This is a genomic window from Nonomuraea sp. NPDC004580, assembly GCF_040609855.1.
Taxonomy (GTDB): domain Bacteria; phylum Actinomycetota; class Actinomycetes; order Streptosporangiales; family Streptosporangiaceae; genus Nonomuraea; species Nonomuraea salmonea.
The window spans coordinates 1-175,442 of sequence record NZ_JBEXLH010000010.1 but is presented as its reverse complement, the minus strand read 5'-3'; the positions used below and the strand labels follow the sequence as shown (position 1 = coordinate 175,442).

Annotated in this window: 191 protein-coding genes, 5 tRNA genes, 2 pseudogenes and 1 riboswitch; of the genes and pseudogenes, 102 read left to right on the top strand and 96 right to left on the bottom strand. The window is 69.3% G+C overall.

Annotated features, from left to right (window positions below):
• From ABZW11_RS14215 to ABZW11_RS14195, 5 genes are all read left to right on the top strand, one after another.
• A partial coding sequence (locus ABZW11_RS14215) for a PrsW family glutamic-type intramembrane protease (RefSeq protein ID WP_355416255.1) occupies positions 1-748 on the top strand: 748 nt, incomplete at its 5' end.
• A gap of 164 nt (positions 749-912) precedes the next feature.
• The gene (locus ABZW11_RS14210) at positions 913-3,006 is read left to right on the top strand and encodes a nitrate- and nitrite sensing domain-containing protein (protein ID WP_355416253.1); all 2,094 of its coding nucleotides are present in this window, start codon (positions 913-915) and stop codon (positions 3,004-3,006) included.
• A gap of 13 nt (positions 3,007-3,019) precedes the next feature.
• The gene (locus tag ABZW11_RS14205; RefSeq protein WP_355416251.1) at positions 3,020-3,427 is read left to right on the top strand and encodes a roadblock/LC7 domain-containing protein; all 408 of its coding nucleotides are present in this window, start codon (positions 3,020-3,022) and stop codon (positions 3,425-3,427) included.
• On the top strand, positions 3,424-3,798 hold the full coding sequence (locus ABZW11_RS14200; protein ID WP_355416249.1) for a DUF742 domain-containing protein: 375 nt from the start codon (positions 3,424-3,426) through the stop codon (positions 3,796-3,798). The genes ABZW11_RS14205 and ABZW11_RS14200 overlap by 4 nt, the downstream gene beginning before the upstream one ends.
• Positions 3,779-4,351, top strand: coding sequence for an ATP/GTP-binding protein (locus tag ABZW11_RS14195; protein ID WP_355416247.1), 573 nt, complete (start codon positions 3,779-3,781; stop codon positions 4,349-4,351). The genes ABZW11_RS14200 and ABZW11_RS14195 overlap by 20 nt, the downstream gene beginning before the upstream one ends.
• An 18-nt stretch (positions 4,352-4,369) precedes the next feature.
• Here the strand turns inward: ABZW11_RS14195 and ABZW11_RS14190 are convergent, their stop codons facing one another.
• The 7 genes from ABZW11_RS14190 to ABZW11_RS14160 all read right to left on the bottom strand — a co-directional run bounded on the left by ABZW11_RS14190 (position 4,370) and on the right by ABZW11_RS14160 (position 11,638).
• Positions 4,370-4,744, bottom strand: a complete 375-nt coding sequence (locus tag ABZW11_RS14190) for a DUF742 domain-containing protein (RefSeq protein WP_355416245.1) — start codon at positions 4,742-4,744, stop codon at positions 4,370-4,372.
• Positions 4,741-6,993, bottom strand: coding sequence for a nitrate- and nitrite sensing domain-containing protein (locus tag ABZW11_RS14185; RefSeq protein ID WP_355416243.1), 2,253 nt, complete (start codon positions 6,991-6,993; stop codon positions 4,741-4,743). The genes ABZW11_RS14190 and ABZW11_RS14185 overlap by 4 nt, the downstream gene beginning before the upstream one ends.
• 56 nt (positions 6,994-7,049) lie before the next feature.
• Positions 7,050-7,730 (bottom strand): DUF998 domain-containing protein, encoded by a 681-nt coding sequence (locus ABZW11_RS14180; RefSeq protein ID WP_355416241.1) that lies wholly within the window; start codon positions 7,728-7,730, stop codon positions 7,050-7,052.
• 503 nt (positions 7,731-8,233) lie between these two features.
• Complete coding sequence (locus ABZW11_RS14175; RefSeq protein ID WP_355416239.1) at positions 8,234-9,649, bottom strand: FGGY family carbohydrate kinase; 1,416 nt, start codon at positions 9,647-9,649, stop codon at positions 8,234-8,236.
• Entirely contained in the window at positions 9,646-10,791 is a 1,146-nt protein-coding gene (xylA, locus tag ABZW11_RS14170) for a xylose isomerase (protein WP_355416237.1), read from the bottom strand. The genes ABZW11_RS14175 and xylA overlap by 4 nt, the downstream gene beginning before the upstream one ends.
• 149 nt (positions 10,792-10,940) lie before the next feature.
• Entirely contained in the window at positions 10,941-11,129 is a 189-nt protein-coding gene (locus tag ABZW11_RS14165; protein WP_345566540.1) for a hypothetical protein, read from the bottom strand.
• Between the two features lie 59 nt (positions 11,130-11,188).
• Positions 11,189-11,638, bottom strand: a complete 450-nt coding sequence (locus ABZW11_RS14160; protein ID WP_355416234.1) for a MarR family transcriptional regulator — start codon at positions 11,636-11,638, stop codon at positions 11,189-11,191.
• A gap of 63 nt (positions 11,639-11,701) precedes the next feature.
• On the opposite strand from ABZW11_RS14160, the gene ABZW11_RS14155 reads away from it, so the two are divergent.
• Together ABZW11_RS14155 and ABZW11_RS14150 are read left to right on the top strand one after the other, a co-directional pair.
• Positions 11,702-12,211: a VOC family protein gene (locus tag ABZW11_RS14155; RefSeq protein ID WP_355416232.1), complete on the top strand. Its 510-nt coding sequence runs from the start codon at positions 11,702-11,704 to the stop codon at positions 12,209-12,211.
• Between the two features lie 45 nt (positions 12,212-12,256).
• Entirely contained in the window at positions 12,257-12,520 is a 264-nt protein-coding gene (locus ABZW11_RS14150) for a hypothetical protein (protein WP_355416230.1), read from the top strand.
• A gap of 68 nt (positions 12,521-12,588) precedes the next feature.
• On the opposite strand, the gene ABZW11_RS14145 is transcribed toward ABZW11_RS14150, so the two are convergent.
• Positions 12,589-13,170, bottom strand: a complete 582-nt coding sequence (locus ABZW11_RS14145; protein ID WP_355416228.1) for an NAD(P)H-dependent oxidoreductase — start codon at positions 13,168-13,170, stop codon at positions 12,589-12,591.
• A gap of 82 nt (positions 13,171-13,252) precedes the next feature.
• Here ABZW11_RS14145 and ABZW11_RS14140 point away from each other — a divergent pair, with 82 nt between their 5' ends.
• The 3 genes from ABZW11_RS14140 (at position 13,253) to ABZW11_RS14130 (ending at position 15,066) form a co-directional block, all read left to right on the top strand.
• Positions 13,253-13,591, top strand: a complete 339-nt coding sequence (locus tag ABZW11_RS14140; RefSeq protein WP_355416226.1) for a helix-turn-helix domain-containing protein — start codon at positions 13,253-13,255, stop codon at positions 13,589-13,591.
• Positions 13,592-13,677: 86 nt separating this feature from the next.
• The gene (locus ABZW11_RS14135) at positions 13,678-13,821 is read left to right on the top strand and encodes a hypothetical protein (RefSeq protein WP_355416224.1); all 144 of its coding nucleotides are present in this window, start codon (positions 13,678-13,680) and stop codon (positions 13,819-13,821) included.
• A gap of 111 nt (positions 13,822-13,932) precedes the next feature.
• Complete coding sequence (locus tag ABZW11_RS14130) at positions 13,933-15,066, top strand: MFS transporter (RefSeq protein WP_355416222.1); 1,134 nt, start codon at positions 13,933-13,935, stop codon at positions 15,064-15,066.
• Here ABZW11_RS14130 and ABZW11_RS14125 read toward each other — a convergent pair.
• On the bottom strand, positions 15,060-15,497 hold the full coding sequence (locus ABZW11_RS14125; RefSeq protein WP_355416220.1) for a hypothetical protein: 438 nt from the start codon (positions 15,495-15,497) through the stop codon (positions 15,060-15,062). The two genes, ABZW11_RS14130 and ABZW11_RS14125, sit on opposite strands and share 7 nt — an antisense overlap.
• A 183-nt stretch (positions 15,498-15,680) precedes the next feature.
• On the opposite strand from ABZW11_RS14125, the gene ABZW11_RS14120 reads away from it, so the two are divergent.
• The 4 genes from ABZW11_RS14120 (at position 15,681) to ABZW11_RS14105 (ending at position 18,712) form a co-directional block, all read left to right on the top strand.
• Positions 15,681-16,808, top strand: coding sequence for a S1 family peptidase (locus tag ABZW11_RS14120; protein ID WP_355416218.1), 1,128 nt, complete (start codon positions 15,681-15,683; stop codon positions 16,806-16,808).
• Positions 16,809-17,057: 249 nt separating this feature from the next.
• Positions 17,058-17,438 carry a VOC family protein gene (locus ABZW11_RS14115; protein ID WP_355416216.1) on the top strand — a complete coding sequence of 127 codons (381 nt, stop codon included), beginning with the start codon at positions 17,058-17,060 and terminating at the stop codon, positions 17,436-17,438.
• 9 nt (positions 17,439-17,447) lie between these two features.
• A complete protein-coding gene (locus ABZW11_RS14110) occupies positions 17,448-18,095 on the top strand; it encodes a class I SAM-dependent methyltransferase family protein (RefSeq protein ID WP_355416214.1) in 648 nt (215 codons plus the stop codon).
• 53 nt (positions 18,096-18,148) lie between these two features.
• Positions 18,149-18,712, top strand: coding sequence for a dihydrofolate reductase family protein (locus ABZW11_RS14105; RefSeq protein ID WP_355416212.1), 564 nt, complete (start codon positions 18,149-18,151; stop codon positions 18,710-18,712).
• Between the two features lies 1 nt (position 18,713).
• Here ABZW11_RS14105 and ABZW11_RS14100 read toward each other — a convergent pair whose 3' ends face one another.
• Positions 18,714-19,103 carry a DUF4440 domain-containing protein gene (locus ABZW11_RS14100; protein WP_355416210.1) on the bottom strand — a complete coding sequence of 130 codons (390 nt, stop codon included), beginning with the start codon at positions 19,101-19,103 and terminating at the stop codon, positions 18,714-18,716.
• 45 nt (positions 19,104-19,148) lie between these two features.
• Here ABZW11_RS14100 and ABZW11_RS14095 point away from each other — a divergent pair, with 45 nt between their 5' ends.
• Entirely contained in the window at positions 19,149-19,550 is a 402-nt protein-coding gene (locus ABZW11_RS14095; RefSeq protein ID WP_355416208.1) for a helix-turn-helix domain-containing protein, read from the top strand.
• Positions 19,551-19,624: 74 nt separating this feature from the next.
• Here the strand turns inward: ABZW11_RS14095 and ABZW11_RS14090 are convergent, their stop codons facing one another.
• Positions 19,625-20,668, bottom strand: coding sequence for a helix-turn-helix domain-containing protein (locus ABZW11_RS14090; RefSeq protein ID WP_355416206.1), 1,044 nt, complete (start codon positions 20,666-20,668; stop codon positions 19,625-19,627).
• A gap of 52 nt (positions 20,669-20,720) precedes the next feature.
• On the opposite strand from ABZW11_RS14090, the gene ABZW11_RS14085 reads away from it, so the two are divergent.
• A complete protein-coding gene (locus ABZW11_RS14085; RefSeq protein ID WP_355416204.1) occupies positions 20,721-21,116 on the top strand; it encodes a cupin domain-containing protein in 396 nt (131 codons plus the stop codon).
• A gap of 148 nt (positions 21,117-21,264) precedes the next feature.
• The gene (locus ABZW11_RS14080; protein ID WP_355416202.1) at positions 21,265-21,480 is read left to right on the top strand and encodes a hypothetical protein; all 216 of its coding nucleotides are present in this window, start codon (positions 21,265-21,267) and stop codon (positions 21,478-21,480) included.
• Positions 21,481-21,736: 256 nt separating this feature from the next.
• On the opposite strand, the gene ABZW11_RS14075 is transcribed toward ABZW11_RS14080, so the two are convergent.
• The 4 genes from ABZW11_RS14075 to ABZW11_RS14060 all read right to left on the bottom strand — a co-directional run bounded on the left by ABZW11_RS14075 (position 21,737) and on the right by ABZW11_RS14060 (position 23,941).
• Positions 21,737-22,069 (bottom strand): helix-turn-helix transcriptional regulator, encoded by a 333-nt coding sequence (locus ABZW11_RS14075; protein WP_355416200.1) that lies wholly within the window; start codon positions 22,067-22,069, stop codon positions 21,737-21,739.
• A 5-nt stretch (positions 22,070-22,074) separates the two neighbouring features.
• A complete protein-coding gene (locus tag ABZW11_RS14070) occupies positions 22,075-22,449 on the bottom strand; it encodes a type II toxin-antitoxin system RelE/ParE family toxin (protein ID WP_355416198.1) in 375 nt (124 codons plus the stop codon).
• A gap of 542 nt (positions 22,450-22,991) precedes the next feature.
• Positions 22,992-23,081: transfer RNA gene (locus tag ABZW11_RS14065), tRNA-Ser, on the bottom strand.
• Between the two features lie 296 nt (positions 23,082-23,377).
• Complete coding sequence (locus ABZW11_RS14060) at positions 23,378-23,941, bottom strand: YceI family protein (RefSeq protein WP_355416196.1); 564 nt, start codon at positions 23,939-23,941, stop codon at positions 23,378-23,380.
• A 98-nt stretch (positions 23,942-24,039) separates the two neighbouring features.
• Here ABZW11_RS14060 and ABZW11_RS14055 point away from each other — a divergent pair, with 98 nt between their 5' ends.
• A complete protein-coding gene (locus tag ABZW11_RS14055) occupies positions 24,040-24,531 on the top strand; it encodes a MarR family transcriptional regulator (RefSeq protein ID WP_355416194.1) in 492 nt (163 codons plus the stop codon).
• Here the strand turns inward: ABZW11_RS14055 and ABZW11_RS14050 are convergent.
• The gene (locus tag ABZW11_RS14050; RefSeq protein WP_355416192.1) at positions 24,509-24,997 is read right to left on the bottom strand and encodes a SigE family RNA polymerase sigma factor; all 489 of its coding nucleotides are present in this window, start codon (positions 24,995-24,997) and stop codon (positions 24,509-24,511) included. The two genes, ABZW11_RS14055 and ABZW11_RS14050, sit on opposite strands and share 23 nt — an antisense overlap.
• A 218-nt stretch (positions 24,998-25,215) precedes the next feature.
• Here ABZW11_RS14050 and ABZW11_RS14045 point away from each other — a divergent pair, with 218 nt between their 5' ends.
• Both ABZW11_RS14045 and ABZW11_RS14040 read left to right on the top strand, forming a co-directional pair.
• Positions 25,216-26,163 (top strand): hypothetical protein, encoded by a 948-nt coding sequence (locus ABZW11_RS14045; RefSeq protein WP_355416190.1) that lies wholly within the window; start codon positions 25,216-25,218, stop codon positions 26,161-26,163.
• A gap of 5 nt (positions 26,164-26,168) precedes the next feature.
• Complete coding sequence (locus ABZW11_RS14040) at positions 26,169-26,960, top strand: MauE/DoxX family redox-associated membrane protein (protein ID WP_355416188.1); 792 nt, start codon at positions 26,169-26,171, stop codon at positions 26,958-26,960.
• Between the two features lie 103 nt (positions 26,961-27,063).
• Here the strand turns inward: ABZW11_RS14040 and ABZW11_RS14035 are convergent, their stop codons facing one another.
• Positions 27,064-28,245, bottom strand: a complete 1,182-nt coding sequence (locus tag ABZW11_RS14035) for an ATP-binding protein (RefSeq protein ID WP_355416186.1) — start codon at positions 28,243-28,245, stop codon at positions 27,064-27,066.
• A gap of 301 nt (positions 28,246-28,546) precedes the next feature.
• Here ABZW11_RS14035 and ABZW11_RS14030 point away from each other — a divergent pair, with 301 nt between their 5' ends.
• The gene (locus tag ABZW11_RS14030) at positions 28,547-29,005 is read left to right on the top strand and encodes a MaoC family dehydratase (protein WP_355416184.1); all 459 of its coding nucleotides are present in this window, start codon (positions 28,547-28,549) and stop codon (positions 29,003-29,005) included.
• 4 nt (positions 29,006-29,009) lie between these two features.
• On the opposite strand, the gene ABZW11_RS14025 is transcribed toward ABZW11_RS14030, so the two are convergent.
• Genes ABZW11_RS14025 through ABZW11_RS14010 form a run of 4 tightly spaced genes read right to left on the bottom strand, consistent with a single transcriptional unit; the run spans position 29,010 to position 32,185 of the window.
• The gene (locus tag ABZW11_RS14025) at positions 29,010-29,270 is read right to left on the bottom strand and encodes a hypothetical protein (RefSeq protein WP_355416182.1); all 261 of its coding nucleotides are present in this window, start codon (positions 29,268-29,270) and stop codon (positions 29,010-29,012) included.
• Positions 29,267-30,784, bottom strand: coding sequence for a radical SAM protein (locus tag ABZW11_RS14020; protein WP_355416180.1), 1,518 nt, complete (start codon positions 30,782-30,784; stop codon positions 29,267-29,269). The genes ABZW11_RS14025 and ABZW11_RS14020 overlap by 4 nt, the downstream gene beginning before the upstream one ends.
• Complete coding sequence (locus tag ABZW11_RS14015; RefSeq protein ID WP_355416178.1) at positions 30,781-31,512, bottom strand: prolipoprotein diacylglyceryl transferase family protein; 732 nt, start codon at positions 31,510-31,512, stop codon at positions 30,781-30,783. Before ABZW11_RS14015 ends, ABZW11_RS14020 begins: the two co-directional genes overlap by 4 nt.
• 1 nt (position 31,513) lies before the next feature.
• Entirely contained in the window at positions 31,514-32,185 is a 672-nt protein-coding gene (locus ABZW11_RS14010) for a hypothetical protein (RefSeq protein ID WP_355416176.1), read from the bottom strand.
• 196 nt (positions 32,186-32,381) lie between these two features.
• Between ABZW11_RS14010 and ABZW11_RS14005 the strand changes: the two genes are divergently transcribed.
• On the top strand, positions 32,382-32,597 hold the full coding sequence (locus tag ABZW11_RS14005; RefSeq protein WP_355416174.1) for a hypothetical protein: 216 nt from the start codon (positions 32,382-32,384) through the stop codon (positions 32,595-32,597).
• Between the two features lie 45 nt (positions 32,598-32,642).
• Here ABZW11_RS14005 and ABZW11_RS14000 read toward each other — a convergent pair whose 3' ends face one another.
• Genes ABZW11_RS14000 through ABZW11_RS13990 form a run of 3 tightly spaced genes read right to left on the bottom strand, consistent with a single transcriptional unit; the run spans position 32,643 to position 34,677 of the window.
• Positions 32,643-32,789 carry a hypothetical protein gene (locus ABZW11_RS14000; protein ID WP_355416172.1) on the bottom strand — a complete coding sequence of 49 codons (147 nt, stop codon included), beginning with the start codon at positions 32,787-32,789 and terminating at the stop codon, positions 32,643-32,645.
• A 37-nt stretch (positions 32,790-32,826) separates the two neighbouring features.
• Positions 32,827-33,465 carry a response regulator transcription factor gene (locus ABZW11_RS13995; RefSeq protein ID WP_355416170.1) on the bottom strand — a complete coding sequence of 213 codons (639 nt, stop codon included), beginning with the start codon at positions 33,463-33,465 and terminating at the stop codon, positions 32,827-32,829.
• Positions 33,466-33,495: 30 nt separating this feature from the next.
• On the bottom strand, positions 33,496-34,677 hold the full coding sequence (locus ABZW11_RS13990; RefSeq protein ID WP_355416168.1) for a histidine kinase: 1,182 nt from the start codon (positions 34,675-34,677) through the stop codon (positions 33,496-33,498).
• A gap of 506 nt (positions 34,678-35,183) precedes the next feature.
• Between ABZW11_RS13990 and ABZW11_RS13985 the strand changes: the two genes are divergently transcribed.
• A tRNA-Arg gene (locus tag ABZW11_RS13985) sits at positions 35,184-35,256 on the top strand.
• An 87-nt stretch (positions 35,257-35,343) separates the two neighbouring features.
• Here the strand turns inward: ABZW11_RS13985 and ABZW11_RS13980 are convergent.
• The 8 genes from ABZW11_RS13980 to ABZW11_RS13945 form a co-directional block, all read right to left on the bottom strand.
• Complete coding sequence (locus ABZW11_RS13980; RefSeq protein WP_355416166.1) at positions 35,344-36,576, bottom strand: tyrosine-type recombinase/integrase; 1,233 nt, start codon at positions 36,574-36,576, stop codon at positions 35,344-35,346.
• A complete protein-coding gene (locus tag ABZW11_RS13975; RefSeq protein ID WP_355416164.1) occupies positions 36,573-36,758 on the bottom strand; it encodes a helix-turn-helix domain-containing protein in 186 nt (61 codons plus the stop codon). Before ABZW11_RS13975 ends, ABZW11_RS13980 begins: the two co-directional genes overlap by 4 nt.
• Positions 36,755-38,146: a replication initiator gene (locus ABZW11_RS13970; RefSeq protein ID WP_355416162.1), complete on the bottom strand. Its 1,392-nt coding sequence runs from the start codon at positions 38,144-38,146 to the stop codon at positions 36,755-36,757. The genes ABZW11_RS13975 and ABZW11_RS13970 overlap by 4 nt, the downstream gene beginning before the upstream one ends.
• Positions 38,147-38,354: 208 nt before the next feature.
• On the bottom strand, positions 38,355-38,516 hold the full coding sequence (locus ABZW11_RS13965) for a hypothetical protein (RefSeq protein WP_355416160.1): 162 nt from the start codon (positions 38,514-38,516) through the stop codon (positions 38,355-38,357).
• A gap of 14 nt (positions 38,517-38,530) precedes the next feature.
• Positions 38,531-38,872 carry a hypothetical protein gene (locus ABZW11_RS13960; protein ID WP_355416158.1) on the bottom strand — a complete coding sequence of 114 codons (342 nt, stop codon included), beginning with the start codon at positions 38,870-38,872 and terminating at the stop codon, positions 38,531-38,533.
• A gap of 15 nt (positions 38,873-38,887) precedes the next feature.
• Positions 38,888-39,526, bottom strand: coding sequence for a DUF2637 domain-containing protein (locus ABZW11_RS13955; protein WP_355416156.1), 639 nt, complete (start codon positions 39,524-39,526; stop codon positions 38,888-38,890).
• A 19-nt stretch (positions 39,527-39,545) separates the two neighbouring features.
• Positions 39,546-40,865 (bottom strand): FtsK/SpoIIIE domain-containing protein, encoded by a 1,320-nt coding sequence (locus tag ABZW11_RS13950; protein WP_355416154.1) that lies wholly within the window; start codon positions 40,863-40,865, stop codon positions 39,546-39,548.
• Positions 40,858-41,187, bottom strand: a complete 330-nt coding sequence (locus tag ABZW11_RS13945) for a hypothetical protein (protein WP_355416152.1) — start codon at positions 41,185-41,187, stop codon at positions 40,858-40,860. Before ABZW11_RS13945 ends, ABZW11_RS13950 begins: the two co-directional genes overlap by 8 nt.
• Before the next feature lie 110 nt (positions 41,188-41,297).
• Between ABZW11_RS13945 and ABZW11_RS13940 the strand changes: the two genes are divergently transcribed.
• Positions 41,298-41,657, top strand: a complete 360-nt coding sequence (locus tag ABZW11_RS13940; protein ID WP_355416150.1) for a winged helix-turn-helix domain-containing protein — start codon at positions 41,298-41,300, stop codon at positions 41,655-41,657.
• Here the strand turns inward: ABZW11_RS13940 and ABZW11_RS13935 are convergent.
• Both ABZW11_RS13935 and ABZW11_RS13930 read right to left on the bottom strand, forming a co-directional pair.
• Positions 41,617-41,808, bottom strand: coding sequence for a hypothetical protein (locus ABZW11_RS13935; RefSeq protein ID WP_355416148.1), 192 nt, complete (start codon positions 41,806-41,808; stop codon positions 41,617-41,619). The genes ABZW11_RS13940 and ABZW11_RS13935 overlap by 41 nt on opposite strands.
• The gene (locus ABZW11_RS13930; protein WP_355416146.1) at positions 41,805-42,008 is read right to left on the bottom strand and encodes a hypothetical protein; all 204 of its coding nucleotides are present in this window, start codon (positions 42,006-42,008) and stop codon (positions 41,805-41,807) included. The genes ABZW11_RS13935 and ABZW11_RS13930 overlap by 4 nt, the downstream gene beginning before the upstream one ends.
• A gap of 152 nt (positions 42,009-42,160) precedes the next feature.
• Here ABZW11_RS13930 and ABZW11_RS13925 point away from each other — a divergent pair, with 152 nt between their 5' ends.
• Both ABZW11_RS13925 and ABZW11_RS13920 read left to right on the top strand, forming a co-directional pair.
• Positions 42,161-42,901 (top strand): XRE family transcriptional regulator, encoded by a 741-nt coding sequence (locus ABZW11_RS13925; protein ID WP_355416144.1) that lies wholly within the window; start codon positions 42,161-42,163, stop codon positions 42,899-42,901.
• Between the two features lie 2 nt (positions 42,902-42,903).
• On the top strand, positions 42,904-43,380 hold the full coding sequence (locus ABZW11_RS13920) for an NUDIX domain-containing protein (RefSeq protein WP_355416142.1): 477 nt from the start codon (positions 42,904-42,906) through the stop codon (positions 43,378-43,380).
• On the opposite strand, the gene ABZW11_RS13915 is transcribed toward ABZW11_RS13920, so the two are convergent.
• From ABZW11_RS13915 to ABZW11_RS13905, 3 genes are read right to left on the bottom strand one after another with little or no spacing between them, the layout of a single operon-like run.
• Positions 43,348-43,914, bottom strand: a complete 567-nt coding sequence (locus tag ABZW11_RS13915; RefSeq protein WP_355416140.1) for an HD domain-containing protein — start codon at positions 43,912-43,914, stop codon at positions 43,348-43,350. The two genes, ABZW11_RS13920 and ABZW11_RS13915, sit on opposite strands and share 33 nt — an antisense overlap.
• A gap of 47 nt (positions 43,915-43,961) precedes the next feature.
• A complete protein-coding gene (locus ABZW11_RS13910; RefSeq protein WP_355416138.1) occupies positions 43,962-44,441 on the bottom strand; it encodes a GntR family transcriptional regulator in 480 nt (159 codons plus the stop codon).
• A 4-nt stretch (positions 44,442-44,445) separates the two neighbouring features.
• Positions 44,446-44,799, bottom strand: coding sequence for a hypothetical protein (locus ABZW11_RS13905; RefSeq protein ID WP_355416136.1), 354 nt, complete (start codon positions 44,797-44,799; stop codon positions 44,446-44,448).
• A gap of 148 nt (positions 44,800-44,947) precedes the next feature.
• Between ABZW11_RS13905 and ABZW11_RS13900 the strand changes: the two genes are divergently transcribed.
• On the top strand, positions 44,948-45,679 hold the full coding sequence (locus ABZW11_RS13900; protein WP_355416134.1) for an XRE family transcriptional regulator: 732 nt from the start codon (positions 44,948-44,950) through the stop codon (positions 45,677-45,679).
• Positions 45,680-45,889: 210 nt separating this feature from the next.
• Here ABZW11_RS13900 and ABZW11_RS13895 read toward each other — a convergent pair whose 3' ends face one another.
• Together ABZW11_RS13895 and ABZW11_RS13890 are read right to left on the bottom strand one after the other, a co-directional pair.
• Positions 45,890-46,399, bottom strand: a complete 510-nt coding sequence (locus tag ABZW11_RS13895; protein WP_355416132.1) for an SLATT domain-containing protein — start codon at positions 46,397-46,399, stop codon at positions 45,890-45,892.
• The gene (locus ABZW11_RS13890; protein ID WP_355416130.1) at positions 46,389-47,525 is read right to left on the bottom strand and encodes an RNA-directed DNA polymerase; all 1,137 of its coding nucleotides are present in this window, start codon (positions 47,523-47,525) and stop codon (positions 46,389-46,391) included. Before ABZW11_RS13890 ends, ABZW11_RS13895 begins: the two co-directional genes overlap by 11 nt.
• 1,455 nt (positions 47,526-48,980) lie before the next feature.
• Between ABZW11_RS13890 and ABZW11_RS13885 the strand changes: the two genes are divergently transcribed.
• The 3 genes from ABZW11_RS13885 to ABZW11_RS13875 are packed head-to-tail and all read left to right on the top strand — an operon-like array spanning position 48,981 to position 53,837.
• Positions 48,981-49,661: a hypothetical protein gene (locus ABZW11_RS13885; protein ID WP_355416128.1), complete on the top strand. Its 681-nt coding sequence runs from the start codon at positions 48,981-48,983 to the stop codon at positions 49,659-49,661.
• Complete coding sequence (locus ABZW11_RS13880; RefSeq protein WP_355416126.1) at positions 49,654-51,744, top strand: hypothetical protein; 2,091 nt, start codon at positions 49,654-49,656, stop codon at positions 51,742-51,744. The genes ABZW11_RS13885 and ABZW11_RS13880 overlap by 8 nt, the downstream gene beginning before the upstream one ends.
• Positions 51,745-51,803: 59 nt before the next feature.
• Entirely contained in the window at positions 51,804-53,837 is a 2,034-nt protein-coding gene (locus ABZW11_RS13875) for a hypothetical protein (protein WP_355416124.1), read from the top strand.
• A gap of 324 nt (positions 53,838-54,161) precedes the next feature.
• Here the strand turns inward: ABZW11_RS13875 and ABZW11_RS13870 are convergent, their stop codons facing one another.
• From ABZW11_RS13870 to ABZW11_RS13855, 4 genes are all read right to left on the bottom strand, one after another.
• Positions 54,162-54,818 carry a hypothetical protein gene (locus tag ABZW11_RS13870; RefSeq protein ID WP_355416122.1) on the bottom strand — a complete coding sequence of 219 codons (657 nt, stop codon included), beginning with the start codon at positions 54,816-54,818 and terminating at the stop codon, positions 54,162-54,164.
• A gap of 2 nt (positions 54,819-54,820) precedes the next feature.
• Positions 54,821-55,204, bottom strand: coding sequence for a hypothetical protein (locus ABZW11_RS13865; RefSeq protein ID WP_355416120.1), 384 nt, complete (start codon positions 55,202-55,204; stop codon positions 54,821-54,823).
• A gap of 518 nt (positions 55,205-55,722) precedes the next feature.
• Positions 55,723-56,253 carry a hypothetical protein gene (locus tag ABZW11_RS13860; RefSeq protein ID WP_355416118.1) on the bottom strand — a complete coding sequence of 177 codons (531 nt, stop codon included), beginning with the start codon at positions 56,251-56,253 and terminating at the stop codon, positions 55,723-55,725.
• A 135-nt stretch (positions 56,254-56,388) separates the two neighbouring features.
• A complete protein-coding gene (locus ABZW11_RS13855; RefSeq protein ID WP_355416116.1) occupies positions 56,389-57,213 on the bottom strand; it encodes an MBL fold metallo-hydrolase in 825 nt (274 codons plus the stop codon).
• A gap of 44 nt (positions 57,214-57,257) precedes the next feature.
• On the opposite strand from ABZW11_RS13855, the gene ABZW11_RS13850 reads away from it, so the two are divergent.
• The gene (locus ABZW11_RS13850) at positions 57,258-57,692 is read left to right on the top strand and encodes a MerR family transcriptional regulator (protein WP_355416114.1); all 435 of its coding nucleotides are present in this window, start codon (positions 57,258-57,260) and stop codon (positions 57,690-57,692) included.
• A gap of 733 nt (positions 57,693-58,425) precedes the next feature.
• Here the strand turns inward: ABZW11_RS13850 and ABZW11_RS13845 are convergent.
• The 3 genes from ABZW11_RS13845 to ABZW11_RS13835 all read right to left on the bottom strand — a co-directional run bounded on the left by ABZW11_RS13845 (position 58,426) and on the right by ABZW11_RS13835 (position 60,355).
• Positions 58,426-58,656, bottom strand: coding sequence for a hypothetical protein (locus ABZW11_RS13845; RefSeq protein WP_355416112.1), 231 nt, complete (start codon positions 58,654-58,656; stop codon positions 58,426-58,428).
• 468 nt (positions 58,657-59,124) lie between these two features.
• Positions 59,125-59,391 carry a hypothetical protein gene (locus ABZW11_RS13840; protein ID WP_355416110.1) on the bottom strand — a complete coding sequence of 89 codons (267 nt, stop codon included), beginning with the start codon at positions 59,389-59,391 and terminating at the stop codon, positions 59,125-59,127.
• Positions 59,392-59,518: 127 nt separating this feature from the next.
• Positions 59,519-60,355, bottom strand: coding sequence for an SDR family NAD(P)-dependent oxidoreductase (locus ABZW11_RS13835; protein WP_355416108.1), 837 nt, complete (start codon positions 60,353-60,355; stop codon positions 59,519-59,521).
• Between the two features lie 125 nt (positions 60,356-60,480).
• On the opposite strand from ABZW11_RS13835, the gene ABZW11_RS13830 reads away from it, so the two are divergent.
• Positions 60,481-61,416: an RNA polymerase sigma-70 factor gene (locus ABZW11_RS13830; protein ID WP_355416106.1), complete on the top strand. Its 936-nt coding sequence runs from the start codon at positions 60,481-60,483 to the stop codon at positions 61,414-61,416.
• Positions 61,417-61,895: 479 nt separating this feature from the next.
• Here ABZW11_RS13830 and ABZW11_RS13825 read toward each other — a convergent pair whose 3' ends face one another.
• Positions 61,896-62,255: a DUF3800 domain-containing protein gene (locus ABZW11_RS13825; protein ID WP_355416104.1), complete on the bottom strand. Its 360-nt coding sequence runs from the start codon at positions 62,253-62,255 to the stop codon at positions 61,896-61,898.
• A gap of 656 nt (positions 62,256-62,911) precedes the next feature.
• Here ABZW11_RS13825 and ABZW11_RS13820 point away from each other — a divergent pair.
• The 5 genes from ABZW11_RS13820 (at position 62,912) to ABZW11_RS13800 (ending at position 68,235) form a co-directional block, all read left to right on the top strand.
• Positions 62,912-65,293 carry a glycoside hydrolase family 2 TIM barrel-domain containing protein gene (locus ABZW11_RS13820; RefSeq protein ID WP_355416102.1) on the top strand — a complete coding sequence of 794 codons (2,382 nt, stop codon included), beginning with the start codon at positions 62,912-62,914 and terminating at the stop codon, positions 65,291-65,293.
• A gap of 109 nt (positions 65,294-65,402) precedes the next feature.
• A complete protein-coding gene (locus ABZW11_RS13815; protein ID WP_355416100.1) occupies positions 65,403-66,194 on the top strand; it encodes a PAS domain S-box protein in 792 nt (263 codons plus the stop codon).
• On the top strand, positions 66,178-66,633 hold the full coding sequence (locus ABZW11_RS13810; RefSeq protein ID WP_355416098.1) for a hypothetical protein: 456 nt from the start codon (positions 66,178-66,180) through the stop codon (positions 66,631-66,633). The genes ABZW11_RS13815 and ABZW11_RS13810 overlap by 17 nt, the downstream gene beginning before the upstream one ends.
• Positions 66,634-66,713: 80 nt before the next feature.
• Complete coding sequence (locus ABZW11_RS13805; RefSeq protein WP_355416096.1) at positions 66,714-67,787, top strand: DUF6745 domain-containing protein; 1,074 nt, start codon at positions 66,714-66,716, stop codon at positions 67,785-67,787.
• A 10-nt stretch (positions 67,788-67,797) separates the two neighbouring features.
• Positions 67,798-68,235: a hypothetical protein gene (locus tag ABZW11_RS13800; protein ID WP_355416094.1), complete on the top strand. Its 438-nt coding sequence runs from the start codon at positions 67,798-67,800 to the stop codon at positions 68,233-68,235.
• Positions 68,236-68,289: 54 nt separating this feature from the next.
• On the opposite strand, the gene ABZW11_RS13795 is transcribed toward ABZW11_RS13800, so the two are convergent.
• From ABZW11_RS13795 to ABZW11_RS13785, 3 genes are all read right to left on the bottom strand, one after another.
• Entirely contained in the window at positions 68,290-69,270 is a 981-nt protein-coding gene (locus ABZW11_RS13795) for an LLM class flavin-dependent oxidoreductase (RefSeq protein WP_355416092.1), read from the bottom strand.
• Between the two features lie 124 nt (positions 69,271-69,394).
• Positions 69,395-70,729: a glycoside hydrolase family 6 protein gene (locus tag ABZW11_RS13790; RefSeq protein WP_355416090.1), complete on the bottom strand. Its 1,335-nt coding sequence runs from the start codon at positions 70,727-70,729 to the stop codon at positions 69,395-69,397.
• 139 nt (positions 70,730-70,868) lie between these two features.
• On the bottom strand, positions 70,869-71,429 hold the full coding sequence (locus ABZW11_RS13785; protein ID WP_355416088.1) for a TetR family transcriptional regulator: 561 nt from the start codon (positions 71,427-71,429) through the stop codon (positions 70,869-70,871).
• Positions 71,430-71,529: 100 nt separating this feature from the next.
• Here ABZW11_RS13785 and ABZW11_RS13780 point away from each other — a divergent pair, with 100 nt between their 5' ends.
• The 6 genes from ABZW11_RS13780 to ABZW11_RS13755 are packed head-to-tail and all read left to right on the top strand — an operon-like array spanning position 71,530 to position 76,141.
• Entirely contained in the window at positions 71,530-73,338 is a 1,809-nt protein-coding gene (locus ABZW11_RS13780) for an MDR family MFS transporter (protein ID WP_355416086.1), read from the top strand.
• A complete protein-coding gene (locus ABZW11_RS13775; protein ID WP_355416084.1) occupies positions 73,335-73,769 on the top strand; it encodes a hypothetical protein in 435 nt (144 codons plus the stop codon). The genes ABZW11_RS13780 and ABZW11_RS13775 overlap by 4 nt, the downstream gene beginning before the upstream one ends.
• Complete coding sequence (locus ABZW11_RS13770) at positions 73,766-74,002, top strand: hypothetical protein (protein ID WP_355416082.1); 237 nt, start codon at positions 73,766-73,768, stop codon at positions 74,000-74,002. Before ABZW11_RS13775 ends, ABZW11_RS13770 begins: the two co-directional genes overlap by 4 nt.
• A gap of 13 nt (positions 74,003-74,015) precedes the next feature.
• Positions 74,016-74,492, top strand: coding sequence for a universal stress protein (locus ABZW11_RS13765; RefSeq protein WP_355416080.1), 477 nt, complete (start codon positions 74,016-74,018; stop codon positions 74,490-74,492).
• A gap of 29 nt (positions 74,493-74,521) precedes the next feature.
• Entirely contained in the window at positions 74,522-75,283 is a 762-nt protein-coding gene (locus ABZW11_RS13760; RefSeq protein WP_355416078.1) for a M15 family metallopeptidase, read from the top strand.
• A 12-nt stretch (positions 75,284-75,295) separates the two neighbouring features.
• Positions 75,296-76,141: an NUDIX hydrolase gene (locus ABZW11_RS13755; RefSeq protein WP_355416076.1), complete on the top strand. Its 846-nt coding sequence runs from the start codon at positions 75,296-75,298 to the stop codon at positions 76,139-76,141.
• Here the strand turns inward: ABZW11_RS13755 and ABZW11_RS13750 are convergent.
• On the bottom strand, positions 76,124-76,477 hold the full coding sequence (locus ABZW11_RS13750; RefSeq protein WP_355416074.1) for an STAS domain-containing protein: 354 nt from the start codon (positions 76,475-76,477) through the stop codon (positions 76,124-76,126). The genes ABZW11_RS13755 and ABZW11_RS13750 overlap by 18 nt on opposite strands.
• Positions 76,478-76,504: 27 nt before the next feature.
• Between ABZW11_RS13750 and ABZW11_RS13745 the strand changes: the two genes are divergently transcribed.
• Positions 76,505-76,591 (top strand) — tRNA-Ser (locus ABZW11_RS13745).
• A 1-nt stretch (position 76,592) separates the two neighbouring features.
• Here the strand turns inward: ABZW11_RS13745 and ABZW11_RS13740 are convergent.
• Positions 76,593-78,821 (bottom strand): AAA family ATPase, encoded by a 2,229-nt coding sequence (locus tag ABZW11_RS13740; protein ID WP_355416072.1) that lies wholly within the window; start codon positions 78,819-78,821, stop codon positions 76,593-76,595.
• A gap of 114 nt (positions 78,822-78,935) precedes the next feature.
• On the opposite strand from ABZW11_RS13740, the gene ABZW11_RS13735 reads away from it, so the two are divergent.
• Both ABZW11_RS13735 and ABZW11_RS13730 read left to right on the top strand, forming a co-directional pair.
• Positions 78,936-79,892, top strand: a complete 957-nt coding sequence (locus ABZW11_RS13735) for an NAD(P)H-quinone oxidoreductase (RefSeq protein ID WP_355416070.1) — start codon at positions 78,936-78,938, stop codon at positions 79,890-79,892.
• Positions 79,893-79,897: 5 nt separating this feature from the next.
• Positions 79,898-80,410, top strand: a complete 513-nt coding sequence (locus ABZW11_RS13730; protein WP_355416068.1) for a bacterial proteasome activator family protein — start codon at positions 79,898-79,900, stop codon at positions 80,408-80,410.
• A 30-nt stretch (positions 80,411-80,440) separates the two neighbouring features.
• Here ABZW11_RS13730 and ABZW11_RS13725 read toward each other — a convergent pair whose 3' ends face one another.
• Positions 80,441-81,211: an HAD family hydrolase gene (locus ABZW11_RS13725; RefSeq protein WP_355416066.1), complete on the bottom strand. Its 771-nt coding sequence runs from the start codon at positions 81,209-81,211 to the stop codon at positions 80,441-80,443.
• Between the two features lie 250 nt (positions 81,212-81,461).
• On the opposite strand from ABZW11_RS13725, the gene ABZW11_RS13720 reads away from it, so the two are divergent.
• Positions 81,462-81,665 (top strand): cold-shock protein, encoded by a 204-nt coding sequence (locus ABZW11_RS13720; RefSeq protein WP_043619750.1) that lies wholly within the window; start codon positions 81,462-81,464, stop codon positions 81,663-81,665.
• 188 nt (positions 81,666-81,853) lie between these two features.
• Positions 81,854-83,374 carry a hypothetical protein gene (locus ABZW11_RS13715; protein WP_355416064.1) on the top strand — a complete coding sequence of 507 codons (1,521 nt, stop codon included), beginning with the start codon at positions 81,854-81,856 and terminating at the stop codon, positions 83,372-83,374.
• A 4-nt stretch (positions 83,375-83,378) separates the two neighbouring features.
• Here the strand turns inward: ABZW11_RS13715 and serS are convergent, their stop codons facing one another.
• The 8 genes from serS to ABZW11_RS13675 all read right to left on the bottom strand — a co-directional run bounded on the left by serS (position 83,379) and on the right by ABZW11_RS13675 (position 93,338).
• Positions 83,379-84,641: a serine--tRNA ligase gene (gene serS / locus ABZW11_RS13710; RefSeq protein ID WP_355416062.1), complete on the bottom strand. Its 1,263-nt coding sequence runs from the start codon at positions 84,639-84,641 to the stop codon at positions 83,379-83,381.
• 112 nt (positions 84,642-84,753) lie between these two features.
• Positions 84,754-85,674: a prephenate dehydratase gene (gene pheA, locus ABZW11_RS13705; RefSeq protein ID WP_355416060.1), complete on the bottom strand. Its 921-nt coding sequence runs from the start codon at positions 85,672-85,674 to the stop codon at positions 84,754-84,756.
• Between the two features lie 75 nt (positions 85,675-85,749).
• A complete protein-coding gene (locus ABZW11_RS13700; protein ID WP_355416058.1) occupies positions 85,750-86,169 on the bottom strand; it encodes a DUF4446 family protein in 420 nt (139 codons plus the stop codon).
• Between the two features lie 22 nt (positions 86,170-86,191).
• Positions 86,192-87,397, bottom strand: a complete 1,206-nt coding sequence (locus ABZW11_RS13695) for a glycosyltransferase 87 family protein (protein ID WP_355416056.1) — start codon at positions 87,395-87,397, stop codon at positions 86,192-86,194.
• 2,455 nt (positions 87,398-89,852) lie between these two features.
• A complete protein-coding gene (gene mptB, locus ABZW11_RS13690; protein WP_355416054.1) occupies positions 89,853-91,535 on the bottom strand; it encodes a polyprenol phosphomannose-dependent alpha 1,6 mannosyltransferase MptB in 1,683 nt (560 codons plus the stop codon).
• Between the two features lie 112 nt (positions 91,536-91,647).
• Positions 91,648-92,187, bottom strand: coding sequence for a DinB family protein (locus tag ABZW11_RS13685; RefSeq protein ID WP_355416052.1), 540 nt, complete (start codon positions 92,185-92,187; stop codon positions 91,648-91,650).
• Between the two features lie 28 nt (positions 92,188-92,215).
• A complete protein-coding gene (locus ABZW11_RS13680; RefSeq protein WP_355416050.1) occupies positions 92,216-92,944 on the bottom strand; it encodes a glycosyltransferase in 729 nt (242 codons plus the stop codon).
• A gap of 46 nt (positions 92,945-92,990) precedes the next feature.
• Positions 92,991-93,338 carry an STAS domain-containing protein gene (locus ABZW11_RS13675; protein ID WP_345393493.1) on the bottom strand — a complete coding sequence of 116 codons (348 nt, stop codon included), beginning with the start codon at positions 93,336-93,338 and terminating at the stop codon, positions 92,991-92,993.
• A gap of 187 nt (positions 93,339-93,525) precedes the next feature.
• Here ABZW11_RS13675 and ABZW11_RS13670 point away from each other — a divergent pair, with 187 nt between their 5' ends.
• Entirely contained in the window at positions 93,526-93,915 is a 390-nt protein-coding gene (locus ABZW11_RS13670; RefSeq protein WP_355416048.1) for a hypothetical protein, read from the top strand.
• A gap of 126 nt (positions 93,916-94,041) precedes the next feature.
• Here ABZW11_RS13670 and ABZW11_RS13665 read toward each other — a convergent pair whose 3' ends face one another.
• On the bottom strand, positions 94,042-95,139 hold the full coding sequence (locus ABZW11_RS13665; RefSeq protein WP_355416046.1) for a HAMP domain-containing sensor histidine kinase: 1,098 nt from the start codon (positions 95,137-95,139) through the stop codon (positions 94,042-94,044).
• The gene (locus tag ABZW11_RS13660) at positions 95,139-95,834 is read right to left on the bottom strand and encodes a response regulator transcription factor (protein ID WP_355416044.1); all 696 of its coding nucleotides are present in this window, start codon (positions 95,832-95,834) and stop codon (positions 95,139-95,141) included. Before ABZW11_RS13660 ends, ABZW11_RS13665 begins: the two co-directional genes overlap by 1 nt.
• Before the next feature lie 93 nt (positions 95,835-95,927).
• Here ABZW11_RS13660 and ABZW11_RS13655 point away from each other — a divergent pair, with 93 nt between their 5' ends.
• The 3 genes from ABZW11_RS13655 to ABZW11_RS13645 all read left to right on the top strand — a co-directional run bounded on the left by ABZW11_RS13655 (position 95,928) and on the right by ABZW11_RS13645 (position 97,057).
• Complete coding sequence (locus tag ABZW11_RS13655) at positions 95,928-96,101, top strand: hypothetical protein (RefSeq protein ID WP_345393484.1); 174 nt, start codon at positions 95,928-95,930, stop codon at positions 96,099-96,101.
• The gene (locus ABZW11_RS13650) at positions 96,101-96,298 is read left to right on the top strand and encodes a DUF6412 domain-containing protein (RefSeq protein WP_355416042.1); all 198 of its coding nucleotides are present in this window, start codon (positions 96,101-96,103) and stop codon (positions 96,296-96,298) included. Before ABZW11_RS13655 ends, ABZW11_RS13650 begins: the two co-directional genes overlap by 1 nt.
• A gap of 117 nt (positions 96,299-96,415) precedes the next feature.
• Entirely contained in the window at positions 96,416-97,057 is a 642-nt protein-coding gene (locus tag ABZW11_RS13645; protein WP_355416040.1) for a membrane protein insertase YidC, read from the top strand.
• Here the strand turns inward: ABZW11_RS13645 and ABZW11_RS13640 are convergent.
• Both ABZW11_RS13640 and ABZW11_RS13635 read right to left on the bottom strand, forming a co-directional pair.
• Positions 97,041-97,472 carry an ATP-binding protein gene (locus ABZW11_RS13640; protein ID WP_355416038.1) on the bottom strand — a complete coding sequence of 144 codons (432 nt, stop codon included), beginning with the start codon at positions 97,470-97,472 and terminating at the stop codon, positions 97,041-97,043. The genes ABZW11_RS13645 and ABZW11_RS13640 overlap by 17 nt on opposite strands.
• 142 nt (positions 97,473-97,614) lie before the next feature.
• Positions 97,615-99,483: an ATP-binding protein gene (locus ABZW11_RS13635; RefSeq protein ID WP_355416036.1), complete on the bottom strand. Its 1,869-nt coding sequence runs from the start codon at positions 99,481-99,483 to the stop codon at positions 97,615-97,617.
• Positions 99,484-99,578: 95 nt separating this feature from the next.
• On the opposite strand from ABZW11_RS13635, the gene ABZW11_RS13630 reads away from it, so the two are divergent.
• Positions 99,579-100,148, top strand: coding sequence for a methylated-DNA--[protein]-cysteine S-methyltransferase (locus ABZW11_RS13630; protein ID WP_355416034.1), 570 nt, complete (start codon positions 99,579-99,581; stop codon positions 100,146-100,148).
• Here ABZW11_RS13630 and ABZW11_RS13625 read toward each other — a convergent pair.
• From ABZW11_RS13625 to ABZW11_RS13610, 4 genes are all read right to left on the bottom strand, one after another.
• Positions 100,117-101,454 carry a cytosine permease gene (locus ABZW11_RS13625; RefSeq protein WP_355416032.1) on the bottom strand — a complete coding sequence of 446 codons (1,338 nt, stop codon included), beginning with the start codon at positions 101,452-101,454 and terminating at the stop codon, positions 100,117-100,119. The genes ABZW11_RS13630 and ABZW11_RS13625 overlap by 32 nt on opposite strands.
• A riboswitch (TPP riboswitch) is annotated at positions 101,444-101,559 on the bottom strand. (Overlaps the previous gene by 11 nt.)
• A 53-nt stretch (positions 101,560-101,612) precedes the next feature.
• Entirely contained in the window at positions 101,613-101,936 is a 324-nt protein-coding gene (locus tag ABZW11_RS13620; protein ID WP_355416030.1) for a rhodanese-like domain-containing protein, read from the bottom strand.
• Between the two features lie 56 nt (positions 101,937-101,992).
• A complete protein-coding gene (locus tag ABZW11_RS13615) occupies positions 101,993-102,871 on the bottom strand; it encodes a DNA-formamidopyrimidine glycosylase family protein (protein WP_355416028.1) in 879 nt (292 codons plus the stop codon).
• Positions 102,872-103,001: 130 nt separating this feature from the next.
• Positions 103,002-104,147 (bottom strand): LCP family protein, encoded by a 1,146-nt coding sequence (locus ABZW11_RS13610; protein ID WP_355416026.1) that lies wholly within the window; start codon positions 104,145-104,147, stop codon positions 103,002-103,004.
• 393 nt (positions 104,148-104,540) lie between these two features.
• On the opposite strand from ABZW11_RS13610, the gene ABZW11_RS13605 reads away from it, so the two are divergent.
• Both ABZW11_RS13605 and ABZW11_RS13600 read left to right on the top strand, forming a co-directional pair.
• Entirely contained in the window at positions 104,541-105,890 is a 1,350-nt protein-coding gene (locus tag ABZW11_RS13605; RefSeq protein WP_355416024.1) for a hemolysin family protein, read from the top strand.
• Positions 105,887-106,906 carry a hemolysin family protein gene (locus ABZW11_RS13600; RefSeq protein ID WP_355416022.1) on the top strand — a complete coding sequence of 340 codons (1,020 nt, stop codon included), beginning with the start codon at positions 105,887-105,889 and terminating at the stop codon, positions 106,904-106,906. Before ABZW11_RS13605 ends, ABZW11_RS13600 begins: the two co-directional genes overlap by 4 nt.
• 358 nt (positions 106,907-107,264) lie before the next feature.
• On the opposite strand, the gene ABZW11_RS13595 is transcribed toward ABZW11_RS13600, so the two are convergent.
• A tRNA-Leu gene (locus tag ABZW11_RS13595) sits at positions 107,265-107,347 on the bottom strand.
• Between the two features lie 199 nt (positions 107,348-107,546).
• Here ABZW11_RS13595 and ABZW11_RS13590 point away from each other — a divergent pair.
• From ABZW11_RS13590 to pknB, 7 genes are all read left to right on the top strand, one after another.
• Positions 107,547-108,287, top strand: a complete 741-nt coding sequence (locus ABZW11_RS13590; RefSeq protein WP_345393439.1) for a DUF3662 and FHA domain-containing protein — start codon at positions 107,547-107,549, stop codon at positions 108,285-108,287.
• A 17-nt stretch (positions 108,288-108,304) separates the two neighbouring features.
• On the top strand, positions 108,305-108,775 hold the full coding sequence (locus ABZW11_RS13585) for an FHA domain-containing protein (protein WP_345393437.1): 471 nt from the start codon (positions 108,305-108,307) through the stop codon (positions 108,773-108,775).
• A complete protein-coding gene (locus tag ABZW11_RS13580) occupies positions 108,772-110,085 on the top strand; it encodes a Stp1/IreP family PP2C-type Ser/Thr phosphatase (protein ID WP_355416019.1) in 1,314 nt (437 codons plus the stop codon). The genes ABZW11_RS13585 and ABZW11_RS13580 overlap by 4 nt, the downstream gene beginning before the upstream one ends.
• Positions 110,086-111,465, top strand: a complete 1,380-nt coding sequence (locus ABZW11_RS13575; protein WP_355416017.1) for an FtsW/RodA/SpoVE family cell cycle protein — start codon at positions 110,086-110,088, stop codon at positions 111,463-111,465. It begins immediately after the preceding gene.
• Positions 111,462-112,922: a penicillin-binding protein 2 gene (locus tag ABZW11_RS13570; RefSeq protein ID WP_355416015.1), complete on the top strand. Its 1,461-nt coding sequence runs from the start codon at positions 111,462-111,464 to the stop codon at positions 112,920-112,922. The genes ABZW11_RS13575 and ABZW11_RS13570 overlap by 4 nt, the downstream gene beginning before the upstream one ends.
• A gap of 21 nt (positions 112,923-112,943) precedes the next feature.
• Positions 112,944-114,314, top strand: a complete 1,371-nt coding sequence (locus ABZW11_RS13565) for a protein kinase (protein WP_355416013.1) — start codon at positions 112,944-112,946, stop codon at positions 114,312-114,314.
• An 83-nt stretch (positions 114,315-114,397) separates the two neighbouring features.
• Positions 114,398-116,284 (top strand): Stk1 family PASTA domain-containing Ser/Thr kinase, encoded by a 1,887-nt coding sequence (gene pknB, locus ABZW11_RS13560; protein WP_355416011.1) that lies wholly within the window; start codon positions 114,398-114,400, stop codon positions 116,282-116,284.
• 188 nt (positions 116,285-116,472) lie between these two features.
• Here pknB and ABZW11_RS13555 read toward each other — a convergent pair whose 3' ends face one another.
• The 3 genes from ABZW11_RS13555 to ABZW11_RS13545 are packed head-to-tail and all read right to left on the bottom strand — an operon-like array spanning position 116,473 to position 117,861.
• Positions 116,473-117,045: a gamma-glutamyl-gamma-aminobutyrate hydrolase family protein gene (locus ABZW11_RS13555; protein ID WP_355416009.1), complete on the bottom strand. Its 573-nt coding sequence runs from the start codon at positions 117,043-117,045 to the stop codon at positions 116,473-116,475.
• Entirely contained in the window at positions 117,042-117,200 is a 159-nt protein-coding gene (locus ABZW11_RS13550) for a hypothetical protein (protein ID WP_355416007.1), read from the bottom strand. Before ABZW11_RS13550 ends, ABZW11_RS13555 begins: the two co-directional genes overlap by 4 nt.
• Before the next feature lies 1 nt (position 117,201).
• Positions 117,202-117,861 (bottom strand): class E sortase, encoded by a 660-nt coding sequence (locus tag ABZW11_RS13545; RefSeq protein ID WP_355416005.1) that lies wholly within the window; start codon positions 117,859-117,861, stop codon positions 117,202-117,204.
• Positions 117,862-117,960: 99 nt separating this feature from the next.
• On the opposite strand from ABZW11_RS13545, the gene ABZW11_RS13540 reads away from it, so the two are divergent.
• Positions 117,961-118,206 (top strand): cell division protein CrgA, encoded by a 246-nt coding sequence (locus ABZW11_RS13540; RefSeq protein ID WP_148442372.1) that lies wholly within the window; start codon positions 117,961-117,963, stop codon positions 118,204-118,206.
• 35 nt (positions 118,207-118,241) lie between these two features.
• Here ABZW11_RS13540 and ABZW11_RS13535 read toward each other — a convergent pair whose 3' ends face one another.
• Entirely contained in the window at positions 118,242-119,129 is an 888-nt protein-coding gene (locus tag ABZW11_RS13535) for a rhomboid family intramembrane serine protease (RefSeq protein ID WP_355416003.1), read from the bottom strand.
• A gap of 255 nt (positions 119,130-119,384) precedes the next feature.
• Positions 119,385-119,921, bottom strand: coding sequence for a peptidylprolyl isomerase (locus ABZW11_RS13530; protein ID WP_355416001.1), 537 nt, complete (start codon positions 119,919-119,921; stop codon positions 119,385-119,387).
• A 158-nt stretch (positions 119,922-120,079) separates the two neighbouring features.
• On the opposite strand from ABZW11_RS13530, the gene ABZW11_RS13525 reads away from it, so the two are divergent.
• Together ABZW11_RS13525 and ABZW11_RS13520 are read left to right on the top strand one after the other, a co-directional pair.
• The gene (locus tag ABZW11_RS13525; protein WP_355415999.1) at positions 120,080-120,574 is read left to right on the top strand and encodes a YtxH domain-containing protein; all 495 of its coding nucleotides are present in this window, start codon (positions 120,080-120,082) and stop codon (positions 120,572-120,574) included.
• Between the two features lie 101 nt (positions 120,575-120,675).
• Positions 120,676-121,752 (top strand): hypothetical protein, encoded by a 1,077-nt coding sequence (locus ABZW11_RS13520; protein WP_355415997.1) that lies wholly within the window; start codon positions 120,676-120,678, stop codon positions 121,750-121,752.
• Between the two features lie 7 nt (positions 121,753-121,759).
• Here ABZW11_RS13520 and ABZW11_RS13515 read toward each other — a convergent pair whose 3' ends face one another.
• Complete coding sequence (locus ABZW11_RS13515) at positions 121,760-122,149, bottom strand: hypothetical protein (RefSeq protein ID WP_355415995.1); 390 nt, start codon at positions 122,147-122,149, stop codon at positions 121,760-121,762.
• 125 nt (positions 122,150-122,274) lie between these two features.
• Here ABZW11_RS13515 and ABZW11_RS13510 point away from each other — a divergent pair, with 125 nt between their 5' ends.
• Together ABZW11_RS13510 and ABZW11_RS13505 are read left to right on the top strand one after the other, a co-directional pair.
• A complete protein-coding gene (locus ABZW11_RS13510) occupies positions 122,275-122,946 on the top strand; it encodes a response regulator transcription factor (protein ID WP_345393401.1) in 672 nt (223 codons plus the stop codon).
• On the top strand, positions 122,943-124,334 hold the full coding sequence (locus ABZW11_RS13505) for an ATP-binding protein (RefSeq protein ID WP_355415993.1): 1,392 nt from the start codon (positions 122,943-122,945) through the stop codon (positions 124,332-124,334). The genes ABZW11_RS13510 and ABZW11_RS13505 overlap by 4 nt, the downstream gene beginning before the upstream one ends.
• Here the strand turns inward: ABZW11_RS13505 and ABZW11_RS13500 are convergent.
• Genes ABZW11_RS13500 through ABZW11_RS13485 form a run of 4 tightly spaced genes read right to left on the bottom strand, consistent with a single transcriptional unit; the run spans position 124,259 to position 128,813 of the window.
• A complete protein-coding gene (locus tag ABZW11_RS13500; protein ID WP_355415991.1) occupies positions 124,259-125,092 on the bottom strand; it encodes an MBL fold metallo-hydrolase in 834 nt (277 codons plus the stop codon). The genes ABZW11_RS13505 and ABZW11_RS13500 overlap by 76 nt on opposite strands.
• Positions 125,093-125,138: 46 nt before the next feature.
• Positions 125,139-125,780, bottom strand: coding sequence for a response regulator transcription factor (locus ABZW11_RS13495; protein WP_355415989.1), 642 nt, complete (start codon positions 125,778-125,780; stop codon positions 125,139-125,141).
• 16 nt (positions 125,781-125,796) lie between these two features.
• The gene (locus ABZW11_RS13490) at positions 125,797-126,960 is read right to left on the bottom strand and encodes a histidine kinase (protein ID WP_355415987.1); all 1,164 of its coding nucleotides are present in this window, start codon (positions 126,958-126,960) and stop codon (positions 125,797-125,799) included.
• 47 nt (positions 126,961-127,007) lie between these two features.
• A complete protein-coding gene (locus ABZW11_RS13485; protein ID WP_355415985.1) occupies positions 127,008-128,813 on the bottom strand; it encodes an NAD(P)/FAD-dependent oxidoreductase in 1,806 nt (601 codons plus the stop codon).
• A 158-nt stretch (positions 128,814-128,971) separates the two neighbouring features.
• Here ABZW11_RS13485 and ABZW11_RS13480 point away from each other — a divergent pair, with 158 nt between their 5' ends.
• From ABZW11_RS13480 to ABZW11_RS13455, 6 genes are all read left to right on the top strand, one after another.
• Complete coding sequence (locus tag ABZW11_RS13480; RefSeq protein ID WP_355415983.1) at positions 128,972-129,124, top strand: hypothetical protein; 153 nt, start codon at positions 128,972-128,974, stop codon at positions 129,122-129,124.
• Positions 129,125-129,202: 78 nt separating this feature from the next.
• Positions 129,203-130,297, top strand: a complete 1,095-nt coding sequence (locus ABZW11_RS13475) for a TOMM precursor leader peptide-binding protein (RefSeq protein ID WP_355415981.1) — start codon at positions 129,203-129,205, stop codon at positions 130,295-130,297.
• Positions 130,294-131,535, top strand: coding sequence for a hypothetical protein (locus tag ABZW11_RS13470; RefSeq protein ID WP_355415979.1), 1,242 nt, complete (start codon positions 130,294-130,296; stop codon positions 131,533-131,535). Before ABZW11_RS13475 ends, ABZW11_RS13470 begins: the two co-directional genes overlap by 4 nt.
• Before the next feature lie 69 nt (positions 131,536-131,604).
• Entirely contained in the window at positions 131,605-132,981 is a 1,377-nt protein-coding gene (locus tag ABZW11_RS13465) for a hypothetical protein (protein WP_355415977.1), read from the top strand.
• On the top strand, positions 132,956-133,288 hold the full coding sequence (locus ABZW11_RS13460) for a winged helix-turn-helix domain-containing protein (protein WP_355415975.1): 333 nt from the start codon (positions 132,956-132,958) through the stop codon (positions 133,286-133,288). Before ABZW11_RS13465 ends, ABZW11_RS13460 begins: the two co-directional genes overlap by 26 nt.
• Entirely contained in the window at positions 133,289-133,555 is a 267-nt protein-coding gene (locus ABZW11_RS13455; RefSeq protein WP_355415973.1) for a hypothetical protein, read from the top strand. It begins immediately after the preceding gene.
• Between the two features lie 47 nt (positions 133,556-133,602).
• On the opposite strand, the gene ABZW11_RS13450 is transcribed toward ABZW11_RS13455, so the two are convergent.
• Positions 133,603-134,049: a protein phosphatase gene (locus ABZW11_RS13450; RefSeq protein ID WP_355415971.1), complete on the bottom strand. Its 447-nt coding sequence runs from the start codon at positions 134,047-134,049 to the stop codon at positions 133,603-133,605.
• 76 nt (positions 134,050-134,125) lie between these two features.
• Positions 134,126-134,896, bottom strand: coding sequence for a GDSL-type esterase/lipase family protein (locus ABZW11_RS13445; RefSeq protein ID WP_355415969.1), 771 nt, complete (start codon positions 134,894-134,896; stop codon positions 134,126-134,128).
• A gap of 136 nt (positions 134,897-135,032) precedes the next feature.
• On the opposite strand from ABZW11_RS13445, the gene ABZW11_RS13440 reads away from it, so the two are divergent.
• From ABZW11_RS13440 to katG, 3 genes are all read left to right on the top strand, one after another.
• The gene (locus tag ABZW11_RS13440) at positions 135,033-135,611 is read left to right on the top strand and encodes a helix-turn-helix domain-containing protein (protein WP_355415967.1); all 579 of its coding nucleotides are present in this window, start codon (positions 135,033-135,035) and stop codon (positions 135,609-135,611) included.
• Between the two features lie 93 nt (positions 135,612-135,704).
• The gene (locus ABZW11_RS13435; RefSeq protein WP_345393356.1) at positions 135,705-136,145 is read left to right on the top strand and encodes a Fur family transcriptional regulator; all 441 of its coding nucleotides are present in this window, start codon (positions 135,705-135,707) and stop codon (positions 136,143-136,145) included.
• 34 nt (positions 136,146-136,179) lie between these two features.
• Positions 136,180-138,408, top strand: a complete 2,229-nt coding sequence (katG, locus tag ABZW11_RS13430; protein WP_355415964.1) for a catalase/peroxidase HPI — start codon at positions 136,180-136,182, stop codon at positions 138,406-138,408.
• 64 nt (positions 138,409-138,472) lie between these two features.
• Here katG and ABZW11_RS13425 read toward each other — a convergent pair whose 3' ends face one another.
• Positions 138,473-139,336: a hypothetical protein gene (locus ABZW11_RS13425; RefSeq protein WP_355415962.1), complete on the bottom strand. Its 864-nt coding sequence runs from the start codon at positions 139,334-139,336 to the stop codon at positions 138,473-138,475.
• Between the two features lie 36 nt (positions 139,337-139,372).
• Here ABZW11_RS13425 and ABZW11_RS13420 point away from each other — a divergent pair, with 36 nt between their 5' ends.
• Together ABZW11_RS13420 and ABZW11_RS13415 are read left to right on the top strand one after the other, a co-directional pair.
• Positions 139,373-139,978, top strand: a complete 606-nt coding sequence (locus ABZW11_RS13420; RefSeq protein ID WP_355416263.1) for a CGNR zinc finger domain-containing protein — start codon at positions 139,373-139,375, stop codon at positions 139,976-139,978.
• Between the two features lie 31 nt (positions 139,979-140,009).
• Positions 140,010-140,213: a hypothetical protein gene (locus tag ABZW11_RS13415; protein WP_355415960.1), complete on the top strand. Its 204-nt coding sequence runs from the start codon at positions 140,010-140,012 to the stop codon at positions 140,211-140,213.
• A 181-nt stretch (positions 140,214-140,394) separates the two neighbouring features.
• Here ABZW11_RS13415 and ABZW11_RS13410 read toward each other — a convergent pair whose 3' ends face one another.
• Positions 140,395-141,837 carry an MDR family MFS transporter gene (locus ABZW11_RS13410; RefSeq protein ID WP_355415958.1) on the bottom strand — a complete coding sequence of 481 codons (1,443 nt, stop codon included), beginning with the start codon at positions 141,835-141,837 and terminating at the stop codon, positions 140,395-140,397.
• Between the two features lie 340 nt (positions 141,838-142,177).
• Here ABZW11_RS13410 and ABZW11_RS13405 point away from each other — a divergent pair, with 340 nt between their 5' ends.
• Positions 142,178-142,531, top strand: a complete 354-nt coding sequence (locus tag ABZW11_RS13405) for a prolipoprotein diacylglyceryl transferase family protein (RefSeq protein WP_355415956.1) — start codon at positions 142,178-142,180, stop codon at positions 142,529-142,531.
• 66 nt (positions 142,532-142,597) lie between these two features.
• Positions 142,598-143,239, top strand: coding sequence for a class I SAM-dependent methyltransferase (locus ABZW11_RS13400; RefSeq protein WP_355415954.1), 642 nt, complete (start codon positions 142,598-142,600; stop codon positions 143,237-143,239).
• Between the two features lie 4 nt (positions 143,240-143,243).
• Here the strand turns inward: ABZW11_RS13400 and ABZW11_RS13395 are convergent, their stop codons facing one another.
• Positions 143,244-143,837 carry a hypothetical protein gene (locus ABZW11_RS13395; RefSeq protein ID WP_355415952.1) on the bottom strand — a complete coding sequence of 198 codons (594 nt, stop codon included), beginning with the start codon at positions 143,835-143,837 and terminating at the stop codon, positions 143,244-143,246.
• A gap of 933 nt (positions 143,838-144,770) precedes the next feature.
• Here ABZW11_RS13395 and ABZW11_RS13390 point away from each other — a divergent pair.
• From ABZW11_RS13390 to ABZW11_RS13380, 3 genes are all read left to right on the top strand, one after another.
• Positions 144,771-146,510, top strand: coding sequence for a vWA domain-containing protein (locus ABZW11_RS13390; protein WP_355415950.1), 1,740 nt, complete (start codon positions 144,771-144,773; stop codon positions 146,508-146,510).
• A gap of 719 nt (positions 146,511-147,229) precedes the next feature.
• Entirely contained in the window at positions 147,230-147,649 is a 420-nt protein-coding gene (locus ABZW11_RS13385; RefSeq protein ID WP_355415948.1) for a hypothetical protein, read from the top strand.
• A 188-nt stretch (positions 147,650-147,837) separates the two neighbouring features.
• Entirely contained in the window at positions 147,838-148,263 is a 426-nt protein-coding gene (locus ABZW11_RS13380) for a hypothetical protein (protein WP_355415946.1), read from the top strand.
• A gap of 40 nt (positions 148,264-148,303) precedes the next feature.
• Here ABZW11_RS13380 and ABZW11_RS13375 read toward each other — a convergent pair whose 3' ends face one another.
• A complete protein-coding gene (locus ABZW11_RS13375; protein WP_355415944.1) occupies positions 148,304-149,224 on the bottom strand; it encodes a LysR family transcriptional regulator in 921 nt (306 codons plus the stop codon).
• 109 nt (positions 149,225-149,333) lie between these two features.
• On the opposite strand from ABZW11_RS13375, the gene ABZW11_RS13370 reads away from it, so the two are divergent.
• From ABZW11_RS13370 to ABZW11_RS13350, 5 genes are all read left to right on the top strand, one after another.
• Entirely contained in the window at positions 149,334-150,140 is an 807-nt protein-coding gene (locus ABZW11_RS13370; RefSeq protein WP_355415942.1) for an SDR family NAD(P)-dependent oxidoreductase, read from the top strand.
• A 24-nt stretch (positions 150,141-150,164) separates the two neighbouring features.
• Positions 150,165-151,160 (top strand): hypothetical protein, encoded by a 996-nt coding sequence (locus tag ABZW11_RS13365; protein WP_355415940.1) that lies wholly within the window; start codon positions 150,165-150,167, stop codon positions 151,158-151,160.
• A 294-nt stretch (positions 151,161-151,454) separates the two neighbouring features.
• Positions 151,455-152,594, top strand: coding sequence for a DUF418 domain-containing protein (locus ABZW11_RS13360; RefSeq protein WP_355415938.1), 1,140 nt, complete (start codon positions 151,455-151,457; stop codon positions 152,592-152,594).
• Positions 152,591-153,835: a sensor histidine kinase gene (locus tag ABZW11_RS13355; RefSeq protein WP_355415936.1), complete on the top strand. Its 1,245-nt coding sequence runs from the start codon at positions 152,591-152,593 to the stop codon at positions 153,833-153,835. The genes ABZW11_RS13360 and ABZW11_RS13355 overlap by 4 nt, the downstream gene beginning before the upstream one ends.
• Positions 153,832-154,461, top strand: a complete 630-nt coding sequence (locus ABZW11_RS13350; protein WP_355415934.1) for a response regulator transcription factor — start codon at positions 153,832-153,834, stop codon at positions 154,459-154,461. Before ABZW11_RS13355 ends, ABZW11_RS13350 begins: the two co-directional genes overlap by 4 nt.
• 389 nt (positions 154,462-154,850) lie before the next feature.
• Here ABZW11_RS13350 and ABZW11_RS13345 read toward each other — a convergent pair whose 3' ends face one another.
• Positions 154,851-155,291 carry an SMI1/KNR4 family protein gene (locus ABZW11_RS13345; protein ID WP_355415932.1) on the bottom strand — a complete coding sequence of 147 codons (441 nt, stop codon included), beginning with the start codon at positions 155,289-155,291 and terminating at the stop codon, positions 154,851-154,853.
• Between the two features lie 192 nt (positions 155,292-155,483).
• On the bottom strand, positions 155,484-155,831 hold the full coding sequence (locus ABZW11_RS13340; RefSeq protein WP_355415930.1) for a hypothetical protein: 348 nt from the start codon (positions 155,829-155,831) through the stop codon (positions 155,484-155,486).
• Between the two features lie 64 nt (positions 155,832-155,895).
• On the opposite strand from ABZW11_RS13340, the gene ABZW11_RS13335 reads away from it, so the two are divergent.
• A complete protein-coding gene (locus ABZW11_RS13335; protein ID WP_355415928.1) occupies positions 155,896-156,336 on the top strand; it encodes a hypothetical protein in 441 nt (146 codons plus the stop codon).
• 422 nt (positions 156,337-156,758) lie between these two features.
• Here ABZW11_RS13335 and ABZW11_RS13330 read toward each other — a convergent pair whose 3' ends face one another.
• Complete coding sequence (locus ABZW11_RS13330) at positions 156,759-157,019, bottom strand: Txe/YoeB family addiction module toxin (protein ID WP_355415926.1); 261 nt, start codon at positions 157,017-157,019, stop codon at positions 156,759-156,761.
• On the bottom strand, positions 157,016-157,309 hold the full coding sequence (locus tag ABZW11_RS13325) for a type II toxin-antitoxin system prevent-host-death family antitoxin (protein WP_355415924.1): 294 nt from the start codon (positions 157,307-157,309) through the stop codon (positions 157,016-157,018). The genes ABZW11_RS13330 and ABZW11_RS13325 overlap by 4 nt, the downstream gene beginning before the upstream one ends.
• A 330-nt stretch (positions 157,310-157,639) precedes the next feature.
• Here ABZW11_RS13325 and ABZW11_RS13320 point away from each other — a divergent pair, with 330 nt between their 5' ends.
• The 5 genes from ABZW11_RS13320 to ABZW11_RS13300 all read left to right on the top strand — a co-directional run bounded on the left by ABZW11_RS13320 (position 157,640) and on the right by ABZW11_RS13300 (position 160,047).
• On the top strand, positions 157,640-157,795 hold the full coding sequence (locus ABZW11_RS13320) for a hypothetical protein (protein ID WP_355415922.1): 156 nt from the start codon (positions 157,640-157,642) through the stop codon (positions 157,793-157,795).
• Between the two features lie 2 nt (positions 157,796-157,797).
• On the top strand, positions 157,798-158,619 hold the full coding sequence (locus ABZW11_RS13315; protein WP_355415920.1) for a protein phosphatase 2C domain-containing protein: 822 nt from the start codon (positions 157,798-157,800) through the stop codon (positions 158,617-158,619).
• Positions 158,620-158,826: 207 nt separating this feature from the next.
• On the top strand, positions 158,827-158,970 hold the full coding sequence (locus ABZW11_RS13310) for a hypothetical protein (protein WP_355415918.1): 144 nt from the start codon (positions 158,827-158,829) through the stop codon (positions 158,968-158,970).
• A gap of 349 nt (positions 158,971-159,319) precedes the next feature.
• Positions 159,320-159,634 carry a prevent-host-death protein gene (locus ABZW11_RS13305; protein WP_355415916.1) on the top strand — a complete coding sequence of 105 codons (315 nt, stop codon included), beginning with the start codon at positions 159,320-159,322 and terminating at the stop codon, positions 159,632-159,634.
• 2 nt (positions 159,635-159,636) lie between these two features.
• Complete coding sequence (locus tag ABZW11_RS13300) at positions 159,637-160,047, top strand: type II toxin-antitoxin system VapC family toxin (RefSeq protein ID WP_355415914.1); 411 nt, start codon at positions 159,637-159,639, stop codon at positions 160,045-160,047.
• Positions 160,048-160,280: 233 nt separating this feature from the next.
• Here the strand turns inward: ABZW11_RS13300 and ABZW11_RS13295 are convergent, their stop codons facing one another.
• Positions 160,281-162,041: an ATP-binding protein gene (locus tag ABZW11_RS13295; protein ID WP_355415912.1), complete on the bottom strand. Its 1,761-nt coding sequence runs from the start codon at positions 162,039-162,041 to the stop codon at positions 160,281-160,283.
• Between the two features lie 894 nt (positions 162,042-162,935).
• Here ABZW11_RS13295 and ABZW11_RS13290 point away from each other — a divergent pair.
• From ABZW11_RS13290 to ABZW11_RS13280, 3 genes are all read left to right on the top strand, one after another.
• Positions 162,936-163,442, top strand: coding sequence for a SigE family RNA polymerase sigma factor (locus ABZW11_RS13290; RefSeq protein ID WP_355415910.1), 507 nt, complete (start codon positions 162,936-162,938; stop codon positions 163,440-163,442).
• Positions 163,439-164,302, top strand: coding sequence for a hypothetical protein (locus ABZW11_RS13285; RefSeq protein ID WP_355415908.1), 864 nt, complete (start codon positions 163,439-163,441; stop codon positions 164,300-164,302). Before ABZW11_RS13290 ends, ABZW11_RS13285 begins: the two co-directional genes overlap by 4 nt.
• 401 nt (positions 164,303-164,703) lie before the next feature.
• Positions 164,704-165,021, top strand: coding sequence for a hypothetical protein (locus tag ABZW11_RS13280; protein ID WP_355415906.1), 318 nt, complete (start codon positions 164,704-164,706; stop codon positions 165,019-165,021).
• Positions 165,022-165,115: 94 nt separating this feature from the next.
• Here ABZW11_RS13280 and ABZW11_RS13275 read toward each other — a convergent pair.
• The 3 genes from ABZW11_RS13275 to ABZW11_RS13265 form a co-directional block, all read right to left on the bottom strand.
• Positions 165,116-165,188 (bottom strand) — tRNA-Ala (locus tag ABZW11_RS13275).
• A gap of 16 nt (positions 165,189-165,204) precedes the next feature.
• Positions 165,205-165,933, bottom strand: coding sequence for an HAD family hydrolase (locus tag ABZW11_RS13270; protein WP_355415901.1), 729 nt, complete (start codon positions 165,931-165,933; stop codon positions 165,205-165,207).
• Positions 165,934-165,948: 15 nt separating this feature from the next.
• A complete protein-coding gene (locus ABZW11_RS13265) occupies positions 165,949-166,068 on the bottom strand; it encodes a DLW-39 family protein (RefSeq protein ID WP_020542320.1) in 120 nt (39 codons plus the stop codon).
• A gap of 492 nt (positions 166,069-166,560) precedes the next feature.
• Here ABZW11_RS13265 and ABZW11_RS13260 point away from each other — a divergent pair, with 492 nt between their 5' ends.
• From ABZW11_RS13260 to ABZW11_RS13250, 3 genes are read left to right on the top strand one after another with little or no spacing between them, the layout of a single operon-like run.
• Positions 166,561-166,773, top strand: a complete 213-nt coding sequence (locus tag ABZW11_RS13260) for a copper ion binding protein (protein ID WP_355416261.1) — start codon at positions 166,561-166,563, stop codon at positions 166,771-166,773.
• Positions 166,770-167,765 (top strand): hypothetical protein, encoded by a 996-nt coding sequence (locus tag ABZW11_RS13255; protein ID WP_355415899.1) that lies wholly within the window; start codon positions 166,770-166,772, stop codon positions 167,763-167,765. Before ABZW11_RS13260 ends, ABZW11_RS13255 begins: the two co-directional genes overlap by 4 nt.
• A 28-nt stretch (positions 167,766-167,793) precedes the next feature.
• A complete protein-coding gene (locus ABZW11_RS13250; protein ID WP_355416259.1) occupies positions 167,794-170,001 on the top strand; it encodes a heavy metal translocating P-type ATPase in 2,208 nt (735 codons plus the stop codon).
• 411 nt (positions 170,002-170,412) lie between these two features.
• Here ABZW11_RS13250 and ABZW11_RS13245 read toward each other — a convergent pair.
• Positions 170,413-171,144 (bottom strand): annotated as a pseudogene (locus tag ABZW11_RS13245) (MFS transporter); the annotation flags it as partial.
• A gap of 95 nt (positions 171,145-171,239) precedes the next feature.
• On the opposite strand from ABZW11_RS13245, the gene ABZW11_RS13240 reads away from it, so the two are divergent.
• A complete protein-coding gene (locus tag ABZW11_RS13240; RefSeq protein ID WP_355416257.1) occupies positions 171,240-172,631 on the top strand; it encodes a PLP-dependent aminotransferase family protein in 1,392 nt (463 codons plus the stop codon).
• On the opposite strand, the gene ABZW11_RS13235 is transcribed toward ABZW11_RS13240, so the two are convergent.
• A complete protein-coding gene (locus tag ABZW11_RS13235) occupies positions 172,590-173,105 on the bottom strand; it encodes a universal stress protein (protein WP_355415897.1) in 516 nt (171 codons plus the stop codon). The two genes, ABZW11_RS13240 and ABZW11_RS13235, sit on opposite strands and share 42 nt — an antisense overlap.
• Before the next feature lie 108 nt (positions 173,106-173,213).
• Between ABZW11_RS13235 and ABZW11_RS13230 the strand changes: the two are divergent.
• Positions 173,214-175,442 (top strand): annotated as a pseudogene (locus tag ABZW11_RS13230) (hypothetical protein); the annotation flags it as partial.

Here is a 175,442-nt window from a genome sequence, read left to right as displayed (position 1 = left end):
CGGCAGCTTCCTGGTGCCGGTGACGTTCGTGGTGTGGGCGTACGGGCGGGGGCGCTCGCCGGTCGTCACCGTGGAGCTGCTGTTCCAGGCGTTCGTGATCGGCGGCGTGCTGGGCGTGCTCGGCGCCTCGCTGCTGGAGAGCTGGCTGATCCGGCCTTCGCTGCTCATGTACGTCCTGGTCGGCCTCATCGAGGAGGGCGTCAAGCTGGCGGCGCTGGTCTTCGTCACCCGGCGCGTCGCCAGGAGCTCGATCAAGGACGGCGTGGTGCTGGGCGCGACCGTGGGCTTCGGCTTCGCCGCGTTCGAGAGCGCGGGCTACGCCTTCAACGCGCTGTTCACCTCTGAGGGCCTGTCGCTGAGCCAGCTCGTCGAGACCGAGGTGCTGCGCGGCATCCTCACCCCGGTCGGCCACGGCCTGTGGACGGCGATCGCGGGCGGCGTGCTGTTCGCCGCGCGGGCCCGCCTGTCGGCGCCTGTCGTGCTGACCTACCTCGGGGTCTCGCTGCTGCACGCGCTGTGGGACTCGATGAGCGCGATCGCCATCGCGGTCACGCTCGTGCTGACGGGCCGTCCGTGGCAGTTCGAGCTGCTGCGCATCGGCCGCGTGCCGCACGTGTCGGCGTGGCAGGTGCACGTGTACACGCTGCTCAACTGGGTGGGACTCATCGTGATCTCGCTGGTGGCGCTCGGGTGGCTGTGGGGTGTGATGTCCGCAGGACGCCGCGAGAGGGAGATCTTGTCCCAATAATCACGGTAATGAACGTCTTCCTCCCACTGCGCCGGAAGCATAATCGGTGCTAGTCTCCTGTGCGATCTTCCGGAGGTGTATTTACACAAGGTGTGGAAATGCCCCCGACTCGAGGTTGGGACATGGGCTCGCGAAACCGGTCAATTCGGTTCAAGATCTTCTTATTGCTGCTGCTACCCCTCCTGTCTCTGAGCGCGCTCTGGGGTTTCGTCCTCAACCTCACCATGGGCGACGCCCAGTCACTGCTCCGCGCGAACACCCTGTACGACACCATCGGTGTCGCGTCCACCGACCTGGGAACACAGCTGCAGGCCGAGCGCATGCGCTCCGCCGAGACGGTGACGACGCGTCAGCTCACCGAGGTGCTCGGCGCCCAGCGCGCCCGCACCGACCGGTCCGTCGCCGAGTTCAGGCAGGCCGTCGCCGACGCGGGCGGCGCCGCCGACGGCGCGCTCCGCCGGCCGCTCGGCACCCTCGACAGGTCACTCGGCAACCTCGGCGCCATCAGGGCCAACATCGACAACGGCAGCGCCTCGCGGCTGTCCGGGCTCAACGCCTACAACCGCATGCTCGACGCGCTCTTCGCCGTCTACGACCACCTGGTCACCGTCCCCGACCTGACGCTCTACCAGCAGGCGGTGTCGCTGCAGGCCATGGGCATGGCCAGGGAGCACATCTCCAGGGAGCACGCGCTCATCGTCGGCGCCCTCGGCGGGCAGCGGCTCACCGAGGACGAGGCCACCGCCTTCACCGAGTACGCCGCCTCCAGGAAGTTCCTGCACGCCCGTGGCCTCGCCGGGCTCGACGTGGCGCTGCGCCGGCCGTACGAGCAGGTCTTCGCCACCGAGCCCTACCTCAGCTTCGCCACACTCGAAGACCGCGTGATCAAGACCGGCGCGCCGCCCACCGACGCCTCCTCCTGGCACGAGACCGTCGACGCGCTGGCCTCCCGCCTCGACGACCTCAACGCCGCCTCCACCGCCACCCTCGCCGCCCGCGCCTCCGACGCGGCCACCTCCACGGTCGTCAGGATCTCCCTCGCCGGCGGCCTCGGGTTGATCGCCGTGCTCGCGTCGATCATCATCTCTGTACGCTTCGGTCGTCGCCTCGCAGGAGAGCTGGCCGGGCTGCGCGCCGCCGCGGTCGAGCTGGCACAGCAGCGGCTGCCCGCCATCGTGGCGCGGCTGCGCAAGGGTGAGGACGTCGACGTGCGGAAGGAGGCCAAGGCGATCAAGGTGAGCGGTTCCGCTGAGATCACCGACGTGGCCAGGGCCTTCGGTTCCGTGCAGCGCACCGCCGTCACGGCGGCGGTCGGCCAGGCCGCGCTGCGGCGCGGGGTCGGCCAGGTCTTCCTCAACCTCGCCCGGCGCAAGCAGGGCCTGCTGCACCGCCAGCTCGCGCTGCTCGACGGCATGCAGCGGCGTACGCACGACCCCGACAAGCTCGAAGAGCTGTTCCGGCTCGACCACCTGACCACCCGCATGCGCCGGCACGCCGAGAGCCTCATCGTGCTCTCCGGCGCCGCGCCGGGACGGGCCTGGCGCAAGCCGGTGCCGGTCATCGACATCGTCAGGGCGGCGGTCGCCGAGGTCGAGGACTACACCCGCGTCTCCGTCGAGACCATGCCCGCGGGCGCCGTCGAGGGCACCGTCGCCGCCGACCTCACCCACCTCGTCGCCGAGCTGGTCGAGAACGCCACCATCTACTCGCCGCCCGACACCACCGTCCAGGTGCGCGGCGACCTCGTCAGCAACGGCTACGCCATCGAGGTCGAGGACCGCGGCCTGGGCCTGACGGCCACCGAGTACGAACGCATCAACGCGCTGCTGTCCAGGCCGCCCGAGTTCGACCTGGCCGACAGCGACAGGCTCGGCCTGTTCGTGGTGGCCAGGCTGGCCGAGCGGCACGGGATCAACGTGCTGCTGCGCCGCTCGCCCTTCGGCGGCACCACCGCGATCGTGCTGGTGCCGCGGTCGGTCGTCACCGAGCAGACCGCGCAGGAGGCGGCGGGCGGTGACGGCAAGGCCGAGCTGCCCAGCCGTACGAGGAAGAAGGCGCTGGCCGTCGTGACCTCCGGCACCCACGCCGGGCTGCCACGACGGGTGCGCCAGGCCAACCTGGCCCCGCAGCTGAAGGAACCACCGCCGGAGCAGGAGCGGCAGGAAGAACGCTCTCCCGACGAGGTACGCGACCTGTTCTCCGCCTTCCAGCGGGGGACCCAACGCGCCCGAGAAGAAGCTCCTGAGGAGGGGCCATGACCAAGGGGGATGCATGACTGCGCCGACCACCAACACCGGTGAGCTCAACTGGCTGCTCGACGACCTGGCCACCAGGGTCGCCGCGGTCCGCCAGGCGGTGATCCTGTCGACCGACGGCCTGGCCGTGGGCTATTCCAACGGCCTGACGCGCGAGGACGCCGAGCACCTGTCGGCCGTGGCCGCCGGGTTCCAGAGCCTGGCCAGGGGCACCGGCCGGCACTTCGGCGGCGGCGACGTGCGCCAGACCATCGTGGAGATGGAGTCGGCGTTCCTGTTCGTCACCGCGGCCGGCCAGGGCACCTGCCTGGCCGTCATCGCCGAGGCGAACGTGGACGTCGGCCAGATCGCCTACGAGATGGCGATGCTGGTCAAGCGGGTGGGCCAGCACATCACCACCAACCCGCGCGCTGGAGCGTCATGAGCGACAGCCCGCAGTGGTTCGATGAGGAGGCGGGCCCCGTCGTCCGCCCCTATGCTCTGATTCGCGGCAGGACGCGGTCGTCGGGCGACGCGTTCGACCTCGTGGCCACCGTGCGCGCCGTCGCCGACCCCGATGGGGAGCCCGGCGACGACCTCGGCCCCGAACAGCAGCAGATCCTGCGGGCGGCGCGCAACCCGATCTCGCTGGCCGACCTGGCCGTCGAGCTCGACCTGCCCGTCGGTGTCATCCGGGTCCTGCTGGGTGACATGCGTGACCACGGCCTCATCTCGGTGACGTCGCCCTCCGCAGGAGGGTCGCGGTCGAATGAGCGCATTCTCAAGGAAGTGATCAATGGACTCCGTGCTCTCTGAGGACCCCGTCGCGCTCAAGATCCTGATCGCGGGCGGGTTCGGCGTCGGCAAGACCACCCTGGTCGGGTCGATCAGCGAGATCAAGCCGCTGCGCACGGAAGAGGTGCTCTCCGACCGCGGGATCGGCATCGACGACCTCGACGGCGTCGAGGGCAAGAACACCACCACCGTGGCGATGGACTTCGGCCGCATCACGATCCGCGAAGGGCTGGTCGTCTACCTGTTCGGCACGCCGGGGCAGGAGCGGTTCTGGTTCATGTGGGACGAGCTGTCCTACGGCGCGCTGGGCGCGGTCGTGATCGCCGACACCAGGCGGCTGACCGACTGCTTCCCGTCCGTCGACTACTTCGAGCAGCGCGGCACGCCCTTCGTGGTGGCCGTCAACTGCTTCGACGGCGCCGAGCAGCACAGCGTGGACGACGTGCGCATCGCGCTCGACCTCGACGACGACGTCCCCGTCATGCTCTGCGACGTGCGGCGGCGGACCTCGGCCAAGGAGGTCATGATCACGCTGGTCGAGCACTCCCTGCGGACGCTCACCTCGGCGAACTAGCCGCCCTGGGCCCTTCCCCTAAAGGGCCCGCAAGCCGTTGATCACCTCGCGGAGCAGGCTCTCCGACGGGGTGGCGGCCTTGTCGCGCGGCGGGCGCACGGTCACCAGGTTGTGCTCCAGCAGGTCGCCGAGCAGCACCCGGACGACGCCGACGGGCAGCCCGAGATCCGACGCGACCTCGGCGACCGGCTTGTTGTGCCCTGACACGACGTTCAGCAGCCGGCGGTGCTGAGCGCTCAGCTCGGCCTTGGCCGGGGCGGGCGTCCCCGTCAGCACGACGGTCGCCAGCAAGTCGACCTCGGCGGAGGCGGGCCTGGTGCGTCCGCGCGCTACCGCGTACGGCCGCACGACGGGCCCCGCCTCCTCGTCAACCCACTCGTGCTCGCGGCTCACGATCGAGATCCCCCATCCTGCTCGCTTTCCTGCCGGCCGCGCTGCCAGCCCGACTGGAGCGAGGAGAGCAGCGCCCTCGCCTCCTCCGGCGAGCGCTCCTCGACGGCCGGCGCCGGGCCCTGAGCCGGTCCCTGCGCCTGTCCCTGGGTGATGCCGGGCTCAGGAGCCTGGCGCAGCCGCTGCGGCAGCGCCGTGGCCCGCTCACGCCGCGGCAGCTGCCGCGGCGGCGGGTCGTCCTGAGGCGGCGCCTGCTTCGGCAGCATCGCGCCGCCGTTGCGCTTGCTCGTACGGACCCTGCGCGGCAGCTCGCCCGGCCCCGTGGTGTCCGTCCTGACCACCGACACCGGGATCGGTTCGAACGCGGGCTGCTGCGGCTGCGTCATCGGCTCGACCAGCGTGGCCGGTACGAGCACGATGGCCGTGGTGCCCCCGTACGGTGACTGCTTGAGCGTCACCTTCACCCCGTGCCTGGCGGCCAGCATGCCGACCACCGCGAAGCCGAGCCGTTCGGTCTGCGAGGGGTCGAACTCCGGCGGGCTGGCCAGGCGGGCGTTGATGGCCCTGCGGGTGGCCTCGTCCATGCCGAGCCCGCGGTCCTCGATCTCGACGGCGAAGCCCCTGCCGACCATCTCGCCGTGCACCGAGACCTCGTTGTTCGGCGAGGAGAACGTGGTGGCGTTCTCGATCAGCTCGGCGAACAGGTGCATCAGGTCCGCCACGGCCGCGCCCGAAAGGCCGCATTCGGGCATCGGGTAGACGCGGACCCGCGTGTACTCCTCGACCTGGGCGGCGGCGCCGCTGAGCACGTCCTCCATCGGGATGACGCCGCGCCACCTGCGGCCCGCCGCGCCGCCCGACAGCAGCACCAGGCCCTCGGCGTGGCGGCGCATGCGGGTGGTGAGGTGGTCGAGCCTGAACAGCCGCTCCAGCGCCTCCGGCTCCTCCGTCTGGCGCTGCATGTCGTCCAGCAGCTTGAGCTGGCGCTGCAGCAGCGACTGGCTGCGCCGGGCGAGGTTGCGCAGCGCCTCGGCGACGCCCTCGCGCATCCTGGCCTGCTCGACCGCGGCGTCCACCGCGGTGCTCTGCACGCTGTCGAACGCCGCCGCGAGGTCCCTGACCTCGCTGGTCGCCTTCTCGCTGACCGTGATCGGCGGCGCCTCGGTCGAGATGTCCACCTTGTCGCCCTTGCGGAGCTTGGTGACCACGTCAGGCAGCCTGATCTCCGCCAGGTCCAGCGCCGTACGCCGCAGCGCGCCCAGCTCACGGGTGAGCCGGCGGCCGACCTTCACCGAGATGACGATCGAGAACACCACCGCGATCAGGCCCAGCGCCCCCGCGACCGCGGCCCTGGTCACGACCGCCACGCCGGCCGGCTCCATCCTGGCCAGCAGCTTGTCGCCGGTGCGCGAGATCGCCTCGCGGTATTCCCTCTGCACCTGCTCGGAGATGCCCCGCCACAGGTCGAGGTCCATGGGCTGGCCGTTGATGTACGCCTCCAGGAGGTTCTCCATGGTGACGTAGCGGGAGCTGTAGTACAGCTTCTCGAACGGGGCGCGCAGCTCGGTGTCGAGGTTGGCCAGGGCCTTCGGGAACTCGTACGTCCTGGCGCCGTCGATGCCCGCCAGGATGTGCACGTCCATCATGCTCGCCTTGCCCTTCGAGGCGATGACCAGGGCGTTCTCCCTGGACAGCAGCTCGCGGGCCTGGTCGGCGGCGATCAGGCCCTGGGCCTGCAGGGCGAGCTGCAGGTCGGTGCTGACCGTGAGGCGGGAGTACAGCAGGTGGATCTCGTCGGAGATCCTGGCGTACTCGGTGACCAGGGTGCTCGAGGTGAGCCGGCGCTCGTCCAGCTTGCGGCGGATGTCCGGCAGCCGGTCGATCGTCTCGAAGACGGTGCCGAGCTGGGTCTTCATGTCCTGCGTCAGCGCCGACTGCGTGTCCTCCGACATGGCCGCCTGGCGCAGGGTCTTGCTGGCTTCGTCCACCTTGGCGCGGGCCTGGGCGATGGTGTCCTCGTCGCCGCCCGTGCCGGCGAGGCGCTCGGCCGAGGCGAGCCGTTCCGTCTGGAGCTCGGAGACCAGCCGGTCGGCGTTGTTGATCACGCCCGTCCAGATCGTCTCGACCTTGAGCAGGTTGAGCGCCTCTCCCGACGTGGTGCTCGCGGCGAAGCCCCAGAGCGCGACCAGGGAGACCAAAGGGATGACGAGCAGCGTCGAGATCTTGAATCTGATGGATCTGCCCGATGCCATGACACCTGCTCCCGGATAGAAGATCGCGGGAGAGAATAGCATCGAAACAGATGGTTTTAAGATCGACTAGCGATAAATCTGTGATATGTCGGGAAATTTATGGCCTTGCCGCTGGGGCCGCGCTGCCACGCCAGCCGCACCAGCCAGCCCGCCAGCACCGCGAGCAGTGCCACCTCCGCGCCCAGCAGCAGGCGCTCCACCAGACCGATCATCACCCGTTCGCCGGGCAGCGCCACGTACGTGATCGCCAGCAGCCCGAATCCCCCGGCCAGCGACACCCACTCCACGGCCCGCGCCACGGGCTTCCAGGCGGCGTCCTTGCCCAGCCTGGGCACCATCAGCGCACCGGCCGCCGGGAGGCTCACGAAGGCCGCCACGGACACGTAGCGGTGGATCTGCGCCGCCAGGTCGAGATCCTGGCCGATGGGTGTGGTCGGGATGACCGCGGCCACCATCAGGGCTCCCGACCACACCATCAGCAACCGCTCGGGCCACCCCCGCACGGGCGCCCCCGACGCCCGCAGGCCCAGCAGCAGCGCCAGCGACCCGATGCCCAGCACCGCCATCGCGATCTCCGTGACGCCCCCGCGGTCGGACACGGCGTACTCGCTGATGGTGACGTTCAAGGGGTCGAGCTGCGGATCGGGGACGAGCTGCCCCACCACCACGGCCACCACCGAGAACAGGATCGATGCACAGGCGATCCAGGGTGCCAGCCTCTTCACTGCTGCGGTCATGGCAGAACTCTCCCGCGAAGGGGTACGGACCCACATCCGGCTAAACCCCCGACGCGCCCCTGACCTGACCCCGAGACCCCGCCCCTGCCACCTTCGGCCGACCCCCGTAGGGCCCCGACCCTCCACGCTGCGAAGACACCCTCAGAGGGCAGGAGCACCCGATCTCGCCTGGTGAGGCAAGCAGGTCACTTCATCCCACAATCCCCCTAAGGGACCCAACCCCACCCACTCAAAGCTTCCCCGCCGCCCGGGGCACTGTCCTCTGAGAGGAGAGGGCAGGAGCCTCGTCTTCGGCGCCCTTACCCACCGCCCGAGGCGCTGTCCTTGGGAGGGGCGCTGGGGGTGCGGGGGTCTTGTGCCGCTGCCGAGCGCCTCCTCCCAAAGGACGGGACGCCGGGCGGCGGAAAGACGATGCCGGAGAAGGGCCCCTCGCCCTTCCAGCAAAAGGACAGCACCCCCGGCGGCGGGGAAGGGCCGATGCCGGGGGTGCTGGGGACAAGTCCCTAATCGAGGATGTGGGTGGTGGCGCGGTGGTAGCGGGCGCGGAGGGAGGGGAGCGGGTCCCCCGTGTACGTCTCCGCGTCCCCCGAGCGCCAGTCCGGCGACGTGGTGACCAGCGTGGCCGCCTGGTACGCGGCGCCGTCGGCGACGTACTCGGCGGGCGGCGGGACGCTGATCGGGAGCCCGAAGACGGTCGGGGCGATGCGGCGGACGGCTTCCGAGCGGGCCGCGCCGCCGATGAGCAGCACCCGTTCGGCCTGCATCGACAGCGCGTCGAGCGCGTCGGCGAGCCCGCACAGCATGCCCTCGATGGCGGCCCGCGCGAGGTGGGCGGGGGTGGAGGTGGCGAGCGTGAGCCCGTGGACGGACCCGGTGGCGGTGGGCCGGTTGGGCGTGCGCTCACCCTCCAGGTACGGCACCAGCGTCAGCCCGTCGGCCCCGGGAGGCGCCTGGAGGGCGAGCGCGCTGAGCTCGTCGAGCCCGACGCCGGCGATGCGGGCGGCGGCGTCCATGACGCGGGCGGCGTTGAGCGTGCAGACGAGCGGCAGGAACCGCCCGGTGGCGTCGGCGAACCCGGCGACGAGCCCCGCGGGGTCGGCGCTGGGCGTCTCGGCGACCGCGAACACGGTGCCGGAGGTGCCGAGCGAGACGACGACGTCCCCGGACCGCGCGCCGACGCCGAGCGCCGCCGCCATGTTGTCGCCGGTGCCGGGCCCGACCAGGATCGGCCCGTCGTTGGCGGGCTCGACGGGCCCGAGCACGCGCGGCAGCAGCGGCACGGTGCCGAGCGCCGTCTTGAGCAGGTCCGTACGGTAAGAGCCGGACGCGGGCGACCAGTAGCCGGTGCCGGAGGCGTCACCCCGGTCGGTGACGAGCCGGTCGAGCGGAGGGAGCGGCGCGTCGGCCCAGGCCGCGACGGAGAACGGCCCGCTTTCGAGCGCCCCGAGCAGCCGCCAGGTGAGCCAGTCGTGCGGCAGGCACACGGCGGCGGTGCGGGCCACGCTGGCGGGCTCGTTCTCGGCGAGCCAGCGCAGCTTCGTGACGGTGAACGAGGCCACCGGCACGGACCCGACGGCGTCGGCCCACGCCTGCGGCCCGCCCAGCTCGGTGATCAGGTCGGTGGCGGCCTGCGCGGAGCGGGTGTCGTTCCACAGCAGGGCCTCGCGTACGACCTCGCCGGACTCGTCGAGGCAGACCATGCCGTGCTGCTGACCGCCCACGCTGATGGCGGCCACGCCGTCCAGCCCGCCGGCCTCCTCGATGGCCTGCAACAGTGCCGTCCACCAGTGGGACGGGTGTACTTCCGTGCCGGTGGGGTGGGATGCGCGGCCCTGCCGCACCAGCTCACCGGTCTCCGCGTCTCGAATGACGACCTTGCAACTCTGCGTGGAGGAATCGACCCCTGCGACCAGCGTCACCCACGAACTCCTAACAAGTGCTCCAGCGCAAGCTGGTTGAGATGCGTGAAATGGTATCCGCGGGCGGCGGCCGCCTCGGGATCGAAGTCGTCGTCCGCGAGATCGGCCAGCGTCTCGCCGCGGTTGAGCGTGGGCAGGCCGAGCTCGTCGACGCGAGATGCGCGCATCGCCTCCCGCACCTCCGGATCAGCCCTGAAATTTCGTGCTTTCTCCCGAAGTATGAGGTATGTCCGCATATTAGCGGCGGCCGAGGCCCAGACGTCGGCGTGATCCTCCGTACGCAACGGCTTGTAGTCGAAGTGCCGTGGACCGTCGTAACCGCCATGTTCGAGCAGGTCGACCAGGAAGAACGCGCTCATCACGTCGCCGTGCCCGAAGATCAGGTCCTGGTCGAAGCGGGGCCCGTGCTGCCCGTTGAGGTCGATGTGGAACAGCTTGCCCTGCCACAGCGCCTGGGCGACGCCGTGGACGAAGTTGAGGCCGGCCATCTGCTCGTGGCCCACCTCCGGGTTGAGCCCCACCATCTCCGGGTGCTCCAGCTGGGAGATGAACCCCAGCGCGTGCCCGATGGTCGGGAGCAGGATGTCGCCCCTGGGCTCGTTGGGCTTGGGCTCGATCGCGAAGCGCAGGTCGTAGCCGCGCTCGCGGACGTAACCGCACAGCAGGTCGAGGGCCTCCTTGTAGCGCCCGAGCGCCGCGCGCACGTCTTTCGCGGCGTCGGACTCGGCGCCTTCGCGCCCGCCCCAGCACACGTACGTGGTGGCGCCGAGCGAGGCGGCCAGGTCGATGTTCCTGGTGACCTTGCGCAGGGCGTAACGCCGTACGTCGCGGTCGTTGCTGGTGAAGGCGCCGTCGCGGAAGACGGGGTGGGTGAACAGGTTGGTGGTGGCCATGGGCACTTTCATGCCGGTTTCGGCAAGCGCTTTCCGGAAGGCCGCGATCGCCCGTTCGCGATCGGGATCGACGGCGAGCAGGTCGTCGTCGTGGAAGGTGACGCCGTAGGCCCCCAGCTCGGCCAGACGATGCACGCTCTCGACGGGATCGAGGGGCGCCCGTACGGCGTCCCCGAACGGATCGCGCGCCTGCCAGCCGACCGTCCACAGACCGAACGTGAATCGATCGTCAGGGGTTGGCTCGTACATGGTTCGATGCTCCCCCGGTGATCAGTTGTGCACAACCATGCCGGGCACAATCGCACGATCTCGGGGCCCGCCACCGGACGCCCCGCCGCCCCTGAGACCCTCAGACCCCCTGAGACCACTCAGAGACCCTCAGAGACCCTCAGAGACCCTCAGAGACCGGAGGGATCGCGCCCCACGCTGATCTCCTCGGCGATCTTGCGGATCTCCGTCACCTCGAGGCCAGGAGCCTTGGGCAGGTGGCGCAGCAAAGCGTCCATCACCACGGGGACAGGCTGGCCGGCGAACCGGCCGGCGATCCCATGAACCGTCCTGAACAGCGCCTCTTCGGTGTCGTGCATCGGCCTCTCCTCGGTCGGGTACCCGGCAACGCTACGGCCTCCGTCCGGCACTTCGCGCCCTAAGACTCCAGCGTGTTCCTGACCGTGGCGCAAATCTCGTCCAGCCGGCGCACCTGCTCGGGCGTCAGCGCGTCGAACAGGCTGCGGCGCACCTCCTCGACGTGGCCAGGGGCGGCGGCGGCCAGCACGGCGTACCCCTCGTCGGTGAGCACGGCGAAGCTGCTGCGGCGGTCGGACGGGCACGGCTCGCGGCGCACCCATCCGCGCTCCTCCAGCCGCCGTACGGCGTGCGACAGGCGGCTCTGCGAGCTCTGGGCCCTGGCCGCCAGCTCGTTCATGCGCATCGCCCGCCCAGGCGCCTCGGAGAGCGCCACGAGGATCACGTAGTAGGCGTGCGGCATGCCCGCGTCGCGCTGGAGCTGCCGGTCGAGCGCCTCGTTGACGAGCTGGGTCGCGGCCAGGAAGTTGCGCCAGGCGCGTTGCTCGTCCTCATCCAGCCATCGGGTCACGCTCCCAATTTAGTTGAACTCTCATATACTTGATGATCGGGACTCCGTCGAAAGGGGCGAACCATGCCGGTCCAGCGGCTCAACCACGCCGTCCTCTACGTACGCGACGTGGAGGAGAGCGTCGCCTTCTACCGCGAGGCCCTCGGTTTCGACGTCGTCATGAGCATGCGCGGCGCCGCGTTCCTCCAGGCGCCCGGCTCGTCCAACGACCACGACCTGGGCCTGTTCCAGATCGGCGCGGACGCCGCCCCCTCACCCGCCGGGCGCACCTCCGTCGGCCTCTACCACCTGGCCTGGGAGGTCGACACGTTGGAGGAGCTCGAACGCGTCAAGGCCAAGCTCGCTGAGCTGGGCGCGCTGGTCGGCGCGTCCGACCACAGCACCACCAAGGCGCTCTACGCGCGCGACCCCGACGGGCTCGAGTTCGAGGTGTCGTGGCTGGTGCCCGCCGCGCTGCTCACCGAGGAGACGCTGGCCGGGCGCACCCGGGTCCGCCCCCTCGACCTTGACGCCGACAAGCAGCGCTACGGCGCCCGGACCAGGGGCGGCGTGGGCGTGTCGATCCCCGCCTGACGTACCGTGGGGGTATAAGCCCTCTGGTCCCACGGAGAACCGGCCATGCCAAGCGATCCTGACCATGTGGTCGACGCCATCGACGGCGTCGTCGAGGAGTGGGAGACGCTGAGCGCCGACGCGATGCGCTGGGCGCCGCCCGAGAGCAAGAGCCCCGACCTCATGACCGAGGTGAGCGAGATCTTCGGGCCGCTCGTCAACGCCTTCACCACCGCGCTGCGCCCGCTCGGCGACGCCTTCGAGCGTGTGCTGACGTCCCTGGAGGAACAGGCGGACCGCCTCCCTGGCCCCGACCACCGCGACGACTGACCCCGATATCGGACCACCTACAGTCGGACCACCGCACAGACTGCCAGCGCCACGTCCGGCAGCGTGGCTCAGGCGTGGGCTTGCCGCATCGCCCGCAGCGGGCCGGTGAGCTTGGCCAGCTCGGCCAGCATGGCGTGGGCCCCCGCCTCCATCTCGGCGCTGGGCCGCAGCGTGCCGTCCTCGGTCAGGTGCTGCGGCACGAACGGGATGATCACGCCTTCCAGCACCGGCACCATCTTCATCGTGCTGACGACGTGGCGCAGGCCGGTGACGGCGCGGGTGCCGCCGGAGACGCCGCCGTAGCTGACGAAGCCGGCCGGCTTGTGCTGCCACTCGTGGTGGAGGTAGTCGAGGGCGTTCTTGATCGTGGCGGGGAAGCTGTGGTTGTACTCGGGGGTCACGAAGACGTACGCGTCGGCCCGCTCCACGGTGGCGCTCCACTCCTTGGTGTGGGCGTTGACGTATTGACGCAGGCGGGGGTGGTGCGGCTCGTCCACGAACGGCAGCCCGACCTCCGCCAGATCGACCAGCTCCACGTCGAACAGGCCCGAGCCGGCGGCCTTGTCGCGGAACCAGTCGGCCACGGGACGACCGGCCCGACCTGGGCGGGTGCTGCCGACGATGATCTGCAGGACAGGGTTGACCGCCATGATGACTCCTGGTGAGGCGATGGATAACTGCTCAACATTATTGAGCAACTACATATTTCTTAGCAAACGGTACACTGGACCCATGAGTCCCCCGTCGGTGTGCACGCGCTTCCACATCGCCCTGGAGTTGATCGGCGCGCGCTGGTCGGGCGCGGTGATCCACATGATCTTCAAGGGCGCCCACAGGTACGCCGACCTCAAGGCGGCCATCCCCGGCATCAACGACACGATGCTGGCCAGGCGGCTGCGCGAGCTGGAGTCCGCCGGGCTGATCGAGCGCCGGGTGCTGCCCACCTCCCCCGTACGCGTCGAATACCACCTGACCGAAATGGGCAAGGAGCTGCGCCCGGTCGTGGACGAGCTGATCACGTGGGCGCACAAGTGGATCCCCCTGCCGGAGGACGAGGCCGCGTCCGCCTGAGGCGAGATCCTGTTACCTTTGCCGACCGTGATCGGACTGGGCACCCTGATGCGGCACGCGCACGAGCTGATGGACGGCGCCCTAGCGTGATCGAGGCCGAGTGGGCGGCGACCACGCGCGCCATGGCCGAACTCGACGCCGAGTTGCCGGCCCCGCTCGCCCAGGTCATGACGGCCACGTTGCACGCTCTCGAACGCAGGCCCTTCCGCGAGCGGATCGGCGACCTATAATCGATCACATGACCTGGCGACATTGATCCATAACCCGAGACCTGCGCGGGGCGCGCGGTCCTCCGAGCCGACGAGCGCTCGGAGTGTCCGTTCGATCCCGTGGAAGGTCTCATGCTCGTCGCATCGTTGTACGCGTACGCGTTCCTCAGCGAATTCATCCTGCTCTATCCGGTATACGCGCTGCTGTTCACCGATACCGGTCTCTCCGTGGCCCAGGTCTCCAGTCTGTTCGCCATCTGGTCCCTGACGGGCCTGGTGCTGGAGATCCCGTCCGGCGCCTGGGCCGACGCCGTCTCGCGCCGCTTGCTGCTCGTCCTCGGCCCGCTGCTGACCGGGCTCGGTTTCGCCCTGTGGGTGGCGTTCCCGTCCTACTGGGCGTTCGCGGTGGGCTTCGTGCTCTGGGGCGCGGGCGAGACGCTGATCTCCGGCTCCTACGAAGCTCTCGCGTACGAGGAGCTCGAACGGCGTGGCCAGGCCGGCCGCTACGCCACCGTCATGGGCCGGGCCACCGCGGCGAGCATGGTCGCCACCGCCGCCGCCATGGCGGTGGCCGTGCCCGTGTTCGCGGCGGGCGGGCATCCCGCCGTGGCGGTGGCCAGCGTGCTGACCTGCCTCCTGTGCTCGGCCACGGCCCTGACGCTGCCCGAGCACCGCGTACGCCGGGTCGCGCCGTCGTATCTCGCCGTGCTGCGCGAGGGCATCGCCCAGACCAGGACCGACCGGCGGGTCACGCACGCGGTGCTGCTGGTCGCCTTCGTGGCGGCGCTGTGGGGCGGCCTGGAGGAGTACATCCCCTACCTCGCGCTCGAAACGGGGGTGCCCGAGGCGGCGGTGCCGCTGCTGGTGCTGCTCGTCACGCTGGGCATCACCGCGGGCGGCCTGCTGGCAGGGCCCGCCGAGCGGCTGCCGTCCCGGGCGTACGGGCTGCTGCTGGGCCTCGCCGCGCTCGCTCTGGCGGCGGGGGCGCTCAGCCGGCACGTGGCCGGGTTCGTGCTGATCGCGCTGGCGTTCGGGGCGTTCCAGCTCGCCGGGGTGCTCGCGGACGTACGGCTGCAGCAGCGCATCACCGGGCCCGCGCGGGCCACGGTGACCTCGGTGGCCGGGCTCGGCACGAGCGTGGTCACGCTGGGGGTCTATGGCGTGTACGGTGCGCTGTCGCCGTACGCGCTGAACGGGACGACGTTCGCGCTGCTGGCCCTGCCGTACGTGCTGATCGCCCTGCTCACCGCCCGCGCCCGTCAGTAGCGTGACGGGATGCGCTTGGGCAGCGGCGGCGGCGCCGGAGCCGGCTCCTCGACGAGGACCGGTTCCGGCCGCTCCGAGCCGCGCCAGCGCGCGGGGAAGACCGACGCTGCCAGCAGCACCGCCCCCGCAGGCAGCGACCAGGGGTCGATGAAGTCGAGGTAGGCCTGCGCGTAGTCGGCCCGCACCTGCCCGGCCCACGGCGTACGGGCGAAGATGGCCGTACCGGCGAACGCCAGGCCGGGCACCAGCGACGCGAGCGGCGAGATCCGCGACCCGCAGAGCACGCCCACCAGCACCATGGCGGCGACGAGCGCGCCCGTGGCGAGCCAGTTACGATCTTGACTCGCGGAGTAGAGAAAGCCGGCCGCGATCAGCGGCGCGGCCGGCAGTCCTGCGCCGGCGCCGAGCACGTGACGAACACCATTACGCACAGAGAACACCTCCAGCCACGGCACCCTATCCAGCCAGCAGGTCCTTCACCTTTAAGGCAGAAATTTCGCCCTTACCACCTATGACCGAAAAGGCGTCATAACACCGAAATAGTGTCTGTTTGGTATCTGAGCACCGGCCGCCGCAGCCGTTAACTTGACAGCACCCCCACCCGAGGAGTGCACATGTTGAGTAAGCGCTGCGCGCTGACGGGCGGCATCATCCTCGCCGTCTGCCTGGCCACCCCCATCAGCCCAGCATTAGCTGACCCGGCACCTCAATCCGCCTCCCCCTCCGCACCCCCCGAGATGATCGACGCTCTGGAGCGCGACCTCGGCCTGTCGGAAGCACAGGTCGTCACCCGCCTCAAGAACGAGGAGCGAGCCGCCGTCACCGAGAAGAACCTGTCCAGCGACCTGGGCGGCACCTTCGGCGGCGCCTGGCTGAACGACGACGCGAGCAAGCTGAACGTCGCCACCACCGACCCCGCCGCCGCCCCCGCCATCGAGGCTCAGGGCGCGCAGCCGGTCGTGGTCAAGCGCTCGCTCGCGCAGCTCAACGGCATCATGCAGCAGCTCGACCAGGCCCCGGAGAAGGTTAAGGCCGGCGCGGCACTCTGGTACGTCGACGTCAAGACCAACACCGTCTCCGTCCAGGCGCCGACCGTCGAGGCCGCCGAGGCACTCGCCGACGCCGCGGGCGTCGACCGGAGCGCCGTCACCGTGTCCGCAACGGCCGAGCAGCCCAAGCCGTTCATCAACATCATCGGCGGCGCCGCCTACTACATCGGCTCCAGCCGCTGCAGCGTCGGCTTCGCCGTCACCCGCGGCAGCACGCCGGGCTTCGTCACCGCGGGTCACTGCGGCCGGGCCGGCTCCCGTACGACGCAGCCCACCGGCACCTTCCAGGGCTCGTCGTTCCCGGGCAACGACTACGCCTGGGTCGCCGCCCCGAACAACACCGTCACCCCGTACGTGCGCGGCTCCGGCGGCGCCAACGTGACCGTGCGCGGCTCCACGCAGGCGGCCGTGGGCTCGTCCATCTGCCGCTCCGGCTCCACCACCGGCTGGCGCTGCGGCACCATCCAGCAGCACAACGCCAGCGTCCGCTACTCGCAGGGCACCGTCAGCGGCCTGACCAGGACCAGCGCGTGCGCCCAGCCCGGTGACTCCGGCGGCTCGTTCATCTCGGGCAACCAGGCCCAGGGCATGACCTCCGGCGGGTCGGGCAACTGCAGCATCGGCGGCACCACGTACCACCAGCCGGTCAACGAGGCCCTGAGCGTGTACGGCCTCACGCTCCGCACCGGCTGACCCCTCCTTGCGAGACCCGCGCGGCGCGCCCCTCCCAGGGCGCGCCGCTTCGGCGGTTCGCCATCAAGCAGACGCTGGTCGAGTATCCGCAGGTGACGGCCCATTACGCGCCCTCGACGGGTTACCACCCGCTGCCGGGCTGGGCCGGAATGGCCGTCCTGGGGGCGTACGCACTGATCGTCATGCTGGGGCGCGATGAGTTCTCGCCTCCCGACAGGTCTGCATGACCGAGAGAAAGGACCTCCCGGCATGCAACGACCCGTACTCGGCAGTCTCCTCCTGTCCAGCACCGACCCGGAACGTCTCCGCACCTGGTACGCCACCGCCCTCGACCCGTCCGACAACACCGAGGTCAACGGTTACCGGGTGCTGAGATTCGGCGATTTTTACCTATTTATCGACACCCGTCAGGACATCGCCGACAAGAACCCCGAGCCAGGCAGGGTCATCCTGAACTTCGACGTCCCCGACGCCCGCGCGGTCGCCGCCCGCATGGAGCAGGCCGGCACCCAGTGGCTCGCCGACCTGGAGGACCGCGACGGCAGCCTCTTCGCCACCGCCATCGACCCGGACGGCAACTACGTGCAGATCATCGAATTGAGCGAGGAACACCGCCAGGGGTCCTCGTAGGCTTCGATCATGGATTGGCTGACCTGGCACGACCAGTACGACGTCCCCGGCTCCTACCTGGCGCAGCGCTTACACGTCGTCCAAGAGCGCATCCGCCTCGTTCTGGACGGCTCACCGCCCGGCCCGCTGCGGCTCGTCAGCCTCTGCTCAGGCCAGGGCCGCGACGTGCTGGAGGTGCTCGCCGAGCACCCGCGCCGCGACGACGTCCGAGCCCGCCTGGTCGAACTGGACCCGCACAACACCGCCATCGCCGCGGAAGCGATCGCATCGCACGGACTCGACCAGGTCGAGGTGCTGACCGCCGACGCCGCACTCACCGACCACTACCAGGACCTCACGCCCGCCGAGATCGTCCTCGTCTGCGGCGTGTTCGGCAACATCACGGACGAGGACATAGAACGCACCATCGACACCTGCCCCCAGCTGTGCGCCACCGACGGCGTGGTCATCTGGACCCGCCACCGCCAGGCCCCCGACCGGGTGCCGCTGATCTGCCGCTGGTTCGAGGAACGCGGCTTCGAACGCGAGTGGCTGTCACCCCCGGAGGCCGGCTTCGGCGTCGGCGTCCACCGCTTCCAAGCCGACCCCCGCCCCCTCGTGCCGGGGCGGCGCATGTTCACCTTCACCGATGACTTCCGGACGGAAGCGCCGTCTTAAGCACGAGCGGCACGAAGGTCGCTCGACAGCCGCGACCCCCGGGAGTCCCGATCATGCGCACATTGATAGCGACGGTCTTCAACTACTCCCTCGACGGCCTGCTCGCCGACGAGGACACCGACTTCTGGAAGTTCTGCTTCGGTCTGCCGGAGAACAGCCGGCCCGACGACGAGGCCCACCTGGAGTTCCTGCGCGGCGCCTACGCCCACGTCATGGGCCGCACCACGTACGAGGGCACGTCCGAGGCCATGATGTCCTCCCCCGACCACCCCTTCTCCGAGCTCCTGACCAGCGGCCGCAAGGTCGTCTTCTCCCGGACGATGCGGACGGCCGAGTGGGCCGGCACGACCATCGCCGCCGGCGACACCACAGAGGAGATCGACAAGCTGCGGAAGGGCGGCGACGGCTACATCATCGTCTGGGGCGGCGTCCGCCTCTGGCACTCCCTCATGCAGCGGGACCTGCTCGACGAGCTGCACGTGAGCATGTTCCCGTACGTCGCCGGCGAGGGCACCCGCCTCTTCGACGGCGTCCCGAAGTCGTACGAGCTGGAGCTGATCTCCAGCACCCCGTCCAGGAGCGGCATCGTCTACCTGCGGTACCGGCGGCCCCGCTGACTCAGGAGGCCGCTGGTTCACGGGCTGCTCCGAAGGGGTTGTCGACGACGTAACGCCACCCCCCGTCGTGCCCTCTCCTGGCGACGTCCGTGGCGGTCCCCTCGATGTGCACAGGGCGACCGTCACGGTCGGTGCCGTCGATGACCCAATCGACGATCAGCAACGCGACGTCGCCCGTGGCGTAGACGTGCCGCGGCCGAACCGTGATCGGCACCCCGAGCCGCTGGAACCGGGCGTTGGCGTCGTACGCCTCCTGCCCGGTCAGCGGCGACCCAGGCTCCGGCACGAACACCGCCCCGCTCTCGTAGATTTGGGCCACCTCCTCCGGATCTCCGCTGTTGAACAGCTCGGCGAAGACGAGGGGCACGTCCTCGGGGCGTTCGGCAAGCATCACCATGTCCTTTCCGTAGACGCGGCAACGCTAGGAGGCGCCCTCGTGACTCACCAAACGGTCAGTCACCCGGCCCGGCCGGGCCTGCCCGACGATCCGCGGGCCCACGTCACGGCCCCCACCCCGTCCTGCCCCGTGGAGATCACCCTCGCGGCCCTGCACGGCCGCTGGACGACCCTGGTGATCCGCGAATTCCTGAAAGGCGACCACACCTTCTCAGAACTCCGCGAAGCCCTCCCGGATCTGTCGGACAAGGTGCTCTCCGACCGCTTGGCACACCTGACGAACGCCGGCATCCTCACCCGCCACCGCGAGCCCGGCTGGCCACCCCGCGTCCACTACACCCTCACCCCCCACGGCCACCACCTCGGCCCCGTCCTGCAAGCCCTCTGGGACTGGGGCTCAGCCGCTCCGACGAGGCACCCCTATGACGCCCAGGACGACTAGGAAGCCATCGGCACGGGCGGTGCTCGCACTCCACCCAACGCACCCCGTCGTAGAGGTAGGCGCCGAAAACCCCGTCAGTTCTCATTTTCCTGTTGGCGGGCGCGCCTGTTCCTGGCCGATCTTGGCACGGTCGATCCCTGGCCGAATCGATGCCGGTACTCCAACGGAGTGAGCCCGATCTTGCGACGCATCAGCGCACGCAGATTGGCGGCGGTGCCCAGCCCGCTCTGCCGCGCGACCGTTTCGAAACGCGACTCGCCCCGCTCGATCAGCCGGCAGGCCAGGGCGAGTCGTTCCCCTGTCAGCCACGCCAGCGGTGTGGTGCCCATCTGCACGTGGAAGCGGCGGTGCAGGGTGGCCGGACTGACAGAGGCGCGCGCTGCGAGGTCGGACACCGTGAGCGGGGCGTCCAGATGCTCCTGGGCCCAGGCGAGGATGGGCGCCAAGGACTCGTCCGGCACCTTGGGCACGGGCCGCTCCACGAACTGCCGTTGCCCGCCGTCGCGGTGGGCGGCGAAGACGAGCCTTCGGCTCACGGAGTTGGCGACCTCCGCGCCGTGATCGCGGCGGACGATGTGCAGGCCGAGGTCGAGCGCGGCTGCGCTGCCCGCAGACGTGAGGATGTCGCCGTCGTCCACGAACAACACGTCTGTTTCGAGCCGGACGGAAGGGAAGCGGGCCCGGAAGGAATCTGCCCACTGCCAGTGCGCGGTGGCCTGGCGCCCGTCGAGGACCCCTGCCTCGGCCAGGGTGAAAGCACCGCTGCAGAAGCCGACCAGGCGGGCGCCGCGCGCATGCGCCCGCCGGATGGCATCGAGCACGGCCGCTCTGCGGGGCACCTCGACGTCGGGACGGTTCGGGACGATCAACGTATCTGCTGATTCGGCCGCTTCCAGGCCGGTGACGCCCGTGAGCGTGAAGAACCCGTCCCTCATCAGCGTGCGCGGCTCGGGAGAGCACAGGCGAAAGTCGTAGAGATCGCGTCCGAGCTCGGGCCTGCGCAGGCCGAAGACCTCGGTCGCGCAGCCCAGCTCGAAGGGGTTGGAGTTCTCGTCCACGATCACGACGACCCGGTGCAAGCCCGCAGCATGGGCAAGATGCGAGGATCCTTGCGTCATGTGCTATTCCTAGCACTCACGCAGAGCGCGCTCGCTGGACCAGCATGGATGCGTGAGCATCGAACCTATAGCCCTCAGCGAGGCCCTCGCCTCCTTCGACGCCCTGTGGAGCCCGCGCATCGTCACGCGCGTCAACGACTACGACGTCCGCATCGCCAAGGTCGAGGGCGAGCACATCTGGCACGTCCATGACGACACTGACGAGTTCTTCCTGGTCCTCGACGGAGAGCTGCACATCTCCTTGCGTGAGCCAGGCGGGGAGCGCACGGTCCGGCTCACCACGGGCGCGGTCTTCACCGTCCCCCGTGGCACGGAGCACAAGCCGTCCGCGCCGGCCGGAGCCGCGATCCTCATGTTCGAGCCCACGGGGACACCGTCGGTCGGCGACCGCCACACCGAGATCCCCGACCACATCGACGCAACGACAGGACACGCACTCGACTTCTGAGGACGTACCCCAGGATCCCGAAGGCCCTCTCCCCAAGTACAGGGGAGAGGGCCTCTCAGGTGCGGAGGATGAGGGATGATCACCTTGTGTCCGATGGATCGACTGGACCCAATACCCCGGGACCGTCACCTGCGACCAGGGCCATGAAATGGCGCATCTGCTGACGATCGCCAGCTGGGAGCACGATCCCGGATTCGCGATGCGATGGGTACCGCTTGAAGAACGGCACCTCCTCAGCTCGGACTTCGACCCAAAGCAGATGAGTCCCTCCGAACTCATGATCGGCGATGCCGGCGCAGCTTATCTCTTCGTCTCTATGGAGTGCCCTGATCGGCCCATCGGCAGCGTCGCCCAGTGGTCGTGAAGTTGTCTGATGGAGTCTCTGACCATGAAGCGGGTCGAGAATCGAATGCCGCGCTGTCAGCTTGAGAATTGCAGGGATCTTGCCTCGTAGAGGCGTTGACCTGGGTCTCAGGCCGGTCGTGAGTGACCGTGGTTGACCCCTCCATACCGCCCTCGATGGCACGCTAATGGCACGACGATCAACCCGTGAGCTGGTGTTTCCTGCACGACGCGCGGTTGCGTCGCCCGCCTGGCTCGGTGCCGCAGCACCTCCTTGCTTACGCGGCGGTGATGGCCCGAAATTCCACTGGCACGGAGACGTCACCATGCATCACCACATCGATTTCCAACGCCGCTGCCAACCGCACCATCAGTGGAATCGTCGGCATGTGCGCCCCACCCTCCAAGCGGGAGACTTGCGGCTGCGTCATGCCCGCCCGCTCGGCCAGCTCCACCTGCGACAGGCCCAGCTCAATTCGACGACGGTAGACAGCCGCGCCAAGTTCCTGCCCCAGGCGTGCCTCTTCCACCATCGCGGCATACTCAGGACTTACCGCCTCACCAGCAAGCCGCCTGGCCTTGATCGTCTTCCACTTGCCGTGCCCGGCCATTCCCTTCAGCCCCTTCCCTCATAGATCCGATGCGCGGCACCGTGCTCCAAGCCGCCGGCCATACACTCAGCCATCACCTTGCGGGCGCGCTCCACATCCCGCGGCTGCCTGTCTCGCGTCTTGTAGAAGGCAGTTAGCAAGACCGCCCGGCGCCCCTCAGCGAGCCGATAGGTGAGGCGCACGGAGTGATGTGAGATGTCGAAGCGCAACTCCCACAATCCGTCCCCCAAGTCTCGAGCATGACCGTACGGCATTCGGTCGCCGAACTCAGCGAGCCGTTCGACGGCGGCCTCGACACAGGCGTGGTCCCGGTCGGACAGAGTGTCCAGCCAAGCCTCCACCGCTGGCTCCAGCTCGATGTCGTACAGCTCTTGCCTCATACACCCAGTCTATATGCCATGCTTTGCATATCGCAGGTCTCCACAGGGACACGGTAACCGTATGAGATAACGTGTCATAGAGGTCAACGATTCCGGCTCTGATCTGTGGGCAACGACGAGTGCGGCGACATCCAAGAGTTGTCACCCCGGCATAACGTCGGCAGCGATCTTGCATCGGCCGCTCTTCTCAGCCAGTCAGATCAGCGCTGAGGGCGGCAATCTTGCTACGACCCGATCCAAAGGCCCGGAAGGAACATTCGAGCGATCAGCGAGGCTTGCTCGGGGCGGGCATCAGCCAGCTCACCGTGTGACCAGGCATAGGGCGGGGCAGGGGGCGGGGTTTTCAGGGGGTCGAAGGGGGCGGAGCCCTCTGGGAGGCCCGCTACACCCACGTGGCAACTCTCCAGATGGACGCCAGTGACCGCATGGGCGCCGCGCTCTGGGGATCGTCCTGAGGACGACTGCAACCCGAACTGCAACCCTATGCCCGCAGAGATCAAAAAGGCCCTTCCCCGATCGCTCGGGGAAGGGCCTCTCGCCTGCGGAGGATCGGGGATTTGAACCCCGGATGGGCGGTAAACCCAAACCGCATTAGCAGTGCGGCGCCATAGACCTGACTAGGCGAATCCTCCTGGGAGCCAGTGCGGCTCAGCACAGCGTACCGGCCTTCTGGCGAGGCGGCAAAGCGATTGGTCCGTGGGCTGCCTCGGCGAGTTATCAACAGGCTGTGGGTAACTGCCTGTGGATGAAGCCCGCCCAGAGTTGGGGCGGGCTTCAGGGGCTGTGGATAACTGAGTTTTCCACAGGAGGTTCCCGTCGTTCCGGATCCGCCGGTGTGCCGTCGGCCTCCGTCCGGGGTCCGGCGGTGGTGCCGTCAGCCCCGCCGTACGAGGGTCCAGCGGTGGTGCCGGGCCCCGCTGTACGAGGGTCAGGCGGCCGGGTTGGCCTCGCCCTCGATCTCGATCTTGACCTTCTTGCCCACCAGCACGCCACCGGTCTCCAGCGCCTGGTTCCAGGTCAGGCCGAAGTCCTCGCGGTCGAACTCCGTGGTGATCGAGAAGCCCCACACGGCCTGGCCCCACGGGTTGGTGCCGGCGCCGCCGTACTCGACCGTGAGCTCGACCTCGCGCGTCACGTCGCGGATGGTGAGGTCGCCGACGACGGTGAACTCGTCGCCCGAGTGGCCGGTCACGCGCGTGCTCTTGAACGTGATGGTCGGGAACTTCTCCGCCGACAGGAAGTCGTCGCTGCGCAGGTGGCCGTCACGGTCGGGCATGCCCGTGTCGATGCTGGCGGCCTCGATGGTGAGCTCGGCGGACGACTCGAGCGGGTTCTCGGCGATCGTGACCGAGCCGCTGAACGTGCCGAAGTGGCCGCGGACCTTGCTGACCATCATGTGCTTGACGACGAAGCCGACGTTCGTGTGCGCTACGTCAATGGTGTACGCGCCGGCGGCGGGGATGGTCAGGGACTCCCAGGTACGGGTGGACATCGGGGTTCTCCTTGGAAGGACGGTTGTTGCATGGATGTCTGCGGCAACAACTTTCTACCCGAGGAATATTCCTCCCGTCAACTATCGTCGGCTAAGGTATGAAGGTGATGAACGTGGACGACCCCCGGGTGACGGCGATAGGACTCCTGCACGAGGTGCACGCGGGCTTGATGGACCGGCTCGCGCCGGCGCTCAACGCCGCGGGGTTGTCAGACGTCGATTTCGAGGCACTCATCCGCTTGGCACGTTCCCCTGGCCGCCGCCTGCGCATGAGCGACCTGGCCGCCCAGACGGGGCTGTCCACCAGCGGGGTGACCAGAGTGGTCGATCGGCTCGAACGTGAGGGCCTGGTCCGCAGGGAGGCATGCTCCACCGACCGCAGGGCCTCCTACGCGGCCCTCACCGACGAGGGCCACGGCCGGCTGGAACGCGTGCTGCCCAAGCACGTGCAGGACATCGAAGACCTGTTCACCGGCCAGCTCGACAAGGACGAGCTGGAGGCGTTCCTGGCGAGCCTGCGCAAGATCCGGCAGGTGGTCCGCCCCTGCGCCACCGCCGGCGCCGACCCTAGCCTGCCAGCGCGTTCCTGAGTTTGGCCATCGCCCGCGAGACCGTGCTTTTGACCGTTCCCACACTGATGCCGAGCGTCTTGGCGATCTCGGGCTCGGTCATGTCCTCGTAGTAGCGCAGCACGATCGCGGCGCGCATGCGTTCGGGCAGCTCGCGCAGCGCCTGTTCGAGCGCCTCGTGCACCTCGCCGACCGGCTCGTGCGGGTGGTGCGCCACCTCCGGCAGGTCGTCGGACGGGTACTCCTCCACCTTGCGCCGCCGCCACTGCGAGATGTTGATGTTGACCATGGCCCGCCGTACGTATCCGTCCAGCGCCCCGCGGTCCTCGATGCGGTGCCAGGCCAGGTACGTCTTGGTGAGCGCGCTCTGCAACAGGTCCTCCGCGTCGAGCGGGTGCCCGGTGAGCTGATGCGCCTGGCGCAGCAGCGCGGGACCGCGCGCCCTGACGTACTCGCGGAACTCGTCTTCCCAGCCGGTGGTCTGCATCGTGGCCAGAATCGCAGCCTGATGCCCATTTGTGCCCGAACCGCAATTCAGGTTTCGGCCCACCGCAGACAAAGGTAGGTCAAGGTTGGTGGCGGTTTGTACGACGCCGTAGGTGAAGGCACTTCCCCAGGGATGCGTATTTTGCTCTCATCCCCGCCGCCACGGCGTGATCAGCCTCTGAGTCGTGTGACCCTAGTACCCGAGGCGAGGGAGGGCGGATGGGCTATCCGAGCGTTGAGCGCCGCAGGGTGCTCGCCGCGGCGGCGCTCGGCCGCGAGGGGGGCGTTCCCGGCCCCGACGCGGGCACCGGTGAGCCGCTGCGGGCCGTGGCCGGCGAGGTGCTCGACGTCAGCCCGCACCTGATCACCATCGAGACCCCAGGCGGCGCCGAGGAGCGCCTCGTGATCGCGCCCTGGGCCACCGCGTGGCACGGCTCCGAGGTGGCGCCCGCCGACCTGCCCGTGGGTTGCATGGTGCTGATGCGGGCCATGCGCGAGGGCCGGGTGGTCGACCGCATCTGGGCCGACGCCACCCGCATCACCGGGACGATCCTGTCCATTCAGGGCCGCCGTGACCTGACCGTCGAGCTCGACTGCGGCCCGCACCGCGGCCACCGTACGGTCGTCATCCCCTACCGCGCCTCAGGCCGGCTCCAGGTGCGCCATCCGCTGTTCGAGCCCGGCTACCTGTTCGACGCGATCGGCATCCGGCGGGACGGCGCCGGTCTCGCGCTGCTGCCCGCCACCTCGCAGCCGCCCTACCCGGCGCGGGCGGTGCCGCCTCCGCCGCCGGCGTACGCGGGCGCCCAGTCCCGCATCGCGGGCACGGCCACCTGGTCCGACACGTTCGACGAGGAAGAGCGCGGCGCGGCGTACCCCATGCTGGAGCGCGCCGACACGGGCTGCTCGCAGGCGGGGGTGTCGTGCGCGGGCCTGCCGTACCTCGCGCTCGGCTCGCTGCTGCAGGTGCGTAACGTGTGCACGAGCCGTTCGGCCAACGTGCCCGTGGTGGCGTGCGGGTGCGTGGCGGGGCGGTTCTGTGACCGGTGCGTCGAGTGCGACACCTCCCCGCGCGGGCGGATCGCGGAGCTCTCACCCTCCTCGTACGTCGAACTCGGCGGCGACCTCATCAAAGGGTGCTTCAACGCGCAGATCGGATTGGGGTGACGTTCGTGCTTGAATCACAGCTCCCGCTCCTGATCGTCATGCTCGCCCTCGGCACGGTGGCGAAGGTGGGCACGGTGACCTCCGGGGGCGAGCCGGGTTCGCTGTCGAGGCTCGGGCCCGCGGTGCTGGTGCCGGGGCGCATGCAGGCTCCCGCGCTGCTGGTGTGCGCGGCGGTTGAGCTGGCGCTGGCCACGGGACTGCTGATGACGACGCATCCGCTGTTTCGGTGGGGCACGGTGGCGTTCTTCGCGCTGTCCACGTACGTGCTGCTGGAGCTGCGCAGGCGGCGGCCCGACGCGGGCTGCGGCTGCTTCGGCGAGGTGAGCTCGGCCCCGGTCGGGCTGCGCTCCATCGGCCGGACGGTGGTGCTGACCGGCATGGCGGTGCTGTCGGTGTGGGCGCCGGTGCCCGGCTGGGTGTCGGTGTTCCATCTGTCGTGGTACGCCGCCGCCGGCGTGGCGCTGCTCGTGCTGCTGTCGCCCGAGGTGGAGGAGCTGATCGACCGCGTACGCTTCCGCGCCCCCTGCGAGCAGCGCCGCGGCCCCGCCGAGTCGGTCACCCTGTCGCGGCTCCGGTCGAGCGGCGTCTGGCGGGCCAACCGGGCGGAGCTGGTGTCGGCGCAGCCACACGACAGCTGGCGGGAGCTGTGCTGGCGCTTCTTCGCCTTCCGCAACAACGACGGCGACGACGTGGTCTTCGCGGTCTATCTCAGCGGGCGGCGCCCCGCGGTGCGGATGGCCGTGGTCAGCGCGGAGGACAGCGAGCCTCTCGCGGAATATACGCCAGTATCGGCCTGACGCTAGACAGCGTTAGATTTCGCTCGACAGGCATGGCGATATAGCTCTATTGGGCTGTCTAGCTTCCCCACTAGACAGCCCAATAGAGGTCTAGGGGCGTCGCTCAGATGGGCTGAGCACGCAGGAACTTGCCGAAGTGCGGCACCGTGAACGCGATCTGGCCGCGCTCGGCGCTGTAGATGAGCCCTTTCTTGATGAGGCTGTCGCGGGCCGGCGAGAGGCTGGACGGCTTGCGCCCGAGCGCGTCGGCCACCTCGGCGGTGGCCACCGGCTCGTCGCCGATCTGCGCCATGGCGTGCATGTAGTCGCGCTCGGCCGGGGTGGCGCGCTCGTAGCGGCTGCCGAAGAAGCCGACCGCGAGCTCTTCCTCCGCCTCGGGCGCGGAGACCTTGACGTCTTCGAGGGTGATGGGGCTGCGCGGCGCGAGGTCCCAGGCGACCTTGCCGTAGGCCTGCACGAAGTAGGGATAACCGTCGGCGGCCTCATAAAGGGCGTCGAGGGCCTCCTGGGTGAACTCCACCTCCTCCTCGCGGGCCGGCAGGATCAGCGCCAGGTCGGCCGCCTCACGGTCGAGCTTGTCGATGCGCGCGTAGCGGAAGAGCCGCTCGGAGTAGCTCTTGCTCGCCGACAGCACGCTGGGCAGGTGCGGCAGCCCGGCGCCCACCACGATCAGCGGCCCGCCCGACTGTGACAGCTCGTGGCAGGCCGCGCAGAGCGCGGAGACGTCGGCGGGCTGCACGTCCTGCATCTCGTCGATGAACAGCGCGATGCCCACCCCCAGGTCGGTGGCCACGCTCGCCGCGTCGACGAAAAGCTCGGTGAGGTCGATCTCCAGGTCGCCCGAGTCGGCGCGCCCGCGGCTGGCGGGCACCTCGATGCCGGGCGACCAGTGGGAGGTGCCCTTGGCCGCGGACGGGTCGCGCATCGCGAACGCCTTGAGCACGCCGAGGAACTCCTCGATGCGCTCGGGCGCGCGGTGGCGCGGAGCCAGCTCGCGGATGGCCATGTGGAGGGCGGCGGCCACCGGCCGCCTGATCGACTGGTCGGGCCGGGCCTCGATCTTGCCCGTGCCCCACAGCCGCTGCATGGCCATGGACTTGAACGTGTTGAGCAGGACGGTCTTGCCCACTCCCCGCAGGCCGGTCACGACCATGCTGCGCTCGGGACGGCCGCGGGCCACCCGCTCCAGCACGACCTCGAACTGCTGGAGCTCGCGATCGCGCCCGGCGAGCTCCGGCGGGCGCTGCCCGGCGCCGGGAGCATAGGGGTTTCGCACAGGGTCCACGCTCTCGGACTTTATTGCCGGATATAGCGGCCGTCTTAGATTTGGGAAGAAAGTGCTACGGCGTGTCCGAGCAGGGGCGGGCGCGAGCACCGTCATCGGACACACCCCCTCTCACCAGGCCGAACCTCTGTTCGATTGCGGTACCCAGAACTGTAGCGCGGACTCGAACACCTATGCGATGGTTTCGAGTAAAGATCTTGGGAACACCAGGAGCCCCCGGTCATCCCGGCGCTGTTCCGGGCGCGTCGCGCTCCGGTGAGAAGTTGGCAGCCGTACCGCCCTGGCAATAGCGTTCGTGGCCATGCGGACCTTCGCGAACGTACAGGAACTCAAGGCGGCCGTCGGCGAGACGTTCGGCCCCACCGAGTGGCGCACCATCACCCAGGAGCAGGTCAACACCTTCGCCGACGCCACCGACGACCACCAGTGGATCCACGTCGACGTGGAGCGGGCCAAGGAGGGGCCGTTCGGCGGCACGATCGCCCACGGCTACCTGACGCTGTCGCTGCTGCCGTCGTTCATGTTCTCGCTGGTCAAGGTCGAGGGCATCGCGATGGGCGTCAACTTCGGGCTCAACAAGGTGCGCTTCCCCAGGCCGGTGCCGGTGGGCGCGCGGGTGCGCGCGGTCGGCGAGCTGACCGACGTCAAGGGCACCCCGGCCGGCTACCTGTCCACCCTGAAGATGACGATCGAGATCGAGGGCGAGAAGCGGCCGGCCTGCGTCGCCGAGACCCTCAGCCTGTACGTCCCCGCCGAATGACCGCTCAGAGCAGTCCGGCGACGATCGCGGCCAGCGCGGTCAGGCCGATGAGCCCGAGGTAGGCCAGCACGAGCCGGGTGTCCCTGAGGAAGCACTTGCTCCTGGACAGCCCCGCTCGCCTGGCCCGCCAATAACCGGCGAACCCGAGCACCGCGAACCCCAGCACCGCCCACGGCCCGAGCAGCCAGGCGAGCAGCGCGACCGTCGCGTACACGCACAGGCGCAGCGGATCGTACGGCTGCGCCCCTCCGGTCTGCCGGGTCACCGCGCCACCGCCGAGAGCCGCTGGCGCGAGAGCTGCGGCCACGCCTGCACCGCGCAGAACGGCGCGCACTGGTCCTGCTCGGCGCGCGTCCCCACGTGCACGCAGCACTGTGTGAGCCGTTCCTCGATCATGGTCGACAGGTCCATGAACGGCTTGACCGTGATCCGCACCACCCGCTCGCCCAGCATCCTGCGCAGCTTCTTCCGCCTGCCGGGCAGCGCCGACGAGGCCAGCGTGAGCAGGGTGGAGACGCCGAGGTCGCAGTTCTCGCAGATGGTCCGCCACACGTCGCCGATCTGCGGATGCGACAGCGACGACTGTTCCGACAGCAGCCCGAGCAGCGACTCCTGGACGGCCATGCGCAGCTCGCGCGGGATCTCGGTGTCGGCGATGCGGTTGGAGACCAGGCCGAGGTTCGCCTTGAGCCGGTCGTGGCCGATCAGCGCCGTCAGCGAACGCCACTGCTTCGCGTCGTCGCGGATCAGGTAGCCGACCGAGCAGCAGTGGGGGTGCGAGCAGGGCAGCGCGGTCAGGTCGCGCCAGGTCACCAGCCCATCGGTCTGCGGGCCGAGGCGCCTGAGCACGCCGGTGTGGGTGAGGCGGTCGTCGGGGTCGATGACGCCCGACCTGCCGGAGCCGAACTGGGGTTGCAGCGAGACGCCCCCGACGTACGGGGTGTCCAGGGCCAGGCGTACGACGTCGCCGATCTCCCCGTCGTTCACCCCGAGCGCGGCGGTCATGACGAGCGTGGTGAAGATCTCGCGCTCCGACAGCCGGCGTACGGCGTCCGCCTTGATCCTCGTCAGGTCGCCGCCGCGGTGGTGCCGGGACGCCTCGGCCGACGTGCCGTCGTACTGGAGATAGACCTCCACCCGCTCTCTGTGCTCGGTGAGCAGGTCGAGCAGGGAGTCGTCCTTGGCGATGAGCACGCCGTTGGTGTTGATGAGGATGCGGGTGACCGGGCGGGCGGTCAGCTCGGCCAGCAGGGTCTTGAGCTCGGGGTGCAGCGTGGGCTCGCCGCCGCTGAGCATGAGGACGTCGAGCTTGCCGTTCTCGCGCTGGAGCCGCTGGTCGACGTTGGCCAGCACGTCCGCGACCGGGACGACGCCGCTCAGGTCGGGTGAGCTGTCGGCGAAGCAGGTGGGGCAGCGCAGGTTGCAGGTCTCGGCGATGTCCTCGAGGAGGATGCAGGTGTGCTGGGTCTGCATCTCGGGGAGACCGTGGAGGTAGGCGGAGGGGATCGGGAGGAAATTTCCCGACATGTCGGGTACATGCTGCTTTGTGGGGGCGGTCCATTCCTCCAGGTACGCGAGGATCTCCGGGTCCTCGTCGTACAGCGTGCTGATCAACCCGTGCTCGCGGCAGCCGCGTTCGAGCCAGACCCGGCCGTCCCGCTCGGCCAGGTAGCCGCTCAGGCGCTCGACCTCCTCCAGGTCACGGCCGTGGCATCTCGGGCAGAACGCGTTCACGTACCGCAGGATCCGGTCGCCCCGCAGCCCCATCCCAGCACTCATGTCATGACCTTCCGCTCGAAAAGGGCATCGTAGTAACGGCGCCTCCACCCGTACACGAGCCGCACCCCGAGCAGCACCAGCCCCGGCAGCAGGAACCACTGGGGTCTGGTGAGGTCGAGCCACACCGTCTCGTTCGCCCTCGTGAACTCGACCAGGAACCGGAAGGCCGCGTAACCCGCCAGGTAGAGCGTGAACAGCTCCCCCGGCTGCGTGATCCGCTCACGCGCCCAGCGCAACGCCACGAACGCGGCGAGCTGGAAGATGATCTCGTAGATGAACGACGGGTGCATGGCCTCGCCGGTCAGGCATCCCGGGCATTCCGGGGTGGTGGGCGGCGCGTGCACGCCCCACGGCAGGTCCGTGGGGCGTCCCGGCGCCTCGGTCAGGTGGCAGCCGATGCGGCCCACCGCCATGCCGAGCGCCACCGCGGGGGCGAACAGGTCGCCCGTGCGCTCCTTGTAGCCGATGATCCGCTTGGCGATCAGCACGCCGACGTACGCGCCGGTCAGGCCGCCCAGGATGCTGCGGGAGCCGTACAGCCAGAGGTCCTTGAGGTCCAGCGTCTCCATCCAGCCCGCCAGCCGCATCCCGATCGCCCCGCCGACCAGCGCGCCGGCCACCGCGACCAGCGACTGCTCGTTCAGCGCCCCCCTGCCTCGCGCCTCCCGGACGAACACGACCGCGGCCACCAGCACGCCGAGGCCGACGAAGATCTCGTGGTACGGCATGTCAGGTGTACAGGCCCGGGTTGAGTCCCGTGCAGAAGCCCGCCGACAGGATCGACCACAACGCCCACCCGATCATCAGGCCCAAGCCTGTGCCTCTCGCCCACGGCTTGCGGACGAAGCACAGCCCGATGCCCGCCACCAGGCCCACCGCGGCCAGGACCACTGTGCCGGCGATCACGTAGGGGTTGGAGCTGCCCTGGGCGCTGACGGCGGCGAAGAAGACGAAGAAGCCTATGAGGGCGTTGAGGACGCTGTAGACGGCCAGGCCGGCGAAGAAGAAGGCGACCACGACGCCGGTGGTGTTGGTGCTGGTGGTGGGTGGGGGTGGTGGGGGGCCGAACGTGGGTGGCGGATACTGGCCGCCCGGCGGCGGCCCTCCGTAGGGGCCCTGGGGCTGGCCTGGGTACGACTGCTGGCCGCCGTGCGGAGGCTGGCCGCCGTACGATGGCTGGTTCGTGTACGGCGGCTGGTTCGTGTACGGCGGCTGGTTCGTGTACGGCGGCTGGTTCGTGGACGGCTGGTTCCCGTACGGCGGTTGGCCGTGCGGTGGTTGGCCTTGATGGGCCGCTGGGGGTCCGTAGGGCGCCTGCCCGGGGAAGCCGCCCTCGTGCGAGGGGCCGGTCTGGGGGTGCGGTGGCTGGGATGGCAGAGGGTAGGGGGTGTCGGGCGCCACGAACGTCGGCCGCCCAGCCCCCGAAGGCGCCTGCTCCCCCGAAACGCCCCCTTGACCCGGCGCACCTTGACCCGGCGCACCTTGACCCGGCGCACCTTGACCCGGCGCACCTTGGCCGGTCGGCGGCTTCGTACCGGCGGCCTCTTCGTGCGGGACCGCCATCGGCTGGGGGACACCTGACGGCGGCGGAATCGCAATGGGCTTACCGGTGGGCGGCGGCATCATCACCGGCCGGCCGCTGGGAGGCGGCGGCACCGGCTGCCCACCGGACGGCTCGGCGCTGGGCGCCGCGCCGACCGACTCCCCGGTCGGAGGCGGCAGGAACTGCGGCTCCCCGACCTGCGCGTTCTGCTCCTCGGACGTCGCGTCCTGCTCCGGCGTCACCTCCTGCCCAGGGGCAGCGGTCACCTGATCAGGCGTCGCGTCCTCCTGCCCCGGCTTCGGCTGCTCGGGCTCCTCAGCAGGCTCCGGCGGCGGTGTCGTGGTCATCGGCTCGGTCCACCCCCTTGGTCGTCGTGATCAATCCCATCACGACGGCGACGAGCGCGTACCGCATCGAGAGGGACGCCGACGACGACCCGGACAGCAACGACAAAACGCTCACCCCGAACACCCTATGGCCCAGCACCCCACCTACCCCGTCACACGCCCTCCGAGTAATAGATCGCGGCCTGCACCCGGCTCTTCAGCCCCAGCTTGTTGAGCACCCGGCTCACGTGCGTCTTGGTCGTCGCCTCCGCCATGTCGAGCTCCCTGGCGATCTCGGCATTGGACATCCCCCTGGCGATGCAGGCCAGCACCTCACGTTCGCGAGGCGTCAGGGCGTCGAGACCGGCGGCGCTCTCGGCCCGGCGTACCGGCGCCTGCTCGGCGAACGCCGAGATCAGCTTCCGCGTGACGCCGGGCGAGATGAGCCCGTCGCCGCGAGCCACCACGCGCACGGCCTCGACCAGGGAATCGGCGTCGGTGTTCTTCAGCAGGAATCCGGCCGCCCCGGCCCGCAACGCGCCGAACACGTACTCGTCCACGTCGAACGTCGTGAGGATCAGCACGTCACAGACCCCCGCCAGCTCGCGGGTGGCGGAGATGCCGTCGAGGCGCGGCATCCGTACGTCCATCAACACGACGTCCGGCCGCAACTCGCGAGCCATGGCCACGGCCTCGACCCCGTCGGCGGCCTCGCCCACGACCTCGATGTCCTCGGCCCCGCCCAGGATCAGCACGATGCCGACCCGCACCGCCGCATGATCATCAGCGACCAGCACCCGAACAGCCACCATCAACCTCCGCCCAGACCCGAAGCCAATCCCTTACCGGCCAAGAGCCGGCACGTCGTCCGTACCGGCCTCCGCGGGCAGCACCGCCACCACCCGCCACACCCCGTCGTCCCCCGCCGCCGCCGGCCCTGCCTCGAAGGCGCCGCCCACCAGCACCGCCCGCTCCTGCATGCCGACCAGCCCCGCCCCGGCCCCCGGCAGCCCCTCGACCCCTCTCGACCGCCTTCCGCCGACCCGGTTCTCCACCCGCACGGAAACCTTCTCGTCCTCGTAGGCGATCCGCACCAGCACGGGCGGCTCCCCGTGCTTCATCGCGTTGGTGAGCGCCTCCTGCAGAATCCGGTAGCCGGCCAGATCGACCGCTGCGGGCAGCTCCCGGACGTCCCCCTCGACCTGCGTGTCCACGTCCATCCCTGCCCGCCGGACCCTCTCCACCAGGCTCTCCGCGTCCGCCAGCCGGGGCCGCGTGGCCTCGCCCTCCCCGTCGTCGCCCTCCTGCCGCAACAGCCCGATCATGGCCCGCATCTCGGCCATGCCCTGGACGCTGTTCTCGCGTACGGACTCCATGATCGTCCGCACCGTCGTGGCGTCGAGGTCCTTACGCGACAACGCGGCCGTGGACTGGATGGCGATGGCACTGAAGTGGTTGGCGATCATGTCGTGGAGTTCGCGGGCCATCCGCGTACGCTCGGCCGAGATGGCCGCCTGCCGGTCGAGTTCGGCGAGATGCGCGACCTGCTCGGCCCGCGCCCGCTCCGCCGCCGCCCTGTCTCTCTGCTCCCGCAGCACCAGCGCCGTCGTGACCGGCGTGATGAGCACCAGCCCCGTCTGAATCCCCATGACGGTCAACTGCCGCCAGTCGGCCATGAGGAACCAGGCCACCGCCCCCGCCACGATCGTCAGCACTGCGGTGGCGCCCAGCAGCACGCGAGCGAGGCGAGCGGGGCCATAGAGCGCGGCGGCGTACAGGTTGTCGGTGAACAGCAGCACAGTCCCCAGGGACGGCCCCACGAACCCGTCGAACACGATCCCGGCGACCCCGAGCCCCAGCGAGACGAGCGGCGCCCGCCGCCGCACCACGATCCCGGCACAGACCAACGTCAACGGCCCCACCAGCACCCACGAGGGCACCCCGCGGGGCAGGTAGGCGTTCCCCGCGATCAGCAGCACACCGACCACGAAGGCCGCCCCGGCCGCCAACACCGCTCGCAACATGCCCCCATCCCACCACCTCCCGCCCCCCGCGACCTCCTGCGAAGGTCCGCCTGTGGATACACCCTTCGATGTATCCACAGGCCCCGCCTCACCAACTCCCCTGTCCCACATCGCCGCCCTGGGCGGCGCCGGCAGCCCTTCGTCCACGAGCGCCGCCATCGACCAGGCCGGCACCGGCGACGACGAGCCGGGCACCACCGCAGGAGACCTCACGTCCGAAGAAGCCCAAAGCTCCGAAGATCGGCAGCACGTCCGGGACGGCAAGTCCGCCTTCACGGTCACCAGGGCGGGAGGCCGACTTGGAGGCAACCGACCGCAGTGGCGACGGCGGCTTGCCCGCCGACCCAGGACGCCGCCCGCCACGACCGTGAACACCCTGCAGGGCCCTGGCTCCTCAGGTGAGAGCCGCGAGCCCCGGAGCACCGATCAGACGGCTAAAAGCACCGTGCGACTCTGGTAGAGTCTTCTTGTCGCTGAGACCGAGCAGGTCAAGGCGCACGAGCCAAGCGGCCGTAGCTCAATGGATAGAGCATCTGACTACGGATCAGAAGGCTAGGGGTTCGAGTCCTCTCGGCCGCGCACAGCATCAAGGCCCGCTACCAGGGGTTCCTGGGAGCGGGCCTCCTTGTTTGTCCGGACAATCTTGGGATCTTGCTAACACCTCTGCTAACAAGCGCCCTCCTCCCCCTCACCGACCGTCTGGGCGAAGATGTCGGCTGCTGAGGCTTCGGCGGCGCGGATCACGTGGGCGTACACGCGGAGAGTGATCGAGGGGTCGGCGTGACCAAGACGGGCCGCGACGACATGGACGGGGACGCCGGCCAGGAGCAGGGTCGTGGCATGGATGTGGCGGAGGTCGTGAAGGCGAGCGTGCGGTAGCGGCGTGCGCGGGTTCGCCTCGTTGTGCCGCTTGATCAGGATCGGGAAGAGCGAGCTGAGCGTGTCGGGGTGCACGGGCTCACCCCATCCCGTCGTGAACACGTAGTCGTCCGCACCCCGCCATTCCGGGCCGAGCTGGAGCTTGTCTGCGGCCTGCTGAGAGCGCTGTGCGCGCAAGACCTGGACGGTCCGCGCATCGAGGCTCACAACGCGTTTACGACCGCTCTTGGTAGTGCCTTCGACGCGCTTGCCGCTGATGAACGAGGCCGACCCCCGGATGGTCATCTGCTTGCCCTCAAGGTCTACGTCGGACCAGCGCAAGTGGAGCAGTTCACCGCGCCGCGCGCCCGTGTAGGCCGCAACGTGGAAGAAGGGCCAGAGCCGGTGCTTGCGAGCAGCGAGAAGGAACGTCTTGAGTTGCTCGCTGGTCCATACCGTGCCAGGCTCGCTGATCTCCCGTCGAGGACGCTTGGCTTTCTCGACCGGGCTGGACGAAAGGATCTCGTCCACGTGCACGGCGTCGCGGAACGCCTTCCGGAGCACGGCGTGAACGTAGTCGACTGTGCGGGAGGAGAGTGGCCGCGCGTTCTTGCCGCCGCCGGCCCGCAGGTCCCGGTACAGCTTGGTGATCGTGGAAGCCCGAACGGCCTGCATCCGCAGAGTGCCGATGTTGGGCTTGATGTATCGCTCGATGATGTGCCGGTAGTCAGCGAGAGTCTTGGGCTTGATCTCCACAGCATGCGCCTCGATCCACTCGTCGAGGTACTCGCGGACGGTGATCGTGTTGCGATCCACGTACTCACCGCGCCGGGCCTTCACCCGTGCTTCGTCACGAGCCGCCTTGGCATCCTCCTCGGTGGCGAAGCCGCCCACCCAACGCGGTTTGCTCTCCCCTGTTTCAGGGTCGCGGACTCGGATCACGTACGACCAGGTGGTGCCGCGCTTCATGACGCCGTCGCGCAGCTTGGATGCCTTCTTACGCGGCTGCTCGTCCGGTGCGCCGATCAGGGTCCTGGTCATACGGCGACCTCCTTCCTGGCCAAGTGGGTGATGTAGTCGGTGAGGGCGGAGACGGGGATGCGGCGGGAGCCGTCGATGCGGATGGAGGAGACCGCGCCCGTGGCGAGTAGTTGGTAGAGCTTGCTGCGGGAGATGGCCAGGGCTTCGGCGGCTTCTGGGACCGTGAGGAGGAGCCGGGTCATGGGCGGCTCCCGTCGAGGTGTTGTGGCGTCGGCGATGGGGTGCCGGTGATGGCGGCGGCGAGGAGGGCGTCTCCTGCGGAGTGGCCCTTGCCGGCGTACTGCCATTCGCTGATGACGAGAACGGTGTCTTCGTCGAACAGGGGCAGGCGGCCGGTAGTGATGTCTTCGGCTCGTGCGTGGTGTTCGCGGTCGGCTCGGATGTCGCCGAGGGTGGTGGAGTAGTGGCGGGAGCGGGTGGAGAAGTGGCCGCGGAAGCCGAGCATGTGGGCCCAGTCGGCGAGGCGGAGGTCCGCTAGGCCTGGCTCTATGCCGAGGTTTAGGCAGGTGGTGATGAGGCGGCGGGCGTGGGCGCGGAGGTTGTACGCCTCCAAGTCGTCCAGCGGGTTGATGCGGCGGTCTAGGGTGCCGACGCACTCGGCAGCCTTGGTGGCGTACTTGGCGATGTAGCCGGCTACGGCCTGGTCGGTGAGGTCGCCGCCCATGGTGATGGGGCGGATGTCGAGTTGGTCGCCCCAGCGCAAGATGCGTTCTGGTTGGTCGGCGTAGGCCGGGGCTTTGGCTGTTACTGCTCTTGCTGCGTGCTGGATTGCTTGGGTGAGTGCGTCGGCGGTCGCCCAGGGTGGGGGTGGGGCTTCGGGGCCGCCGGGGCCGTCGAGGCGGATGACGGCGTGGAAGTGGACGACGCCGCGCCGCTGGTATTCGGCGACCTTGGCGAAGGAGAGGGTGAGGTGGTGGCGGAGGTCCTTGAGGAGGAGGCCGCCTTGTTTGGCGAGGTGGCGGCGTACGGAGTCGGCGAAGCGCTTCCACAGCAGCGGGGCCAGGGCGTTGAACAGGACGGTGCCGGTGTAGTCGTAGCAGTCGGGGCAGAGCGGTTCGCCGAGGCGCGGGTCGTCTTTGCCGTGGCGGGCGGTGCAGGACATGGCGCGGCCGTGTGGGCAGGTGGGTGCGTTGCGGCGGGCGTGGCAGGGCTGGGTCTTGCCGTTCTTCTCGCAGCGGGTGTGGACCGTTCCGAAGCTGGGTGCGGTGAGGGTGACGAACAGGGTCGCGTGGGTGGTGACCGTGCTCGGGACGCCTTTGCCGCCGACGAGGCCGGCGCGGATGAGGTGATAGGTGTCGGCGCGGTAGATCTCGGCGCAGGTGGGGCAGCGGGAGGCGCGGCGGGTCTTGCAGGGGACGCGTAGGACGCCGTCGGGCTCCTGTTTGGTGGTGTAGCGGTGCAGGAGTTGGCCGGTCGCCTTGTCGTAGTGGTCGATCTTGCCGCGTAGGTGGATGGGCTGGCGGCAGCCGCCTGTGGCGCGGATCTGGGTTGCCCAGCGGTCATAGTCGGGATGGTTGAGGCGGGCGATCATGCCTGCTTTGGCGTGCGCGGTGGCGTGGGTTGTGGGCAAGATGGTGTTCTCCTTTCGCTCGTTCGGGTGAAGGGATGGCCCTCGACCTGGCAGTCGTCTTGGCGGATGTGCGGCCAGGCCGGGGGCGCTGCGCGTTAGGCGCCGTGGTTGTCGATGCCGGTGCCGTCGCAGTCGAGGCAGCGGGCGTTGTCGGAATCGATGCCGGTTCCGTTGCAGGTGCAGCAGCGGTAGTGGATCACTTCCTCGGTCATGTGGGTGGCTTTCTGCTGGTGGTGAGGTAGATGCGCCAGTGGTGGGGGCGGGCGCGGTCTGGGTAGGCGCGGGAGACGCCTATGACGGTGAAGTGCAGGCGTAGGCGGAACAGGGCGTCGACGATCTCGGCTCGGGTGCCGTCGATGCGGATGCGCATGAAGGTGCTCCTGGTCAGGCGGCGGGTACGGGGTCGGGCTGGATGCAGCCGCGGTAGCTGCTTTCGGCTTCGTGGCGGGCGCGGGCGGTGGCCAGGACGGCAACGGCGCGGTACTCGATCGGGCCGAACATGCGTGAGGTGGCGTAGTGGCCGCGCGAGCCGCCCTCCTGGTCGATGTCCGAACCGAGGACGGGGGCGATCTGGTCGATCTCGGCGCTCTGGGCGGCGTCGCTGTCTTGGCTGGGGAAGTAGTAGACGGTGATGTAGGGCGGGACGGGCAGGTCGGGGTGGGCTTCGAAGAAGGCGGCCAGGTCGAGCAGGCCGTTAATGACAGCGGTGCGGTCGTCGTACTCCATGGGTGGGTTCTCCTTTCAGGCGGTTCGCAGGGTGCGCATCAGGTCGGTGGCGAGTTGGCTTGAGACGCCCAGGTGGGCACGTAGGGCGTCGTCGGTGATGGGTTTGCCGTGTTTGGCGTGGTGGTCGTCGGCGACGCGGCGGGCGTAGTCCACGAGTGCGGGCGCGAGGGCGTTGGCAGGTTCTTCCTCGGGCTGGGTGTGGACGAGTTCCGGGGCCGGGACGGAAGCCAGGACGGGCGAGGACGTGTCCGGCTGCGTGGCCGGCTGGTCGGATTGGCCGGCGCGGCGTTCCAACATCGAGATGGCGATCAGGAACGCGGCGGCCGGGGTGGCGGCGGTGATCCAGCCCCAGATCGTTGGGTCGGCTTGGGCGAGGTTGGCGGCGAGCGATAGGGCGATGCCGCCGGTCAGGACGAGGACGGGCCAGGAAGTCGGGCCGCGCCGAAGGCGGCCGGTCTTCTTGTCGCGTTGGCGTTCGCGGGCGGCCATGACGCAGGTCAGGTCGATGCAGACGGCGACGGCCCAGGACATCCAGCCGGTTTGGCCGTGCTGGCTGGCGGTGTCGCGGATGTGGGTGAACGATCCGGCACCTGCGATGGCGGCCAGGACCATAACCGGGCCGGTGTCGAGCAGTCGGCAGGCGTAGCGTCGCATCGTTCCTCCCTTCGTTCGTTCAGGCGTTGATGGGTTGAGGTAGGTGAGTGGTGATCTCGTCCCAGGACGGGGTGAGGTGGGCGTGGGTGCGGGCGGCGCGTTCGGCGGTTTGCTCGGTGACGTAGAAGGAGCGGGCGCGGTACCACTGGCCGTCCTGGCCGGCGACGATGGCGACGCCGGGTGTCTCGGCGGCGATGGAGCGGGCCGAGACCAGGGCGGCGGGGTCGAGGTCGCCGAGGGTCATGGTGGCCGTTTCCGGGTCGTTGACGCGGTGGCAGATGCGGCCGGAGCACTGGGCGCGCAGGGCGGTGACGCCGGGGCCGAGGTCGGAGCCGATGCGCTGGCCGCAGCAGAACAGGTAGATGCTGAACGCGCGGCCGAGCTGGGCGACCCGCAGGAGCGCGGTGGAGGTTTTGGCGATCTCGTCTTTCTCGGACTTGTCGGCCATCAGGTACAGCTCGGCCAGCTCGTCCACCAGGACCACGATCGGGACGGGGCGCAGAGCGGGCGGGAGTTGCCAGATGTTGCGGGCGCCGGCCTGGCGGCACAGGCCCATGCGGTCGATCATCAGGCCGACGAGGTCGGTGAGCAGGCCGACCGATTCGGCCCGGGAGGTGGCCAGGGCCGACAGGCGGGGCGCGTACGGCGTGAACTCCACACCGCCCTTGAGATCGAAGCCGACCAACGCGACTGGTTGTGGCGCGAGGCCGACGATCAGGGCGTTGGCGAGGTTGGACTTGCCGGACTGGGTCGCCCCCGCGTTGATCCAGTGCGGCACCGTACGGAAGTCGATGATCCACGGCTTGCCGGTCTCCAGCCGTCCCACCACGACCTTGAGCAGTTCGGGTGAGGGTGGGAGGTCGTCCACTTTGACCAGCGGGTCGCGCATGGTGGCCATGAGGACGACGCGGCCGGGCCGGGGTGAGGAGACGCGGATGGCGTGGACGCCCCAGGAGTGGGCGAGGCGTTCGGCGGCGTCGGCGTAGTCGCCGGGTGTCTGGCCTTCCAGGGTGTGGAGGGTGACGCGCCAGCCGTGCCGGGTCGGCAGCGGTAGCCACATGAACGGTTTGGTGTCCACGGCGACGCGTTGCCACCTGCGGCGTACGCGGACGATCCCGGTCGAGGCGATCGCGCCGGGCACGGTGGTGAACCACCAGCGCTGCCGCTTCTTGGTCAGGCCGCAGCCGAGGGCGACCCGCCGCCAGGAGGCTCGGACGGTCAGGGCGACCAGCGGGAAGCCGCACACGAGCCAGAAGGACGGGCGGTGATAGCGGCGCCAGGCCCACAGTCCGGCCGCGACGGCGGCCAGGACTGTGAGCACGTAGAGCGCGTCACGCATCGGCGGCCTCCCGGATGGGGAGCAGGGCGTTCGCGCGGTAGGCGATGCCCCAGCGGCCGGCGATCTCCCAGACGTAGCCGAGCAGGCCGACGGCGTTGACCTGGTCGCCGACGCTGATGGGCGGTTCGCCGGTGATGCCGATCTTGACGAGTTCGATCCGGCCGAACTCGTCCTCGACCGAGACGGTGACCTCGTAGACGGTGTTGCCGTTCTTGTCGGTCTTGATCTCGCCGGTGTCCTTGTTGAGCACCCGGGGACGCGGGGCCTTGACGCAGGTGATGGCGAGCTTGCTGACATCGACAGGGATCGGGACGGAACGCATGGGCTGTGACCTCCTCTTTCGTTGTGAGCAACATAGTTAACCTAGTTGGCTCGGTTGTCAATGTTCCCTCGGTTGGCCAGGTCGAACATTCGTGGTGAGATAGATGGGCGATGGTCAGACACACCGGGCAGCCCGCCTACCTCCAGATCGCTGACGACCTGCGCGCGCAGATCCGCGGCGGGTCTCTTGCGCCCGGCACTCCGTTGCCGTCCACGGCCAAGCTGGCGGAGCAGTACGACGCGTCCCTGTCGGTGGTGAAGCTCGCCGTGGGCGTCCTGCGTACCGAGGGCTTGGTGATCGGGCAGCAGGGCAAGGGCGTGTTCGTACGCGATGCCGAGGAGCCGCCGGCCGGTGGTGACGAGCTGGCCGAGCTGCGCGCCACCGTCGAGGACCTGTCGAGGCGGCTGGCGAAGGTCGAGGAGCAGTTGGCTACGTCCACGACACGCCGTTCCGGACGTAGCAGCCGGTGACCTTGCGCGCCAGCGACGCCGAAGCCCCGGCCGGCGCCTGACGCAGGCTGAGCCGCTTGTCCTCGCGGCGGATGCCGACCAGGACGGTGACGTACCCGGCCACGAGCGCGACGCCAAGCAGCCCGGCGATGATCAGCGGGATCGTACTCATGCCCACACCACCCCCGCCTGAGCCGGGCCACGCGGGGGACGGCGGGTCTCCGAGCGGCGGTTACGGCGGTTCCTGGCCCGCTCCTTGCGCGCCCAGCGAGCCCGCGCCACGCACTTGCGGCAGCGGGTCTGGCCGTGGGTGAGGGCGTTGCCGCACTCGCAGGCGGGCGTCTCGCCCGGGATGGCGATCTCGATGTTCATAGGTGCATCTCCTCCTTCGGTCGGTGCCGTTGTGGCGTTGTGCAACCGAGGATGCGACGCAGCGTTAGGACGAGATCACTACACGACGGGACATGTTCAAGACGTCCGGCCTACGATGGCCAGGTCCCGGGACGTCCCTTGGAGCAGGTGAGATGGCGAACGAACGGCTACGCGCGGCGCTGTTGCAGAAGGGCGTGAGCGTCGCGGATCTGGCCGAGGCGATCGAGGTCGATCCCAAGACCGTCGAGCGGTGGATCACCAAGGGTCGCGAGCCGTACCGTAAGCACCGGTTTGCCACAGCTTCGTACCTGGGTGTGGACGAGACGTACCTGTGGCCACAGGCCCTCTCCCGCGAACAGGTCGTCGCCGCGTCCGAGAGCGAAGTCCTCGCCATCTATCCGCACCGCTGGGCTGTGCCCCGGGACGCGTGGGGACGTCTGTTCAGCGGGGCGTCCGAGGAGATCGGCGTGCTCGTCTACAGCGGACTCTTTCTCGCCGACGACGCCGCCATGGTGCGCCAGCTCGGGGACAAGGCGCGGGCCGGCGTACGGGTGCGCATCCTGCTCGGCGACCCCGACTGCGCCGAGGTCGCCCAGCGGGGAGCGGACGAAGGCGTAGGGGACGGCCTGGCCGCACAGATCCGTACCGCGCTCGTGCTCTACCGGCCGCTGTACGGGCTGAGCAACTTCGAGCTACGGCTGCACCGGACGATCCTGTACAACTCGATCTACCGCGCCGATGGCGACTTCCTGGTCAACATGCACGTGTACGGCAACCGCGCTGCCAACGCCCCCGTCCTGCACCTGCGCAGGGTGGCTGGCGGGGAGATGGCCACCACGTACGGCGAGAGCTTCGAAAGGGTCTGGGACGGGGCCGTCCCCGTAGAGTCCTGATCATGGCCAAGCGCATCGACTACTACGACGACCCCTCCGCGCCCGAGCCCAACAGCCTGGTGCCGTCCGTGAACGTCATCGTCACCAACGACGCTAGCGACCTGTTGATGATCCACCGCACGGACAACGACAACTGGGCCGTACCCGGCGGCGCGATCGATCTGGGCGAGTCCATCCCTGCGGCGGCCGTGCGCGAGACGGTCGAGGAGACCGGCATCACGTGTGAGATCACCGGCCTGGTCGGCACCTACAGTGACCCCCGCCATGTGATCCTCTACACCAGCAACGGCGAGGCCCGCCAAGAGTTCTCCATCGTCCTGACCGGCCGCGTTGTGGCAGGCGAGCCGACTCCGAGCGACGAGTCCCGTGAAGTCCGGTGGGTACCCCGTGACGGGGTCCTGTCGTTGCCGATGGACCGATCGATGCGGATGCGGATCGAGCACTACCTAGCCGGCGTCGGCCTCCCGTACATCGGCTAGCGCCGCTTCCACCGACCGCACCGACGACACGATGCACGGCGTGGCATCCGTGATCGACCGGCTCACCACATGCTCCGGCCCGTACCGCGAATGGATCTCCGCCAGCCGATCGAGCACGTCCAGGTGCCGGCCATCCGGCCCGGTCGTCATGTCGCAGTACGTCAACGCCCGCGCCAGATCCGCCCGCTCCTGCTCGAACTCCTTCACCAGCACATCCAGCAGATCCCGCTGCCGAGCCTCATTGTCCGCACACGAGTGATACGCCACCAGCCGGCACAGCTGCTCATCCGCCTTGACCACGTCCCGCAGGTACCGGGCACCGTCGAGCTGATGCATGCCGGTGCTGACGAGGTCCGGGGCGTAGCCGATGTCATGCAGCAGACAAGCCGCGATCAACGTATCGGTCTCCGCCCCGAGAACCCCGGCCAGCGACTCAGCCTGCTCGGCAACGCCTTGGGTGTGCGCCCACCGCCGAGGCAGCGTCGTCTCCAACAGGTCCTTGGCCAGGCCGTATGCCCATTCGCTATGTCCCACGCGGCCCACGATAGGCACCACATACGGCCCGAATCACCGCGAGAAGGCTAGACGTCCTGAGACGTCTCCCTGTCCCATATCAGGACGAACCGCCCCCGCCCATGCGCCGCCGCCACCAGCCCCTCCCGCTCCAGCACGCCGAGAGCCTGCCGTACGGTGGTCCGCGACGCCGTGAACCGCCGCCGCAACACGGCCTCACTCGGCACCTGAGCACCCGGAGGAAGGTCCCCCGCCTTGATCGCCTCCCGCAACCACGCCGCGATCACCTCATACCGGTAGGCGGTCGGCGTGCCCTCCGCAGCCACCCTGCGCCCCTTGGACGGAACAGTGACCAGCAACCCCTCCTCCTCCAGGACCGCCAGCCCCCGCCGTACCGTGTTCCGCGCCACCCCGAACTCCCGGCACAGCTCCGCCTCAGAGGGCAGCGCCTGACCAGGGGCGAACTCACCCGACCGGATCCGCTCCCGCACCCGATCAGCGATCTGAACGTAAACCCGCCCCCCGGTCAGCCACCCCCTCGAAGTCATCGACTCAGCCGCGGTAAGCATCGAGCAGCTTGCTCAGCTCAACGCGCAGGTCCCCCTGCTCACCCTCCGCCCACCCCGCCTGAGCGGCCTCCTCGATCCGATCCACCGCCGTGGCCATCTGCAGGAACGACACCCGCTCGTCCTGCTGATCCCCCCAGTAGAACCAGCAGAACGGCAGATGCACGAACACCCGCCGCACCCGCCCCCCGCCGTCGGTCACATCCAGCGCCGGCCGCCCCTCCTGCGTGACGACGAACACCCGCGTGACGCCCCGCTCATCGAGCTGCTCTCCCAGCGCAAGCAACAGTCGTTCCGCGTACGCCCGCTGCTGCTCCTCGATGCTCTGACTCTTACGCACCCTTGCCCTCCCTGATGTCCGTTGCGGTTCCGTGCGTCGAGCTTGGCTCCGCACCCCAGGGCAGGAACACCGCAACTAGGGGACGTCTAGGGACGTCTGATGCTAACGTCGCAGCACAGGGTCGTACTGCGAGAGGAGCAGGCCGGTCATGAACAACAACCTCCGCTACGCACTGGCCGCAGCCCGCCTCACCACCACCGACGTAGCCGCAGCCCTGGCCGTAGACCCCAAAACCGTCAGCAGATGGCTTAACGGCCGCACCCCCTACCCCCGCCACCGCTGGGCCATCGCCGACCTCCTCAACATCGACGAGGCTGACCTATGGCCAGAAGCCAGCGCCCCGAGGTGTCAGCCTCTCGCCAACGGCATCCACGCGATCTACCCCCACCGCTGGGCCATTCCCCAGACCGTCTGGCGCACCCACTTCAACAGCGCCGTGAACGAGATCGACATCCTCGCCTACAGTGCCCTGTTCCTCGCCGAAGACCCCGCCATCCACCGCATCCTCACCCAGAAGGCGAAGGCCGGCGTCCAAGTTCGTCTCCTTCTCGGTGACCCTGAAGGCCCGGAGGTCGCCGCAAGGGGAGAAGACGAAGGCATCGGCGCCGAGGTGATGGCAGCCCGCGTGAGGAACACCTTGGCGCTGTGCCGCCCCCTACTCGCCGTGCCGGGAGTCGAGCTCCGACTCCACCGCACCGTCCTCTACAACTCCCTCTACCGCGCAGACATCCAATTCCTGATCAATACGCACGCCTACGGCACCCCTGCAGCCATCGCCCCCGTTCTGCACCTCAGCCACGGGAAGGAGCAGGGACCGGCAAGCACCTACCACACCAGCTTCAACCGTATCTGGACCGAAACCCAGCCCTACAAGCAGTAGCGCAAGCCCCAGCAGCCACAACTACGGTCGGACCAGAAAGCAACTTCTCTCCACGTCATCAAGCCGCCGCCCGATGGGCGGCGGGCGGCTGGGCGGTCCGGGCGGGCGTGCGGCCTCTCCGGGCCGGTCCCGCCCGGCCACCCCGCCGCACCCTCGAACGCAGGCCACCCGTAGTGCTGATGATGACGATGAGTATGAAGCCAAACTCCGCTACTTCGTCACCCCCGCTTGCTTCGACTGCTCGTAGGACAGTACGCCCTGCTTTATACGCATTTGCGCACGATGGAAGAATCGGTTACCGACGAGTTCACCAGTCGAGACAATTGTGCTGTACTTTTCGCGTAGTGCGCGAACCCGCTCCTCCAAGTCCCCCTCGTCGGGGCGTTTGTGGGCGAGGGCTCGTTCGAGTCTGACCTCATGTCTGAGCTTAGTGAACTGCCTCCCTGTCTCTTTGTGAGAATTGGCCCTTTTCTCGGACCCTAGAAACGCTGCCGTGGCCGCAACAGCGCCCGAAATTGCTCCTAACGCTGCCCATTGCTTCGGGCCGCCTAAAGCCACTATGAGCGCGCTAACCGCACTAAGCAGAGCTGGAAGGAAAACGATCGCTTTACCCCAAAACTCGGCTGACTTCGCTGCCTCAAAATAAGATTGAGCCGAGTAGCTTGCATCCTCATATAGATTGTCCAGCTCGGCTAAATATGGCTTCACGTCAAGCCCCATTGTCATACCTCCTTTTCACTACAGGGAAGGGAATCTCCCCTGGATTGCTACGGAGATAGTCTGCAGTAAAGCGGATCGTGGGATCGGAATTCGATACGACTCGCAGCCACGATTCTGAGCACTGGCGTGACTCGTAGCAGGCAATGAGCATGGCTCGACGGACGCGAGGATGCGCCTCACTCTGGAACTCCTGACGAAGACCAGCTGCTTCGCCAGATGAGGAATTCAGGCCCAGATAGCGTGCAGCAAACTCACGCACAAAGCTTTCCTTATTCTTGTCCAGCAATAAGCGCCAAGCGGCATCGATAGCCCTCTTACCTTGCACGCGATTTCTGATCATGTAGATCAGCAGATGCTGCTCTGCATACGGATATATAGTTAACTTACTATTAGTGAGAAGGTCGACGACCGCATCCCCTAGTTCTGGTCGACGCATATGAAAGTGACTAAGATACAGCAGCGCCTCGCGGGCAACATGAGGGATTTCCCCCATATTCGCGAGCAGCCAATCGACAGCTCGAGCATCCTCGATGCGGAGGAGTTGAGTGAAGGCGAACCTTAGATCACGAGGATTCGGAGGGTCTTCCTTGCTGATTCTGTCGAAGAAGCTTCGCAACGCATCAGGAGCCCAAGGGGCGGCGATGTCGATTCCGTAGCTTATCGCATCCTTTTCCTTATCCTCAAAATGAGCCTGGATCTCACGTCCAGCCATGATCTTTGTTTTTGGTCCGGATAGATTTAGGTGTCGATAGCGAAGTAGGCGGTTCGCCTTGAGCAACACTTCACGAAGGGTGATCCAATCATCTCCGAAAATATAAATGTCGTCGGAATATCTAAAATGCCGATGCCCAAGTCGAGCGATTTCCAGATCTAATGGCATCAAATATAGGTTTGCCAGCAAACCGGAAGCGTCCGACCCTTGCGGGATTCCCCATGCATGACTAAGTCCATTGAAGGCGCGTAGAAAGTTTTCCAACGTGTCTTGCGACCACGAGGGAATGGCTAGGCCCATCAGGTCAGTGAAGAGTATGTCGATATCGATGTGCTCATAGTAAGCGGTGATGTCGGTGCGTGCTAGCAATAGCGACGGATGCTTTTCGTGCAGGGTTCGGCCTGCTCGCTGCATCCGAAGCCACATTCCTCCCGGCCCAAGGAGTCGTTGCTGTCGCTTCCACCATCTATAGCTATATACCCCTCTAGGAACAGCTGTCTCAATGGCATTAGCTGCTGCAAATACCGCCGTGTCATATATCAGCCGGTGTGTCGTATCAAGCCGTGCGAGTGGGCGCACGTTTAGTCGGTCTTTCGGGAGGTCTACGATCTCCACATGTGCTGGAGAACAGTCTCCGGAAATAATGCTGCGGACGACATTTTCCCTGTGGGACTCCCAGCTCATGGCTATATCAGCATGGTCAATCAGATCTGGCAGATCTATATCACCACTCGACCTTCCCAAGTGGTGCCAAGCGATATCTGCAGCCTCTGCTATAGCGCTCTCCGTAGCGGGGTCCACTATTTCAACCCCCTAGCGCAGCTTCCCTGTGTCCACAATGACATGAGCAATGATAACGGCTCTTCCATCACCGGCTGCGCTTGTGGCTAAGAGCCGGTCCTCGCAAACGTTTGATAGAGCACCTTTCCTCTACAAAAGGTGCATAGCGCCCTATAGCGGACAAAGCAATATTTGTTCGCTGAGGTCGTGACGATCGCTCACTTCGGTCCCCACCCCGGCGGCTGGGGCGATCGCTGCCGCAGATCGACTTCGTCGATCTTTGCCACCGGTTTGCGGGGTGCTGCTTGTTCGTTGGGACTCCCTCTATCGAGGGTCACCGAGGATGAGCCGGAACCATCAGCAACGAACTGCCGTGTGGCCTCAAGGGCCGGCGAAGGCGTGCACAGGTATGTCGAACCGCGTGATCCTGTGAATCAGCTAAGCGCCGCTGTGGGCGATAGACAGTGATGCAAGCACACGCGAACTCCTGGAGGCGGTATCGCTCAGGCGCACGCGCTGTCGAATCGAGATCGAGGCGAACTCAAGCCAGGGCAGCGTCTTTCCTCGGAACTTGACCTCGCGAAGCAGCACGGTGTAGCCAGGATGACCGCTCACCGCAGGTGAAGGAGCTGCGCGAGCGTGGCCTCATCCGGAGCGTTCATGGGAAGGGCACCTACGTGCAGCAGGCCAACCCTCCTGCTGATGACGCCGAGGGATGAGCTGTGCTGTACAGCAACCTGTACAGCAACGCCGACTCACAAGGCCGCACGGCGATCACCTGAACCTGCTGCTCGCGCTGCCCGAGAACTGATCGACATGCGCTTTGCCTCGTACTACGGATCAGAAGGTTAGGGGTGCGAGTCCTCTCGGCCTCGCACAGCAGCAAGGCCCGCTACCAGGGGTTCCTGGGGAGCGGGCCTTCGCATTTGCCGGGACAACCTTGCGATCTTGCTAACACCCCTGGTAACACGTGCCCTCTTCCCTCTCGCCGACCGACTCGGCGAAGATGTCGGTTGCCAATGTACACCTTTCACTTCGAGTTCCCTGCAACCGGTTGATCGCTGCCCGCGTCGTGGCTACTTTGTGTGAGTGTCTGCAGATTCTGAGGGCGATCGATTTTCTGACGCAATCCGACTGCTGCTGCTCATCGCGGCCGTGGCCGACCCTGTTGGCACTCCGGTTGGGCCTGATGTCCCGGCGAACGCGGTGGCCGTCGTGCATGCAGAGAGCCGCCTGCAGAAACTCGACTTCTGGTTGAGAAACCCCGACTACCTCGCTGATGAGCTGTTGAACGACTACGAGCGCAGCGGCGAGATGATCCTGTTGGACTTGGCGGGTAAGATCCTAGATTCGGACGAACCCGAAGTGTGCGCAATCCCGATGCTGCGATATCTGTTTGGAGCGTTCGAATATCTTGATCAGGCATTGAGCGTGCTGGCCGCCCCGCGCCTAGTGGTCGTCCGGCAGCGCCGGAGCCAGACCCGCGTCATCCAGGACAGCTACTACCTGACCAGCAAGGGCCGCCAAATCGCCGATCAGGCCACTGCCCAATTCCCCGAACTGGCCTGGTATACCGAACGAGCACTGTTGGTGCGCGCCTTGGCTGAGGCGACCGGTCATACGGCGCTCGCGCTGCGCAACCGCCAGTACCTACAGCGTGACTACGCCGAGACGCCGCTGGGAGAAATCATTCCATCGATCGCTGACCGGGCGCGGGAGCGGCTCAGCGCACTGCGCGAAGCGACCTTGCAGGGGGCCGTCCATGAGTGAGGACCTGTCTGTTCCGTCGGAGAGCGAGCTGCACCGGCGCATTACCACGAGGCTAGGCAACGCCGATCTCGAGGAGGTAACTGCGATCCTCGCCGCACACGGCCTCGATCTGACGCCCCCGCTGCCGGCCCGCCGTGAACTGGTGGTGCACCGCCTGTACTGCGAAGGGGTCAAGCACACCGGGACCGCCGCCAAGGACGGCCCGTTCACCCTGGACATTCCACTGGGGCCGGGGCCGTGGGTGATTGCCAGCGAGATCAACTCCGCGGGGAAGTCGAGCGTTCTGTGGGCGTTGAGCTTCGCGTTGCGCGGCGAGGGATTTCCGGGGTTCCGTCGGCCCGAGACGGTCGGCTGGTTCCACTACGTGCGCGCCGACGTAGAGGTCGGCGGGGTGGCGGGGTCGATCCGGCTAACTTTCGAACGACCTGGCCGCCCACACGCGCGTCTTCTGAGCGCCAACAGTTTGCCCGCTCTACTAACCCTTGAGGGCCGCAGTGAGGAGGGGCCCGGTGTGCGTGTGGTGTCGGAGGCCGAACCACCAGAGGTCGAGGCGCTGATCAGCCGTTTCATGATGGACAGGCTCGGCCTGCGCCCGATCTCGGTGTGGAGGGCTGAACCCGGCGCGCCCAAGGGTGAGGATGGGCAGCGGGACAGCACCGAGGATGTGCATGGTTGGCCAAGCTTCTTCTACGCGCTGGCGCTGAACTCGGCCAACGACACGATCCTTCTGGGGCCCACGACGGTCGGCCAGCTGCCAGTGCGGCTCATGCAACTGTTCCTCGACGTCCCCTACGCCTCAGAGCTGACGCGCCTTGTAACCGCACGCAAAGCGGAACTGCAGGAGGAGAGCAGGGTCGCGCGACGCGCCCACGAAGATGCCCGGGCTCGGGAGCAGAAAACCGAGCCGCTGCGCGCTGCGCTGGCCGACGCCCAGCAGCGGCTGCGCGACCTGCGCAACGCACAGCCGGACATCACCGCGTTGCTGCAGACCGTAGAACGCGCGGCGACCAAGGTCGTCGCCTGCCAGGACGCTTATCAGATCGCGGCTGGCCAGCTCGAGGCCGCCCGCAAGAACAGGCTGGCCGACCAGCGGGCAGCCCGGCGCGCCCGCCAGAGCAGCGCCGCGCGACTGCTCCTGGGTGCCCTGGATCCCGAGGCATGCCCGCGCTGCGATCACGACATAGATGACGCCCGCCGGGCCATCGAGGACACCGACCACCGATGCTCCGTCTGCGCCAACCCGTTGCCGGACGAACCAGATGATCCGGAGGCGGCGCAAGCGGCTCTCACCCGCATCGATGATCGTCTGGCCGCCTCGCAGGCTGCCGAGAGCCGCTCCAAAGCGGCGGCGGATCAGGCCGCCCACACGCTGAAGTGTGCTCGCACGGCCTATGCGGAGGCAACCGCGGCCCTGACCGCGGCGCAGTCCAATGAGGTGTTCACCCTGGTGGAACATGCCAAGAATGAGGTGTTTCAACTGCAGGGCGCGTTGATGCTGGCGGCAGGCGAGACCACCGGTGCACTTCCCGCACTGGCCGCGATCTTGTCCGAGCCCGCCCAGCCGACCCGGCCGGCGGGGCAACAGCCGCTCACTGACGAGCGGGTCCTGGCCGTAGCCACCGAGGTCGTCAAAGAGGTCGTCGAGACCCACAGCCGGGCTCTCTTCACCGAACTCAACGGTGAAATCCTCGGAATCGCCGCAGCGTTGGGCGTGACCAACCTCGGTAGCGTCAACCTCAACCTGGCTGGCCACCTCAACGCAATCAAATCCGGCGCCAAGCACCCTTATGCGTCCTTCAGCCCCGTCGACCGGCTTCGGATGAGGATCGCGGCCGTCGTCGGAATGATCCGTGTCGGACGCCGCCGGGGCATCGCTTCCCACCCCGGACTCCTGCTCATCGACGCCCCCACTGCCGATGAAGTCGTCCCGGAAACAGCCCATCAGGTCATTCAGACGCTTTACGACACCGGCAACGACATTCCCGGCATGCAATTGATCATCACTTCGATTGAGAGCGCCGTCTGGGACATCTTCCCCAGGGACCGTATCGTGACGGGGATCGACGGTCGCGAACTGTTCTAGGGAGACAACGCCACCAGGACCGGCGGGGCAGGACGGGAGGGAGGGACAGCGTGCACCCCATGGATCAGCGCATCACCGTGTGGGCACGCAGCATCTCGGCCGATGCCCGCCGCAACGGGCCGACACTGACCGACCTCGGCGGCAAGGACGAGGTCTTGGCCGCGGCAGACTACTTCACCAACGGGCCCTTCCTCGACCACCTTGTCCTGGCGCTCGCCCACCAGCCGGAGCACGAGCCGGGAGATGAGGGGGAACTCCACGACCTCCTCCTCACGGCCCTGGCGACCACGCCCCAGCACGCGGCCTTCGCAGGCGCTGTCGACGCCCTCACCCATCGCCCTGCTCTGGCGCGTGCCCTGGGCGTCCGGCTGGCAAAGATCCTTCTACGCCGCCTCACAGACGCCCGGGACGCTGGCGACGACCCCGCCGCCGCTCTTATCGGGGCTGAGGCCGCAGACTTCCTCGTCCAACTGGCGCTGTCACAGACGATCAGCCCCGCCCGGCTACTGGGTGCCATGGACGAGGTCACCGAAGACCCTGCCATGCTGCCGGTCGAGTTCGCTGCCCGCCTGCCCCGGTTGCTGGGCGTCCTGGACGCCCACCACCCCGCGGCCGGCCTGTACGAGGCCCTTGAGCGGTGCCTGCCCTTCGACCACCTCTTCCGTGACGCGGCCTTTGAGCTCGCGCTGGCCGATATCCGGACCGCGCTGCAGCAGCACGACTATGCCACGATGGCCGACCAGCTCCGCGACTGTCGACAGAGGTTCACCGAACTCACAGCGGTCGACCCCGACCGCATCGACGCCCAAATCTACCAGGCGGGCATCGACGGCCTGCTGGGCTTGTCCGCCCCGGACGGCCCGCAGCGGGTCGCCGCCGCGGCAGACACACTGCGGCAGAACCTACAGCGATACCGTTCGTGGCGAATGCGCACCACGACCCCGTCCTGGGCCAGCGGCCGCCAAGACGACATCACCGCCTGGGCCCAGCTGACAACGCTTCTGGACCAGGCGGCCCGGCATATCGGCCACGACGACCCCTGGTATGGCGACGGGCACGACATTCTCACCGCCCTGCTGGCCGCCTACACAGCCCACCACACCGTGCTCGTCCTTACCGACACCCCGGCCATGCCCGTCGTGGAGACCCTCGTGGCTCCCGTCATTGAGGACACCTTTCTGCAGCAGGAGAACCGCAGACGAACTCTCGAATACGCCCTCACCCACGAAGAGGACCTACGCGACGACCCGGCCGCTCAGCGCCTTTACGCCGCCTTGTCCGCCCGGTCGACCGCCCTCAGCGGAAGCGACCCCGCCCTTCCTCCGGCCGATCGGGGAAAAGAACGCCGCTGGCGGCAACTCGCGCGCCAGCTTCCCGACTACTTCCCGATCCTCGCCAACCAGACCCCTGACGATGTCCTGGACAAGCTAGAACTCGCGCTGCGTGACAGCGATGATTTCGCCTCCTCAATCGCCGATCCCAAGTACGTGCGGTTGATGAACGGCCTGATCACCCGGCTCCAGACCTCCCGGGACTGGATACCCGGAATCGCCGAGCCGTTCCAGAGCCTGCTGGACGCCACCGTCCGCTACACATACCTGTGCTACGACATCGGCCGGAAGATGGGCGGTGGCTACACCGAGTTCTTGCGGTTGCGTGACAAAGACGGCAAGAAGCAGAAGGTCGACGAAGCGCTCTTCCACCAGCATTACCGGGAGGTCCTCACCTTCTCCGCACTGTTCAGGCAGGTGCACTCTGAAGTCATCGACAAAGCCGGCGGCCGCGCTGACATCCTGTTCACCTTCAACACCGCGCAGTTCAACGTCGAGTGCAAGATCGAGGAAGACGACGCGAGTGAAACCGGGCTTCGCACCTACGTGGCCCAAGCAGCCGAATACCAGAACACCAGCGCCGCGTTTGCCATACTTCTCGCCCTAGACAAGACCGTCGCCGCCGAAGGCGCCATCAACCTGTTCGACAGCATCTGGATCGAAACCGTCCAACGGCCCGGCGAGACCACGCCCTGCCACGTCATCATCGTGCGCGTCCCTGGAGGCCGGGACAACCCCAACCTACTTCGCCCAGGCCCTTGACGGCCAGAAGACGTCTACAGCGTTTAGCGGTGTTTCGCCCGCATGCGCCCCGATTGCCCGGAATTGGCGGCCCGGTGCAGGCGAAGGTTGTGATATTGCCGGAAGGATCTCAACTGGGTGATCCAAATTTTGCCTTCTTGACGAAGGCATGCAGCAGTCCGTTCGAGATCGCAGCCGATCCTCCGTGGGAGCCATCACGCCATAGTCGAAGACGCGGTGATTATCTGCCTTGGGGTTGAGTGACTATGTGAATGCGCCCAATAACCCCTGGCCGCAGCGGACTGGCTCCCATGCGCTAGCGCATTCGGCTCTCTTTAGACATGGCTAGCGCTGTATCAAGTAAGCAAGCAAAGCCATGCCGGCCAGAAATCCGATTGCGAAGGCGTAGAAGGTGGGCTTCCAGTTGACAACTATCTGTGCCGGTGGTGGAGTAACGACTCCTTCAACTCGATCCGCGTGAATTCTTATACTGTCGACCGCTTTGTTCAGTCGATCTATCAGGCTGTTTCGACCATGCGATCCAGTCAGGTTCCTCAGAGTCTCGGTGACGCTTGCAAAATCAACTAGTGCTCGCTCCATTCGGGCGACCACTTCGTGGGCCCCACTGATTTCTCTGCCGGCATCCAGAAGTGTTCTGGCGACATCCCCATTTATATGTTCACCTGCGACACGCAGGGAGTATGCAACATCTTCGTTTATATTCCTACCGGCAATCAGGAGGGCATGTGCCACATCCTCATTGATGTTGCGGGCGGCGTACTCGAGAGCGTTGACAACATCGGGCGATACCACGCCATCCCGCAGAGCTTTCCGTAGGAGCCGTGCAAGAGCTGGTGCCTGTTTAGACAGCTTTTCAAGTATTGCATGCGTTGCCGGATCGATGGCGTTGATAGTGCCGTAGTTATTTCGACCGATGAAAGTCCCAGAGCCGTGGTTATGTTGTTCGATGCGTGATGGATTTCCCTCTGACGGTACGACCATCGTTAGGATTCCCTGGGCGTTGTTATGCCACCGTAGTTGTCCCGGCCAATGAAGGTTCCTGAACCGTGATTGTGCTGCTCGCCGACGATCATCCCCTCCACCGCCGTGGGCGCGGACTGAGCGATGTCCTCGAGGTCGGGCAAGACCTCAGGGTGCTCGGCCAGGTATGCAGCGAGGTGCACACCCCACCGAGCTCTTACATCGGTCTCAGAAGCTGCTCGTCGAGCAAGAGCGGCCGAGTCCTCCTCTGCGGCACGCAGGGATCTTGATCGCTCCTCTTCGGTTCCTCCCCGGAAGATGCGCTTGATTCGGGAACGGACGGCGTCTACCTGGCCATTGAGCATGTAGGCAACCAGATTGCCGGCTGCGCCGGTAATGATCGCCATCGTCGTTGGGTCTAGCATCCCTCGGACACTCCGATCGACACTTGAGCTAGTAGCTGATCCAATAATCACCCAGGCTTCACTATAGAGCTGGGGAACGACAAATTATGTGCCTCTGTCCCGATGTGAACGCTGACAGAGTCAAGTGCCGGGGGGCCGACACCCCGATGAGGACCGTTCCGTCGGCGTTCGCTGAGATTCAGAATGCAGCGAAAAGGTGATACCAGTGGCCCATAGGTATAGGACCAGGTCACGAGCCCGATCGCGGCGTCGGCCCAGGCGCGCGGATCTGATTCGGAGATCACCCGAATTTTCGAGCACACCAGGCTGAGATACGCCTTCAATGCCTTCTCTACGAGAGCACGCCTAACGAGTCGATAGGGGATCTTGCTAACGCTGTTGCTAACAACGCCCCTGGACGATGATGGACGACCGTGGGAGCCGATCAAGTCGTAGGTGGCGCTGAGCAGGCGTTTGTGTTCCCGGTAACCTCTTGTGGACGATCGCGAACTGGCTACGGATCAGAAGGTTAGGGGTTCGAGTCCTCTCGGCCGCGCTTCAGGTAGAAGGCCCTTCGGGATGATCCCGGAGGGCCTTTTTCTTGGCCGTACAGCAGCGTCGTACAGCAACGGCGGCTTGCCCCGGCGCCGGCCCTCGCGCCAGCCCGCGACGACGAACAGGACGGGCAGGCTGACGACGAACCACGGCCAGACGAACGCGATGGCGTCGAAGATCCAGCGCAGCGTGTCCCGGCACCACCGGAACACCTCGATGCCGTCGCCGCCGGTCGCCCACACCAGCGCGGCGATGAGCGGGATGAGGACGGCCATCGCGAGCAGCACGACCACAACCACCTTCAGCAGGCCCATAAGCATCAACGGCAACTCCATGAGGCGCGCGCGATGCTCCCTCATGGCCTGCTGCTTCCGGTCCATCCACGTGGTCAGGGCCTCGGCGTTGCCGGTCTGCTCGGCGACGCGGATCTGCCGCCGGTGCACGCCGAACGTGAGCCCGTCCCAGATGCGGACCAGCCAGGAGTGCCAGCCCTGCACACGGGGAAGCGCAGTCGACCGCGCGCCGCAGTCCCGATGCCCAGCGGCAAGGATCAGGCCGCGTGATCACGCGTCGCTCCGGTGGTGGCGCTCCGTCTCGCGCGACAGATCCGGTTGCCGCATGATCCTGTGAACCTACTGCAGCACCGAGGGTTGCCCGGGATGACGGTAGTGATGGAGCTCCCAGGGGTCGTGGGCGCTGAAGATCGACACCTGGTCGCCGTGGCGGCGGAGGAGTTCGCGTAGCCGAGCCTGAGTGCCGAGCCTGAGATCGTGGTGAACTTCTGAGCTGGTTTGCACTAGATCCAGGAGCGGGTGAGGCTGGGGGGTGTCACCGAGTTCCCGGTGGTAGTAGTAGGCGTCACCGCAGTGCAGGAGCCAGCGGTCGCCGTCCTGGACCGCCACTCCGGCGTGGCCGGCGGTGTGGCCGCCGAGCGGGATCAGGCGGATCTGCGGCGGAAGGCCCTGGGGCTGCAGGGAGGCGAAGCCGAACCAGTCCTCGCCGGGGCCGGTGGGATAGGTCACCCAGTTCGGGTGGTGTGCCCAGTGGGCCGGGCGGTAGCGGAAGCTGGGCGCCTGACTGGTCGCGGCTTCAAGCTCGGCCGCCAGAACGTGAACCTGGGCGGTGGGGAAGTCGGGCAGGCCACCGCAGTGGTCCACATCGAGGTGCGTCACGATGATGTGGCGTACGTCGCCGGGGTCATACCCCAGCCGGGCGATCTGGCGTATGGCGGTTTCCTGCTCGTCCAGCAGGGGCTGGGCCATCTCGACCCAGTCGGCGCCGAGGGTATGGCTGGGGTCGCGTACATCGTCCAGGCCGAGACCGGTCTCGATGAGGACCAGTCCTTCGGAGTCGGTCTCGACCAGCAGGCAGTGGTTGACTGCGTGCGCGGGGGCCGGGCCCGGGTAGGTGGCTTCGATCTGCCGTACGGACCCGCAGTTGAGGTGATGGATCTGCATGGCGGCTAGCCTGCTAGTTGAAGCGCGGTTCAAGTCAAGGAGGCATGGTGGGCGAGCAACTGCTGGACATCGCAGAGGTGGCCGAGCGCTCCGGGCTGGCGGCGTCGGCGCTGCGGTTCTACGAGAAGCGGGGCCTCGTCGCCCCGGCGGGCCGCAACGGGTTGCGCCGGACCTACCACTCCGAGGTCCTCGATCACCTCGCCTTCATCACCTGCGCACGCGGCGCCGGGTTCACCATCGCCGAGATCGCCAGATTCCTGCGGGCAACCCCCGGCGACCTGGAGCTACGCACCCGCATGATCGGCAAGGCCGAGGAACTGGAGGAAGACATCGCCCGCCTGGTCCGCATGCGCGACGGCCTCCGCCATGCCTCGACCTGTACGCACGAGCCGCTCGTGGAATGCCCCGACTTCAAGCGCACCTTCCAACCCGGCGCCCCTCCCGCCCCCCTGGGACCAGTCCCTGTAGATCAGGCTTGATCCCGAAGCGCCCTGTTCTTGCGGTGAAGGCTCCCTGCCATACGGGCCAGGGATTCCTGGGAGCGGGTCTTCGTGTTTCTCAGGACGATTCTGGGATCTTGCTAACAAGCGTCCACTTCCTCCGACCCTCGGATGGTCATCTGACTACCCTGACGATCCACGTCGGACCAGCGCAGGTGTTGGCGCGGCCAACATTTCCGGCTTTCATGAACAGAGGCCGCCGCGGTCCCCGTACCTGGTTCGATCCGATCATGACATCCAACCGACGAAGGGCCGCGCTGGCGGCGGTCCTGGGCCTGGCCGCAGTGGCTGTTCCCGTGGCCACTCCGGTGGCCTTACCGGCGGCGGCGACGGCCGTGCCGGAAACGTGTGTGCCGCCGGAACCCGGCAGTCCGGCCTATGACGACTTCGTGCTCACGTACAAGACCGAGTGCGCCTCGAAGGACAACTACGACCGGACTTTTCCGGACGTGACGGTGTCCGCGCTGGTCGACGGGCGCAACACGCTGTCGGTCACGACCTCGACGGCGCTGGCCGGCGCGATCGCGTCGGTCAAGGTGAACGAGAAGGAGTTCATCTCCAGCGGCGGCCACGGCGCGGCCTTCCAGTACGCCTTCCACGCCTGGAAGGATGGCCAGGAGGCGAGCGAGTGCTACAACCCCACGCAGGCCGGCGCCCGCAGGGACGACGACCGCAAAGCGCCGCCCTATCACGGGCCCAGCACGAGCGCGCTCTACACCATGGCCAAGTCGGGCAGCTCCATCCGTACGGAGCAGCGGCCGGCGATGTTCATGACCTTGACGGACACGCAGCCGGGCTGGGGCGGCTGCCGCCCCGCCGACCGCCAGCCGGCGCGTGTGCCGTACACGATGGGCCTGTCGCCGTACTGGCTGAGGACCACAATCGAGATGGCTCCCGACCACGACGCGAGGGGGCTGGAGAACGTCTTCCGCGCCGCCGCCACGATCACCTCGGAGGACGAGCCGTACGACCACTTCAGCAGCGCCTTCGTCGCCTACCTGCAGCCGGACTTCACCAAGGTCTACTCCTACAGCCCCCAGCTGCGGCAGTTGTCGGCGCAGCCGGCGGAGTCGCACACGAGCAAGGACCCCATGGTCCGCTGCACAGCTGACGGGGACTACTGCCTCGGCATGTACGTCAAGCCCGACGTCCAGGGCGACGAGGCGTACTACTACACGATGTCGCGCCCGCCCTCGGACTACAACGGCCACTTCGCCGAGAACACCATCCAGGTGACGAGCCCCAGCGGCGCCATGGGCAAGGGGGACGAGGTCAACTACGAGACCTACGTGGTCGTCGGCGACAAGAGCCGCGTCGAGAGCACCATGACGCAGCTCCAAAGGCGTTCAGATAGGTCACGGGAAACCTTGCCCGGCGGCCGCTCCCCGCCGGACAAGGATCGCCGGCGGTCTTACGGGCAGGTCGGCTCGCCGCTCTGCGCGGGGACGTTCACCCCGCTCCACCCCGCCCTGACCACGTTCGATTCGGCGCAGCCGGTGAACGGCGCACGCATCGCGCGCAGGGTCGCCACGCGCGCATTGGCGTGCGTCCACGGCGCCGTCTTCATGTTCAGGCCGGTCAGGAGGAACTGGCCCGCCTTGCGGGCGCCGATGCCGGTGATGGCCGCGCCGGCCTCGTTGCCGCTGCCGCCGGATGAACGTGATGTACGCGGCCACACGGCGTGCTCCGGCGCCGCTCAACGGGGCCGGGGGTGGCTTGGCCATGTGCGCACTCTACGATGTGGATCTTCAAGTGGACGCCGGCCGCCCGGATCGTCCCGGGCGGCGGGTCGGCGATCATCGACGTCAGTGATCCCCGTGGGCCTCGATGGACAGGTCCTGCCAGTCGGACCAGGTCTTGAGGCGGGCGGCGTACGCCTGCTCGATCACCGGCTGGAACCCCTTCCCGAACAGCACCCGCACCGGCGGGTTGTCGGAGTCCACGAGCTTGAGCAGGGCCTGCGCCGCGGCGGCCGGGTCGCCCGCGGGCATCTTGCCCGCCATCGCCCCGAGCCGCTGCCGGAGCCCGTCGTAGGCGGGGTCGGGCTTGGCCATGTGGCCGTTGGCGAGCGGGTCGGGGTTGTTGCCGTTCCGGGTCGCGAACCCGGCGGGCTCGATGATGGTCAGCTTGACGCCGAACTCGGCGACCTCGCCGGCGAGCGCCTCGTTCAGACCTTCGAGGGCCCACTTGGAGGCGTGGTACGCGCCCCCGAGCGGCATGGCGATGACCCCCGCGGCGGAGGACAGCTGGATGATGTGGCCGGAGCGCTGCGCCCGCAGGTACGGCAGCGCGGCCTGCGCCACCCACACCGCGCCGAACAGGTTGGTCTCCATCTGGTCGCGCAGTTCCTGCTCGGTGAGCTCTTCGACGGCGCCGATCTGGGCGTACCCGGCGTTGTTGACGATGACGTCGAGGCGGCCGAAGTGCTCGTGGGAACGCTGCACGGCGTCGAAGACGCCGGCCCTGTCGGTGACGTCCATATCCAAGGGGAGGACGGCGTCGCCGTAGGTGTCGACCAGCGCCTTCAGGCTCTCGGTGCTGCGGGCGGTGGCGGCGACCTTGTCGCCGCGCTCCAAGGCGGCCTGTACGAAGTTGCGGCCCAGGCCGCGGGACGAGCCGGTGACGAACCAGACCTTCTGCATGATGTGCTCCTTGTTTGCCGGTGTCAGCCGTTGCAACCTCCAAGACGAGACAGCGCCGTGAACCTGTGAGATCCCGGCAATGTGAGCTGAGCCACATGTTCCTTTTGTCCGGAATGGTGATAACAATGGTCGGCGTGACCCGCGTCGAGGAGTTCCAGGAACTGAGGCCGCTGCTTTTCGCGATCTCCTACCGCATCCTGGGCAGCGTGAGCGAGGCCGAGGACGCCGTCCAAGAAGCCTGGCTGCGCTACGAGAGCTCCGCGACCCGGCCCGAGTCGCCCAAGGCGTTCCTGTCGGCCACGGTGACGCGGATCTCGATCGACGTGCTGCGCTCCGCCCGCGTACGGCGTGAGGCTTATGTCGGGCCCTGGTTCCCCGAACCACTGCTGGCCGACCCCTACCAGGACCCCGAGCGGTCGGCGGAGCTGTCCGACTCGTTGTCGATGGCGGCCTTGATCCTGCTGGAACGGCTCAGCCCGCTCGAACGCGCGGTCTTCGTCCTCCGCGAGGTGTTCGCCTTCGGCTACCGGGACATCGCCGCCGCCGTGGACCGGTCGGAGGCGGCCTGCCGCCAGCTCGCGGTGCAGGCGCGCCGCCACATGGAGGCGGGCCGGCCCCGCTTCGAGGCCGACCGCCGGGCCCGCGACCAGCTCGCCGGGCGCTTCTTCCACGCGATGCGCGAGGGGGACGTCGCGGGGCTGCAGGAGCTGCTGGCCGCCGACGTGCAGCTGGTCAACGACGGGGGCGGCAAGATCGGCAGCACGATGCCGCTGTTCGGCGACACGAAGGTCGCCAAGGTACTGGCCGTGATGATCCCGCCGTTCGCCCAGATCGGCGCGGCGCTGGAGCCGACCGAGGTGAACGGCCAGCCGGGTGCGATCATCCGCGACCGCGACGGCCGCGTCTTCAACGTCTGGACGCTCGACATCCAGGACGGACGCATCCAGACCATCCGCTCGATCGTCAACCCGGACAAGCTCACCCACCTCGGCCCCATCGCCGACGCCCTCGCCGTCCTCGACGAGAAGAAGCAGGTCCGCCGCAACCGTCAACTCGGGTAGCGCAATCCTTCATCTGTCCCAGCCCTGGGGAGGGCCGAGCGGGGCCTCGTCGCTGTCCACGAGGGTGCAGGATGCGACGGGGCCGTTCGATAGGTTCGCCCAGATACCGGCCACCTTGGCATCGTCCGAGACGCTGAACTCCAGCACCGCCGTCTGTCCCGGCTTGACCGCGGCCGGATCGATGCGGAACCCCGGCTCAGTGGGCGGCCAGATCAGGAACGGCCTGCCGTCGGCCGGGTGCTGCGCCTCCTGCCGGGACAGGAAGCTCGTGCTGCGCGGCTGTGGCGAACAACGCTTCCCGCTGGGGATGTAGTCGACCCGGCGTTCACGCCCATGCCCCCCAGCGTGGCCTCCAGGGGCTCGGGATCCTTGGCCTGGTCGATGGTGATGGTGAGGGTGCCGTCGGCGTTCTTCGACACCACTCAGCACCGTTCCCGACGGCATATCACCGCACGTACGGCAACGGCGTCCGCTCGCTGCTACGAGGACCCTTCGCCGAGCCGGAAGAGCAGCGACCCGGTGCGCTTGCCTATGGGGTCGCTGACTACAACCCCTCCACGCCAGTAGCCGGACTCGTCCCTGTACCGATACTGAAGGGCCTCGACTCTTGAGCCGAACTCCTTCCGTACGTCGTTGTACCGGCCTGAGGAGTGCGGATTGCCCTGCAGCGGTGGACAGTACGCCGAGGCAGCCATGGGAAACAGCAGTGTCGATGCGAGGTAGTCGGCGATTTGCAGCCCAGCGTGATTGTCACTGCCGGCGAACAGCGGGACGTCACGCAGGGCGGGGTAGGGATCGCCTCCCGTCTTCCACTTCTGCGTGAAGATCGAGTGCGCCACTCTGAGATTCGCCTAACCGAAAGCGGTTCGCCTGCCGACGCTTGTTACGCGAGTCACTGCGGGTCATCTGCAGGATTTCACTACCCATGACCTCAATCAGGATGTGGTCCAAGGCGTGCTTGGTTACGAACCTGCCCGGGAAGTGCAGGCGCTTGAGCGCAAGGAAATCCCGAGTCAGCATCGGGATCGAGGCTGCGTTGACGACCAGTCCCGAGATCACCATGACGGGGGACGCGTTACTGCTGCTGTCGGGAGCCTCGCAGCCACCTGCCTCATCGAGGTGGCAAATTCGCGCGCAGGCACAATAGCGCTAAGGCCGCCCCGGAAGGGCGGCCTTAGGATGTGGTGTTCGGGGAGACCCCTAGGCACCCATAGAAAATTTCTGCCCCAGTTAAGCACATCAAGCCAGAGCGACGCATCGCCAAGAAGCCGGTCGCGCTGGAGAGCGCATCGCGTTGACCTCCTGGGCGGGCGGGCCTAGCATCGTGTGGGAACGTTGCCACATCCGAAAGGCGCCCATGTCCTCCGTACGTGTTCTTGATCAGGGCTGGGAGCTTCGGGGGTTTCTCGGGGATGACTGGCAGTTGCATCGGGCGCAGTTGCATGCTCGCCAAGGTCACGACGAGGGCTGGGTGCCGGCGAAGGTGCCGGGGAGCGTGCTGGCCGATCTCCTTCAGGCCGGGGAGGTGGCGGATCCGTACGTCGGGCGGCAGAGCAGGCTGTCCGAGTGGGTTTCGCAGCGGACCTGGGTTTACCGGACCCGGCTGGTCGCGCCGGAACTCGCGGCCGGGGAGCGGGCCTTTCTCGAGTTCGAGGGCATCGACTACGCGGCGGCCGTTCATCTCGATGGGGAGCGGGTCGCGGTGCACGAGGGGACGTTCGTGCCGCTCGTCGTCGAGGTCACCGGGCGGCTGGGTGGGGAGCATGCGCTGGCGGTCGTCGTCGAGCCGGCGCCGGTCAGTGAGCCGCAGGTCGGATACACGGCCAAGGTGAACGTCCACAAGGGGCGTATGGGGTACGGGTGGGATTTCTGCCCGCGGCTCGTGCATCAGGGGTTGTGGCAGCCGGTGCGGTTGCGGACGACCAAGGCGCTGCGGCTGGTTGACGTGTGGGCGCGTGCCAGCATTGGGGGAGATGTCGGGAAAGTCGTCGTTCGGCTTGATACGGATGCGGCAGAACAAGAAGGCTGGGCCGAGCTGGTCCTTCGTACGGCTCAAGGCGAGGTCGTGGCGGAGGCGGGCGTTCCGCTCCGCGGCAGCACGACGCTCACCACCACGCTCACCGTGGACGATCCCCGCCGGTGGCATCTCAACGGGCACGGCGAGCCCCACCTCTACACGCTCACCACGATCCTGCGCGACGCGAAAGGCGAGGTCAGCGACCGGCGCAACACCCGGATCGGGTTCAGGGACGTGCGGTTCACTTGTGACCCCGGGGCGCCGGCGGGCGCGCTCCCGTACCGGCTGACCGTGGACGGCCGTCCCACCGGCATCAAGGGGTGGAACTGGGTGCCGGCCGACGCGCTCTACGGCGCCGTCGACCAGGCCAAACTGCGCCACCTCCTCACGCTCGCCCGCGATGCCGGCGTCACCATGCTGCGCGTCTGGGGCGGCGGGCTCATCGAGAGCGAGGCGTTCTACGACCTCTGCGACGAGTACGGCATCCTCGTCTGGCAGGAGTTCGCCCAGTCCAGCTCCGGCATGGAGAGCCTGCCCAGCGACGACCCCGCGTTCGTAGCCAGGATGACGGCCGAGGCGGAGCGCATCGTCCCGGCGCGGCGCAACCATCCGAGCCTGGCGATCTGGTGCGGCGGCAACGAGCTGCAGCGGGCCGACGGCGTGCCGCTGACGGACGCGGACTCGCCGGTGCTGGCGGCACTGCACGGCGTGGTGGCCCGGCTGGACCCCGACCGGCACTGGCTGCCGACCTCGCCGACGGGGCCGGTGTTCGGGAACACGCTGGAGAGCGTACGCACCGGGCCCGAGCACCACGACGTGCACGGCCCGTGGGAGCACCAGGGCCTGGACGACCACTACCGCCTCTATGACGAGGGCAGGGCACTGCTGCTGAGCGAGTTCGGGGTGGAGGGGATGAGCAACCTGCGGGCGATCGAGTCGGTGGTGCCGGCGTCGGAGCGCCGCCTGCCGACCACCCGCAACCCGGTCTGGGACCATCTCGGCCGCTGGTGGAACAACGAGCCCCTGGTACGCGCCGCGTTCGGCGACGCCATCGAGGACCTGGGAACGTTGTCACGGGCGAGCCAGTTCCTCCAGGCCGACGGACTGCGGTACGCGGTCGAGGCCAACAGGCGCCGCCCCTGGAGCTGCGGGGTGCTGCCGTGGCAGCTCAACGAGTCGTTCCCGAACGGCTGGTGCACGGCGTCCGTGGACTACTTCGGCGAGCCGAAGGCGGCCTACCACTACGTGCGGCGGGCGTACCGGCATGAGCATGTGTGCGCGGCGCTGCCCGCGCCGCGCGCGCACGAGCTGCGCGCGGTCGTCTGGGCCTGGTGGGAGGGCGGCCCCGCCGAGGTCGAGGCGCGGGTGCTGGGCCTCGACGGCGGCGTGCGGGCCGAGCGGCGCTGGACGGCCGCCGCCCCCGGCGAGGTCGGCACGATCACGTGCGCGCCGGGGCCGGGCAGCTTCGTGCTCGACCTGTCCGTACGCGGCGAGGGCCCTACCATCAGCAACCGGCGTACCATCACCAACCGGTACGTCCTGACCGCCGGCCCCGACTTCGCCGACCTGCTCACGCTGCCCGAGGCCCGCGTCACCACCGAACTGGAGGCCGGCGACACGACCTGGACGCTGCGGCTGCGCCACGAGGCGGGCCCCGTCGTGCCGTTCGTCCGCCTGCTCGACGCCCGCCCCGCGACGGCGCCCGGCTGGGCCCGCTGGGACGACAACGCCTTCGACCTGCTGCCAGGCGAGGAGCGCGTGCTGCACGCCACCTGGGACGGCGTGCCGCCGCAGGATCGCCGGATGCGCCTGGACGCGTGGAACCTCAGGCCGACGACCCTGACCGACGCCGGCGCGTGACTCCTCCGCGACGCCGGGAAGCACCCTCCGCCGGCGATCGGCGCGACGCGCGGGCGGCGCTCGCTGACAACGTCATCCGAGGCTGACTCCATGCATTAAGGTGACGACGGTGAGTAACGGAGACTCCGTCGCCGCGGCCTTGTCCGCACGCGTCCTGCGCCGCATCGGCCGGCGCGGCGCGTCGCTGGCGTTCGTGGGCCTGCTGTGCCTGGCCATCGCCGCGTCGCTCGCGTTCAGACAGGGCGGCGAGCGGGCCGCCGCAGGTCACGCGATGCTCACCACGATCGCCCCGATACCGGTGTGGGCGCTGGCCTGGTGCCTGACGGGCGTGCTGTGCCTGGTGCAGATGTTCCTGCGCTCCGACAGGGTCGCGTTCGCGGCGGCCACCGCGCTGCTCCTGCTGTACGGCCTGGTACACCTGATCTCCACGTTCTCCGGCGACAATCCGCGCGGCTGGGTGGCCGGGGCGGTGTGGCTGGCGTTCGGCGGCTGGATCGCGCTGATCGCCACCTGGCCGGAGGCGGTCGCGGTGCACCGGCTGACCTCGGGGTGCCGGGGCGGGCCGGCCATCGTGGTGGCGGACGCGGGCGGCGTCATCCAGTCGTGGAACCCGCAGGCGGCGGCGCTGTTCGGGTGGAGCACGGAGGAGGCGGTGGGCCGGCCGCTGACGATCCTGATCCCGCCCCGGCTGCGCGAGCGGCACCTGGCGGGGCTGACCAGGGTGCGGTCGTCGGGCGAATCGGCGCTGTCCGGGCGGATCATCCCGCTGATGGGGCTGCGCCGCGACGGCAGCGAGATCCCCATCGCGTTGACGGTGAACACCTGGCAGGGCGACGACGGCGTCGGCTACACCGGTGTGATCAGGCTCATGGGAGGAGCCGGCGATGCCGAGTCTGACTGAGGTCCTCATTCAGATCGCGGTCGGGGTCGTCCCGCTGGGTGTGGCGTACCTCGCCTTCCGATCGGCCACGGACGCCAACAGGAAGACCCACGAGGCGGCACTGCTGCAGGTGGAGCGGCAGGCGGAGCTGGAGCGTTCCAAGGTGGACGCCGAGGCGTACACCAGGGCGAAGACCATCTACGAGGACGCGCTGAGCCAGCTGGAGCGGCAGCTCGCCCGCACGCAGGGCCAGGCGGAGCAGGTGAGCGCCGACCTGACGACCGAGCAGGACATGTCCAAGGCGATGCGCGACCAGATCCGGAGGTTGCAGGCGCAGATCCGGGCGCTCGAACGTACGGTGATCGCGTTGCGCGCCCAGTTGCTCGCGGCGGGCCTGGCTCCCGCGCCCGCCTCGGAGACGACCGGCCCCTACCAGCTCCAGCACCGGTTGGCCGACTGATCGGGTGGACATAGGGCGTCCCCTTCTGTCACCATTTCTTTCATGATCATGCGAAAGGAGGGCGCCTCCGCCCTCGCCCGGTGAGCGACGTCCTGCAGCGGGAAGCTGCTTCGCTCCGTGACCGATGGCTGGGCCGCGCGCTCTCGACGCGGCCCGCGGACCGCAAGGCCGCAGCAGCCGCCGTCTCCGCTCTCTACCGGTTCATCGGTCTGTCCCCACCCCGTTTCCACTGGGTGACCTCGCCTGCCGCCGCGTTCGCGACCGTGCCCGCCGGGCTGCCGCCCGGGCAGAGCGCCGAGCGGGTGGACGCGTGGCCGCTGCCGGCCAGGTTCGCGACGCTGCGCCACCGCGTGTACGGGGCGGTGCACGCCCGCGTACGCCCGGCGCAACGCCCGGTCGACGTGCTGCTGCGCCGCGAGGTGCACCAGCCACTCCTCAACACGGCCGGCCGCTGCCTGCTGCCGCCCGTCGAGCTCGCGCACAACGAGGCGTCGCGGCACCAGACCTGGTACCGCACGATGTGCGTCTCCTGGATCGCCCATTGCGACGCGCTGCGCCGGATCGCCGGCGTGGAGCTGCCCGCCGGGCTGGCCCGTCAGGTGGATCTGTGGACGGCCGTGGCCACGACTTGCCATTGGTGGTGGCCGTCCGAGCACGTGTGCGTGATGTCGGAACGCCCCGCCGAGCTGCACACGGAGACGTGGACGGCGACCGGCGAGCAGCGCCCGCACCACGCGGACGGCCCATCGGCACGGTACGCCGACGGCTGGGCCACCTACGCCTGGCACGGCACCAGGATCCCGTCCTGGGTGATCCACGACCCCACCCCTGAGCGCATCTCCGCCGAGCCCAACGTCGAGGTCAGGCGCTGCGCGATCGAACGCCTCGGCTGGCCCGCCTACATCGCGCGGGCCGAGCTGCGGCTGGTCGCCACCGCCCCCGACCCCGGCAACGCGGGCGCGGAGCTGCGCCTCTACGACATGCGCCGGGACACGCGGGTGCTGCTCGCGGTCAACGGCTCGGTCGAGCGCGACGGCCGCCGCAGGCAGTACGGCCTCACCGTGCCCGGCCATTTCGACGATCCGCTCGCCGCCGCCGGCTGGACGTACGGGCTGTCCGGCGAGCAGTACGCCCAACTCCTACGCAGAACCTGAGGTGATGCTCATGACAGTGACGCTGGCCACGCTGACCCGGCAGACCGGGCTGACCGTGCTCGACCACCTGGAGCAGTCGATCCAGATCCCCGTGCTCGACGGCCCGCAGGCCCAGGGCGACCTCATCGTGGTGCCGCTGCGGCTGGTGGCGGCGTCGGTGCAGATCCGCGACGACCCCCGCTGGCAGGCCGTGCCGCCTGAGGGCGTCGAGCTGCTGCGCGGCGCGGCGGGCGGCAACCCGCACACGCTGGTCGCCGAGCCGGGCACCTGCCGCTGGACGGTGAACGTCTCGGACGCCGACGGCCTGGCGATCGGCGTGTTCTCCGCCTCGGCCCCGGTCTATCTGCTGCATCCGGAGCACGGCGGCTCGGGCTGCGCGCCCGGCACGTACGTGGTGCGCCGCCAGCGCGAGCACGAGGGCCACCGCGCCCGCCTGGTGGCCGACTAGCGGAATCGCACCCGGGCGGCGGGCCGCGGTTCGGCCCCGACGCCCGTACCGGCCTCAGGAGGCGTGAACCTCGGCGAGCAGCTCGGCCGAGCGCAGCCACGCCTTCCTGTCGACCGCGGAGAAGGCCACGATCAGCTCATCGGCCTGAGCGTGCTCGGCGAACCGGTCGACATACGCCTTGACCTCGGCGGGGTCGCCGACGGCCGAGTATTTGGCCATCTGCACGATCTGCTGCCCCGCCGGGGACTCGAGGATCATGTCGGCCTCTTCGTCCGTGAACGTGCGCCCGCGCCCGAGGAACCGGGTGACCCGCAGCCGCTTGGAGGCCAGGAACTGCTCCTCGGCCTCCTCGGTGGTGTCGGCGGCGATCACGTTGAGTGCGGCGATCACGTGGGGCCGGTCGAGCTGGGCCGACGGCTTGAAGTCGCGCCGGTAGAGTGCGACGGCCTCCTCCAGCGCGGCGGGCGCGAAGTGGGAGGCGAACGCGTACGGCAGGCCGAGCGCGGCGGCGAGCTGCGCGCCGAACAGCGAGGATCCGAGGATGTAGAGCGGCACGTTGGTGCCCCTGCCGGGGGTGGCGTGCACGCCGGGGATGCGGGTCTCGCCGGTGAGGTAGCCCTGCAGCTCAAGCACGTCCTGCGGGAACGAGTCGGCCGACGAGGGCGAGCGGCGCAGGGCGCGCATGGTCTGCTGGTCGCTGCCGGGCGCGCGGCCGAGACCGAGGTCGATGCGGCCGGGGTGGAGCGTCTCCAGGGTGCCGAACTGCTCGGCGATGGTCAGCGGCGAGTGGTTGGGCAGCATGACACCGCCCGCGCCGAGGCGGATCGTCCGGGTGTGAGCGGCGATGTGGGCGATCAGCACGCTCGTGGCGGAGGAGGCGATGCTGTCCATGTTGTGGTGCTCGGCGTACCAGATGCGCTGGTAGCCCAGCTCCTCGGCCCGCTGGGCGAGGGTCACGCTGGCGGCGAAACTGTCGGCGGCCGTCTCGCCCTCGCCGATGTGCGCCAGATCGAGGATGGACAGCGGCAGAGCCATGAGTACGCGCCTTTCGCAGAGCGGGGTGACCTGGTGGTGGTCAACAGCGGCGCCTGCCCGGTTATTTCTTGAGGCCGAGCCCCCGCAGGCGTCGGGCGGGGGCTCGGCCGGGTGCGCGTGAGCGCTAGGAGGTGGTGCAGGTGAGCCCTGACGGGCCGCCGGACCCGCCGCTCGCGATGAACCCGAACGTAGTCGTCGCGCCGGGAGCCACCTTGCCGTTCCAGTTCAGGTTGGTGACGGTGACCGAGCCGCCGCTGACGGACAGGTTGCCGTTCCACAACTGGGAGATCGTCTGGCCGGAGGGCAGCGTCCAGCCGACCCGCCAGCCGCTGGTGGCCGCGCCGCCGGTGTTGGTGACGGTGACCTCGCCCTGCATGCCGCCCGACCACTGGCCGATCGCCTTGAACGTCGCCGAGCACCCCTCGGGGCCGGTCGTCGGCGTGACGGTGGGCGAGACGGTGGGCGAGACGGTGACGGTGGGCGAGACAGTGGGCTCGGGCGCGGCCATGGCCAGGTCGTACGCCCGCTGCGGCACGAACTGCCCGGCCTGCGCGATGCACCCGTCGGCCTCGCCGGGCGGCTTGACCCACAGGTAGGCGGCGATCGCGGAGTCGCCCGTCTCGGTGGTGCTCCAGATGCCGGTGGCGCGGCCTCCGGGGTCGCACCACTCGCTGCCGGCCGGGCCGTTGCCGTTGCGGCTCGTGTCGATGACCGCCTTCAGCCTGGAGACGCCGGTCGCCGCGATGATGCTCTTCGCGTACGACACCAGCCCAGGCGTCGAGCGGTAGTTGGAGGTGTTGACCGCGATGCCGTCGGCGCTGTTGGCGACGTCGGCGCCGTTCAGCCGGGAGGCGGCCTCCGAGGCGGACAGCCAGGCGTCGTGGCCGATGTCGAAGTAGACCTTGACCTGCGACGACGTGCCTCTGAGCTTCTTGCCGGCGTACGCCATGGACGCCTTGACCTCGGCCTGCTCTGAGCCGTTCATGCAGTTGGTCATGATGGCCAGGGCGTCGGGCTCCAGCACGATCGTGGCCGGCCGGCCGCCGAGCCCGGCGGCGATCTGGTCGATCCACGCGCGGTAGGAGGCGTGGTCGGGGGCGCCGCCCGCGCTGGGGCCTCCGCAGTCGCGGTTGGGCATGGCGTACACGGCCATGATCGGGATCTTGCCGGCCGCGGCGGCGGCGCCGACGTACGCGTCCACCTGGCCGCGTACGGTGCTCGGGTTGTAGGTGGCGAACCAGCGGCCCTGCGGCACGGCCGCGATCCGGTCCCTGATCACCGCCGCCCGGCTGTCGCCCGGGTTGGCCGCCACCCACTTGGCGGCGTTGGTCTGGGGATCCACGTAGAAAGCGGAGTCGGCGGCCTGGGCGGTGGACGACGAGGCGGCGACGACCGCCCCCGCCGCGGCCATGGCGGCCGCTGTGATGAGCACCGCCAACACGGGCCTTCTGCGAGACATGAACGATCTCCGTCCGTCATGTGGGAGCGCTCCCACGGGCTTCCGTGGATCGTAGAAAGCGCCCCCGTGCATGACAAAGACATCGGATCGCTCCCGAACCCTTCGTCGCAGGTCGGAGCGGATGCGGGCGGTGAAAGTTTCAGCCGGCCAGGCACGCCTTGAAGACGGCGGTAAGCCGGTCGACGTCCTGCGGCGTGGGCTGCTGGGGGCCGAGGCGGCGGCGCGTCGCGCCGATGCCGAGCAGGACCGCGGTGGCCATGCGGGCCCGCGCGTGGGCGTCGGGCTCCTCCAGCCGGGCGGCGAGCGGCTCCAGCACCGCCGTGATCAGCCGCTCCCTGGCCACGGCGTGCACCTCGGGGTGCATGGCCGAACGTTCGAGCGTGCGCAGGATAGGGCTGTCCGGCGGCTGGTGCATGCGCTCGGCGGCGTACTCGGCCAGCCGCCTCGGCAGGTCCTCGGCGTCGCCCTCATACAGGGCGCCGAACCGCGGCTCGCCCTGCAGCACGGCGCCGAACAGGCCGGCCTTGGACCCGAAGTAGCGGCCGACCAGCGCGATGTTGGCGTCGGCCGCCGCCGCGATCATGCGTACGGTCACCTGCTCGTAGCCCTGCTCGCCGAAAAGTGCGCGGGCCGCCTGCAGGATCCGTTCCCGGGTGGCCTCGCGGTCGCGCGGCCTGGCCTCAGTCACCTGGGGACTCATGCCCGCACTCTACTCGGCGGCCACCCCACTTACCGAGCGGCTAGTAAACGGACGTATACTCATCGCGGGCAAAAATGAACGAAGGGGATGTGGTGTTGTCTTGGTAGCGCACGCACCGGCCGCGTCCCCCGCGAAGCGGCACTACACCCACCGCGAGATCCTCGAGGTTCTGTCCGGGCTCATGCTCGCCATGCTGACCTCGATGATCTCGACTTCCGTGGTGGGCACCGCGCTGCCGACGATCGTGGGGGAACTAGGCGGTCAGGACCAGTACTCATGGGTCGCCAGCGCGACCATGCTGACGATGACGGTCTCGACGCCGTTGTGGGGCAAGCTGTCGGACGTCTTCGGGCGCAAGCTGCTCTTCCAGAGTGCTCTGGTGCTGTTCGTGGCGGCCTCGGCGGTGGCCGGGATGTCGCAGAACATGGGGCAGCTCATCGCCGCGCGTGCCATCCAGGGCCTGGGTGTCGGTGGTCTGTCGGCTCTGTCGCAGGTGATCCTGGGGGACATCGTCTCGCCGCGCGAGCGTGGACGCTACTCCGGCTACATGGGCGCCGTCTTCGGCATCTCGACGGTCGCGGGGCCGTTGCTGGGCGGGTTCATCGTGGACACCGAGTGGCTGGGCTGGCGCTGGTGCTTCTACGTGGTCGTGCCGTTCGCCCTGGTGTCGTTCATCGTCATCCAGAAGGTGCTCAAGCTGCCCCGGATCAAGCGGAAGACCTCGATCGACATCTGGGGCGCCACGACGATCACGGCCAGCGCGAGCGCGCTGATGCTGCTGCTGACCCTGGGGGGCAACGAATTCGAGTGGAACTCCCCCTGGACGTACGTGCTCACCGCCACCGCGCTGCTCATGCTGGCCCTGGCCGTGCTCTCGGAGCGGACCGCGCGCAACCCGATCCTGCCGCCGCGGCTGTTCCGCGACAGGACGTTCGTGCTCACCAGCCTCGCCTCGCTGTTCGTCGGCATGGCGATGTTCGGCGCGATGATCTACCTGCCGCAGTACCTGCAGATCGTCAAGGGGCTCAGCCCGACGAACTCGGGCCTGATGACACTGCCGATGGTCATAGCGCTGTTCCTGTCCGGTGTCATCTCGGGGAAGATCGTCACCCAGACCGGGCGGTGGAAGATCTTCCCCGTGGCCGGCCTGCTCATCGTGGCCATCGGGCTGTTCCTGCTGTCCAGGCTGCACGTCGACTCCAGCGAATGGCTGATCGGCTTCGACGTCGCGGTGCTGGGCATCGGCCTCGGCCTGTCCATGCAGATGCTCATCCTGGCCGCGCAGAACGGCTCCGAGCTGCGTGACATGGCCTCGACCACGTCAGGCGTGTCGTTCTTCCGCTCTCTGGGCGGCGCCGTCGGCGTGGCCGCGTTCGGCGCGATCCTCACCGGCCGGCTCAAGGACGAGATGACCGCGATGCTGGCGGCGGCCGGCATCGAGCTGCCCGGCGGCGGTGACGTCAAGCTCGGCAGCCCCGACGCCATCCAGCACCTTCCAGGGCCGGTCAAGAACATCGTGCTGGAGTCGTTCACGCGGGGCCTGGAGACGGTGTTCATCGTGGGCGTGCCGATCGCGCTGCTCGGCTTCATCGCCACGATCTTCCTCAAGGAGCTGCCGCTGCGCGGCTCGGTCGCGCCCCCGGCACCCACGCCCCAACCGCTCAGCAAGGACGACCTCGTCCTGGCGGGCCTGCTGCTGGAGCTCATCGCCCAGCGCATCGAGCGGGCCAACGGTGAGCGCTCGGCACTGCTCACCGCGGTCGCCAAGATGGCGCCGCCCGACGGCCGCTCGGAACGCGAACGGGCCAGGTCGGTCGCGCAGAGCGTGCTGCGGCCCACCTCGCGCGCCCTGATCGCGCAGGCCACGCCACCGCAGAAGGACCTCGTCTCAGGAGGAATCACACAATGATCCGCACGTTCGTGGGTGCCGTCGCCGCGGCCCTGGCCGTCGTGGCCGGGCTGTGGCTGATGATCGCGCCCTTCGCCCTCGGCACGCAGCCGGAGGACGCCGACTGGACGAACGCCACCCGGTCGGAGTTCTTCACCGGCCTCGGCGTGGCCGTCGTGGGCGTCGTGGGCGCGATCGCCTTCGTGGCGGCCATTCACGAGGAGCTGGTGGTGCGCGGCCTGGTCGTGCCGAAGCCGCGCCGCGAGCCCGAACCGGAGCCTGAGCCCGTGCCGGTCGCTCCCGCCGGGCCGCAGGCCACCTCCGCCGAGCTGGCGAGCCTGCTGGCCCCGCTCGTGGAGGCGCTGCGTGAGGACCTCAACACCCGTACGGGCGGTGGCGAGCACCGCCAGAACGGCAAGGCGTCCCTGGTCGGAGTGGAGGACAACCGATGAAGGCCAAACTGGGCGTGGGCGCCCTGGTGCTGCTGTTCCTCGGCGGCCTGTGGCTGATCGCGGCCCCGTTCGCGGTCGGCTACCAGCCGCGCGGCGCCGACTACGTCGACGCGACCGTCAACGACCTCTGGCTGGGCGGCGCCCTCGCCGGGATCTCGTTCGTGGCCCTGGTGATCTACGCGGCCGACGCGCTGCGCGAGCTGACGCGCCGCGGCAGGCACGCCGACGTCTGACGCGAGCGATGCCGTGTTCGGCAGTGGCACGGACCCGCAGTGGGAGCCGCTGGCAGGCAGGCTCCCCGAAGGGCGGTTCGAGATCGGCAAGGACGGCGCCGGCCTGCTCGTCGTGGGCTTCGACGGATCGGGCCCGAGCCGCAACGCGCTCGCGTACGCGGCCGGGCTCGCCCGCAGGGACGACGCGGCCCTGCTGATCGCCTTCGTCGAGTCGCTCAACACCTCGACGCTGTGGTTCTTCGCCGGGTCGCCCATCATCCCCGACGCGGCGGCCGACCTGACCGAGGACCTCAGGGAGGAACTGCGGGGGGCCGGGGTGCCGTGGCAGTTCGTCAGCCTGCGCGGTGACGCGGCCCGCGAGCTTGAGGCGCTGGCCAGCACGTACATGGCGGACGCCATCGTGGTGGGCCGCTCCCGCTCCTCGTGGCGGCGCTCGGTGGCGGCCAGCCTGGCGAAACGAGCTCGCCGTACTGTGCTGGTAGTGCCCTGACCTGGCCCGACGTCGCATATGGTGGCGAGATGAAGCGTGCTGCCGCCATCGCGTTCGTGGTGCTCGCGTCCGTTTCGTGCGCGGCCGCGGAGGAGCCCGTGGCCGCGCCGGCCGACCCGCCACGAGAGTCCGCCACCCTGACCGCCACTGCATCCGCCACTGGATCCGCCACTGCCGGACCGACGTCGGAGCGTTCCACGGCGGCGCCCAGCCCGACGGCGCCGCCCCCGTTCACCTCGCAGGTCTCGCGCGTCTCCCGCGACCGTCTGCCCTACTCCTGGCGCCCCGGGTGCCCCGTCCATTACCGCGACCTGCGGCTGGTGACGCTGTCGTACTGGGGGTTCGACGGCAAGCCGCACACCGGTGAGCTGGTCGTGCGCAAGACGGTGACCGACGACATCGAGACGGTCTTCAAGAAGCTGTACGACCGCCGCTGGCCGATCCGGCAGATGAAGCTGGTCGACGCGTACAAGGCCGACGACTACGACTCGATCGACGCCGACAACACCTCGGCCTTCAACTGCCGCCGGGCCACGGGGTCGAGCAACTGGTCGAACCACGCGTACGGCGAGGCCATCGACGTCAACCCGCTGGAGAACCCGTACGTCACCGCGAGCGGCGGCACCGCCCACCGCAACGCGAAGAAGTTCACCAAGCGCCCAATGAAGGGTAAAGGTGTGATTAATCCCGGTGACCGGGTCGTCAAGACCTTCGCCCAGGTCGGCTGGGAGTGGGGTGGTTACTGGTCAGGCGCCAAGGACTACCAGCACTTCTCCAAGGGCGGAGGCTGAGAGGATTTCCTCATGACGGCGAAGGACGGCGACGGCTGGACCGAATGCGCCCAAGGGCATCGGCACTGGGGCGTCCACGGCGCGTCCGGGCTCCTGGTCGTGCACCACGACGACCGCGGCGTCCCGTACGTGCTCATGCAGAAGCGCTCGCTGCGCTGCCACCACGGCGGCACCTGGGGGCTGCCCGGCGGCGCCCGCGACAGCCATGAGGACGCCGTCACCAGTGCGCTGCGCGAGGCGCACGAGGAGGTCACGCTGGGGGCGGAGGCGCTCCGCGTCCAGGGCGTCTACCGCGACGACCACGGCGGATGGGCGTTCGAGACCGTCATCGCCGAGTCGCCCGAGCTGATCGCCGCCGCGCCGGCCAACTCGGAGAGCGACGAGATGCGCTGGCTGGCCCTGCCCGAGGTGCCCCAGCGCGAGCTGCACCCCGGCTTCGCCGCCACCTGGGACGAGGTCAGCGGCGCGCTCCAGCCCGAGACCCTCGTGCTCGACGTCGCCAACATCGTCGGGGCGCGGGCCGAGCGGGGCTGGTGGAACGACCGCCTCGGCGCCGCCACCCGGCTGCTTGAGGCCGTCTCGGGGCTGCGGCTGAGCCATCCGGTGCTGGCGCAGTGGTATCCGCGCATGGTGGCCGTCGTCGAGGGCGCCGCACGCAGCGCGCCCGAGGTGCCCGGCATCCAGGTGGTCGCGGCCATGGGGAGCGGCGACGACGCGATCGTGGACGTCGTACGCCGGGCCAGGCCCTGGGAACGCCTGCTCGTCGTCACGGCGGATCGTGGCCTGCGCGAACGCGTGGAGAAGCTGGGCGCCGGAACCGTCGGCCCCAAATGGCTGCTGTCACACCTGTCCGCGTAGGTCCACCCGGTCGAAGGCGGCCCTGAGCCCCGTCACGTCGAGCACCCGGTGCAAGACCCCGTGGACGCCCACGATGCCCAGCGACCCGGCCTGCGCGGCGACTCTGCGCCGGTGCTCCACCAGCACCCACAACCCGCTGGAGTCGCAGAACTCGAGCCGCCCCGCGTCGATCACCACCTGCACCCTGCCCTCGGTGAACAGCGTGACGAGGGTGTCCTTGAGCAGTGGCGCGGTGAGCTTGTCGAGGTCGCCGCTCAGCCGCACGAGCGCGTCGCGGGAGCCGCGCTGCACCTCGACGTCGAGATCCGCCACCACCTGAACGTACACCCCTGTCATGACAGCCGCTATCGTGGTTTCCGCACAGGAGGGTTCGCATAGTGGACGAGTGCAGCCGCCTTGAAAGCGGCCAGGTCAGCGATGGCCTCGTGGGTTCGAATCCCACACCCTCCGCTCAGTCGCGGATCCCCGCGAAACCGTCGCCCACGCTGGCGGCGAGCTGGAGATAGGCGTCCCTGGTCGGCTCCTGCAGCCGGTCCAGGTCGATCTCCGCGCCCTCCTCCAGATGCGGGTCGTACGGCACCCTGATCACCGCGCGGCACCTGGCGGCGAAATGGGCCTCCAGCTTCTTGATGTCCACCGCCGACTTCGACCTGGGCCGCACGCTGCACAGCACCACGGTCGCGTTCTTCACCAGGTCGCCGTAGTGGTGGGCCTCCAGCCAGTCGAGCGTCGCCGAGGCCGCCCTGGCGCCGTCCACCGACGGAGAGCTGACCAGCACGATCTGGTCGGCGAGACCCAGCACGCCGCCCATCGCCGAGTGCAGCAGGCCGGTGCCGCAGTCGGTGATGCAGATGGAGTAGAAGTTCTCCAGCACCTGCGAGACGGCCTGGTAGTCGGCGCCGCTGAACGCCTCGGAGACCGACGGGTCGCGGTCGGAGGCCAGCACCTCCAGCCGCGACGGGGCCTGCGAGGTGAACGCCCTGATGTCGACGTACCGCTTGACCTGGTCACGCTCGTTCAGCAGGTCGCGTACGGTGGCCGAGGTCTCCAGCTCCAGCTTGTCCGACAGCGTGCCGCGGTCGGGGTTGGCGTCGACGGCGATCACGCGGTCGCCGCGCACCTGCGCCAGCGTCGCGCCGAGGCCGACCGTGGTCGTGGTCTTGCCCACGCCGCCCTTGAGGCTGAGCACCGCGACGCGGTGGTGTCCCGCGGTGACCGGGGTGCGGGCGCGGGTCACCAGCTCGCGGCGGCGGCGCACCTCCGGGGGCTCGCCCGGCTTGATCCAGCCGCCCGACGCCTTGTAGACGATGCGCCGCCAGCCCTTGGAGGGGGCGTTACGCCGTCCGCGTAGCAGGGACTCCGGGTCGAGGCTCTCGGCCGTGGGCTTGCCGGTCGCCGGTGGCCTGGGCGGTGCCGTGAACACGGGCACGGGGGCCGGGCGGCGCGGCGGGCGCACCGGGGGGATGTCCCGCTCGGCGGGGCGCCACTCGGGCTGCTCGGTCCACCGGGGGCGGTCCTCCGGCTGGTCGCGTACCCACTGGGGGCGCTCTTCCGGCTGCTCCCTGCCCCAGTGAGGAGCGTCCTCCTGGTCCCAGCGAGGAGCCTCGTCCTTCTGGTCGCGACCCCAGCCAGGCGTCTTGTCCTTCTGGTCCCAGCTCGGGGTCTCGTCCTTCGCGGCCGGGTCCTGGGTCCAGGCCGCCGGGGTCTCGTCCGCCTGGGCCGCCTTACCCCAGCTCGGCGCCTTCTCCGGCGGGTCGACCCAGCTGGTGGGCTGGTCCGGCGGCTCGGTGGCGGCGGGCTGGTCGTCCGCGCGGCGGTCCCAGTGCGGGAGCCCCTCCGACTGCTCGCGGCTCCACTGCGAGCCCTCCTTGGCCCACTGCGGGATGTCGGTCTCGGGCTGGTCGGCGCTCCAGCGCTTGTCCTCGGCTTCGGGTGCCGGCGTCTCGGCGGCGTCCCACTGCGGGCGCTCGGTGCGCGGCAGGGTTTCGGACACATCGGACGACCAATTCGGACGGTCGTCACGCGCGGCCGGCTGCTCCTCCGGCTCCTCGGCCTTCTTCTGCGCCGGCTCCTCCGCGTCGTCGGCCTGAGCCGGGGGCTCGGTGCGCGGCTGGGTGTCGGTTGCCCCGGAGTCCTTGATCTCCCCGGCCGGCTCTCGGGCGCTCTCGTCCTCCGCGGCGGGCTTGTCCCGCGGCGGCTCCACCCGGACCGTGTCATCGGGCCCAGGCCAGTCGGACGCGGGCGGCCAGGTGCTCTCCTCGGCCTTCCCGGCCGGCTCTGCCGGGGTGAACGGCAGCGCGTACGTGTCGGTGTCGTCCGGCCGCGGCAGCGGCTTGAGCGGCGCGAGGAACGGATCGTCCACGCTCGGCGCGGCGCTCGCCCGCGGCTCGTCGGCCGTGAACCTGGCCGGCCACTCGCCCGAGTCGCTCGCCGGGCGCTCCTCGGTCGTCGCCGGGCCGCCGTACGCGGAGTCGACCGCCGCCCTGAACAGCGGCTGCGGAGGCGTCTCGTGCTGCTGCGGCACGAGCGACCAGGGGTCTTTGGGGTACGGCGACGCGACCGGCTCGTCGACCGGGGCGGCCGGCGCGCTCACGGAGACGGGAGCCTCTTCCGTCTCTTTGATCGCGTCAAGCCAGGCGAGCTGTTCCTCGAGAGATTCTTCTCGATCGTGTCTTGCCACCGTGTTCCCCCTCGGGTGGGTCTAAAGGGGCAGCAAATACATTGCAGGGTAACGCCACCCGCTCGGTCGCAGCCCGCCAACCCACAACTTCTTTGCCCGGCTACCGTGGTTCGCATGCGAGCCATTGAGATCGCCGAGCCGGGCGGACCAGAGGTGCTGGAGTGGCGCGAGGCGCCGGATCCCCACGTCGGGCGCGGAGACGTGCTGATCGACGTGACGGCGTCGGCGGTCAACCGCGCCGACGTGCTGCAGCGGCAGGGCTTCTACGACCCGCCGCCGGGGTCGTCGCCGTACCCGGGGCTCGAGGTCTCGGGCGTGGTGGCCGAGGTCGGGGCGGACGTCGAGCAGTTCAAGCCGGGCGACGAGGTGTGCGCGCTGCTCGCCGGCGGCGGTTACGCCGAGCGCGTAGCCGCGCCCTGGCAGCAGGTCATGCCGGTGCCCTCCCAGGTGTCGCTGCGCGAGGCCGCCGGGCTGCCCGAGGTGGCCTGCACGGTCTGGTCCAACGTGTTCATGGTCGGGCGGCTGCGCAGGGGCGAGACGCTGCTCATCCACGGCGGGGCCAGCGGCATCGGCACGTTCGCGATCCAGCTCGCCAAGGCGCTCGGCAGCCACGTCGTCACCACCGTCGGCTCGGCTGAGAAGGCCGACCGGGCCAGGGAGCTGGGCGCCGACGAGGTGATCAACTACCGCGAGGAGGACTTCTCCGACAAGGTGCGGGCCGACGTCATCCTCGACATCATGGGCGCGAAATACCTGGACAAGAACGTCCGTTCCCTCAAGACGGGCGGCCGGCTGGTGGTCATCGGCATGCAGGGCGGCACCAAGGCCGAGCTCAACCTGGGCATGCTGCTGGCCAAGCGCGCCTCGGTGCACGCCACGACGCTGCGCTCGCGGCCCGTCGACGAGAAGGGCGCCATCGTGCGCAGCGTGGTCGACAACGTATGGCCCCTGGTCGGAGCGGGTGCCGTACGTCCCGTCGTGTACGCCGAGGTGCCCATGGCCGACGCCGCCGAAGCTCACCGAATGGTGGATTCGGGGGAGCACATCGGCAAGATCCTGCTAGTACGGTGAGTGTTATGAATGCTGAGGACAACAACACCCCCCACGTCGTGGTGGTGGGCCCTGATTTCCATGGTCAGGGCGATGGTGGCGAAGACGACCGCTCGGTCACCAACCTGGTCGAGCAGCCCGCCAAGGTGATGCGTATCGGCAGCATGATCCGTCAGCTCCTTGAGGAGGTGCGCGCGGCTCCCCTCGACGAGGCCAGCCGCAAGCGGCTGAAGGAGATCCACGAGTCCTCCATCAAGGAGCTCGAAGACGGTCTCGCGCCCGAGCTGGTCGATGAGCTGGAGCGGCTGTCGCTTCCGTTCACCGACGACAACGGCACGCCGCCGAGTGACGCCGAGCTGCGCATCGCGCACGCCCAGCTGGTCGGCTGGCTCGAAGGCTTGTTCCACGGCATCCAGACCACGCTGTTCGCGCAGCAGATGGCCGCCCGCGCCCAGTTGGAGCAGATGCGCAGGGCGCTACCAGGGGTGCCGGGTGACGAGGGGCAGCGGCCGCCCGGCGGTTCTGGCCCCTACCTGTAGGCCCTGCTCAGGGCCTGCGGGGCTCCGCCGTCAGGCGTAAAGCTTCTCGATCACCTGCGCGACACCGTCGTCGTCGTTGGCCGCGGTCACGTGATCGACCGCCGCCAGCACGCGGGGGTGCGCGTTGGCGACCGCGTACGACGTGCCTGCCCAGCTCAGCATGGGCAGGTCGTTCGGCATGTCGCCGAATGCCACGGTCTGCGATGGCTTGATCTCCAGCTGCTCCGCGAGTGCCGCCAGGGCGGTGGCCTTGGTCACGCCCTGGGCGCTCATCTCGATCAGCCCTCTGCCGCTGGAGTGGGTGGTGGTCACGAGATGGCCGACCAGTTCCTCCACGGCCGCGTGGAGCTCGTCGGCGTTCATGCGGGGATGCAGGGCGAGCAACTTGGCACATGGACGGGAAGTGACCGATTCCACACGCGCTGCTCCGAGTGCCCGGTCCAACCCGCCGAGCCGGAAATCTGACTCATGCGCAAAACCGGCTTCATACTCGACCGAAAATACGAGTTCGGGGACGTTCGCTCTTAGCTGAGCGACGACTTCCCCGAGCACCTCGATGCTGATCAGGTGAGATTCCACTATCCGTTCGGTATGGAGATCGTAGATCAGCGCTCCGTTCGCGCAGACGGCCAGGCCACGGTGACGTACCGCACTGGCCACCCCGCCCATCCACCGGGGCGGACGCCCGGTCACGAAGGCCAGGACCGCCCCCGATTCCTCGACTTTGCCGAAGGCGGCGACCGTGCGGGGAGACACGGTTCCGTCCGTACGCAACGCGGTGCCGTCGAGGTCGGTGGCCACTAGACGCGGTGCGGGAAGGCTGCGCATAACAGGTTCCAGTTTGCCCGGTGATGCCGCCTGACAGAAATCTTCGTTGGGAGGGGAACACCAACGCTCCAGAATGGTGTTAGATGTGATGGCGTTGTATTAGCTGATCCCGTAGTGAAAACCAGCATGACTTTGTCTGAGCCACCCCGGGTGCTTGCTGTACGACACACCGGGACCCACGAGGTGTGGGTCCCATAGATTCACATCCTGAGGGAGAGCTTTTATGGCTCAGGGAACCGTCAAGTGGTTCAACGCCGAGAAGGGCTTCGGCTTCATCGCCCCGGACGGCGGTGCGCCGGACGTGTTCGTGCACTTCTCCGAGATCGTCGGCAACGGCTACCGCAGCCTTGAAGACGGCCAGCGGGTCGAGTTCGAGATCACGCAGGGCCAGAAGGGGCCGCAGGCCTCTCAGGTCCGAGCCATCTGACCTGTAGCAGCGAGACAGACCGGAGTTCGCTTCCAGCGGGCTCCGGTCTTTTGCTTGTGCAGGGGCCTGATGTCGGATCGGTCACGGGTGTGACTCGACTCACATGACCTCTGAACCGCCCCGTCCCCGGAGCGGTCAACCTGGGTATGAGGTACGCGTGGCTGTGCCACCCCGTGACGGTTGCCGGGGTGCTCGTGCTCTTGGTCAACGACCACCTGCTCAAACCCGCCTCTCCCGGGGTCGTGACGGGCAAGCTCAGCGACGTGGCCGGCCTGCTCGTGGCCCCCGCCCTCGTCGCCCTCCTCCTGACCCGACCCGCAGCAGCCCTCACCAGGCGCCTGCTGCACCGCCTCGACCGGCGCCTCCCTGAGCGGCGGCTCCCTGGAGGAGCCCGGCCTTCCCGGGGCGGCCGCTCCCGCCTCTCCGGAAGCGGCCACCACCCCTCCTCGGGTGGGCCGCTGCGCCGGCTTTCCTGCTTCGTGCGGTCTGGGGGGCCGTGGGTGAGGAGTGACGGGGTGGCGGTCGTGGTGACCGGGGTGCTCTTCGCGGCCGTGAAAACGACGGAGACGGGCGCTGAGGCCGCCTCCCATGCCTGGACCTTCCTCGCGGGCCCGTCGCGCGTCCTGGCCGATCCTACGGACCTCCTGGCGCTGCCGGCTCTCGCCCTCGCCTGGTGGGTACGCGCCCACAGCCTCCACCGCCCGCCCGCCGCCCGCTGGCGGCTCGCGGTGACGATGCCCCTGGCCGTGCTCGCGGTGACCGCGACCTCGGCGGCCCCGCCCACCCCGGACGTCGGCTCCGTCACGGTGGACGACCAGGACCGCATTGCCGTCCACACCTGGCCGCACACCGTGTGGACCTCGGAGGACGGCGGCCGCACATGGTCGGAGAGCACCGCGGACAAGGAGAGGAAGGGCCAGACCGCCCAGTGCGTGCCGAAGCAGGCCACCCGGTGTTACCGCGTGGCGGAGGAGCGCAAGGGCGTCGAGCAGTCGGACGACGGCGGCAGCACCTGGCGGCCGTCCTGGCGCCTGTCGTCGGACGACGTCGAACGCCTCAGCAGGCGCTACGACGACCCCTCCGGCTTCCCCACCACCTTGGCCGTGCAGGCCAGGCCCGGCGGCCACATCGTGGTCGTCGCCGGCGGTCCCGACTCGGTCGTGATCCGCGACGTCTCAGGGACGTGGCGCCGCGTCTCCCTGCCCGAGGAGGCCCCTGAAGTCCCGCTGCGCGGCGAACTCGTCTGGGCCTGGGCCCTGGCCGCCTGCGCGCTGTTCGGCTTCATGGGGGCCGGTCTGCGCCGCTACGGGCGTACGTATCTGGGCATCGCCGCCGTCACCTGCGCCGGGTTCGCGGCGGCGCTCACCCCCTGGTTCGACCACGCGTCGATGCCGGCGAACCAGGAGGTCTCGCTGCTCATGGGCACGGGCGGACTCTTGGCGGTCGTGCTGGGCGCCCCGGTCTGCCTGGGGCTGGCGGTCGCAGGACGGCCGCGCAAGGTGCCCGTCCTGACCGGCGTGCTCGGGGCTCCGCTGGTCCACGCGACCGTCTCGCTGCCCTTCCGGGCCTGGGCCGACGGCTCCCTGGCGTCGTACCAGACGGCCGTCGCCCTCGCCGTGCTCCTGACGGCGGCCGTGCTGGCCGCGGGCGCCCTGCTGGTCAGGCGCGACGCCCGCGCCGAGGAGCGACGCTCCTCGGCGGGGCTCTGAGCACCTACTTGGGGGGCTCCAGGACATCGAGCCCCACGTAAGGACGCAACGCCGCGGGAACCACCACAGAGCCGTCGGCCTGCTGGTGGTTCTCCAGGATGGCCACGATCCAGCGGGTCGTGGCCAGCGTGCCGTTGAGCGTGGCCAGGTGCTGCGGCTTGCCGTCCTTGTCACGGAAGCGGACGGCGAGCCTGCGGGCCTGGAACTCGGTGCAGTTGGACGTCGAGGTCAGCTCGCGGTAGCGGCCCTGGGTCGGGATCCAGGCCTCGCAGTCGAACTTCCTGGCCGCCGACATGCCGAGGTCGCCGGCCGCCGTGTCGATGATCCGGTAGGGGACCTCGATCTTGGCCAGCATCTCCTTCTCCCAGGCGAGCAGCCGCAGGTGCTCCTCGTGGGCGTCCTCGGGCCGTACGTACGAGAACATCTCGACCTTGTCGAACTGGTGCACCCGGATGATGCCCCTGGTGTCCTTGCCGTACGAGCCCGCCTCGCGGCGGAAGCACGACGACCAGCCCGCGTAGCGCAGCGGCAGCTCGTCGCCGCTGACGATCTCCTGGGCGTGGTAGCCGGCCAGCGACACCTCGGAGGTGCCGACGAGGTAGAGGTCGTCCTCGGGCAGCCGGTAGATCTCCTTGTCGTGGGCCACGTGGAAGCCCGTGCCCTGCATGGTCTCGGGCTTGACGAGCACCGGCGTGATCATCGGCGTGAACCCGGCCTCGATCGCCTGCTGCATCGCCATGTTGAGCAGGCCGAGCTGCAGCCGCGCCCCGACGCCCTTGAGGAAGAAGAACCTGGCGCCCGACACCTTGGCGCCGCGCTCCATGTCGATCGCGTCGAGCGCCTCGCCCAGGGCCAGGTGGTCCTTCGGCTCGAAGTCGAACTGCCGGGGCTCGCCGTGCGTCTCGAGCACGACGTAGTCGTCCTCGCCGCCAGCCGGGGCGCCCTCCTCGACGATGTTGGGCACCGTCTGGAGCACGCCGTCGAGCTCGGCGCCCAGCTTCTCCGCCTCGGCCTCGGCGGCCTTGACCTGGCTCGCGAGGTCTTTGGCCCGCTGGAGCAGCGCGGCCTTCTCCTCACCCTGCGCCTTGGAGACCGACTTGCCCATGCTCTTCTGCTCCGCGCGCAGCGACTCGAACGAGGTCAGCGCGGATCGGCGGCGCTCGTCGAGCTCGAGCAGCGTGTCGACGACCGAGTCGTCCTCACCGCGGGCACGCTGCGACGCCCGTAGCCGGTCGGGGTCCTCACGAAGGGTACGCAGGTCAATCACAAGGAAAGGCTACCGGCGTACGGACCTCCGCTGCCCCTCGTTATCCCCGACACCCGGAAAACCCGCCGACGACCTGCGGGCACCTCACCGGCGGGCCGCACGGCCCGCCAGGTCAGATCTTGCCCGCGCGCACCTTGGCCAGCCACTCGGCGGCCTCGGCGAAGTCGGAGTCGGAGGTGCCGCGCTTGATCTGCGGCACCAGCCCGTCGGCGCGCGGGTAGCTGCCGAGGAAGCGCACCTCGCCGCAGATGCGGTGCAGGCCGGCGATGGCGTCGCCCACCCGCGCGTCGGCGATGTGACCCTCGAAGTCGAAGTGGAAGAAGTAGCGGCCGATGCCGTCGCCGGTGGGCCTGGACTCGATGCGGGTCAGGTTGACCCCGCGCACCGAGAACTCGGTCAGCATCTCCAGCAGCGCGCCCGGGTGGTCGTCGGCCAGGAAGACCACCAGCGTGGTGCGGTCGGACCCGGTCGCCGGCGGCAGCGGCCCAGGCCGCGCGACCTTGACGAACCTGGTCACCGTGTCGGACCTGTCGCCGATGTCGGAGGCCAGCTCGACCAGCCCGTAATGCTCGCCCGCGATGCGGGCGGCGATGGCCGCGTCGTACGGCGAGCCTGGCAGCGCCACCTCCTGCGCCGCGGCCGCCGTCGAGGGGGCGGACACCACGACGGCGTCGGGCAGCTCGCGCGCGACGAACGCGCGGCACTGGGTGATGGCCGCGGGATGCGTGTAGACCCGCTTGATGTGGGGGATCTCGGTGCCCGGCCGCGCCAGCAGCGAGAACTGCACCGGCAGCAGCAGCTCGGCGTTGATCACCAGCGGCTCGCCCCACGCGAACTCGTCGAGCGTCGTGGTGATCGCGCCCTCGATCGAGTTCTCCAGCGGCACGACGGCGCCGTCGGCGTCGCCGGAGCGCGCGGCGTTGAGCGCGGCGCTCACGTTGGCGCAGGGCAGCCGGTCTGCCGTGGGATCGAGGAGCCGCAGGGCCTCTTCGGTGAAGGTGCCTTCCGGTCCGAGATAGGCGAGTCTGGGCATGCGTCCAGGGTATCCGCAGGTGGGCGGCCTCGCGGCCGTTTACTCCGACGGCTGATCTCCGGCGTGGGTCACCTGCTAGAACGTCCCCGACACCGGCCCCGCCACCAGGGGCCCCAACCCGAGCCTGGCCGCGCGCACGGCCTCTTCCTCCTCGGGCGACAGCGGCTCCTGCCCCTTGCCGCCGACCACGGGGCGCACGTACGTACGGGTCTCGCTGCGCCCGTTGATGGACGTCAGCACGATGCCGTCGCCCAGCCCGTTGATCATCGCCACCGAGAACGACAGCCGCCCCGTCATCTCCGACAGCGCGTCATACCGGCACACGGCGACGTCCCTGATGGCCTTGAGGTCGCCGCGGCCCTCGCCGAGCTGCCGGGCGAGCAGCCGCCGGCAGTCTTCGACCGTGGCCCTGGCCTGCCGCAGCGCCGAGTAACCGACCAGCACGCCACTGACGCCTGCCACGGCGCCCACGATCACCCAGATGGTAACGAGCACGACACGAAGGGTAACGGGAAAGTCAAGCGAGCTGCCGCCGTTTCGGCAGCCAATGCACCAGCAACCACACCAGGGCCAGCGCGCCGAGCCCGAACCCGTTCTGGACGATCTTTCCCAGCACCAGGCTGACGCCCGGGATGTCCGCCGCCTTGAGCGACACCCCCCACCACGGCACCGGCACCACGTAGTACAGCCACACCCCGGCCGCCACGCGCAGCCGTACCGGATCGCGGCCGTCGCCGGCGATCGCGGCGAGCACCACGACCACCCAGGCCAGGTGGTGGATCCAGGCGACGGGCGACAGCAGCACGGCCATCAGCCCGACCAGCGCGACCGCCGTCACGTGATCACCGTTGCGGTAGGCGTCCCGCGCCCCGCGGAAGCCGTACCAGCCGACCGCCGCCACGATCGCCAGCCACAGCACCGAGGTCAGCGCGTCCGGCCAGTAGAGCCTGATCAGCATCCCGCGGATCGACTGGTTGGTGGTGGCCGCGTTCGCTCCGAGGCGTTCCGGGTCGAGCAGCGCGGAGAACCAGAAGTCGGCCGCGTCCTGCGGGATCACCGCGAACGGCAGCAGCGTCAGCACCGCCGCCGCGAAGGAGGCCATGAAGAACGTCCGCCACTGCCTGGTGATCAGCAGGTAGATCAGGAAGACTCCCGGCGTCAGCTTCACCGCCGTCGCCAGCCCGATCAGGAACCCCCTGGGCCACCACGGCCGCCGCGCCACGCAGTCGGCCACGCACAAGGCGACCAGCAGGATGTCCACCTGCCCGAACCTGACCTGGTCCCTGATCGGCATCAGGTACGTGCACAGGACCATGAGCAGCGCGAACACCCACGGCGCGTACGTGCGCAGCGACTCCCTGACCAGCAGAGGCCGGAACGAGAACCCGACCGTCACCGCCAGCGCCACGAAGATCCCGGCCGTCCACACCCACTGCGCCGTCTCCCACGACATCCCGGCCAGCCCCACCGCCAGCATCGCCGCGACCGGCGGGTAGGTGAACGGCAGCAGTTGCGGGGCAGGCGTGAAGTAGTCGTACACCGGGCGGCCGTCGAGCAGCATCTGCCCACCGGTACGGTAAACGTCCAGGTCGACCAGGCGTTGGTCGTCGGGGTTGGTGAGCCACTCGTACACCAGCGGCGCCGCGGCCGCCGCGACGAGCAGGGCCGCGATCACCCAAGCCCACCACTGCCGCCGTCTCACCCGTACCTCGCCACTTGTCACGGTGTGGCACGTTACCGTGGCTGTTGTTTGGTCGAGGGGCAGACTAGTGGGGGTCCGTACATGCCGAACGCCATGGCGTGCCCGGTCCGGCGCGAAAAGCGGCGGCGCCGCCGCCTCCTGACGACCCTCCTGGCCCTGTCCGTCCCCCTCCTCTGGACCGCCCCCGCCACAGCGGGCACGTGGCCCGCCACTCACTTTCATCGAGAGACCGCCCTGCGCGCCGGCCCCGCCACCGAGGACCTTCTGATCGGCAGCGCTCGTCCTGGCGCCCCGGTCGGGCGAGCCACCACCGCGACCGGCGGCGCGAGCACCCCGGCGGCGGCCACCCCCACGGGCGGCACCGCGAGCACCCTCCAAGGCCGAATGGCTCTGATCGGCGTCCCTGGGCTGGAGTGGAGCGACCTCGACCAGACGCGCACCCCCAACCTGTGGCGCCTCATGTCCGAGGGCTCGTCGGCCTCCCTCTCGACGCGCACCGTGCCGCCCCCGGGGCGCGGCATCACCTGCCCCACCGCGGGCTGGCTGACCGTGTCGGCAGGCCGGCGAGCCGGCACGCCGGACGAGGGCTGCCCTGCACCACCCGCCCCTCAGCAGAGCGGCGCGGGCGCCACCATCCCGGGCTGGGACGCCCTGACCGCCCACCAGTCGAAGACCGGGTACAACGCCCGCCTCGGCACCCTGGGCCAGATCGTCACGGACGGCGGGGGCAAGGTGGCCGCCATAGGTCCGGGCGCCGCGCTCGCCGCCGCCGACAAGTCCGGAAATATCGCCAAATACGCTCCCACCCCTTCCGCCCTGGGCGACCTCGCCCCGTACAACCTGATCGTCCTGGAGGCCGCCGACCTGGCAACGGCCTGGTCACAACAGCCTGCGGACGACTACGGCATCCCCGCCGCCCTCCCCGCAGCGGCCCGCCGCAAGGCCGTCGCCGAAGCCGACCGGCGCATCGGCGCCCTGCTCACCCGGCTCCCTCCCGACACGACGATCCTGCTGGCCGGCATCTCCGACGTCACCCCGAACGCCCACCTCCACGTAGCCATCGCCACCGGCCCCGCACCGACCGGCCCCGCCTACCCCCACGGCTACTTGACCGCCACCTCAACCCGCCAGGACGCCCTGGTCACGATCAGCGACCTCACCGCGACCGCCATCGACGTCCTGGGCCTGACCCCGCCCCGAGACGTGGTCGGCCGCCCCTGGCAACCCGGTGGCCGACCCCCCGCGACCCCCGCCGACGTGGCGACGGAACTGGCCGACGAAGACCTGGCCAGCCAGGTGTTGCGTGAGGTTCGCGGCCCCTTCTTCACCGTCCTGGTCATAGCCCAACTCCTCTTCTACGCCTTCGCCGCCCTGACCCTCCGCCACCGCCGCCCCACCCCGAAACCACCGGCCACCAAGCGCCGGGCTGAACAGGCAACCCCGGCTCAGCCGACCCCAGGCGGCGCCCCGACGCGAATGACCGCCCCAGGCCAGCCGGCCCCCGCCCACTCGGCCGGCGAGCCGGCGAGCGGGTCTCTCGTGCTCAAGTCCGTGCAGGTGGTGGCTGTCGTCAGTGGGGCGATCACCGTTTCGACGTTTCTGGCGCAGCTCGTGCCCTGGTGGACGTTGCCGGTGCCGATGTTGTCGGTGATCGTGACGATCGTGGGCATCGCGGGGCTCATCACCGCCGTGGCGTTCGCCGGCCCCTGGCGTGCGCACGTGCTCGGCCCACTGACCGTCGTCGCCGCCGTCACCTCGCTGGCCCTCCTCCTCGACGTCATGACCGGCTCGACGCTCCAGGTGAACGCCGTCGGCGGGTACGAGCCCGTGACCGGCGGACGGTTCTACGGCTTCAGCAACATCGCCTTCGCCATCTACGCCACCGGCACCATCCTCGCCCTGGCCGGGATCGCCCACTGGCTGCTCGGCAAGGGCGTGTCGAGGGCCGTGGTGGTGACGCTGTGTGCGGTGTACGGGGGGTTCGCGGTGTTCGCGGACGGGTGGCCGGCCTGGGGGGCGGACTTCGGGGGCGTGCCGGCGTTCGTGATCGGCCTCGCGGTCTTCCTGATCCTCCTCTCCGGCCGGCGGGTGTCGCCGCTGCTGCTGGCGCTGGTCGGGCTGGCGGGGGCGGCGCTCGTGGGCGCCCTGTCCGTGGTGGACTGGCTGCGCCCGGAGTCCGAGCGCACCCACCTCGGCACCTTCGTCCAGCAGGTCATCGACGGCGAGGCGTGGACGATCATCGGACGCAAGTTCGGCGCGATGATCGGCGTCACCGTCGGCAACTGGTCACTGACCCTCCTCTCGCTGGTGGCGCTGGCCTTCCTGTTCTTCGTGCTGGCCCGCCCGTCACGCTGGGGCGTGGCCGCCCTCGGCCTCGCGTACGGGCTGACCCCCACGCTCAGAGCGGGCCTGTTCGGCGCACTCGCCTGCGCCCTCATCGGCTTCCTCATGAACGACTCGGGCATCGCCATCCCCGCTATGGCCCTGACCGTCGCGGTGCCGCTGACGCTTGCCGCCTGCGTTCGCGCCCTGCAGCTCGCCACGCCCACACCACCAGCGCCACCGTCAGAGCCAGCAGCGCCCAGCCGAGCTGAGGCCTGACCACCGTACGCAGCCACTCGAGGTCGTCGGGCTGCGGCCCCTCGACCCTGGCCGGCAGGTACGCCAACGACAGCACCAGCAGATGCGCGACCACGAGCCCGTCCAGCGCGGACGCCCCCACCAGCGCCAGCATCCCGAGCGCCAGCCCGTCGTACCAGGGCAGGATGTACGGCGTCGCGAACAGGTAGGCCACCACCAACGCCATGGCGACCACCGGCGCGTCCAACCCCCCGGGCGCCGCCGGAGAGACACGCCGGGGAAGCGGGCCGGGGTGGCTGGAGAGCGCCCCACCGCCGCTCGACCACCCGGCACGTACGGCCAGGCGAAGCAACGACCACGCGATGAGCACGAGCACCAGCAACGACCCGACCTGGATGGCACCCCGGTACGCGCTCCCCGTCCCCACGATGGCCTGCAACCAGCCCTGGACGAGCTTCCAGAACGAGGCATGGGAGATCGACTTGCTCGTACGGGTGATCGGCGCGAGGGCGTCGAACCCGACGACGGCGTACCCGACGACGACCACCGCGACCGCGCACCCCGCCATGAGCGCCAGGCGTCCGGGCCGGCGGCGCAACTCCCAGGCAGGGCCGAGGGCGACGAGCCCGGCGTTCACCTTGATCGCCACGCCCAGCCCGAGCAGGACCCCTGAGCCCATGGGGCGCCCCCTGGCCAGCAGGGCGGCGACCATGCAGGCGATGGCGAGGGTGTCGACGTGCATGCCGGCGACGAGGTGGTAGAGAAGCAGCGGGTTGGCCGTCCACAGAAGGGCCGCTCTCAGGCGCCTGCGGGGGTCGTGCCGGGTGAAGCGGTCGATGAGCAGCCCCGTCACGATGAACGCGGCGGCGTTGGACAGCGCCAGGACGAACATCGTCAGCCTGAGCGAGTCACCGCCGATCCAGCTCGCCACCGCCTGCACGGCCGTGGCGACCGGCCCGTAGACGCTCGGCTCCTCCCGCCACGGCTCCTCGACGGCATCGGCGACGGGATCGCCTGGGAGGTCGATCGCGCCGTGGGTGTACGGATTGACGCCCAAGGTGACCATGCGCCCGTAAGCGGCGTAGTTGAGGTGGTCCCCGGACCCGGAGGGCGGCAGGAACGCCAGCACGGCAGCGGCCGCACACCCGACGAGCACCAGAATCCTGGCGTTGAGGAGCACTCCTCCGAGCCAGTGCGGCGGGGCGGGATAGGGCCTGCGGAAAGCGGCACCCCCCGAGCCGTGGTCGGGGGCGTCCGGAGCGGCCGTAGGGGTGGAGTCGGGGCCGTCGCGGGTGGTGGCTGGAGGGGAGCCGGGGCGGCTGGTCGCCAGAAGGGCGGCCAGGAGGCCCAGGCCGCCCAGGAGCAGGCTTATGGCTGCCAGGGCGATGACGAGGTAGGGGCTGGGGTGCGCCGCCAGGGAGTAGGGCGGTTGCCAGGCGGGGCCGGTGAGCGCGGGGACCATCGCGGACGGGCCCAGGAGGCCGATGGTGATGGTCAGCAGGATCGAGGCGACGATCGCCACCATGGCCGGCCCGGCCAACCGGCCTCGTCCCTGTTTGCGCCGCGCTTCCGGAGTCACCGGAAGATTCCAGCACACCCGCGGAGGGGATCCGGTCCGCGCTCGAAGCTCAAGCGAACGCGCCGCCGCCGGGCCGCGTCACAGAGCGCCCTTCGGCCGCCCGAAGCGAAAATCACTCGCCGGTGAGGCCGTCCACCGACTCCCGGATGAGGTCCGCGTGGCCGTTGTGGCGGGAGTACTCCTCGACCATGTGCACGAGGATCCACCGCAGGCTGGGCGCGCGGCCGTCCGGCCACGTGCGCCGGGCCGGCTGGTCGAGGCCGCCGGCGGCCAGGGCCTCGTCCAGGAGGTGGCGGGAGCGGGTGACCGCGTCCTGCCACAGCGCGTGCAGGTCCTCGGGGGAGTCGGCTGCCGCCGAGTGCCAGTCCCAGTCCTGGTCCGCCTTCCAGTCGACCGTGGTCCACAGCGGCTGGCCGGGCCGGTCGTGCAGCATGCGGGAGAACCAGTGGTCCTCGACGTACGCCAGATGCTTCAGCATGCCCCCGAGCGTCATCGTCGACGCCCCCACGGTGGCCTTGAGCCCGGCGGCGTCGAGGCCGGCGCACTTCCACGCGAACGTCGCCCGGTGGAACTCCAGGTAGCCCACGAGCGTGCCGAGCTCGTCGGCGGCGAGGGGAGGCTCAGGACGGCCCTGCTCGTCTGTGTCGGTCATGAGCGGTCAGTTTAGGGGGTTTGCCGGTTCAGCGCTTGGGACGTAGTTTGTCCAAATTTTGGACGACCACCGGCTCCCGTACCGCCAGCGCCCGCGCCACGTCCCGGAGCTGACGTGCCCGGTGGAGCTGGGCGCGAAAGTCGGTGCCGGTGGCCCGGTGGGCCATGTCGACCTCGACCTCCGTGACGCGGAACCCCCTGCGCAGCAGGTCGATCGTCAGCGCCGTCTCCACCCCGAACCCGTGCGCCAGCGGACGCGCCGCCTCGAAGGCCGCCCTGGTCAGACAGCGCTGGCCGTTGAGCGGCTGGGTGGCGTCGAAGCCGGTGGCGCGGCGGATGCCCTCTTTGGACAGGCGGACGACTAACCCGTGGCCGCCCAGCTTCACCCTGGTGGAGAAGACGGCGATGGTCATGTCGGCCTCGCCCGCGCGTACGGGCTCGATGAGGGGCGCGGCGGCCTGGGCGGTGTCGCCCAGGTCGGCGTCGAGGAACAGCAGGTGGCGGGGGTCGTCGTCCTCATCGAGGAGGCGTACGGCCTCGGCCCCCGTCTCCATGGCGGCGGCCTTGCCCCGGTTGCGGCTGTGCCGGACGACCCGCGCGCCGGCCGCGCGGGCGACCCTGCCGGTCTGGTCGTGCGAACCGTCGTCGACGACCACGACGAGATCGACGCCCGGCAGGGCCGCGGCGGCCTTGACGGTGGCGGCGATGCGATCGGCCTCGTTGGCGGCCGGGATGACGACCGCCGTGTCAGCGCTCATCGAGCCGCACCTCCTTCAAGCGCGGCGCAGCCGCGATCGCGTTGCCTCATGATCCCTCGGTGATGAGGAACTCCTGCGGCACCTCTTCGTGCACGGTGAACACCGAGTCGAGCCCGGTGACCTGCAGAATCTTGCGTACGGCGGGACGCGGCGCGGCGACCTCCAGCGTCCCTCCCTGCTCTTTCATCCGCTTGAGCGCCGAGAGCAGGACGTTCATCCCCGTGGAGTCGCAGAAATCCACGGCGGACATGTCGATGACCACCCGGCTAGGCCCTTCCTGCAGCAGCCGAGTGAACTCGGACTGCAGGTGAGGCGCCGTATAGAGGTCGATTTCCCCGGTGACGGCAACGAGTGCGCACCCGGCATGTGATCGAGTCGAGACCTTGAGCTCCACATGGGCAGGCTAGCGGCGCTGAGGCTTCCGGTCACGTTGTCACGCCGATAGGGCAACCACAGGTTTTTGTCCTCCGTTTGGGCTCCATGGAAACGGAGAGTACGCGAAGCTTGACAGCGTGACACCGGAACCGCCACCGCCTCACGGAGAAGGAAGGGCTGGGGCACGACCGAAGAGCCCCGGATCGATGAACGCAGACGAATTCGAAGATCCGCAGCGTCAGGGCCTCCGCGAACGCCTGGAGACCATCCTCATCACCACGGAGAAGGCGACGTCATGGCATGAAGAAGCAGGTCACCTGCGCGCCCTGGTGAACCATGAGGGCTACGTCCCCATCCGCACCCGCCTCGCGATCGAGGACCTGGAGTTCCTGGCGGGGGCGCGTACGGAGCTGCTCAGGTTCTCGGAGCTCGGGCTGAGGTTGCTCGATCTCCATCAGCCGCGCGACGCGGGGGGCATCACGAGCGACGCGGCACATCCGATCCTGCGCTGCAGGAGCTGCATGTGGCGCTGGCCCTGCCCGACATTTCGGGCGATGTCCGAGTCGTTCGGCCGGGAGGCCACAGAAGGCCCCTGACGGACCCGCACGCACAACCACAGGCCGGCACGCACGCGAACAGCCCCGCACGCACGTACGCACGCGGGTAGGCACGTACGCGGGCACACCGGTACGCAGCGAGCACGTGCCTCCACAGAGCCGATGTCAGCCGACCAGGGGCAGCCGGATCTCGAACCGGCACCCCGGCCCGTCGTTGACCACGCCGATCTCCCCGTCGTGCGCCTCCACGATCCCCTGCGCGATGGCCAGCCCCAGCCCGGCCCCGCCGTCCGCGCTGGGCGTACGCGCGGCCTCCCCCCGGAAGGCGACCTCGAACACCCGGGGCAGATCCTCCTCGGGGATCCCTCCGCAGCAGTCGGTGACCGACAGACAGGCCATCCCCCGCTCGACAGCGGCCCTGAGCACCACGGGCCGGTCGGACGGCGTGTGCCGGATGGCGTTGGTCACGAGGTTGCGCAGCGCCCGCCCCAGAGCCCCCGCGTCGGCCTCCACGGGCACGGCCGCGGCGGCCTCGGCGGTGAGCACCACCCCCTTGGCCCTGGCGAGCGGCTCGGCCCCGGCCAGCGTGTCGGCGACCAGGTCGGCGAGCCCGATCCGCGACCGTGACAGCCGCAGCGCCCCCGCGTGGATGCGCGACAGCTCGAACAGGTCGTCCACCATCGCCGACAGCCGCTCCACCTCCAGCTTGATCTGCCCGTGGTAGCGGGTGACCGTCTCGGGGTCGGTCACCACGCCGTCCTCGAGCGCCTCGGCCATGGCCCGCATGCCGGCCAGCGGCGTACGCAGGTCGTGGCTCACCCACGCCACCAGCTCACGCCGCGCCCCTTCCAGGGCCCGCTCCCGCGCGTACGCCTCCTCCAGGGTGTTGGCGATCGTCTGCAGCTCGGCCGGGAGCCCGGTCGGCGCGACGAACGGCAGGTCGCGTACGGCGGCCACCAACCGCCTGCTCTCCTGAACGACCCGCCGGGCCAGGACGAACGCCACTCCCAACCCCACGAGCCCCCCGACCGCCACCACGCTGAGCACGAAGTCCTTGGTCGGCCCCTCGATGATCATCTTGTTGATGATCGCCACCACGCCCGCCAGCGTGGCCGCCACCGCGACCACCACGACGACGGCCATGGCCACGCCGATCGACCGCGTGCGCAGCCGCCCCATCAGCCAGACGCCCGCCAGCGCGATGAGCAGGCCCAGCCCGGCCGTGACGGCCATGACCATGGGCAGGTCGCCGGGCCGCGGCATCAGAGGCCGTCCAAAGGCTCGTAGCGGTAGCCGACCCCCCACACCGTGACGATCCTGCGCGGTTCTGTCGGGTCGGGCTCGATCTTCTCCCGCAGCCGCCGTACGTGGACGGTCACCGTGGACGAGTCGCCGAACGACCATCCCCAGACCTGGTTGAGCAGCGCGGAGCGGCTGAAGGCCTGGCGCGGGTTGCGCATGAGGTAGGCGAGCAGGTCGAACTCGCGGGCGGTCAGCAGCACCTCCTCGCCGCGCAGGCGTACCTCGTGGGCACCGACGTCCACCAGCAGGTCGCCGTCGCGCAGCACGCCGGTGCCGCCGGTGACGGAGGCCCCGCGCGCCCGCCGCAGCACCGACTGGACGCGCAGCGCCAGCTCGCGGGGGCTGAACGGCTTGGTGACGTAGTCGTCTGCGCCGGTCTCGAGACCGACGACCCGGTCGATCTCCTCACCGAGCGCGGTCAGCATGATCACGGGCACCGGCCAGCGCTCCCGCAGCCGCCGGCACACCTGGAGGCCGTCGATCTTGGGCAGCATGAGGTCGAGGACCATGAGGTCGGGCGGATGGGCCAGGGCCCTGCGCAGCGCCTCGGCGCCGTCGCCGACGCACTCCACCTCGTGCCCGTCGCGCTCCAGATAGCGCGCCACGACCTCGGACACCGTGGGATCGTCATCCACCACCAGGATGCGCGTGTTCACGCCTTCACGGTACGGCCCGCCGCCCGGAACCGGCCGGTACGTCATGGCTTCGTAAGGGTCGCGGATCATGCCCCGAGGACGTACGGTGGGCGCATGGGTAAAGTCGTGATGCTCGTTCTGGGGACCTTGCTGGGTCTCTTCGTGCTCTTCACCTTCATCCTGCCGATGCTGGTGGGTCTGATCAAGCTTGCCTTGATCATCGGTGTGATCGCCCTGGTCGTGTTCGTCGCGGTCACCGTCGTCGGTAAGACGTCCCGCTCCAGCTGATGCAGCTGCTGTTCGACCCGTGGCTGGTGGGGATCACCATGATGGCGATCCTGCTGCTGGTCACGTGGGCGGCCGCGCTGCTGCCCGTCCTTCTCGGGGAGCCCATGGGCTTCCCGCTGTCCTACGCGCGCCGCACGGCCTTCCAGCGGCTGCGCGACCCTGACGCGGCCGGGCGGCCGCGCCCCCGCGCTCCTTAAGCGCGCCCCGCTTTTCCTGACGCGGGGCTTCCTTGCGAGCCCTCGTCGAAGCGGGGCTCCCTCGGCCATGACGAGCGAGCCCGTCGTCATCATGCCTTCCAGCAGGGAACAGGGCTCATGATCGATTCTCTCGTCACGTTCGTCCTTCACGTCTCCGGCGGCAGTGCCGCCCTCGGCATCGTGCTGTTCACCCTCGCCGTACGCCTTCTGCTGCTGCCGCTGAACGTCCGCCAGGCCCGTACGGCGAAGATCCGCGAAAGGCTCGCCCCCAAGCTCCGCGAGCTGCGTGAGCGCCACGGCCGCAACCCGGAGCGCCTGAGCAAGGAGCTGAACGCCCTCTACGCCAAGGAGGGCACGTCACCCTTCGCCGGGATCATGCCGATGCTGGCTCAGCTGCCGTTCCTGTGGCTGATGTACCGAGTGGCCACCCATCCGACCGCGCTCGCGGGGCACACGTTGTTCGGGGCGCCGCTGGGGGAGCAGGCGGCCGGCGTGGTCGCCCATTTCGGTCTGGTCAGCGCCCCGGTTTTGGTCTTTGTACTGGTCATCGCCCTGGTCACAGCGGTGGCCTGGCTTTCGGCCCGGCAGATCAAGCTCGCCGAGGAGCAGCCGGAGGCGATGAAGCGGATCATGCGGCTGCTGCCGTACGGCTCGGCGCTGGCCGTACTCGTGCTGCCGCTGGCCGCCGGCCTCTATCTGCTCGTCTCGACGGCGTGGGCCGTGAGCGAGCGCGCCGTGCTGGCTAGCCGACCTCTCTGAGGGCCGCGACCTGCCCGTTCACACTTTTGCTAGGCGCGGGCAGAATCGCCCACACGGTCGTCGTGTCGCCGTCGTGCCGCACCCCCCAGCTCTCGGCGACATATTCCACGATGCCGAGCCCCCGGCCCCCGAGCGAGGACAGCGTCGGCCGGCCCGCACGGGGCTCGGTCGCGGCGCCCCCGTCGCTGACCGCCACCTCGATGTGATCGTCACTGCGCAGCCACGCCACCCGCACCATGCCCGACGGCAGCGGATGAGCGTGCCGCAGCGCGTTGCTCAGAAGCTCGCTCACGACGAGCACGGCATCGTCGATGGCCGCGGTGAAGACCCCACTGTCCTGCAGATCAGTGCTCAGACGCTGGCGGGCGACGGCGACGCTGGACGGCGCGTACGGCAGCAGCACCACGCTTGACACACCCACCTCCCCGTTCCCTGTGCCCCCCGCGGGAACACTCCCCGGTACGACCGAAATGCCCCGTTACTCGATCCCAGAAACCGCATCTCGATCACAGCTTGTACACATTGGAAGATAGATCAGCGCAACCGTGACCACCTCGTTACCGCATCGGTGTGTCGGATCCGATAGTGGAAGAGCCCCTCAGCACGAGCCGCATTCTGGTGCCTCCTCCTGGTCGCGAATGAGCGCTGACATCTCCTCCCTGTGCCCTGGCGAGACTGCGGACGATGTAGAGACCGAGCCCCACTCCACCAAACCGTCTCCGGTCGCCGCTGTCCACCTGGACGAAGCGTTCAAAAATCCGCTCACGGTCAGGCGGGGCGATTCCGACGCCCTCGTCGTCCACGACGACGACCACGTTGTCGTCCTCCGGCCAGGCCGCCACGCTGATCAGTCCGCCCTTGGGCGAGTACTTGAACGCGTTCTCCAGCAGCTGCCCGAGCAGGATGTCGGTGGCCAGCGCGTCGCCCAGCACGTACGGCAGCCCCTCGGGCACGTCCACCTCGACCCGGTGCCGGTCCGACAGCTCGGGCAGCCCCAGCGTGGCCGCCACGATGCGCTCCCCCAGGTCGAACTCCTCGATGCGCACCTTGAGCTCGTCCGCGCCGGCCCGCGCGCCCAGCAGCAGGTGGTCCATGAGCACGCCCAGCGACTTCGCACGCTCGGCGATCGTGTGCACGGCCGAGCGGCGCGCGGGGTCGCTCATGTCGTCCCAGCGCGAGTCGAGCGTGCTGGCGAAGCCCCGCACGATGGTGATCGGCGTGCGCAGCTCGTGGCTGGTCGTGGCGAGGAACAGGTCCTTGGCCTCCTCCAGCTCCTTGGCGGCGGTCACGTCGCGGAAGTCGACGACCACCTCGCCGGTCTCCTCGATCTGCGCGCTCACCACGTCGAGCCAGCGCCCGTTGTCGAGCTGGAAGGTGCCCTTCTCGCCCGCCTTGGGCAGCGGGAACGGCGGCGGGCCGCCGATCACGGACTCAGCGGGCAGCGCGGTCAGCTCGGCGGCGGCCGGGTTCCAGCGCACCACGAGGCCGTCCTGGTCGAGCACGGCGATGCCGTCGGCGCTGGCGTCGAACACGGCCCGCTCATGGGCCCGCTGCCGCACCGCCTCCTGGTAGGCGACCGCGTTGCCGACCGCGATGCCGGCATGCCCGGCCAGCAGCTCAAGCAGCTCCAGCTCCAGGTGCCCCGGGTTGCGGCGGGCGAACAAGGCATAGAGAGCGCCGTACGGCCGCCCGCCCACCGCGGCGAGTCCCAGCGCGATCGTGTGCAGGCCCTTGAGCTTGGCCCACACCAGGTCGTCGAGCCCGTGGGACTCCAGCATCACGGTCTTGCCGGTGCGTAAAAGCTTGTCCACCAGGCTCGTCCGCAGGTCGGTGGTGGTGCCCCTGATCGCCTCCGGCAGCTCGTACGTGCTGACCAGCCGCAGCCGCTCGCCCTCGATGAGCACGAACCCGCCCGCGTCCGCCCCGGTCAGCTCGGTCAGGCTGGCCGAGATGCGGTCGAGCACGGCCGACAGCTCAAGGTCGGAGTTGATGTCCCCCACGACGTCGGTGAGGCGGGCGACCAGCCGGGCGCGGCGCGCCATGCGGTGCTCGGCCATCTCGTCGGCCCTGGCCGGGTGGTAGGCGCACACGTAACCGGCGACGGCGCTGCCGAGGCGCAGGGCGCTGATGTCCACCCGCAGGTCGAGCACCCGGCCGTCGGCGTGGAGGCGCTTGGTGCGCAGCGACACGGGCTCTCCCGTACGTACGCGCTCCAGCACCGCGTTGTGCTCGGCGCCCAGCTCGTCCGGCACGATCGGCGCCCGGCGGCCGAGCAGCTCGTCGGCGCTCCAGCCGAACATGCGCTCGGCGGCGGCGTTCCACACCAGCACGCTCTGGTCGCGATCGAGCGCCACGATGGCATTGGGCGAGCTGGCGAGCGCCGCACGAGCGATCTCATCGTCACTACCGGCCCATTCGTCCCCCACTACTCCATAGTGCACGTGGCGCGGTGGGTGCGTCGGGCGATCCGTCCGATACGCTGCGGTCACGGTGATTCCCGGCAGGTGGGAGGGTGAGGGGTATGTCGAGCAACGATCTCGATGCCCTGCTGCGGGTGACCTCCAGCACCTATCGGGGTGAGACACCACCCGACATCGCGTTCGGCACCTACGACGGCGCGGTGGGCAGGATGGTGCTGGCGGTGACCGGCAAAGGCATCGCGGCGTGCAGCTTCGAGGCGGAAAATGACGTGTTCGAGCTGATCACGCGGAACGTGGGGCGGTTCATCGGGCCCGACGCGCGGCGGCTCGACCCGGTGCGCAGAGAGCTCGACGCCTACTTCTCGGGGCGGCTGCGGACGTTCGCCACGCCGGTCGACCTGACGCTGGCGACGCCGTTCGCCCGTACGGTGCTGCAGAAGACCATGGCGGTCCCCTACGGCACCACCACGACGCTGGAGGAGATCGGCCAGAGCATCGGCAGGCCGCGCGCGCTGCGCGCGATCGGCAACGCGTTGGCCTCCAACCCCGTCTGCGTGATCGTGCCCTGCCACCGGGTGCTGCGCGAGGACGGCGGGCTCGGCGACTACGCCGGCGGCGCCGCCGCCAAGCAGCACCTGCTCAACGTCGAGCAGCGCGCGACCGCTGGATGAGCCCGATGAGCAGCGTGACCAGCGCCGCCACCAAGGCGCCGCCGAGCGCGCCGTTCATCCACGGCTGACGCACGAACCCGAGCGCCTCGCGCACGCCCGTCCAGAGCGCGTCCCACTGCGGGAAGGTCGGCGTCGAGGTGGTCAGCCAGTACGCGGCGAAGCCCAGCGCCCAGGGCACCAGCATCGGCCAGCGCGACGGGGCGTCCTCGGCGGTGTTCCAGCCCTCGCCGCGGCGCAGCACGAAGTAGTCGACCGCGAGCACCCCGAACATCGGCACGAACACGGCGCCGATCACGCCGAGGAACACGCCGTAGGAGTTGACGTCCGCGAAAAGGGCGATCACGACCGTCACCACGCCGATGGCGGTCGAGAGGATCCGGCGGTCCACCCGCGGCATGAGGTTCTGCAGCGACATCGTGGTGGAGTAGACGTTGGCGAAGGACTGGTCGGTCTCGCGCAGCACCAGGATGCCGAAGAACAGCGCGCCCAGCGGCACCGCCACGAACGGCGTGAACACCGACGTCGCGTCGGCCAGCACGCCGTCCGCGCCCGCCAGGGCCACCGCGTAGACGCCGAGCCCCAGGCAGGCCACCTGGGCCAGTGTGTAGCCGCCGACCACGCCGGTGAACGCGGCGCGTCCCGAGCGCGAGTGGCGGGCGAAGTCGGCCGCCATCGGCACCCACGACACCGACAGCGCGATCACGTAGTCGACGGCGGCGGGGAAGGCCGTCCAGCTCCCGCCCTCGGGCGAGGGGGCATCGCGCAGGAAGAACACCGCGAACCAGATCATCGCCACGATGACGCCGACGGTGACGTAGCGGCGCAGCAGCCGGATCGAGCCGAGCGGCCAGACGGTCAGGGCCGTCGTCAGCACGCCCGCGACGAGCACCCACACCTGGTACGGCACCGACGGGAAGATGGCGCCGGCCCCCTTGGCGATCACCCACAGCTCGAAGGCGCCCCAGCCGATCATCTGGATGATGTTCAGCACCGTCGGGACGTAGGAGATCCTGGCCCCGAACAGCCCGCGCAGCAGCACCATGGCCGGCTTGCCGGTGCGGGTGCCTGGAATGGCCGACAGGCCCACCATGGCGGTGCCGATCAGGCTGCCCACCACGGTGGCGACCAGCGCCGCCGCCAGGGTGAGCGGCGCGTTGCCCAGCGGGTCGAGCAGCAGCAGCGCCCCGGAGAAGCCGAGGAGGCTGACCCCGAGGTTGGCCCAGAGCGCGCCCTGATCGAGCACGCCAAGGGTCTTGGGCGCCTCGCCTTCGAGGGTCAGCGGAACTTCTTCGACGCCGTGCGACATCGCACACTCCCTACGCCGGCATTACCCGGACAGGTTCAGGCGGTCGGCAGCGGATGCATAGCTGCCCTCTCAGCCCGGCGACCCCGAGCTCCCGCGACGATCTATAGTTTGCGCCCTTATTTTGCCTTAGAGAGAGTCAAATCACCATAGTGGGCGACTTACGCCACAAAAGGCTCCTGGCCCGTCTCGCTGACCATCGGCTTCCGCGCGGCCTCCCACGACTGCATGCCGCCGCCGACGTTGACCGCCTCGCGTCCGAGCTGGTTGAGCCACGCCGCGACCTGCAGCGACCGGCCGCCCACCCGGCACACGACGTAGACCGTGCGGTCGCCGGGGACCTCCTCCACCCGGCCCTGGATCTGCGTCATGGGGATGTGGACGGCCTGCGGCGCGTGGCCCGCCAGCCATTCGTCCTGCTCGCGGACGTCGAGCAGGTAAGCGTCTGCGGGCACGGCACTGGCCTCGATCTCAGGAACGGTCATGACTCCATCATGGCGTGCCCGAGGCCGTGCACCGGACACGCCCAAGGGCGCATGTCCTACTTGAGCAGGCGGGACAGGCGCCGGTCGGCCAGCGGCTTGCCGCCGGTCTGGCAGGTCGGGCAGTACTGCAGCGAGGAGTCGGCGAACGAGACCTCCCTGATCGTGTCGCCGCACACGTCGCACGGCTGCCCCGCACGGTTGTGCACCCGCAGCCCCGACTTCTTCTCCGCCTTGAGGTCCTTGGCCGCGAGCCCGTGCGCCCGCTCGACCGCGTCGCGCAGCGTGGTCACGATGGCCTCGTGCAGGTCGGCGATCTGCGCGTCGGTCAGCGTCGCGGCGACTTTGAACGGCGACATCTTGGCGGCGTGCAGCACCTCGTCGGAGTAGGCGTTGCCGATGCCGGCGATCACCTTCTGGTCGCGCAGCAGGCCCTTGATCTGGGTGCGCTTGCCGCCGACGATGCGCTTGAGCGCCTCGACGGTGAACGACTCGGCCATGGGGTCGGGGCCGAGGGCGGCGATGCCGGGCACCTCGTCCGGACTTTTCGTGACATAGACGGCGAGGCGCTTCTGCGTCCCCGCCTCCGTCAGCTCGAACCCGGGCGCCAGGCCCTCGTCGTCGGGCGCCAGCCGCACGCGTACGGCAAGCGGCCCCTTCCCCGGCCGCACCGGCTTGGCCCCCGACAGGTCGTCGCGCCAGCGCAGCCACCCGGCGCGGGCCAGGTGGATGATCAGGTGCAGCCCGTCGCAGTCGAGGTCGAGGAACTTGCCGTGCCTGCTCACGCCGGTGACGGTCAGCCCGCCGAGCGAGGTGACGGGCGGGTCGAACGTCTTGAGCGCCTGGATGGCCACCACGTCGATCCCCGCGATCGCGCGGCCCACGGCCCGCTCACGCAGGAAATGGGTGAGCGACTCGACTTCGGGAAGTTCGGGCATGCCCCCAGAGTACGGCCGCACCAAACCGAAGCCATCAGGGCGCTGACCGTGACGATCACGAAAGGAACATCACCGCCACGATCAGCGCGGTGGCCGCCACCTGGCGCGGGGTCAGCCGCCTGGCGCGGGGTCAGCCGGCGTCAACAACGTCCTTGGGCACCGGCTTGTCCTCCTTCAGCGCGTTGAACAGCGCGAGCGCCTTCGTCCTGTCCCACTTGACCGCGTCACCGCTGGCCACGCGCTCGGTGCCGCCGAACGGCACCACCGTCGTCACCGGGCTGTCGCCCATGGCGAGCCCCAGCGACAGCATGGTGAACGCCCCGGTGCCCGAGTCGACCTCGACCGCGTCGGTCGCGCTGGCGGCCAGCGGAATCGCGGTGAACGGGTTGAGCAGCACCCCGGGGCTCGCGGCCTTCTTCACGACCGCGCTGAGGAACTGCCGCTGCCGCTTGGTCCGCTCGAAGTCGGGCAGCGCGCCGCCCTTGCGGGTGCGTACGTAGCCGAGCGCCTGCGAGCCGGTGAGCACCTGGGTGCCCTTCTTCAGCTTGAGCCCGGCCTTGGGGTCGTTGACGGCGGCCCGTACGTTGATCTCGACCCCGCCGACGGCGTCCACGATGTCCACGAACCCGGCGAAGCCGATCTCCATGTAGTGGTCGATGTGCACGCCGGTGGCGTTCTCGACCGTGCGGGCGAGCAGCTTGGGCCCGCCGAAGGCGTAGGCGGAGTTGAGCTTGTCGCGCCCCCTGCCCGGGATGGTGATCGCGGAGTCGCGCGGCAGGCTGACCAGCGTGGGCGCGTCGCTCCCCTCGGGGATGTGCAGCAGCATCATCGAGTCCGTACGCTGCCCCGCGGCCCGCCCGGTGGCGAGCTTCTTGCGCTGGGCGGCGGTCAGGCCCTTGCGGCTGTCGGAGCCGACGAGCAGCCAGTTGGTGCCAGGCGTGTCGGCGGGCCGCCCCTCGTACTCGTCGAGCACCCCATCGATGCCCGTCAGCCGCGAGTCGACCCAGAAGAACAACCCCACTCCGGCGACGAGCAGCAGCACCAGGAACCCGGCGATGATCGACAGGATCGCCTTGCCGGAGATCTTCTTACGCGGCCCCTTGGGCGGCCGCGGCTCGGCGGGACCACCGGACCGCGAGCGAAGCGGCCTGACCGGGCTGTCGCCGGCCCGCTCGCGCCCGTAGACCCTGGAGGACCCCCTGCGCGGAGGAGCCTCTGCGGGGCCCTCTGGGGCGGCGGCGGGAAGCTTCTGGGTGGGCGCTCCCGCCCCAGGCACGGGGCCCTGCCCTCCTGGCGGCGTCGGCCCTCCGGGCGGGATCCGGTGCGCGGGTGCGCCTCCAGAGCGCAGGCCGTCACCGGGCCGCGGTGGCAGCGGGCGGCCGTCGCCTGGCGAGCGGTAAGCCCGCGTCCGGTCGTCCTCAGACACTTCGCCTTCTTCCCTTCGGTTTGTCATAAACGCTACGTCCAACCCTCGCCAGTGAAGACGCTCCGCCAAGGATTTCCTACGGAAAAGTACGCGGAACCAGCGGAGAGTCACTGCGGAAACATAGATGCCACCAGCATCGTTACGGTTATGGACGACCGCTATCGAAAGGAAGATCGTGTCCGATCCGGACCCGTGGAGTCTTCGCCCGTGCTCGGGCACGGGTTCCTCTGAGGGCTCACCGCGGTGAGCGCCTATCTCGGGCTGCTGGCCCTCCTGCTCCTGACCGCGGCGACCGGCTACTTCGTCGCCCAGGAATTCGCCTTCGTCGCCGCCGACCGCAGCCTCCTGCGTGAGCAGGCCGCCGCCGGCGACACCTCCGCCGAAAGGGCGCTCCAGGTCACCTCCCGCCTGTCCTTCATGCTCTCGGGCGCGCAGCTCGGCATCACGGTGACGGCCCTGCTGGTCGGCTTCCTGGCCGAGCCGGCGATCGCCGTCCTCGTCCGCCCCTGGCTGACCGGCCTTGGCCTGCCCGACGCCATGATCACCGGGGTCTCCCTGGCCGCCGGCGTGTTCGTGGCCACCGTCGTGCAGATGGTCTTCGGCGAGCTGGCCCCCAAGAACCTCGGCATCGCGAGGCCCGAGCAGGTGGCCAAGTTCCTGGCCCGCTCGACGCTGGTGTACCTCGCGATCGTCGGCCCGGTGGTCAAGCTCTTCGACTCGGCCGCCACCGGCCTGCTCAGGCGGGTCGGCATCGAGCCCGTGGAGGAGGTGGAGCACGGCGCGACGCCTGAAGAGCTGTCCCGGATCATCGCGGAGTCGACCCAGGCGGGCGAGCTGCCCGCCCGGCTCTCCGACCTCCTGGAGCGGGCCCTGGAGTTCGGCGACCGGACGGCCGAGGAGATCATGGTCCCCCGCCCCAGGGTGGTGGTGCTCCGCGCCTCGCAACCCATCTCCGACCTGCTGGCCGTCATGCAGGACTGCGGCCACTCCCGCTACCCGGTGGTGACGGAGGAGGGCGACGTGGCCGGCGTGACGGGCGTACGCGAGCTGCTGACGACGGGCGTGGAGACCGGCACCATAGCCGCCATCACCCGCCCGGCACTCCTGGTGCCGGACTCGGTGCCCCTCCCAGCGGTCCTCGACCGCATGCGCACGGCCAGGGACGACATCGCCTGCGTCATAGACGAGTACGGCGGCCTGGCAGGCGTCATCACGATCGAGGACCTGGCAGAGGAACTGGTGGGCGAACTGGTGGACGAGAACGACCCCGAGCCCCAAGGAGCAGTCGAACACCCAGGAGGGGTCTGGGAGGTCCCAGGCCACCTGCGCCTGGACGAGGTCGAACGAGCAACGGGTCTGGCGCTGCCGGAGAGCGACGACTACGACACGCTGGCCGGCCTGGTCCTGGCAAGGCTCGGCAGGATGCCGAACCAGGGCGACAAGGTGACCGTCCCCATGAGCCAGGACACCGACCTCTTCGCGGACGACCAGGAAGAAACCCTGGCGGAGCTGACAGTCATGTCCCTCCACCGCCGGGTCCCGGAGTGGGTCCGCCTGACCCCGCTCAAACACGCGGAGGCGACGACCAGATGAGCATGATCGCCCTGAGCATCGCGCTACTGGCCTTCAACGCGTTGTTCGTAGCAGCAGAGTTCGCCTTCGTCTCGTCGAGGCGCCACCGCCTGGAGGAGATAGGCGCGACAGGCAACCGCCTGGTCAGAATGGCCGCCCGCTCAGCGGCAGGCGGCAGCAGAAAACTCTCCCTGATGCTCGCAGGCGCCCAGTTGGGCATCACCCTCTGCACACTGGGCCTGGGCCAGGTGACCGAGCCGGCGATAGAACACTATTTGGAACCAGTGTTCGCAGCGGTGGGCATCCCAGAGGCACTGCGCCTCCCGATAGCCCTGACCTTCGCCCTGGCCCTGGTGACGTTCCTCCACATGGTCGTAGGGGAGATGGCCCCGAAGAGCTGGGCACTGACCCACCCGGAACGAGCGGCCCTGATCCTCACCCTCCCGTTCAGAGCCTTCACGACGGTCATGCGCCCGTTGCTGGCGACCCTGAACGCCCTGACGAACGGCATCCTCCACCTCTTCGGCGTCCAGCCAAGAGACGAGCTGGCAACGACGAGAACCCCTCGTCAGCTCGCCATGCTGGTAGGCGAATCAGGCCGCATGGGCCTCCTGGACAGAGAGGAACACGACCTCCTGACCAGAGCCCTACGCCTGGGCGACGAGGGCATAGAACCCCTGATGGTCCCCATAGACAAGGCAGTGAAGGTCACGAAGGACGCCACAGCAGCAGAGATCAAGAAGACAGCAGCGGGCAGCGCCCACCTGAGGCTCCTGGTGGAAGGCCCGAACGGCGTAGAAGGGGCGCTACACGTAAGAGACGCCCTGCTGAAACCAGCCAGTCGAGCAAGCGACCTGCTACGCAAGCTCCCGAAGCTACCCTGCACAACACAGGTCCCTGAAGCGGTGACCGCCCTACAGGAACAACGATCCCATTTGGCCCTGGTGACGAACCAAGACCAAAAAATCATCGGAATGGTGAGCCTCACCGACCTGGTAGGCGAACTTCTGGACACCAGAACAGCAAGTGTGACGTAGAACACAAAGGGCCCGGAGAGGGATGAAAGTACCTTGCAACCACCGGGCCCTACCTTCAACCCGAAAAGAAACCCCAGATCCCCTTGCGCAAACAGCACCCCTTAGACAGGGTGAGCAAGAAAACCAGACACCCAGGGAAGCAAAGCACCAAGGGGAACCCGCGAAACCAAGCGGGGACCTGGGGCGAAGGGCCCCAGGGAGCGAAAGCGACCTCTGGGGGTCTGGGGGCGAGAGCCCCCAGGAGCGCCAGCGAAAACCGCTGGGGGTCCGGGGGTTACCCCCCGGGCAGACATGACGAGGGGGACCCGAGGGAGCAAGCCTGAAAGGCTTGCGACCAAGGATCCCCCAGTCACACGAGTGGGCGAGGAGGGATTTGAACCCTCACGTCCTTTCGGACACACGGACCTGAACCGTGCGCGTCTGCCGTTCCGCCACCCGCCCTTGTGGGTGCGGAAAGAACATTAGCACGGAACAGCCACTGGTACTGAACCCGGATACGATCGCATAAGACACGGGAGCGGAGGAGCTGGGCGTGGCTGCCGACGAGCGCCTGTGACACCGTCACGTGGAACGAGCGGAGACCGGGCGCCGATGCGCCTACGGGGCCGCGATCATATGCACGGAGGAAGGGAGGTACCCGGTGGGAGTCCTTCAGCGCTTCGAGCGAAGGCTCGAAGGCCTGGTTGAGGGAGCCTTTGCGCGGGCGTTCAAATCTGACCTTCAGCCGGTCGAGGTCGCCAGCGCGGTTCAGCGGGAGATGGATGAGCGTGCGGCGATCGTCGCTCAAGGTCGCACGCTCGTGCCCAACGACTTCGTGGTCGAGCTGTCCACGACCGACGCCGAACGGCTTGAGGTCTACGCCGACAGCATCAGCCACGAGCTGGCCAACCTCGCCAGGGAGTACGCCAAGGAACAGGGCTACTCCTTTGTGGGACCGGTCCGGGTTCGCTTCGAGACCGCCGGCGATCTGGCTGTGGGCTTGTTCCGCATCCGTTCGGGGGTCATCCGCGGCGCGACGGTGGAGCAGGACGAGATTCGCCAGCCGGCGAGCGACCTGCCTCCGTCGAGGCCACACGCGTTCGGCGGGCGGCCGCGGCTGCTCGTCAGCACTCAGGACGATCCGCAGGGCGACCGCTCCTACGAGCTCACCACTCCGGTGACCTTGCTCGGCAGGGGCACCGACTGCGATCTTCGTCTCGTCGATCCCGGAGTTTCGCGACATCACGCGGAGCTGCGCGTCGAGGGCCAGAATGTGGTTCTCGTCGATCTGGGTTCGACGAACGGCACTTTTGTCAATGGCCAGCCGGTGCGCAGGATCGAGCTCCAGAACGGCACGCGAGTGACCCTGGGGCGTACGACTCTGGTGTTCCGGCGCGATTAGGGGTAGACAGACGGTCCATGTCCGAGCTCACGCTGCTGCTGATCCGGCTCGCCTTCCTGGCGGTGCTGTGGTTCTTCGTCATTGCCGCAGTCGGCGTGATCCGGACTGACTTGTTCGGTTCACGCACCGCGCCGGCGGGTGGCCGCAAGGCCATGAAGCCCGCCAAACCCGTGGCCAAGCCCAAGAGCAAGAAGGGCGAGCCACGCCAGCTCATCGTCACGGGTGGGCCTCTCCAGGGCACCACCATCAACCTCACGGAGCAGCCCATCACCATTGGCCGGGCCAATGACGCCACGCTGGTGGTCACCGACGACTACGCTTCCAGCCGGCACGCCCGGCTCTTTCCTCAGGACGGTCAATGGATCGTGGAAGATCTTGGGTCCACCAACGGCACGTACCTCGACCGTTCAAAAGTCACCCGCCCGACCCCGGTGCCGCTCGGTGTTCCGATCCGCGTCGGCAAGACAGTCATTGAATTGCGCAAATGACCATCGCACTCCGCTACGCCGCCCGCTCGGACGTCGGCCTCCTCCGCGAAGGAAACGAGGACTCGGCGTACGCTAGCGGCCGCCTGCTCGCCGTCGCCGACGGCATGGGCGGGCATGCACACGGCGAGGTGGCGAGTTCTGTCGCCATCGCCGCCATGGCCTCTCTGGAAGAGGCCCAACAGGGGGGTGACCTGCTCAACGCCATCGAGGCAGCGGTACGCGACGCCAACCGCAAGCTGCACGAAATGGTGGGGCGGGATCCCAGCCTCAAAGGCATGGGCACGACGCTCACCGCCATGCTCTGGCACGGCACCCAGGTCGCCCTGGTGCACGTGGGCGACTCGCGCGCCTATCTCCTGAGACGTGGTGAGCTCTACCAGATCACCCACGACCACACGCTGGTGCAACAGCTTGTGGACGACGGGCGCATCACGCCGGAAGAGGCGGCCACCCACCCACAGCGGTCGATCCTGCTGCGCGCGCTCGACGGCAGCGGCGAGGTCGATCCCGATCTCACGCTGCGCGAGGCGCAGGTGGGCGACCGCTACCTGCTGTGTTCCGACGGCCTGTCGGGCGTGGTCAGCGCGGAGACGCTGCATGCCACGCTCACCAACATCGACGACCCTGAAGAGGTCGTCCGCCAGCTCATCGATCTGGCGAACCGGGGTGGCGGGCCCGACAACATCACGTGCGTGCTGGCCGACGTGCTGGAGATCTCCGACGGGCAGCAGCCGCCCGCGGAGGCCGCCATCGTCGGCGCGGCGGGCATGGCCGGGCTCGACGGGAGCCCGCAGGACGTCCCGCCGGGGCGAGCAGGCGCGGTGACCGCACCCCAGCCGGTGCTCTCCGACGACGATTTCGCTGAGCCGGTCGCCGAGACCTCGTCCCGGCGTTCGAGGAAGCGTCGCCGGACGTGGCCCGTGCTGGTCACCGTGCTCGGTGTAGGAGCCGTCGGCGTCTTCGTCGGCGGCTACTTCGGTTACCAGTGGACTCAGGACCAGTTCTTCGTCGGTGCAAGGGGCGGCGAGGTGGTCGTGTTCCAGGGGGTCAAGAAGGAGGTGGGTCCCTTCCAGCTCTTCCATGTCTCCAAGCCCACTGGCCGCCAGCTGTCCCAGCTGTCGGAGGCCGATCAGGCGCTGGTCAGGAGCGGCATCCCCGTCACGAACGTGGCCGAGGGCATGACCAAGATCAACAGCCTGGCGTTCGACGACCAGGACAAGTCCGCGGAAGAGAAGGAACCCGAGACGGAGGCGAGCGCCTCTCCCAGCGCCACCGCCTCCGCCACCAAGTCCAAGACGAGACAGCAGTAGATGAGCGAAGTCGACATCACCCCCGTCCCGATGCCGGCCAAGCGGCGCGTGGCGCAGCTCGTCATGCTCGCGCTCGCGGTGGTGATCGTCATGGCCGCCTACGCCAACGTGGGCCTGGCCATGGACGGGCAGATCCCGGCCGGGATGCTGACCTACGGGCTCAGCCTGGGCGGCCTGATGCTGGCCGCCTACCTGGTGCTGGCGAAGTTCGCCCCCTGGGCGGACCCGCTGATCCTGCCGCTGGTCACCGTGGTCAACGGCATCGGCCTGGTGATGATCTACCGGCTGGAGAACGCCCAGATGGACGGCGCCTCCGCCACCAACCAGATCATCATGACCGGCGTCGGGGTCGTGCTGTTCGCCGTGACGCTGCTGGTGCTGCGCGACCATCGCACGCTGCAGCGGCTGACGTACACGGCGGGGCTGATCGGCGTGGTCCTGCTGATCTCGCCGCTGACCCCCGGCCTGGGCCAGGAGCGCAACGGCGCCCGCATCTGGATCGGATTCGGCGCGGCCACCATCCAGCCGGCCGAGTTCGCGAAGATCGCGCTGGTCATCTTCTTCGCCGGCTACCTGGTCGCCAAGCGCGACGTGCTGGCGCTGGCGGGGCGTCGGCTGCTCTTCATCGACCTGCCGCGGGCCCGTGACCTCGGCCCGGTGCTGATCACCTGGGCCGTCGCCATCGGCGTGCTGGTGCTGCAGAAGGACCTGGGCTCGTCGCTGCTGCTGTTCGGCGGGTTCGTGGTGATGCTCTACATCGCCACGCAGCGCACGTCGTGGGTGCTGATCGGCATCCTGCTGTTCGTCGGCGGCGCGTTCATCGCCGGCCAGATCTTCTCCCACGTCGGCGACCGCTTCGACGTGTGGCTCGACCCAGGCTCCCAGGAGTACTACGACCGGCCCTTCGGCGGCAGCTACCAGATCATGCAGGGCCTGTTCGGGCTGGGCGCGGGCCGCATCCTCGGCACGGGGCTCGGCCAGGGCCACCCCGAGCTGATCCCGCTGGCCTTCTCCGACTTCATCTTCAACGCCGCCGGCGAGGAGCTCGGCCTGACCGGGCTGATGGCGATCCTGATGATCTACGCGCTGATCGTCGAGCGCGGCCTGCGCACCGCGCTCGCGGCCCGCGACCCCTACTCGAAGCTGCTCGCGGGCGGCCTGTCGTTCATCCTCGCCTGGCAGGTGTTCATCATCGTGGGGGGCGTGACCAACCTCATCCCGCTGACCGGCCTGGTCACGCCGTTCATGTCGCAGGGCGGCTCGGCGCTGCTGGCTAACTGGATCCTTATCGCTCTCCTGGTACGAACGTCAGATGCCGCCAGACGCCCCCCACCCCAGGCGATCCAGAACGAGGGACTGACGCAGGTGTTCCAGCGATGAACGGCACCTTGAAGCGAGTGGCGGTGGCCGCGCTGGCCATGTTCGCGCTCCTGATGATCAACGTGAACTGGCTCCAGGCCGTCAAGGCCGAGGAGTACCAATCCGACGCGCGCAACACCCGGAACTTCTTCGACCGGTACGCGATCGAGCGCGGCCGCATCACGGCGGGCGGCAAGGTGATCGCGCAGTCCGTGGACACCGGCGACAACAGGTTCCGCTTCATCCGGAAATATCCGGACGCGAGGCTCTACGCGCACGTCACCGGCTTCTTCTCCCCCGAGAGCGCCGACGCCATCGAGTCGACCCACAACAAGCTGCTCGACGGCTCCAGCTCCGACCTGCTGCTGCGGCGCAGCATCGACCTGTTCACCGGCGAGCCGACCAAGGGCGCCAACGTCGACCTGACGATCGACCCCAAGGCCCAGAAGGCGGCCTACGACGCGCTGCGGAAGAGCGGCAAGCGCGGCGCCCTGGTGGCGCTCGACCCGAAGACCGGCGGCATCCTCGCCATGGTCTCGCTGCCCACGTACGACCCGACCGAGCTGTCGGGCACCGACAAGGCCGCGGTGTTCAAGCGCTACGACGAGCTGGCCAAGGACAAGAGCCAGCCGCTGCTCAACAGGACCATCGCCCAGACCTACCCGCCCGGCTCGACGTTCAAGGTCGTGACGGCGGCGGCGTTCCTGGAGGACGACGACTCGCGCGGCCCGGAGACCACGGTCGAGGCGCCGCAGCGGCTGCCGCTGCCCAACACGAACATCAGCCTGCCCAACTACGGCGGCGCCGCGTGCGGCAGCGGCCAGGTCACGCTGGTCTACGCGCTGGAAAGATCCTGCAACACGCCGTTCGGCTCGATCGGCATGGAGCTGGGCTACGACAAGATGAAGGAGCAGACCGAGAAGTTCGGCATGGGGCAGCAGGTCGCCGTGCCGATGCCGGTCGCCCAGAGCGACTTCGGGCCCAAGGAGGACCAGGCGGCCGTGGCGATGGCCTCGATCGGGCAGCGCAGCAACCGGATGACGCCGCTGCAGATGGCCATGATCGCGGCGGGCATCGCCAATGACGGCACGGTGATGAAGCCGTACCTCGTCGACAAGGTCACCGACTCCAAGGGCGACACCCTCGACGAGGCCGACCCCGAAGAGCTCACCACGGCGGTCAGCTCCGGGACGGCGGCCAAGCTGCGCGACATGATGGTGAGCGTCGTCTCCAACGGCACCGCCAACCTCGCGCAGGTGCCGGGCGTCCAAGTAGCGGGCAAGACGGGCACCGCGGAGACCCTCGACGGGCAGCCGCCGCACGCGTGGTTCATCAGCTTCGCGCCGGCGGAGAACCCGAAGGTGGCACTCGCGGTCATCGTCGAGTCGGGCGCCGCCAAGGTCGGGGCGGAGGCGACCGGCGGTCACACCGCCGCGCCCATCGCCAAGGCCGTGCTGGAGGCGGTGCTGAACAAGTGAGTGACGGTAACCTGCTGGGTCATGCGGCTCCGTAACCGCTACCTCCTGGTCTCCCGCATCGCCACGGGCGGTATGGGAGAGGTCTGGCGTGCCCGCGACGAGCTGCTCGGGCGCGAGGTGGCGGTGAAGATCCTGCGCAGCCACATCTACGCCGACCCCACGTTCCGCGAGCGGTTCAGGAACGAGGCGCGGCTCACCGCGGCGCTGGCCGACCCAGGCGTGGCGCAGATCTTCGACTACGGTGAGCAGAGCGACCTCGCCTACCTCGTCATGGAGCTGGTGCACGGCGAGCCGCTGTCGGCCATCCTGGCGCGCAACGGCGCGCTCGGGCCCGAGGTGACCCTCGACGTGGTGCACCAGACCGCCAAGGCGCTGCACGCGGCCCACTCCGCCGGGATCATCCACCGCGACATCAAGCCGGGCAACCTGCTGGTCACCCCCGAGGGGTCGATCAAGGTGACCGACTTCGGCATCGCGCGTGCCCTGGAGGCGGCACCGGTGACGCAGACCGGCACGGTGCTGGGCACCGCCCAGTACGTCAGTCCCGAGCAGGCGCAGGGTTTCCCGCTGACGCCTTCGACGGACCTCTACTCGCTGGGCGTGGTGGCGTACGAGTGCCTGGCGGGGCGCACGCCGTTCCGTGCCGACAGCCAGGTGGCGATCGCGCTGCTGCACCTCAACGAGCAGCCGCCGCCGCTCGGCGCGGACGTGCCGGCCGCGGTGCGCGAGCTGGTCATGGGGCTGCTGGCCAAGGAGCCCGCGCAGCGGCCCGGGTCGGCGATCGAGGTGGCCGATCGGGCGTACGTGCTGCGCGAGTCGCTGGCGGGGGCGGTGCACGGCGCCGCCGAGCTCAGCATGCTGACCGACCCGGGGGGCTTCCGCGTCCGCGAGCCGTCCCCCGAGGACGAGCTGGCCACCGACAACCTCGACCCGGCCACCCTCCAGGAGGGCCCGCGGAAGAAGCGGCGCAGGGGCGCGCGGACGCTCGCGCTGGTGGCCACGGTGGGCTGCGTGGCGGCGGTGGGGCTGACGGCCATCACGTTCGCCGATCCGCAGCGGCCGCAGGCGACTCCCGAGGTGGCCGAACCGTCACAATCGCCTACCGTGAAGGCCACGCCGACCCGGCAGAAGCCCCGCCCGTCGAAGACGAAGAGCACGCGGCGACCCCCGGTTGTTACGGTGAGGACACCGAGGCCGATACCCTCACGGTCGGCTACGGTAAGCACGTCGGCTACTCCCACCAAGAAGCCGACGCCGACGAAACCGCCCCCGACCACCACTCGGACACCAACTCCCACCCCGACCCCAACGCCCACCACGACACCGACGACACCGACACCCACCGCCACGCCGGATCCGGGTGAGACAAACCCGCCCAAAGAGGAGACGTGATGCGCCATGGGGTCGATGATGGACACCGGCGGCCCCGCGAGCCGGCCGGTACCCAAGATGAACGGTAAGGGACAGTGCAGGAAATGACTCAGCCTCGGCTACTCGGAGGTCGCTACGAGCTCGACGGTGTCGTCGGGCGCGGCGGCATGGCCGAGGTGTATCGCGCCCGAGACATCCGGCTGGACCGCATAGTCGCGATCAAGACCCTCCGGTCCGACCTGGCGCGAGACCACACCTTCCAGGCCCGGTTCCGCCGTGAGGCGCAGTCGGCGGCCTCACTGAACCACCCGGCCGTGGTCGCGGTCTACGACACCGGCGAAGACGTCACCGACGGCACCCCCGTGCCGTACATCGTGATGGAATACGTCGACGGGCGGACGCTGCGCGACCTGCTGCGCCAGGACAGGCGGCTGCTGCCCGAGCGCGCGGTCGAGCTGGTCGACGGCATCCTGCGGGCGCTCGACTACAGCCACCGAGGCGGCATCGTCCACCGCGACATCAAGCCGGCCAACGTGATGATCACCCGCGCCGGCGACGTCAAGGTGATGGACTTCGGCATCGCCCGCGCGATGGCCGACTCCGCGGCCACGATGACGCAGACCGCGCAGGTGATAGGCACCGCCCAATACCTGTCGCCCGAGCAGGCCCGCGGCGAGCGGGTCGACGCGCGCAGCGACATCTACTCCACCGGCTGCGTGCTGTACGAGCTGTTGACCGGCCAGCCGCCGTTCACCGGCGACTCCCCCGTCGCGATCGCCTATCAGCACGTGCGCGAGGAGCCCATCCCGCCGTCGCAGATCGACCGCGAGATCCCGGCGTGGGCCGACGCCATCGTGCTCAAGGCCATGGCGAAGGACCCGGCCCAGCGCTACCAGAGCGCGGGCGAGATGCGGGCCGACATCCAGCGGGCGATGTCCGGCATGCCGACCGACGCCCAGACGATGGCGATGACCGGCACCATGGGTCAGGGCACCCGCATGATGACCGCCACGCACGCGGCCGGCGGCCCGGCCACGCAGCGCACCAGCGCGATCCCCGACTACGACTACGACGAGGGCGGCGGCCGCGGCGGCCGGCGCAGGGCCTCGGGCGGCGGCAACAACGCGGTCAAGACCGCCCTGTGGATCGTCATCCCGCTGCTCATCATCGGCGCGTTCATCACGGTGGGCTACGTCGTCTTCAGCGGGAAGGACACCCCGGCCGACACGAAGGTGGCGATCCCGTCGCTGGTGTCGCAGGAGCGCTCCTACGCGGAAGCGGAGCTGAAAAAGCTCGGGCTGGTGCCGGAGATCGTGCAGAAGGCCAGCTCCGACGTGGAGAAGGGCGCGGTCATCGAGACCGACCCGCCCGCCGACACCACGGTCGAGAAGGGCGCCACGGTCAAGCTGATCGTGTCCAAGGGCCCTGAGAAGATCAAGGTGCCCGACGGCCTCGTCGGCATGAGCTCGGAGGACGCCCAGAAGGTCCTCGAAGAGGTGGGCCTGCGCGGCGTGATCAAGACCCGCAACTCCACCAAGGAGCAGGGCACGGTCATCGCCACCGACCCCAAGCCCGGGGCCGAGCTGGAGAAGGGCGGCTCCGTCACCCTCTTCGTGCCGAAGGAGCAGCGCGAGGTGCCCAGCGTCATCGGGCTCACCCAGGAGGACGCCACGGCTCAGCTGAAGTCCGCGGGCTTCAAGGTCAAGGTCTCCCAGCAACCGGCGCAGGAGCCCGAGGGCACCGTCGTGCAGCAGAACCCGGGTGAGGGCACCAAGCTGCTGCCGGGCACCACGATCACGATCACGGTGTCCACCGGTCCCCAGGACACCGCGCCGCCGCCGACGGACGACCAGCCGACCGACGACTTCCCCACGGACGACCAGCCGACCGACGACTTCCCGACGGACGAGGAGGAGCCGCCGACGGACAACCCGATCGGCGACGAGGGCCTCGGCGGCGGTCTGCACGGTGACGGCTGGCGCAACCGCTGAGACACGCTGAAAGCCGCCCCTCCTGCGCGGAGGGGCGGCTTTCGCGCTGCCGGGCTCGCTGAGGCCGGTGAGAGGCTGCACGCATGAGAAAGCCCCGCGGCGAGCGGGGCCGGACATGGGAACGCCCCCGCCGCTCGGGGGCAACGGCGGGGACGCTCACTGGTACGTCGCTCTACGCGAGACGTTTGTTACACCATTTTTTGCAGCCAATTCCCCAGCAACCGGTGACCGTGCTCGGACAGCACCGATTCCGGGTGGAACTGGATGCCCTCGATGGGCAGCTCGCGATGCCGCAGCCCCATGACGACCCCGTCCGCGGTGCGGGCCGTCACGTCGAGCACGGCGGGCACGCTCTCGGGCAGCACGGCCAGTGAGTGATAGCGGGTCATGCGCACCGGCGACGGCAGGCGCTCGAACACGCCCCTGCCGTCGTGGCTGATGTCGCTCGTCCTGCCGTGGAACAGCTCGGGAGCGCGCGTCACGGTGGCGCCGAAGGCGATCGCGATGGCCTGGTGGCCGAGGCAGACGCCGAGCAGCGGGCGGCCGGTCTCCGCCGCGTGGCGGACCAGTGGGACGCTCACGCCGGCCGCCTCGGGCGTGCCGGGGCCCGGGCTGACGACCACGCCGTCGAAGCCGTCGGCGTCGTGCACGCAGACGTCGTCGCGGGGCCGGACGTCGCACTCGGCGCCCAGCTCGCGCAGGTATTGCACGATGGTGTGCACGAAGCTGTCGTGGTTGTCCACGACCAGCACGCGGCTCATTTCCTCACCGTCACCTCATCGAGTGTCACCGCCGGCTCCATCAGCGGGAACACGACGTACCAGAGTAGGGCCACCGCGGCGAGCACCAGCACGGCGGCCGTCAGCAGCCGGGCGGCAGGGCGGCCGGGCAGCTTGCGCCAGAGCCAGGCGTACATGTCACTCCTCGCGCGGTTCGCTGTGCTTCAGGACGCCGTAGACGATGAGGCGCTCGGCGGCGGAGTACTCGGGGTGGCAGGTGGACAGCGTGATGAAGGCGCGGATGGGCCGGATGTCGGGCTTGCCAGGCACCGGGGCCAGCACCTCGACCTCGTCGGGCCGCACGACGTCCTGGGAGGTGACGCGGTAGGTGTGGCGGGCCTCGCGGGTCTCCACGATGATCTCGTCGTCGCGTTCGAGCTCGTCGATCTCGTTGAACGGGGCCGCGTAGGTGGTGCGGTGGCCCGACAGCACGAAGTTGCCCACCTCGCCCGGCATCGCGCTGTCAGGGTAGTGGCCTGGGCCCTTCTTGAGCTGGTCGGCGCCGACGCCCTCGACGATCGCGTACCGGTAGTCGCGGCCCAGCCGCGGGATGCGCAGCAGCGCGAACGCCTGGCCGGCCTTCGGCTCCGGCGGGGCCGTGCGGCTCTTCTCGGCCGCCAGCTCGCGCTGGAGCAGCAGCTGCTGCCGCTGCGTGTACGCGCCGGTGCCCCAGAGCAGGTACGCGCAGAACAGCATGAGGATCAGGCCCGCGGTGATGCTGGTCTCCCCGAGAGCCCGGAACACGGCCCGCATGCGCTCAGGGTATTCGGCGACGATGCGGGGCCCGGGGATCGCCATGCGACGCGCGTGGCGACTATCCTGGGCCTCACTTCAATTACCCTTACCGAAGAGCCTGCGGATGATCCGGAAGCCCAGGCCCTCAGCAGGAGTTACCCAGTGCCCAAGTCGAAGGCTCGCAAGAAGGCGGTCTACACCCCGCCGCAGAGGTCACAGCAGGTCAAGGTCAGCCCCCGCTGGCTGGCTCCCACGATGGTCGCCGCGTGGATCATCGGAATCCTGTGGATCGCCATCTATTACGTCGCTCCGCAGGCTCCCTTCTTCAGCGACCTCCAGAACTGGAACCTGCTGATCGGGTTTGTTTTCATCATCTTCGGTGTGGTTCTTTCCACCCGCTGGCGTTAGTTCTTTCCACAGTCTTTTCCACAGCCTGGGGAAGCTCAGCCGACCATGCTTGCTATCGCTGGGACGCGTACCAGCACGAGCGCCACGAGGAGCACCAGCGCTCCAGCGATCGCCAGCCACTGCACCAGCGCCCTGTTGGCCTTCGGCGCGTAGGCCAGCGCCAGGGCCAGGAGCGTGCCGGTGACGAGGCCGCCGACGTGGCCGGTCCAGCTGATGCGCAGACCTGAGAACGCGGGCAGCACGAACGTGATGGCCAGGTTGAGCGCGATGATCACGGCGATGCCGCGCACGTCGAGGTTGAGCCGGCGGCCGACCACGAAGACCGCGCCGAACATGCCGAACACGGCTCCTGATGCGCCCAGCGTGAAGGTGCGGAGCGGGTCGGCGTCGAGCCAGAAGCCCAGTGTCGAGCCGCCGAGGGCGCTGAGCAGGTAGAGGGCCGTGAAGCGGGCGTGGCCGAAGGCGCGCTCAAGGTAGGGGCCGATGACCCAGATGGCCCAGCCGTTGAACAGGATGTGGATGAAGTCCTGGTGCAGGAACGCTGCCGTGAGCAGGCGGTAGTACTCGCCGGCGGCGACTGCGGGGGCGTACATCGCCAGCTCGGCGGTGACCACGTCGCCCGTGAGCAGCTGGGCTCCGAAGACCAGGACGATGAGCCCCAGGATGGCGTAGGTGACGATCGGGGTGCGCACCAGGCCGCCGCCGAACGTGGACTTGGCCTGGCGGATGGCCTTGTTGCCCTCGGCGACGCACTCGGGGCACTGGAAGCCGACCGCGGCGTCGCGCATGCAGTCGGGGCAGATGGGGCGCTCACAACGCTGACAGCGCACCCACGTCTCCCTGTCGGGGTGCCGGTAGCACGTGGGCACGGCCTCAGCGGGCTGCTCGGGCTGTGGGGGCTGGCTCGGCGGCTGGCTGGTCATGACCGAAGCCTAAGGCTTGCGGGGGTATGCCGCGTGAGCCCGCGAACCGGCCGCCCCGCACGGGTGACGCGCCCGTCGCGGATCGGCTCGTCCCGCCGCCCTGCGCGGGTGACGCGCCCGTCGCGGTTCACCTCGCTCCGCTGCCCTGCGCGGCCGGAGCGACCGTGGGAACGGCCCTCCGGCTGCGCAGGCGCGCAAGCGGCCCTGCCCGTCCTGTGAGCAGACCCCTGATGGGCCGGGGACGGGCGGATCGCGTCAGGCCTGGACGCGGTCGATGGTGACCGACTGCAGGACGACGTCCTCGACCGGGCGGTCGCGGCCGTCGGTGCGGGTCTTGGAGATCGCGTCGACGACCTCCTGGCCCTCGACGACCTCACCGAAGATGGTGTGCTTGCCGTTGAGGTGCGGGGTCGGCCCGACCGTGATGAAGAACTGCGAGCCGTTGGTGCCCTTGCCCATGCGGATCCCGGCGTTGGCCATGGCCAGCAGGTAGGGGCGGTCGAAGCGCAGCTCGGGGTGGATCTCGTCGTCGAACTCGTAGCCGGGGCCGCCGATGCCCTGGCCGAGCGGGTCGCCGCCCTGGATCATGAAGCCGGAGATCACCCGGTGGAAGATGGTGCCGTCGTAGTAGCGCGCGGTGCTCTTCTCGCCGGTGCCCGGGTGGGTCCAGGGGCGGGAGCCTTCGGCCAGCTCCACGAAGTTGCGCACCGTTTTCGGAGCCTTGGTGGGGAAGAGTTCCACCTTGATATTGCCGTGATTGGTCTGCAGGTTAGCGATCAGCTTCTCAGCCACGAGACAGCTGCCCCCCTCTATGCACAGGGTTGGAATTGTGGTGTTTTGAGGACTATGGCCTTTCGGCCTACCGAGCCATCCTCCCACGGACGGCCATGATTGAGCCGCCTTGTCCAGGGAAGGTCAGGCTCGGGGCCCCAACGACAGGGGAGGTTGTCGTGTCCCTGACACTGAAGAAACGCCGCGTGGTCATAGAAATGCCCGCCACGTGGATGGGTCAAATGAAGACCCGGGCCGCTCAGACCGGCCAGCGCCTCGCACCCATGGCCGACCAGGCCAAGGTGGTCGCGGCGCAGCGTATCGAAGACGCCCGCTACTGGGCGGCGCCGCGGCTGGAGTCCGCGGCGCACGGGTTCGAGGAGCAGGTCGCTCCCAAGGTCAGCTCGATGCTGACCGCGGCGGCCCGGCGAATCGACCCCAAACCAACGCGATCGCGGCGCTGGCCGACGCTCGTGCTGCTGACCGGCCTCGCGGTGGGAACGATCGGCTACATGTTCTACCGCCGCAACGCACAGCAGTGGACCGAGCACATGAAGGACTCCGCCTCCGATGCCTCACGTTGGGTCAATGAGAAGGCGGACAGGACTGCGGAGTCCGCTGACCAGATGGCGGCCAAGGTGTCCAGCAGGCCGGACGAGCACAAGATGTCGTAAGCTCGCCCGTCCTGGGAAGCGCGCCTCCGTCACGTGACGGGGGCGCGCTTCGCGTGCGGGGGCTTGTTGACGTACGACCAAGCGCTTGTTACAAACCCGGCATGACGCTGTCACCCCTCGACGACCACCCCGTCCACCAGGCGGCCCAGGTCATGCGGCACGTGACCACCGGCGACCGCAACTTCTACGACCGCTACTACTTCAACTGCCACGCCGCCTCGGACGAGCTGATGCTGATCGTCGGCCTCGGCCAGTACCCCAACCTCGGCGTCACCGACGCCTTCGCCTGCGTCCGCACCCAGGACCTGCACCGCGTCGTACGGGCCTCGCGCGAGCTGGGCGCCGACCGGATGGACACGCGGATCGGCCCCTTCGGGGTGAAGGTCGTCGAGGGGCTCAAGCGGCTCAGGGTGGTCCTGGAGCCGAACGAGCACGGCCTCTCCTTCGACCTGCACTGGGAGGGGACGATCCCGGCCACCCTCGAACCCCGCCACTTCCTGCGCCGCCAGGAGCGGGTGGTCTTCGACTCGATGCGCATGGCGCAGACCGGCCGGTGGACGGGACACATCACGCTCGGCGAGCGGGAGATCGAGGTCACCCCCGACCGCTGGACGGGCACCAGGGACCGCAGCTGGGGCGTCAGGCCCGTCGGCGAGCCGGAACCGCCCGGCATCCAGGCCACCGGACCGGGGACGTTCTACTGGCTCTACGCGCCGATGCAGTTCGACGACCACGCCGTGCTCTGCATCGTGCAGGAGGACGAGCGGGGCCGCCGGGTGCTGGAGGAGGCCGTACGCGTGTGGTCCGACGGCCGCGAGGAGGAGTACCTCGGCAGGCCGGAGTACCGCCCGGTCTACGCCCCCGGCACCCGCGACGTCGTCGAGGCCGTCCTCACGTTCGCGCCGCCAGGGGGCAAGCCGTTCGACGTGCGCTGCACGCCGCTGCTGCCGGTGCGCCTCATGGTCGGCACCGGTTACGGGCTGGAGCAGGACTGGCGGCACGGCATGTACCAGGGGCCAGGGCCGGTCGTGCAGGGGGTGACGTACCGGCTGCCCGACGACGCCCCCAAGATGTGGGGGATGGTGGACGCCGTCGGGCGCTTCGAGTACGACGGGCTGGTCGGCCACGGCCTGTTCGAGTATTGGGCACTGGGGCCGCACCCGTCGTTCACCGGGTGAGCGGCGGCTACTGGTCGGCGCGCTCACAGGAGATCGCGATGGCCTCAGCCGGGTTCCCGGCAGGGGCCTGCGCGAAGCCCTCCGCGATCGCCGCGACCCGTACGGGCAGGAACTCCACCGTATCGGCGACCTCGGCGTGGACCCCTTCCTTGAGCGCCTCGACCTGCCCGGACGGCCGCGCCTCCGCGGCCTCGTGGCTGCCGATCTCACTGGCCGGCATCGCCTGGGCCAGCTCGACGACCTTGCCGTCCGCGGTCGTGCAGGTCACCTTCACGCCTGGCGCGGGCGAGCGGACCACGCCGGCCGGGCTCGCGCCGTCGGCCAGCGCGGAGCCGCCCAGGCCGGTGACGGCGAGCACGGCCGCCGCGCCCAGCACCGCGAGACGTCGCTTGAACATGGATTCTCCTTGATCGGAATCGGTCGGACGGCTCCGAGACTGGCCCCGCGCACCTGAAGTGATCCTGAAGGCAGCCGAAACGATCTTCAGCTTCGCTTTAGGTGCGCTGAGGCAGGCTGGGTGGCGTGCGAGTCTTATTGGTGGAGGACGAGGAGCGGCTGGCCGACCTGATCAAGGGCGGGCTGTCCGGCGAGGGCTTCGCGGTCGACGTCGCCCACGACGGGCGCGACGGGCTGTGGCTGGCCACCGAGAACGCGTACGACGTGATCGTCCTCGACGTGATGCTGCCCAGGATGAACGGCTACGCCGTCTGCTCCCGGCTGCGCGAGGCCGGCGACTGGACGCCGATCATGATGCTCACCGCCAAGGACGGCGTCTACGACGAGGCCGAGGCGCTGGACAACGGGGCCGACGACTACCTGGCCAAGCCGTTCTCGTACGTGGTGCTCCTGGCCCGGCTGCGCGCGCTGGTGCGGCGGGGCGGGCGGGAGCGGCCGGTCTCCCTCACCGTCGGCGACCTCGTCATCGACCCGGCCGGGCTGCGCTGCCGCCGAGGCGAGGCGGAGATCGCGCTGACGCCCAAGGAGTTCGCCGTGCTGCACGCGCTCGCCCGGCGGGCCGGCGAGGTGGTCTCCAAGAGCGAGCTGCTGGCCCAGGCGTGGGACTTCAGCTACGACGGCGACCCGAACATCGTGGAGGTCTACATCAGCGCGCTGCGCCGCAAGATCGACCTGCCGTTCGGGAAGACGACGCTGATGACCGTGCGCGGCGCCGGGTACCGGCTGGAGGCGGCATGAGGCTGTGGCGGCGGATCTCGCCTGGATTGTCCTCGGTGCGGGTACGGGCGACGGCGGCGGCCACGCTCGTCGTGGCGGTCGCCCTGGGCGCGGCGGCCCTGGTGCTGGTGGTGTCGCTGCGCGGCACGCTGGTGAGCAGCGCCGACGCGGAGGCGGCGAGGAAGGCGACGGCGGCGGCCCCGTACGCGGAGACGCTGGAGCTCACGCCCATCGAAGCGATCAGGACGGGCGTGCGCGCGGACGCCTCGACGAGCGCCCCGCAGGAGGGTGTGGCGCTGCGGGTGGCCGACCCCGACGTGCTGCTGACCCGGCGGGCGGCGGCCACGGAGTGGGCCAGGCCGAGCGAGTACGCCGTCGCGGCCGTCGAGGTGGCCACCGCCGACGGCCCCGCCACGCTGCTGTCGCGGGTCTCGCTGGAGGGCGTCGAGCAGGCGCTGCGCACGGTCTACGGCGCGCTGCTGCCCGGCGTGCCTGCCCTGCTGGCCGTGGTGGCCGGGGTGACCTGGCTGTCGGTGGGCCGCGCGCTCGGCCCGGTGGCCGCGATCAGGGCGAAGGTGGCCGACATCACGGCCCGCGACCTGCACAGGCGGGTGCCGGTGCCGCGCTCGAAGGACGAGATCGCGGCGCTGGCGACCACCGTGAACGGCACGCTCGACCGGCTGGAGACGGCCGTGGAGCAGCACAAGCGGTTCGTGGCCGACGCCGCGCACGAGCTGCGCAGCCCCATCGCGACCCTGCGGGCCCGGCTGGAGCTGGCCGAGCCGAGCGAGCTGACCGCCGAGGCGCTGGCCGACGTCGAACGCCTCCAGTCGCTGGCCGCCGACCTGCTCATGCTGGCCCGGCTGGACGCGGGCGAGCCGCTGCGCAGCGGCGAGATCGACCTGGGTCAGGTGGCGGCCGAGGCGGCGCTGCGGGCCAGGCGGCGGCCCGACGTGCGGGTGGAGCTGGACGTCGCGCCTGACGTGGTGCTGCCGGGGTCGAGCGGGCATCTCGATCGCCTGGTGACGAACCTGGTGGACAACGCCGTACGGCACGCGAGCGCCACCGTACGGGTGCGGGTGGCCGCCGAGGACGGGGACGCGGTGCTGGTCGTGAGCGACGACGGGCCCGGCATCCCGGGGGATCAGCGGGAGGCGGTGTTCGGCCGGTTCACCCGGCTGGACGAGGCGCGGGCCAGGGACGCGGGCGGCGCGGGGCTGGGCCTGCCCATCGCCAGGGACATCGCGCACCTGCACGGCGGCACGCTCGTCTACGACGACGCGGGCTTCGTGGCGCGCTTCCCCGCTGGTCAGACGGCTGGTCAGACGGCTGGTCAGGCGTCTGGCCTGGCGTCTGGCCTGGCGTCTGAAAAGGCGTCGAGCTGCATGAACGCCCGCTCGACCGCCTGACGGGAGACCTCCTCGGGGTAGGGGAAGAGCCTGATCGAGTCGCGCAGCCCCTCCACGTGGGCCTTCTCGGCCAGCTCGGCGACCAGCGCCAGCTCCTCCTGCTGCGCCTGCGCGTACGCCCGATCGACCACCGCGCCGTGCCCCGGCACGATCACCGGCTCGGGCATCTCGGCCAGCATCGCGTCCAGCGTGACCGGCCAGTCGAGCGGGTAGGAGTCGCTGAACGCCGGCGGCGCCCCCTCCTCCACCAGGTCACCGGCGAACAGCACGCCCGCGTCCGGCACCTGCGCCACGATGTCGTTGCTGCTGTGGCCGAGCCCGAAGTGCCGCAGGTGCACGATGCGGCCGCCGATGTCGAGGCTCGCGGCGCTGCTGAACGTGTGGTCGGGCGGCACGATCGTGACCTCTTCCCACTCCTCGCGCCGCTCGGGCCTGCTCCTGATCATGCCCTCGCGCTGCTGCTCGCCGTAGCGCTCGATCTCCTCGGCGCACCTGGTGTGGCCCCAGATCTCGGCGGCGGGGCCGAACATCGCGTTGCCGAAGAAGTGGTCGAAGTGGGAGTGGGTGTTGACGATCGTCCAGGGGTAGGGGGTGACGCGCCGGACGGCCTCGGCCAGGTCGGCGCCCTCGCGGTGGGAGCTCCGGGTGTCGAGCACCAGGCAGTGCCCGTCGCCGACGATCAGCCCCGTGTTCAGGTCGTACGACCGGTGGCGTCGTACGTAGACCCGGTCGCCGATCTCCTGCCACTGCTCGTTCATGGCATCAAACCCTACTTAGTCACGACATGAGCCTCCAGGGGAACGATCAGCCCCGCAGGTACGCCAGCACCGCCCGCACCCGCCGATGCCCGTCGGAGGCGGGCGGCAGGTCGAGCTTGGCGAAGATGTTCGCGATGTGCTTGGCCACGGCCGCCTCCGTGACGTGCAGCCCGGCCGCGATCGAGGCGTTCGCGCGGCCCTCGGCGATCAGGCCGAGCACCTCCAGCTCGCGCGGGGTCAGCCGGGACAGCGGGTCGCGCCGCCGGCGCAGCAGCTGGCGCACCACCTCGGGGTCCACGACCGTGCCGCCCGCGGCCACCCTGTCGAGGGCGTCCACGAACTCGCGTACGTCGCCGATGCGGTCTTTGAGCAGGTAGCCGATGCCGGCGCCGCCGCCCGGCTCCAGCAGCTCTGCCGCGTACGTCTGCTCGACGTATTGGCTGAGCACCAGCACCGCCAGCTCGGGGAAGCGCCCGCGCAGCTCCAGCGCCGCCCGCAGGCCCTCGTCCGAGAAGCCCGGCGGCATCCGCACGTCGGTCACCACGGCGTCGGGACGGTGCTCGGCCACGGCCTCGACCAGGGCGGGCGCGTCGCCGACCGCGGCCTCCACGGTGTGGCCGAACCGGTCGAGCAGCCCCGCGATGCCCTCGCGCAGCAGCACGGCGTCCTCGGCGATCACCACGCGCACAGGTCCTCCTCGATGATCAGCACGGGATCTCCGTCCGGACGAGCGTCGGGCCGCCCTGCGGGCTCGACAGCGACAGTCTGCCGTCCACCACGGCCAGCCGGTCGGCCAGGCCGGTCAGCCCCGTGCCCTTCGCCGGGTCGGCGCCGCCCGCGCCGTCGTCGCGCACCTCGACGACCAGCGTGCCGCGCTCGACCCGGCCGGTGACCGAGCCACGGGTGGCGCCGCTGTGCCTGGCGAGGTTGGCCAGCGCCTCGCTGACCACGTAGTAGGCGGTCACCTCGACCGGCGCGGGCAGGCGTCCTGGCAGGTCGAGATCCACCGCGACCGGAACCGGCGAGCGGCCCGCCACGTCGTGCACCGCCGCCGCGAGCCCCCGGTCGGTGAGCACCTGGGAGTGCACGCCCCTGATCAGCTCGCGCAGCTCGGCGAGCGCCCGCTTGGCCTCGTCGTGGGCCTGCGCGATGAGCCGGCCCAGGTCGGAGTCGGCCACGAGGTCCAGCTTGGCCACGCCCAGCGTCATGGAAAGGGCCACCAGCCGCTGCTGGGCGCCGTCGTGCAGGTCACGCTCGATCCTGCGGCGTTCCATCTCGAACGCGTCCACCAGCCGGGCCCGCGACCGCAGCACCTCGCTCAGCTCGGAGTCCTGCGGCGCCAGCACCGCACGCACCATCGCGCCCCGCGCCCCGCTCCAGGCCGTGATCGTGTACGCCGCCACCGGCAGCAGCAGCACCCCCATCACGGATCCCGCCGTGCCGGCCACGGCGTTGAGGTCGGACTGCACGACCGGCGTGAGGATGAGCACCACGGGCCCGCCGACCGTGAAGGCGAGCATGACGAGGTCGATCCACCACAGCGCCAGCACGGTCATGACCGCGAGCCCCGCCTCCCGTTTACGCCGGTCGGGCGGTCTGGGCACCTCGACCCGATCGACCAGGCGCAGGCGGACGCGTTCGAAGGCGGCGACGGGCAGGACGGTCAGCGCGAGCGCGACGGGCGCCGTCACGACGCCCAGGTACGGCGTGAGGCCGGCGGCCGGCACGGTCGCCGCCACCGTGACCCCCGCCGCCACACCGGGCACCACGCTGGCCAGCAGGTACGCGGCGGCGCGCCACGGCCAGGCGGAGGCCAGGAACGGCAGCGGCCGTCGCGTGAGGGCTTCCAGCGCGGTCCTGTTGAGCATTCTGCGACCGTAACCGCTGGTGAGGGGTGGGGTCAGTAGTGCAGGGTCTAGCTTCTGAACGTCAGGCCCGCGAACTCACCAGAGGTGCGCCAGCGGTCGATGTAGGCGAAGTAGGCCATCGCGCCCTGCGGGTGTCCCACGTTCAGCCACGACTTCAGGCCGAGGTCGCGGCCCTCGTTGTTGTAGTAGCCGGGCGTGCAGTCGGGTGAGCCCATGAGCCGGCCCGTGCCCGACAGCAGCAGCTCGATCCAGGCGTCCTCGGCCTCCCGCGTGGCCTCGACCTGCGTGTGGCCGTGCTCGACGGCGTGCTTGACGATGGCGGCGATGGTCCTGCCCGCCTCGGTGAAGTTGTGTGGGATGTTGGAGATGAGGTTGGCGCCCTGGGCCGGCTGGACGATGAAGACGTTGGGGAAGCCGTGCACGTGCATGCCGTGCAGCGTGCGCATGCCGTCGGCCCAGCGCTGCGACAGCCGCACGCCGCCGCGGCCTTTGACGTCGTAGCCGGCGCGGCGGGTGTAGTCGGTGCCGACCTCGAAGCCGGAGGCGTAGATGACGCAGTCCACCTCGTATTCGCGGCCGGCCACCACGACGCCGCGCTCGGTGATCCGCTCGACGCCCTTGCCGTCGGTGTCCACCAGGCGGGTGCCCGGCAGGTTGAACGCCTGGAGGTACTCGTCATGGAAGCAGGGGCGTTTGCAGAGCTGGCGGTACCACGCCTTGAGCCGGCGCGCGGTCTCCGGGTCGCGGACGACCGCGTCCACCCGGGCTCTGATCTCCTCCATCTTCTCGAAGTCGGCGTCCTCGAACGCGGCCAGCACGCTCTCCTGCGTCACCTGGCCGGGCGGCAGCGCGCTGATCTTCGCGCGGAAGCGGCGGGCGATGTCGGTCCAGCCGTCCATCACCAGGTCCTCGTCGGCCAGGCCGCCGGTCTGGTTGGCGGTGAAGTTCTCCAGCCAGCGCTGCTGCCAGCCGGGCGTCGCGATCGAGGCGAACCACTCGGGGTCGGTGGGCCGGTTGTCGCGGACGTCGACGGAGGAGGGCGTGCGCTGGAAGACGTACAGCTCGCGGCAGGCCCTGGCCAGGTGCGGCACGCACTGGACGGCCGTCGCGCCGGTGCCGATGAGCGCCACCCGCTTGTCGCCCAGCCGGTCGAGGGGCGCGCCCGAGGGGTCGCCGCCGGTGTAGGCGTAGTCCCAGCGGCTGGTGTGGAAGGAATGTCCGGCGAAGTCGTCGATGCCGGGGATGCCGGGCAGCTTGGGGACGTGCAGCGGGCCGATACCCATGGCGACGAACTGCGCGGTGAACGCGTCGCCGCGATCGGTGCGGATGAGCCAGCGGGAGCGGGCCTCGTCCCACTCCAGGTCCAGGACCTCGGTGTGGAAGAGGGCGTTGTCGTACAGGCCGAAGTGCTTGCCAATGCGGCGGCAGTGCTCCAGGATCTCGGAAGCGTGCGCGTACTTCTCGGTCGGCATGTGGCCGGTCTCTTCGAGCAGCGGCATGTAGACGTACGACGCCGTGTCGCACTGCGCGCCCGGGTAGCGGTTCCAGTACCACGTGCCGCCGAAGTCGCCGCCCTTCTCCACGATGCGCACGTCGGTGACGCCGGCCTCCTTGAGCCGGGCGCCGGTGAGCAGCCCCGCGAAGCCGCCGCCGATGAACGCGACCGTCACGTGGTCGGTCCTCGGCGGGCGCTCGGTGACGGGGATGTAGGGGTCTTTGAGGTAGTGGGCGAAGCGGCCGGTCAGGCGGATGTACTGGTCGTTGCCGTCGGGCCTGAGCCGCTTGTCACGCTCTTCGCGATATCTGCGGCGGAGCGCGTCCTTGTCGAAGGCGGGACGGTCGGCGACGGTCATGCATCCCCTCCGGCGGCGTGCGGCTTCTCCGGAACCTATTTTCAGAATGGCATTCGGAAATAGCTACCACAAGCACGAAAAAATACGGCATTGACGGCTATATCACGCAAGTGTCAAGATCTTGCCCACCAAGAGTGGCGAGTGAGACTCAGGTTGAGGTGCGTGTCCCTCGCCCGCCGTCGTTCGGGGAGTCTCCCCGGCTTGAGATCGAGAGCGAGGAGATGTCGATGAAGAAGAAGAAGCTCGAGGTCAAGATCAGGAAGCTCGAGAAGATCGAGACCACCATCAACCGCGGCGGACAGAGCGGTTGATCTACTGACATACCGGAACCGGTCGGCGTTCGTCCGGCCGGTTCCGCTTGTCAGGGACTGGAAGGAGAAGGTGACGACGTGCGCCTGCCCAGGGTCAAACGCGTGCACCAGCCGTTCCTGCTGCCGGGCAACCGCATCGTCATCGGACTGTCCCAGTTCGGGGTGGCCTCCGAGATCGCCGACGACGACGAGGGCAGCATCGCCGCGATCGTGACCCTCATGGACGGCACCAGGACGGTCGAACAGATCTGCGCCGACTTCACCGCGACCCGTCCCGACGTGGACGACGACAGCGTGCGCGAGGTCATCGACGGCCTGATCGAGGGCGGCTTCATCGAGGACGCCGGAGCACCCGTACCGGCGAACCTCACCGAACGCGACCTCGCCAGGTACGCATCGGCGCGCCACTTCTTCAGCTGGATCGACACCACGCCACGGACCTCACCGCACGAGATCCAGTCCAGGATCAAGGCGGCCCGGGTGAGCCTGCTCGGCGTCGGCGGCACCGGATCGGCCGTGGCGGCGGGACTGGTCGCGAGCGGCATCGGCGCGCTGCGGATCGCCGACTTCGACCGCGTCGAAGAGTCGAACCTGACCCGCCAGCTCCTGTACGCCGAGTCGGACGTGACCAAGCCCAAGGTCGACCAGGCCGTCGCCCGGCTGCGGGCCATGAACGGCGCGGTCGCGGTGACCGGCAGCGACACCAAGGTGACCGGCCCCGCCGACGTCGTGGAGCTGATGAGCGGCCACGACCTGTTCGTCCTGTGCGCCGACGAGCCCCATCCGGAGATCGTCGCGTGGACCAACGAGGCCGCCCTGCGGACCGGCACCCCGTGGTTCATGAGCCTCTACACCGGACCGATGGTCGTCGTGGGCTCGTTCGTGCCCGGCGAGACCGGCTGCTGGGCCTGCCTGGACCGGCAGGAGGAGGCCCGCAAGGAGAAGGAGCTGGGGCGGCTGCTGCCGGAGTCACGGCCGAACGCGGTGGTCGCGGCCAGCGCGAACATCAGCGGCCACCTCTGCGCGCTGGAGGTGCTGTACCAGCTCGGCGGCCTGCCGGCACAGACCCGCGGCCGGGTCTTCCACTGGAACATGGCCGTCTGGGACCACCAGTACTTCATCGACGTCCCGCGCGACGACGACTGCCCGATGTGCGGGCCGGGGGCCGGGTGAGCGTCCCGGCGGCCGAGGTCGGCGCGGGCAGCGTCGTACGCCTGCACCCGCTCGTCGTCCGTCCTGATGACGACGACCCGGAGATGATCGTGGCCGGCCGCCCGGACCTCGGCGAGTTCGTCGAGCTGCCCGCGGTGTGCGGCGAGGTGATCCGGCTGCTCGGCGAGGGGCGGCCCGTCGCGGACGTCGAAGCCGTCATCGCCGACGAGCACGACGTCGAGCTGGACGTGGCCGACTTCGTGGAGTCGCTCGCCGACCTCGAGTTCGTGGCCGAGATCGACGGGCTGCCGCTGCCGGGGACCGCGCCGAAGGCCGCCCACTTCCCCGGCATCACCGAGCGGCACGTACGGTGGCTCTTCGCCAGGCCCGTCAGGCTGGCCTGGCTCGCCGTCGTCGCGGCCGCGGCGCTGACCGTCGTCGTGCGGCCGGAGCTGTTCCCCCATCACCGTGACTTCTTCTGGAGCGAGTACACCGGGCTCTCCGTGCTGGTCAACACGGCCTTCTTCTCCGTGCTCGCGAGCGTGCACGAGATGATGCACCTGCTGGCGGCGCGTTCGCTCGGCGCTCCCGCACGCATCGCGTTCGGCACCCGGCTGCACTACCTCGTCGTGCAGACCGACGTCACCGCCATCTGGGGGGTGCCCCGCAGGCACCGCTACCGCGTGTACCTGGCCGGGATGGCCTCCGACCTCCTCCTCATCGCCACGATGCTGCTGGCCGTGGCGTACCTGCCGCTGCCGGGCTTCGCCGATGCGCTGCTGCGGGCCTTCATCCTGACCGCGCTGCTGTCCCTGCCCCTCCAGGCCCAGATCTACATGCGCACCGACCTCTACTTCGTGCTGCGCGACCTGCTCCGGTGCAAGGACCTGTTCGGGGACGGGCTCCGCTACGTCCGGTACCTGCTCGCCCGGGCGGTCACCCCGTTCACGAAGCCCGCATCGCCGGTCGCCGACCCCACCGGTGAGCTGGCCCCGCACGAGCGGCGGGCCGTGCGGATCTACGCCGTCGCCCTCGCCGCAGGCGGTTCCGTCACGCTGACGGTCTTCGCCTTCTACGGCGGCCCGATCATCATCAACGGGCTGGTCCACGCGCTGGCCGCCGTCTGGGCCGGCCTGCACGGCGGACCCGCGATCGCCGCGATCGACGCCGCGCTGCTCATCCTGGTCGAGGGCGGCATCCAGGTGATGTTCCTGGTGACGTTCTTCAGGACGCGCCGGCCGTGGCTCCGCCGGTCATGACGACCACGAGTGCTGACCGGGATGTCCACTATTGTGTGGTCGCGGGACTCACGAGGAAGCGGATCCGTCTTGGCCCATCGCGCACTGGTCATCGCCCTGTTGCCGGCGATCGGGCTGCGCGTGCTCGCCGTGCTGGGCTTCCCGCCGGCCATCCTGTTCTACGGCGACTCCTTCGCCTTCCTGCGTGAGGAGCTGACCCCGGGCACGACGCGGCCCTCCGGCTACTCCCTGCTGCTCGCGCTGCTGCGCCCCGCCCACAGCCTCACGCTCGTCACGGTCCTGCAGCACCTGCTCGTGCTGGGGCTCGCCGTCGGCCTGTACGCCCTGCTGCGCCGCCGCGGCCTGCCGGGCTGGGGCGCGACGCTGCTGGTCACCCCACTGCTCTACGACGAGTTCATGCTCCTCCTGGAGCACATGATCATGGCGGACGCGGTCTTCATCGTGCTCGTCGCCGGCGCCGTCGCGCTGATCACCTGGCGGGTCACCCCCACGACCGCGGCCGTCGGCGGGCTGCTGCTCGGCCTGGCCGGCATCACCAGGACCGTGGGGCTGCCGCTGCTCATCCTGACCGCCGCCTACCTGCTGATCCGCCGCTACGGGTGGCGTCCGCTGGTGGCGCTGCTGGTCGCCGGGGCGCTTCCGCTGGGTGCGTACGCGGCCTGGATGAAAGCCGAGAAGGGGACGTACGCGCTGACCGAGGCGGACGGGAACTTCCTGTGGTCGCGCACCATGAGCTTCGCCGACTGCGGGGTGATCAAGCCGCCCGAGCGGCTGGCGGTGCTCTGCCCCGACATGCCGGTCGAGGAGCGGCCGTACCCGCCCTACTGGCTGTGGGAGGACTTCTCGCCGCTGCCCAAGGTGCCGGGCACGGCCAACCGCAACAAGCTCGCCGGGGAGTTCGCGCGGGCGGCCATCCTCGCCCAGCCGGGCGAGTACCTCGGCGCCGTGGTCACCGATCTGGGGCAGCTGTTCCGCTGGGAACGGACCTCCGCCGACGAGAAGACGCCGTACAAGCTGCCCTCCTCCGAGCGGCCCATCAGCTCGTCGGTGCGGGGGGTGGCGGAGGCGTACGAAGCCGGGCCCGCCGCCACCCGCGTGGTCGAGCCGTTCGCCGGGTGGCTGCGGGCGTACCAGCGGTTCGGGTACGTGCCGTTCCCGCTGCTCACGCTCGTCCTGGTCGGCGTGCTGGTGGCCGCGCCGCTGCGGCGGCGGTGGGACGCGCTGCTGCCGGGGCTCGCCGCGCTCGCGCTGGTCGCCTCGCCGCCGTTCCTCGCCGCCTTCGACGTCCGGTACGTGATCCCCGCCATTCCGCTGATCTGCCTGGCCGTGGGGCTCACCTTCGGGCCCCCGACGTCGTTCCTGGCCGGACGCCGGGGTGCTACGGTCCCGGTGGAAGGCCGTACACACGCGATGGGAAGCTATGACGGAGGCAGGGCCGACGGGTGACGCCCTGGTGGAGATGCTGGCGGCGCTGGCCAACCCGCTGCGCCTGCGCATCATCGCCGAGCTGAGCGCCGGGCGCGACTACGTCAGCCACCTGGCCCGCGTCATCGGCGTCAGCCGGCCGCTGCTGCACATGCACCTGCGCCGGCTGGAGGCCGCCGGGCTGATCACCGGCACCCTTGAGCTGTCCGACGACGGCAAGGCGATGAAGTATTACGAGGTCACCGACTTCGACCTGCACCTGACCGCGCCGGCGCTGGCCGAGGCGGCCAAGACCCTCACCAGGCCGGACCCCGAGGAGGGCTCATAGATGGCACTGTCGTGGCCCGAGGTGATCTTCTACCTGGGCGTGCTCGTTCTGGTCACGTTCTTGATCAGTGTGGTCGTCGTGGGCTCGTTCGACGCCCGCAAGTCCCGGCGCCAGGCCGACCAGGCGGAGGAGCTGCGCCGGCTGGTGCAGCGGTATGAGCAGCTCGCCGAGAAGACCATGGACGCCCAGCAACGCACCGCCGCCGACCTCGCCGAACTCCGCTCCCGCGCGGCCTCGATCGAACAGATCTTACGAACGGTCGAGTGACGCCTGATGCTGCGGCGAGCGGTCGCGGCTCGGCGCCCGGGCCGGCCTCATGGCCGGTCGAGTGACGGCTCAGGGTCGAAGCGGGCCACGTAGCGGCGTTGCCAGGGGGTCTCCACGGCGTGGCGGTCGTAGTGGGTGCGGACGTAGGCGACCGCCTCGGCGGGTGGGACGCCGTCGAGGACGGCGAGGCAGGCGAGGGCGGTGCCGGTGCGTCCGCGGCCGCCTCCGCAGGCCACCTCGACACGCTCCGACGCGGCGCGCTCCCACGCCTCGCGCAGATCTGCGGCGGCCTGCCGGCGGTCGGACGGCAGCCAGAAGTCGGGCCAGCGCACCCACCGGTGCTCCCAGCCGACCGGCGGCGGGGCCTTGCCCAGCAGGTAGAGGGCGAAGGCGGGCTCGGGGCCGGGCGGGAGCGGATGCCGCAGGCCCCTGCCGCGCACCAGCCGCCCGGACGGCAGGCGCAGCACCCCTGGCGCGTCAAGATCCCAAGTCATGGCGCGAGCGTAACCCGCCCCACCCGCCGACGGCAGCGACACAACGCCCTTTCCGCGTTGGGCGGACACGCGGCGGTCAAGGCTTGCCCGTGAGCCAGGCTGCGGTGAGGTCGGTGACCATCGAGGCGGCGCGGTCGGTCAGGTGGATGTGGTCCACCAGCAGCATACGGCCGCCTGACGCCGCGATCTCGTCCCAGCTGCGGCGTAGCAGGTGGTGCTGGGCCGCGACCGTGAGTGCGAGGGGGAAGCTGAAGGCGTAGGGCGTGCGGGGGCCGGCCTGGCTCAGGGTGTCGGCCATGCGCTCGTACAGGGGGAGGTAGTCGGCGCCCGTCGCGGCGGCGACCTCCTTGATGGCGGCGTTGTAGGCAGGCAGCCGGAGGTTGGGCCCGGTGTCGAGGTCCTCGCCGAGCGGGGGCAGCGACATGAGCGCGACGCGGGCACCGGTGGTTGTGACGCGCTCGACGAGGGTGCGCAGGTCGGCGCGGTAACGATCGGGCGGGACGTCGTCGCGTACGTCGTTGGTGCCGATGAGCAGCGTGACGGCGGCCGGGCGGCAGGCGACGACGTCGGTCTCGACGCGGGCGAGCAGGTCGGCGACCTTGTTGCCGTTGACGCCCGCGTTGACCACCTCGTACGCGGGATGCCGCGCCCGCACCGCCCCCACCCAGTCGGCGCCCAGCGAGCCCTGCGTCATGCTGGCCCCGGCCGCCACCAGGCGGGGCCGGGTGGGCTCGGCGCCGCAGGCGGCGGACGGCGGGCTGTCGGGCGCCCGCAGGAAGGTCAGCCAGCCGACCACCCCGGCGGTCCCGAGGACGAAGACGAGCAGCGTGCTCAACGTGATGGTCACCGGGCGCACGACGACACCCCCGAGAAGAGATCCACCTGACGGACTCCTATGGTGAGTAAACGCTCACTAACTTGTTCGGCGATGCTAGTGAGCGTTTACTAACCACGTCAACTCCGCCGAAGGGACCGGATCGGACATGGGAACGAGGAACGTCATCCTGGACGCCGCCGCCGCGGTGATGGCCGAGCACGGCCTGGCCAACGCGACGACCAGGCAGATCGCGCGGAAGGCCGGCTTCACCGAGGCCGCTCTCTACAAGCACTTCGCCAGCAAGGCCGACCTGCTGGTGGCCGTCCTGCGCGAGCGCTCCCCCGGTTTCGGCGCGCTGGCGGCGGCGCTCCAGGGCGGAGCCGGCCTGGAGAAGGACCTGACCGCCGTGGCAGGAGCGGCGATCGCGTTCTACCGGGCCGGGTTCCCGATGCTCGCCTCGATCTTCGCCGACCCCGGCACGCTGTCCGCGCACAAGGAGGAGCTGCACCGGCAGGGCGCGGGCCCGCACAAGGCGAACGAGGCCGTGGCCGCCTACCTGCGCCGTGAGCAGAAGGCCGGCCGGGTGCGCGCCGGCGCCGACGTACGGGCGGCGGCGGGCCTGCTGCTGGGCGCCTGCTTCCAGCACGCCTTCCTGGAGCACATGTCGCCCCCGGGCGAACGGGACGACGACGAGGCGGCGGCGGCGGGTTTCGCCCGCGCCCTGCTCGACTCGCTGACCCCCTGATCCAAGGAGTGGTCAAAGTTCCTTTAAACGACACTAAGATTGCATAATTCGTTATCTTGTATCGTTCGCGTTTAGGTGATTAGGTTGGGCGCTATGACCGCACCCCAGACGCCGACCGGCGCCGAGGAGCTACGCAGCGTCGGGCTGCGGGTGACCGCCGCCCGGGTCGCGCTGCTCGAAACCGTCCGCGACGGTGACCACCTCGACGTCGAGGCCATCGCCTCCGGGGTGCGCGACCGCGTCGGCCACATCTCGCTCCAAGCCGTGTACGAGGCGCTCAACGCCCTCACGGCCGCGGGCCTCGTCCGCCGCATCGAGCCGGCGGGCAGCCCGGCGAGATACGAGGGCCGGGTCGGCGACAACCACCACCACGTCGTCTGCCGCGTCTGCGGCGCCGTGGCCGACGTCGACTGCGCCGTCGGACACGCGCCGTGCCTGCACGCGTCCGACGACCACGGCTTCACCATCGACGAGGCCGAGGTCATCTACTGGGGCCTGTGCCCCGACTGTTCCACCGCCACCAGCAGCTCTTGAGCACCCTGAGTCACATAGTCCGGAGGGATTCCCATTGTCTGAGAACCACGACGCGATCGTCACAGACGCGAAGACAGAGGATGGAGGCGGCTGCCCGGTAGCCCACCGCGCGCTCCACCCCACCCAGGGCGGCGGCAACCGTCAGTGGTGGCCTGAGCGGCTCAACCTGAAGATCCTGGCGAAGAACCCGGCCGTGGCCAACCCCATGGGCGAGGACTTCGACTACGCCGAGGCGTTCAAGAGCCTCGACCTGCCGGCCGTCAAGCGCGACATCGCCGAGGTGCTGACCACCTCCCAGGACTGGTGGCCGGCCGACTTCGGGCACTACGGGCCGCTCATCATCCGGATGGCCTGGCACAGCGCGGGCACGTACCGCATCAGTGACGGCCGCGGTGGCGCCGGCGCAGGACAGCAGCGCTTCGCCCCGCTCAACAGCTGGCCCGACAACGGCAACCTCGACAAGGCCCGCCGCCTGCTGTGGCCGGTCAAGAAGAAGTACGGCAAGAAGCTGTCCTGGGCCGACCTGCTGATCCTGGCCGGCAACGTGGCGCTGGAGTCGATGGGCTTCAAGACGTTCGGCTTCGCCGGCGGCCGCGAGGACGTATGGGAGCCGGAGGAGGACGTCTACTGGGGCCCCGAGACCACGTGGCTCGGCGACGAGCGCTACTCCGGTGACCGCGAGCTGGAGAACCCGCTCGGCGCCGTCCAGATGGGCCTCATCTACGTCAACCCCGAGGGCCCCAACGGCAACCCCGACCCGCTGGCCGCCGCCCGCGACATCCGCGAGACGTTCCGCCGCATGGCGATGAACGACGAGGAGACGGCCGCGCTGATCGCCGGCGGTCACACGTTCGGCAAGACCCACGGCGCCGGCCCCGCCGAGCACGTCGGTCCCGACCCCGAGGCCGCGCCGCTGGAGGAGCAGGGTCTCGGCTGGCGCAACTCGTACGGCACCGGCAAGGGCGGCGACGCCATCACCAGCGGCCTCGAGGGCATCTGGACCCCCACCCCGACCCAGTGGGACAACAGCTTCCTCGAGACCCTGTACGGCTACGAGTGGGAGCTGTTCAAGAGCCCCGCGGGCGCCTGGCAGTGGCGGCCCAAGGACGGCGCCGGCGACGGCACCGTCCCCGACGCCCACGACCCGAACAAGCGGGTGGCCCCGACGATGCTCACCACCGACCTGTCGCTGCGGGTCGACCCGATCTACGAGCAGATCACCCGGCGCTGGCTCGACCACCCCGACGAGTTCGCCGACGCGTTCGCGCGGGCCTGGTTCAAGCTGACCCACCGCGACATGGGCCCGGTCGTGCGCTACCTCGGCCCCGAGGTGCCCAGCGAGACGCTGATCTGGCAGGACCCGCTGCCCGAGCGGACGTACGAGCTGATCGACGCCGGCGACGTCGCCACGCTCAAGAGCCAGATTCTGGCCTCCGGCCTGTCGGTCTCCGAGCTGGTCTCCACCGCGTGGGCGTCGGCCTCGTCCTTCCGCGGCAGCGACAAGCGCGGCGGCGCCAACGGCGCCCGCATCCGCCTGCAGCCGCAGGCCGGGTGGGAGGTCAACGACCCCGACAGGCTCGCGACCGTGCTCGGCACGCTTGAGGGCATCCAGAAGGCGTTCAACGGCGCGCAGACCGGCGGCAAGCAGGTCTCGCTCGCCGACCTGATCGTGCTGGCGGGCAACGTCGGCGTCGAGAAGGCCGCCAAGGACGCGGGCTTCGAGATCGAGGTGCCGTTCCGTCCCGGTCGTGTGGACGCCACGCAGGAGCAGACGGACGTCGAGTCGTTCGCCGCGCTCGAGCCGACGGCCGACGGCTTCCGCAACTACCTGGGCAAGGGCAACCGGCTGCCGGCCGAATACCTGCTCATCGACCGCGCCAACCTGCTGACGCTCAGCGCGCCCGAGATGACCGTCCTGGTCGGCGGCCTGCGCGTGCTCGGCGCCAACCACCAGCAGTCCCAGCACGGCGTCCTCACCACGACGCCCGGCACGCTGACGAACGACTTCTTCGTCAACCTGCTCGACCTGGGCACCACCTGGACGGCGACGTCCGACGACAGCAGCACCTTCGAGGGCCGCGACGCCGCCACCGGCGAGGTCAAGTGGACCGGCACCCGCGCCGACCTGGTCTTCGGCTCCAACTCGGAGCTGCGGGCGGTCGCCGAGGTGTACGCCTGCGACGACGCCAAGGAGAAGTTCGTCAAGGACTTCGTGGCCGCGTGGGACAAGGTCATGAACCTCGACCGGTTCGACCTGGCCTGATCGCTCGGTCTCACGGGCCCGTCACCTTCGAGGTGGCGGGCCCGCCTTTTTCGTACGTGGGGCGTCAGGTGACGGTGATCTTGCCGATGCCGAGCGTCGTCTGGGAGGGCAGCATGCCCGACTCGAACACCGCGCCGAGCAGCGGCAGGTTCAGCTGCGCGAGCAGCGCGGCGCGCTCCTCACCGAGCGCCTTCCAGGGACCGGCGGCGAGCTGGTCGGTGTGGCGTTCGACCCGGTTGCGCAGGGCGTGGCCCTCGGGGGTGGCCATGCCGTCGGCGTCCAGGAGCCCCCTGGCGGCCAGCCGCTCACGGGCGGCGCCCCACTCCTCCTCGCTCCACCCGCGTCCGGCGAAGTTGGCGACCGGCGCGGCCCCCACGGCGGCGAACGACACCAGCGCCTCGCACCCGTCGAGCCCCGCGGCCTGCAACGCCGTCAGATGCCCGTCGCCGCGGTGCTCCCGCAGCACCGTGTACGCCTGCCACAACCGCACGTGCGGCTCGTCCGGCCAGGGCAGCGCCAGGTTGGCGGCGGCCAGCGGCCGATGCGCGACGTCGGCGCTCTCCGCCGCCCTGACCGCCAGCTCCGCCGCCTCCGCCAGCGGCTGCACGTCGTCCACGAGGGCCCGGATCGTCCGGTCCACCGCCCGCAGGCGGGCTTCGAGCACCTGCTCGGGGGAGGCCGTCTCCCAGATCGACGGGACGTACTCGGCGATCATGGCCGGGCTGAAGCTGTAGTAGGTGGCCGCGACCAGGCCGCGCCCCGCGGCGCCGAGCACCGCCGTACGCCAGGCGAAGTAGCTCGGCCAGCGCGGCTCGACGGCGTAGCCGAGGGCGGCGGCCTCCTCGAACGCCTCCTTGCTGAAGTAGAGCGACGCGTGCACCGGCTCGATCTGGTGCCACATCTGCCGGGCGAGCTGGTCGAAGGTCACGGAGGATCCTCACTGTCTAGATAAGCTATGCCAGTGATGGTAGAAGCATGGCGAATCACTGGTCAAGCCGAAATAGACAGTTATGTCGGGAGCAGGGTCGAGCTGGCCGTCCAGCTGATCAACTCCCTGGCCACGCCGTACGCGCACGGCCGCGGCCGCACGCCCCCTCCGCCAGGAGCCGACCGCCTCGCGGCGGTCGTCGCCGCCCAGGAACACCTGACGGTCCACCCGCCCGCGAGCGTCCTCACCCCGGCCGACGCCGACCGCCTGGCCGGGATCGCCGCTCGCCTGCGCCCGCTGTTCGCCGCCGGCGACCGCCTCCCCGACGCGGCGGCCGGCCTCAACGACCTCCTCGTACGCCACCACGCCGTCCCCAACCTGCACGGCAGCCCCGCGAACCCGCTCGGCCTGTCCTTCCACCGCCCCGACGCCGACCCCGTGGACGCCTGGGCGGCCGACATGGGCACCGCCCTCGCCATGGTGATCGGCGTCGGCCAGCCCGCCCGCCTCGGCGCCTGCCAGGCCGAACGATGCTCCCTGGTCTTCTACGACACCACGAGGAACGCCTCCCGCCGCTTCTGCGACCTGTCCTGCCAGAACCGCGCCAAGGCCAGCGCCTACCGCGCGAGAAAGCGCGGCTGACCTTTTCTGGGTTCCCTCAAGAGACTCACGGATGGCGGTGTCCATGACGCCGGCCGACGACCCGTTCGAGCCGGTCATCGTGCGCGGCAGGGTCGTCGAGTGGCTCGACGGCGACGCGGCCTGGGACGTCATCGACGCGATCGCCCAGAAGTACATCGGGCAGCCGTACTCACGCGACGAGGACCGCGTGGTCGCCCTCGTCAGCCCCGACCACCAGATCGTCGGGCGCGCCTGACCCATACGGCCGAGCCCGGGTCGGAACCCGAGCGGCACCGTCACGATCTGGCCGACGACCAGCGCGATCAGCGCGTCGAACCTGGCCTGCTCGAACCCCACGCCTGCGTAACGCGGTCACAGGCGACCTTCCTCGTCGACGATCACGAGTTGTACACCGGCGCCGCGACCGCGCAAGACGCCTACTTCGAGGCGTCGGCCCTGGCAGGAAGGAGCAGGGCGGTGACCACCACGGCCACCGACAGCACCGCGCCGATGACGAACGCCAGCTGCATGCCGCCGAGGTCGGCGAGCACGTCGCTGACCCCTGACGCCCGCAGCGACGCGCTGCGCGAGCTCATCACGGTGATCACCATCGCCGTGCCGATGGCCGCCGCGACCTGCTGCAACGTGCTGAGGATCGAGCTGCCGTGCGAGTAGAGCGCGGGCGGGACCGCGCCGAGCCCGAGCGTGAAGACCGGGGTGAACGTGGCCGCCAGGCCGATCGACAGCAGCGCGTGGAGCGCCAGGATCTGCCAGTAGGGCGTCGTCATCGTGATCTGGGTGAACCCGGCGAGCGACAGCATGATCGCCACCGCGCCCGGCACCACCAGCACCCGGCCGCCGAACTTGTCGAACAACCGCCCCACGGCCGGCCCCAGCAGCCCCATCGCCAGACCGCCCGGCATGACCAGCAGCCCGGTCTCCAAAGGGCTGAACGCCCTGACGTTCTGCAGGTAGAGCGGCAGCAGCACCATCGAGCCCAGCATCGCCATGAAGGCCACCGCCATCATGATCAACGCGACGGTGTACGTGCGGTGGCGCAGCGTCCGCAGGTCGACCAGCGGCACCCCGCGCCGCTGCAGCACGAGCTGCCGGACGACGAACACCGCGATCGTGACCAGCCCGGCCACCACGATGGCCGCCGCCATCCCGGCCTCGCCGCCCTCGAACCGGCTCAGCCCGTAGACCAGCCCGCCGAACCCGGCCGCCGCCGTCACCACGCTGAACCAGTCGATCGTGCCGACCCGCGGCTCGCCGACGTTCTGCAGCTGCGCGAGGCCACGCCACGTGATCAGCGCCGCGATCGGCAGCACCACCGCGAACAACAGCCGCCACGACCCGAAGCTCAGGATCAGCCCGGAGATCGTCGGACCCATGGCGGGCGCCACCGAGATCGCCAGGCTGACGCTGCCCATCACCCTGCCCCGGTTGTGCTCCGGCACGACGTGCATCAACGTCGTCATCAGCAGCGGCATCATCACGGCCGTGCCCGACGCCTGCACGATGCGGGCCCCGAGCAGCACCTCGAACGACGGCGCCACCGTGGCCAGCGCGGTGCCCAGCAGGAACAGGCCCATCGCGGTGGCGTACGCGCCGCGCGTGGTCACCCGCTGCAGGAACCACCCCGTGATCGGGATCACCGCGGCCATCGTCAGCATGAACGCGGTCGAGAGCCACTGCGCGGTCTGCTCGCCGATGCTCAGGGCGGTCATGAGGCGCGGGATCGCGTTGATCATGATTGTCTCATTGAGGATGACCACGAACGTGGCCAGCACCAGCAGCCGGATCACCGGCGGCGTGCGCCGTGACCCGGCGGCCTCCTCGGCCTTCGGTGGTGCTGCGTCGTGCGTTGAAGTGATCACGGAGCCTCGATCTCGGTCGGCCGTCAACAGGGGATCAGAAGGGGTGTTCTTGGGGACGGTCATCGTCGCCACGCACATAATGACCGGCCCCACCGACAGAACTCATCGGCGATCCGCGCGGGGCGGGGTTCTGCGGGGGTTCTCTACCGGAAGGTCTCTACCGGGGTCTCTTACTGTTGTTGGCGCACCCTCGGTAAGCGCCGAGCCGGCCGCTCCCCATTCCCGATTTATGCGGACATTTCGTGATCGGATCTGCTTCCCGCGCGGCGTGACCATTCGGGAAGGTCCGATCACGTCACGTACCTGCCCATCCGGGGCCCGATCCGTTAGCGTCACCACCATGCCCCTCGCCCTGATTCCCAGTCCCCCGGAGGGGGTCTGGCATCTCGGGTTCATCCCGATCCGGGCCTACGCGCTGTGCTTCATCGTGGCCATCGCCGCCGGCATCTGGATCAGCGACCGCCGCTGGCGCGCCCGAGGCGGCGAACCGGGCACCATCAGCGACATCGCCATCCCCGGCGTCGTCTTCGGCCTGATCGGAGCCCGCCTCTACCACGTCATCACCGACTGGCAGATCTACTTCGGCCCGCGCGCCATCAAGGAGCCGTACCGGGCGCTGTTCATCTGGGAAGGCGGAGCAACCAGTGGACGTCGATCGTGCTGTTCGTGGGGGCGCTCGTGTACTTCTGGCTGACCCGTCGTAAGGACGCCGAGGAGGTTGTCGTACCGGCCAGGTCCTGATGGGCTACAGTCGTCCGCCATGGCCGACGAACCCTCCCCCTACCTGACCGCCACCGCCTCCGCGTACGACGCCGTCGCCGATCTCTACACCGACCTGGTCCGCGACTCGCTCGACGGCCTGCCCCTGGACCGTGCGATCGTCGCCGCCTTCGCCGGCCTCGTACGCGCGGACGGCCCCCGCCCGGTCGTAGAGGCCGGCTGCGGCCCTGGCCACATGACCGCCTACCTGCGTGACCTCGGCCTTGACGCCTCCGGCGTCGACCTCTCGCCCGCGTTCATCGAGATCGCCCGCCGCGACCACCCCGGCCTGCGCTTCGAACTCGGCTCGATGGGCGCGCTCGACGTGCAAGACGGCTCGCTGGGCGGCCTGCTGTCCTGGTACTCGATCATCCACACCCCGCCGCAGGAGCTGCCGCCCTATCTGACGGAGTTCCGCCGCGTCCTGGCCCCCGGCGGCCACCTCCTGATCGGCTTCTTCGAGTCGGAGGGCGAGCCGGTGACGGAGTTCGACCACAAGGTCACCGCGGCCTACCGCTGGCCCATCGACGAGTTGGCCGACCTGCTCCGCAAGGAGGGCTTCGCGGAGGTCGCCCGCATGCTCCGCGAACCACTGGAGGGAGAACGCTTCCGCCGCGGCCACCTCTTGATGCGCGCGGTGTGACCCGCTAGCACCCCAGGATCGATTCGAGCCGCCGAGCGAGTTGATCCTCCGTCCCCCCTCGATTGAGAAAGGCCCGGATCTCCTGAGCCTGAGCGATCGTCGGCAACCGCCCGTCGAGCAGGAAAGGCAACAACAGCCGCCGCGCCACCAGCTCACGCTCAGAGATCCCGTAGGGCCTGCGCACCACCGCCACATTGACCCGCAGCCCATGCTCGTTCCCCGGCGGAACACCGGGCCGATCGACCTCGATGGCGACGTACCGAAACCCGTTGGCCAGATCACAAGCCCGGCACCCCGCCGGCCCCCGGCCCAACCTGCCCTCGCACTCCCCACAGGTGAGCCGATCGTAGGCGGCATCCACGACTCGCCAGAGATGCCTGTCCGGCTCATCGACCACGATGGCGGCGACGTCCCGCTCCTCCTGCGGGCCGAGCCCGCCGAACTCCCGCGCGACAAAGGCCCGCCACCCGGCCTCAACGACCTCGTCGACGACGGCAGCGCAGGCCCGGCACCCAGGCGCCCCAGCAGGCTCCCACCGCTTACACGAGATACACCGCCGCACCCAGGAAACGCTATCCCGCACCACCCCGGAACTCACCCGAATATCCCCCGGCGAAGCTGTCGGCGCCACTGTGTAACGTCCTTCGAATGGACGACACCGCCAGAAGCCGCCAGGCCGCACACGCGTACATGGCCAGCGCCGAACGCCGTGTCGCTGGCGGTAGTTGCGGCGGGTGCACCGCAGGTGCCGGTCGAGGTCGCCGCGCTCGATGAACTCGGCGACAGTGGCTTGGATGATCGAGGTGGTGAACCGGTCGCTGCGCGCGGGCGGTGCACCTGATCCTCGCGACGGAGCACCGGCAACTCGAGATCCTTCGACAGGTCAGAGCGGACCCAGCGCCGTCGGCACCTCACCAACCGGTAGACCAGCGACGAAAGCCCCGCGACGGTCGCAGCCGCTGCCCCGATTCATGCAGCAAAAAGCGCAGTTCAGAGCACGAGACCGTATTTCGTGTGGGAAACGGTCCGGAGGAACCGGAAATGGCCGCCCTTTGAAGGCGATAATCTGAGGATTATTCATTTCAGCGGGCGTACCTAAAAGATCTTGGCAAAGCTCACTTCTCGCGGGAGTCTCCCATCGGCAAGGAGTGGCCGACTGCGGCCACTCGGGGGACTTCCGCAAGTGTCCTATTTACAACGATTCGCCGACCAGTCACCCTTATGACCGTGGCCACACCTCGCCTCGTTGACCAACGGCCGGCGCTGAAAAGTCACCGAGGTTGTCAACCAATGCGACATCGTATTCTGTCGCACCAACACGCGGGGAGAGGGCATTCCGTATGACGTAATCACAGAATTCTGCACGGCCAGCGATCCCAAATCCGTTATGGCATGACCGCCACACAGAAGGAATCACACCGTGAGAATGACGCGACGATTAAAGGCTGCCGCGTGCGTGGCAATAGCCGGTGCAATGCTGGTGGCCGGGGCAGGGACGGCGTCCGCCGATCCTGGGGTCACCCCGGCGGACGTGACGCTGAACCTGGACCCGGGCGAATCGACGACGATCGACAAGACCGTCTCTACTCCGGTGATCCCGCCCAAACCGGATATCACCTTCCTGATCGACACGACAGGGAGCATGGGCGGGGTCATCTCGAACGTGCAGACCAATGCGAACGCGATCCTGTCCAACGTGGCTTCGGCGCAGCCGGACGCGCAGTTCGCGGTCGCCGAGTACAAGGACGTGGCGGACGCGACGCCGTTCCGGGTGGCGCAGAACCTCACCGACAACGACACCGACGTCACCAACGGTCTCAACTCGCTGGTCGCATCGGGCGGCGGCGACTTCCCCGAGGACGGCATCAACGGCCTGTTCGAGGTCGCGTCCGGCGCTGTCGACTTCAGGCCGAACAGCTCTCGGATCGTGCTCCTGATCGGGGACGCCCCCAGCCATGATCCCAGCAACGGCCATACGCTGGCGGACGCGATCAGCGCCCTGCAGGCAGCCGACATCACCGTGCTCGCGTTCGACCTGGCCGGGATGGACTCGACAGGGCAAGCGACCGCCATCACCAACGCCACGGGCGGACAGCTGTTCTCCGGCATCGACTCCTCGCAGGTCAGCGACACCATCCTGGCGGCCCTGAGCAACCTGCCGGTCACGGTCACCCACCAGTTACGCGACTGCGACCCGAACCTGTCGGTGTCCCTGACCCCGGACAGCCGGACGGTGACCAGCGGCGAAGATGCCGCCTTCACCGAGACCGTCTCCATCGGGGCCGAAGCCGTACCGGGAAGCACCATCACCTGCAAGGTGGACTTCCTGCTCAACGGCGTCCTGTCACCAGGCTTCACTGAAACGATCACCGAACACGTCCCGAAGGCGACTCCATCGATCGTCACGACGCCATCGGACACGGTGCCCGCGGGCGGACAGGTCTCCGATACAGCGACCCTGTCCGGCGGATACCAACCGACGGGCACCGTCACGTTCCAGCTGTTCGCGCCCGGTGACACCGACTGTGCGGAGCCGATCGAGACTCGTACCGGGACGGTGTCCGGCACCGGCACCGCCGCATCCGGCGACGTGACCATCGGCGCGGCCGGCACCTACCGGTGGACCGCCACCTACAGCGGCGACGCCCACAACAACTCCGTCACCTCACCGTGCGGCGACGAAGAAGTCATCGTCACGCCGCAGCAGCTCACCGGACGGGCCTACGGCCTGGCCGCTGACGCCTCTCTGGCCGGCATCCAACTGGTCAACATCGCACCCACCCCCGACACCGGCCACATCACCACCACCTCAACCGAAACCACCTCGGTGCCCTGCACCGCCACCCTCAGCGGACTGATCACCGGGCACGCCCTGTGCGCCCAGGTCGCCACCACCGCATTCCCCGGCAAATCCGTGGCCACCGCCTCCATCGACGACACCACCATCGGGATCACCGGCATTCCCGTGATCACCGTCAAGACCATCAACTCCAGCTCCACCACCACCTGCGCCGGATCCAGCGGAACCACCACGATCGCCTTCCTCAAGGTCGGCAACACGGTGGTCATCGCGGAACCTACCGAGATCGCACCCAACACCACCGTCAACGTCGGCGTCGTCAAGCTCGTCCTCAACGAGCAGATCCCCTTCACCACCCCCGACACAGGCCTGACCGTCAACGCCGTCCACATCACCGTCAACGCCCTCGGCCTGGCCAAGACCAACGTCGTCCTGGCCTCCTCCGAAAGCGATATCGGCAACTGCCCATAACCAACCCACCTGACCAAACCCCGGGACCGGGCGGAACACCATGGCTCCGCCCGGCCTCATTCAGGCTTCAGGCCCCCCGTGGCTGTTTCCGCTCCACATAGGCAGGCGCGCCAGGCCGTCGCCATGCGCCGGTCAGCGACGCGACAACCCCATGTCGACGTGGGTGGTGAACGTGGTGCAGACGTCATCAACCACGGAAAAGTCCACTGTCAAGTGTTCCGCTCCTGGCCGTATCGTCGCGCTTCATCATGCCATCCACCGCAAATCCCCATGACGACCAGGCAGTACAGACATGCAATAGCACGGAGTCTCAGTGGAAGAAATCGCACGCCAAGGTCCTGAGCCTGAATTCACGGCTTGAAAGGTGATGCATGTGCTGTGAAACGAGGCAGGTGCCCTTTGCCCTGGGATCATCGAAGTTCTTCACGCCTCAAGTAGCCGATGCAGGAAGGCACCTCGTAAGTGCGATTCTCCGGATTCGGTCAGCACCGGAGGCCGGCCCCTGCACCGCACTCATCGTCACCCTGCTCCTGCTGCCGTCGGCGAAGGTCTGGTTCTCCACCGCGCCCTGGCGCGTCGCGGCGACCGGCTGAGCGTCACCGCTTACTGCGGGGTGGACAGAACCTTGCCCGATCTTGTCCAGACATGGGTGATCACGACAGAATCAGTTCAGGCTTCAACTTCTTCAGTTGGAGCGTCACCACATGGATAGGAGAGGCATGAAGCGCACCATCTCCGTTCTCGCCGCCGGCGCCCTCGGCGCCACGCTCGCCGGCACGACTCCCGCGTCCGCTTCCTCCATCGACTGCGCCACCGGCGGATACACCCGGGTCGTGAACACCTACGTGCCCACCAACGTCGAGCGCCCCGGGGTCGACAACGCGCTCTACAACATCAACGGGCCGCAGCCGCACACGTACGAGATCTGCCTCGACATCCCGGACGGCGAGACGTTCACCATCAAGCTGAAGAATTTCAACGACGGCTTGCAGACCTTCTTCACCGATGACCGGCCTGGCGACAAAATTCTGCGTTACACCATTCCCGCCAACTTCGCCTGGCAAGTGCACGGCACGTTGACCGGCCCCGGCAGCACTTTCCTCTATTACACCTGGCACGAGAAGCGCACCCCGGCCTGATGCCGAACGCAGGATGACCGCCAAGGCCACATCCCGGCCACGGGGTGTGGCCTTGATGCTTATCACAACACTTGACTTAAGATCGCAGGAATTCTTGCCCGCCCTTGTCCGGGAGTGCGCACGCGCGCCAGAATCAGTTCATCCTTCAACTACCCGGTTGGAGACTCACTGCACGGATGAGGAGAGGCATGAAGCACACCATCTCCCTGCTCGCCGCCGGGGTCCTCGGCGCCACGCTCACCGTCACCAGTCCCGCATCCGCCGCCACCTCCGGCATCGACTGCGCCACCGGGGGTTACACCCGGGTCGTGAACAGCTATGTCCCCTCCAACGTCCAACGCCCCGCGATCGACGGCCGCCAGTACAACATCGGCGGCTCGCGCGCGTACGACTTCGAAATCTGCCTCGACATCCCGGACACCTCGACATTCACCATCGAGGTACGGATCTGGAAGAACGCGAAGCAGACCACGTTCGTGGACGACCGGCCCGGCGACAAAATCTTCCGCTATTCGCTGGAGCCGGACAGCTTCTGGCAGGTCTACGGCACGCTGACCGGCCCCGCCAGCACGATGATTGATTACAGCTGGTACGAGAAGCAACTCCCGTCCTGATGCCCCTGAGGCCACATCCCCGTCAAGGCGATGTGGCCTTTCACATGGGCAGCGAACGCAGCACACCATCACGGGCCGCCGCGCGCAGGGCCGCGACGACGACGCGCTGCCCTGGAGACGGCTCTGACCTGGTCACGGTCAGGGTGATGCGCCCCGAATAGGCGGGATCGTCAACCTCGACGGTGGCGATCTCGGCGGGCAGGCCGGAGACGGCGATCCGGGGGACGGTCGTGATGCCGAGCCCCGCGGCGACGAAGCCGAGCCTGGCGTTCCAGTCGTGGATGCGGTGGACGATGCGGGGCTCGGGCAACGTCGGCCAGGCGCCGAACTGCGGGTCGCCGCGCGGGCCCGTACCGACGATCCAGGGCTCGCCGGACAGATCCTCGACCGAGACGCGCGACCGTCCGGCGAGACGGTGGTCCTTCGGCACGGCGACGATGCCCATGCCGCCGGTCGTCAGGCGTTCGGTGCGCAGGTCGTGCAGGTCGTAGTCGGGCAGGCTCTGACCGACGGCGATCACGGCGACGTCGACGCCGCCGGCCCGCACCTGGCGCAGGAGCGCGGGGCTGGACGCCTCGTGCAGCTCGACGGCCAGCGCGGGGTGCTCGCTGCTGAGCGCCGCCACGGCTTTGGGGACGAGCGACCAGGTCGCGGTCGGGAAAGCGCCGAGCGTGACCTGCTCGGCGAGCGGGTCGGCGAGCGTGGCCAGCTCGCGGCCCAGCGCGTCGAGCTCGGCCAGCACGGCGGCCGCCCGGCGCGCGAACGCCTCGCCCGCTCGGGTCGCCTCCACCCCACGGGCCTTGCGGACGAACAGCGGCGTTCCCGCGGCCGCCTCCGCGGCGGCCACCTGCCGGGAGATCGCCGACTGCGTGTATCCGAGCAGCTCAGCGGCCGCCGTGAACGATCCGGTGCCGACGACCGCGTGCACGACCCGCAGCGCCGGAACGGTGAACTCCGCCATGCGACCAACCTAAGCCATGCGTACTCCGCATGCCTGCTGTGCGAAAGCCTCGCTTGTGGAATGGCTCGTACGTACGGATGCTGGAAGCAGGAAGACCTGGAAGGAAATCATGTCCAAGATCTGGTTCATCACCGGCGCCTCGCGCGGCTTCGGCCGGCTGTGGACGGAAGCCGCGCTGCGGCGCGGCGACCGGGTCGTGGCGACGGCCCGCGGCGTCACCGCGCTCGACCCGCTCGTACGCCGCTTCGGCGACGCCGTCCTGCCGCTGCCCCTCGACGTCACCGACAGGAAGGCGGTGTTCGAGGCCGTCGAGCGAGCCGTGGAGCGGTTCGGGCGGTTCGACGTCGTCGTCAACAACGCCGGATACGGGCTCTTCGGCATGGTCGAGGAGCTCACCGAGGCCGAGCTGCGCGCCCAGATGGAGACGAACTTCTTCGGTACGGTCTGGGTCACCCAAGCGGTCCTGCCCGTGCTGCGAGCCCAGCGGTCCGGCCGGATCCTGCAGGTCACGAGCGAGGGCGGCGTACGCGCGTACCCCGGGATCGGCGCCTACCACGCCTCCAAGTGGGCGGTGGAGGGCCTGTCCGAGGCGCTCGCCCAGGAGGTCGCCGCGTTCGGCGTGCACGTGACCGCGGTCGAGCCCGGCCCGTACGCCACGGACTTCGCCGGCGCCACCAGCATGCGCACCACCGGCCGCCACCCCGACTATGCCGCCGTCCACGAGGCGACCGCCAAGGAATGGCTGCTCGGCGACCCGGCGGCGACCGCAGACGCGATCCTCCTGCTCGCCGACGCCGAGAAGCCGCCACGGCGGCTCGTCCTCGGCAACACGCTCCCCGAGATCGAGGCCATCTACGCCGAGCGGCTGCGCGAGTGGCGGGAGTGGGCGCCGGTCACGGAGGCCGCGTTCGGCTGAGGTGCGCGCTTAGGATCTGCCGGTATGCGCTTGGCTTGGGTGCTGCTCGTCCTGTTAGTCGTGTGTGCTCCCCAGACGCCCGAGGTGTCGTGGCGGTTGAGACACACCTGGGACGGACCGGGCCGGCACATGTGGCATTCGATCGCCGCCCTCCGTACCGGGGAGGTCTGGACGTACGTCGCGGGCGACACGTCGCTGATGATGCGGTGGGACGGGCGCGCCTGGCGGACCGAGGAGCCGCCCGGCGACTTCCTCCCGACGGGGTCGGGCTTCGGGTTCGAGACGTCGCCGGCGGGTGACGACCTCTGGCTGGCCTCCGGCGGTGTGTGGCAGCGGGTACGGGACTCGTGGGTGAGACGGCCGAACTTGTCGCGCTTCGACCCCGAACTCACCATCAAGGACATGGCGGTCGCGGCCAAGGACGAGGTGTGGCTGGCCAGGATCGGCGAGTACGGCGGGTGGGTCATGAACATGTGGTCCCGGGGTGCGTGGAAGGAGATGCCGAAACCCTCCCCCGAGATGGGGTCGGCGTGGCTGGAGCGGATCGCCGCCGCAGGACCGGGACGCGTCTGGGCGATCCACCAGGTGGACGGCCTGAGCCAGGCGATCCGGTGGGAGGGGTCGGGATGGAGCACGCATCCCATGCCGCAGGTCTCGATCCGGGACCTGGCCGTGTCCGCTCGTGGTGACGCCTGGGCCGTGGGCTCCGAGGAGTCCGGGGGCGTGATCCTGCGCCGGCAGGGCGGGCGGTGGAAGCGGGTGGGCGACCCCTTGCCCGGTACCGCGCTGCCCTTCGTGCGGGCGGACGCCCGGGGCGGGGTGTGGATCGCGGCCGATCCTGGGCGGGGGCGGCCGTACGTGCTGCACGTCAAGGACGGGCGGTGGAGCAAGTATCCGCTGCCCGAGAGCTCTTCGAAGATCATGGCCATCGCGCCCGCCGCCACGGGAGTGTGGGTGTACGCCCGGCAAGGCAGCGGAGTGTCGAAGGTGTACGAGCTGTCCTTCTCGACTTTCTGCTGACCACTGGTGGCGCAGCAGCCACATTGGTCATGGTCCGGTCGTTCGACCCGAGCGAGGGCTCAGGCCAACAGGGGCTCGTTCTTGGCGGAGAAGCCATCAGCCCTCTTCACAGAGCTGGAGCCGATCTCTGGATCGACGAGTACGACTTGTCGTAGTTCTCCGGCGAACATCCTCCGATCGGAGGATGCCGGGCATCGCCCGTTCGCCGCCGCATCGTGCCCCGCCGCACGATTCGGCAGCCCGCCCCCTGGCTCCACGCTGGATGCCAAGTCCGGGAACAAGAGGGAGGCCGATGTGGTCACGGTCGGACGGTTGGGGCCGGTGGAGCAGGGGGCGCGGCAGCTCGCCCCCGACCTGGCCAGGGGAATCATGCTGGCGCTGATCGCGGTGGCCAACTCGGCCATCTACCTGTACGGGCGCCCGTACGGCATCAGGCAGCACATCATCGAGCCCGGCTGGGCCGACCGGGTGGTGTCGGCGGTGAGCATGACCGTCGTGGACGCGCGGGCGTATCCGATGTTCGCGGCCCTGTTCGGCTACGGCATGGTGCAGATCTGGAACCGGCGCCGCGACGACGCAGAAGGCCGGCGCGTGCTGAGGCGGCGCAGCCTGTGGCTGCTGGCGTTCGGCGCGGTCCACGCGACGTTGCTGTTCTCCGGAGACGTGCTCGGCGTGTACGGGCTGGTCGGCCTCGTCCTGGTCCGGCTGCTACGAGTGCGTGACCGGACCTTGCTCGTCCTGGCCGCCGGCTGGCTGGTCGTCGTGGCGTCGGCGTCGGCGCTGGTCTACAGCACGCCGGAAGGCACGGAGCAGCGGTCGTACTTCTGGTCGTTCACCGTTGAGGACCCGCTGACGGCGCTGGCGATGCGGCCGCTGGAGTGGGTGATGTCCCCCCTCGGCATGCTGGGTGTGGGCACCGCGGCGCTGGTCGGCGTGTGGGCGGGGCGGCGCGCGCTGCTGTCCGCGCCGGACCGGCTGCGGCGGGCCGCGCTGTGGGGGCCGCTGATCGGCGCGGCCGGCGGGCTGCCGGTGGGGCTGATCGCCGCCGGGGTCCTGGTCGTGCACGATCCAGTCGTGGTCATGGCGCTCAACGCGGTGCACGTGGTGACGGGGATCGCGGGCGGCCTGGGGTACGCGGCGCTGATCGGCGTGCTGGCCGACCGGATCGGACGGCGACTCGGGCCGGTCGTGACCGCGCTGGCGGCCTGCGGCCAGCGCTCGTTGACGTGCTATCTACTACAGTCGGTGGTGTTCGTGGCGCTTTTGTCCCCCTACGCCGGCGGGCTCGGCGGACGGCTGGGATCTGCCGCCACGGTGGCGCTGGCACTGCTCACCTGGGCGGGCACCGTGGTGGTGGCCGAGGTGATGCGCCGGGCCGGGACGCGCGGGCCCGCCGAGGCGCTGCTGCGCCGCCTGACCTATCCGCGCGGGTGAGAGCGAGGTCGTGGGTGGTGCGGGTACGCGACTGGGACCGGCTCTGGCACGCCGTGCCCCTGGCCGTGCTCGGCGTGGCGACCCTGATCGCCGTCGCCGATCCGGCGGCCCCGCCGTCCGCCCGCGCCGTGACCGTGGCGCTGGCCGTGGCCGCCGCGTTGTGGCACGGCTGGATGGTGATGGCGCATCCGCACTGGCCGGAGCGGGCGCTGGCGCCGATGGCGGTGTACTTCACCGGGCTGCTGGCGCTGTCGTGGGTACTCTCGACGCGGCACCCCGCCTACGCGCTGCTGGTCGTCGCCTGTTTCCCGATGGCGTTCGTGGCGCTGCCCGGCCGCTACGCCTATCTCGGCGTGGCCGCGGGCGGGCTCGTCGTGCTGGGTGACCCGCTGGCGCTGTCCGGGCCGGGGGTCGTGTGGCCCAAGGTGCCGGGAGCGCTGGCGTCGGTGGCGGTGGCGGCGTTCATCGGCTGGGTCATCCGCGCGATGGAGACCGAGGTGGGGCGGCGGCGCGCGGCGAACCAGGCGCTGGAGGAGGCCAACGCGCGCCTCGCGCGGCTGGGCGAGGAGAACGCCACCTTGCAGGGCGAGCTGCTGGCCGCCGCCCGCCAGACCGGCGTGGCCGGCGAGCGCGGCCGGCTGGCCCGCGAGATCCACGACACCGTCGCCCAGGGGCTGGCGGGCATCGTCACCCAGCTCGAGGCCGCCGACGAGGTCGCCTCCGACCCCGACGCGGTACGCCGCCGCCTGGCCGTCGCCCGTGACCTGGCCAGGGAGAGCCTGGCGGAGGTCCGCCGCTCCCTCGACGACCTGAGGCCCGGCCCGCTGGCCGCCTCCCGGCTGCCGGAGGCGCTGTCGGCGCTGGTGAACGGCTGGGGCGAGACGCACGAGGTGTCCGCGACGCTCACCATCACCGGAACCGCCCGGCTGCTGCACCCCGAGGTCGAGGTGACGTTGTTCCGGGCGGTGCAGGAGGCCCTCGCGAACGTGGCCCGCCACGCCCGGGCGGGCAGAACCGTCGTGACCCTGTCGTACATGGAGGATGTGGTCGTGACCGACATCAGGGACGATGGGGTCGGGTTCACCCCGTCGGAGACCGGCGGCTTCGGCCTGACCGCTATGCGCCAGCGGGTCAGCCGGCTGTCGGGCGAGGTCGAGGTGGAGTCGGCGCCTGGACGGGGCACAGCGGTGAGCGTGAGCGTGCCCGCCATCCCGGCGGCCGGAGCATGGGAGACGTCGTGACGGTGCGGCTGGTGATCGTCGACGACCATCCCGTGGTACGCGACGGGCTGCGCGGCATGTTCGTCGAGCAGGCCGACCTGCAAATCGTCGGCGAGGCCGGCGACGGCGCGGAAGGGCTGGCGGTGGCCGTCCGCGAACAGCCCGACGTCGTGCTGACCGACCTGCGGATGCCGGGGCTGGGCGGGGCGGAGTTCATCGGGCTGCTGGCCGCGCGGGTGCCGTCGGCCCGGGTGCTGGTGCTGACCACGTACGACGGGGACGACGACGTGCTGCCCGCCGTCGCGGCCGGCGCGATCGGCTTCCTGCTGAAGGACTCGCCCCGCGAGGAGGTCTTCCGCGCCGTCCGCGCGGCCGCCGTAGGGGAGACGGTCCTGTCGCCCGCCGTGGCGGCCCGCGTCCTGCGTCGGGTACGCGAGCCCGCGCCCCGGACGGCCGAGCTGAGCGAGCGCGAGCACAGCGTGCTGCGACTGGTGGCGGGCGGCGCGACCAACAAGGAGGCGGCCGCGGCGCTGTTCATCAGCGAGACCACGGTCAAGACCCACCTGGCACACATCTACACCAAACTGGACGTCTCCGACCGAGCCGCCGCCGTCGCCACCGCCTACGCACGCGGCCTGCTGCCCTGATGAGGTGTACGGGGGCCGTCCGGCCACGGGTTCGATCCGATGCCGGTGCAGCACCTGCTCAAACAGGGAGGCGGGATGTGCCGCGGACGACCCGCGGATACGCAACGCCATCGGTGCTGTTTTCGGGGTCGTGGCCATGGTCTGGCTCCAATGGGCACAAGATCCCGACATGGACGGTCCCGCCGAGATCGACACGGCGCTGGGGCACCTGGAATCCGGCCTGGGCCTGTAGGCCGCCCCACTCGGGTGCGCCGTGACGCACCCAACGCCACGCTGCCTTTCCCGGATCGTCACGACGGCTTTTCGCGCCCGCCAACGAGCCCGCGACCGACGCCGCCCGGGTAACGCCTAAGACTGTCAAGACATGGCCGTGGCCGGCCCTGAGTCCCTCACTTGTACCAGTCGTCGCCGTCCGCGCCTGCCCGACGCTCCAAATAGTCCTCCAAGGACGTGGCGACCCGCTTACGTTCGTCGGTTTCGTGATCCCAGACGAACACCTCGTCAAGCCGCCCCGCCGGGTTCCGGACATACGCGAACTGATCCCCGCCCCCGTTGTCCCCCATGAACAAGAGCTGGTCGAACGGCATGTACAGCTCAGCGAAGTCGGTGCTGTGCCGGAACTCCGTGTTCCCCTGGATGATCTCCTGCACCGACCACACCAGCCCGGAGCCATACTCAGCCCGAACCCCGTTGGTCTGCCGCAGCAGTTCTCGCAGTTCGTCCGGCACGCCCTGACCCAGCAGTCGCTCGATCTGATCGATCACCTCATCGGAGGCAGGCGCGGCGAACTCGGCATCGTCGTACAGCCGTCCGATCTTCTGCCTCCACACGGTGAATGCCCTCCTGTTCCGCGAAACAGCGATCATGGTAGGGAACCCAACTCGCTTGCTACCGCCTTCACCTGGGCAGCCGGCAGACCGCCAGTGTCCCCCCTCAGCCACGTGAAAGTTCACCGACGTTCAAGATCGTCCGTCTGGGTGCTCCCAAAGGTGGCTCCCCCGAATCGCACCGCCGCCGGCTTCCTACCGACCCGCCGGAGTCCGCGCCAACATCCCTGCGACGATCAACCGAACCCCCGTAACCAGCACTGCGGGCAGGAGGAAGAAGAGCCAGACTCCCCACCCCTCTCGATCCATTACCCAGGTGACCACGAGCGCAATGACCAAGGCGACGAGAGCAAGCGACAAGTAGACCACCTTGCGCCGCAGGTTACGGGACCACACAAAAAGCGATACACCAACAACAACGACTGGTATCGAGTACCAGAGGATCATCGCGAGCAACACGCCGGACTCCTCGGCTCTCACGAGCACCGCCCGTACGGCGCCCACCCGGATCGTCTCACAGCGCAGTCCGACGATCAGCTTCATGACCCGGCCTTCAGCATGCCGCGAGGAACCCCGATCTGTCGGTCTCCCTCACTACGATCACCGCATGTTTGGCTTAGACGCGTTGGAGTCGATTCTCCTTGTCCTGCTGCTGGTGATCCTTGGGCTCGGAATCACCCGATGGATGAGACAACGCAAGGTATCGCGCATCTACGTCGGCCTGGACCTCATAACTCCCATCGATGTGCAGGTACGGGCGCACGACCTGATCGAGGCGGGCCGGTTTCATGACGCTGTGGACCTGATCCGTAAAGAGTCCCAGGTCTCCGGACCGACCGCATGGGAAGTCGCGAAGGTACTACGTGCCGGTGGGGTCCTGCCGGGCTTCCCGATATTCGATGAGGATGACCTGCCCACCCGGATCCGCAAGCTGATCGACGCCGGCCACCGGAAGCAGGCCGTCTTTCTTGTGCGAAGCACCGAGGACATGAGCCAGTCAGAAGCTGAGGCCTTCGTCGACTCGCTTTCAGGGGAGCCGAACGCCTGACGTCGGGGCATGTTTTCGCCGTAGCTGTATTTTGCAGCTGTACAAGATCGAAAGGGCCACTACCCGATCATGGGAAGTGGCCTTCCACCTGGAGTGGAGCCTAGGAGATTCGAACTCCCGACTTCCTGCTTGTAAACGGGAAACGGTCACCCCGTAGAAAGGCCCCTGACCCTGGTGAGGCGGCAGTCATATGCTGATGACGTGTGATCATGTAAGACGGCGTTGCTGTACCTGCTTCTGTACGCAGCGCCCTGGACCAGCACTCCCGTTGCTCAGCACGGACGTCCTCAAACGCGCGTATCCCATCGCCATCCGCCCTTCTCCGCCTGCCGTTGCTTTACATAGATCTCGTAGCGCTGCTCGGCGAGCGGGATTACCGGCCTGTACCAGGCGTTCCTCGTTCCTGGTTGACCGGACCGGCGCTACTTCTCGTAGTGATAGCGACAGGCGGCGATCATGATGGTGTCGTCATCGACGCGATAGACGAGCCGGTGTTCTGAGGTGATGCGCCGTGACCAGTAACCGGACCATTCGTATTTCAGCGGCTCTGGTTTGCCGATGCCTTCATTCTCGTTTCGAGCTATGTCGGCGATCAGCTGGTTGATCCTTTTGAGGATGCGTCGATCTTCTCTCTGCCAGTAGCAGTAGTCTTCCCCGGCAAGTTCGTCGAAGACGATCTTCACGAGGTGGTGTCCTCGTCGGCCAGTTCACGGACGGTGCCGCCGCCGGCCTCCAGACGGGCGACTGCCTCTGACAGCCGTCTGCGGTTGACAGGAGAGGCCATAAGGTAGAGCGTCTCGCGCATCGATTCGTACTCGCGCTGAGACACCATGACAACGCCTTCCCCGCCGGGGCGGGTAATGAGGACTTCTTCCTGGTCGTCGATGACGGCGTCGAGAGTAGCAGCATAGTTAGCCCGGGATTCGGACATTGTCATCACCTTCATACTTCCAGTGTACATGATGATGTACATCGCGGAGCTCGTCCTGATTGGCATCCGCCGTGAGGACAAGGAGCTGAACCTGCAGAGCCGCCCGGACGAAGCCTCGGCCGCTCTGGACGCGAAAGGCACTGAAGCGCTTGGGGCAGCACCTCGGCTCCTGACTGTTGGCGCCCCTTCAAACGGCTGGACGCACGTGGACCGAGTCCCGTCCGACACACCTGGTCGGGCGGGATTTCGCGTTTCTCCGACGACGAGCCCTCGCGGCCGATCGACTACGCCTACCTCGGGCGGCTTCCGCGCCCCGATGGGGCGGGCAACGTCCTGGTCTTCACCGGCATCCACCCTCAAGGGACGCTCGGCGTGGTCCGGCTCCTGCAAACCGAGCTGGCGGCCCTGTGGGGTCAGGTGGCGGACAAGCCGTTCTCGACCATCGTGGCCACGGAGTACGAACCGGAGACCGGGGAACCCGTAAAGGTCGAACTCGCCAGTCCGCTCTACCGGCACGAGGAGGAGTGAGCATGCGCGTCGCGCTGGCCACCGAGGCGGCACCCGGACGTCCCAACGAGGACTTCGCCGCAGTGAGCGCGGACGCCGCAGTCCTCCTCGACGGTGCCGGCACGCCCGCGGGCTCCGAGTCCGGCTGCTCGCACGGGGTCGCCTGGTACGCGCGCACTCTCGGCTCCTCGCTGCTGGCCGCCATGACGCAAAGACACGAGACCCTCTCCGAACTGCTGGCAGCCGAGATCAAGGCAGTCGCCGGCCTGCACGAGGACACCTGCGACCTCACCCACCCCGGCTCGCCCTCGGCAACCGTGGTCATGCTCCGCCGTACGGACGACACCCTCGAATGGCTCGTCCTGGCAGACTCCAGCCTGGTCCTCGGCACAGGCGACACCGCAGATCCGATGGTCATCTGCGACGACCGCGAAGCCCAGGTCGGCGCCCGCTACCGCAAGGCCATGGACGCCCTTGACTCCGGCACCCCCGAACACCAGAAAGCCCACCGCGAGTACGTCGAGACGCTGCGCGCCCACCGCAACCGCGACGGCGGCTTCTGGGTCGCGGCCACCGACCCCCTCGCCGCTGACCAGGCCCTCACCGGGACGGTCCCACAGGAGTCCGTACGCACGGCCGTCCTCCTCAGCGACGGCGCATCCCGCCTCGTCGATCGCTTCCACCTCGCCACCTGGCGACAGAACCTCGACCTACTCGACCAAGAAGGACCGGAAGCGCTGATCAGCCGCGTACGCGCGGCCGAACACAGCGACCCCGCAGGATCGCGATGGCCGCGAGGCAAGACCCACGACGACGCCACCGTGGTCACGCTCTCGCTTTCCTGATCGCCACCGTCTGGCCGACGCCAGGGTCCACGTCTGATCGTGCGAGTCCGGCCGATTCCAGATCCGTTATCCGGGACCGGACGGGCGACTACGAAACGGGCCCACGGCCTATGCCACCAGGACCGAGGTCGACCGTGCCTGGTCGCCGGCGAGTGGACGCCTCGCGAGCTGCGGCACAGCTCCGTGTCGTTGTTGTCCGATTCAGGGGTGCCGATCGAGGACATCTCGCGGCTGGTGGGTCACGCCAACACCGTGGTCACGGAGACGGTCTACCGGTTTCAACTCCGGCCGGTGCTACTGGAAGGGGCAGAGGCCATGGACGGGATCTTCCCCGTGCGAGAAGAGTCGTAGTCACTCAGTGTGTCACGCACCCCCACTACATGATCTTGAGTGGGGGTGCGTTCTTGCTGGTGGAGCCTAGGAGATTCGAACTCCTGACTTCCTGCTTGCAAACGGGAGCCGGTCACGCAGCGGAGAGGCTTCGGCCCTACTCAAGCATGTGCTGGAGGATGTCAGGGTGAGCCGCAGTGCGGCCCGGTTGCTGTACTTCTCTGCTGTACAGAGACCTCCGGGTGAACCCGGGAAGCGATCTCGCCCTCGCGCCCGGTCTCTCCCACCAGCCACGGCCCCTTCGGGCTTGACGATTATCCAGGCGTGCTACTAGGTAGCACCGAATGGCACAACCCTGTAGACTTCAGACGTGAGCACTCCTGCGTCTGACCACTCCCATGAGATCTCTCAGCGCGACCTGCGCAATCGGTCAGCCGAGATCATGGATGGACTGGAACGTGGGGAGCGGTACGCCGTTACCCGTAATGGCCATCACATCGGTGATCTGGTCCCGCTCCGCCGCCGGCGCCGGGCCGTTTCGCGTGCCGAGTTCGCCGCCGTGTCGCGTGGCATGCCACGACTGGACGACCGTAAATATCGCGAGGACATGGACCGCCACGTCAACGACGATCTCTACGATCCTTACGATCGCGCATACGGCAGACGCGAATCCGCAGAGGACTAGGGATGACCCACTCCCTAGGGCTGCTCGACACCAACATCCTCATCCTGCGCGCCGGCATCGATGCCGACGAGCTCCCTGATGAGATGATGATCAGTGCCATCACCACCGCGGAGCTCTCGGTCGGAGTCTTGGTGGCGACAGGGCCGCAGGAACTCGCCCAGCGAATGAAGATCCTGCAGACCGCCGAAGCCGAATTCGATCCCCTCCCTTTCGACGACACCGCAGCCCGCGAGTACGGCCAGTTGTGGACGGCCATCATCGCCTCAGGACGCAAACCACGCCCCCGCACTGCAGATCTGATGATTGCCTGTGTGGCGATCGCGAACCGGCTCCCCCTCTACACCTGCAACCCCAAGGATTTCAAGGGTCTGGACCACCTGATTACGGTAGTTCCGGTCACTCGTCCCCAGTGAATTCCGCAGGGGCCTTGTGGCAGCTCTGCACGATGGAAAGGCCACCTCCCGATCATGGGAAGTGACCTTCGAAGTGCAGTGGAGCCTAGGAGATTCGAACTCCTGACTTCCTGCTTGCAAACGGGAGCCGGTCATGACGTGGAAGTCTCATAGCCCTGGTCAAGTGGCAGATGAAGATCGGTGGAGTGTGATCACGTGAGGCGGCGTTGCTGTATCTGTCTGCTGTACGGCCGTTACCCGGGCTCAGCCGGTGGGAAAAGGGAGCCCTGTCGTGTGCGGCGGTAGCGGGCGGTCGAGCTTCTCGGTGAGCTTCCGATCAATTCCACCGTGCCTTCGTCACGCATGATCGAGAGCCAGCGCCGTACAGTCTGATCGGTCAGGCCGGTACTTCGGGCCAACTCGGCTCGCGAGAGGGTCTCGTCGCCAAGCGCGTTCAGCAGTTGAGGGCGTCGATCGCTCCGTGTCGACGCAGGTGCCTCCCCCGGAGGAGGGCGGTGCCCCCGCTGGGACAACTCGTACTGCGCCCATCGCCTGCTCCCGGTCTGAGTCACTAGTTCACGTGCCACCAGATCCCCCAGTTCGGCCGTAGCCACACGCGAGTCCACACCGGTCGTGCTCCGGTAGGAGCGGTTGTCCAGGATCTCTCCATTTCGGAGCATCGCCAGCGCGATGCACTGACTGCCGGAGAGGCCTCCTTCGCCCAGACTCTCGATCCACCTCACGACTTCCTCGTTCAGCAGAGCGTGATTGGGGATGGTAACGGTGAAGGCGGACACACGGTCATCGAACTGCGGTGGACTCATCCCGGCCGCCCGGAGGGCGGAGACCATGGCGCGGATTCCAGAGCCCCGGTTCTCACAAACCGTCCGTGTCTCACCCGGAAGAGGAACGTCCTCCAGCATCCTCATCAGGGTCGCGTTGCGTGCGGACGAGATCCCTTCCTCGGTGAGGTTGTCGATGGTCACCGGGCCGAACAAACCGCCAGGGCTTCGAATGGTCAGCCTGTCCGGGTACATCTCAATCTGAATCTGAGTACCCCGCGCGGCGCTGGACAGATCCCGGTGTACGAGCGCATTCACCACGGCTTCCCGAAGTGCGGTCTCCGGGTACTCCCAGACGTCGTCGCGGCCTGCTCCTCCGATGACTGCTCTCCTGGACATATTGCGCCGGATCGCAGCCAGCGCGTCGCGGACCATGACGGGGATGGGTCCTTCGACTGTGAGGTTGTCAAGAAAGCGAGTGCCAGTCGCTGATGGCTGACCGGTGACCGAGGGGTAATGCACGAAGCTGATCATCAGCTGGGGGAAATACTCCTGCGGGTAGGAGCCGAGCGCGAGCAGGGCTGCCAAGGAGAGCGTTTCCGTGCCGTCATGTCCAGTTACTAGTACCCTGGCTCGCCTCAGCAGGTCGTCACGGTCAAGATCTGCAAAGGCATGAGGCCTGTTGGTACGGAGTCTCGCGATGAACGACTCCAGGGCGTTTGGATCAAGAAGCTGGAGGCCGGTTCCCGAAATGGCCTGCTCGTCCTCACGAGGCTGCCCGCGTGAGGACAGCATGATCTGAACCTCGTAGCTCGACAGCCGCCGATCCCCATCGCCTACGCGTACGAAGCTGCCCTTGGTCATCCCGGCACCTTTGTAGAAACACGGTCGCTGGGCCGGATCCAGTTCGGGGACTTCTGCCACGATGATCTTCACACCTTCGAAGTCGTGGACGCGGATCAACGGCCGCAGAGCGGGTTCCATGTCAGTGGAGCAGAGAGAAGCCAGGTCGTTGGAAAGCTTGGAAGCATCACGTACACCCGTTGCCGAAAATCCCGTGCTCTCGCTCAGGCCGAGGATGAGCACACCACCGTGAGTGTTGGCGAAGGCGGAGAGCGTCTCCCGGATCGTCTTCGGCAGCTCGCGCTGGGACTGCTTCACTTCCACGTCGGAGATGTCCCCGCCGAGAACGCGGAGGTTGGCAATGACCTCGGAGAGCTCTTCGTCGAGCACCTTGTACTCCCTGAGCAGCGCGGACGAGCATGCTAGTTAGCATGCTAGTTAGCATGTCTCGGCTAAGTAACAGGAATCACCAAGCCGGGCACCTGAAGAGAGGGCTTTCTCGGCTCTCCTCCACTGGCGGCGCCGGGATGTAGCTGTATATATCGGCTGTACTCGAAGCGAAGCGAGGATCAATGGGGCGCGCTCCCGTCCAACAGGCGGGCACGGATGGGTGGGCTGAGGCCCGCTGCCGGCTCCCAGCGGAGGGCATCGCGTTCGTTGCTCAGCCCTTCCAGATCGTCCGGGCTGAGGAGTGTCTTGGAGAAGCCGTTTATGGTCCAGCCGCTCCGGCCGGGTTCCCAGAAGCTAGCGAAGAGTACCGGGGCGCACCCAATGACCTCTACTTCGCCTAGGGAGAGGAGCAGGACCGCCACGCCATCAGACAGCGGTTCGGCTTCCCGATCCTGCAGGCGCACAGCGAGCGCGTGGAGACGGCTCCGACCTCGACGATAGGCAGTCCACGGGTGACCACGAGTACCCCCTGTTGACCGCCCTCAATGGCCCGGTGATGGCCCGGCGATCACGTCCGCGACTCGCAGCGGCCGCCCACGCGCGGCCCGTCCCCTGGCTCACCCTTGTGTGCGCGATCTGGCGCCTACGCAGGTAACGCCGGTTCCTGCGGGATGAGTACGCCCTGTCCCTTTCACGATGGTCAGGCTGGGTGCGCGGGTGGCCGCGGCTGTGGCGAGGGGACGCGGATACGGTCCACAACCGGAATCATCATGTCGCGGTCCACCGAGCCCCTCGTGGGTGAACGGGCACGGTGGCCTCCCGCAAGGCTGCCTCGTCGGCGCGCCATAGGTCCGGTAGGGGATCGCGTCTTAGGAGGCGACCAGAGGAGATCTGTTGAACAACGAGCAGAAACGCGACTTCGCCGACTTCGTGTCGGCTCGGTCGGACAGCCTGATCAGGCTCGCCTATGTCCTCACCAACGACCAGTACGCGGCTGAGGACCTGCTCCAGACCGCGCTGACCAAGACCGCGGGCCGCTGGAACAAGATCCGCGAAAACCCCGAGGCGTACGTGCGGAAGGTCATGTACCACGAACAGGTCAGCCGCTGGCGAAGTCCCCGCTGGGGCAGGGAAAGGGTGGTGGAGTCGCCCCCTGAGCGGATGATGGGCGATCGCACGGCCCAGGTGGACGACCACCTCACCCTCCAGCAGGCTTTGCGCGCGCTGCCACCGCGCAAGCGCGCCGTGCTGGTGTTGCGTTACTACGAGGATCTCCCGGAATCCGAGGTCGCCAAGATCATGGGCTGCTCGGTGGGAACCGTACGCAGCCAGACCCATCACGCTATCGCCCGTCTCCGCGAGCTGGTCCTCGAACCCGTCATGCAGGAGGTCTGGAAATGAACGTCGACGAAACAACGATCGCCACTGAGCTACGGCGGCTGGCGGACGCCTCCCGCTCCGTGAACGGCCAGGCCATGGCGGCCCGGGCCGTCGCGGGGGCCAGACGCCGCCGCCTGAGCTGGACGCTGGCCGCCGGTGCGCTCGCCGCCGTCGCGGCCGGGACGCTGGTCGTGGTCCCCATCATCCGGAACACGACCATCGTCACGGCGGCTCCGCCGGCGAGCGGCCCCTCCGAGCTGCCGTCGAACACCCCTGGGCAACTCCAGGCCGTACGGGACTGCATGCCGCTGGGAGGGCCGGTCGACGGCATGGACCCCCGCAAGCGGCAACCGCTGGACTCCGACGTCAAGGACTTCCGCGAGCTGGTGGTGTACCGCGATGCCGTCGGCTCGACCGCACTCGTCGGGAGCAAGGCCGGCTTCGTCCTCTGCACACCGCAGAAGTACAAGGAGGCGTTTCCCAGCGTTCCCGTCTTCACCCCTTGGGGATCCACCCTGCCCGGCAACCTCGACGCGGGCGTCTCGGGCCCGCTGACCGTGGACGCGTACACGACCGGAACCGACTCCAACGCCATGTCGGACGACAACCAGAGCGGCGGCGGCTACCGCATCGCGGCAGGACGCGTGACGGAGGAGGTGACCCACGTCGAGATCGACTGGGCGGACGGCAGGCACACGGACGCCGCGGTGGCCAACGGCTTCTTCATCGGGCGGGTGGCGGCCCGCCCGAAAGCGGACGGCAAGCACCTCGACACCCCCGGCGTGACCGTGACCGCGTACGACGAGACGGGCCAGGTCATCAGCCGGAAGGCGAAGGTCCTCTTCGCTCCTCTCGGCCCCAATCACAACAACGCGGGCTGAACCGGAACATAAATTGGGCGGATATCGCGGAGCCGGTCAGCATGGGGGCGCTGAAGCGCCTGGGGCAGCACCTCAGCTTCTGAGCCATCCACGCACTTTGCCTTTCAGGGCCGCTTCCCCAGGAAGCGGCCTTCAGCATGCCGCGAGGAACCCCGATCTGTCGGTCTCTCTCACTACGATCACCGCATGTTCGGCTTAGAGGCGTTGGAGTCGCTTCTCCCCGTCCTGCTACTGGTGATCCTCGGGCTCGGAATCAGCCGCTGGATGAGACAACGCAAGGTATCGCGCATCTACAGAAATGAAGTGCCAGGGTGACGACCCGGCTGGACCGCTGACCTGCTCAAACACTCGCTCGGTCGGTAACCGTGGCCTTTGATCCTCTGTACGTCGGCCTGGACCTCATGACTCCCATCGATGTGCAGGTCCGGGCGCACGACCTGATCGAGGCGGGACGGTTTCATGACGCTGTGGACCTGATCCGCAAAGAGTCCCAGGTATCCGGGCCGACCGCATGGGAAGTCGCGAAGGTCCTACGTGCCGGTGAGGTGCTGCCGGGCTTCCCGATGTTCGATGAGGATGACCTGCCCACCCGGATCCGCAAGCTGATCGACGCCGGCCACCGGAAGCAGGCCGTCTTTCTTGTGCGAAGCACCGAGGACATGAGCCAGTCAGAAGCTGAGGCCTCCGTCGACTCGCTTTCAGGGAAACCGAACGCCTGACGTCGGGGCATGTTGTCGCCCTAGCTGTACTTTGCAGCTGTACAACATCGAAAAGGCCACCTCCCGATCATGGGAAGTGACCTTCGAAGTGCAGTGGAGCCTAGGAGATTCGAACTCCTGACTTCCTGCTTGCAAAGCAGGCGCTCTGCCAACTGAGCTAAGGCCCCTTACGACGAAGATAGCTTACCGGGCCGAGGAAGCCACCTGCGTCGTTCCAAGGTCATCGCTCAGCACCAACCCCGGGAAGTCCTGGATGGAGTCGAGGATGTGGGTGGCGCCGCCCTTGAGGAGGCGTTCGCGGCTGTGGACGCCGGTCATCACGCCGGCGACGATCGAGGCGCCGGCGCGCTTGCCGCAGAGCATGTCGCTTTCCGAGTCGCCCAGCACCGCGACCTGGCGGACGTCGTCGACGCCCAGCCGGAGCACCGCGTGCAGGACCATGTCGGGCCAGGGGCGGCCGCGGCCGCCGGCGTCTTCTGGGGAGATGGCAAGGTCGATCTTGTCGTGCCAGCCCAGGATGCCGAGGATGCGGCCGAGCGTGGTGCGGCTGAAGCCGGTGATGAGGGCGAGCTTGATGCCGTTGCCGCGGAGCTTGTCGAGGACCTCGAGGACTCCGGGCATGGGTGTGAGACCTGCCCGCTCGATCGCGCCCTCGTAGGAGCGTTCGAACGTCAGGTTCGCCGCCTGGGCCTGCGCCTCGTTGCCGGGGAAGATGCCGCGGAACACGTCGATCTTCGGGCAGCCCCGGGACCGGTGTACGTGAACCATGGCTCGCGCGTACGCACCGGTCCCGGGCACTATGCCCTGAGTCGCGATCGCCTCTGCGAAGGCGCGCTCGACCATGGCGATGTCACCGACTGTGGTGCCTGCCAGGTCCAGGCACACCAGCTTGATGGGGACGATGTCACTCATCGCCTCGCCGGTCGGTTAGTTCTCGCTGCCGGTCGCCTCAGTCCAGAGATCGAGCTCTGCGCGGTCGGCCTGCACCTTACGCCAGATCAGCAACCCCCCAAGGGCGATCAGCGCCAGAACGAGCAGCTTCTTCACGGTGTGACCCCACTTCTTCGACGGCCTCACCTGCCGGGGTGAGACCCAACGGTTGACAAGCAGCCTAGCAAGGTATGGCTGCGGTCCCTGTGTTGCGCACGGACCAGATGGGTGGATTGTGCGAAGGACGGGCGTTCAATCCCTGGTGGGACCGCTATACCCGCCCTCCTGTGTACGGCATATCCGCCGAGGGCGTAGCCGGAAACGGCGACCGGGGGCGCTGGGTGTCACTCCATACGTCCCGTCTGTCGTCGTCATCCTTGTTCGTCCCCCGGAGTCATCCCTGTTCGTCCCCCAAACGGGCAACAGCTCGATCATGCCAAATCGGCGGCGCAGGTGCGCAGCCCGGCGGAGAGTTGACATACCCCCAGGGGGTACATTACCTTCAGCCGAGACGTCCGATACGCCCCAGAAAGCCGCTCAGGTATACCCTAGGGGGGTACGGTGTTAGACTCGAAGAAGAGCACGATGCGATACGAGGGAGACCACGCCATGAGCACCGCCACCTACACCGTCAACGGCATGACCTGCGGCCACTGCGTGAGCTCCGTCAAGGAGGAGGTCGGCGAGGTCGCGGGCGTGACCGGCGTCGAGGTCGACCTGGCCACGGGCCTGCTGACGGTCACCAGTGACGAGCCCGTCGGGCGTGACCTGATCGCCTCCGCCGTGCAGGACGCCGGCTACGAGCTGGTGGATCGCTCATGAACACCGCGGCGAAGCTGGGCTCGTACGCGCTGGGGCTGGCCGTCGTCTTCGGCGGCGCCCTGGGCGCGGGCAAGCTGACGGCCCCCGACCCCACGTCGGCCGCCGCGAGAACGGCCGACGATCAAGAGAGTGCGGGCCCAAGCCGGACGAGCGGCGAAAGCGCCGGTCATGGGCACGCGTCCGACGAGACCGCCGGACCTGAGCAGTCGCACCAAGAGCAAGACCACACCGACGACCAGACCGACCACCACACCACCCCCCAGCAGCAGACGGCCGCCGATACCCCCGGGGGGCTCCAAGTGTCGCAGAACGGCTACACCCTCAACCTCAACGACTCCGTCTCCACCGAGTCCGCCGAGGACTTCGAGTTCACGGTCATCGGCCCCGACGGCTCCCCCGTCACGGACTATGAGGTGGAGCACGACAAGAAGCTGCACTTCATCGTCGCCTCCCGCGACCTGACGAGCTTCCAGCACCTCCACCCCGAGCTGTCCCCCGACGGCACCTGGTCGGTACGCCTCAAGGCCCCGAAGCCGGGCCCGTACCGCGCGTTCGCCGACTTCGTCCCCACGGGCGGCGAGAAGCTGACGCTGGGCGCCGACCTGATGGCCGGCGGCGACTACCGCCCCGACCCACTGCCTGAGGTCAGCCGTACGGCGAAGGCCGACGGCTACACGGTCAGCCTGGACGGCGATCTGGCGCCGGGCAAGACGACCAAGCTCACGCTGACGATCAGCAAGGACGGCAAGCCGGTCGACGACCTGGAGCCCTACCTGGGCGCGTACGGTCATCTGGTGGCGCTGCGCGCGAACGACCTCGCCTACCTCCACGTGCACCCGGAGGAGAGCGACACGGCGGGCCCCGGCATCACGTTCTACGCCGAAGCTCCTAGCCGGGGCGACTACCGTCTGTTCCTGGACTTCAAGCACAAGGGCGAGGTCCGTACGGCGAGTTTCACCGCGAAAGCCGACCCGGACGACCACACGCACTGACGGACGCGAGGAAGGAGAGGTGATGATGATGTCTTCCCTCACCGAAGACAAGGCCGTCGAGCTCACGATCGGTGGCATGACGTGCGCGTCCTGCGCCAACCGCATCGAGCGCAAGCTCAACAAGCTGGACGGCGTGACGGCGACGGTCAACTACGCGACGGAGAAGGCGAAGGTCACCTTTCCCACCGGCGTGGACCCGCAGCTGCTGATCGCCGAGGTGGAGAAGGCGGGCTACACGGCCGAGCTGCCGCCCCCGCCCGCCCCGGTGCAGGAGGAGAAGCCCGGGAAGAAGGAGCGCGACCCGCTCCGCGACCGGCTGGTCACGGCGATCGTGCTCTCGGTCCCGGTGGTCGCGATGGCGATGATCCCTGCGCTGCAGTTCCAGTACTGGCAGTGGTTGTCGCTGACGCTGGCGGCGCCGGTGGTGGTGTACGCGGGCTGGCCGTTCCACAAGGCCGCCTGGACGAATCTGCGCCACGGCGCGGCCACCATGGACACGCTGGTCTCGCTCGGCACGCTGGCGGCGCTGGGCTGGTCGGTGTGGGCGCTGTTCTTCGGCACGGCGGGCGTGCCCGGCATGAGGCACCCGTTCGAGCTGACGATCGGCCGTACGGACGGCTCAGGCAACATCTACCTGGAGACGGCGGCGGCGGTGACCGCGTTCATCCTGGCCGGCCGCTTCTTCGAGGCGCGTTCGAAGCGGCGGGCGGGCGCCGCGCTGCGGGCGTTGATGGAGCTGGGCGCCAAGGACGTCGAGCTGGTGGACGGGCGTCGCGTGCCGGTCGAGCGGCTGAAGGCCGGCGACAGGTTCGTGGTCAGGCCGGGGGAGAAGATCGCGACCGACGGCGTGGTCGAGGAGGGCACCTCGGCCGTCGACGCCTCGATGCTGACGGGCGAGTCGGTGCCGGTCGAGGTCAGGCCGGGCGACCCGGTGACGGGGGCGACGGTCAACGCGGGCGGCCGGCTGGTCGTCAGGGCCACGCGGGTGGGCGCGGACACGCAGCTCGCGCAGATGGCCAAGCTGGTGGAGGAGGCGCAGACCGGCAAGGCGCAGGTGCAGCGGCTGGCCGACCGCATCTCTGGCGTCTTCGTCCCGGTGGTGATCGCGCTCGCGGTCGGCACGCTCGGCTACTGGCTGGGCACGGGTGAGGGCGCGGCGGCGGCGTTCACGGCGGCGGTGGCGGTGCTGATCATCGCCTGCCCCTGCGCGCTGGGGCTGGCCACGCCGACGGCATTGCTGGTCGGTACGGGCCGCGGCGCCCAGCTGGGCATCCTCATCAAGGGCCCCGAGGTGCTGGAGTCGACGCGCAGGATCGACACGATCGTCCTCGACAAGACCGGCACGGTCACCGAGGGCAGGATGACGCTGGCCGCGGTCCACTTGGCCGAGGGCGAGAACCGCGACGAGGTGCTGCGGCTGGCGGGAGCGCTGGAGCACGCCTCCGAGCACCCGATCGCGCGGGCCATCGCCCGCGAGGCCGCCTCCACGGCGACCGTCGAGGACTTCACGAACGTCGAGGGCCTCGGCGTCCAGGGCGTCGTGGACGGGCACGCCGTGCTGGTGGGCCGGCCGCGGCTGCTGGAGGAGTGGTCGCAGCACCTGCCGGAGAGCCTGGTCGAGGCCATGGAGGACGAGCAGGCCAAGGGCCGTACGGCGGTGGCGGTCGGCTGGGACGGCAAGGCCCGCGCGGTGCTGGTCGTGGCCGACGTGATCAAACCGACGAGCAAGGAGGCCATCGCCCAGCTCAAGGCTCTGGGGCTGACCCCGGTGCTGCTGACCGGCGACAACGAGGCCGTGGCGGGCACGGTCGCGGCCGAGGTGGGCATCGACGAGGTCATCGCCGGCGTGCTGCCCGCGGGCAAGGTGGACGTGGTCAAGCGGCTGCAGTCCGAGGGCAAGGTCGTGGCCATGGCGGGCGACGGGGTCAACGACGCCGCCGCGCTGGCCCAGGCCGACCTGGGGCTGGCCATGGGCACGGGCACGGACGCCGCGATCGAGGCCGGTGACCTGACGCTCGTACGCGGCGACCTGCGGGTGGCTCCCGACGCCATCAGGCTGGCCAGGCGGACGCTAGCGACGATCAAGGGCAACCTGTTCTGGGCCTTCGCCTACAACGTGGCCGCCCTGCCGCTGGCCGCGCTGGGCCTGCTCAACCCGATGATCGCGGGTGCGGCCATGGCCTTCTCCAGCGTCTTCGTGGTCAGCAACAGCCTGCGGCTGCGCCGCTTCTCGTGACAGCGACCATCTGACGGCCGGCGCCATCGCGGCGCCGGCCGTCACGAATGCGGCGCCGACCAGCAGCCAGCCGAGGGTGCCGCCGCCGATCACGAGCGTGGTGAGCACGACGGGTCCGAGCATGCGGGCCACGGCCACGCCGGTGCCGAAGAACGCCTGGTACTGACCCTGCCGGTCGTCGGGAGCGAGCCCGAAGCCGATCTCCCAGGAACCGGCCGCCAGCCACAGCTCGGCGACGAGCTGCAGGACGGCCGCCACCAGCAGGAACGCCCACCACGACGGGCTGAGCGCGAACACCGCGCAGGCCGCGAACATCGTCAGCCCCGCCCGCCGCACCGCCCCGGACGCGTCGCGCAGCCCCTTGACCCGGCGGGCCACCCGCACCTGGCAGAGCAGCACGCCGCCGGTGTTGATCAGCAGCAGGACCGAGACGACCCAGGTGGGTGCGTCGGTACGGGCGGCGATCCACAGCGGCACGACCACGTTGAGCAGCGGCATGTAGAAGAGCATCACGGCGTTGATCAGCGTGACGAGCGCGTAGGGCCGGTCTCTGAGCACGGCCAGGCGGGGGCCGGCCGGGGCGGGCGCGGAGCGTACGGATGGCAGGCGGAGCAGCAGGGCGGCGGCGAGCAGGAAGCTCACGGCGTCGAGCCCGAGCACCACGAGATAGCCCTCGCGGGTGCCGGCGTGCAGCGCGAGGCCGCCGATGGCGGCGCCGAGCGCCAGGCCGCCGTTGAGCGTGGCCTGCAGGGTGGCGCGGACGACGGTCCGTTCGGCGGGCGGGATCAGGGCCGCGAGCAGCGCCTGGCGGGCCGCTGACAGCCCGGTCTGCGCGGTGCCGTACAGGCAGGCGGCCAGTGCGAAGAGCGGGAACGTGCGTACGAGCAGGAACGACGCGACGGCCACGGCGGTCGCGAAGGCGAGCAGCACGGCGACACCGCGCGGGCCGCGCCGGTCGGCCAGGTGTCCGAGCGGTACGCCGGCCACCATGCCGACCGCCCAGCCGAGGGTCAGGCCGAGGCCGATCTCGGTGGCCGAGAGCCCGACGACGGTGGAGAAGTAGAACGCCGAGGTGACGAGGTAGACGCCGTCACCGATGGAGTTCGCCAGCTGCGCATGTGCCAGGATTCGCCGAAATTTCATGATGTACGCCCTTCCGAACGATGCCTCCATCTTCGATCCCGACTTGTCCCGAGATAAGCTCCAATTTCCGGCAATCTGATGGGGCCAAATTGGACGTGCACATCAGCCTCGACGGCCGCCGTGACCTGGCCGCACAGGTCTACCGGCAGCTCCTCGACGCCATACTCGACGGCCGGCTCCGATCCGGCGAACGCCTCCCCCCGACCAGGGAGCTGGCCAGGCGCCTGGAGATCTCCAGGAACACCGTCGCCCTCGCCTACGACCGGCTGGTCGCGGACGGGTTCCTGGTGGGCAGGGCGGGCGCGGGCACGTTCGTGTCGGCGGAGCAGGTCAGGGGGCGGGCCGCGCCCAAGGGCGTCGTACGTCCGCGTACGGTCTGGCAGGACCTGCCCCTCCCCCCGGCCCCGTCCCCCGCCGCCCGCCACGACTTCCGCGTCGGCGTCCCCGACGCCCGCCTGTTCCCCATGGACACCTGGCGCCGCCTGGTGGCCCGCGAGCTGCGGGCGAGCGCCGCCGGCTACGCCGACCCGGCGGGGCACGAACCGCTGCGCGCGGCCATCTCCCGGCACATCGGCCTCAGCCGCAGCGTCCACGCGGGCCCCGAGGACGTGCTCGTCACGAACGGCGCCCAGCAGGCACTCGACCTCATCGGCCGGGTCCTCATCGAGCCGGGCACGGTCGTGGCCGTCGAGGAGCCCGGCTACCCGCCGGCCCGCCTGCTGTTCCGCACGCTCGGCGCCAGGGTGGCCGGCATCCCCGTGGACGGCGAGGGCATCGACGTCACCACCCTGCCGAACCAGGCCCGCGTCGTCTACGTCACCCCGTCGCACCAGTTCCCGCTCGGCACCCCCATGTCGCTGGCCCGCCGCGCCGCCCTGCTGGCCTGGGCGGAGCGCCGCCGGGCGGTGATCATCGAGGACGACTACGACAGCGAGTTCCGCTTTGGCGACCGCCCGCTCGAACCCCTCCAGAGCCTCGACAGGGCCGGCCGGGTCATCTACGTGGGCTCGTTCTCCAAGACCCTGCTGCCCATGCTCAGGCTCGGCTTCCTGGTCGCGCCCGCCTCGCTCGCGCCGGCGCTGCGCGCGGCCCGGCAGCTCACGGACTGGCACGGCGCGCTGCCCACGCAGGCCGCGCTGGCCCGCTTCATCGACGAGGGGCTGCTGTCGCGGCACATCAGGAAGGCCACCCGGGAGTACGCCGCCAGGCACGCCATGATCGCCGAGGCCCTCGATGCGGACGAGCGGCTGCTGCCGGTGCCGTCCACCGCGGGGCTGCACCTGTGCGCCCGCCTGGCCCCCGGCGTGACCGTCGAGGACGGAGACGGGCTGGCGGTGGAGTCGCTGGAGGCGTACTGCGGGGAGCGTCCCGCGCAGCGCGGCCTGGTGCTCGGCTACGGCGCGATCAGGACCGACGCCGTGGCCGCCGGCCTGCGGCTGCTCAGGTCACGGATGTCGGCGGGTCCAGCGGCGGTGGCGCTCTCCTGACATCTCCGGGTCGTCGGGCGGCGCGGGCTGCTGCACGATCACCACCGTCGTCCGCGCGTGACGGGCGCAGTACATGCTGGTCGAGGGCAGGAAGATGCGGCTGAGCAGGCCCCGCCGCCCCCGCCCGAGCACCAGCAGGTCGCCCTCGCGGGCCAGGTCGACGAGATGGTAGCCGGGGTCGCCGACCCGTCCGACCGTCGCGATCGTGAGATCGTCCGGTACGCCGCCCGCCACGTCCTCGAACACGGCCGTGATCACCTCCGAGCAGCGCGCCTCCTCACCCTGACGCACCGCGTGCTGCACGGGCAGCGCCTCGGGGAAGGGATGGACGGGCGCGCGGCTGACGTGCACGGCCACCAGGGCCATCCGGTGCAGCCTGGCCGCCCCGATGGCCCAGGCCAGAGCCCAACGCGCGGCCGGGGACTCGTCGACTCCCACGATCAGCCGCGCACCGCCGGGCAGTTCCTGTTCCACGGTGCCTCCTGTCGAAGTACGACCATAGTGCGCCTACCCACCGGTTACCGGGAGGTGGCACTTTGGGAACTCTGGAGTCCCTGGTGAAAGCGGGCGTAGCATGCGGGGGTGGAACGAGGGTGGGTACACCCGCGCCCCGCGCTCGACCAGCGGCTCGACGGGGCCCTCACACACCGGCTGACCGCGCTCGTCGCGACCGCGGGCTACGGCAAGTCCACCGCGCTGGCGGGCTGGGCCCAGGCCGTGGGCGCCGTGCTGCACCGGCTCGGTCCGGCCGACCGCGAGCTTCCCGCCCTGGCGGGAGCCGTCGCCGCTGAGGTGTCGCGGCGCGTTCCCGAACTGCCCGCCGACCTGGTGACCGCGGCGGGCGCGCCGCTCGGTCCCGGAGCGGACGAGACGTCGAGGGCCGCCGCGCTGGCGGGCGCGCTGGCCGAGGCGCTGGCCGGGCGGCTGCGGCGGGGGCTGGTGGTGGTGTTCGACGGGGTGGAGGCGATCGCGGGCGCGCCCGGCCCCGTACGGTACGTCGAGACGCTCGTCAGGGCCGCGCCCCGGCACCTGCACCTCGTGATGGCCGCGCGGGCGCCGCTGCCGTTCCCCACCGCGCGGCTGCGGCAGGACCACGAGGTGCTCGACCTCGACGCGACCGACCTGGCGCTGACCTCGGAGGAGACCGAGGCGTGGGCGCGGGCGGTGCTGGGGGAGCCTGGCAGGGAGATCGCCGCCGAGCTGCACCGCACCTGCGGCGGCTGGCCGGCCGCCGTACGGGCCGCGCTCGACGCACTGACCAGGACCGACGGCTCCGCCTGGCGCTCCACGGTGGCGGGGCTCGCCGCCAACTCGGCCACGCTCGAACGGCTCACGCTGGCCGCGTACGAGGACCTGCCCGCGGCCATGCGCGAGCTGCTGCGGGCCGCGACCGTGCTGCCGATGCTGACCGACGGCCTGGCCGCGACGCTCGGCGCCCCGCCCGACACGCTGGGCACGCTGGCCGGGCGCGGCCTGTTCCTCGAGTCCGCCCAGGACGGCCACCGGCTCACCTCGACCGGCGGCCATGTGCTGGCCGAGCACGCCCCGCTCGACCGGCACGAGGCCCACGACGTGGCCGCCGTGGCCGCCCGCTGGTACGTCGAGCACGACCGTCCCGAGCTGGCCCTGCGCGCCGCCGTCGCGACCGCGCACGCCGAGCTGGCCGCCGCGCTGCTCGACGCGCACGGGCCGCGGCTGGCCGAGCGCGGTGACGTACCGGCCGCACTCGAGCTGCTGCCCGAGTCGGCGCGCGACGCTCCCCCGATGCTCAAGCTGGCCGGCGTCGCCGAGCAGAACCGCGGCCACTGGACGCGCGCCCGCGAGCTGCTCGCGCGGGCCGCCGCGGGCCCCGCGTTCGACGCGCACGTGGCCAGGCGGCTGGCCTTCATCGACCACATGCGCGGCGCGCTCGACTCCGCACTCGCCATGTACGAGCGCGGCCACGCCCACGGCCGCCCGCCCGCCGACGCCGCCATGTGCGCCGCCTCCATGGCGTCGGTGCACTGGCTGAAGGGCGACCGCGCGGCCTGCGCCGAACTCGCGGACAAGGCCCTCGAACAGGCCAGGAGCGCAGGAGACCCGGCCGCGCTGGCGATGGCCAACACGGTGCTGGCCATGCTCGCCGCGCTCGACGGCGACCGCCGCGCCAACGACGCCTATTACCTGCGGGCGCTGGCCTACGCCGAGCGGGCCGGCGACGCCGGCGACGCCGGCGACGCCGGCGACATGATGCAGCTCATCCGCATCCACGCCAACCGGGCCTCCCGTCACCTGGACGAGGCATCATACGCGGAGGCGCTGGCCGAGACGGAGATCGCCGGCCGGCTGTCGGACCTGGTGGCCTTCGCCCCCTTCGCCGCCCTGAACGTCTCCAACCGCGCCGAGGCCCTCATCGGCCTCGGCCGCCTGGAGGAGGCCGCGACCGAGGCCGCCGACGCCGTCGCCCGCTGGGAGGCGATGGGCTCGACGCTGACCGGCGCCGGCCTGACCAGGCTCGCCGCCGTGCACGCGCTGCGCGGCGACAGGACCGCGGCGATCGCGCTCTACCGGCGGGTCATCGCGGACTCCGAGCCGTCGGGCGAGGTGCAGGCGCTCTCGCAGGCACTCAACGGCCTGGCCGAGCTGCTCGCCGACGATGACCCCGACGAGGCCCGCCGGGTGGCCGCGCAGGCACTGGAACACGCCGATGGCATCGCGGGCGTGCCCGCGCGGATCGCCGCCGCCCGCCAGCAGACGCTCACCGCGGTCATCGACTGGAGCTGGGACCTGCTGTCGGAGGCCGAACGCGTGGTCCTGCGCCGCCTCGCCGTC

Bases quoted from the DNA above. Each gene is read 5' to 3' on its own strand.
- ABZW11_RS14090 (WP_355416206.1), bottom strand. From the start codon at position 20,668: ATGACGCAAGGATCCTCGCATCTTGCCCATGCTGCGGGCTTGCACCGG.
- ABZW11_RS13300 (WP_355415914.1), top strand. From the start codon at position 159,637: ATGACCCACTCCCTAGGGCTGCTCGACACCAACATCCTCATCCTGCGC.
- ABZW11_RS14200 (WP_355416249.1), top strand. From the start codon at position 3,424: ATGAGCGACAGCCCGCAGTGGTTCGATGAGGAGGCGGGCCCCGTCGTC.
- ABZW11_RS13570 (WP_355416015.1), top strand. From the start codon at position 111,462: ATGAACGGCACCTTGAAGCGAGTGGCGGTGGCCGCGCTGGCCATGTTC.
- ABZW11_RS13440 (WP_355415967.1), top strand. From the start codon at position 135,033: ATGGGAACGAGGAACGTCATCCTGGACGCCGCCGCCGCGGTGATGGCC.
- ABZW11_RS13545 (WP_355416005.1), bottom strand. From the start codon at position 117,861: ATGGCGATCCCCGGGCCCCGCATCGTCGCCGAATACCCTGAGCGCATG.
- ABZW11_RS13555 (WP_355416009.1), bottom strand. From the start codon at position 117,045: ATGAGCCGCGTGCTGGTCGTGGACAACCACGACAGCTTCGTGCACACC.
- ABZW11_RS13850 (WP_355416114.1), top strand. From the start codon at position 57,258: ATGGTGGGCGAGCAACTGCTGGACATCGCAGAGGTGGCCGAGCGCTCC.
- ABZW11_RS13365 (WP_355415940.1), top strand. From the start codon at position 150,165: ATGCGCTTGGCTTGGGTGCTGCTCGTCCTGTTAGTCGTGTGTGCTCCC.
- ABZW11_RS13895 (WP_355416132.1), bottom strand. From the start codon at position 46,399: ATGGGGCTTGACGTGAAGCCATATTTAGCCGAGCTGGACAATCTATAT.
- ABZW11_RS13490 (WP_355415987.1), bottom strand. From the start codon at position 126,960: ATGCTCAACAGGACCGCGCTGGAAGCCCTCACGCGACGGCCGCTGCCG.
- ABZW11_RS14120 (WP_355416218.1), top strand. From the start codon at position 15,681: ATGTTGAGTAAGCGCTGCGCGCTGACGGGCGGCATCATCCTCGCCGTC.
- ABZW11_RS13575 (WP_355416017.1), top strand. From the start codon at position 110,086: ATGAGCGAAGTCGACATCACCCCCGTCCCGATGCCGGCCAAGCGGCGC.
- ABZW11_RS13250 (WP_355416259.1), top strand. From the start codon at position 167,794: ATGTCTTCCCTCACCGAAGACAAGGCCGTCGAGCTCACGATCGGTGGC.
- ABZW11_RS14100 (WP_355416210.1), bottom strand. From the start codon at position 19,103: ATGCTTGCCGAACGCCCCGAGGACGTGCCCCTCGTCTTCGCCGAGCTG.
- ABZW11_RS13935 (WP_355416148.1), bottom strand. From the start codon at position 41,808: ATGAGTACGATCCCGCTGATCATCGCCGGGCTGCTTGGCGTCGCGCTC.
- ABZW11_RS13835 (WP_355416108.1), bottom strand. From the start codon at position 60,355: ATGCAGAAGGTCTGGTTCGTCACCGGCTCGTCCCGCGGCCTGGGCCGC.
- ABZW11_RS13800 (WP_355416094.1), top strand. From the start codon at position 67,798: ATGACAGTGACGCTGGCCACGCTGACCCGGCAGACCGGGCTGACCGTG.
- ABZW11_RS13375 (WP_355415944.1), bottom strand. From the start codon at position 149,224: ATGGCGGAGTTCACCGTTCCGGCGCTGCGGGTCGTGCACGCGGTCGTC.
- ABZW11_RS13285 (WP_355415908.1), top strand. From the start codon at position 163,439: ATGAACGTCGACGAAACAACGATCGCCACTGAGCTACGGCGGCTGGCG.
- ABZW11_RS13870 (WP_355416122.1), bottom strand. From the start codon at position 54,818: ATGGTCGTACCGTCAGAGGGAAATCCATCACGCATCGAACAACATAAC.
- ABZW11_RS14105 (WP_355416212.1), top strand. From the start codon at position 18,149: ATGCGCACATTGATAGCGACGGTCTTCAACTACTCCCTCGACGGCCTG.
- ABZW11_RS13760 (WP_355416078.1), top strand. From the start codon at position 74,522: ATGAAGCGTGCTGCCGCCATCGCGTTCGTGGTGCTCGCGTCCGTTTCG.
- ABZW11_RS13810 (WP_355416098.1), top strand. From the start codon at position 66,178: ATGCCGAGTCTGACTGAGGTCCTCATTCAGATCGCGGTCGGGGTCGTC.
- ABZW11_RS14195 (WP_355416247.1), top strand. From the start codon at position 3,779: ATGGACTCCGTGCTCTCTGAGGACCCCGTCGCGCTCAAGATCCTGATC.
- ABZW11_RS13900 (WP_355416134.1), top strand. From the start codon at position 44,948: ATGAACAACAACCTCCGCTACGCACTGGCCGCAGCCCGCCTCACCACC.
- ABZW11_RS13755 (WP_355416076.1), top strand. From the start codon at position 75,296: ATGACGGCGAAGGACGGCGACGGCTGGACCGAATGCGCCCAAGGGCAT.
- ABZW11_RS13955 (WP_355416156.1), bottom strand. From the start codon at position 39,526: ATGCGACGCTACGCCTGCCGACTGCTCGACACCGGCCCGGTTATGGTC.
- ABZW11_RS13580 (WP_355416019.1), top strand. From the start codon at position 108,772: ATGACCATCGCACTCCGCTACGCCGCCCGCTCGGACGTCGGCCTCCTC.
- ABZW11_RS14130 (WP_355416222.1), top strand. From the start codon at position 13,933: ATGCTCGTCGCATCGTTGTACGCGTACGCGTTCCTCAGCGAATTCATC.
- ABZW11_RS13625 (WP_355416032.1), bottom strand. From the start codon at position 101,454: ATGTCGCACGGCGTCGAAGAAGTTCCGCTGACCCTCGAAGGCGAGGCG.
- ABZW11_RS13665 (WP_355416046.1), bottom strand. From the start codon at position 95,139: ATGCCGCGGCCCGGCGACCTGCCCATGGTCATGGCCGTCACGGCCGGG.
- ABZW11_RS13620 (WP_355416030.1), bottom strand. From the start codon at position 101,936: ATGACCGTTCCTGAGATCGAGGCCAGTGCCGTGCCCGCAGACGCTTAC.
- ABZW11_RS13795 (WP_355416092.1), bottom strand. From the start codon at position 69,270: ATGGCTCTGCCGCTGTCCATCCTCGATCTGGCGCACATCGGCGAGGGC.
- pknB (WP_355416011.1), top strand. From the start codon at position 114,398: ATGACTCAGCCTCGGCTACTCGGAGGTCGCTACGAGCTCGACGGTGTC.
- ABZW11_RS14015 (WP_355416178.1), bottom strand. From the start codon at position 31,512: ATGCCGTACCACGAGATCTTCGTCGGCCTCGGCGTGCTGGTGGCCGCG.
- ABZW11_RS14115 (WP_355416216.1), top strand. From the start codon at position 17,058: ATGCAACGACCCGTACTCGGCAGTCTCCTCCTGTCCAGCACCGACCCG.
- ABZW11_RS13720 (WP_043619750.1), top strand. From the start codon at position 81,462: ATGGCTCAGGGAACCGTCAAGTGGTTCAACGCCGAGAAGGGCTTCGGC.
- ABZW11_RS13920 (WP_355416142.1), top strand. From the start codon at position 42,904: ATGGCCAAGCGCATCGACTACTACGACGACCCCTCCGCGCCCGAGCCC.
- ABZW11_RS14045 (WP_355416190.1), top strand. From the start codon at position 25,216: ATGGGCTATCCGAGCGTTGAGCGCCGCAGGGTGCTCGCCGCGGCGGCG.
- ABZW11_RS13930 (WP_355416146.1), bottom strand. From the start codon at position 42,008: ATGAACATCGAGATCGCCATCCCGGGCGAGACGCCCGCCTGCGAGTGC.
- ABZW11_RS14155 (WP_355416232.1), top strand. From the start codon at position 11,702: ATGCCGGTCCAGCGGCTCAACCACGCCGTCCTCTACGTACGCGACGTG.
- ABZW11_RS13875 (WP_355416124.1), top strand. From the start codon at position 51,804: ATGGATCAGCGCATCACCGTGTGGGCACGCAGCATCTCGGCCGATGCC.
- ABZW11_RS13455 (WP_355415973.1), top strand. From the start codon at position 133,289: ATGGCACTGTCGTGGCCCGAGGTGATCTTCTACCTGGGCGTGCTCGTT.
- ABZW11_RS13400 (WP_355415954.1), top strand. From the start codon at position 142,598: ATGGCCGACGAACCCTCCCCCTACCTGACCGCCACCGCCTCCGCGTAC.
- ABZW11_RS13730 (WP_355416068.1), top strand. From the start codon at position 79,898: ATGAATGCTGAGGACAACAACACCCCCCACGTCGTGGTGGTGGGCCCT.
- ABZW11_RS14070 (WP_355416198.1), bottom strand. From the start codon at position 22,449: ATGAGGCAAGAGCTGTACGACATCGAGCTGGAGCCAGCGGTGGAGGCT.
- ABZW11_RS14005 (WP_355416174.1), top strand. From the start codon at position 32,382: ATGGGCTTACCGGTGGGCGGCGGCATCATCACCGGCCGGCCGCTGGGA.
- ABZW11_RS13255 (WP_355415899.1), top strand. From the start codon at position 166,770: ATGAACACCGCGGCGAAGCTGGGCTCGTACGCGCTGGGGCTGGCCGTC.
- ABZW11_RS13630 (WP_355416034.1), top strand. From the start codon at position 99,579: ATGTCGAGCAACGATCTCGATGCCCTGCTGCGGGTGACCTCCAGCACC.
- ABZW11_RS13385 (WP_355415948.1), top strand. From the start codon at position 147,230: ATGAAGCGCACCATCTCCGTTCTCGCCGCCGGCGCCCTCGGCGCCACG.
- ABZW11_RS14080 (WP_355416202.1), top strand. From the start codon at position 21,265: ATGGCGCATCTGCTGACGATCGCCAGCTGGGAGCACGATCCCGGATTC.
- ABZW11_RS13650 (WP_355416042.1), top strand. From the start codon at position 96,101: ATGCAGCTGCTGTTCGACCCGTGGCTGGTGGGGATCACCATGATGGCG.
- ABZW11_RS13960 (WP_355416158.1), bottom strand. From the start codon at position 38,872: ATGGAGTACGACGACCGCACCGCTGTCATTAACGGCCTGCTCGACCTG.
- ABZW11_RS13585 (WP_345393437.1), top strand. From the start codon at position 108,305: ATGTCCGAGCTCACGCTGCTGCTGATCCGGCTCGCCTTCCTGGCGGTG.
- xylA (WP_355416237.1), bottom strand. From the start codon at position 10,791: ATGTACGAGCCAACCCCTGACGATCGATTCACGTTCGGTCTGTGGACG.
- ABZW11_RS13485 (WP_355415985.1), bottom strand. From the start codon at position 128,813: ATGACCGTCGCCGACCGTCCCGCCTTCGACAAGGACGCGCTCCGCCGC.
- ABZW11_RS13550 (WP_355416007.1), bottom strand. From the start codon at position 117,200: ATGTACGCCTGGCTCTGGCGCAAGCTGCCCGGCCGCCCTGCCGCCCGG.
- ABZW11_RS13600 (WP_355416022.1), top strand. From the start codon at position 105,887: ATGAGCATGATCGCCCTGAGCATCGCGCTACTGGCCTTCAACGCGTTG.
- ABZW11_RS13435 (WP_345393356.1), top strand. From the start codon at position 135,705: ATGACCGCACCCCAGACGCCGACCGGCGCCGAGGAGCTACGCAGCGTC.
- ABZW11_RS14075 (WP_355416200.1), bottom strand. From the start codon at position 22,069: ATGGCCGGGCACGGCAAGTGGAAGACGATCAAGGCCAGGCGGCTTGCT.
- ABZW11_RS13655 (WP_345393484.1), top strand. From the start codon at position 95,928: ATGGGTAAAGTCGTGATGCTCGTTCTGGGGACCTTGCTGGGTCTCTTC.
- ABZW11_RS14030 (WP_355416184.1), top strand. From the start codon at position 28,547: ATGCGGACCTTCGCGAACGTACAGGAACTCAAGGCGGCCGTCGGCGAG.
- ABZW11_RS13520 (WP_355415997.1), top strand. From the start codon at position 120,676: ATGACGCTGTCACCCCTCGACGACCACCCCGTCCACCAGGCGGCCCAG.
- ABZW11_RS13735 (WP_355416070.1), top strand. From the start codon at position 78,936: ATGCGAGCCATTGAGATCGCCGAGCCGGGCGGACCAGAGGTGCTGGAG.
- ABZW11_RS13325 (WP_355415924.1), bottom strand. From the start codon at position 157,309: ATGTACATCATCATGTACACTGGAAGTATGAAGGTGATGACAATGTCC.
- ABZW11_RS13450 (WP_355415971.1), bottom strand. From the start codon at position 134,049: ATGACTTGGGATCTTGACGCGCCAGGGGTGCTGCGCCTGCCGTCCGGG.
- ABZW11_RS13880 (WP_355416126.1), top strand. From the start codon at position 49,654: ATGAGTGAGGACCTGTCTGTTCCGTCGGAGAGCGAGCTGCACCGGCGC.
- ABZW11_RS13270 (WP_355415901.1), bottom strand. From the start codon at position 165,933: ATGAGTGACATCGTCCCCATCAAGCTGGTGTGCCTGGACCTGGCAGGC.
- ABZW11_RS13940 (WP_355416150.1), top strand. From the start codon at position 41,298: ATGGTCAGACACACCGGGCAGCCCGCCTACCTCCAGATCGCTGACGAC.
- ABZW11_RS13980 (WP_355416166.1), bottom strand. From the start codon at position 36,576: ATGACCAGGACCCTGATCGGCGCACCGGACGAGCAGCCGCGTAAGAAG.
- ABZW11_RS13855 (WP_355416116.1), bottom strand. From the start codon at position 57,213: ATGCAGATCCATCACCTCAACTGCGGGTCCGTACGGCAGATCGAAGCC.
- ABZW11_RS13865 (WP_355416120.1), bottom strand. From the start codon at position 55,204: ATGGCGATCATTACCGGCGCAGCCGGCAATCTGGTTGCCTACATGCTC.
- ABZW11_RS13775 (WP_355416084.1), top strand. From the start codon at position 73,335: ATGATCCGCACGTTCGTGGGTGCCGTCGCCGCGGCCCTGGCCGTCGTG.
- ABZW11_RS13500 (WP_355415991.1), bottom strand. From the start codon at position 125,092: ATGAACGAGCAGTGGCAGGAGATCGGCGACCGGGTCTACGTACGACGC.
- ABZW11_RS14150 (WP_355416230.1), top strand. From the start codon at position 12,257: ATGCCAAGCGATCCTGACCATGTGGTCGACGCCATCGACGGCGTCGTC.
- ABZW11_RS13965 (WP_355416160.1), bottom strand. From the start codon at position 38,516: ATGCGCATCCGCATCGACGGCACCCGAGCCGAGATCGTCGACGCCCTG.
- ABZW11_RS13340 (WP_355415930.1), bottom strand. From the start codon at position 155,831: ATGAAGCTGATCGTCGGACTGCGCTGTGAGACGATCCGGGTGGGCGCC.
- ABZW11_RS13785 (WP_355416088.1), bottom strand. From the start codon at position 71,429: ATGAGTCCCCAGGTGACTGAGGCCAGGCCGCGCGACCGCGAGGCCACC.
- ABZW11_RS13910 (WP_355416138.1), bottom strand. From the start codon at position 44,441: ATGACTTCGAGGGGGTGGCTGACCGGGGGGCGGGTTTACGTTCAGATC.
- ABZW11_RS13770 (WP_355416082.1), top strand. From the start codon at position 73,766: ATGAAGGCCAAACTGGGCGTGGGCGCCCTGGTGCTGCTGTTCCTCGGC.
- ABZW11_RS13280 (WP_355415906.1), top strand. From the start codon at position 164,704: ATGACTCCCATCGATGTGCAGGTCCGGGCGCACGACCTGATCGAGGCG.
- ABZW11_RS13680 (WP_355416050.1), bottom strand. From the start codon at position 92,944: ATGAGCGCTGACACGGCGGTCGTCATCCCGGCCGCCAACGAGGCCGAT.
- ABZW11_RS13890 (WP_355416130.1), bottom strand. From the start codon at position 47,525: ATGCAGCGAGCAGGCCGAACCCTGCACGAAAAGCATCCGTCGCTATTG.
- ABZW11_RS13405 (WP_355415956.1), top strand. From the start codon at position 142,178: ATGCCCCTCGCCCTGATTCCCAGTCCCCCGGAGGGGGTCTGGCATCTC.
- ABZW11_RS13645 (WP_355416040.1), top strand. From the start codon at position 96,416: ATGATCGATTCTCTCGTCACGTTCGTCCTTCACGTCTCCGGCGGCAGT.
- ABZW11_RS13415 (WP_355415960.1), top strand. From the start codon at position 140,010: ATGGCGGTGTCCATGACGCCGGCCGACGACCCGTTCGAGCCGGTCATC.
- ABZW11_RS13335 (WP_355415928.1), top strand. From the start codon at position 155,896: ATGTTTGGCTTAGACGCGTTGGAGTCGATTCTCCTTGTCCTGCTGCTG.
- ABZW11_RS14110 (WP_355416214.1), top strand. From the start codon at position 17,448: ATGGATTGGCTGACCTGGCACGACCAGTACGACGTCCCCGGCTCCTAC.
- ABZW11_RS13370 (WP_355415942.1), top strand. From the start codon at position 149,334: ATGTCCAAGATCTGGTTCATCACCGGCGCCTCGCGCGGCTTCGGCCGG.
- ABZW11_RS14060 (WP_355416196.1), bottom strand. From the start codon at position 23,941: ATGTCCACCCGTACCTGGGAGTCCCTGACCATCCCCGCCGCCGGCGCG.
- ABZW11_RS13315 (WP_355415920.1), top strand. From the start codon at position 157,798: ATGCGCGTCGCGCTGGCCACCGAGGCGGCACCCGGACGTCCCAACGAG.
- ABZW11_RS14020 (WP_355416180.1), bottom strand. From the start codon at position 30,784: ATGAGTGCTGGGATGGGGCTGCGGGGCGACCGGATCCTGCGGTACGTG.
- ABZW11_RS13505 (WP_355415993.1), top strand. From the start codon at position 122,943: ATGAGGCTGTGGCGGCGGATCTCGCCTGGATTGTCCTCGGTGCGGGTA.
- ABZW11_RS14050 (WP_355416192.1), bottom strand. From the start codon at position 24,997: ATGCAGACCACCGGCTGGGAAGACGAGTTCCGCGAGTACGTCAGGGCG.
- ABZW11_RS13750 (WP_355416074.1), bottom strand. From the start codon at position 76,477: ATGACAGGGGTGTACGTTCAGGTGGTGGCGGATCTCGACGTCGAGGTG.
- ABZW11_RS14140 (WP_355416226.1), top strand. From the start codon at position 13,253: ATGAGTCCCCCGTCGGTGTGCACGCGCTTCCACATCGCCCTGGAGTTG.
- ABZW11_RS13830 (WP_355416106.1), top strand. From the start codon at position 60,481: ATGGTCGGCGTGACCCGCGTCGAGGAGTTCCAGGAACTGAGGCCGCTG.
- ABZW11_RS14185 (WP_355416243.1), bottom strand. From the start codon at position 6,993: ATGGCATCGGGCAGATCCATCAGATTCAAGATCTCGACGCTGCTCGTC.
- ABZW11_RS13925 (WP_355416144.1), top strand. From the start codon at position 42,161: ATGGCGAACGAACGGCTACGCGCGGCGCTGTTGCAGAAGGGCGTGAGC.
- ABZW11_RS13950 (WP_355416154.1), bottom strand. From the start codon at position 40,865: ATGCGTGACGCGCTCTACGTGCTCACAGTCCTGGCCGCCGTCGCGGCC.
- ABZW11_RS14145 (WP_355416228.1), bottom strand. From the start codon at position 13,170: ATGGCGGTCAACCCTGTCCTGCAGATCATCGTCGGCAGCACCCGCCCA.
- ABZW11_RS13670 (WP_355416048.1), top strand. From the start codon at position 93,526: ATGAACGCAGACGAATTCGAAGATCCGCAGCGTCAGGGCCTCCGCGAA.
- ABZW11_RS13615 (WP_355416028.1), bottom strand. From the start codon at position 102,871: ATGCCCGAACTTCCCGAAGTCGAGTCGCTCACCCATTTCCTGCGTGAG.
- ABZW11_RS14165 (WP_345566540.1), bottom strand. From the start codon at position 11,129: ATGCACGACACCGAAGAGGCGCTGTTCAGGACGGTTCATGGGATCGCC.
- ABZW11_RS13790 (WP_355416090.1), bottom strand. From the start codon at position 70,729: ATGTCTCGCAGAAGGCCCGTGTTGGCGGTGCTCATCACAGCGGCCGCC.
- ABZW11_RS13535 (WP_355416003.1), bottom strand. From the start codon at position 119,129: ATGACCAGCCAGCCGCCGAGCCAGCCCCCACAGCCCGAGCAGCCCGCT.
- ABZW11_RS13515 (WP_355415995.1), bottom strand. From the start codon at position 122,149: ATGTTCAAGCGACGTCTCGCGGTGCTGGGCGCGGCGGCCGTGCTCGCC.
- ABZW11_RS13380 (WP_355415946.1), top strand. From the start codon at position 147,838: ATGAAGCACACCATCTCCCTGCTCGCCGCCGGGGTCCTCGGCGCCACG.
- ABZW11_RS13990 (WP_355416168.1), bottom strand. From the start codon at position 34,677: ATGTTGCGAGCGGTGTTGGCGGCCGGGGCGGCCTTCGTGGTCGGTGTG.
- ABZW11_RS14055 (WP_355416194.1), top strand. From the start codon at position 24,040: ATGAAGGTGATGAACGTGGACGACCCCCGGGTGACGGCGATAGGACTC.
- ABZW11_RS13945 (WP_355416152.1), bottom strand. From the start codon at position 41,187: ATGCGTTCCGTCCCGATCCCTGTCGATGTCAGCAAGCTCGCCATCACC.
- ABZW11_RS13460 (WP_355415975.1), top strand. From the start codon at position 132,956: ATGACGGAGGCAGGGCCGACGGGTGACGCCCTGGTGGAGATGCTGGCG.
- ABZW11_RS13260 (WP_355416261.1), top strand. From the start codon at position 166,561: ATGAGCACCGCCACCTACACCGTCAACGGCATGACCTGCGGCCACTGC.
- ABZW11_RS13995 (WP_355416170.1), bottom strand. From the start codon at position 33,465: ATGGTGGCTGTTCGGGTGCTGGTCGCTGATGATCATGCGGCGGTGCGG.
- ABZW11_RS14205 (WP_355416251.1), top strand. From the start codon at position 3,020: ATGACTGCGCCGACCACCAACACCGGTGAGCTCAACTGGCTGCTCGAC.
- pheA (WP_355416060.1), bottom strand. From the start codon at position 85,674: ATGCCCAGACTCGCCTATCTCGGACCGGAAGGCACCTTCACCGAAGAG.
- ABZW11_RS13420 (WP_355416263.1), top strand. From the start codon at position 139,373: ATGGTAGAAGCATGGCGAATCACTGGTCAAGCCGAAATAGACAGTTAT.
- ABZW11_RS13565 (WP_355416013.1), top strand. From the start codon at position 112,944: ATGCGGCTCCGTAACCGCTACCTCCTGGTCTCCCGCATCGCCACGGGC.
- ABZW11_RS13975 (WP_355416164.1), bottom strand. From the start codon at position 36,758: ATGACCCGGCTCCTCCTCACGGTCCCAGAAGCCGCCGAAGCCCTGGCC.
- ABZW11_RS14180 (WP_355416241.1), bottom strand. From the start codon at position 7,730: ATGACCGCAGCAGTGAAGAGGCTGGCACCCTGGATCGCCTGTGCATCG.
- ABZW11_RS13685 (WP_355416052.1), bottom strand. From the start codon at position 92,187: ATGACCGACACAGACGAGCAGGGCCGTCCTGAGCCTCCCCTCGCCGCC.